Below are 230,686 nucleotides of genomic sequence, written 5' to 3' on the forward strand. Positions count from 1 at the left end.
GATTGGTCTGTTGCCCGCCATACTGCTGACTGACCAGCGCCGTTTACTGGCCAATCGACACGTTTATCTAGCCATGTTGGTGAGTCTTTTACTGGTCATGCCCAACCTGATCTGGCAATATCAACATGCGTTTCCGGTCGTTCATCACATGAAGCTACTGGCGGAGACCCAGTTGGTCAAAGTGAACCGGCTCGACTTTTTTAAGGAGCAGCTTCTGTTCTTCATTGGCTCGCTGTTTATCATCATCACGGGCTTATACGCGCTACTGGTTTACAAGCCATTCGTAAACTACCGGCTCTTCTTTTTTGCCCTAATTTTCACGTTGCTTGCCTTCACGTACTTCAGAGCGAAAGGCTATTACGCAATTGGAATCTATCCCATTTATCTGGCGTTCGGGTCGGTTTTTATCTCGGTCAGCGTACGCTCGGTGTGGCTGCGGATTGCTTCACTGGCCATCCCGGTACTGCTTTTTATTCCATTGTTCGAAGTAGCGTTCCCTAACAAAAGCCCGGAAGAAATTGTCCGACATCCGGAGCGCTATAAACAACTGGGTTTGCTACGCTGGGAAGATGGCAAGGAGCATCCGCTACCCCAGGATTTTGCGGATATGCTGGGTTGGCGCGAATTGGCTGCTAAAGTAGACTCGGTCTATGCCCATTCGCCCGATCCGGCGAAAACACTGGTTTTGTGCGATAATTACGGACAGGCGGGCGCGATCAACTACTATACGCGTCAACCGATCCGAGCCGTTACCTTCAATGCGGACTATATAAACTGGTTCGATCTCGACACAAAATACACCCACCTCATCCGGGTTAAAAATGCGGGCGAACGATCCGGTGAGCTCAAAGAAACGGGGCCTTTATTTGCCACGGCCTACGCTGCGGATTCCGTTCGGAGTCCATTTGCCCGAGAGCGTAGGACAACTATCTTTGTCTTTGAGTTCGCCAACGTAGACATCAACCAGCGGCTGGCCAACGAGGTGCAACAGGAGCGTTGGTGACCTTGTTTATTAGCGGTTTCTGATCACGTTTTGAACAATAGATCTCGCTCGAAATTCGACATTTTTTGACTAGTACCCATATCGTCGGGAAGCGCGGTGTATCCTAGGTACAGATTAATGCGTTGCGCGTAACAATAGCCTTTACGCAACGGTTACGTGTTACTAGCCCCACCACTCAATACTTACCCTTCCAATCGTTTCAACGTTAAACGTAGTATTTTTCCGAAGAACTGTATGCATGATGAAAACGACCCATCTCGACTGACGGAGGATGAAAAGAAGTTGTTTGAAGACCTGATGCCCGAAGACCTGGACGAGATTCTCGACTCTGGGGTGAACCGACGTCACTTTTTAAAATTAGTGACCTTGGCGGGCGGGGGAATGCTCGCGGCTCAGTCAGCCGTTGCCGAGCAGCTATTGACTAAACCACTCAGCTCGTCTCCAACGGAGCTTTCGTCGGCCACGATCGAAAATGGCGTTACTGTATCGCTTAAGGTTAATGGTACAACCCAAAAACTAGTGGTCGATTCCCGAATGACGCTGCTCGATACGTTGCGGGAACGGCTGGAGCTGACCGGTTCTAAAAAAGGCTGCGACCACGGTCAATGCGGTGCCTGTACGGTACTCGTGAATGGCCAGCGGGTATTGTCCTGCCTGACGTTGGCCGCCAGCTGTGAAGGAAAGCGCGTTCAAACGGTCGAAGGACTGGCACAAGGGACTACGCTTCATCCAATGCAGGCTGCCTTTCTGAAACACGATGGGTTCCAATGCGGTTTCTGTACGCCCGGCCAACTATGCTCGGCCGTTGCCTTGATCGAGGAAGCCAAAAACGGGCACGCCAGCTACGTTACTGAAGCTATTCGTAAACAACCCGCTCCCGTTCAACTGTCGAACGAAGAGATTCGGGAGCGGATGTCGGGGAATATCTGCCGTTGCGGAGCTTATCCTAATATTGTTGCCGCTATTCAGGAGGTGCACAGCGGAAAACCCGTCGAGCAGACATTCAACTTTTCGGCCTAACCCGTTACTAGCTAGTCTAATGAGACCCTTCACGTATACCCGGGCAAAAGACCCGACCGCAGCTGTAAACCAACTGTCGGGAAACCCGAACGCTAAATTCCTGGCCGGCGGCACCAACTTGCTGGATTTGATGAAAGAGGACGTAGAGCGACCGAACGAGCTGGTTGACATCTCGGAACTGGGCCTGCGTGACATTAAGGCCATCGCGAACGGTCCCCAAAAAGGAGGCATCTCGATAGGTGGTCTGGGAAAAAATACCGACGCGGCCAACCACGCACTGATCCGTCAACACTACCCGCTGCTGGCCCAGGCTATTCTGGCCGGTGCATCAGGGCAGATACGGAATATGGCTACCAATGGCGGTAACCTGCTCCAGCGAACACGTTGCCCCTATTTTTATGAGGTGTCGATGCCCTGCAACAAACGTGAGCCTGGGACAGGTTGCGGTGCGCTGGAAGGTATCAACCGAACGCATGCTATCTTCGGTTGGACAGAAAAGTGCGTGGCAGTATATCCCTCGGATATGGCCATCGCGCTGGCGGCACTGGATGCCGTCGTCAGCGTACGGAATGCCAGCGGTCAGGAGCGAACCATTCCGTTCGCTGACTTCCACCGGTTGCCGGGCGATAAGCCGGAACAGGATACCAACCTGGCACACGGCGAACTGATCACCGCCATCGAACTGCCGAAGAACAACTTTGCCGCTACGTCTTACTACCTCAAAGTACGGGATCGGGCGTCGTATGCATTTGCGTTGGTGTCGGTAGCCGCTGCGCTGGAGATAGTTGATAACAAGATCGTTCAGGCGAGAATCGCAATGGGCGGTGTGGCGCATAAACCCTGGCGGGCTCTTAAGGCTGAGCAACTGCTGGTTGGTAAAGAAGCGACGGACGCCAATTTTAAACTGGCTGCCGATGCTGAGATGGCCGGTGCAAAACCATTGGACCACAATCGATTCAAGGTAGAATTAGGTAACCGGAGTATAGTTCTGGCGCTGCAAATGGCGATGAATGGAGGAAAGGCTTGATCGTAACCATCACATGAAAGACAAAAATAAACTCGTTGGTACGCCGGTTAGCCGCATCGACGGAATTGCCAAGGTGACGGGGAAAGCGGCCTACTCGACGGACTACCCGGTCAAGAATCTGGCCTACGCGGTGTTGTTTAAGAGTACCACTGCCGCCGGAAAGATCCTGACTATCGATACGGGCGCGGCCGAAAAAGCACCCGGCGTTCTCGCGGTTATCACTCATATCAACGCGCCGAAACTCAACATCGACGGGGGGATTCGGGGTGGGGCTTTGCTGCAAAGTCCTGAGATCGAGTTTTACGGACAAAACATTGGTCTGGTCGTGGCCGAAACTTTTGAGCAGGCCCGGTATGCCACGCACCTGATCAACGTAACCTACGAAAAGCGGGAACCAAAAGTTGACTTTGAGAAGCTGTCCAGTCAAGCCGTAGTACCGAAGGATAAAGAAAAAGCCGATGCCATTCGCGGGGATGCGAAAGCCACCCTTCGTACGGCCACGTATAAAGTCGAGGAATTGTACGAGACGCCCATCGAACACCATCATCCGCTGGAACCACATGCCACTATCGCCGAATGGAACGGTGACCACGTGATTCTCTACAATAGCTCGCAGATTGTGAATGGCGCACAGAGCGCAGCGGCTGCAACACTCAATATAAAACCCGAGCAGGTCCGGATCATTTCGCCCTACATCGGTGGTGGCTTTGGGTCGAAGGGTGGGCAGTGGGCTAATCTAGTGCTTACAGCGGTAGCGGCCAAACAGGTCAATCGTCCGGTGAAGCTCGCGCTGACCCGGCAGCAGATGGTCAACTCGGTCGGCTTGCGGCAACGCAATCTTCAGAAAGTGAGTTTGGCCGCCACTGAAGACGGAAAACTAACGGCGTTAGCACATGAGATTACGACCCACGGCGCGATAAAAAATGAATTTGTCGAACCGTGTGGCGACTGCTCGAAAGTTATGTATGCGGTGCCTAATTCGCTCATCACCTACCGAGTGGTGCCCATGAATATCATCCTGCCCACGTATACGCGTGGACCCGGAAAATCGACCGGAAGTTTTGCGCTTGAATCGGCGATGGATGAGCTGGCCTATAAACTTAAGATGGACCCGATCGATCTGCGCATTAAGAACGAACCCGAACGCGATCCGTCTAATGGAAAACCCTGGTCTTCGCGGACAACGGTTCAATGCCTACGAGCCGGGGCCAAAGCCTTTGGCTGGGAGAAACGGAAAGCCGAACCCCGCCAAAACCAGCAGGGAAATTACCTGATCGGCTACGGCGTATCCTGCGGCACGTATCCCGCCCATCAACGACCCACGTCGGCTGTGGTGAAGCTCAAACGGGCTGGAAACGATGTTACGGCCACGATTGAACTGGCTGCGGCCGACTTGGGAACCGGAACCTACACCATATTGACCCAAACGGCAGCCGATGCGCTGGACCTGCCTATTCAGCGCGTCAAAGTGACGATTGGTGATTCTGATCTGCCACCAGCCGCTGGGGCTGTGGGGTCGGTTGGAGCCGCTAGTTACGCGAATGCCGTCAATGATGCCTGTCAGAAGATTACTGACGAGCTGATCGCCAAATCGGGTAAGCAGTTTTTTGCCCGCCCGACGGCTTCGCAATTGATGCTTTCGGAAAAAATGGCTGACTTTCAGACCCGCGTGGACACCAAACCACTGGAAAGCGCCGAGGAGTATTCGGCCCATAGCTTCAACGCCAATTTCGCGGAGGTTGCCGTTAATCGGTTTACCGGTATGGTTCGGGTATCTCGTTTTCTGGCTGTGACGGGAGCCGGGAAAATTCTGAACCCGAAGACGGCTCGTTCGCAGATTATTGGCGGTAATGTATGGGGCATTGGTATGGCACTGACTGAAGAATCGGTCGTCGATCCGCGTTGGGGAAACTTTGTGACCCGGTCATTTGCCGATTACCACGTTCCATCCAATCTGGATATCGGGTCAATGGACGCCATCTTTATTCAGGAGGACGATCAGCACGCTAATAAAATGGGGATAAAAGGCATCGGCGAAGTGGGTATTGTTGGTGTCGCGGCTGCTGTAGCTAATGCTATTTTCAATGCGACCGGCAAACGCGTTCGTCAATTGCCCATAACGCCCGACAAGCTGCTTTAACCGTATATGTCCCGCTGAACGATGCTTAACACGCCATATCTTCAGGAGTCAGCAAGCAACCAAAAAAAGGTGGTCCGTTTCCAGACCACCTTTTTTATTGACTAACAACGCTGCAATTAAGCGACCAGATCAAAGCGGCCCAGGTTCATCACCTTGGTCCAGGCGGCAACGAAGTCCCGCACGAATTTCTCCTGCGAATCGCCACAGCCATATACTTCGGCAATAGCCCGGAGTTCCGAGTTTGAACCGAAGATAAGATCGACACGGGTGGCGGTCCATTTGGGTTCGCCCGTCTTACGATCACTACCTACAAACACGCTTTGCGCATCCGAAGTGGCCCGCCAGGTAGTACCCAAATCGAGCAGGTTCACGAAATAATCGTTCGTGAGCGTTTCCGGACGATCCGTGAAGACACCGTGTTTCGAATGATCGAAGTTGGTGTTCAGCACACGCATCCCGCCGACCAGCACCGTCAACTGCGGAATCGTCAGGCTCAATAGTTGTGCTTTGTCGATCAGCATATCCTCAGCCGCTGACTTATGGATAGCGTTCAGGTAGTTGCGGAATCCGTCGGCACCTGGTTCCAGCGCGTTGAATGACTGCACATCGGTTTGCTCCTGCGACGCATCGCCACGTCCGGGCGTGAAAGGCACCGTAATCTCGTGACCGGCATTCTTCGCTGCCTGCTCGATACCAACAGAACCGCCCAACACGATCAGATCGGCGATCGAAATCCGGGTATCCCCCGACTGGATGCTGTTGAACTCTTCCTGAATACTGGTGAGGGTGCTCAGTACGCTGGCCAGTTGTGCCGGATCGTTCGCTTCCCAATCCTTCTGGGGAGTCAGACGAACGCGGCCACCATTGGTGCCGCCACGTTTGTCGGAGTTGCGGTACGTCGATGCCGAAGCCCAGGCGGTAGATACTAACTGAGGAATCGTCAGGCCAGACGCAAGAATGTTCGCTTTCAAAGCAGCAACATCCTGATCATTGACCAGTGAATGCGTAGTAGCCGGGATCGGATCTTGCCAGATCAACTCTTCGGTTGGTACTTCCGGACCGAGATAGCGCTCGATGGGACCCATATCGCGGTGCGTCAGTTTGAACCACGCCCGGGCAAATGCGTCGGCAAACTCATCCGGATTTTCGTAAAAGCGTCTCGAAATCTTTTCGTAGGCAGGATCGGCTCGCAACGCCAGATCGCTCGTCAGCATCATGGGGGCATGGCGCTTCGATGGATCGTGGGCATCGGGTACTGTTCCGGCTCCCGCGCCATCTTTTGGCTGCCACTGATGCGCTCCGCCTGGGCTTTTGGTCAGCTCCCAGTCGTAATTGAACAGGTGGTCGAAATAATCGTTGCTCCACTGGGTCGGGGTCTTGGTCCATGTAACCTCCAGACCACTCGTGATGGTGTCTGGGCCATGCCCGGTACCGAATGAGTTTTTCCAGCCCATGCTTTGCTCTTCGATGGTTGCACCGGCGGGCTCAGAACTAACGTATTTGCCTGGATCCGCTGCACCGTGGGTTTTACCGAACGTGTGTCCGCCCGCAATCAGCGCAACGGTTTCTTCGTCGTTCATGGCCATACGACCGAACGTTTCCCGAATGTCGTGCGCGGAGGCAAGTGGATCAGGGTTACCCGCTGGTCCTTCTGGGTTCACGTAAATGAGACCCAGATTGGCCGCACCGAGGGGTTGCTCAAGCGTACGCTCGTGTGGGTTGGCATACCGCACGTTGTCGCCCAGCCATTCGGTTTCTGAGCCCCAGTAAACCGCTTCTTCGGGTTCCCAGACATCTTCACGTCCACCACCGAAGCCGAATGTTTTGAAGCCCATCGACTCCAGAGCGCAGTTACCGGTCAGAACCAGCAGATCGGCCCAGGAAAGTTTCCGTCCGTATTTCTGTTTAACCGGCCAAAGCAGCAGACGAGCCTTATCGAGGTTCGTGTTGTCGGGCCAGCTATTGAGTGGCGCAAAACGCTGATCGCCGGAGCTTGCGCCACCACGACCATCGCCAATGCGGTACGTACCCGCACTGTGCCACGCCATCCGAATGAAGAAAGGTCCATAGTGACCGTAATCGGCTGGCCACCAATCCTGAGACGTAGTCATCAGGTCAACGATATCTTTCTTTACAGCCGCCAGATCGAGCGATTTGAACTCGTCGGCATAGTTAAAGCTTTCGCCCATCGGATCAGACAGCGACGAATGTTGACGCAGGATGTTCAGTTTCAACTGATTCGGCCACCAATCGCGGTTTGTCGTGCCACCACCGGCACTTTTGTTTACTTCCCCGTTCATGAACGGGCATTTGCCAACGGTATTTACTTTGCTATCGTCGTTGACGTCCCACACGGATGGGTCTTGTGTATCTTGTTGCTCGATGTTCTCCATTTTCGGACGAGTTTATTGGTTGACGAATCAAATTTAGGACAATTGACGCTATGGTTTTTATTCATTGTTTTTATATGAGTATAGATATTATCTATGAAACGGCTCCTCGCTTGCTAATTGATTCGTGTACAGGACCAGTTAAGTTGAACAATTCGCGAGATTTATGCCTTCAGTTTCAATGTAGCTCTATTGTTTATCAGTTAATATGAATCAACTTCTCTGGTCGCTAAGTGGCCAACGCGCGCTCGTAACGGGCGGAACAAAAGGCATTGGCGAAGCGATCGTTCGCCAGTTTATGGCTCTCGGAGCCGCTGTATTCATTGTTGCCCGCGATAACGAGCTGCTTCAGAAACAGCTGGACGAGTACCGCCAGCAGGGCCATACGGTCGAAGGAGTAGCGGCAGATATCAGTCAGCCGGGTGTAGCGGCTCAGGTTATGGACGCGGTAAACAGTACGTGGGGAAGTCTGGATATTCTGGTCAACAACGCCGGAACGAACATTCGTAAATCAACCGTCGAGTATAGTCCGTCTGAATACGACCACGTGCTCAACACAAACCTGCGTTCTGCTTACGAATTGAGTCAGGCCGCTTACCCGTTGCTGAAAGCGTCTGGAATCGGGAAGATCATTTTCGTTTCGTCGGTATCGGGAATGACACATACCAGCTCGGGGTCGCTCTACGGGATGACCAAAGCCGCCATGCTTCAGCTAACCCGCAATCTCGCTGTCGAGTGGGCGTCGGACGGTATCCGGGTGAACGCCGTAGCACCCTGGTATATCAAAACACCCCTGGCTACCCCCGTACTGACCAATCCCGAAAAGCTGACGGCCATTTTGAGCCGGACACCGATGAAGCGAATCGGCGAACCCGAAGAGGTGGCCTCGGTCGTCTCGTTTCTGAGCATGCCTGCGTCGGGCTACGTGACCGGCCAGACCATTGCGGTGGATGGTGGACTGCTGGCGTGGGGATACTAGCGTTAGTGTAGATGCTACTGGCCGAACGGTAAAACGGTATTTCATACGCCGTATCTCCAAAATACGGCGTATGAAATACCGTTTTACCGTTCGATGGACAGCCACGTGACAGGTTTCTACGGAAGAAAGACAGCAGAAATCAATGGGCTTTTCCGTAGGTTTTTTCACCGGCTTCGATGGCTACAGGTAACACATTGTTCCTGGGTGGAATAGGGCAGGGGTAACCTTCGCTGAAGGCGCAGTACGGGTTGTAGGCTTTGTTGAAATCAAGGATCAGCCGCCCGTTTTTGATATCGCCGATCCGTAAGTCGAGGTAGCGCCCACCGCCGTACGTGGCAAAGCCGGATGTTGCGTCCTTGAAGGGGAGAAACAGGTAATCGCGGTAGTCGGGCATCCGGATCAAATTCAGATTCCGGTAGATCGTCAGTTTCTGAGGTTTGCCATTCAGCACGAACGATACGACTGCGTAGGCGACGTGTGGCCGGGTCATTCCGTTATACGTTGGCATGTCGAACGGTTCTGATTTGGGCGTCAACTGTACGATGGCCTCCACCCGATAGGTCGAGTCAGGTTCGTAAAAGCGCAGATAGGCCAAGTCCTCCTTCGATTTCAACGGACTGCCGGACGACTTTAGGAAATCGTTTTTATAGGTCTCACGATGGTTGGCGATTTCGGCCGAAAACGGCGTCTGAGCAGTGGCAGTTACTGCCAGAAAACCAATTAGTAAGAGCAACAGAAAGCGCACAACCATTCGAAAAAAACTGTGTTTATACTCCGTGAACCGTTGGGAACCTGGTCTTGTTATTGAGGTACGAAAGAACCACATCAGATCAACAAACGCAATAAAACGATGAGCGAGACAAAAGAATCATTTCAGGATATTATAAAAGGTGACAAGCCCGTGCTTGTCGATTTTTACGCTGACTGGTGCGGTCCCTGTAAACAACAGGCTCCCATTCTGAAGCAACTCACCGACCGCGCTGGCGACAGCGTTCGGGTCGTTAAAATAAACGTCGATAAAGCCCAGAAAGCCGCTGACCAGTATCAGATTCGGAGCATTCCGACGATGATTATGTTCAAAGACGGAAAAATCGTCTGGCGTCAGTCGGGTGTTCAGCCACTGCATACGCTGGAAGGGCTGGTCAAGCAATTCAGCTAGTCGATAAGATCAGTAAATAGAATCGCAGCAAACGGGGCCGATTGTTATTGACAGTCGGCCCCGTTTACTGCTGCCCGTGGCGATGCATTTCCACAGCGACGGAATTGACTTGAATCAAGATTTTATTGTAGTATTGATTCTGTTTTCGATCAGTTCGCGTAGTTTAGCGGAAACCCTGTAGCCATGAAAAAAAGAACGTTCCTTAAGCTGTCGTCAGCTTTACTTGCCACCCCCGTCATGTCCCCTCTAGCGCAATTAGTACCCGGCGAAAAATTGAAAAACTGGGCCGGAAACTACACATACAGTACTGACCGGCTGTATTCAGCCAAGTCGATCGAACAGGTTCAGGAACTCGTAAAAAAATACGCGAAACTCAAAGTACTAGGTTCACGCCATTGCTTCAACGGCATTGCCGACAGTACGAATAATTTCATTTCGCTCGCCGATATGAATCAGGTCGTGGCGCTGGATGAAAAGGCCCGCATGGTAACGGTCGACGCCAACATGCGCTACGGGCAATTGGCTCCGTACCTCGATGGGAAAGGCTATGCGTTGCACAATCTGGCTTCGCTGCCGCACATTTCGGTAGCGGGGGCCTGCGCTACGGCCACCCACGGCTCGGGCGTAAAGAACGGTAATCTGTCAACCGCAGTCGCAGGACTGGAACTTGTTACGGCTGATGGTGAACTGAAGAAACTGTCGCGCGACAAGGATGGCGATACGTTTCGTGCTGCCGTTGTCAACCTGGGTGCGCTTGGTGTTGTAACGAAAGTCACGCTCGACATTCAGCCAACCTTCATGGTGCGGCAGGATGTGTACGAAAACCTGCCACTCGATCAGCTGAACGATCACTTCGAAGCGATCATGTCGGGTGGCTACAGCGTAAGCCTGTTCACGGACTGGCAAAAGAAGCGCATTAACGAAGTCTGGATTAAACGACGAGTTGAGGAAGGAAGCAAGATAGAGGCCAAGCCCGAGTACTTCGGGGCATCGCTTGCAACGAAAAACCTGCATCCAATCACCGAAATATCCGCCGAAAATTGCACCGAACAAATGGGCGTGCCCGGTCCCTGGTACGAACGGTTGCCGCACTTTAAAATGGGCTTTACACCCAGCAGTGGCAAGGAGTTGCAATCCGAGTATTTTGTACCCCGGAAAAATGCGGTCGATGCTATACTGGCCGTCGAACAGCTCCGTGATCACATCAGTCCACACCTGCTTATCAGCGAACTGCGGACCATCGAGGCCGATGATTTGTGGATGAGTATGGCTTACAAACAACCGAGTTTGGCCATTCACTTTACCTGGAAACAGGACTGGGCATCGGTCAGTAAAGTGCTGCCTATGATCGAAAAAGCACTGGAACCCTTTGGACCACGACCGCACTGGGGGAAACTGTTCACGTTATCCGCGCCGAAATTGCAGTCCCGTTACGAAAAGCTGACCGACTTCAAGAAGCTGGTGAAGGAATACGACCCGCAGGGCAAGTTTCGGAATGCGTTCCTTGATTCGACAATCTATGGTAGTTGATAGGCACTGATCAGCGCATCGATCCCATCAGCAATCGTGACTCTTCCAGGTCCAGTTCGTACAAAATAGTTCGGAGTACTTCGTCGTCTTCATTGCCCTCCCGGCGCAGTTGCGTAGCCCTATCACGCTCCACCTGGATGATCTCAAGCTGAATGCGTAGTGTTTCCCGAACTTCCGATTCGTGCGCCTTCGACCGACGCACATTGTCGTTCAGCCGGAGCCTGTCGATGCGGATTTCGTACTTGTGTTTGAGTCGCGCCAGTGTTTCGTCGGATACCTCGTCGCTCAGTGAGTAGTTAGCCTCAAGGTGTTCGATGGCCGTACCGGCGAGCTGAACACGCAGTTTAATCTCGTCCTGTCTGGCCCGTTGATCGGGCTGAATGTTCAACCAGCGGATCAGGTAGGGTAAGGCTAGTCCCTGCAATACCAGCGTCGAGAAAATGACGCAGTACGTAAAGAAAATGATCAGATCACGCTGCGGAAAGGGCGATCCGTTCCGCAGCGTGAGGGGTAAGGCCAGCGCCGTTGCCAGTGACAATACTCCCCGCATTCCGGTCCAGCCGATGACGGTGAGCAGTTTGCCATTGATGAGCGGATGATGGACAGGCAGATTCGGCTTAAGCAATCGCGTGAAGAAACTCACCAGAAAAATCCAGACAAACCGGGCCAGAATAACGGCTAGACTAACGATGATACCGTATAGAATCAGCATGCCGGACGAATAGCCGGAGTTGGTCAACAGGATCTGGCGCAGTTGCAGACCCATGAGCACGAACACGATGCTGTTGAGCAGAAACGTAACGACATTCCAGACGTTGATCGTTTGCAAATGAGCCTGGCGCGATAGAAACTCCGACGATCGAAGGGTTAGAAATAATCCCGACGACAGCACGGCCAGCACACCCGATACATGCAATTCTTCGGCGATCAGGTAGCCGGCAAACGGCGTCAGAAATGTCAGCGTCGTTTCAACAACCGGCGTGTCATCCGTTAATTGGTGAATACTTTTCACGATCCAGGCCAGCGCCAGCCCGATGAGGATTCCGCCGAAAATAACCAGAAAGAATTGCTCCCCTGCTTCGATCAAAACAAACTGTCCCGTTGCTACGGCAGCCACGGCATAGCGATAAACGATCAGGCCCGTTGCGTCATTGACCAGACTTTCGGCTTCCAGAATGACCACGACGCGACGGGGTAGCCCCATCTCTTTGATGATCGACGTACCCGCAATGGGGTCTGTCGTAGAAACCGTTGCCCCCATTACGAACGCCAGCGGCCACGAAAAGCCGGGAACGAACGTATGCACGACCCACGCTACCCCCACCGTCGAGAAGAGAACCAGCCCGAGTGCCAGCAGCAGAATAGGCCGAAAATTTGCTTTGAAATCAGCCCACGACGTGTTCCAGGCCGCTGCGTAGATCAGTGGCGGTAGAAAAACCAGAATGACAACATCAGGGGTGAGCGCAACCGAAGGCAAGCCCGGAATCAGACTGATCGCAATGCCTGCCAGCACTAACACGATGGGCGTGGCAATACGAACCCGCTCGGCCACCGCCGACAGGGCCGTTACGATTGCCAACAGGGTAATGATTAAGGCGATACTACTCATGTTCTGAACAACCCCACAGGTCGTCAGGGTGTTTTGTTGCACTGGTATCCGGGCATAGTGGAATCCGGCTTTCGCTGATGAATTAAGAACTATTTTCTCCAGTTATGAGGATATTTACCACGGTTTGGCCTTTTCATCAGACCACCCTTTCATCTTGAAAAAAATAGGGGTAATTTGCTTTTAGAAGCTGTATATTTTCTTGCGTCAAATTCCCGTTCTACTGCTAAAAACTCACTTTACTTACTTTTACTAACCTATGAAACGTAGAGAAGCGATACAGCAGGCGGCCCTGATGATGGGTGGTCTGTTGTCAGCACCCACGCTGGCGGGCGCAATGGGCCGCATTACGAACACGGGTCCCAGCGTGTCCGTTACGGCTGAGCAGGAAGCATTGCTGGCTGAAGTCGCCGACGTAATTATTCCGGCCACCAAAACGCCGGGTGCCAAAGCGGCTGGTGCCGAAAAATTCATTGTCCGCGTCATGCGCGATTGCTACCCCAAAACCGATCAGGACAGTTTCTACGCCGGGCTCGCCAAGCTGGATGCCAGTAGCAAAACCAAGTTCGGAAAAGGATTTATGGAGTTAGATACTGCCCAGAAAAACGAAATGGTGAAGCAGACGATGACCGATGATAAGCCGTTCTTCCTACGCATGAAAGAGCTGACAACGACCGGGTACTTTACGTCGGAAATCGGCGCAACCAAGGCCCTCGAATACCTGCCGGTTCCGGGGCAGTTCAACGGCTGTATGCCGCTCAAACCCGGCCAGAAAACCTGGGCGCTCTAATTCATAACCCGTATGCCGGCCTGAACAGCGCAGCAGCCATGCCCGGTGCGTAGTTTACTGGTTGTTCAATCCCAACTCCTTCAACTGTATGAACCTCAATATTGATTCTATAAAAGAAACCACCTACGATGCCATTGTCATCGGATCGGGAATAACGGGTGGCTGGGCCTCCAAAGAACTGACCGAGAAAGGCCTGCGAGTTCTTATGCTCGAAAAAGGGCACCAGCTTGAGCACGTATCGGGTTACGAAAATGCCATGAAAGATCCGTGGCAAACTCAGTACAATGGTCGGCTCACGATGGAGCAGAAAGAAACGCACCCGAAACTGGCGCGTGACTACCCTTACAACGAGCTGACCGAAACCTACTGGATGAAGGATTCGGATTCGTTATATAAAGAGAACAAACGCTTCGATTGGTATCGACCTAATATCGTCGGTGGCAAGTCGATCATGTGGGGTCGGCAATCGTACCGGCTAAGCGACCTCGATTTTGAAGCCAATGCCAAAGAGGGCATTGCCGTAGACTGGCCGATCCGCTACAAAGACGTGGCTCCCTGGTACTCGTATGTCGAGAAAGTGGTTGGTATTTCGGGGGAAGCCCTGAATTTGCCGCAACTGCCCGACAGCGACTTCCTGCCGCCAATGGAGATGTACTGCGTTGAGAAAGAGGTTCGTAAACGGCTTGAGGAGAATTTTCCCGGTCGTACTATGACGATTGGTCGTGTGGCCAACCTGTCTAAAGCGGCTCAGGCGCAGCTTGGCATTGGCCGGGCTCCGTGTCAATACCGGAACAAATGTTCGCTGGGTTGCCCGTACGGTGCTTATTTCAGCACGCAGTCCTGCACGTTGCCCTACGCGTCGAAAACGGGTCGGTTAACGCTCCGTCCTGACTCGGTTGTATCGGAAATTATTTACGATGAAAACCAGAAACGGGCTACGGGCGTCCGGGTGATCGATGCCGTAACCTTGCAGGGTCGGGAATACTTTGCCAAACTGATCTTCGTCTGCGGCAGCACACTCGGCACGACATCCATTCTGCTCAACTCCAAGTCGAGCCGCTTCCCGAACGGGCTGGGCAATGATTCGGAGCAATTGGGGCATAACCTGATGGATCACCACTTCCGCACTGGCGCATCAGGTGACTGGGAAGGCGATCTGGATAAATACTACATCGGACGGCGGGCAAATGGCATTTATGTGCCTCGTTACCGCAACATCGGCAGCGACAAACGCGATTACCTGCGGGGCTTTGGCTACCAGGGCGGTGGCAGTCGGCAGGGCTGGCAGCGTAACGTTGCCGAGATGAGCTTCGGTGCTGATTATAAGGAAGAACTGACCAAGCCCGGTCCGTGGACAATGGGTTTTGGTGGCTTCGGCGAAACGCTGCCCTACTACGAAAACCGGATGTATCTCGACAAAAATGAGAAAGACAAATGGGGTATGCCGCTGGTCGTTTTCGACGCCGAACTCAAAGAAAACGAAAAGAAAATGCGCGTTGACATGATGAATGATGCCAAAGAAATGCTGGAATCGTCGGGTGTCAAAAACGTGAAAGCGTACGACAGAGGCTCGTACCTGGGGATGGCCATTCACGAGATGGGAACCGCGCGCATGGGCCGTGATCCTAAAACGTCGGTACTCAATGCCAATAACCAGATGCACGGAGTCAAAAACGTTTTCGTAACGGATGGTGCCTGCATGGTGTCGGCTTCCTGCGTAAACCCGTCATTGACGTACATGGCACTGACGGCACGGGCGGCAGATTTCGCCGTAAAAGAGATGAAAAAGAAGAGTATCTAGTTCGAAATAAGCGTACACAAAAAAGCCAGATCGTTATTTGATCTGGCTTTTTTGTTTGGTCCAGCTTACGTACTACCAGCGAATAGTATTTGGTTGGCCCATCACCGATTCATTTCTGTTAGCAGTAGCCTATCCAGACTCAGGGTTTAAAACAATCGCCCGACAAAAATCAGGACGACGGCACCTAACACGGCAATCAGGAGATTCATGACCAGGCCGTCGTTATCCGGGTCATTGCCGAGCTTACGGGCAATAAAACCGCCCACAAATCCGCCCACAATGCCGAGCAGAATATTGACGATCATCGAATTATGACTGTCCATAATACGGCTGGCGATAAAACCGGCAATGCCGCCAATAAGAATGGAATACAGGAAGCCCATAGTGCTGAAGGTTAATGATTTAGTGAACTGTCTCGTAATGCTACAGTAAATAACTGAAAGTTACTATTATAAGAGGAAAACCAGGATAAAGTTTAAGGGCGGATGGGTATAAATACCTTCGTCCTACGCTTTATTTACCAATGGACTATCACTACTTTTACGTTGTATAATCCAATCCTATTTCCCGTTCTTACTTATGAATTCTTTTCGATCGGCCAAGCGTTCTGCGTTTTATCGCCGGGCGATGGCCCTCTCTGCTGCCGGTCTGGTGGTCGGAACTGTTTTTGTTGGGGCCTACCAGAATCGTAACCTCAACGCAGCGTCCGACGGTTATCTCAAGGGTTTGTTCGCGCAGCTTAGTGACGACGATAAACATGATCCCAAATATGCCGTGGGTAGCCTGAACGTGGCGCCGGGCCTGGAAGCCACCCTGTTTGCCGCCGAGCCGATGCTGAGCAATCCGACGGATATCGATGTCGATGCCAGAGGTCGCGTGTGGGTTTGTGAAGCTTACAACTACCGGCCCGCTATCAACGGAAATCCGACCCGCAAAGAAGGTGATCGGATCATGATTCTGGAAGACACGAACGGGGATGGCAAAGCTGATATCTCCAAAGTCTTTTACCAGGACCCAAGTATCGAATCGCCACTGGGTATCTGGGTGCAGGGCAACAAAGTGATCGTGGCCGATAGTCCAAACGTGTGGGTTCTGACGGACGAAAACGGCGATGATAAGGCCGACAAAAAAGAACTGCTCTTCACGGGAATCGGGGGTGAGCAGCACGACCACGGGATGCACACATTTGTCTTTGGTCCCGACGGCAAGTGGTATTTCAACTTTGGCAATGAAGGTAAACAATTGCTGGATAAAGAGGGAAAACCCGTCATTGACGTGGCCACGGGCAAAGCCATCGATAAACAGAATTTCAAGCAGGGCATGGTGTTCCGCTGTGATCCCGACGGGAAAAACGTTGAAGTGCTGGGCCAGAATTTCCGGAACAACTACGAAGTGGCCGTGGATTCCTACGGTACGCTTTGGCAGTCGGACAACGATGATGATGGCAACAAGGGCGTTCGGATCAACTACGTGATGGAGTATGGCAACTACGGCTACACCGACGAGATGACGGGCGCTGGCTGGCAGGCGAATCGGGATAATCTCGAACCCGAAATCCCACGGCGGCACTGGCACCTGAACGATCCGGGTGTTGTACCGAACCTGCTTCAAACCGGGGCCGGCTCGCCAACGGGTATCATTGTTTACGAAGGAAAACTGCTGCCCGAAGTGTTTCGAAATCAGGTGATTCACTGCGATGCCGGACCGAACGTCGTTCGATCATACACAGTGCAAAAGGATGGTGCGGGCTACAAGGCCGACATCGTAAACGTCCTTGAAGGAGCGCGCGACCAGTGGTTTCGTCCAGCTGATATATGCGTGGCACCCGATGGTTCGCTCATTATTGCCGATTGGTACGATCCCGGCGTAGGTGGCCACCAGGCGGGTGATCAGAACAAAGGGCGCGTGTATCGCGTAGCACCCCCCAATTCGCCGTACACCATGCCGAAAGTGGACGTATCGACCACTGACGGGGCGATTGAAGCACTCCAGAGTCCGAACATGTCGATCCGCTATGCCGGGTGGCAGAAACTGCGTGAGCTAGGTACAAAGGCAGAAAAACCACTGGCCAAGCTGTACAAAGAATCGAACAATCCCCGGATGCAGGCTCGCGCGTTGTGGCTGCTGAGCAAACTGGACAAAGGACAGAAATACATTGAGACGGCGCTGAAGAGCACCAATCCTGATCTGCGCATCACGGCATTACGGGCCGCTCGCGAACTCAAAACGGACATCATTCCCTACGTGAAGCAACTGGTCAACGATCCTGATGCGCAGGTTCGTCGGGAGTGTGCCATTGCACTCCGGCTCAACAAATCAGCAGAAGCACCGGCTTTGTGGGCACAGCTGGCCAGTAAGTACGATGGGAAAGACCGTTGGTATCTGGAAGCACTGGGTATTGGTGCTGACGGAAACTGGGATAGCTATTATACGGCCTGGGTGAAGCAGATGAACAACGACCCGCTCGCTAATGCGGGTGGTCGCGACATCGTATGGCGGGCCCGCACCAAAGAATCGGTGCCGATGCTGGCTAAACTGGCGGGTGATCAGGGGACGGATCTGAACCAGCGATTGCGCTATTTCCGGGCGTTTGATTTCAACCCCGGTGCCAGTGAAAAATCAGCCGCGTTGCTGGGTATTTTGCAGGCGAACAGCAACTCGACCGACGTATCGAAACTGGTGTTGCGCCACCTTGACCCGGCTTTTGTGAAAAACTCACCCGTCGCGACAACCGCGCTGAACAAGCTGCTGACCGATGTGTACGGAACCCCCGAATACATCGAACTGGTAACCCGCTACGAACCTAACTCCGAGAATGCCAAGTTGAGCCAACTGGCAATGGCCAAGTCGACGGATGCTGTAGGCCGTGATGCCGTTCGGCAGTTGATCAAGCAGAACGGTAGCCCGTTGATCTGGACGCTTGTTAATGGCGCAAACGCGGACGAAGCCGCACAGATGGTAGCGGCCCTGCAACGGGTTGGTAACAAAGAATCGCTGGACATTCTGAAAACCATTGCGCTTGATGAAAAGCGGTCGCCTGCGTTACGCATGAATGCTACCCGCGCCTTGGGTGGCAGCATGGACGGTGCCGATATGGTTGTCGCTTTACTGAAATCGGGCGAAATTAAAGGCGACTACAAGAAAGCGGCTGTTCAGGGCGTGAGCAACGACTGGCGTAAAAATGTCAGAATACAGGCGGCTGGTTTTCTGGATGGCGGACAGAGTGCCGAAGGCAAAAAGCTCCCCGGTATGAACGAATTGATGGCGCTGGATGGCGATGCGTCAAAGGGCGTGAGTGTCTTCAAAAACAACTGCTCGATTTGCCATCAGGTCAACGGCGAAGGCATGGACTTTGGGCCGAAACTGTCTGAAATCGGCTCTAAACTGCCCAAAGAAGGTCAATATCTGGCTATTCTGCATCCTGATGCCGGCATCAGCTTCGGCTATGAAGGATGGGAAGTGAAGTTTAAAGACGGGAGCACCATGTCGGGAATCGTATCCAGCAAAACCGAGACCGATCTGCAAATGAAGTTCCCCGGTGGTGTGGTCCAGAACTACAAAATGTCGGACGTGGTCTCCATGAAAAAGATGGATTCGTCCATGATGCCATCGGGCCTTCAGGAAGCCATGAGTACAAAGGACTTAGTGGATCTGGTCGCCTATTTAACGAGTTTAAAAAAGAAATAAGCTGAACTGTGAGTACGCTGATTTTAGGAGTAGTTAGATTTTGCTTTTCAGAAATGAGTAGCAGATTTTTGCAAACCAGTAAACCAGCGTAATCATAGTTTAGACTACAACCATTATGCAACGACGCAATTTTGTTAAATCGACAGTTGGCCTCGCTGGGGCTACTGCTGCGGGTGAATCGTTAACCGGCAACTGGCATTCACAGCCTAATTTTCTGGCTAAGAATAATTTCAAGCTCAAATATGCTCCCCACTTTGGCATGTTCGAAAACAGCGCCGGTGGCGATCCCATCGATCAGCTGAAATTCATGGCCGATATGGGCTTTACAGCCCTGGAAGACAACGGAATGATGGGCCGTGACCCGGCACTCCAAACGAAGATTGGCGCTGAGCTGGCTCGATTAGGGATGACGATGGGCGTGTTTGTGCTCGACAAGGGTGGTAACGGTCAGAATACCCTCGCGGCCGGAAAGCCCGAATACGTCGATATTTTTTTGAACGGCTGTCGGAAAGCGGTTGAAACCGGCAAACGGGTCAACGGCAAATTCACGACTGTTGTGCCGGGCGATTTTGAGCGGAACTTGCCGATTGGGATTCAGACCGGTAACGTTATTGATGCCTTGCGTCGTGGGGCCGATATTCTGGCCGCCGGTGGGCTGACGATGGTGCTGGAACCGCTCAGTGATACGCCAAACCTGTTCCTGCGGACGTCCGATCAGACGTATGAAATCTGCCGGGCGGTCAATAGTCCTTCGTGCAAAATTCTGTTTGATATCTATCACATGCAGAAAAACGAGGGACATATAATCCCGCATATCAACTGGTGCTGGAGCGAAATCGGTTATTTTCAGATCGGTGATAATCCAGGCCGCAACGAGCCAACTACGGGAGAAATCAACTATAAAAACGTGTTCAAATACATCTACCAGAAACAGAAAGAAACAGGCAAAGATTTCATTTTTGGTATGGAACACGGCAAATCGCAGAAAGGCAAAGAAGGCGAAGTGGCGCTGATAAAAGCCTACGTCGAGTCGGATAGCTTTACCGTGTAAGAATAGACGATGTAGTCAAAACATGAAGCCCCGGCAGAACACTCTGTCGGGGCTATTTCAGTAATGTCCCTTCTAGGCAAATGAATGGTTGATCTGGCTTACAGAACGACAACCGAATTTTCTTCACCCGCAACGCCATTGGCTACATATTTGTCAGCAGCCCAATCATTGGCCCACGTCGTACCGTCTAAAACATAACGGTATTGGTATTCAGCACCTACGGGTAGTTCAACCGTCGTTTTATACGAACCATCCTTTTGCTTCTTCAACGTTTGGGCGCTAATATCCCAGCTGTTGAATTCACCGGCCAGAGCGACCGTTTTTGCACCGTTGACAGCTTCAGCCGGCAACTCAAACGTAACTTTTGCGATAGGCTTGCTTTTGAGGAATTGTTTGGCAACCGCCATAGTGGTTCATAATTTGGTTTGCAGTGCAAAATTATATTGAAAAATAAGTAATATCATAACAATCAGCCGTTTATGAGCTAATATTCTTTAAAAAATACAATTGATTGTGTTTTGATTTATAGATGCATCTTAAAAATGTACTATTTTGAATCAGTACGGTAATAGCCACTACACGATTTTTCGACACAACTTTTGATAGACTAACGCCGATCGGTATACGAGACGTTTGTGATTCGACTGATTAAAAATAATCGAGTTTATTAGTGTAACGATCGTCCCCGTACTAGATACATATCGGCCCTGAATCGGCCTCCTTTTCAGACCGTTCGTGGTTTATAGCTTCGGTATTCCTGCGTCCAGTGCCAGGCGCCAACAGCCGCAATGAAGCAAAACACAAAATATTCAATGCCAACAAATTTCACCCCTTTTACAAAATACATGTACGTCAGGATAGCATCGACACCCAGCCAGACATACCAGCATTCGACGCGTTTTTCGATCATTAGAAATGTGGCGACAACACTCATCACGGTTGTGAATGAATCCAGGTACGGAAAGGCGCTAGGTTTGCTGAACAGTACCGGAAACCAATCGTGCAGATTGCTGGCGAAGGTCCCGAGCAGTACCGTTGCGACTAGGCCAGAGAGTGTCCAGACGACAAATTGTCGGGTCGGCATCCGGCTGATGCGCAATTCCTGATCGTTGTTTGCCTCATTTTGTTTCGGATGAGTCCAGCGCCACCACCCCTGTAGGTTCATGATCAGAAAAAATACCTGTAGAAACATATCCGGGTACAACTGAACCTGATAAAACAGGAAGAAGAAAAGGAAAACACTGACGGCACCGATGGGCCAGCTCCAGATGTTGGCTAGTGCTGATAGCCAGACAGCTACGGCACCAATGACTGCGCCAAAGAACTCCAGGTAGCTCATGGGGTAGTCCCACAGCGTAAAAAAAATCGTATTGATGTCGAAAAAATCGGCCATGCGCGAAAGTAATCGGTGGGAAATTTTACCTTTCTGCGAAAGTACGGATTAACCCTTTATCTGAACGCTTATGCAACGTATTGCTATGCTTGGTGGTGGCTTCATTGGCCGCTTCTACGCCGAATCCATCCACGGCCAGCGCAGCCGCGATAAAGTCGTCGCCATTTATGCCCGCCGGGACGAAACGGCGAAAAAATTTGCTGCTGATTACGGCTGCGACTTCGCGTCAACTGATATGGAAGCGGTGATTGCCCATCCCGACGTCGATATGGTATGTATTGCGCTGCCTAACAACATTCACGAAACGGCGGTCAACCTATGCGCGAAACACAAGAAATCGGTGGTGTGCACCAAGCCCCTTGGCCGCACGGCGGAAGAAGCGTTGCGTATGATGAAAACGGTCGAAGAAGCCGGTATTTTTGCCGGGTATCTGGAAGATCTGTGTTATACGCCAAAGTTCCTGAAAGCATTGGATAGCGTGAAGAACGGCGCATTGGGTCGTATTCTTTGGGCGAAGTCGCGCGAAACGCACCCCGGTCCGCACTCCGACTGGTTCTGGGATAAAGAACAGGCTGGTGGTGGCTGTATGCTCGATCTGGGTTGTCATTGCGTCGAAATTGCCCGCAGTTTCATCGGCAAAGATGTGAAGCCGGTTGAGGTAATGTGCTGGGCGGCCACGCAGGTAAAACCGATCGATGCTGAAGACCATGCCATTGCGCTGGTGAAATACGAAAATGGGGCTATCGGGCAGTTTGAGGTGAGCTGGACGTTCCGGGGTGGTATGGATCTGCGCGATGAGGTGATGGGAACCGAAGGCACGATCTGGATCAACAACTTCCTACGAACTGGTTTCGAAATGTTTACGACCGGTCGGCGTTCCGACGGTCAGAACGCCGACGGTAAAGGGGACAATTATGTAGCCGAAAAAGCCGAATCGACCACGGGTTGGCTGTTTCCGGTGGGGGACGAAGTAAATGATCTGGGCTACAATCACATGTTTACTGATATGTTCAAGTCGCAGGAAGAAGGGCGTGAACCCACCGAAACCTTCTACGATGGCTACGTGGTAAACGCGGTGCTGGATGCCGCCTACAAATCAGCGGAAACGAAACAGTGGGAAAAGGTAATCTTGCCAGTCTGGCGTGGGCAGGAAGGATTGACGCAGCAGACAACGCTGGTTGACTACGACGAGCAACATTACCTGATCAAGGAAGAAGTGACGCACGATGGTCGCCATAAAGTGATTCTGAAAGACAAACAGACCGGGAAGATCTCGGAGCGGGATCTACAGTAGTGGACCAGTCGGCCAACCTGGTCGTGGGTAGCTTTGCACGAATGCGTCTGTGGAAAAAGGACTGGATTGTCGTGTTTGGCGCAATCCGAAACGTTGGGTGGACACAACAGTAATAAAAAAGCGTGTTCGGCGGGTTGTATGCGACAGATTGCGCATCTCGTGGCAGAGTGGTTTTGGCTCGTTGGGCAGTTTGCGGTTGACACAAGAACCGCCGAGAGAGGAATCCGGAAACTCATTAGTCAGCATCTTGGTGGCAGTGTAATTTTATACATGGAAGAACAACTTTTACCCACAAGCGTAACGCCCGAATGGTTTGAATATCCAGAGTCGGTTCTAGTTCTATTGAAATTAGGTCTGTTAAATATTAAGCCTTGGAAGGTGCTTACAGGCGAACAACTATTAGCATACAACAGTCGGTATGCCCAAAAGCAAATAGTCCCTTTTGCAATTCGGTTGGACAACGACGATATAGTATGCTGGAGTTTGAAGCATGATAAAAAGCTGGTACTTTGGGACGAAACCGAAATGGGATTTAAGTCTGACGAAGTTTATAAAGACGTTTGGGCTTGGCTAACTGTAGCGACTCAAGACATGATAGATTTTCATTCATAATTGCGCTCCACTTGGGGCAGCTTTCTGTCGACAGGAGACGCGTCCCGAGGTAAAGTTTGCAGCCCAGCCAGCAAAGGGTGTAAAGGTTGGAAATGGCTTGTGTTCAGGGTAGTTTTGCCCTCATTAATTAACCCCTGTGGGCGCTGTGCGAGAGTATACTGAGTTATTTGAGTGAAGCAGTAGAACAACCGTTATGATTGAAACTAAACGCCTGACACTTGTACCCTTGACGCTTGATCAGCTGCGTCTGCATGTGGCGGACCGTCATCAGTTAGAGGCCGTATTTGGTCTGAAGAAAGGGCATCGACAAGTGATCGAACCGCTGTTGAGCATCATTACCTATTTTGCGATTCCACGTTTGCAGAACCCGGCCAATGATCCGCTTTATCATACAATGTGGCTGGCTATCGACCGGCAAACGCAGCAGTTCGTGGCCGAAGCTAAATTCAAGGGGGAGCCTGATGAAACCGAGACCGTCGAAATTGGGTACGGCACATATCCGGCACTCCGTCGAAACGGGTACATGAGCGAAATGGTTGGTGGTCTGGTGAGCTGGGCAGGACAGCAACCGGGTATCCGACGTGTTGTTGCGGATACCGAAACGGAAAACGTAGCCTCGCAGAAAGTGCTGGAAAAGAACAGGTTCGTTCTGTTTGACCGCGTCGAAAATATGCTTTGGTGGGAGTATGTGTATGACTAGTAAAACTTGACCCACAAAAACTGACGAGGCTCCAGGCATCCGTAAATCGCTAGAGTAAATCCCGTAACTCATCCGTCAACTGGCAACGTTCGCGGGTAAGTTTATCGATGTTTTCGTCGAGGAGTATATGCGTCCGGGCGTTGTCAAAATTCTCGCTGAAAGCTGCCCGCAGTTCTTTACGCTTCATCGCTTCTAGGAAGCGACGGACATCAGCGGGTGTTTCGAGCAGGAGGGGAGGCACTTCGGTCGGTTGGTCGTTGTCGTCTTTGGCCACCATCGTAAAGTAGCTGGTGTTCGTATGTTTCACCGTGCCCAGTTTCACATTCTCGGCAATAACCTTGATGCCTACCACCAGCGAAGTCCGGCCAACATAATTGACCGACGCCAGCAACGAGACCAGCTCGCCAACTTCGACGGGCTGCCGAAAGTTGACACCATCGACCAAAACCGTCACGCAATACTGTCTGGCATGTTTGGCCGCACAAGCGTAGGCAACTTTATCCATCAGTGACAGCAAGGTGCCACCGTGAATTTTGCCACCAAAGTTAGCATAGGCCGGAATCATCAATTCCGTGAGTGTGGTGCGTGAATAATTGACGGGTTTGGCTGTCATCTGAAACCGGGATTTGCTGGATTTATCGGATTGGCGCTGATTTTCACAGAATTGATCATGGAAGCGTTTATGCAGGAAGGTACGAAACAAAAGAAGCCAACCTTGCTACGGTTGGCTTCTTTCGTTTCGTACCTGTAAACACCTCCGGTGAAATCATACGGCGAAACTTTCACCACAGCCACACGTGCGCGAGGCATTTGGATTTTTGAACTGAAAGCCTTTACCATTGAGTCCGTCCGAAAAGTCAAGTTCCGTACCGGCGAGGTACAGCAAACTTTTGCGGTCGATGAGAATCTTTATGCCTTTGTCTTCAACGATATGATCGGTTGGCTGCTGGGTCGCGTCAAATTGCAGATCGTACATCAATCCCGAACAACCTCCACCCTGTACACCTACGCGGATAGCATACTCTTCGGCAAGGCCATCTTTGTGGCGTAGTTCGATAATCTTGTTTTTGGCGATTTCTGAGACGGTAACCATAGTTGTAATGGAATCGGAATTGACGCGAATTAATGCTATTGTAGTAACTTTCTGCCAATCGGAAAAGTTCTGTCTACTCATGCTCACTAACGTCGAACACATTGGCATTGCCGTACGCGACATTGCCGCGTCGAATGCGCTATTTGCCAAACTGCTTAACAGTCAGCCCTATAAAGCCGAAACAGTCGAAGCGGAGGGAGTTACTACGTCTTTCTTTCGGGTCAATCAGACCAAAATCGAATTGCTCGAAGCAACCGATGCGGCTAGTCCCATTGCTAAATTCCTGGAGAAAAAAGGGGAGGGAATACACCACATTGCCTTTGAAGTCGACGACATTGAGGCCGAAATGAGTCGGCTGGCAGCCGAAGGATTTACGCTTCTGAGTGAGAAGCCTAAAGCAGGAGCCGATAATAAGCTGGTATGCTTTCTGCACCCAAAAGGCACTAATGGTGTCCTGATCGAATTGTGTCAGGAGCGAACAGTGTTGCCGAAATAGCTGAAAAAGAGTGATACGCATCACTACGCGCAGAGCCTGAAGACGACCTGCTCTTTGATGGTCTGTGCGGGTGCTCGCGACACTGGGCAGGAAGATAATTGTCAACTAAACAATCACGAATGCTGTTATCAACCTAAGGGCGTCGTTACCAGCGGAGGTATAGAATAAAAACCAAAAATTTTCGGGCTAACTGTTTGGCCGATACGTTACCTTTGCGGGTCAAAACAACGACGCGCCCCCGTCATGGATCAGTACTCATATATCGCCAATTCCGACGCGGCTTACGTGGATCAACTCTATCAGTCTTATAAGCAAGACCCTCAGGCAGTTGACGAAAGCTGGCAACAATTCTTCAAAGGATTTGAATTTTCATTGACCTACGGCGAAGACGCCGGCCACAATGGTGGATCGGGTAAAACCAATGGTGCTTCTGCCAATGGTAATGGACAAACAACCACGAAACCCGACGCTTCGGCAAAACCGGTTGACGCCAGCCATGCCGAGAAAGAGGTTTCGGTAGCCAGTCTGATCAAAGCCTATCGGTCACGTGGTCACCTATTAGCCAAAACAAACCCACTCAAAGCGCGTAAAGACCGGCAGCCACGCGTCGATCTGCCCGATTATGCCCTGTCGGATGCGGATCTGGATACCGTGTTTGAATCGGGGAAATTATTGGGCATCGGACCCGCTACCCTGCGGGTTATCATGGAGTCGCTTCGGAAGATTTATGCGGGTGATATCGGCTTCGAATACATGTACATCCGCGAACTGGACGTTAAAAACTGGTTGCGTAACAAAATCGAAAAAGAAGCGCTTGTGTTCACGCCTTCTCTCGATGAGAAAAAACGTATCCTCGAAAAACTGAACGAAGCTACCGTTTTCGAAAACTTTCTGGCGACAAAATACCTGGGTCAGAAACGCTTTTCGCTGGAAGGGGGCGAAGTGACGATTCCGGCGCTGGACACGATCATTAGCCAGGCGGCCAGCATGGGCGTTGAGGAAGTGATGATCGGTATGGCTCACCGGGGACGATTGAACGTACTGGCTAACATTCTGGGTAAGTCGTACGAATCTATCTTTGACGGTTTTGAAGGCAATGTTCCCGAGCAGGTTCATGGCGACGGTGACGTTAAATATCACCTTGGCTATTCAAGCCTGATCGAAACCAAATCAGGGAAACAGATCAGCGTAAAACTGGCACCTAACCCGTCGCACCTTGAAGCGGTCAATCCTGTTGTGGAAGGATTCGTGCGGGCGCAGGCTGATGAAGAATACAACGGCGACTTCACGAAGATCATGCCGATCCTGATTCATGGCGATGCTGCTGTGGCAGGGCAGGGTATTGTTTATGAAGTGACCCAGATGGCCAAGCTGGCTGGTTACCAAACCGGCGGCACGGTCCATTTTGTGATCAACAACCAGATCGGCTTTACAACGGACTTTGACGACGCCCGTTCGTCGATCTACTGTTCTGATGTCGCTAAAATCATTGACGCACCGATTTTTCACGTAAACGGTGATGATCCGGAAGCGGTGATCTTCTGCGCTAAACTGGCGGTTGAATTCCGCGAGAAGTTCAAGCGGGACGTGTTTATCGATATGGTCTGCTACCGGCGTTACGGTCACAATGAGGCCGACGAACCGAAGTTCACGCAGCCAACGATGTACAATATCATCGAGAAACACGCGAACCCACGTGAACTCTACAAAGATCTGCTCATTGAGCGGGGCGATGTAGACGCTGAACTGGCAACGCGCATGGATACGGAATTCAAGAAGCAGTTGCAGGACCGGCTCGACCGGGTGAAGCAGAAAGCCGAAATTCCCTATAAACCACTTCGTCTTGATCTCGACTGGGCCGAACTTCGGTTCAGTGAACCCGTCGATTTTGACCAGTCGCCCGAAACGAAAATTTCGGCTGAAATGCTGGAAAAAATTGGCAAGGCGCTGGTGAAACTGCCGGAAGGCTTCAAGCCGCTTAAGCAGATTGACAAGTTGCTGAAAGACCGGCAGGCTATGCTTACCGACACCAAACTGGTGAACTGGGGAACCGCTGAGCTGCTGGCCTATGGCTCGTTACTGCTCGATGGTAAACCGGTTCGGTTGAGTGGTCAGGATGTACAGCGTGGCACGTTCTCGCACCGTCACGCGGTGTTGCACGATTCCGAAACGAACCAGTCGTATTCGTCGCTCGACTTCATTGAGGAAGGACAGCAGAAATTCCAGATTTATAACTCGCTTCTGTCGGAGTACGGTGTACTGGGCTTTGAATATGGTTACGCCATGGCAAACCCCCACGCGCTGGTAATTTGGGAGGCTCAGTTCGGTGATTTTTCGAACGGTGCCCAGTTGATCATCGATCAGTTCATTGCGGCTGCCGAATCGAAGTGGGGCATTCAAAACGGCGTAACGCTGTTGCTGCCCCATGGCTACGAAGGACAGGGTCCGGAACACTCCAACGCGCGTCCTGAACGATATTTGCAGCTCTACGCGGAGTATAACATGGTGGTTGCCAACATCACGACACCCGCTAACTTCTTTCACCTGATGCGTCGCCAGTTGGCATGGGAGTTCCGTAAACCACTGGTGATTATGTCGCCCAAGTCGTTGCTACGTCATCCTAAGTGTGTATCACCTGTCGATGAGTTGACCAACGGCCTCTTCCAGGAAGTACTTGATGACAGCTACGCACAGGCTGAAAAAGTGAAACGCGTACTGTTATGTACGGGTAAAGTGTATTACGATCTGCTCGATAAACAGCAGGCTGATCAGCGCGATGATGTAGCCATTGTTCGACTGGAACAGCTGGCTCCGCTGCCTAAAAAGCAGCTGGACGCTGTATTGGCGCGATATAAAGACGCGAAGCTATTCTGGGTACAGGAAGAACCCGAGAACATGGGTTACTGGACCTACCTGCTTCGCATGGGCATTCACCTGCCGATTATTTCGCGTAAAGCTGCCGCGTCGCCAGCAACGGGTTATCCCAAAATACATACCCAGGAACAAGCCGACATCGTTCGGCGAGCGTTTGAATAACAAGGAGTTTGTTGCTTGTCGTTTATAGGATGATGTTCTGGTAAAAGAGAGCGTTATCCTGTAAACTGCGAACCCAAACCACAAACTATAGAAAAATGGCCGTTGATATGAAAATTCCTCCCGTGGGGGAATCCATTACCGAAGTTACTGTTGGCACCTGGTACAAGAAAGAAGGTGACCAGGTAAAGATGGACGATGTTCTCTGTGGACTCGATTCCGATAAAGCTACGTTTGAGTTAACGGCCGAAGCCGATGGTGTCCTTCACATCCTGGCACAGGAAGGTGATGTGTTGCCAATTGGCGCCAGCATCTGCACGATTGACAGTGAGGGTAGTGCCCCCAGTGCGGCACCTTCACCCGAACCGGCCAAAGCTGAAGCGCCTAAACCTGCCGCTCCGGCAGCTGAATCAACCCCAGCTCCGCAACCAGCCGCCGAACCTGCTCCGGCACCCGCTGCTACTCCGGGTGGTAACGTGATCGAAATGAAAGTTCCGGCGGTTGGCGAATCCGTTACGGAAGTGACCATTGCTTCGTGGAGTAAAAAAGACGGAGATCAGGTTGCTCTCGACGAAGTGCTGTGCGAACTGGAGTCTGACAAAGCCACGTTCGAACTGCCCGCTGAAGCGGCTGGTGTACTCCGGATTGTTGCTCAGGCCGGGGAAACGCTGCCAATCGGAGCGTTGATCGCAAAGATTGAAACAGGAGCGGCAGCCGCACAGCCAGCTGCTACACCACAACCAGCTGCCCCCGCTCCACAAGCCCAGCCTACTGAAGCTGCCAACAACGGCAATAGTCAGAACGGGTATGCGGCTCACTACCCATCACCAGCTGCCGCCAAAATTCTGGACGAAAAAGGAATAAAAACCCAACAGGTTCAGGGTACCGGCGTTGGTGGACGTCTTACGAAAGAAGATGCCCTGAAAGCGTCGCCCGCACCTGCTCCGGCGCAACCGGCTGCGCCTGCACCACAGGCACAACCAGCGGCTAAACCGGCAGCGCCCGCGTCTGCTCCGGCTGTTGCTGGTGAACGGGGTCAGCGTCGCGAAAAAATGACGTCGCTTCGCCGGACAATTGCCCGTCGACTGGTAGCGGTGAAAAACGAAACGGCGATGCTGACGACCTTCAACGAGGTCGACATGAAGCCGGTGATGGATCTGCGGAACAAGTACAAAGACAAATTCAAGGAGAAACACGGCGTAGGGCTTGGCTTCATGTCGTTCTTCACGAAGGCGATCTGTGCCGCGCTGAAAGACTTCCCCGCCGTGAACGCTCAGATCGACGGAGATAGCATTATCTATAACGATTTCTGCGACGTGTCGATCGCCGTTTCGACCGAGCGGGGTCTGGTTGTTCCCGTTATCCGGAACGCCGAAACGTTGAGCTTTGCCCAGATTGAGAAAGAAATTGTCCGGTTGGCTGGTCTGGCCCGTGACAATAAGCTGACTATCGATCAGATGACGGGTGGCACGTTCACCATCACGAATGGTGGTACATTTGGGTCAATGCTATCGACCCCGATCATAAACGCACCACAGTCGGCCATTCTGGGTATGCACAACATCGTTGAGCGGCCTGTTGTAGTCAATGGCGAGATTGTGGTTCGGCCCATCATGTACGTGGCCCTGTCATACGATCACCGCATCATCGATGGTAAAGAATCAGTTAGCTTCCTCGTTCGGGTGAAGCAGATTCTGGAAGATCCGGCCCGGTTGTTACTGGAAATGTAGAATCATACAAATGCACAAAAAAGCCGACCTCAATCACTGAGGTCGGCTTTTTTGTTTCAGCATTCTAGTCAGGAGACGGCGAAGCCAGTGGATGGACGCAACTAGTCTGGATAAACACCAAGAACAATGTCCGGCCAACATACTAGGCTGAGGCAATCAAACTAACGCCCGTCATTTCTGGCGGCTGGGGGATACCCATCAGTTGCAGGATCGTTGGGGCAATGTCCGCCAGTTTTCCGTCATTCAGCGTTGGATGGTAGTCGTTGTCTACCAAAATGCAGGGCACCAGATTGGTCGTGTGCGCGGTGTTTGGCGAGCCGTCTTCATTCCGCATATACTCGGCATTGCCGTGGTCAGCGATGATGATCGTTGCGTATCCGTGCTCGAGAGCTGCTTCCGTAACCGCTTTGGCACAAGCATCGGCGGTTTCGGCCGCTTTGATCACCGCAGAAAATACGCCCGTGTGACCGACCATATCCGTGTTGGCAAAGTTCAGACAAATGAAATCCGGCTCTTCACTCAGCAATTCTGGAAGAATGGCATCGCGGATGTCGAACGCGGCCATTTCCGGTTTCTGGTCGTAGGTCTTCACCGGTATCGTTGTTGCCAGACCCTGCTCGTCGTAAATGACCATTTCCTTGGGCGATGGGCACAGAAGCCGTTTTTCGCCCGCAAACGGTTCCTCACGACCACCCGAGAAGAAGAAGGTTACGTGCGGGTATTTTTCGGTTTCGGCAATCCGGATCTGTTTACGATCCACAGAGGCTATGACTTCACCCAGTGTTTTTTCCAGATTATCCTTGTCGAAAATGACGCTTACGCCAACAAAGTCATTGTCGTAATTGGTCATGGTGATGTAGTTCAGCGACAGTTTTTTCATGCCCTGTTCGGGGAAGTCCTTCTGTGTCAGTGCCTGCGTAATTTCGCGGCCACGGTCGGTGCGGAAATTGAAGCACAGAACCACATCGTCCTCGTCGATAACCGCTATCGGCGAACCGTCTTCGTGCGCGGTAATGATCGGTTTCACGAACTCGTCGGTAACGTCGGCGTCGTAGGAGGCTTGTAAGGCACCGATCGGATCCTGGGTCAGCAGACCAGTACCATGCACCATAGCATCATACGCAACCTTAACACGTTCCCAGCGATTGTCGCGGTCCATTGCATAATAGCGGCCAATCACACTGGCAATTTTACCCGTTGTGGCAGTCATGTGCGCCTGAAGATCGGTCAGGTAACCGACGCCACCTTTGGGATCGGTGTCGCGTCCATCCGTGAAGGCATGGACAAATACATCCGTCAGGCCGTGCGCCTGGGCAATCGAAAGCAGTCCCTTCACGTGGTCGATGTGGGCGTGAACGCCACCGTCAGAAACCAGACCAATAAAATGGACCTTTTTGCCCTGCGTTTTCGCATAAGTAAGGGCATCAACCAGTACGGGCTCATGATCGAGCGTATGTTCGTCAACCGCTTTATTGACCTTAACGAGATCCTGATAAACGACCCGGCCAGCACCGAGATTCATATGGCCGACTTCGGAGTTGCCCATCTGCCCCGCCGGTAAGCCAACGGCCAGACCGGATGCCTCCAGCTTGCTATTTGGATACTTGGGATACAGCGAATTCATGAAAGGCGTACTGGCCGATTCAATAGCTGAAACGTCAGGTTTGAGGGGAATGCCCCAACCGTCGAGAATGATGAGAATGACTTTCTTATTCATAGTGTCGGAACAGCAAAACGATGAACGAGTAAATGACAGATGCCAATTACTCGTTCATCGTTTTACTCGTTTGCGCTGTAAGATTATGCTGTTGAATTAAGTAGATAAGCAGTTGACGGCAGCAACGGAGCGTAATTTGATAAACGGCTTCGAATACCTCTGGACCTTCGTAATACGGGTCGGGTACGTTTGGGTCGTCGCTGACGTCGGGATCGAATTCGCGTAGCAGAAAGATCGTGTCATTTGTGTGCAGACCCGTGCTACGATAATTTAGTTTCTCAATGGCTTCCAGATTCTGTTCATCCATGGCCACGAAGTACTGAAAGTGAGCCAAATCATCGCCCGTCAGGCGTCGGGCACGATGCGTGAGTGTCAGGCCGTGCTCAAGGGCATTTTCCCGGGTTCGGCGGTCGGGCAACTGACCGATATGAAACGACGCGGTGCCTGAGGAATCACAGGCTATCTGGTCGCTCAATCCGTACTCAGCAACCAGCGTTCTGAATACGCCTTCTGCCACCGGTGATCGGCAGATGTTGCCGTAACAAACGAAGAGAACGTTTACCATACAAGATGACCGGGTCGCTGATGACGAATTGCCAATAAATTAATCTATCGGATCATTCGTCGTTATTCTATCGGACCATTTTTCTCGTCTACAATCACAAAAATGTCTTCGGTAGGCTTTTTCATCAGGTACTTCTCCCGCGCAAATTTTTCGCGGAGCTGATCATTGCCCAATACTTCCCGACGTTCAGTCTGTACCTGCTGAATCTGAGTCTGGTAAAATGTCGCTTCCGCTTCCTGTTCGCGGAGTTTCCACCAGTTGCGAATCTGCATTGGGAGGTCGTTCGCGTCAAAAAACGTCATCCACACCAATAACCCCAGGCCAGTAGCGACGTAAAAATTACGAAGGTAGTGCAAGAGACGATTGAGCATAGGGATGACCGGATTCCGGTAGAATAGAACGGATCAATGATGAATTATGGATGATTTTTCAAGCATGTAGCCCATAACGCATCATTGACCCGTCATTATTGATTAAAACTTCAAGCCAGGGAAGTAAGCCGTTTCGCCTAATTCTTCTTCAATACGGAGCAGCTGGTTGTATTTCGCCATCCGGTCAGAACGGGAAGCCGAACCCGTTTTGATCTGACCCGTGTTTAGGGCTACAGCCAGATCAGCGATGGTTGCATCTTCGGTTTCGCCGGAACGGTGCGACATAATGTTTTTGTACGCGTTGCGTTTCGCCAGATTTACCGTATCGATCGTTTCGGTCAGCGAACCGATCTGGTTCACCTTCACCAGAATGGCATTGGCAATACCTTTGTCGATACCTTCCTGTAGACGCGTTACGTTGGTTACGAACAGGTCGTCGCCGACAAGTTGGGTTTTTGTACCCGCCAAGGCATCGGTGTGCGCTTTCCAGCCCGCCCAATCGTCTTCGGCCATACCATCTTCGATAGACAGGATCGGATATTTGCTCACCCAATCCTTCCAGTAACCGGCCATTTCAGACGACGTCAGTTTATCACCGGTCGATTTTTTGAAGTGATAAACGCCTTCTTCAGCGTTATAGAATTCCGACGAAGCGGCATCCATCGCAATCCAAACGTCTTCACCGGGGCGGTAACCCGCTTTCTCAATAGCTTGCAGAATCGTCTGGATAGCCTCTTCGTTCGACTTGATGTTCGGAGCAAAGCCACCTTCGTCACCCACGTTGGTCGCCAGACCCATGCCTTTCAGCACTTTCTTGAGCGTATGGAAGATTTCGGTGCCCCAGCGCAGCGCTTCCGAGAAACTCGGCGCATTGGCGGGCATAACCATAAACTCTTGAAAATCAATTGAGTTGTCGGCATGTGAACCACCATTCAGGATGTTCATCATCGGAACGGGCAGCGTATTTGCGTTCACACCACCAACATACCGATACAACGGCATACCGGCTTCTTGGGCGGCTGCTTTTGCTACGGCCATCGATACGCCCAGAATCGCGTTAGCGCCCAGTCGGCCCTTGTTTGACGTGCCATCCAGTTCAAGCATAACCTTGTCGATCATGCTCTGCTCGTAAACCGAAATACCAACCAGTTCAGGGAAAATAAGGTCATTAACGTTCGATACGGCTTTCAGGACACCTTTACCAACGTATATTTTTGGATCGTCGTCGCGGAGTTCGACAGCCTCATGGGAGCCGGTAGATGCACCTGATGGTACAGCCGCACGACCCAGATATCCGTTTTCTGTCCGAACGTCTACTTCAACGGTCGGGTTGCCTCGTGAATCCAGAATTTGTCGGGCATGAATGCTTTGAATGGTACTCATCGCAGAAAGTAAGAAGGGTTAACAACAAAAAAGCCAATTTTTTCGACCATGACTACCAAGTCGTTAGGCCGATTGGCGAACCGGCAGCAAAGTAACGAAATACAAGGCAAAAGTTTTTATGATTGATGGGGATATTGGGTTCCGTGAAGGGTTCCGGGCAGTTGTATGTCGTCAAAGATGCGCGGATAGGGAACAGAATCCGATTTTCAGGTGCGATTAACCGCTATATTTGATGATTCCCATGCTGATCGGTTGGTGATCAAGGATTGCAGTCACCAACCTTTATGTACTCGCCTGATGAAACGACTTATTATCGGTCTGGCTCTGTGCGGGGTGGCTCTGAGCGGATTTGCGCAGACCGCCAAACCCACGTTTGCCATACCGCTTAGCCCACGACTGGCTAATTACCAGATCGACGTTAAACTGGACCCCGCCACGAAAAAGATCGACGGCCAAGAGACACTGACATGGCGTAACGCATCGACAGACGTTATTCGGGAGTTGCAGTTTCATCTTTACCTGAATGCGTTCCGGAATGAGAAGTCAACGTTCATGCGTGAGTCGGGTGGGCAGCTGCGGGGTGATCAGATCGACCGGAATGCGAAAGAAAATCCGTATGGGTCCATCGATATCGTGTCGATGAAGGTGCGCGGGGGTGAAGCGTTGGCGTACCAGTTTATTCAGCCCGATGATCCACAGAATAAAGACGATCATACGGTTATCCGGGTACCGCTGAGCAAGCCGATTGGTCCGGGTGAGACCATTGCGCTGGACATTTCGTTTCGAGCCAAGCTGCCCAAGATCTTCGCCCGCACGGGTTTTAGCCGAGATTTCTTTCTGGTCGGGCAGTGGTTCCCGAAAATCGGCGTGTATGAACCCGCCGGGACTCGCTATGCCAAACAGGGTCAGTGGAACTGTCACCAGTTTCATGCGCATTCGGAATTTTACGCCGACTATGGCGTTTATGACGTGGCTATGACGGTTCCCAAAGAGTACTGGGTCAGTGCGACGGGACTGTATCAGTCGGAGAAAATAACGCCGAGCGGCTTAAAGACGGTTCGTTATCATGCCGAAGATGTGGTCGATTTCGCCTGGACCGCTTCACCGCGTTTTCAGGTGGTGAACGATGCCTGGAAACGGCCATCGGGTGGAGATGTTAAGATCGAACTCGCCATGCAGCCGGAGCACGCTCATCAGGCTCAGCGGTATCTGCATGCCGCCAAAGCCGCATTGGCGTATTTTGATAAACATCTGGGTAAGTACCCATTCCCCAACTTGACGATTGTTGACCCACCCCTACACGCCAGCGGTTCGTTTGGCATGGAGTACCCGACATTCATTACGGCGGGGTCGGCCTGGTTTTTGCCTGCTGGCGCCCGGTTTCCAGAAATGGTGACGGTGCACGAATTTGGGCATCAGTACTTTATGCAGCTGTTAGCTTCCAACGAATTCGAAGAAGCGTGGCTCGATGAAGGCTTTAATCAATACTATGAAGGCCGGGTCATGGACGAAACGTATGGTGTCCGGTCGTCGCAGTATGACCTGTTGGGATTCAAACAGGGTGACATGGAAACCTCCCGCGACGAGTACGTACATCAGGATAATCCGGCCATTGGCTCCTCGTTCGGCAATACGTGGCAACTGCCCGATGGCCAGTATGGTGTTCTGACATATTCCAAAACGGCAACCTGGCTGAAAACGCTGGAAGGGTTGATCGGACGACCGGCGCTGGACGAGATCATGCAGACGTACTTCATTCGCTGGAAATTCAAACACCCCAATGCGGATAGCTTTATCAACATTGTTAACGAGATTGTCGCCAAACGCCTTGGCAGCAAGTATGGCCCCTATATGAACTGGTTTTTTGATCAGGTGCTCTACGGCGATAATGTGGTTGATTATGAATTAATTGCCCTGAAAAATCGGGGTCGAGGTAGTCAGCAGCAGGCCGTCGTAACGGTGCAGCGAAATGGCGATGGTAAAATGCCGGTCGATGTGCTGGTCCACTTTGATAATGGGAAAGAACTGATGCTGTTCTGGGATGGAAAAGCTCGTCAGCGGCAGTTCACCCTCTCGGAGAAAGCAAAGGTCGTATGGGCAAAGGTGGACCCCAAGCAGAAAATCTACATGGATACCGATTTAAATAATAACAGTCTGACGCTTCAGCCATCATCGGCCCCAGCGGCCAAATTTGCTACTAAATTTTTATTCTGGATCGAAAACTGGATGCAATGGCTGGCCTGGCTGGCTTAGGGCTTCGTGACTTTTTGATAGATTCCTACAGAAGAAGCAACTGCACAATGACAATCGTATTCGTTAACGTGAAATAGAATCTACCGATAAGAAATAAAACCGATCTCCAGCAAAGCGTGACAATGCCTTATCGTACCCGTAGTAGCGACCGCTGAATGTAACGGTTAGTCCTGGCTTTTGAAACGCAGTGTCCAGCGAACAAACAAAGCCGACATCGTGGGAATCAAAGCTGTTCGGCACTAAGATCATAAATGTAGTCTCTGTAGAGTCGAAGAAAACCCGACCAGTGGCATTTTCCACTTTTTTGACAAATGAACTCCCGTTAGGGCAATCTGAACTCGTGGGCGTACTTTTGTCGCAGCTATACAACGAAGTGAGCATCCAAAGTAGGCATAAAGGGCAGAAGCGCTTCATTGGTGATCTTTTTTAATCAAGACCCGTGTTAGCCGCTGAGGGTTGGTAGGGTTGATGGTTTATTTTAATCCCATCCGTTCAGGAAAAAGGTGATGGAATAAGCCATTTAGGGACCTTTGCCATTACTTCTCAGAATTTTGAAACAGTCATTCTCGTTATAGCATTTAGTTGATGACGAAGCCAGTTGACGCTCAACCATTGTCGAAACACGATCTGGGATCGGTAAAATCCGTTTGACTTTTAATGACATTTCTTGAACTAACCACCATTCTGACGGCCGAATTTGGTCCGGAACTGGAAGCTAATACGCAGGGCTTACAACCGTCTCTGACTGTTCCGACCGGTCAGTTGGTAGCCATTTGCCAGTTTCTGCGGGACGATGACCGACTCTTTTTCGATCTGTTGGCCTGCGTTACGGCTATAGACAATGGGCCGGAAACGAACACGATGGACGTTATCTATAACCTGACCTCCATTCCGTACGAGCATAATCTGATGCTGAAAGTTAGTGTGTCCCGTACGACCGGCAGCAGTCAGTTACCGTCCGTTCCGAGTATTGCCCATATCTGGCGAACGGCCGACTGGCATGAGCGCGAAGCCTTCGATCTCGTAGGGATTCGATTTGATGGCCATCCTGATCTGCGTCGTATTTTGCTGCCCACCGATTGGGTTGGTCATCCATTACGAACTGACTATCAGGAAGAAGAGCAGTATCATGGTATAAAAACGAAGTAAGGATTTATCATTTTTTTGCCAGACGTTGACATTTTGGGGGTTCCGTTAGTTATTGCTTTATCTTGTTCGTACTGAAGTAATGAAAAACCCCTGTCATCTCGTTGTTGTTCTGCTATTTATCGCTTGCTGTGTAGTCCCCGTTTTTGCTAATGCTCAGTCGGATCGTGCCGATTCCGTGATCGTAACGGGGCGCATTCGCCATTTGTCGGCTCGTTTGTACCGTGAATCGCCAACGGTTCTTGTCAGTCGCAACAACATCCTTCAGGCTAGCCGCGAGTTATTTCGTTCGGCACCGCTGAACGTAGACGGTACATTTCGGGTGTCGATGCCGCTGATTTATACCCAGGAGGAAATGTATTTTACCTACGGTCGCATCTCAACGGCGTTCCTGACCTCAGCCGGTACACTAACTATTGAGCTGGATGCTGACTCGCTGTTCACGGTAGCCGTTCCCTTTAAATTTGGTGGCGTTAATGCGCAGGTGAATCAGCAATTCGCCCGCTATAAAGCATTTGAAGCTACTTATCCCAACAAGCCAGACGGCAAAAAACTGTCGGATCGGATCAATGGCATGGGCGACGATGCTGCGTATAAAAGCCTTTCCAGCGCCTATCAGGCACCCTTGGTGGCTTTTGCGGCCAAAGAGAAACCATTTCCGCTGTTGACGCGCTGGGTTGGTTCGGCCAACCGCTACAACGCAGCCGCTTTCCTGTATGACAAGGCCACCTTTGAAAACGACGAATTGACGAAAACGCTGGACGATTCGTTGCGACCGGCCAATGATCAGTTGTTGACGGCTGCTCGGGCTTCGGCCATGAATCGGTTTGCCAATTACGTTACCCAGCGGATCACAGTACAAGCGGGCAATAGCCGTACCAATGGGCTGACGGTTCGGGCATTGGCGATTCTGCTCGAACGTTATGGCAAGAACCTGACCGCTGATGAGCGCCTTCGACTGAGTGATTATGCATTGAGCAATTCGGCCCGTGCGTCGGACTTACGGTTCTTTGATGGCCTCGTGAAGCGAAATCCCGATACGCTTCAGCGACTGGTAAATTACGAGACGTTGATTCAGCGTAGTGTCCGGCAGTACGATAGTTCAGCCGTCAACTATTTGGCTGCGTACTGGCTGGCAACGTCATTACCGGGACTGACACTCGACTATTCGCGTTTGCTATATAGTTACGCCCGGCCACAGGTGAAAGAACCAGCTCTGGAACAATCACTTGACGAGTTATATCGACTCGAGGTGAAGGACAGTATCCGCATTCGGTCGGCCATGCAAACCTTGCGGCAGGCCGGTCGAAAAGCAACGAGCCTGGAAATTTCGCCGGGCGTATTCGTTACGCGTGATGATCTGGGAAACGGGTCATCGCTGCTCGATCAGGTCATCAATGCGAACCGGGGGAAGGTCATCTACCTGCTGCTCACATCGCCTACGGATGAAGCAGGTCGGCAGGCTGCGCTCGATGCGCAACGATTAAGGAATTCATACAGCTCCCGTGATTTCGCTCTGATTTATGTGCCAATGTCAGGAACCGATAAGTCGCTATGGCCCGAAATGGCTACCCGCTACAACCTGTCCGGCGATCACCTGCTCTTGACAGATGCCCAGCTTTTCGACGCTGTTGATCGACTACGCCCGGATAATGACATGTCGGCTACGGTCATCAATCGGGTCGGGAAAATTGAGAAACGAAACGCTGCTTTGCCCGGTGATTTTGACGAAGCGCGGAAAGTAATCAATAAGAATTTATAATGATCATGGATGACTGAACTACCCTTGTTTTAATCTTATTTTAATACTTGAAAACTATTGTAGCCCGCAGTATGTAAGACTAGTAGAATCAGTTGATCGATCCATTGCCGCACGATGGATATGACAATGTCTAGTTCTTATGCGCAACATAAAACAGGGCTGCCTGGTAGGTACAGTATGGTGGATGGGCTTATTGCTGGTATCATCCAGTCCGTTGTTTGCCCAGAACGCTGCCAAGCGGTTGTTCAATCGCTTCTTCAACGATACGACCTCTTCATCGAACCCCCATGTTTCGTTCTACCCGACGCTGAGCTACGCGCCCGAAACTAGTCTTGAAATCGGGGCTTCGGCGTTGTATCTCTACCACGCCAACAACGACGTGAAAAATAATCGGCTCAGCGAAATTCAGGCGTTCAGTTTTGTGACGCTGCGTGGGCAATACGGCCTGAATATCGACCACACGATCTACGGTGACCGAGACCGCTGGTTTTTTCTGGGTCGGGGCCGACTTCAGCGGTTTCCTCTGTTGTACTACGGCATTGGCCCGGAAACTAAACCGGATAACCCGGCTACCATCGACGCCTTCTCGATTCAGCTTCGGGAGCGGGCCATGCGCCGAATCGCGCCCAATTTCTTCGGTGGTATCGAGATTGATTATCAACAGTTGAGTCGGGTTGAATTTAATCAGCCGGAAGCGATGCCCCACACGTTGCCAGTGGGCAGTGAGGGTACTACAAATCTGGGATTTGGCGCGGGATTCGTCTACGATAGCCGACCGAATGTGCTCAACGCCCGTCGGGGTGCCTTCGCCGAACTGGCTTATCTGAACTACGGGCTGGTGGGCAAAAAGGCCCTTTCGTTTTCCAATGTGTCGCTCGATGTTCGTCTGTTCAAAACCGTGCGGCCCAACCAGGTACTTGCCTGGCAAGCCTACGGTGTGCTGACCAATGGTGATGTGCCCTTCAACCAGATGGCGCTATTGGGGAGTGAGATCATTATGCGGGGTTATTATCCGGGACGCTATCGGGACAAAGCCTATGTTGCCACGCAGGTTGAGTACCGATGGTTGCCGTTCTCGTTTAGTCGCCGGTTTGGCGCGGCCGTCTTTGCCGCCGTTGGTACAGTCGGATCGTCGCCGGGGCAAATTCAACTTGGTAACTTATTGCCGACGGGTGGGGGCGGAGTGCGGTACCTGCTCTTCAAAAAGAAAGACGTTTTCCTGCGTGCCGACGTTGGCGTTACCCGCGAAGGGCTGGGATTCTATATTCTTACCGGCGAAGCATTTTAGCGTATAGTAGAGATGAGCAGTGTGCGGATAAGTGGCTGTTGTAAAAGTCGATACAGGGTTGGATTTTCTTTTTAAATCCATATGTGTTGAAGTAGATTTTAGCTTGAAAATGTATATCTACTAAGCTCATAAATCGCCTTTTAACGTGATGCAATCTTAAGTCGGAGCGAACAAGCATTGACGTTGTAAGGATAACGCGTTCATCTTTTTGCCTTCGTGCTTACCAGAATTACGCCATCTTTCGCTTTGGGCCCATACATATCAACTAGATTGTTGGCTGAGTTAGATTGTAAGACACTGACACTTTCTATATCGTCAGGGTTAAGCGTACCTTTTGTGACGTTCTCTATTTCAGTGCCATCCACTAAAATGAGCGGTTTGATTGTATGATGGGGTTTCTCGTTGATTACTATTTCTAAGGGCCTAGGTGTAGTAATTTCCCAACCTGCTTTGTGACAGGCGGTTAAGTGCAGAAAAGAGCAAGCTGTTAAAGCTACAGGGATGATGTGCCTAAGTTTCATGATCTAATCTGTTAGAAGGAAACACACTGAAAAGTATACACTGAGAACACCTTATTGTACCAAGTAATCAAGTATTGTTACATAGCTACGGTAGCAATCACAAAAGTCACTATTAGTTTAAAAGCTACTGAACAGATAATTTATACCCATTCAGTCGCCGGAAATGGGTTAACAAGCCATTTAGCCCATTTTACATCTTTTCAATGGCCAACGAAGCTTACAATCCATGTTGATCCAGCAAATAGATCAGGGCCGCCATCGATGCGGTACCGAGTTCAAGTTCGCGCTGGCTGACTGTTTCGAAACGATCGGCGGTTGTATGGTGGTAGTCAAAATAACGCTGTGAGTCGGGTTTAAACCCGAACAATACCGTGCCCAACTGAGCGAGCGGCCCAATGTCAGCGCCACCGCTACCTGCGCCAATATCGGTCAGGCCATAGGGGGCCAGCAACGGTTTCCAGGGCATTACTTTTGCCCGTTGTTCCGGCGTTCCCACGATGCCAAAACCGCGCGGAGTGAAGCCGCCATTATCAGATTCGACGGCTGCCAGGTGCTTCTCGTTGTTTTTCTTCGCCTGATCGGCATACTGGACACCACCGCGCAAACCATTCTCCTCGTTCATAAACATCACCGCCCGAATGGTATGTTTCGGCTTGATGCCTAGCGTTTTCATAATCCGTAACACGTCGATCGACTGAACGCAACCCGCCCCATCGTCGTGCGCTCCTTCGGCCAGATCCCACGAGTCGAGGTGACCGCCGACCACGATTATTTCGTCGGGTTTCTCACTCCCTTTTATTTCACCAACCACGTTGTACGACTTGGCATCGGGGAGTGTTTCGCAATTTTGTTTAAAGTAAAAAGTCAGGTTTGGGTTTTCGGCCAGCGATTTACTCAGGAGATCGGCACCGTTGGTACTGATAGCCGCCGTTGGAATCAGCGCAACACCAGTCCCGTAACGCATACCGCCTACGTGCGGAAAATCGTCGTGTACGTTGGTCATTGACCGAACAATAGCACCTACGGCACCGAGTTTGGCGGCTTCCGTAGCCCCATTCGCCCGTTGATCGACTGCTCCACCGTAAGCTTCGAATGTATTGATCTTGGTCGGGTCCATCGGTCGGTTGAAGAACACGATTTTTCCCTTGACCTTATCGGGACTCATAGCCCGCAACTCCGGAAAACTTTTGACCTCGATGATGCCCGCTTCTACCCCTTTGGGCGCGGTCGCTACGGAGCCACCCAAAGCAGCAATGGGCACTGTGATTTTCTGCTTGCCATTCCGAATGAACGCTTCTTCTTTGGCACCCCGTACCCAGTGCGGCACCATCACATCCTGCAAGAAGACCCGATCGAATCCCTGCTCTTCCATGATCTGCTTCGTCCAGTCGACGGCTTTTTGCGCCCCCTCCGAACCACTCAGGCGGGGACCAACTTTTTTGGTCAGATGGCGTAGCCATTCGTAGGATTTACCGTTGGCGAGGGATTCGTTGAAGATGCGTCGAATGGTGACGGAGTCGGCGTCCTGAGCGTAAGCACACGCAACGGACAGGCTCAACAGAGCTGTAAACAGTTTCTTCATGGTTGGGCGGTTGTATTCGTTAAGGAAGCAATATACAGAAAAGCCCGGCTGCTTTCCAGCAACCGGGCTTGCGTAACACGGTTTAGCCCGTATACGGTATTATTCACGGACTAAAGTCCGGGTTACATATTGATCGCCCGATTGTCCGTAGCGGCCAGACAGGCTTCTTTAAACGCTTCGGTGTAGGTCGGGTGCGCGTGCGACATCCGCGAGACATCTTCTGCCGAGGCCCGGAACTCCATAGCCGTAACGGCTTCGGCGATCATGTCGGCAGCACGAGCTCCAATCATGTGAACGCCCAGAATTTCGTCGGTTTCTTTGTGCGCAAGTACTTTCACCAGTCCGTCGATGTCCATACTCGCCCGCGCCCGGCCCAAGGCCTTGAATGGGAAGGAGCCGACTTTGTAGGGAATATTCTCCTGTTTTACTTCTTCTTCGGTATAGCCCACCGAAGCCACTTCCGGCCATGTGTATACAACGCCCGGAATCAATTTGTAGTGAATATGCGGTTTCTGACCGACAATGGTTTCGGCAATAAATGTACCTTCTTCTTCCGCTTTGTGCGCCAGCATCGCACCCCGAATTACGTCGCCGAGGGCGTAGATGTGCGGAACGCTCGTACGCAGGTGATTGTCTACGTCGATTCGTCCCCGGTCGTCGGCTGTCAGACCAGCCGCTTCAAGGTTCAACCCATCAGTATAGGCACGACGGCCAACCGAAACCAGGCAATAGTCAGCAGTCAGCGTAATTTGCTCCGGTTCGTCGCCACGGCCTTTGGGTTTATCGATGCTCACCACCACCTCGTCGCCCGTGTTTTCGACTTTCGTGACTTTGTGACTGAAGTAAAAATCAGCGCCGAGTTTTTTAACGACCTTCTGAAGTTCTTTACCCAGTGTCTTGTCCATCGTTGGAATCATTGAATCGGCAAACTCAACGAACGACACCTTTGAACCCAGCCGGGCATAGACCGACCCCAATTCAGCGCCGATCACGCCCGCGCCGATGACAACCAGATGTTTCGGGATTTCCTGAAGTTTCAGGGCTTCGGTAGACGTGATAACGCGTTTTTTATCGATCGGCATCGATGGAAAAGACATTGGTTTTGAACCCGTCGCAATCACGATGTTCTTCCCCTTGATCGTTTCTTCAGACCCGTCGGATTTCGCAATTTTGATCGAATGCGGATCAACGAACGAGCCTACGCCATAAAAGGTATCTATCTTGTTTTTCTTCATCAAGAACGAAATGCCCTTCGTTGTCACATCGACAACTTCCTGCTTCCGCTTGATCATCTGGTCCAGATCGACCTGCAAATCAGTCAATTTAATGCCGTGCTCGGCAAATGTGTGCGCAGCATTGTAAAAATGTTCCGACGAGTCAAGCAGCGCTTTCGACGGAATGCAGCCAACATTCAGGCAAGTGCCACCCAGCGTGGCGTATTTCTCGATGATGGCTGTTTTAAGTCCGAGTTGGGCGCAACGGATCGCACCGGTATAGCCACCTGGTCCCGAACCAATGATAATAACATCGTATTCCATGAAGATGATTGTTATGTCTGGATACTAGACGATAGACAAATGAGTCAGAATAAACGAATCTGATGTCTAAAATCTGCTCTCCGATCCCTATGAGTAAAGCATTATGAGTGCAAATTTGGTTCAGAATTTGATTACCTAAACCGATTTGTGAAAAAACGTGTTGGTGGTTCTGTAAGGTAGTCCGCTTTCGGTGCCGTTTAGTATAGATTTATGCGTTTCGTTTATTCTGGTTGCCTGCTGTTTAGTCTGTTCGCCAGCAGCTGTACTGACTCTGTTCAACAAAATCAACCGAACGTTTATTACGACGTTTCGGGCTTCGTTAAGCATCAGATCTCTGACCTCTCTGCTCAAAAACCACTCGTCCATAAAACGGTCGCTATCAATGCCCGGCAGGATCAGGAAAACAAAACGGACGTTAACTGGACCCGCGAACTAGAGCTATTTACGCAGGCCGACATCAATAAGCCAGCCCTCCGGAATAGTTACCAGATTGCCCGTCCCGATTCCCTAACGTACCAATACACCCTGAAACGTTCGGAAGAACGACTAACGGTTCGCTCACTGAACGTTCGGCTGGATGCGGTAACCCACCAGCCCCGCCTGATCGAAGCTGTTTTGCAGACCAGCAATCCGCTTTATTCGTCCGAACGGCATTTATTGCTGGAAAGTGGTCCCGCCACCGGACAGCAATGGCGGGTACAGCATTATAAAGTAGCTGGCTACCAAAAACTGCCCTATTTCGACAAAAATGAGTTTTTGGTTGACGGTAAGGTGCAATAAAACACCTTTCTTTTTGTCGAATAAGCCACTGAACGCGACCCGTCATACATCTTTTTCTATATTTGTTCGGTACTAGGGTCGAACGAAACCGACCAGTAGTCCGTTAGCTTTTCATCAACTACATACTCAATTGCCCTGGCGGTTTCAGCCGTCACAACGGTCCCTGTTATGAGCGACGCTATTAAACACGAGTGCGGAATTGCCCTTATTCGACTCCGCAAACCGTATCAGTATTACATTGATAAATACGGTACGGCCCTCTACGGCGCAAACAAACTTTACCTGCTGATGGAAAAGCAGGTCAACCGGGGCCAGGACGGGGCCGGTATCGCCAACATCAAAATCGACGTACCGCCTGGTCATCGCTATATCAGCCGGTATCGCTCGGTCGACCAGCGTCCGGTCACCGATATTTTCGAGAAGGTCAATAAAAAGTTCCGCAAGGCACTCAAAGGCAATCGGGACAAGGCAAAAGACGCCAAATGGCTCCAGGAAAATATCGCCTTCACGGGCGAGGTATGGATGGGCCACCTGCGTTACGGTACGCATGGCGCCAACGACATCGAAAACTGTCACCCCATGCTCCGCCAAAGTAACTGGCGCAGCCGGAACCTTGTGATGGCGGGTAATTTTAACATGACCAACGTCGATAGCCTGTTCGATAAGCTCGTTTCGCTTGGCCAGCACCCCAAAGACAAGGTTGACACCATCACCGTGATGGAAAAAATCGGCCACTTTCTGGACGAAGAAAACCAGCGCGTGTTTGACCGGTTCAAGGGTATCTACGAAAATCCGGATCTGTCCGATATCATTGAAGATAACCTGGATATGCAGCGCGTGCTGCACCGTTCATGCCGCGATTTCGACGGTGGGTATGCGATGGTTGGTATGACCGGTTTTGGTGCTTCGTTCGTTGCCCGTGATCCCGCTGGTATCCGCCCTGCTTACTATTACGCCGATGATGAAGTGATCGTTGTTGCGTCGGAGAAGCCCGCTATCAAAACGGCTTTCAACGCTGAATACAGCGAAATCAAAGAAGTTAAACCTGGTCACGCGCTCATCATCGATAAATACGGCGAGTATAACGAACTCCAGTTTGTGAAACCCGTCGAAAAGCGTTCGTGCAGTTTCGAGCGGATTTATTTCTCGCGCGCTACTGATCCCGATATTTACAACGAGCGTAAAACGTTAGGCAAGCTCCTCATTCCTCAGATTCTGAAGGAGATCGATTACGACCTCGAAAATACAGTCTTCTCCTATATTCCAAATACGGCTGAAACCGCCTTCTTCGGGATGGTCGAAGGACTGGAGGAGTACCTCTATAAGCAGCGTAAGAAAGCGATCATGGAGGGAATTCTGTTTGAGGAAGAGCTCGATAAAGTGCTTTCGTTCCGACCACGCGTTGAAAAGTTAGTGTCCAAAGACGTGAAAATGAGAACATTCATCGCGGATGATTCTCAGCGGGACGACATGGTTTCGCATGTATACGACACCACTTTTGAGGTGATCAAGAAGGGTAAAGATAATGTCGTTGTTGTCGATGATTCTATCGTACGCGGAACGACGCTCGAAAAGAGTATTCTGCGCATGCTCGACCGGCTTGGTCCCAAGAAAATAATAATCGTCTCGTCGGCTCCGCAGATTCGTTTCCCGGACTGCTACGGTATCGACATGTCGAAGTTCAAAGAATTTGTCGGTTTCCGGGCGGCTCTCGAATTGCTGCGCGAGCGTGGTCAGGAGTACATCGTGGACGAAGTGTACGCTCAAAGTGTGGCAGCCATCGAGTCCGGCAATGCATCACAGCAAAATTACGTGAAGGCAATTTTTGAACCCTTCACGCACGAAGAACTGTCACGCAAAGTGGCTCAGATCGTTACACCGGCGGATTTAAAGGCAGAAGTTGCGGTTGTGTATCAGACCGTCGAGAACCTGCACCGCGCTTGCCCGAACCACACTGGTGACTGGTATTTTACGGGTGATTACCCAACGCCGGGCGGTAACAACGTAGTAAACAAAGCATTCGTAAACTTTATGGAAGGCCGGTTAGTACGAGCCTACTAAGTTCTAAACAATACAAACGAAAAAAGAGACGTAGGACCTACGTCTCTTTTTTCGTTGAATTACAGAAATATACTCGACTGGATCATTTCTGAGTTGGAAAGGTATCTCCGTCGGCAGCCAGTAATAATCGTTCGTATCAAAACAGGGAATGGTTAGTCGAATGCTCAACGCATGCCGAATCGTGGTAACGCCCGAATTTGACGTGCTAAATAAGTGAACGCGAATGAGCTAGTTTAGCCTTCGCGTACCCAGACAATGAAGTCTGTTATGGGGGCTTCGGCTACCATCGGACGAATAAGCTGTACGACCTGCCCCCGGTGGTAAGCTGCGTGATGGCTCATGTGGGTTACGATGTCGATCAACGTGCTTTGAAAGGGCTGATCTTTAGATGTAACATAGTCGAAGGATTGAAGCAGTTCCGGCTCGGCCAGCGCATTGATGTAGTCAACTAGTTTCCGGTGTTGCCGCTCGGCGGTTTCCCCCATCCAGCTCACTGGAACGTCTTCCCAGATCGAAACGAACGTCGTTTCATTCGTCACGCGGCCAAACCAGACTTGCTGTGCCGACAGGATATGACCCATCACGGCCAGTGCCCGTGCGGGCGGATTGTCCAGGCGCTGAAGTGCTTCAATGACGCGCATGTTCGCCCACAATTCGTAATTCAGGAGATGGATAAGGTAGTTTTTCATCGAATACCGCGTTTCACTGCCTGATACAACGCTTCTGCAACGTTGGTACGTGTATTCAACTCGCTGATCCGGTTATTGTTCCGGGTTGGATAGACACGATTCGATAAGAACACGTAGGCCAGGTTCTGCGCCGGTTCAATCCAGATGAACGTTCCGGTGAAGCCCGAATGCCCAAAGCTGTCTTTTGTCGCCGAACGGGGTGCGTTGCCGGAGAATTTGAATGATGGTTTATCGAACCCGAGTCCGCGCCGGTTGCCCAGTTCAGGAAACTGATAGCGCGTAAATTCAGTCATGGTTTTGGCCGAAATGAACTGCTGACCGCCGTAGCTGCCCTTCTGCAAATACATCTCGACCAGCTTCATCAGGTCGTTTGAGTTACCGAATAAGCCCGCATGACCCGATAGCCCGTCGAGCATAGCGGCTCCTTCGTCGTGGACCCGTCCCCAGATGAGCGTTTTGCGGAACAGCGAATCGTATTCTGTCGGTGCAATGCGATTGAGGGGATAAAACTTCCGGGGATGGTATACGAGCGTTGTCGCGCCCAGCGGGCGGTAGAAGTTAGTTTTTAAGTAATCCTCGAAGTTGGTTTTCGTAATGTATTTTACAACCTGCGGATAAAGAATGAACGACAAATCCGAATAGACATATTCTTTCTTTTCGTTGAGTGGTGAGTCTTTGATCTGCTGATAAATGGTTTTAGGATACCGTTTGAATTCGTACAGACTATCGGTGATTTCGATCGGATAGCGCCCTGATTCTTCATTGTCGAACGTTTTTGGTTTCCAGGAGCCGTCTTCGTTTTTGGTATCTTTCCAGAAGGCAATCCACGCTTTTAACCGGGCCTGGTGGGTCAGCACGTCGCGCCAGTGCAAATCGGCTTTGTTCGATTTTTTAAGCCACGGCAGATAATCGACCATTTTGCCGTCCAGATTGAACTTGCCTTCGTCGACCAGCTTCATCAGCGCGGGCGTCGATGTGCTCACTTTCGTGACCGACGCCATATCGAAGAGGTCATCCAGTTGGGTTGGTCTGGGTTCCGCGCCTAGCGACGCATCATACGTATGCGTACCGTAGGCTTTGTGAAAAATCACTTTACCATCTTTAGCCATCTGTACGACGCAACCCGGAAATGCTTTCTGCGTTAGACCCACATTGACGAGCGAATCGACCTGCTGGGTCAAGAAACGGCTGTCTATACCGACTTCTTCAGGAATGGTGTACTTCAATCGGCCAATCGGCTTGATGCTTATGCCGTCGCCCAACCGGAAACGCTGGTTGACGGTGACCGGTAATTTCCCGGAAGCACCGATGGCACCAAAGATCAATTGGGCCGAGAGTTCTTCCGTATAGTTTGTCAACTGATAAGGCATCACAATGGCCCGCGCTTGTTCGATGTTGCGGTTCACCTGCGCCGTGTCGGATGGGAACGTCAGCTTATCGAGTACATACACGTTGCCGAACACCGTAACAACCGCTTTGCCCGTAGCAACCAGCTCGCTCAGTAAACCTGCCGTTTTAGCCTGAAGGCCATATTTAACTCCTGGTCGGATGTTGTTCAGATGCACATCGACCAGAATCAGGTTGTAGTTCTTGAGCGAATCCCGAACCGTAGCCAGCGTTGAATCCGGCGTTTTGGATGTGATATTGAAATGATCGACTTGGGTGTAATTAGCCGCCATTTTCTGAAAAGCAGTCGGCTTATCGCTTTCCAGGGCTACCGACGCAATCCGTAACGTATCCAGCCGTTGCAGGGGTAACAGATTATCTGTATTTTTCAAGACAGTGAGGCTCGCTTCGGTCAGTTGCCGGTTGAGTAGCTCATCGCTAACCGGATTGAGATCACGTACCAGGTTGTCGAGGGCGATAGGTTTATATTGATTGAGTCCAACCCACGCTTTTGCACGCAGCACCTTCAAACAACGGGCGTCCAGCGACTCCTGCGTAATGCGCCCGTCGACAATCGCCTGTTTGATCTGCGCCATCGCTGCCGGAACGTCTTCCGTAAATTCGAGCACATCCATCCCAGCTTCTAAACCGAGTTCATCGGCCTTACCGGACGGAAAAAATTTCGTGACACCCTTCATGTTCATCGCATCCGAAAAGATCAGCCCCTGAAACCCAAGCTCGTTCTTCAACAGATTCGTGACAATGGCCGGTGACAGCGTTGACGGACGGTTGCGGGTTGTATCCAGTGAGGGAATGCTGAGGTGAGCGATCATCACCCCCGCAGCACCGGCGTTGATCAGCTGCCGGAACGGATAGAGTTCCAGCGAGTCGAGCTGGGCGCGGCTTTTAGTGATCAGGGGCAGGTCATAGTGCGAATCTGTACCGGTATCGCCGTGGCCGGGAAAGTGCTTAATGCTGGTTAACAGGTTATTGTCCTGCATGCCGCGCACATACGCGAGGGCTTTACGCGCAACGGCATATTTGTCTTCACCGAAGGAGCGAAAATTGATGACCGGATTATTCGGGTTATTGTTAACATCGATCGATGGGGCAAAATTAACGTGAACGCCCAGTCGTTTAGCCTGACGGGCCAGATTCGCGCCCATTTTATAGATCAGCGAATCGTTCCCCTGCATGGCACCAAGCGTCATCTGATAAGGGTAACGGACGGTGCTGTCCAGCCGCATAGCCAGTCCCCACTCGGCGTCCATCGCAATCAGAAGGGGCACGGTCGATATGGCCTGCAACCGATTGGTGAGCTTTGCCTGACGGATCGGTCCGCCCTGAAACATGACTACGCCACCCAGTTTATGGATACGCACCAGATTGACGAGTGAATCTTCGTAGGCTGGTTTGCGGTTCGAGTAACCCGCCACCATGATCAACTGACCGATTCGTTCGTCGGGCGTCAGCGAAGCAAAAACGGAGTCGGCCCAGCGGTTTTGACTTGCATTAAGTTGAAGAAACGAAGGGGTTACTGACTGAGAGAAAGACGTTACGCTAAAAACTACGCTGATGAAGACACTAAGCAGAAGCCGACAATAAGGCATGAGCGAATAAATTGGGTCGTGAAAGGTCAAAATTACAAAAAAAGGCTGCTACAACACGACCGGAGAACCTTGTCTTAGGGTATGGCTTGGGCCAATCGAGCAATTAACTAGGTACAGGTATGGATTCTGAAAGCAAAACGGCGAAGCCAGCGTTCGTTAGTAGACATATGGCCATTTATCCAGCGGTTGTTTCAACCCGGATTTGTCACGCTTCGGAACAGTACGTTGTCAGGTTAACAGTGGTGTAGTCGGTCAACTCGGTCGTCTCCGGGCGGTACTCTGGCTGGCATCATCGCCAGGCGCGACAAATATTTTTTTGTCGGTAATGAGCGGACGGTGTTCCTCCAGAAACGCTTTGAACTGACGTATCTCCTCCAACTGCCGGTCGATAGGATGAGTCAATGTGTAACTCTCCACGTAGACGTCGCTAAAGTCCGTAATAACATATTCCATCAGCTTAATTCCCTTACGCTTAAGGGCATGGAGATACAGATTCTGATGGTTGTGAACAAACCGACCCGGTTGATACGAAGCCGTCGTTTTCAAATCGACGGCTTTGAAGGTACCAATCAGATCGACATAGCCATAGAACAGCACATCGTCGATCTGCCATTGGCAGTAGACCTGGGTGTCAACAATGGGACGGGGGAGTAGTTTCCGGACTTTTTTGAGAATATCGGGGTTAAATCGTTCTTCGTCAGTGCCTTTTATGACCGCTTCTTCGAATGAGGTTCCCCGCTCCTGAGCCGCTGTGGTCGGTGTCGGTACGCGATTGACCGAATCGATCAGGTCTTGTGCCGAGAAGTTACTACCGCTCATATAGCGAGAGAATACGTTTAGCAAAGAGGGGTAAAAGCGATAATTGATGTCCATCGTTCTTGGTTTAAACGGACCAGTTAGCCATGCCATCAGTCCTGTTCTATGAACCAAAAACGATCGGCTTAGTTTCTGACGACCAGTAATACACCGCCCATGATCAGCACCAGTCCGAGGAGTCGCCAGCCATTGGCGGGGTGGAGCGCAAAGCCCAGTAAGCCATAATGGTCCAGCAGAACAGCGGCCAGCAGTTGCCCGGCTACACTCAGACTAACGAGGTTTGCCGTTCCGATTTTGGGGGCGCTAACAATAACCGTGATCATGTAAACCGCTCCCATCGCACCGCCCATCCACTTCCACCAGCTTACCTGCTTAATGGTGTCAAGCGGAGGCACGGAGCCGCCTGCGGCCAGCAGGAGGGTAACGAGCACGATGAAGCCGGAACCAAACGAAATGGCCGCTGCCAGAATGGGATTGCCCATTGCCTGCCGCAAATTGGCATTGACACCCGCCTGAACGGTAATGGCTAAACCGACCAGAAAGGCAAAGAGAACATAGATGTAATTCATGACCATAAAGGTAGGCAATAGGCCATTGCGGCTTTGTCTATAAGGCTATTTTTATGGAAACGGCCTCATCCTAAACCCCCTTCCTGGCTATGTTTATCATCACGCATTACCCGCTGGCGGTAGTCGTCTGCTTTCTGACGATGCTTTGCTGGGGCTCGTGGGCCAACACGCAGAAGCTGGCCACGCAATCCGTTCCAACTACCATTTTTTACCGGGACTACACTTACGGGATTCTTTTTCTGAGTGTATTGCTGGCCTTTACGCTCGGGAGTGTTGGCTCGTCGGGCCGGTCGTTTCTGGCCGATCTTGCGCAGGCAGACAAACAAAATCTGCTGTATGCGCTGGTCGGCGGATTTGTGTTCAATATTGCTAATATCCTCATCGTCATCGGGATCGAACTGGCGGGCCTGTCGGTGGCCATGCCCATTGGGATTGGTTTAGCCCTGATCCTGGGAGTGATTGTCAACTATATTCTGTCGCCGGTCGGTAACGTTGGACTGCTGTCTGGTGGCGTATTGGCCATTTTTCTGGCCGTTGTATTCAGCGCGCTGGCCTACCGGGCAAAAAGCACTACTGATCAATCGGTTAGCACACGCGGGTTGGTCATCTCGCTGATAGGCGGTTTTCTGATGAGCTTCTTTTTCTATTTCGTGGCCCGGGCAATGGCTACCGATTTTGCCCGTCCAGCATCGGGTCTGTTGACACCGTATACTGCGCTGGTTTTGTTCGGGCTTGGTGTCGTTGTCAGCACGCCTTTGTTTCTGCCCCTGTTGCGTCGCTTTACCAGTAAAGCGACCGATAGGACCGTACGCTATGGCGATGTCAGTGGCCGTAACCACGGTATTGGGATGCTGGGGGGCATGGTCTGGTGTTTGGGCATGGCGTCGAGCTTGCTAGCGTCGGGCGAAGCGGGCTACGCCATCAGCTACGGGCTAGGGCAGGGCGCGACCATCATCGCCGTTTTTTGGGGTATCTTCATTTGGCACGAGTTCCGGGGTGCACCGGCAACATCCAGCCGTTACCTGACCTTGATGAGCGTATGTTACGTGTTGGGTTTGGTGTTGATTATTGCGGCTAAGTAAGCGTTTCGTCAATAAAAATAAAGGTATGGGCGGGGAGGGCTGCAACGGACGAGCCCAGTTGCGGGTAACGGTTAATGGGCGTCGTCTTGTTACGGGTTACTCAGGCTGAAAACAAGTCCGTGGACACGACAGGGCGGCTATCGTTAATCAATAGCAAACACCTTTCTCTATGCGTAAGCCGCTATTTCTCGCGTTCTTGCTGATTTCTTCTGTTGCCGTTGCCCAACGTTTCGATCCGTTTAAACTAAATGCGTCTGTGGGGTACGCGTCCCCGGCTGATCGGTCGGGCAATAAAGACGGTAGTAAACCCGGATTTGTCTACAGTCTGGAGCCGCAGTTTGGCCTTACCCGCCATTTCGACATCGGTATTCGGTTCGAACAGGCGTTCATTCAACGTCCTGAAGTGTTGGGTAACCTGATTTATTTCGATTCACAGGCAAAATCGATTATGTCCGGCGCACTGACACTTAACTACGTAGTGGGCAGGAGCGTGGCATTTCGCCCCTACGTCGGTGCTGGAATTGGCCTGTACCGGGCTGCGGGGAGCGAACAACAAGTGATGGGCGCTGCGAACACCACGCTTTTTTACACCTTACCCGTTACGAACAAAATGGCTGGTCTGTTCCGAGTCGGCATTAAATTCTGGCAGTTTAATGTCGAAGCGGCTTACAATCGAATCGACGATACAACCGTCACGAACGAATTTACCAACGCAAAGCTGATTGGAAAAAACGAGTATTTCAGCCTGAAAGCAGGCTATACATTAGGCGGCAAACTGCACTAACAAAAAAGTGTCATGACCTTGAACGTAGGGTCGCGACGCTTTTGCTATTAATTGGGGGCAGCGATACCTAGTTAAGATCCCTGTTTTCGGGCAACCGAACTTACCACCCTATTGAGTGTAAGTCCCTGACCAACGATCGAAAAAATGACGATGCTGTAGCAACAGGCGAGGATCAGCTCACGGTAGGGCGAATCCGGTAGTGAAAGAGCCAGGGCTACGGATATGCCGCCCCGTAAACCAGCCCAGGTGAGAATGCGCAGACTGCCGGGATTGAGTCGCGATAGTTGAAATTGCATCAGATAAGGCAACAGAATACTCAGGCTACGGGCCACAATCGCCAGCACAACCGTTGCTAAACCAATGAGCAGGTAATTATTGAGGAAAGGCAGCACCACAATTTGCAAGCCGATCATGACAAAGAGGATGGTATTGAGAATTTCGTCCATCAGGTGCCAGAACCGATCCAGGTAAAACTTGGGCGTGTCGGGCTTATCGGAACCCGTTAATCGGCTGCCTAGCAGCAAACCAGCCGCCACTTCGGCCAAGGGAACCGATACGTGCAGCGCGTTGGCCGCCACCGACAACATCATGACCATGGCCAGCGACAGGAGCACGACGGTGTGAAAATCATCCGAAACCTTGATGAGCCGGTACGCAATAAAGCCCATTAGCAGGCCCAGCGCGATGCCACCGAATACTTCCTGCGCAAACAGCTTAAGGGCGTCAATGAGAAAGAAATCGACATTCGGATCGGCCACTTCCTGCAAGGAAATGAACAGAACAAGTCCGACACCATCGTTGAACAGCGACTCGCCGGTGATGATCGTTTCCAGCCTACGCGGAATCGGCGACTGTTTGAGTACCGCGCCAACCGCTACCGGATCGGTTGGTGAAATGAGCGCCCCGAACAGAAAGCAGTATACCATTGGAACCGGGAAGCCAAACGTCCTGGTGAGGTAAAAGAACCCAAGACCAAACAGCGCGGTGGAGATAAGGACGCCCACGGTACTTAAAATGATAACCGGACGAAACTGCTCCCGCAGATCATCGAGGTCAAAATGCAGGGCTGCGGCAAACAGTAAAAAGCCCAGCATGACATCGAGCAATGTTTTCGAAAAGTCGATCTGCTCCGTAATGTCAATCAGCGTTCTGGCGAAGCCCGACGAAACGCTGCCAACAATCAGGATCAAAACGATAAGAACCAGCGTCAGCACAACAACCCCAATCGTTCCGGGAAGCCGAACGAAACGAGCGTTTACATACGAAAGCAACGCGCTGATTCCAACAAGGGCACTGGCAGCCGTGAAAATATCCATAGAGCGAAGTAGGTACTAACTGGCTGACTACGTTGGTATTATCGGTAGTCAGCGTCAGGTTGAATGAGAATATACGTCAAAAGTAGCTAGCAACCTAACTGCTCACGGGCGCGAGGTGTTTTCAGCTTGTCAGGCATCAGGGCTTGTTAAGTCCACCGCATTCACTGATTATGGCGCAATAACAGGAACATTTCGGCGGCATGGCGGGCGTAGGGAAATGCCAGCTTACGCTTAACAAACTCTTTGTCCAGCACGGTTAGGCCGGGGTAATGGGCATCGCTGGCGTTCCTCTCCCAACTGAGCGGATAATCGATGGTGCCGAGCCTGCCGCGTTTCTCATGGTAGAAGTGATCGTCAGCCCAAACCCGATAGGGACTGTCGAGGCTGGTCTGTTCGTCGACGTTCGTTCTGGCGACATGCTCATTCGTGTAGTCGAACCAGAACTGCGACGAGTAGCTATCGTATTGCTTCGGAATGGTATAGGGATCCGGTAGTCCCAGCGATTTCAACCCGTACTTCAGCCACTTCGTCTGAAAAACCGGGTGGTCAGCGCCATCCGTTTTCCCGAGAATATAATCATCCTTCCGAAAGCGGGCCACCGAATCGAGCACTACCTGAACAACGGGATGCGTTCTGTTGGCTGCCAACGAAACCAGAAAAAGCACCTGGCCAAGATTGTCGGCTTCGGCAATGGTATCGCTGGCAGGATCAGCTGGATTGCGGAGCGCCATGATCCAGTTATGAATCAGTTGTAAGTTTCCGGTTTCGCGCAGCACCATTGCCATCAGTGCCGCATCGCGGTATCGGGGATTCTGATAGACCAGAACGCTTGGAACAGGTCGCCCGATCCCGTCGGAACCGGTCACGACATTGATCAATACTTCGTGGTGTAATACCCGTAACACAAGCCCAAACGTGTTGTCCGCAAACCGGGGTAGCTGTAAGGGACTTTTCGTATGGTCCAGCCGCTTCGGTTTGGGCAATCGGTCCGGATTTCGGGCAGACGCTGGTAGCGTTTGCAAGAGCCATACGCCCGTTTCATCTTCCCGGATCTGGATCGTGGCGCCAGTGTCTAGCGTTAGATGAACCAGGTATTCCGATGGTACGATAATCTCACTCTTGACCGCCCATTGTTCTTCAATATGGCCCGTCAATGCATTGATCAGGCGTCCGTTGCGGTAAATGTATTTTGCACGGTTTCCCATCCCGAACAAAAAAAATTTCAGATCGGGTAGCTCGGCCTGGTTCGTGTGTTCCTGCCGGAGTCGTAGCAGCGTGCTTCTATACACTTGCAAAGCCGCTTCCGGGTTAGGGTAGAGGGTAGGTGGCGGTACGGATTGCGCCCACACGGCGAACAAGGGCGTCAGCAGAAAAAAAACGAGTAGTGCGTGTTTCATGAACATAGACTATGAAACAAAAAAGCGCGACTACCAGCGTTGCGCTTTTATCGGTTACCGGATAACGTTAACCGATGGGTATTGCCGTGTCACAGCTTCGATTTTACCGGCTGATCGCTGTAGACGAGCAGGTCTGACAAATAGACAAGGTGCTCAGGATCAGGATTGAGTAACTTAATACGGATGGTGTGTCTGCCTTTGGGTAACTGGTATTTCCAGAACAGATCGTACCGCCGATGTGTAAAGTCGGTGGGGAGTTGTACGGTTTCGATTTTCTTCTCGTCAACGTAGAGTTCAGCATTGGCGATAAACGACCGTTCATCCGTTGAGGTAGTCCGGCTTTTGGGTTTTGCTTCGCCCCTGATAACAAAGCCAATACCATCAAATTCAGTGCTGTATTCAGTATCCAGATTCTTGCGGACAGGGAGTACCCGTACTGGATAATGACCCGTAAATGCTTGCTCCAGCCGAACCGCCTTGGGTGTCTGCACGGCAATCGTTACCTGATCACCTGCAATGGTACCCCCGTTGCGGGTAATGACCTGAAGGGCGTGTTTCATCCCCATCGCATAGACATCGTTCAGCGACATGTTCGTGTATTTGAAATCGATATCTTCTGCTTCGGCTAACCCCTGCTTCCAGTAAGCCGGAATGGCATCGTAGCCGAGCATGGTGCCAAGAATACCACCCGCTGAAGCCGGATTGCAATCGGAATCCTGTCCGGCGCGGGTACTGATTTCCATCGTTTTGGTGAAGTCACCGCCCCCATACAGCAGCCCCAGGACGATGTAAGCCGCGTTGATCTTTGCATCGATATCCAACGGGTGAAACACACCTTCTGGGCAACCGACCTCGTCCGACCATTTCTTTTGAATCTCGAACCAGTTGCGCTTCCAGTCACCGGGATACTGCGCGTGCCACTTGATAACATCAGCGATACACTGGTGAAACGTGCTCTGGGCCGGAATCGTTTTCAGGGCTTCGCTGACGATGTAGTTGATGTCGCTGGAGACAAACGCCAGCGAATACATCGCGCCTACGTAAGCACCACCGTACCAACCGTCGCCGTAGTTCATGATATGACCAATCGGGTCGCCGATCTGAACAGCGGTATTCGGCATACCGGGAGCCATCAACCCCGAAAAGTCAGCTTCGATCTGAAAATCAATGTCATCGGCGTGCGGATTGTTGAGCCAGTGCCCTGATTCAGGGGCTTTTAGGCCGTGCAGAATGTTGTAGCGCCCCGCCTGGTTCGCGTGCCAGAGCCCATAACCCGCCGTTGCGTAGGCGTTGGCGTGTTCATCGACCGACGCATCGAGCCCCTTTTTCTCGAATACATCAACGAAGGTCAGATCCATGTAAATGTCATCGTAGAGGCCCGGATTGTTGAGCATCGTGTGCTTCATGTACCCGTCATACCACGGAATCGGCTGGTAGTCGTTCAGCATGGTGCCGTTGTATTGAAACTCGGTTGGCCCACCGAACGTACAACCAATGAGTTGACCAGCCCAGCCGCCTTTGATCTTATTCTGGATCGCCTGTTTCGTCATCGTTTTTTGTGCCGTTGGCGAAGGCTTATCAGGCTGATTGAACGGATTGACCGCCATCAGTACCGCTAGAATACACTCGATTACCAGTAGTTTTTTCATCAGTCAATAGTGAATAGGGAGTAGAAACGTGATGCCGACTAAGAACAGAAAAACGGTGATGAGCCGAATGGTCAGAACCGGAATCGGATAGGTTACGAATCCAGTTCGTGTCGGTACGGTGCCGACGCCTGAGCGCCCATGCGCGTGACCGAAACCGAGGCCGCCCGGCAGGCGAAAGCTACCGCGTCGGATAATGATTTTCCTTCCGACAGGGCTACCGTGAGGGCGCCATTGAAGCAATCGCCGGCGGCTGTTGTGTCGACGGCTTTGACGGGCGGGACCTCAACGATCTGGCCCTGCTGGTCGGCGGTATACAGATAAGCTCCTTTAGAGCCAAGCGTGATCACGATGTTCGAAACGCCCATTTCGTGCAATTTTTTAGCCGCCTGTTCGGCCGTGGTCAGGTCGGTGACCCGAATACCGGTCAGCAGTTCAGCCTCCGTTTCATTTGGCGTAATCAGGAATAAATGCGGGAATAGATCCGCTGGTAGCGGTTGAGTGGGGGCCGGGGCCGGATTAAGAACGACCCGAAAACCGCGTTGAGCTGCTTCCCGGATCACGTAGTCGACCGTTGGCAAGGGGATTTCCAGTTGTAACAGCACCAGCGCATCGGGTTCCGGAGCATCCAGGGCGGCTTCGGTCTCGGCTGGTTGTAAGTTGGCGTTAGAGCCGGGAGCAACGGTGATGCAGTTTTCGCCGGATGCATCGACATTGATCAGCGCCACACCCGATGGATTGTCCATATCGGTCAGGATATAGGTCGTATTGATGCCCTCGCTGTTGAACCCGCTGAGCGCCTGCTGGCCGAAAATATCGTTGCCAATTTTTGCTACGAAGGTAACCGTTCCACCGGCTGATGGCTGCAACAACCGGGCCGCAGCAACGGCCTGATTGGCTCCTTTCCCGCCGGGGTTCATCAGAAATGAGCCGCCCATGACAGTTTCGCCGGGTGCGGGTAGTTTTTCGGCTTTCACGACCATATCGGTGTTGGAGCTACCGACGACCAGGATCTGACTTGGCATTGTTCGAACGGTTAAGGGACAGGTGCAAATTTATCTGGTAAAAAGTATAGTGCAAGTTTAATCCGGTATCAAGTTGAGCGGTCTGCCGGTTTGCATTACGGTTTTGTTATGCGATGGCTACAAATGATAATCTAATCTTTTACTGGGTGGGGGCATTAAGAACCTGCGTACTGCTTCTTTTGTGGTTGAATCTGATTACCAATTTTAGCTACGTTATGGTCAACCTCCGCGTTCCTCTTCTCAACTTACTACTTGCCCTCAGTTTGAGTTATTCGTCTGCTACGGCTCAGGCCAATCTGTCCCTCTCGAATTATACATTCTCGCCCACAAAAACCACCATTGGCACAGTACGCGTATCAGGTACTGTAAGTCAGCTTAAGTTGAAGGGTAACAACGCGGATTTGTTTACATTGGACAAAGCGAACCAGCTAATCATCAAGCCCAAAGCTGCCAAAGCTTCTCTGCCTTGGTATGATCTGATCGTTGAAGGAACGAACGCAACGGGCTCGGTGCGCGATACGTTTCGAATCGTTAACGATGACTTTATCCGGAATCAGGTGATCGCGCACCGGGGTGCCTGGAAAGGGACGGGGACGAGCGAAAACTCGATCGCGTCCTTACAGCAGGCCATTAAACTGGGGTGTATGGGAAGCGAGTTCGACGTGCATATGTCGGCTGATTCGGTCTTGTTCGTTAACCACGACGCGGCTATTCAGGGACTACCCATTGAAAAAACAGTATCGGCTGAACTGGCTAAAGTCAAACTCAGCAATGGTGAGTCACTGCCAACCCTGGAAGCGTATCTGACTGAAGGGATGAAGCAGAACCGCACGCGGTTGATCCTGGAGATTAAAACATCGACGATGGGCAAAGAGCGGTCAATGGCCCTGACCGAACGGGTTGTCAACACCGTACATCGCCTGAAGGCGCAAGCCTGGGTCGACTACATCGCGTTCGATTATGATGTCTGCAAGAAAGTGAAGGCGCTGGATCCGGATGCTAAAGTAGCTTATTTATATGGCGATAAATCACCTGAGCAACTGGCCGCTGATCACTTGTATGGTCTGGATTACCATTTCAGCATACTGCGAAAAAATGAAGCCTGGATCAACGACGCCCAGCAACGCAAGCTAACGGTCAACGTCTGGACGGTCAATGAAAAAGAAACGCTCCAGTGGTTTCTGGAGCGTCACGCTGACTTCATCACGACCAACGAGCCCGAATTGTTATTGACCCTGATCGCCAAATAACGTAGAGACGCATTACTATGCGTCTCATGACCGGACGGTTTTGCTGACGCATAGCAGTTACTGACGCGAATGAGACGCAAGGGATTGCCGCACCGGCGGTGATGCGGCATTCCGACCGGTCTCTACGAAACGGCTTTATCAAGTACTGGTTCAACTCCGGATTTCAGGAACGCGTTGAGATAATCCGCTACGGCTTCGGCAAAACCGGGGAGCGCTGTGAGGTCCGTTTCCCAGAGCGTTTTATCTGACAGGACGCTTTTTACAAAGGCTGAAACGGTGGACGGACTTTTCTCTTTCACTGTTTTCCAGTCGCCGTAAAAATACCCGGCTCGTTCGTCGCGGATGGGGTAGGTTACTATACCACCTCCAACGGCAATCTCGCCGTAAAACTGGCCACCTTCCTGACGAACAGCCTTCATGAACAGCAGATAAGCCGCAAAGCCAAGAGCCATGAGTTTCGGAACCGCGTGGAACTGGTCGTAGTAACGCTGGATGGTCGCTACGTTACGCGCCTGCATTTTTGCCGTCTCCTGGAGAGAAATGTTCAGCAACAGGTGGTCTAGGTAGGGGTTTCGGAAGCGGTCCAGTACATCGCGTGCGAACTGAGCCACATCGGCTTTGTCCATGCCCGGAATGCCATAATCGGGTACGGTCGGCACAATTTCGTTAAGCATCAGCGATTCCACGAACCGACTCATCGATGGATGTTTCATCTCGTCGGCTACCGTTTCCAGACCAAGTAGATAACCCAACGGCATCGTCAATGTATGGGTGCCGTTCAGTACCCGAAGTTTGCGCTCTTTGTAGAAATTAATGTCTTCATCGATAATAACTTGCGGAGTAGAACCATCCGCAAACGTCAGCATTTCCCGAACGCGATCATCGCCCTCAATCGCCCACAGATGATACGGTTCCGTGAACGTAAGCAGGTCATCATCATACCCAAGCTCCTGTTGAATTTCCTGTTTGGCCTCGTCTGTTGGGCGCGTTACGATGCGGTCAACCAGTGAGTTGCAGAAACGAACGTGGAATTTGAGCCACTTCGTAAAGAGCTTACCCAGTTCATTGAACTTCGCCAGTTTCTCGACGGCTTCGCGTAGTTTGAGGCCGTTGTCGGTGACCAGTTCGGTTGGGATCACCACCATACCTTTGGCTTTCGAGCCGCCAACGCTACGGAAGCGTTCGTACAAAAAAGCGGTCAGCTTAGCCGGAAACGACTGGGGCGGGTGCTGAAAAATACTTTCTTCGACGTAATTCAGCCCTACTTCGGTCGTGTTGGAAATGATGATCTGCAACTTAGGGTTTCGGGCCAGCATCAGCACCTCGTTCCATTGGGTCGGCGCGGCCAGCACCCGGCTAACGGCCGAAACAACGGTTGTCTCCGCCACATTTTCTCCCTGCTGAACCCCCCGAACAGCTACCGTGTATAAGTTATCCTGATCGGAGAATTCGCTGGTCTGACTATCGGTCGATTTGACAACGACAATTGATCCGTTGAATCGACCCTCGTCGTTGGCTTTCTGCACCAGATAATCGGGCAGACCACGCAGCAGCACGCCCGTGCCAAACTGTAATATCTTTTCTGGAAAAACAGGGGCGGGGTGCGTCGAACGGTTGAGTTTTGACATAGTTGGGTGGGTAGCAGTTTCCGCTGCAGTCATCTGGGTAATTCGTTATCGATTGCGTAAAAATGAATAGGCGTGGCAGGTTCGTCACAATCCGGCAATAATACGCACTACATCGCTAACTGTGGTTTCTATTTTATCAAACGCACGATCAGCCAATACGGTTTTCGGAAAAAGTTGAGAACCCATCCCAACGGCCACCGCACCGGCACCGAACCACTTCGATAAACTCTCCTGATTAGGTTCTACTCCGCCGGTTACCATAGCCGTGGCAAACGGAAGCGGACCACTCAAACTCTTGATAAAGTTCGGACCCAGTACTTCCCCCGGAAACACCTTCACAATTTCAACGCCCCACTCATGAGCCGTTGTGATTTCGGTGAGGGTTGCACAGCCGGGCATGTAGGCTACTTTCCGGCGGTTACAGAGTCGGGCGATTTCTTCACTGAACGTTGGCCCAACAATAAAATCGGCACCAAGCTGAAGGTAAAGGGCAGCCGTTGGCGCATCTAAAACAGTGCCTGCGCCGAGCGCCAGTCCGGGAAACTCGCTCGAACAGATGCGGCTGAGGTTGGCAAATCGTTCATGGGCAAAGTCGCCCCGGTTCGTAAACTCGAAGGCGCGCACACCCGCCCGGTAGCAGGCAGACAGCACACCTAGACAAATCTCATCGTCGGGATGATAAAATACGGGGACCAGCGGCACTTGGCGAATGGTTTGATAAAGCGTTAATCGGGGAATACGGGCCATTACGTTATTGGTGGTTTATACAATGGTTATTGGCTTGTGAATTAAAATAGACGCCAGAAAAGTCTGCGACTTATCTCAATACAACCAATCGATCCGGTTTATCGTCTCAATTTGCCGGAGCTGTCACCAGCTTCCAGCGTTTCTATTTCGGTTACGGTGGCCAGATTGACATCACCGGCAATGGTGTGTTTCAATGCCGACGCAGCCGCCCCAAATTCAACCGCCCGTTGTGGGTTCTTAAAGGTAAGTAAGCCATAGATCAGGCCGGCCATGTAGGCGTCGCCCGTACCGATCCGGTCGACGATGGGCTGCACATCGTACACTCTGGATTTATGAACCATATCGCCGTCGAACAATTTGGCCGATAGCTGATTATGGGATGCGCTCAGTGAATTTCGTTTGGTATCAGTTATGTATCGAATCGTTGGAAACCGACGCATCATGGCCATTCCTGATTCGATAAATGTGCTGCCCACAACGCCATACAGCTCCGAAAAGAGTGATTTGTTGCCCAGAACGAGGGTACAGCCTTCCGTAAGCGCGGGCATGATCTCCTGCGGTGTCCGGCCATACTGCCACAAATTGCTGCGGTACACAATATCCGCCGATACGGGAACGCCCAGCCGATTAGCCGTTTGAATACCTGCCAACAAACAGTCGGCGGCTCCCTGCGAAAGCGCCGGTGTGATGCCCGTCCAGTGAAACCAGTCGGCACCCGTCAGGATCGATTCCCAGTCCACGTCGGTGGGGGTGATCCGCGAGAAGGCCGAATCGACACGGTCGTAGATGATCTGACTGGCCCGGCTTCCGGCACCTGTTTCGAGAAAATATAAGCCTAATCGACCGGCACCGTAGCGAACATGCTGCGTACCAACACCATACTGGCGCAGATAGCCGGTTGCCGACCGACCCAGTGCATGATCGGGAAAGCGGGTGACGTGGGCGGTTTCCAGACCCAGCTGCGCCAGCGAGACGGCTACATTGGCTTCAGTACCGCCAAAATGCATGGCCAACGTATCGGTTTGTACAAACCGCTCAACCCCCGGTGGACTGAGCCGGAGCATAACTTCGCCGAAAGTGATGACTTTCATGAATAGGATCGTGGAATAAATGAGAGAATGCAAGTTACGGGCATCCTGCGAAAAATAGCGTAGTATTTATTTGGTGCTCAACACGCCCCAATTGCTGATTTTTTCTAATTCTTCAGCTTTGACGGGTTCAAGGCGGGGTAAAATCAAGTGTATCAGGACCAGCGCAATCAGATACGTACAACTGGCAATAACGAACATCGGTAGGTACCCGAACGCGGTGATGATCCGCCCCGATAGTAACGCCAGCAGGATGCCGCCCACCGCTCCGAACATACCCCCAATGCCCGTAACTGACGCGACAACATTGCGGGGAAACAGGTCTGAGGCAAACGTGTACATATTGGCGGCCCACCCCTGGTGCGCGGCTGCAGCCAGCGAGATTAGGGCTATGGCAACCGTTAAGCTGTTGGTCTGGGCGGCAAATACGATGGGAACAACGCACAGTGCGCAAATCAGCATCGTCGTTTTACGGGCGCGGTTGGCCGACCAGCCCAGGCTCATAAACTGGGTACCGAGCCAGCCGAAAAAAACGCTTCCCGCATCGGAAACGACGTAGATGATCAGGAAGGGAACGCCAAAGCCTTTCAGATCGAGCTTCTGGTCCAGCGCGTCGTTGGAGTTGAAAAAGTCGGGCAACCACGTCATGTAGAACCACCAGATCGGATCGGCCATAAACTTGCCCACGGCAAACGCCCACGTCTGTTTGTAACCCAATAACTGGCCCCAGGACGGTTTTACCTGCACGCGCTTTTCGTCGTCACGCCGGATGTAGGCCAGTTCGGTAGCCGATAGTTTTTTGTTGCGTTCGGGTTTACTGTACGTGAACCACCACAACACGAACAGCCCGAATCCAAGCAAACCCGTTGCCAGAAACGAACTGCGCCAGCCGAGCTTCAAAATAAGGGGAGGAATGACCAATGCGGTCAGAATGATGCCTACGTTCGTACCGGCGTTGAATAGACCATTGGCAAAGGAGCGTTCGCGACGGGGAAACCATTCCGATATGGTTTTGACCGCAGAAGGAAAAATGGCCGATTCGCCGAAGCCCAAGATAGCGCGTGTCCACCGCAGGCCTGCCATGCTTTGCACGAAGGTGGTGAGCGTAGCCGCAATGCTCCAGATAATGATTCCCAGCGCAAAACCACGTCTGGTTCCAATCCGGTCAATCAACCAGCCAATCAACAGAAAACCAATGGCATACGCAAATTTGAAAGCCGCATCGACATCACTGTACAAGATCTTGAACCGATCGATCGCTTCCTTAGTGAGCTCTTTGTCAACTGGCAAATCGAGCATTTCTTTCCTGAACACCTCATCGGTCATCGTGAAGGAAAGTACCTGCCGGTCGATGTAATTGATCGTTGTTGCCAGAAACAAAAGCGCGACGATTCGCCAGCGATAACGACCAGATGTGGTAAGCATTTGCAAAACAAGTGGTGACTAGTTAGGGAGAAAAGCAGCGGACTGCGCTTTTTTACCTAAAATTAGTTGGTAAGTCGGGAGCCGCGCGTCAACATACAGTTGATGAGGGTTATACTTACCGGCGTATTGACGGAACAACTGACTGACTGTAAAATGCTTGAACAAACCTGGCGATGGTTTGGGTCGAATGACCCGGTGTCGCTCAACGATGTACGACAGGCCGGTGCGACGGGTATCGTAACGGCCCTGCACCACATTCCCAACGGCGATGTGTGGCCAACGGACGAAATTAAAAGCCGGAAACTTCACATCGAACAGACCGGACTAACCTGGTCGGTGGTCGAAAGTATTCCCGTTCACGAGGGCATCAAAACCCGCTCGGGCGACTTTCTGCGCTACATCGAAAATTACAAGGAGTCGATCGTCAATCTGGCCGAGGCTGGTATCGATACAGTCTGTTATAATTTTATGCCCGTCCTCGACTGGACGCGTACCGACCTCGATTACCCTATGCCCGATGGCTCCACGGGGCTTCGGTTCGATGCAACTGAATTTGCCGCGTTTGAACTCTATATCTTGCAGCGTCCGGGGGCGGAATACCTGTATAACGACGAACAAAAACAGCGTGCCCGGACAAAGCTGGACGTCATGACCGATGCGCAGGTCAAGCGACTGACCCGCACAATCATTGCCGGATTGCCCGGTTCCGAAGAGAGCTATACCGTTGAGCGGTTCCGCGATGCGCTGGATGCCTACAAAGACATCAGTGACCGCGAGCTTCGCCAGAATCTGTATGCGTTCCTGCGGGAGATTGTGCCGGTTGCCGAGTCGGTTGGCATACGGCTGGCGATCCACCCCGATGATCCACCGTATCCAATTCTGGGTCTGCCTCGCGTTGTCAGTACCGAAGCCGACGCACGGGCATTGCTGGCTGCGGCCAGTTCACCCGCTAATGGCCTTTGTTTTTGTACGGGTTCCTACGGTGTTCGACCCGATAACGATCTTGTGGGCATGGCTGAGCGATTGGGGCCAAGCATTCACTTTATTCATTTGCGCAGCACCGAACGGAGTACCGATGGAAGTTTTCAGGAAGCGAACCATCTCGAAGGCGATGTGCCCATGGCGGGCGTTATGCGGGCGTTATTGAACGAACAGGCCCGACGCCAAGAAGAAGGACGAGCCGATTTTCGGATGCCGTTACGGCCCGATCATGGGCACCGGATGCTCGATGATTTAACGTCGGGTAAGCGTACCAATCCGGGTTATACCGCCATAGGCCGGTTGCGCGGGCTGGCGGAGCTACGGGGCCTGATGGTAGGTTTGACGAGTTAACGAAAAAAATAAGTATAAATGCTGGGAGATACTGGCCAGTTTTTGCTTTTACTACTATGAATTCACTCCTGCTCTCACCAGCGTTCCTGTCCGACGACTTTCTGCTTCAGACCGAAACCGCCCGGCGGCTCTATCACGACTACGCCCGGCCAATGCCGATCATCGACTACCATTGCCACCTGCCGCCGGATCAGATTGCCGATAACAAACGCTTCGACAACATGACGCAGCTCTGGCTCTACGGTGATCATTACAAATGGCGGGCTATGCGGACACACGGCGTCAACGAACGGTACTGCACGGGTGACGCGAGTGATTGGGAGAAATTCGAAAAATGGGCGGAGACGGTTCCCTACACGGTTCGGAATCCGCTGTATCACTGGTCGCACCTGGAACTCAAAAATCCATTTGGGGTGACTGATGTGCTGAGTCCGGCTACGGCACGTTCGGTCTACGAGTCCTGTAATGAGCAATTGCCCGGTCTGTCGACGCGCACCCTGTTGCAGCATTTCGATGTTCGGGTCGTCTGCACCACGGATGATCCAACGGATTCGCTTGACCATCACTTAACCATCGCTACGGATGGCTTTGCTACAAAGGTTTTACCAACATTCCGGCCCGATAAGGCCATGGCCGTCGATGATCCGGCTACGTTTCGAGCTTACGTGCAAAAAGTAGGGGCGGTGACCAACCGTGACATTCGTACGCTGGCGGAATACCTGGATGCGCTGAAAGCCCGGCACGATTACTTCGCCGAAATGGGTTGCCGTTTGTCGGATCATGGTCTGGAAATGATCTATGCCGAGCCTTACACGGATGGTGAAGTACAGTTCATATTCGATCACCTGATGCGGGGAACGGCCGTAGAGCCGGTCAATATTCTCAAATTCAAGTCGTTCATGCTCGTGCAGTTTGCCGAGTGGGACCACGAAAAAGGCTGGACCCAGCAATTTCACCTGGGTGCTCTTCGGAATAATAACATTCGCCGACTTCGTGATCTGGGGCCTGATACGGGCTGGGACAGCATCGGCGATTTCCCGCAGGCTGTCGCTTTATCCCGTTTTCTGGGTGGGCTGGACGATCGCAATCAACTAGCGAAAACCATTCTGTATAACCTGAATCCGGCTGATAACGAAGTGATTGCGACCATGATCGGTAACTTCAACGATGGCTCGGTACGGGGTAAGGTGCAGTTTGGGTCGGGCTGGTGGTTTCTGGATCAGAAAGATGGCATGGAAAAGCAGATCAACACGCTGTCGAATATGGGGCTGTTGAGCGCCTTCGTGGGTATGCTGACCGATTCGCGGAGTTTCGTATCGTATAGCCGACACGAGTATTTCCGGCGGATTCTCTGCAATCTCTTTGGCAATGACATCGAAAATGGCGAATTGCCTAATGACATCGACTGGATGGGCCAGATCATACAGGACATCTGCTATCGGAACGCCGAACGGTATTTCGGCTTCTAATTGACTACCTGGCTGTTGCTCCGATAAATGGGTAAGCGGCTGAGTAAGCTAATTGACCGCTGATGGGCGCAAACAATTACCTTACTCAGCCGCTTACCCGTTTGTCTATGACCTCAACTGTAAAGCACACCTTTGTTGACACGAACGGCATCCAGCTACATGTCGTTCAGGCGGGTCCGGTCAGCGGCCCGCTTGTGATTCTATTGCACGGCTTTCCTGAGTTCTGGTATGGCTGGCGGCACCAGATCGACGATTTGGTGAATGCCGGTTTTTGCGTTTGGGTGCCCGATCAGCGAGGCTACAACCTCAGCGATAAACCCAAAGGCGTTGGCTCGTACGCAATCGACACACTAGCCGCTGATGTCGTTGGGCTTATCGAAGCCGCAGGTCGGCAAAAAGCGATCCTTGTCGGCCATGACTGGGGGGCTGCCGTTGCCTGGTGGACCGCCGTTGTTTACCCCGAACGGATTGGGCGACTCGTCACCTTGAACGTACCGCATCCGGTCGTCATGAGCAAGTTCGTCCGTAAAAACCCAGGACAGATATTACGAAGCTGGTACATCGGTTTCTTCCAGCTGCCCTGGCTTCCCGAACGACTGATGCGCTTCGGCGATTGGTCTGCCCTGACACGAACCCTGCGAACCAGCAGTCGACCGGGCACGTTCACTACCGACGAGTTAAGCCACTACAAAGCGGCCTGGTCGCAGCCCGGTGCCTTCAGGGCTATGGTGAATTGGTATCGCGCGTCCCTACGATTTCCGGGATCGCGACGGCCCAGTGTTCGCGTCACCGTTCCAACGCTGCTGATCTGGGGTGTTCAGGATCGCTTTTTGAAGCGTGAAATGGCTCCGCTCAGCATCGATCTTTGCGACAATGGGCGTGTCGTCTACCTCGAACAGGCCACACACTGGGTACAACACGAAGAACATGAATGGGTAAACAAACTGATCAGAGGGGGTTGAGAAAGGTTGAGTGTCACTCCCTTTCTCAACCCCCTCTGATCAAGTACACGACTATCCGGCTGTTTTACTGCTTATAAACTTTCCCGTCTTTCATAACGAACTGGACGGTTTGCAGGGTTTTGATGTTCTGTAGCGGATTATCGGCCACCGCAATGATGTCGGCCATTTTTCCGGTTTCGATGGAGCCGATTTGCGTGTCCATACCCAACAACTTCGCGTTGGTCATCAGCGCGGCTTTGACGGCTTCCACGGCAGGCATACCCGCTTCGACCATATACTCGAACTCTTTTGCATTGTAGCCGTGAATATAAACCCCGGCATCGGTCCCGAAGGCGATTTTCACACCCGCTTTGTAGGCTTTGGCAAACGTAGCCTGAATTTTTGGACCGATCGCCAGTGCTTTTGGCGTAACCAGGGGCGGGTAATAGCCAAAGTGACGGGCCGAGTCAGCCGCCGTTTTACCCGCAATGATCGTTGGAACGTAGTGCGTGCCGTATTTTTTGAATAGCTCGATCGCTTCATCGTCCATTAGGGTGCCGTGCTCAATCGTCTGAACACCCGCCCGGATAGCGCGTTTCATGCCTTCTGCCCCGTGCGCATGGGCGGCTACGGCAAAGCCGTAATCTTTGGCCGCATCGACAACCGCTTTCACTTCTTCCTCCGTAAACTGGGCACCCGAACCGTCTTTCGCATTACTCAATACACCGCCGGTAGCTGTAATTTTAATCAGGTCAGAGCCGTCTTTGTAGCGTTGGCGAACAGCTTTCCGTGCATCTTCGGGACCGTTGATAACCCCTTCAATTGGGCCCGGATCACCCATCAGATCTTTCCGATACCCATTGGTTGGGTCCGCGTGTCCGCCCGTTGTGGCGATTGATTTTCCAACTGTCAGCACGCGGGGACCTTCTACCAATCCGGCATTGATCGCATTGCGGAGCGATACGTTTACCCCCGAACCGCCAAGGTCACGAACGGTGGTGAAGCCCGCCAATAGGGTCGTTTTTGCGTATTGAGCTGCCTGATAGGCAACGTCAGGCGCGTTTTTGGTAAAGCCGTCGATAGCTCCACCCCGGCGCGTCTGACTTTCGAGGTGAACGTGCATGTCGATCAGGCCGGGCAGTACGGTTTTGGCCTTCAGATCGACCACGGCATCCTTTCCTGCTGGCGCTGTGTACCCTTTCTGAACCGCCGTAATTTTATTCCCTTCAACGACAATTGTCATTTGCGGCTGTAGCGAATTGCCGACACCATCGAAGAGGTTGCCACAGTGAATAAGGGTGCGTTGGGCAAAGAGAGGAGCCGCCAGCAGGGACAGACCTGCCAGTATGTATAGTTTTTTCATAAAAGATTGTTGGTTGGGTACAAAAAAAGGCCACAACGAGTCGTTGCAGCCTTAATGATACGAAATTTGCTGATATAGCCTACTTTATTCAATCGGCGAAACCTGAACGATAACTTCCGATGAACGTTCGGGGTTGGACCGATCACTGTAATGCCCATTCCGCAAAATGACCTTGTATCGTTGTCCACTAAAATCAACGCCAGCTGAGTCCGTAAATACCTGCGAACCATTTGGCCTGCGCGTGTAGTTTGGAATCCAGGCAAACAAACGTACCGACTGGCTTTGCGACGCTTTCGACAGGCGTAACACAACACCGGCACTGTTCGGGGCGAAACAATTAGCGTTATCTGGGCAAATAGATACAGTGACCGAATCCGCCCGGACGGCTAAGCCAGTTGACGTTTGTACGGAACTTCCAGTCTTCAGTGCCAAGTAATCCGCGGGTAGTTCTTCCTGTGGTGTTGTTTCCGAAGAACGACAAGCTGAAAAAGAGGCTGCTCCAGCGATGAGTATACCCGTAAGCAGCTTTGTGAAATCGACCATAATGCCTTCTTTTTTTTACGAAGACACCTGCGCCCAACGAAAGGTTGGATAGCTTACCTATTTTTTTACGATCACGCCGTCTGCCACGAAGGTCAAGGCTTTTTCGGGTTCGGTGATCTTCGCGATTTCTTCTTTCGATTTGCCCGCGTCTTCAGCGTAGTGGCGCAGTTCATCGACGGGCGTGGTGGTGCTTTCTGCGGTTCCGGCTACGACAACCGTTTTGCCAACGATGTCTTTGGGAACGAAGAAGCCATAGTCTTTGAAGCTCACGCGCATTGTCTGCCCGTCGCCCGTTTTAACTTTCATCCAGCAGCCTTTAACTTTACAGACCGACTCGACCGTGCCTTCAACCTTAGCGGGCATCTTATCTTTTCCGTCCATCTTGGCGGCAAGCTCTGTGGCAGGAATAGCCCCTTTTTCGGTGATTTTTTTTCCGTGGTAACTAAGGTCGCTCTGGGCGAAGGCACCGAACGATGCACCCACTAGTAGGCTGACAATGAACAGTTTTTTCATGATGATTACAAAGTTGACGTATCGATAAACGAAGATACGCAAAGATTGCGGGTTTGCCTTTTTCGATTTCGCTTACGGACACGGATTAAGCAGACTAGAGCAATTTTCAGTAAGTTTTCTAATCTTGTCCTTTGTTTCCTGTAACGGGTCTCACTGCACGAATAAGCGACAAACAAATTATGCTACGAATGAATCAGGTTTTTGCGGTTGCGCTGTTGGCACTGGTGGTCACCGCCTGTCAGAAAAAGGAAAAGGATGAAGTGCCATCCCGCACGTCTTTTTTCGATAAGTCCGGCATGGATACGACGGTCTTGCCAGGAAATGATTTCTTTACGTATGCGAACGGCACCTGGGTGAAGAAAACAAAAATTCCTGCTGATCAGACGGGCTGGGGCTCGTTTTACCAGATTTACGAAGATAATCAGAAGAAAACGAGGTCTATTCTGGAGGAAGCCGCCAAGGCTGATGCGAAGGCGGGTAGCGTCGAACAGAAGGTCGGTGATTTTTACGCCAGCGGCATGGATACTGCTACGATCAATAAGCTTGGCTACGAACCCGTAAAGGCCGAGCTGGCAAAAATAGATGCCCTGACCGATTACAAACAGGTGCTGACTTACCTGGCAGCCGATGAAGGTAACCGGGGTGGGGAGTTCATTGGCTCTTATGTTGGCTCCGACGATCGGCAAAGTTCGATCAACCGCCTTAATTTTAGTCAGGCGGGTTTGTCATTGCCCGAGAAAGAATACTATACCCGCACCGACGAGGCATCGAAGAAAATTCGTACCGCTTTCGTGGCTTACGTCGCAAAGCTGTTCACGATGGTTGGCGTTGATCCAACGTCGGCCCGAACCAAAGCCGAGGCCATTCTGGAATTTGAAACGGCTCTGGCCAAGTCTCACAAAGCCCCCACTGACCTACGCGATCCGGTGGCCAATTACAATAAATTCGCCGTGGCGGATCTAACGAAGCAGATGCCAAACCTGAACTGGCGGACGCTGCTGAACACAATGGGACTGCAACGCATCGATACCGTTCTGGTGTCGCAACCGGGCTATTACCAGGCACTTGATAAAACGCTGCCCACCACGCCCATCGGTTTGTTGAAAGATCGTCTCGTATTCGATTTGCTGAATCATAATGCCAATCTGCTCAGCAAACCGTTTGAACAGGCCAGCTTCGATTTTAACAGCAAAACCCTCTATGGTCAGCCGCAACTGGCCGAACGCTGGAAACGTATGGCCAGTCGGACCGATGGCGCACTGGGCGAAGCCTTGGGACAATTATGGGTCAAGAAATATTTTCCGGCGGAAGCGAAGGAACGGATGCTGACCCTAGTGGACAATTTGCAAAAAGTGTATCGCGAGCGGATCGAAAAACTGGACTGGATGGCCCCCGAAACCAAAGCTGTGGCCCTGGTCAAGCTGGATAAATTCGTCAAGAAAATTGGCTATCCTGACAAATGGAAAGATTATTCGGATGTTGACATCAAGCGGGATGATTATTACGGTAATGTTCAGCGGGCCCGGAAACATGCCTACAAAGAAGACTTCGCCAAGATCAACCAACCCGTTGACCGGGCCGAGTGGGGAATGACACCGCCAACGGTAAACGCCTACGCGAATCCGACCAACAACGAAGTGGTTTTTCCGGCCGGGATCTTACAGTTTCCGTTCTTCGACAAAGACGCAGACGACGCGATCAACTACGGCGGAATTGGCATGGTGATCGGTCACGAGATGACGCACCTCTTCGACGATCAGGGCCGTCAGTACGACGCCAATGGCAATCTTCGCGACTGGTGGACCAAACAGGATGCTGAACGCTTCAAGACAAAGGTGCAAACCGTTGTTGATCAATACAATAATTACACCGTACTGGATAATCTCCGGTTGAATGGTCGATTGACATTAGGTGAGAATCTGGCCGATCTGGGCGGCATCACACTGGCTTATCAGGCATTTAAACTGACCAAACAAGGAAAGAGTACGGACAAAATCGATGGTTTTACGCCCGATCAGCGGTTCTTTCTGGGTTTTGCGCAGGTGTGGCGAATCAAAGTTCGCGACGAAACCGAGCGGGCTGGTATTTCAACCGATCCGCATTCACCCGCCAAATTCCGGGTGAATGGCCCGCTCACCAATTTTGAGCCTTTTTACAAGGCATTCGACGTGAAACCGGGTCAGAAGTTGTATAAACCGGAAGTCGATCAGGCGCGGGTTTGGTAATTTTTCTCTACCCTCACCCCCAACCCCTCTCCCGTTTCGGGAGAGGGGCTTTTTATTGTAAATTCTCATGAATTTTCTTGATTACCTGACCCATAGTATATAGTACATCGTCGTTTGTGAAACGAAGGATGGTTAAGCCAAGGTCGCAAAGAACTGCTTCGCGTTCAGCATCTTTAATGTGGGCTTCTAGCGTATTGTGAACCGCACCATCAACTTCTATAACCAGCTTGTACTCCGCACAATAGAAGTCAACAATGAAGTAGCCCAGACTATGCTGTCGTCGAAATTTCGTATCAGCTAAACGTCGCCCACGAAGTTCTTCCCAAAGTACATCTTCTGCCTGCGTCTGATTCTGCCGTAACTCACGACGCAGTTCTTTTATTAACGGATCATTCGATACTCTCTCGATCATTTTCTTAAGGTAAAACACTTAAGACTGTATAGAGAGCAGAGGTAACTTCATCAACGGTTCAATTGAACCAATTCATTTCTTGCAATAAAAGCCCCTCTCCCGTTTCGGGAGAGGGGTTGGGGTGAGGGGAATAGAATAGAATAGTACAGTGAGGGGAGCCAGAAACTACGTCCAATACAAAATCGGCGCATTCGGGAATCGTTTGGCCCACTCCTCGTAGAAGAACACTTTCATCGCCTTCATGTCGACAGGTTGATAGACGTATTTCGTACCGCCAAACTTGTTGCGTTTCTCGGCCCTCGTTGTCTCGTCCATGTCGAGTGATGTGTTCGGATACCATTGCGTCAGCACATCCTTGGAGCCGGGGGTGAACCGGTGCGTGATGAACTCAACGGTCATATCGCAATCAAAGTCGATAAGAGCTTTAATGCGATCCAGTAGGTCGGTGTACTGCTCACGCCAGTCGGGAATGGGCATAATGGGCGCTAAAACAACCCCAATCGGGTAACCGCCACCGCCTGATTGGCGGGGAAGTGCCAGCTGCCGCATGGCCTGCAAACGGGCTTCAACCGAGGCTGTACCGCCTTCCAGACGGCGGGCAACCGAATCCGTATTCAGACTAAACCGGGCGCGGGTCTGTCCATTGTGCGGTAAATCGAGCAGATCGTCAACCTGATTGTATTTGGTTACGAAGCGCAATTGCCCTTGCTCACGCGTACCGAAATGCCGGATACATTCGGCCAGGCTGCCGGTCAGGTGTTCAATACCCAGCACATCGGTATAACAACTCACCTCAAAACTGGTAGGTCGATTCGGGTCGTGTCCCTGCCAGCTTTTATTGGGAGGGAATGTACCCTCGTATGCGATCGTATGATCGAGCATTTTGGGCAGGTTCGCATAAGCCCGCACGACAGGCGGACCGGCCAGACTACCCGCCAGATAACAATACTGACAGTGAGCGGGGCAACCTTCCGCCAGATTCATTTGCCAGTCGGCCGAGGGGGGAATGGGTTGAAGCCGGAAAGCACCAGGCGGTGCATTCACGATGGCCAGCGTATTTTTGGCAATACGATACGTCTCCCGCTCGTCGGCCCCGCGAAGCCCCGTAATGCGGTTGTTCTTAGCAACCTCGATCGGTAAGCCAACCGCCGTAATGCGTTCGTACATAGCCTGTCCAAACGGTTCCTTAAGGGCATCGGCGGTAAAGACAACCCGTTTCGGCATCCAGACGCGGGCCGACTTGACAAGGGGTTCAGCAGGTAAGCTGGACTTGGTTGATTCACTGATCATAACGAGAGTAAACGAAGAGTAGGGGTCACTAAATATACACTGTTGAGCGTCTATCTTAGAACAACGCTAGTGCTAGGATAAATCCCGGTGAGTAGTATTTGTCTGTTAGTTTTTCTACTGATTGTCAGTACATTGTGAATTATTTTCAGCCCAGCCTCTCTAAACTGACAGCGCGCAGAAAACCGGATAATTTTGTAATCTTGCAAAAAAGGAAACGTATGGAAAGCACACAGACCGACATAACATCCCGATTGGTAACGGACTGTCAGTTATTCATCGACGTAGCAGAACACCTTTCGGAAGATCAGTTTAAACGGCAAATCAATGGAAAATGGTCGGTTGCCGAAGTGATGCAACACCTGTACTTATCGGCCCGACCGGTCGCTAAACTGATGGCAGGGCCACGCGATGTGCTCAAACAGTGGGGTTTCGCTGAGATGCCATCCAGATCCTACGAAACGATCGCGGCTATTTATCAGAAAGCACTCGGTTTGCGCAGGCTGGCACCGGCTACGATGACGCCCCGGCCCGAGGATATGGCGGTAGAGAAGCACGTAATCGTTAACCGGTTTCAGACTATTTACCAGGCACTCGTGGAGAGCATCAACGGATGGTCAGACGACGAACTCGACTCATTTCTGATTCCGCACCCGTTACTCGGCTATCTAACGGTCCGGGAGATGCTGTATTTTACGAGTGCCCACACGCAGCATCATTTAGTCTTGTTGCCAGACGAAGAATCCACTTACCTGACGAATGGATAGTTCACTAAAAACGGCAACCGGCTAATTTGTAAATTAGCCGGTTGCCGTTTTTAGTAAGTTGTTGGTCTATTTTGCCAGACGGATGCCCCGCTTGCCAACTTGGCCAAAATAGTAATTTACGCCAAATTTCAACCGGCCACCTTTGCCGCGCCCCAGACTAGGGTCAAACTTATTGTAGAAATTTCCTTCATAACTTACTTCAGCACCCAGCCGATGCAGAATCCAGAACATCGCACCCAGTTCCAGACCCACGCTGGTATATGTTGCTTTTGTATCGGACGGAATATTTTCCGAAAACTCACGGCCACCGTTCAGGCTAGCTCCGACGAAGCTGCTGACCCGCGTACGGAACGGATAGTACCGCGCGAAGATACCCGCTTGTCGGGCGTGGTATTTATTGCCGACGAGCCGATCGTAGTCAAACCGTAAACCAGCCGCAAAACCTGGTTGAAAGAAATAGCCCAATCGAGCGTTTATATCGGAATACACTTTTCCGCTGGTTGTTCCGAACCCGACGCCACCACCCACAAAAACGTTGCCCGGCTGGAACCAACTGAGCTGGTTATTTTGCATATAGTTGATGGATTTCTCGACTTCTTCGTTCAGTTTCTCATCGACCTGGTTGGCTTTTTCCCGGACATCTTGCCGGGTTTTCTCATCAATGATCGGTTTCGAGCGATTGGTTGAATCGGCATTGTTCTGACCATAACTGGCCAACGAAAGACTCGTTAGCAAAGCTGTAGCAAATAGTAATTTTTTCATCGTCGTTGAGTTGATATGCGTTGTTCGTTGGGTATTGATCTAGTAAACTGTAAAGTTTAGATAAGGTTTGCTCGATTTCGATTCCCGGCTATATGCAAAAGTAAGAGCCTCCCTACTTGCGTAAGGAAGCTCCTGTCTGGAAAAAGTATAAACCAGGTTTTTATTTCTGCAACTGATTGATGAGTAAATCTACCTGTTCAATGGAAACGGCCGGAAAGTTGGCGATCCTGATCTGCGATTCCTTGAACTTCCCATAACCCGTTCCAATGATCATGCCCGCCTGTTTGGCACTCGCAATAACCTCAGTCGACGGTTCTTTTGTCGTAGCCACAACCACTGTCTGCGATCGGTGGCGTTCTTGTTTGACGAAGGGTGTATAATCGTCCGACGCATCCAGGAATTTATAAAGCATCCGAGCCTTTTCGTCGGTCTGTTTGCGGATGGTATCGATACCTATCTTGTTGAAATCTTCGGCAATTTTTCCCAGAAGATAGATGAACAGCACGTTCGGTGTAGCGGGGGTTTCGAAGGTTTTGTAATGGCTCCAGAGCGTGGGCAGCGTATGGTGTGCCCCAACCGTCAGGTTGTCGTATTTCTGTAGCCGTTCCGCTTTTTCGAGACAGGTCTGGCTGGCAATCCAGACGCCTAGACCGGCGGGCATACCAAACGCTTTCTGGACCGAAAAGAACGCCGAATCAACCAGGGCAAAGTCCAGATCAGGGTACGGAGCCGACGAAACCATATCCACGACCACCAGTTTCTTGGCGTACTTACGTTTCAGCTTGTGAATCTCCGTAGGACGCATCTGAACCCCCGACGACGTTTCGTTGTGCGTTACACAGATCAGCTCCGCATACTCGGGAACGTCGACTTCGGTGTAGTCGAATCCTTCGCCGAACGGCTTTTCGAACACATGCGCGTATTTGTGTAAGGCGTTGGCGTAGTCGTAAAACTTCTTGGAGAACGAGCCATTGACGAGGTGAAAGCTCTCATGCTCAACACAGTTGAACAAAATGCGTTCCCACACTTCGGAGGCCGATCCGGTGAAGAAAATGCCGTGCGTATCCGGAATGTTTAGCAGGGTGCGCAGCTGCGTATCGGTGAATCGGTAGATATCCCGAAACTTCTGGCTCCGGTGCGAAATGGACCCAATCTGCTCATCCATTGCCGTTTGCAGGTGCTTGTACAGCGTCGGGTATAATTCGGCAGGACCGGGCGTGAAGTAAGTTTGTTTCATAAAGGAGCTAAAGAGTGAATACGTGAATGAGTGATAGAGCGGTTAACCGCTCTATCACTCATTCACACTATCGCTAATTAATACAAAAGTCTGAATTTGATTGTCTGGTCGATTTGCTTGAGTTCTTCAACTACTTCGTCGGCGTATTCTTTGGCCACATCCGTAATTACATAACCGATCTGCTCGTTGGTTTTAAGGTACTGGCCGTGAATATTGATGTGGTACTTCGCAAAAATGGTATTCATCTTGGCCAGAATACCCGGCACGTTCGCGTGGATGTGCAGCAGCCGGTGCGAACCTTTCAGCAATGGTAGTTGTAATTCCGGGAAGTTAACGCTGCCGTACGTGCTGCCGTTGTTGATGTATTCGAGCAATTTACTGGGAACGAAATTACCAATGTTGGCCTGCGCTTCTTCGGTGCTGCCACCAATGTGGGGCGTCAGAATAACATTCGGCTGGTTGCGCAACGCGTTGACAAACTCTTCGTTGTTCGTTTTCGGCTCATACGGAAATACGTCGATCCCGGCCCCCCCAATTTTACCCCGCTCGATGGCATCGACCAGTGCCGGAATGTCTACGATATGACCGCGCGAGAGATTCAGGAAAATGACCCCGTTCTTCATAAGCCCGAATTCGCGGTAGCTGATCAGGTTCTTGTTTTCTTTCCGGCCATCAGTATGCAGGCTGACAATGTCGGCAATCGCCAGCAGTTCGTCCAGCGTTTTGCATTTGCGGGCGTTGCCAAGCGCGAGTTTATCGACAACATCGTAGAAGTACACCTCCATGCCCAACGCTTCGGCAACGACTGAAAGCTGCGTGCCGATGTTGCCATACCCAACGAGTCCCAGTTTCTTGCCCCGCACCTCAAAGCTGTTTGTCGCCGATTTGTCCCACTCACCCTTGTGCATCAAATTGCTTTTGGGAACAATGTTGCGGATCAGCATAATGATCTCACCAATGGCTAGTTCAACTACCGAACGCGTGTTGCTGTACGGTGCATTGAAGACGGCAATACCCCGTTCGGTACAGGCCGCCAGGTCGATCTGGTTCGTGCCGATGCAGAACGCGCCAATGGTCATGAGCTTATTGGCGTTTTCCAGCACCCGTTGCGTCACCATTGTTTTGGAGCGAATGCCCAGAATCGATACGTCCCGGATGGCTTCGATCAACTCTTCTTCGTCCAACGCACCCTTACGGATTTCGACGTTAAATCCTTCCTGTTCGAACAGTTTGACCGCTACCGGATGCACGTTTTCCAGGAGCAATACTTTGATCCGGCTCTTGGGATACGACTGGCTGCGGCTCAGATGGTTGTGGTACAGGAACTCATCCAGCGAAGGCGCAATAAAATCGGCTTTTTCGACCACGCGGGGCCGGATCACATTCTCCGTAAAGGCATAGAACCGATTCGCCAGCCCTGAAGCCCGGATTTCGTAATCCGTATACCCATCGCCAATAACGTACACCTCGCCGTCGAGTTTCAGGTCGCGGATAACCTGCGATTTTCCTCCGTTGGCCGATAGTGGGTTTGCGTTGTCGAAACCAGTGATGTTGCCCGTTTCATCGAATACGAACGTATTGGCAAACACGTTTTCGGGAAGCACACCCAGCGACGTAACGATGGGCGTAATGAATTCCTTGAAGCCGTTGGAAACGACAAAAATATGGTCGGCATTTTCGGTCAGAAACTGCCTGTTCCGCTGGAACGAATCCGAAATCTTACCCATCAGGGTTTCGATCAGCGCGGGAAGCTGATCGCGGTGAGCCTTCAGCAGATTCAACCGGAGTTCGAGCGATTCAGTGAACGAAATCTCGCCCGACATACCCCGGTCGGTGATGGCTTTGATCTGGTCCAGCGCATCATTGCGGTCGGGTCGACCAATTAGTGAAATCTCGCCCAGCACGTCCAACGCTTCTACTTTTGTAAACGTGCTGTCGAAATCAATGATATAATACGTTTGTTCGGTCGTACCGACGTTTGAGGTTTTGGTGAGCATGGGTGAGAACGTCGCTATCACAGCAACGTGTTGATCTACTTATGATTGGTTCGATTTGGATTCTGTTAAAAACGCTACCGCCCGTTCTTCCGACCAGTAGGTGCCATTGATGCCCTGCGCCAGCGACGGAAATCCGCAATGACCGCCTTGTTCGGGAAACTCCATCCATACGGCAGGGAGTTCCCGCGCCAACTGTTCCGGAAAACATTCGGGTGACAGAAACGGGTCATTTTTGGCATTGACAATCAGCGTTGGAATAGCAATAGTCGGAATAAACTGGAGCGAACTGCTACGGGTATAATAATCGGTTACGTCCCGAAAACCGTTCTGCGGGGCTGTAAACAGATTATCGAATTCCCGGATCGTTCGTGCTTTACCAACTACTTCGGTTGGGAAAACACCCGGCATGACGGCCGCTTTCTGGGCTACTTTGCGTTTGAGTGTTCGATTGAACCGGTAGTTATACACCAGGCTATCCCATTGTTCGAGTCGTCGGGCCGAGCCCATCAGATCAAGCGGAACCGAAAACACGACTGCTTTCTGGATAGCCGGGTTCAGGGCTGTACCCTGCTCGCCGATGTACTTTACCGTAACGTTTCCGCCCGCACTGAAGCCCATCAGATACAGGGTCTGATAGCCTTTCGAGAGCGCATATTGACAGATGAAGTGAAGGTCCCCCGTTTCGCCGATGTGGTAAAAACGCTGCTGGCGGTTCAGTTCGCCACTACAGGAGCGGTAGTGCCAGGCCAGACAATCGAATCCGTTCCGGGTCAGGTGGCGCACCATACCAGCCAGATACTGACTCGTTGAGCTGCCTTCCAGACCGTGGGAGAGAATGACGAGGGGGTTTGATGATGAGTGATGAGGAGTGAATGAGGATGCAGCAGGCAAGTCATTCGGAGCGTAGGCCCAGTCGAGATCCAGAAAATCATCATCCGCCGTTTCGATCCGTTCGCGGACGTAGGAAACCGCAACCTTGCGAAAAAGCGAGGGAATGATGGTTTGCAAGTGCCCATTCCACAAACGGGCGGGCGGCTGGTAACTCGATGGGGCAATCAGCGGCATTACAACACGCGGGTGATTGAAGCCGCAAAGGTAAGAAAAACGCCGGAGCAGCGTGCGTTTATTTCGTAACAATCAGTTGGCAATCAAAAAAGGGTCACCTAGCTTAACTGGGTGACCCTTCAGCGGTCGATTACAACGCGAGTTCTTTCTCGGTAACGATCGTCAGTACTTCCGAATCGGTGAGTCGTTTTGCCAGACCCAATGTCTTCGGAACCTCATAATGGAAAAAGAACTTCATCGTGTGAATTTTGCCCTCGTAGAATGCCAGATCGTCGCCCGATGGATTCTGCGTTACCATGTTTTGTTTAGCCACGGTGGCCTGAATGAGCCACTGCCAGGCAACGACGACAATCCCAAACAACTCCAAAAACAGCGTCGCATCCGCCAGATAGCGTTCGGTATCGCCGTTCAGGGCGTGAGGCATCAGGTTCATCACCACCGTCTGCGTACGCTTGAGTTCGGCACTGAGTTGGTCGGCATAGGGCTTAAGGTCGTCATAGGTGCTGGCTTCGGCAATCGTTTTACTCATTTCGGCAAACAGGAGCTGTGGCGCTTTACCGCCTTTCATCGTCATCTTACGGCCCAGCAGATCCTGCGCCTGAATCCCGGTTGTACCTTCGTAGATGGGTGTGATCCGAATGTCACGGTAAAGTTGCTCGACCGGAAAATCTTCCGTAAATCCATAGCCGCCGAACGTTTGTATGCTCTGACTCACCGCCTGAACGCCCATTTCGGACGGATAGCTTTTGGCTACGGGCATCAGCAGATCGAGCAGCAGGAACGCATTTTCTTTCTCCTCACCCTCCAGCACGTGGCTTAGGTCATACAGCTTGGCCGCCTGAACCAGCAACGATAACGAGCCTTCGGTAACCGCTTTCTGAAACAGTAGCATTCGTCGAACGTCCGGGTGATTGATGATCGCGGTCTGGGGCGCATCCAGCCGGTTTTTTTCATTCAGTCGACGGCTTTGTGGTCGTTCTTTCGCATACTGCAAGGCTGCATAATAAGCCGCGGTAGCAATAGCCGTTGCGGTCATACCAACGCCGATCCGGGCCTCGTTCATCATCTGGAACATATACGGTAAGCCCTGATGCGGCTGACCCACGAGGTAGCCAATGGTGTTGTCGTTCGAGCCCATCGTCAGGTGCATGGCCGGAACGCCTTTCTGACCCATCTTGTGATACAAACCCGTCGACGTGACATCGTTATCGACAAAATTTCCTGTGCCATCCGGACGATATTTTGGCACGACAAACAGCGAAATGCCTTTGGTGCCCTGAGGTGCGCCGTCGATACGGGCCAGCATCAGGTGCACAATGTTTTCCGCAGCGTCGTGATCGCCCGCCGAGATGAACACTTTCTGCCCGTTGATCTTGTAGGTGCCATCGGGTAGGGGAGTGGCGGAGGTCGTCACGTCCGAAAGCGATGAACCGGCCTGTGGTTCCGTCAGCGCCATGGTCCCCTGCCAGGTGCCTGCCATCATGTTGGGCAGGTAGAACTCGGTCAGTTCGGGACTACCAAACGAAGCGATCAAGTGGGCCGAACCCGTTGTCAGCCCAGTATACATCATACCATTATTGGCCGCCATGAGAATGAAACCCACCAGAGAGCTGACCACCTGTGGAAGTTGCTGACCGCCGTGATCGAATGAGAAACCGGCCCCGATCAAACCGGCGTCGCCCATCGCCTTAAGAAACTCTTTGACTTTAGGATGGACCGTTACCTTACCGTCTTTGAGTTCGGGCTGATTTTTATCAACTTCCTTCAGATACGGATGCATGAGCGTATCGGCAATATAGGTTGCCGAGTCGATCACGAGGTTAAACGTCTCGCGATCGTGAGCACTGAAGTAGTCGTATCGGGTGAGTTCGTCAGCTTTAAATACGTCGTGAAGCAGAAATTGCAGATTGCGTTTGCTGAAATAGGTTGCGGCCATAGTAAAGAGAGTCAGAAAGCTAGCTGTCAGTATGCAAGCATACGGCCAGTCAGTAAAAATACTGTTTCCGGCCTTACTCTGTACATTATTAGCCGAAAACTATCGTTTACTTTGTGACGTATATAACACAACCAACAAGTCAACTTTCATCGCTATGAAAAATCTGATTGCAGTTTTCAGTCTCCTGTTTGCCCTGGTTTCATTGGCACAGGCACAGGATAAAAAGCCGCCGGCAAGCCCAAAAATAACCGCAGAAAGCCCGGATAAGAATATCAAAGTCGTTTATGGGCAACCCGCTAAAAAAGGTCGTGTTATTTTCGGGGCCGAAGGATCGACTAGTTTGGAAAAGTACGGAAAAGTCTGGCGTACTGGCGCGAACGAAGCTACCGAGGTGACCTTCAAGTCGGATGTGATGTTTGGCGGTAAGATGGTTAAAGCCGGTACGTACACTCTCTTTACGATTCCAGGCGAGAAAGAATGGAGCGTATTACTGAACAGCACACTGGGCCAATGGGGCGCATATGATTACGAAAAAATTAAAGGCAGCGACGTGGCCATGATCAAAGTACCCGTGTCGATGAACAAAACACCCATCGAAAAACTGACCATCACCCCATCGAATAGCAGCATTTCGATTGCCTGGGATAACATGACGGTGTCTGTGCCGGTCATGAAGCATGGATCGTAAGGTTCATTTATCCTCGAGGATAAATGAACCTGTTGTTACGGAACCCGGCTGCTTTATGAAGCGGTCGGGTTCTTTTTTTTACGGCAACCCGGTAGGTAATTCCATCCTTTTGGACCGTTGCCGGGTCTATCCTGCAACGGACACATTAAAATTTGCGTAAAAAGTTAACAGACAATGGATTAAGTTGTTATTTTGAAATAAGTAAAATTACCCGTGTTGAATGATGAAATGCTACCTTCTCTTTTTGTTGATGCTGAGTGCTGCCTTGCCTGCTTCCGGTCAGGAACAGACTGACTATTATAAGCTTCCCGATCAGCAGCAGCACTACAAACGGGTACTTACCCGCTACGGTGGAGCCTATATTCGCAGCCGCTGGTATGTGTCTCTGGACGGGTTCGTGCGCACCGACCGAGCGAAACTTGATAATTCATTCAACGGACTGATTGCCAGTGACCGTGTTACAAAAGCCGGCTGGAGTGGGCTCATCGGCTGGGCTTATCGCGAACGGTGGGCTGTGGAAGCTGGCTATACAAATTCGCCAACCCATACTGAAGTGCTCATTAACAGCGGCATGTATCCCTACACATTTCGGTTTGCCAATGACAAGCGGGGTTTGGTTCTGCGGGGTAAACACATGATCTTGTCAACCAGTGGTCCATGGCGTCGATCGGGATTTTGGCTGACGGGTGGCCTATGGCTAATGCCCAACACCAGCCGCGATGGGGGTAGATTCGCCTTGTCTGGTTACGGGTATCACGACCGGCACGCGGAGAAGGGTGACACAATTCGATTGATTGGACAGACCACCGTCAATGCTGCGCCGACAGCCATGATCGAGACCGGTTTGGAATACACGGTTCGTTTGACTGACCGATTCGATATGGGTTTTTCAGCGCGTAAACTATGGGGACTCAGTAGTGCTGTCTCCACTACGGTTTCCTACAGCGTCAATAGTCGTGAAACGCAGCAGGCGCAGTTCGATGGAATGGGCAATGGCATGACGTTCGGTCTGACGATGCGGTACACGTACGCAATTAAGCGGACGGTGGCCAAGGTGCTTGATATTCAGGGAAAACGGCCCGCTGGTATCGGTAGAATTAAATAGCCGAGTCAGAACTAGCCGCTTAAAAAGGTAGTAGTCTATCGAGATTGGGGGTTGATTATCAGCTGGTTGATCTGAAAATTAATGCGGTTTTTTTGCCTGAAAACTTGCGAAACAAAAAAATACAATCAATCTTTGCCCATCAACTTAATCGACTGATCCGCCAGGCAGTCTTATACACGATGATCAGGCACACATCTCAACCGGCTCCTTTGTTCGAAACGTCTGTTTCCCGGCTCCGAATGTGTAGCATATCGACAATGGCCATGTCCTGTTGTTGCTGATCCGCCGAGTAAGAGTTCATCTCTTGTCATTTGCCGTTATTGAGCGGCCAAGAAGCTAATCAAACATACTAAACCGGATGTCTGTAAGGACGAACGGAACCGACTCACCAACTAAAGTGGGGTTACTGACAACAAAAATGGTTTTTATTTAGATTATTATCCTATTAAATATATAGGATAAATAGTTAAATAGAAAAGACACACAAACCAGGTAAACGCAACGACTCATGACACTTGAATTTCAAAACGAACTTGGCGACTTCCGCCCCTTCACTACAAAGCCACGCAAGCAGAACGTAGACATACAGCCCTTGAAAACGGGCGATATCGCGCCATTTTTCAGTCTCTCGGGCGGTACCGGCGATTGGAAGGCGTCCAGTTTTAACTTCCCGAAAGCCGGACAAGGGCAGTCGTTGTCATTGCTGGATCTGGTAGCCGATAAACCAATCGTTGTTAGTTTTTATTGCCCATGCTGGGGGCGTTATGCCGAACCGTACCTGAACTCGCTGATTCGTCTCAACGACGCGCTTCAGCAGGTTGGTATCGAACTGGTCGTGCTTTCCATCGAATCGCCGAAAGCACTCGCCCGTCAGGGTAAAAACCTGGACTTTCTGTTTGCCCATGATGCCGACCAGCAAGTATCGCGTCAGTTTGGCGTGTATAATGAAGACAGTCCGGTATGGGATCGCGTTTCGGGAATTTCGGATGAAGCGTTTATTCCAGCCGTGTATGTGATCGGACCCGATCGGCGCATTGAGTATCACTTTCTGGACGAAAACTTCGATACACCGATTGATATTGATGCTATTGTTTCGCACGTTTGGTCGCTGAGTCCGGCTTATCCAGAGTTTGTCGATAAACCAGTTGGTCACGTAAACGCTTATGCGCAAGGCTTTTTTGCACTCTGGTTACTTGGTTTTCTGGTCGCAGCCGGTACCCAATTTATCAATCCCTGAAGCGAGTAGTTGCCTGGCTCGATCCGTGAATCGAAGCAGCAACGAATGTCAGCAGTGTGATGGTTAACAGTAAGATAGATAGGCCGTTGATCAGTTTCCCAGTGAGATGTGGGTATACCAACGCCGGTTTGTCGTTACGTTGTTCCGTCAAGTTATGGATACCGATGACCTAATTCTGCGCGTGAACATGGACCTCTTACGAGAGACAAGCAGCCGTAGCCCTACATAAACGCGGAAGGGCCCAAATCTAAACGTAGAATCAAGGCTATTCCGCTTATCTTTAGTGCGCACAGCAAGGCCACATACCAGTCCTTCACTGGCCTCAGTAACCATATTGACTACGATTCGATAGCTCCGGAACGCATGAAAAAACAAGTAAGTATCATCCTCCTTTTTACCTTAAGCGTTTTGCTGAGCCACGCGCAGACTCAGCCTAAGACCGTCGGTCCAGAAAAAGGCGCCCTGGTCATTGTTGGGGGAGGGAACATGGCACCTGAGTTGTGGAGCCGGTTCGTTGAACTGGCTGGTGGACCGGCAAAGGCCAATATCGTTATCATTCCAACGGCAGGTGAGGATTCGTCGGCCAGCAAAGCACCCCGTGAGACAGAACGCTTACGGAGCCTTGGTGTGAAAACCATTACGATTCTGCACACCCGCGATCCGAAAGTGTCCAATATGGAAGCATTCGTCGCTCCGCTGAAAAACGCGACAGGAATCTGGTTCGCAGGCGGGCGACACTGGCGGCTGGCTGATTCGTATCTGAATACACTGGCGCACAAGGAGTTTAATGCGTTGCTCAGCCGGGGCGGAGTAATTGGCGGTACATCAGCCGGGGCTACGATTCAGGGTTCATTCATGGTGCGGGGCGACACGAAGGGTAATTCAATTATGATCGGTGATCATACGCAGGGCCTCGATTTTATCCATAACGTAACGATTGATCAGCACGTGCTACGCCGGAATCGTCAGTTTGACCTGATCGATGTCATTAAATCGAAACCTGAACTGCTGGGTGTTGGCATCGACGAAGGCACAGCTATCGTAGTGCAGCAAAATACGTTTGAGGTAATCGGTGCCTCATACGTGGCTGTTTACACCGCCGACCAAATTGCTACAAATGCCAAATATCCATCGGGGCAGAACAGTACTGGTGGCCCGTTCTTCTTCCTCGGTAAAGGGCAGAAATTTGATTTGCAGACCCGGAAGGTGATCAACCAGCCACCATCCCGACCCAATGAACCGGCCAGGTAAGTAAAAATTGGTCGTTGCTATCCTTCTGATTGACGGAATAAATAACGCACCTAATCCCTTATTAAAACCAGAGTAACAGCTATGAAATTTGAAACGCTTCAATTGCACGCAGGACAGCAGATTGATCCAACGACCAATTCCCGTGCGGTCCCGATATACCAGACGACTTCGTACGCCTTCAACAACACCGAACATGGCGCAAACCTGTTTGCCCTGAAAGAGTTCGGTAACATCTACACCCGGATCATGAATCCAACCGGCGACGTTTTCGAGAAGCGAATTGCGGCACTGGAAGGGGGCGTTGGCTCATTGGCGGTAGCATCGGGTCATGCTGCCCAGTTTATAGCCATCAACAACATTACGACCGTTGGCGATAACTTCGTCACCACGACCTATCTCTACGGCGGCTCCTATAATCAGTTTAAAAATTCGTTCAAAAACATTGGTGTCGAAGCCCGGTTTGCGGATGGCGACAAGGTCGAAAGCTTTGAGCGTTTAATTGACGACCGGACCAAATTTCTGTATCTGGAAACGATTGGTAATCCCGGCTTCAACGTGCCCGACTTTGACGCGTTCGCGAAACTGGCCGAAAAGTACGATCTGCCCCTTATTGTCGATAACACGTTTGGGGCGGCTGGGGCTATCTGCAAACCCTTCGATTTTGGCGCGCACATCATTGTCGAGTCGGCCACTAAATGGATCGGCGGACACGGGACAACTATCGGTGGGGTCATTGTCGATTCGGGTAAATACAACTGGGGCAACGGAAAATATCCACAATTCACCGAACCGTCGTCGAGTTATCACGGGCTGGTATTGAACGACGTGTTTGGTCAGAACGGACCCTTCGGTAATATTCAGTTCATCATCCGGGCCCGCGTTGAGGGACTCCGCGACTGGGGACCGTCGCAAAGCCCGTTCAATTCGTTTTTGCTGTTGCAGGGCCTTGAAACGCTTTCGCTCCGCATCGAACGTACCTGCGAAAATGCGTTGGCGCTGGCTCAGTGGCTTCAGCAGCATCCGGATGTGGCCTCGGTCAATTACCTGGGGTTAGAAACTAACCAGTACCACGAGCTGGCCAAAAAATACCTGCAACGGGGCTACGGTGGCGTACTGTCTTTTGAGCTGAAAGGCGATAAAGCGCGCGCTGAGAAGTTTGTCAACAGTCTGAAACTGATCAGTCACCTGGCGAACGTGGGCGATTCAAAAACGCTCATTATTCACCCCGCGTCCACAACGCACTCCCAACTGAATGAGGAAGAACAGTCGGGGGCAGGGGTAGCGCCAACAGCCCTGCGCGTTTCGCTTGGTATTGAACACATTGACGATATAAAAGAAGATATCGAACAGGCGATTGCGCAGTTGTAGCGTCTGCTCCGATTCCTCTTTTGGGCGGACCGGGCCAGCGAGTGTAAACACACCATAAAACAGAAATTAGTGTTGAGTAAGCCAGATTATGATGCGGTTGTGGTCGGCTCCGGGCCGAATGGACTGAGTGCTGCTATTACGTTGCGGCAGGCTGGTCTATCAGTGCTCTTGTTGGAAGCGAAAGCCGACATTGGGGGAGGACTACGAACCGCAGCACTCACGCTGCCCGGTTTTGCGCACGACATCTGCTCGGCGGTTCATCCACTGGCGGCTGGTTCGCCCTTTTTCCAGAGCCTGCCCCTGGCCGAACATGGTCTGGAGTTTATTTACCCACCCCTGTCGGCCGCGCATCCATTTGACGATGGAACGGCAGCGGCACTACGACCATCGGTCGGGGAAACCGCCCGTGCTTTAGGGGTCGATGAACAGGCTTACCTGAATTTGCTGGAACCCCTGGCGCGGCACTGGCCGGCGATGGCTCAGGATGTATTGGGGCCGTTGCGTTTCCCGAAACATCCGCTCGATATGGCGCAGTTTGGTCTGGATGCGTTGCCGTCGGCGGTGCAGCTGGTCAAACGGTTCAAGACGAAGGAAGCTCGTGGTCTGTTTGGTGGGATGGCGGCCCATGCCATTCAGCCGTTATCGAATCTGACCACATCGGCCATTGCGCTGGTGCTGATGACGGCTGGGCATTTGCGCGGCTGGCCCGTTCCTAAAGGTGGTTCACAAGCCATTGCCAATGCGCTGGCTTCGTATTTTCGGTCGATTGGCGGTAAGATTGAAACGAACACGCCTATTCAGTCAATCAGCCAGTTGCCATCGGCGAAAGTTGCTCTGTTCGATGTGACGCCGAAGCAACTGCTGACCATCGTTGGTGATCGCTTCTCGTCCGGAACGCTGAACAAGCTGTATAAATGGCAGTTAGAGCAGTATCGGTACGGTATGGGCGTGTTCAAAGTCGATTGGGCACTGGATGGACCGATTCCGTTCACGGCTCCCGAATGCCGACAGGCCGGAACCATTCATCTGGGGAGTACCTTCGAGGAAATTGCCGAAGCCGAACGATTGACCTCGTTGGGGCAGCATCCGGATCGTCCGTACGTGTTGCTGGCGCAGCAAAGTCTGTTCGATGCGACCCGTGCCCCGCAAGGAAAGCATACTGCCTGGGCTTATTGCCACGTACCCAACGGCTCTACCGTCGACCGGACCGATGCCATTGAGCGGCAGATTGAACGGTATGCGCCCGGTTTTCGGGATCGGATTCTGGCCCGACATACCATGAACACCAGCCAGTTAGAAGCACACAACCCCAATTATGTGGGGGGCGATATCAACGGGGGCATCATCGATATTGGCCAACTATACACCCGTCCGGTCGTAACCCTGTCCCCTTACCGAACGTCGGTGCCGGGCATTTATATCTGCTCATCGTCTACGCCACCGGGTGGGGGCGTTCATGGGATGTGTGGGTATCACGCTGCCCGTGTCGCATTGCGCGAGGGGTTTGCGTTGCCAGTGGTCGTTCCATTGGCAACGGGTTAGCCTAAGGTGCTGATGAAGTTATAAAAATTTTCCTCATAAATCTACTTAGTCTGTAGATATTATTATTTAGTTGCGTTCTCTACGAAAGGTTCAGTCAAATTTTGTTCACATCTAGCTTTCTGTTTTATGCTGACATCGAGTAAAGTATCCGACGTGCTGACAACTGGTTTTCTGACGGATCAACAGATTCAGTCGTTTGATAAAAATGGTTACCTGCACATAAAGGGGTTTGTTCATCGGAACGACGTGCAGCTTTTTTTGAGTGAAATGCAACGCGTAGAAGATCATTTCGTTGCCGAGAAGGTCGATAAAATAAATGGCGTTCCTATCAAATACGGTCACGATGAAACGGGCCGTCGTATTGTCCAGCGATTCGCCTTCGCATCCCTGTTTAGCTCCGTTTTGCATGACTTTTTGCAGGATAGCCGCTTACAGGAACTGACCCAGTTGCTGCAACCCTACGAGGGTCGGATTGGCGAAGAAGAAAAGGATGGGCTGGTCATCAATCACTACGTTCGCACGCCCGAAAGCAATTTCTCCCGCATGGGCTGGCACACCGATAGTCCGCGCGACTTGTTCCTAGGTCAACGTATCCGGCCAATGCTCAACGTGGGATTGCATCTGGACGATTGCCCGATGACAAACGGGGGACTGCGTGTGTTGCCCGGTACGCATAAGCAGAATACGTTACTGACCCTATTCCGCAAGCGGCAGTTTGTCGATCACCGGCCCGATCCGCGTGAAGTTGGCTTTGATATTAAAGCGGGCGATCTGACGATTCATAATGGTAGTTTGTGGCACCGGGTTCAGCAGTCCCCTTACGTTGGCGCAGAGAGCCGTCGGCGGGTGATGTACATTCCGCTCGTTACGGGTGATTATCAGCGGAAGACAGCCGCCAGCAAAACGCCATTTTACCATCGATTAGCCAGTAAAATAATTGGCTAACGGCGGACCGGATCCGTCTAGCGTACAGAAAATGTCAACTCAACGAATGGGTATGCTGTTGCCAGGTTATCCTTGCGGGTCATGTCGCGCTCGAAGGGACGGTTCAGGTTGTTGCCGGCCAGGTCTTCCAGTCGTCCGTCAATGCGTACTGTGTACTGACCGGTTTTCCAGGGCTGATCGGGTTTAAATAGGGCTCCTTTTTCTTCATCAACAATCGTCCATTTACCAGGAATCGGTTGACCCATTTTAGTGGAAACGTGGAGGGCTTCGGCCAATAAACTATGATCGAGTGGTTCACCAAAGGCTAGCTCAAGCGATTGGGTACTATCCGTTCGGGGCTGATGGATTGTCCAGTGGGAGGGCCTTGGCGAGAGGCTATCGCGCTGCATGGTTACAAACAGTTTCTGCGTTGTTTTTGCCAACGTAGCGCCCTGCTCATCGGGCCAGCCAGCAGAAACGGCCAGTCGGTAGTGGTTTCCGACGTGCAGTGGTGCACCCAGCCGTTTGTTTGGGATTAGATCGCGTTTGATGCGTCCGGGGTCCAGCCAGAGGGTCAGTAGTGTACGATCAGCGTTCCAAAGCTCGGGTTGGAGGTCAAGAAATACGTTGTGTAGGGTATCGGTCTTGTCCCTGATCAGCGAAACGAATTTCTGTGATTGCCCTTCCCGCATAGGGCGGGAGAAATGCAGGTAGATTTTCAGCAGGTTGTCGGGCAGAGAGTCCTGCGTAGGGTATACGGCTAGTAAGGTCGGCTTATCGCTGGTCGCTAGCGTCGGAACAGAGATAGTGCCAACTGGTCTGTCTTTAAACCAAACGGTGTACGTTAGCCCGCGGGTGAAGGGAATAAGCGGCTCAAAAAGAGTAGCGTCATCGACCACCTGGTAGCGACCCAGGATCGCGGTCTCTTTATTTGCCAATCGTACGGATAAGCCTTGAGTCCGTGCATCGGCGGGTTCGGCATCGAGCAATTGATTCGGAATGGAAAGGGCCGTGGCCCTATTGCCCTTCCACCGGATTTCCAGTTTGGTCTGGTCTGACTGGTGGCACGCAAACAACAAGCAACAACACAAAAAAATCAGGCTATACATCACGTATAGCCTGATCGAATCCAGCCAAAAACGCTTACAAATACCGATCATTGGCGGTCCAAAGATCAAGGTTGCCGTTCGACCGACGCTGAAGAATAACCATCTGCGCATCGTCCAGTTTGTCGAGTTGGATTACGTTTGTTAACGGCAGCGATACGAAATCGACCCCGGCGGTAGCAAAGTTTTCTTCCACGGGTGTGGTCAGCGAGCCCTGATACGCTTCTATGCTTTTGTATTTCACTTTGAACACCGGACGGCTCGAATTCGCCATGATCAAAAACGAGTCATTGCCTTTTTTCATCGTGATGATGTCCAGCGGTTGATTGCCACTACCCATTTCAGCAACGGTTCGCCCTTTCACATAGCTACCGGCCTTTAATTCATCGAGTGGAAAGAGCACCAGCGGTGTACAGGTATAACTGGCTAACAGGTACTTTTTGCCCTTTATTTCGGTCGTCGTGAAGGTTTTGATCGGGGCCATTGTCTCATATTTGCCGTGTGCCGCATGGTAGATTTCGAGCGAAGCCTGATCCTGCTTGTTCGAGAACGGGAACGGAATACTACGGAACGTAGAACCAAATTCCTGATTCGATAAGCCACTGACCATCAGCTTTCCATCCGCGTAACCCATATCTGAAATGGACGCAATGCGCAGCGATTCCCCGCGCCGATCTTTAGCGTCTTCCGAGGGCGCGTTTGTCAGCGCGAGCATCGAAAAGGGAACATCATTCAGGGATACGTTCGTGATTTTGTCGCCATCGATCCGAAGCAGAACGGGTGTCCCATCGCTATGCTGTACAGCACAAAACACGTGTTTCGACTTGGGGTTAACGGCAATGTCCTGAATGGTGATGTTCTTGACCTCAGTTCCTAAAAGAGCGGCAATTTTCTGGTCGATATTTTTAACGTCAACGGCGGTAGCCTTCTCCGCTGACTCGGCATCTTTGGTATCGACGGCAAAAACGGTTGCGCTACGTCCGTCACCGATGAACAGCACACCATCCGGTCCAAACGTCAGCGCGTTGATCGATTTGATGGCAGGTGTTCCAACCATAAATCCGTACTGATTACGAACGGAACGGGTCGTTGTGGCCAGTAATAAAAGTCCAGCGCAGCCGATGGCTAGTATGGAATAATGTTTTTTCATGTTTGCAGCCGTTAGTGTTTATGGATATACTAATAAGCGATCGAATATACGCATAATGCCTTGCGTTTCAAGGAGTTTTCACGGGATACCTAGCGTGTGCATCGACTTTACGACAACGGTTCGTAATCTATTTCCAGGAATGCTTTTACGTACTTTATCCAGTACGCCTGTACAAGGTATACATGATCCGGGTGATTGGTATAGTTCGCATAAAGCCTAGCATTATCAAACTCCATCGATAATCCGTAGTCAAAGTCGTTTTTCGCACTGATTTGCTTCAGGCATTCAAACTTTTGCACACCGGGTATCGAGGCCAGTTTAGTTACGGCCCTGAAGAAATCGTGTTCTTCCGGCGAAGCCTTTGGCCCTTTTAGCGTGAAGACAACGGTATGACGTATCATAGACGCGAGCGTTTCTGGAGGAGACTTATTTAGCCGTCGTTTTCACGTACTGAAGACCGCCGAGCAAATGCTTCAGGAAAACGGGGTTGCTATACATCTCGTCGGTGTGACCGAAGGCGGTGTAAAAGATCTTACCTTTTTCGAATTCGTGATACCAGGCCATTGGGTGATTATCGCCCATCTTCCCGTCTACGTAACTTTTCTCGTCGAGCTTGACCAGCACGTTGACGGGTGATTTGAATTCGGAGAAATTATAGAATTCATCTTTGATCTTCCAGCGATCTGGAAATCCGAACATGGACGGGTTCTTTTTGTCCACCGCATACGCTTCACCATCCTGCACATTGGAACTACGCTTTCCGTTTTCGCCGACGTACATGCCGGGGTGGTTGATGAAATAAGCGCCCACCAACTGACCATACCACGGCCAGTCATGTTCCGTATCAGAGGCCGCGTGAATACCGACAAAACCGCCCCCGGCCTGAATGTATTTCTGAAAGGCGGCTTTCTGGGCTTCGTTAAACACGTTGCCGGTGGTACTCAGAAAAATAATCGCCTTGTATCGCTTCAGGTTGTCGTCCGTAAAGTTGGCCGCATTTTCCGTCGTGTCGACCAGGAAGCCATTTTCCTTGCCCATCTTGAACAGGGCCTGTTGTCCGGCTGGAATGGATTGATGCCGGAATGTAGCTGTTTTAGAAAAGACCAGAACCCGGTCGGGCGATGCCTGGGCGAATACCGCTGTTGTGGACAGGACCAGACCAAGAACGATGGTGAGTATGAAGGAATGAATACGAAATGGAGTCGCTAAACGCATGGTGGTTGGGATTGATCGAATACGCTCAGAAGTAGAAAAGCCAGAGTAGTATACTCAACCCGACGCCATTATTTTGGACGCGGGTCGGCATATACTACCCTGACACATGCCGTGTTATCGCTGATTCTCTGCGCTAAGCGCTAGAAACGACCGGCTGTTTTGCCCCTTACGCCAACACTTTTTTGAGGTTTGTGTAGCTGGTCGTGATGCTTTCGACACCTAACGGAGCCATGTCCTGTTCCACGAAGAAGTATTTCAGCCCCGCCGTTTTGGCAGCCGCAAATATCCGTTTGAAATCGACCATGCCGTTACCTACTTCGGTAATCGTTTTCTTGTCGTCCTTGATATCTTTAATGTGCCAGAGTGGAAAGCGTCCCGGCTGTTCCTTAAATAACGCGACGGGATCTTTGCCGGCTTTGGTGGCCCAGGCCAGATCCAGTTCCATCTTGACCAGGTCTTTATCAGTTTGGGACAGGATCAGCTCGTACGGTGTTTTACCCCCATCGACGGGGTCGAACTCGGTCGCGTGGTTGTGGTACGCGAAGCCAATACCCGCTTTCTTGGCTGCTTCACCCGTTTTCTGAAACACCTCGATCGACTTATTGATCTCATCAATGGTGCTGACCGGGGTACTGGCGCAAACCAGGTACGACAGCCCACCCTCGACCGCTTGATCGACTAACTGCTGGTAGTTGTCGCGCAGGTTCAGCATGGGTGGCATTTTGGAAAAATCCATCGCTGGCCGCTGCGCACCACCGGCTGGAGCTTGTCCACCGGCGGGTGGCGTTCCGGCACCGGAGCCACCGCCCGCCGGTGGGGTTGCCGCTGGTCGTGGCCGGAAAGGAGCACCGCCCGCATGGTGTGCCCGCCAGGTCATGCCTAGTCCCGACACGAGTGATTTGAATTCTTTGGCCGTGTAGCCGTAGTAACCACCCCGCAAACTAAACGCCGACTCAACTTCTTTATACCCGACGGCCGCTACTTTTTCCAATGTACCCTTTGGATCTTCGTTCATGGGCCCGAAGAGGGTGAACAACTGGATACCAATGGGATAGGAGGGGGCACTAGCGAAAAGACCGTGTGCATTGGTAAATGTTGGCAGCGCGAGACCACCCAAAGCTAAAGCGCCCGTATCGCGGAGAAAGCGTCTTCTTGATGTCATTACAGGAATCGGTTAGGAAATTGATGTAAAGTACGATAAATAATGAAACCCCGGACGGTTCTTTGCCTGTACGAATGCAGACAAAGAACCGTCCGGGGTTTCTTACTGGACTATTTAGGGCGTCCGCCGGCGGGTGCTGCCTGTTGCTGCTGGCCACCACCATCTCCTTCTCCTTTTACGTCGTCATTGCTAACGGAGCGGGATTTGCGTGGTTTATCCTCAAAGGTCATTTTGCCGATGCGGTAGGTGAACGTCAATTTCAGGTTCGAGTTGTACAGGTGATTCACGTTGACTTGCGACAGGACGGGTGTGTTCAGCGTGGTACGCATGATGACGCCATTGCCGACGAAGTTCTCAGCCGCCAGACCGATGCTACCCCGCTTGCTGGCCAGATCTTTCCGAACACCCAGCGAATACATGTAAAAGCTACCCATTGTTCCCTGCAATTGGGGGCTTGGTCCCCGGAAGAAGCTGAACAGCTGTGCACTCCAGCCTTTGTTCATCTGCAACTGACTCATCAACCGTCCACCAAGGCTAACGCCCGTATTGCTGATGGTGATCGATTTGCCGTCTGCGCCCTGTGTCAGCCCCTGCATATACACGTAGTAACTATCCAGACCGCCGTTGACGCTCCATTTTGACGTAATGCTGGTATTGAAAAAGATGTTGGCTCCAACGGTCCGCTGCACGCCAATGTTCTGATACGTCGTGATGATGGCCCCGGCAATTGAATCCGATGGGATCCGGATTTGTGTAATGGCGTTATTGGTCAGTCGGCCGAACAGCGCGGCATTGATGTACGTTTTCTTTATCGTCGAACTCATGCTCAGCTCCACGTTGTCGGTTAGTTCGGGACTCAGGTTCGGGTTGCCCACCATAATCATCTGTGGGTTGGCTGCGTTAACGTTTGGGTTCAGCTGTTGCAGACCGGGCCGCTGAATCCGCCGGTTGTAACCCGCTTTGAGGGTCGTGCCGCCTTTCAGACTCTTCGATACGTTGACGCTCGGAACCAGGTTGCTGTAGCTTGGAATGTTGAGGGGTTTGCTGGTACTCTGTTCCGTCACCTGGTTGGCAGTTATGCCGGTGTGTTCGTAGCGGGTTCCTACCTTGAACGTGAATTTGCTAGGCGTTACGTACGTGTACGAGATATAACCTGCGCCGATGTTCTGGCTATAAGCGAGTGATCCCGGTAAATTATTCGGATCATTGAGCAGGCTTCCGGTAGAGCTGCCGATCAGGTACTGATAGCGGCTGTCTACCTGCCGCATAATGGCTTTTCCCCCAAATTCGAGCAGCTGATTTTTCTTGATCGGGGTCTGGTAATCCGTCTGGAATGTCAGCTCTTTGTTGGTGTTGTTGTTCAGGTTCTGCTGACGACCCAGTAGCTCACCCGTCTGGCCCAGCAAATCCGCGTAGAAATTGTTGGTCAGACCGGTACGGCTGTACTGCGTTGAAATCGACCATTCCTGCTGCGGTTTAAACGTCCGGACATAGTCCAGATTCATATCGACCGAATTGGATAAATCTTTCCGGTCCACGTCGCGGTTGGTCATGCTCAGGAGTGAGTCCAGACTCGACGCGTTGCCGGAATAGGTGTTGGTGAACTGTTGTTGTTGCTGAACGAAATTGCGGGTTCCGTAACGAACATTGGCCGACAGCGACTGATTTTTAGCCAGATCATAATCGAAGCCCAGCGTGTACTGACCGAATACGGGTTTATCAAACGCTGTAGTCTGCTGGCTGGTGCGTTGCTGCTGCGTGCCAACCAGCGTCGTCTGATCCAGCGTCGAGGAGGCCCGGTTGTACATGGCCCGTCCAAAACCACCGAGACTGATGCCTAGTTTACCCTGCCGGTAGGAACCGTTCAGGCCGAGGTTCGATGCGCGTAGTCCGGCTCCGGCATCCACGTTCAGCGTCAGGCCGTGCAGCGTAATCTTTTTCGTTACGATGTTGATAATTCCGGCGGCTCCTTCGGCGTCGTATTTGGCCGATGGGCTGGTGATCACCTCCACCGTTTTGATCATATCGGCGGGAATCTGCTTGAGCGCATCGGCAACACTACTGGCGACGATCGTAGACGGTTTGTTATTGATCAGGACCCGAATGTTCTGACTACCCCGCAAGCTAACGTTGCCGTCCAGATCGACCGACAGCATCGGGACACGTTTCAGGACGTCGCTCGCATCACCGCCTTTTGAGGTCATATCTTTGTCGGCGTTGAAGACGAGCCGGTCCACTTTTTCTTCGATAAGGGCAGCCTGGCCCGTCACGACTACTTCGTTCAGCGTACGGATATCGGCGGGAAGCTTCACCGATCCCATATTGAGGACCGTGCCTTTGTCAATGGTAAAGGCTTGAGAGTCTTTATTTTTGTAGCCGATGAACGAGTATTGGAGCCGGTAGTTGCCCGGTGCTAGTTTGGTCATCGAGAAGTTTCCCTTGGCATCTGAGGTCGTACCGTCGATGGGTTTATTGGTTTTCGTGTTGATGAGCGCAATGGTCGCAAATTCGACGGGCTTACCGGAGGTCGAATCGACCAGCAGTCCCGTTATTTTGCCGTTGCCTTTTGGCGCATCTTCCGTTGTACCGGTAAACTCCGTTTTTTTACGTCGGTCATCTTGCCCCATACCCGGAGGGCCGCCCGGTCCACCACCCGGAGGACCAAATTGAGCGTAGGTTGTCCGGATCTCGGTCAGGCCACTCCAAAGGCCCAGTGTCAGCAGCAGAAACAGGAGTTGTTTACTCATGGCAGGTCATTGTTCGAATTGATTGTCCAAAACAACAGCTATTCCGGGAGGTGTAAAAATGGAATAGACTACGGCGGTGTATGTGCCGACAGATACCCTGTTTTTACCGATAGAACCAGATTGCGGGTTGACGGTCAGTTCGCTAGCCTATCTATCGACTGAAACGGGCCGATTATCGGGAAATTCGGGGTGCTCAGCGATTGCCGGACAATGTGTCTGCGTTTTCCCGTAAACTTGTAGCTTTCCTGATCCTGATGGCTGTCACTCGTTTTTCACGTCGCTACGTTACGCTGCTGATCCACATACTCGGCTGGGGCTTGCTGGGCTATCTGCTTTTCTTCACCCCGTCCTTTGGCTCAGACATCAAGCTACCCACCTTGTTTTGGGTCAGGCAGGGTATTTTTTTCTGCATGATGATTGGGGTTTTTTACCTGAATTCGCAGGTACTGGTTCCCCGGCTACTCATCCGTGACCAGACCAGCCGGTATTTACTGGCGCTGGTAGGCGTCATCCTTTTCGTCCTTTTTATCCTGGGTTGTCTTGAAAACTGGTTCAATCTGCCCATCCTTATGCACCAGGCGTTCCACCCGGATGGCAAAGGTCAACCTAAATATTACGGCTGGATTCAACCGGGGGTGTTTACGGTCCTGTTGGTATTGGGCATCAGTACGAGCATTACCCTGCTCCAGAAATGGCAGACCGACGCCAATCTCAGACTGGCGCTTGAACAGGCAAAAACAACGTCGGAACTCTCGTTCCTGAAAGCGCAGATCAATCCGCACTTCTTTTTTAACACGCTGAACAACATCTACGCCCTAACGTTGCTCGACATTGAAACCGCCCGCGAAGCATTGCACCGGCTCTCGCGTATGATGCGCTATGTGCTGTACGAAACTCAGTCGGGTACCACGCTCCTGAGCAAAGAAGTCTCGTTCGTGAGCGATTATATTCAACTGATGCAGCTTCGGCTCACCGATAAAGTAACCGTGACGCTCAGCTCGCCCAGTCCGATCCACGACCAGCCTATTGCGCCCATGATTCTGCTGCCGTTTGTGGAGAACGCGTTCAAACACGGCGTTAGCGCTTTGCATCCGAGTCGGATTCACATTGCCATTCAGCAACAGCAGAACAAGCTGTTGCTGGACGTTCAGAATACCCTGTTTATGGACAAAACCCCTTCGCTCGAAACGGGCAACGGCATTGGGCTGACCAATACCCGGCGACGGCTCGATCTGCTTTATCCCGATCACTATACGCTGCACATCGACGAGCAGACCCCCGCTGGCGAATACCATGTTCACCTGTCCCTCGACTTAGTATGACCCTGACCTGTATTGCTGTTGATGACGAACCGCTGGCCCTGGGCCTAGTTTGTGCATTTATCGAAAAAACACCCTTCTTGACGTTAGTGGGCCGGTATAGCAGTGCCGTTGAAGCCTTGCAGGGGTTGATGAACGGTCCGGTCGATGTTATTTTTCTGGACATCCAGATGCCGGATCTGACCGGACTGGAGCTGGCTCGTGTGCTGGAACGAAGCAACCGGAGCGCTCACACGACCCGGATCATCTTTACTACGGCGTTTGATCAGTTTGCGCTCGATGGTTTTCGGGTCGACGCGCTGGATTATTTATTGAAGCCCTTCAATTACGAGGAGTTCCTGCGGGCTGCCAGCAAGGCGCGTCAGTACTTTGAACTGGTGCACCGGGTCGAGCCAGCCGTTGCGGCTCCGATGATTGCCGCTCCCAAAGAGGAGTCGGAGGATTACCTGTTTCTGAAAGTAGAATACCAGCTGGTACGGATTCCTTACCGGGATATTTTGTATATCGAAGGGCTGAAAGATTACGTGAAAGTATACCGCCAGAGTGAACCCGATAAGCCCCTGCTGTCGCTAACGAGCCTAAAAGCACTCGAAGAGAAATTGCCCTCCAGTCAGTTTATGCGGATTCACCGATCGTTTATTATCGCCCTGGCGAGCATCAATGCCGTTACGCGAAACTCAGTACAGATCGGATCTACCCTGATTCCGGTCAGTGATCAGTACAAAGACGCTTTCGGTCAATTTATCAGCCGCTGGATGTAGCGCGTACCGGACAGTCGTTCGCATCGCGATTCACCACCAATCTGTCGTCGTCAACCAATACCCGTCGGTTTTTCTGTGTCAAATACTGGCGAGGGTTCTACTGGTTTGCCGATTAGCTGTCCCGAAAGATCGTAGTAAGCGTTATAGTACATTGACTTGGACTGGAACAAACTGTTTCCGACGGATCGTACCTGAATAGGGTTACCATCGACAACAAGCAGGAGCGGGTATTTTCGGCGAGCGGGCATTTCGTGTTCTTCGTTCGTTGATAGAATAGGTTACCGCCAACGCGAGTTTGCTTAACTTGACCGCGCTGTCAGCAACCAGCACAAAGGTCTTCCCTGGATGTTGCCAATAAAAACGCAATCGACCAGTAGCGGGCAAATACCGACAGGAAACGCGTTTCAATCGATTAAGCAAGCGTTAACTATCCATGTTTTGATGAATTTTGGTGGGAGTAGCATGAGGATAAACGTCATATTTGCGCTTTTGTATAAGCTGGCGGCTGAACGTAGTCTAGTATCTTGCAACCAGTATCCGATCAGCCAGTAATCGGCGTTACGTAACTAAATCTTGAATACGAATGAACGGTTTTACATGGAGTGCTTTAGTGCTGAGCCTGATGGCTGTACAGACGGCGATGGCCGATGTTCGCCTACCCAACGTATTCGGTTCGCACATGGTGTTGCAGCGACGGAAGCCGGTGCCGGTTTGGGGCTGGGCTGACCCCGGCGAAAAGGTGACGATCGCGTTCAATAACCAAACCAAATCGACAAAGGCGGGAACAGATGGAAAGTGGAAAATCGCGCTCGATCCAATGGAAGCGGGTGGACCTTTTCAACTGGTGGTGACGGGAAAGAAGACTAAGGTGGCATTCGACGATGTGCTGCTGGGTGAGGTTTGGGTTTGCTCCGGCCAATCGAATATGGAATGGCAGCTTCAATCGGCGGCCAACGGAAAAGAAGAGGTCAAAGCCGCGAACTACCCGAACATCCGCCATCTGATGGTGAACAAAGCAATCAGTTTGACGCCGAAAGACGACATAGAAGGTAACTGGACGGTTTGTAGTCCGCAAACAGCTGCCGTTTATACAGCTGTTGGTTATTATTTCGCCCAGCAACTGCAACACGAACTCAATGTGCCAATCGGCCTTATCAACACCACCTGGGGCGGAACCCATTCCGAAACCTGGACCAGTCGTGAAGCGTTAAACCAGAACGATGAACTCAGGCCGGTAGCGGGTAAACTGCCGAAAACCTACGAGGAGGTGATTGCGAGTGGACAGGAACGGACGCGACTGCTGCTGGAAAAGCAACAGGGTGGTTTGCCGACCGTCGCGCAGGAGCGTACCTGGTCCGATCCGACGCTCAACACCGATAAATGGAAGTCGATGAACCAGCCCGGTGATTGGGAGTGGGGCGGCCTGCCTACCCTCGACGGCATTGTCTGGTTTCGGCGCGAAGTCAACATACCGGATGGTGCGACGCTGAGCAAGGTAACGCTGCGTTTTGGGTCTATCGATGATAAGGATTCAACGTTCGTAAACGGGCAACTCGTTGGTAGTACAAAAGGCTTGCTACCTCGTTCGTACGCCATTCCTGATGGACTGCTCAAGCCGGGGCGGAATGTTATTGTGGTACGGGTTGTCGATGATAGTGGTGGGGGTGGTTTGGCCGGCAAGCCTGAAGATATAAAGCTGTCCGGCGAGAATCTGGACATTCCGCTGGCTGGTCAATGGAAGTACCGGGTGGCCCAGGTTTTCCCGTCGTCGTTCAAACCGGGACCGAATACCTACGCCACGCAATTGTTCAACGCCATGCTGAGCCCGCTGATTCCGTACGCAATCGAAGGGGTAATCTGGTATCAGGGCGAGTCGAATGCGGGTCGGGCCTACCAGTATCGGAAGGCGTTTCCGCTCATGATTCAGGACTGGCGGCAACGGTGGGGGAGTGATTTCCCGTTCCTGTTCGTACAGTTGGCCAGCTTTAACGCGGGTAACGGGGATAGCCAGCATGGGAGCAGTTGGGCCGAACTCCGCGAAGCGCAGACAATGACGCTTCAGCTACCCAATACGGGAATGGCCGTAACTGTTGACATTGGCGATCCGAACGATATTCACCCAAAGAACAAGCTTGATGTCGGAAAACGGCTCGCTGCCGAAGCCATGCGCGTAGCTTATTCAGGATCGGCTAAGGGCGAATCAGCGACGGGCGACGCGTCGCGCGGTCCTATGTTCGAGGGCGTGCGCGTTGATGGAAACAAGGCCGTTGTAACCTTCAAAAATGTTGGGTCGGGCCTGATGGTGAAAGACAGGTATGGCTACCTGAAAGGGTTTGAAGTTGCCGGGTCTGATCACCAATTTCACTACGCCAAAGCCGATATTCAGGGAAACACCGTTGTCGTTCACGCTGATTCCGTAACGTCGCCTGTTGCTGTGCGGTACGGTTGGGCCGATGATAATAGCGAGGCAAACCTCTATAACCAAGAGTCATTTCCGGCGGTACCCTTCCGCACCGACACCTGGAAAGGAATAACCGAAGCCGCTAAATTTGACGACAAGTAAACCAGGATTTATGGGATTTGATTGATTACTGTGATTTTGCTTACCGCTTCTTTGAAGCGTTTCTTTTACAAAATCACAGTAATCAATCAAATCCCATAAATCCTGCGGGGCCGCCCGGCGGTTCAGAATTAATGCTTCGATTCCTGTTTCCGCATCGGCATACCATCTATTGTGGTAAACAGATCTTTCGGGGAAACCGATTTATGATAGGTTTGCTTAACGCCACCGTCCTTGCCGATGAGCCAGCCAATGAATCCCTCTGATGGTACTAACTTATAGTCGTGCATCAGAAACTGGCGGTCGGGCTCCTGCAACTCAGACGCTACGATAACAAGAACATCCAGGTCGCGTTCGGCGAGTTCATCTTTCATTTCGTTGAGTGCTTCCTGCTGTTCAATGAGGTAATGCTGGGCGTCGTCACGGCCATACAGAAGCAACACGCGCCGATGGTCTTTCTTTTCGCTCAAAATCGCTTTGATCGATTTCTGCTGATTCGCTATACTTTCCATAATAGGGGTGAGTCCGGTTAATAGAACAATTAGAGTTAACAACCAATGGGTTTGCATAGTGTTTCGGGTAACGCAGCCGGGAAGCCGCCTTGTTTGGTACTCGGCGACTTTTCAATCGCGTTTTTATTCCAGATCTTCCGACCGCTCGAGCATCAGAATCGACGACTGAGGCACGATAACGTATTGATCGCCTTCGTACTGCAATTCGATCGCACTTCGTTGCAGATACAGCGCAAGGTCGCCCTCCTGCGCCTGCAAGGGCATGTATTTTACTTTCTCTTCCGTTTCTTTCCAGGGCTCATCGTCAACGGGATTCGGAATCGGATAACCGGGGCCCACCTTAATAACGTAGCCCGACTGGACTTGTTCCCGCTCCTGCACCGTTGGCGGCAGATACAGACCACTAACCGTACGATCAGAAGGGTCTTTAGGCTTGATCAGTACCCGGTCGCCTACCACGATCAGGCGTTTCAGTTTGTTATCGGCAGTAATATTAACCATGTCAAGTAAGTTGTCGAACGTGAATTGTTGTCTGTACTGGGGAGTAGCAACTTTGGGGCAAATGAAAAGAGAACGGACAAATTGACAGCTAGTTACCCCACCGGTTCTAATCAGCTTATCATAACGCGGGAGGAGTCCCGCGATTGTTAGTTAGCTATTCCGGGATTCCTCCCGCGTTACAACAAGGTCGTTTCGCTATGGAACCGGATCATATCCCTGACCGCCCCAGGGATGGCAGCGACCGATTCGTTTCAGACCCAGCCAGCCGCCCCGAATTGGCCCGTGTTTGCGAATAGCGTCAATCGCATACTGCGAACAGGTGGGTGTATAGCGACAGGCATTGGGAAAATAAGGCGAGATAGCGGCCTGATAAATCCTGACCAGCCCGATCAAAATGGATTTCATCATGCACCTGTAACACGAAAACGGTTAAAAACTTTCCCGCAATCTGTATCTTTGTCCGCCGTCGCTCCTTATCCATCGACGTTGACTCCGATTTGTTATGCTGCAATACGTGATTTGGGACGTTAATCCCGAAATTTTTCACATTGGTTCATTCTCAGTACGTTGGTATGGACTGCTCTTCGCGTTGGGTTTTCTGATCGGAATGCAGATAATGACCCACATCTTCAAAAAAGAAAACAAGCCCGTTGCCGATACCGATTCGCTCCTGATTTACATGGTCGTTTCCACCATTTTGGGTGCCCGGTTCGGCCATTTTCTGTTCTACGAACCTGAAGTAATTCTCAGAAACCCGCTCGAAGTGATTCTGCCGCCCTATCGAGGATTGGCCAGCCACGGTGCCATAGTCGGCATTCTGCTTGGTCTATGGCTATACTCGCGCCGGAAAGAAAGCCGTCTGACGAATCAAACGTATCTCTGGGTGGCCGATCGAATTGCGATCACCGTTGCGCTGGCCGGTGCCTGTATCCGGTTTGGTAACCTGATGAACTCCGAGATCGTTGGTCGGCCAACGGACGTTTCGTGGGCGTTTATCTTCCTGAATAACAGCGAATACGCCAAAATTCCCCGTCACCCGGCGCAGTTATACGAATCGATATCGTGTCTGGTGCTGTTCTTTTTCCTGTTCTGGTTCTGGAATCAGCACAAAGAACGAACTCCGCGTGGCAGTATGGTGGGCATTTTCTTTATCTGGGTATTCGGTCTGCGGTTTTTCTACGAATACCTGAAAGAAAACCAGGTTCCGTTCGAAGATCGCCTGCCACTGAACGTTGGTCAGATGCTGAGTATTCCTGCGGTGTTACTGGGTCTGTATTTTCTGGTGCGGAGTTACCGTACCCCAGTTGTACTGGCCGAACCGGACACCATGCCGAAGAAGATCAAATCGTAGCCTGCCAGACAAATACAACAAACGAGGAAGGGGCCAAACGGTCCCTTCTTCTGTTTGAGCCATTGAGCACTCGGTTCCGCCAACGATCGACACTTGACAGGGTAAGTCGTATAAAATCCCTCACGGCAGCGACCGATCGTATCCGGCCGCTGCCGTGAGGGAAAGTGTGGAAAATTGTCGCTTCAATGCAGGTGGAACCGGAAGACGTTGCATCTTTGGTCACCCATCGATTCACAACGCCCTGCTATGAGAACGTTGCTTCTACTTTTCTCCCTGATTGCTGTCACGTCTTTGGCACAAGTCGTCCCTGCCAGAGATGCCATAAAGGATAAAGCGTACCGCCGGGCCATTCAACAGGCCGAGCGATTTATTGATTCACTTCGGATCAGACAGGACATCCCCGGTATTTCGGTAGCCGTTGGAACCCACGATAAACTGCTCTGGGCCGAAGGATTTGGGTACGCCGATGTTGAAACTAAACTGCCCGTAACCGTGCTATCCCGGTTTCGGCTGGGATCAGTGTCGAAATCCGTTACGTCGCTGGCGGTTGGCAAACTGGTCGAAGAGGGGAAACTGGATCTGGATGCACCCGTTCAGCGATACGTTCCCGATTTTCCGCAGAAAAAGTATCCGATCACCAGCCGACAGCTGGCAACTCACACCGCCGGAATCCGTCATTACCGCGACGATGACCCTCTGAATTGCCTCCGGCGGTATAAAACGGTTACCGAAGGGTTGACGATTTTCAATAAGGATAGCCTGCTTTTTCAGCCGGGAACGGCCTATACTTACTCAACCTACGGCTATAATCTGCTGAGTGCCGCCATCGAAGGAGCCAGCCACATCGACTTTCTGACGTATCTACAGGCTGCGGTTTTCAACCCATTGGCTATGAGTCATACCAGTCCGGACTATAGCGACAGCATCGTTGTTGGCCGGGTACGATTCTACGAACATAGTCAGGGCCATCTGGTCAATGCCAATCAGGTTGACAACAGTTATAAATGGGCTGGTGGTGGCTTGTTGTCAACACCCTCCGATCTGGTCAGATTGGGCAGGGAGCTTATACAGCCTAAAGTGCTTACGAAAGAAACGGTGGCCCTGCTGTTCACTCCGCAGCTGTTGTTAGACGGGAAGAACACAAATTACGGCCTGGGCTGGCGAATCGGGACGGATAGCAAGGGACGGAAAATCTGCCATCATGGCGGAACGATAGACGGAGGTCGGGCTTTTCTACTAATTTTCCCTGACGACGATCTTGTTGTTGCCATTGCCGCCAACATGAGCGGTGTTACGATAAATTTACCTGAACTGGAACGGCTGGCCAACTATTTTCATGGCTCAGCGCATACCCGTTCAGCGACTGGAAACTAGCGAATCGATGAGAATCGATTGAAACAATAAACTTACAGACCCAATTCGGTCGATGGGTCCCAGAGTCGGGTTTTGAAGTCTACCACTCGGTCATCCTCGACTTTAACCCCTTCATCTTCGAGCAATTGCTGCATGATGGTTGGCCCACCGAAAAAATGCTTGCCGGTCAACACACCGACGCTATTGACAACGCGATGAGCCGGTACATCTGGGTGACTATGTGAGCCGTTCATGGCCCAGCCAACCATCCGGGCACCCGCGCGGAGGCTCAGGTAACGGGCGATGGAGCCATACGTTGTAACCCGTCCTTTCGGAACCAGCCGTACAACTTCATAAACCTCCTGGAAATAATCGCGCTGTTCGGGCATTGACCAATTTAGCTGACTGCGTACAAATCAGTCATTATTCCTTTTCTTCGATTGCTTTTGTCAACTGACCGTACCATTCTTCGCCATACGCACGCACCAACGCTTCACGCACAAACTTGTAGATCGGTACATTTAACTGTTCGCCGAACCCACAGGCGGGACTGCAAATTGGCCAGCGATCGTAGTTGAGCGCGTGGAACGATTCGTATTTAGTGACGCGAATCGGGTAAAGGTGGCACGAAATGGGTTTTTTCCAGTCGACTTTTCCGTCGTTATAGGCTTCTTCAATTCCGCATTTAAGAATACCCCGATCGTTCCAGGTGGCATAGACGCACTCCCGTCCGCTAACGGTGCTTGTCACGTAGCCACCGTCGCCATCGGGTTCGTAGCCACCCTGTTGCTCAATAACGCGAATACCTTCGGGCGAAAGATAGGGTTTCACATCGTTAAAAATCCGGTCCAGAATAGCCGGTTCATCCCCTTCGAGCGGAGCACCCATATCGCCCTCAACGCAACAGGCTCCTTTGCATTTGTCCAGGTTGCAGACGAAAAACTTTTCGGCAACATCGTCACTGATGCAGGTATTGTCAATCAGAATCATAGCAGTAACGCGGGTCAGAATCCGCTGTAATAGGTCAAACGCAGCGTTTGGCCGCGCCATCTGAAAACGTATTGTATCCGCAAAGCCGATCTTTGGATCGACTCCGCATGGGCGATCGTTTCAGTATGTAAAGATACACGCCTGCTGGCAAAGGTTCACCATGCCATCATCCATCAAATGATATCCGGTAGCCTGTTTTGTTGCGGTTGCGAAGCCGTCGGTGAATTAAAAAAAGCCACCCTACTCTGCGCAGAATGGCTTTTGTATCGAGAAACAAGTCAGAAATCGTACCTTATTTCTGGATTTTGATTCGCTGTCCTTCTTTGACTGTGTTATCGGTGAGGTTATTCCATGCCTGAATCTGCTCGATCGTTACACCGTATTGTTTTGAAATACGGAACATCGTTTCACCCTTGACCACGGTATGGTAGGTCACCGCTGATTTCGTCGGAGCGGCTTCACTCGTTTTTGAGGACTGTACCGCCCCACGACCCCCGGTCGATTTTACGATCAATTGCTGACCCGATTCCAGTACATTGCTCATGGTCAGGTTGTTCATGGCCAGCAGTTCGTCAACGGTCAGGCCATACAGTTTAGAAATGCTGTAGTAGGTCTGACCCCGCTCAACCGTGTGGGTAGACGCTGACTTATTAACTGAACTCGCAACTGCTGGGGCTGTCTTGGTTACCGGCGTAGCTGGTTTGGTCGACTCGACAGCCGCTGGTTTCGCGACCACAGGTTCCGGCGTGGGTGGCTTAACTGACTCGACAGCCATTGGCTTCGCAGCAACCGACGCTGCCCGTTCTGCTTTATCCTTATCGGCTTTAACAACGGCCGGAGCCGCTGAGCGTGATACCGGTGGTGCTGGCGGAGCGAACGTTCCATCGGCCTGTTGTTCCATCGGTCCTTCGTAACCGCTGCGCTCCGCTTGTGGAGCGGCCACTTTTTTGACCGGGCGATTGCTCGCGTATGTATCGGCTGGTCTAGTCGTTTTTATCGGCGTTTCATCTACCGGTGTCGTGCGGGCAGGCGTTTCTCGTTCCGGTGCAGTGGCTACGGGAACCGTCCGGTCGGGTTGCGACGAATCGGGTGTGCGGACAATCACCACGCGCTGTGAGCCATCGGACGTCGTGGTCCGGCTGGTTGTCGTCGGCACCGGGCGATCGACGGGAACCGAACTTTCAACCGAGCGGCTTGTGGTGGTGCGAACCGGTTCAGGCTGCGGAGCTGTTGCGGGTTCTGAGGTGCCATCATTGGGTGTAACCCCGCCATCGACCAATTTAGGCTGGTATTTTTTTCGCTCCGATGGGTTACGAGGAACGTTGTCCATGCCGTTCACGGGACGGCTCGATCCATCAGCAGTCCGATTAGCCACGGTTGCACCCGTCCGGGTGGGCGGGATCGGCGTCTGATCGTACACGGGCTGCGTGGGCGCATTGATGATCTCGATTGGTTTTTTGGCGGGGCGCCGTTCACGCAACCACATTACCCGACCCACCGCCAGTTTCTGTAGCCGGTCGAGCCGGTTGTAACGCATCAGCTTTTTCAGCCGTATGCCGTACCGCTGCGAAATACTGCGGGATGTTTCGTCCTGGCGCACCGTGTGAAAGGGGACGGGCGCTTTTTTCATTTTCTTGGCGAGGTAATAAATGTCGTTGACAATGATTACGTCCCCTTCGTTCATATCGTTGTAGCGCAGAAAACTGGACAGGCTGATCTTAGCCTTGCGCGCCAATGACGCACTGTTGTCGCCATTCTGCGCCTGAATACCCGGCAGGCCATTGATTTCGTAGAGAACAGGTTCATTCTTACTCGAACCCGTTGTTACCCGACGCAAAACCGGGAAGCCAACATCGGTCTGCACGAAGTCAGGAGTTTTCCGGCCACCAACTTTACCAATCCGTTGCCGAACGTCGTTGATCTGGTTATTGGCAACGGGGATGGCCATCACATACGCCTTATCCGTTGGCACCGATTCGCCCAGTATCCAGCGGTTGTATTTCCGCAGCTCAAGTTCGTCAACCCCTAACTCGTCGGCAATGGTCCGGAAGCTTTTTCCGCCCCCGTTGGCATATTCGATCAGGGCGAATTTGTTGCTTGCCTGATGGAATTTCAGGGCATTTTCAATCGCTAGCTTATGGGCAAAAAAGCGCAGAATGTACCGATCCGTGCGACCATCCAGCGCAATTTCGCGGGCATACGACCAGTCCGGCGGGATCAGTTTAGAAATGCCACCCGCGCCGAGGTAGTATGAATACAGCGACGCTACCCAGTTATTGAACTGGGTGTTGTTCTTTTTGAGGTATTTGGCGGCTCCTCGGGTAGAGGCCGTAATGCTCTTGCGCTCATCGATCTCGTCATCGACCCGCAGACCGTAATCGGTTGCCGTTTCGCGCTTGAATTGCCAGTAACCGACGGCCGTTGAGGAGGAAACGGCATCGGGAGTCAGTGAGCTTTCCTGCACCGCGAGGTATTTGAAATCCGTGGGCACGTCCTCGTCGATCATGATCGCTTCGATCATCGGAAAGTAAAGCGCAACCCGATCGAGTTTGGACGTCCAGTACTGATTGTTGGCCAATAGCGCATTGACATCCTGTTGCACGATACGCCGGGCATCGGGGTCCAGGCGGACCAGAATATCCGCAAAAGTTACCTGCTCGGGGACGACCGGCACCGAGACGGATTGGGCGCTTACCAGCAGACTGACAAGGGTGAATAGAAGGGTTAAAGAAGATGTTAGTTTCTGCATAAATCGTACCGCTTGAGCGGCTCATTTTGTCAAGTAATAGTCAGCGTTTGCGTATCATCATAATTCCGTCGCGGACGGGTAGCAGCACATTCTCAACGCGCGGATCAGCTTGGATTTTCTGATTAAAAGCCAGCACCGCCGATGTGTCCTGGTCCGATGCTTTGACCGGTTCAATAACCTTGCCACTCCATAGTACATTGTCCGCCAGGATGATGCCACCAGGTCGAATTTTATCGAAAATCAGGTCGAAGTACAGCGCGTTATTCCGCTTGTCGGCATCAATAAAGACCAGATCGAATGTCTCGTTGAGGGTCGGGATAAGGGTAGCCGCCTGACCAAGCCGGAAGTCAATTTTGGCCCCTAAAGGCGACTGCTGCCAATAGGAACGGGCAAAGCTTTCCAGTTCTTCGTTGTGATCGATGGTGATCAGTAGCCCGTCGTCGGTGAGCCCTTCGGCCAGGCAAAGGGCAGAATAACCGGTGTAAGTACCGATTTCGAGAACGCGCCGGGGCCGCATCATCCAGGAAAGCATCGATAGGAAACGGCCCTGCATATGTCCGGACAGCATCCGGGGGGCCATGACGTGAGCGCGGGTATTGCGATTGAGTTGACGCAGTAAATCGCTCTCGGGCGATGTGTGCGCTTCGGCGTAAGCGGTAAGATCGGGCGGCAAAAAATCCATTCGGCTGACTTAGCTATGTATGCGCTTCAAACGGGTAGCATAACTAATGGGCTGGTTTGAGTAAAAGTAGTATTTTTTAGGTAACGAACGTTCAAAAAGGTATCCTAGTACTAAAAAAGTGAGGATGTGATTGTAAGGTAGTTACTCCTCGAACGCAACTGCGCGGAGCCTGTCAATGGTAACGTATTGCAGTGCCCGTTCGTGTGTGCAGGCCAGCAATACGGGTGGAGCTACACCAGCTTCGTACGCTTCTCGCCAGCGCAAGGCACATAAACACCACCGATCACCGGGTTTCAAACCGGGAAAGTTGAACGCCGGACGGGGCGTCGACAGGTCGTTTCCCCGGCTTCGGGTAAACGTAAGAAACGCTTCGGTCATGATCGCGCAGATTACGTGGCGTCCCTGATCCTGCTCGTCGGTACGGCAAAAGCCGTCGCGGTAAAACCCGGTCATCGGGTTCGTGCAACAGCCCTCCAGTGGGTGGCCGAGGACATTGCGGGGTGTTTGATCGGTTGCCATCAGATGCGGTTTTTAGAGTCGATAAGAATGGTTACGGGGCCGTCATTGACCAGCGAAACCTGCATGTCGGCACCGAACTCGCCGGTCTGAATGGGTTTCCCTAAATCGGCTGACAATTGCGCAATCATGGATTCGTACAGCGGAATCGCTACTTCGGGACGGGCAGCGTCGATAAAACTGGGCCGGTTCCCTTTTTTTGTACTGGCGTGGAGCGTGAACTGGCTGATAAGCAGGATGTTCCCATCGACAGCTGTCAAGTCCAGATTCATTTTTCCTTCCGCATCACTGAAGATGCGCATACCAACAATCTTCTTGCTAAGCCAGTCAACATCGTCGCGGGTGTCGGCGTGAGCGATGCCTAACAGAATCATGAAACCCGTGTCAATCTGACCTTTAAGCTGGTTGGCGATCGTTACGGAAGCCTGAGAAACGCGTTGAATAACGGCGAGCATACGAAAAAGCGAGTGTATCGATTGGAAAAAGCCCGACCTGCTTTTACGCATAATCGGGCTTAAAAGTAATGACGAACTATCGGAAGTTGAGAAATATGTATCAATTCGGCTTTTTCCGGCTTATGAATACGCTCCTGAAACCAGGTGCAGAATCACAAGTGAAGCTTGCTTAGCTGACTGATCGGAACCGGTGCTGTCGGATTGAGTTGGTGAGGTTGTAAATTGAGTTTGAACCAAGTTACGTCGTGCCACGCGCCCATCTTGTAGCCGACGTTGGAATAGGTCCCGATTGGCTCGAAACCAAACGACTGGTGAAGGGCCTCGCTCTTTGGATTAGGCATCGTTATGCCCGCGTAGGCATTGTAATACCCCTGCTGACGCAGTAAATCGAATAGAGTTGTGTATAGCTGGCGGGCCATGCCTTTGCGCTGTCCGTCGGGATGAACATAAACCGACGTATCGACGGACCACTGATAGGCCGTCCGGTCGCGGTGGCGGGACGCGTAGGCATAACCAAGCACTTGCCCGTCGATCTCGGCAACCAGATAGGGATATTGCTCCTGAATCGTCCGAATACGTTCCGAAAGCTCGCTTATCGTTGGGGCCACATACTCAAACGTGATGACCGAGTCTTCGACATAAGGTGCATAAATGGCCAGAATGGCGGGGGCGTCGGTGAGTTTAGCGAAACGGATCGTCATGGTAGATGCAAACGAGTCAGACTTCGGCAAGAAGCCATTGCGCAATTAGAAAGTACACACCAATACCGATCAGGTCATTGGCCGTCGTAATAAACGGTCCCGAGGCAACCGCCGGATTGATACCAATCCTATTGAGGAGCAATGGCGTTACCGTACCCATAAACGAGGCCAGCAGCACGACCGCCAGCAGGGATGTGGCAACGACGAAAAAAAGCCGGGGTTCACCGATGATGAAGGTATACGTGCCGGCGATTAGCCCAACGACCAATCCATTGATGATGGCCACGAGTAATGTTCTGAACAGGCGCTTGGCTAACGATATACTCAACCCGGACGTGTCAGTCAGACTTTGGAGAATCAGCGAGGAGGTTTGGATACCAACGTTTCCGCCCGTTGACCCGATGATCGGAATAAAAGCGGCCAGTGCCGCAACCTTGCCCAGCTCGCTCTGAAAACCAGTAATGACGGTTGCCGCCAGCAAACTGCCGACTGCTCCCGCCACGAGCCAGGGCAGTTGCACCTTCGACCGTTTCCAGACACTATCATCCTCTTCGGCTTCGCCTGACAGACCCGAAATAACCTGAATGTCTTCTTCGGCCTGTTCGGTAATCACATCGACCACGTCATCGATGGTGATCCTACCGAGCAGACGCTGTTGAATATTGACGATAGGAATGGCGTCTAAATCATACCTTCGCATCACTTCGGCCACCTCCGTTACCGGGCGGTAGGTTTCCATGAAAACGACATCATCGTCGTAGATATCGGCAATCTTGGCGTTCTTTCTGGCCAGAACGATCTTTTTGAGTGAAACCAGCCCCAGCAGTTTATCGACATCATCGACGACGTAAATAGCATACACATTTTCAACCTCTTCCGCCTGTTGCCGGATCTCTTCGATACAGGCATTTACGGTCAGATTGACGTTGATTTTGATCAGCTCTTTCTGCATCAGCCCACCCGCCACGCTGTCGTCGTAGTGGAGCAGGTCCAAAATAAAGCGAGCCTGTTCGCGATCTTCGAGCAGACCGATAACTTCTTCGCGAACCTGGATGGGTTGCTCGTTCAGCAGGTCAACGGCATCATCGGAATCCATCTGGTTGATGAACGGGGCCAGTTCTTCCGACGTAAAGGTTTTGATCAGGTTTGTCCGGTCGGCGGGGTCGAGATTGGCCAGAATCTCTGACCCAACTGATTTGTCCAGCAGACCCAGCAGGTAATGCGCTGGTTCGGGTTCTAACTCGTATAGAATTCCCGAAATGTCAGCCGGGTATAATTCCTCCATCTCGGCCCGAAGCAGCGTGTCGTCGCTCGCGTCAATGGCCGTTTGTATATGCTCGAGATAGTCTTTGGTGAGTTCAAAGGTCATTTTCTGATGCAGGCTGTACGAAGTAATAGCGATCTATGTCGAGCGGGTAGATTCTCTACGATGGCCTACATTATTCACCAGACATTAAAAGGGTCAACTCCACAAATTCAGCCACGCTTAATTGCTCGGCGCGTTTGTCCATAAATCGACTGGCGAGGGCGGCTTCGGGCGGATTAAGTGGTTTCAGCGCGTTGCGGAGGGTTTTTCGGCGTTGACTGAAGCCATGTTTCACCACCTGAGTGAACTTACGCTCATCGCAACCGAGTTCTGTTTTGTCGTTGCGCCGGAGCGAAAGCACACCCGAAAATACCTTAGGTGGCGGGTTGAAGACGCTGGGGTCAACGGTAAATTCATACTTTATGTCGTACCAGGCTTGCAGCAATACGCTCAGAATACCATAGTCCTTGTTGCCCGGCCCCGACGCAACCCGCTGTGCAACTTCGCGCTGAAACATACCGACCACTTCGGGCACCCGGTCGCGCATATCAAGCACTTTGAAAAGAATCTGGGTCGAAATGTTGTACGGAAAATTACCGATGACGGCAAAGGGTTCGGTGCTGTCGGGTTGTTTGGTGGGCAGCAGGTCAGGGCGGATGTTCAGAAAATCGGCTCCCAAAATATGGCCTTCCAGCTTTGGGAAATTCAGTTTGAGGTAATCGACCGACTCACGGTCAATCTCAATGACAAACGTTTCAAATCGCTCATCGACCAGGAGGTACTGGGTCAATACACCCGTACCCGGTCCGATTTCGAGGATTTTTTTATAGGATCGTTCAGGCGTTTCATCGCCGTTACGAGCACCATGCCCGGTCAGTAGTTCGGCAATGCGCTGGGCAATGCTGAGGTCTTTCAGAAAATGCTGGCCGAGTTCTTTTTTAGGCTTAACGTACACGATGCTGGCTGTTCAAACGTATGATACCGGACAACCGGAACGGAGGAACAACTAACTTGATGGGTTCGTTGGCTGCCGTTTGGTTATCCAGTCGCAAAGGTACGGGGCATTGAGGGAAATCGCTTCTTGGGCCTGTAAATTACGCTCTGCCTCCCCTCCCCCCGGGCTCCCTCTCCCAAAACGGGAAAGGGGGCCCGGGGGGAGGGCCGTCTAAAAATCAATATCGGTCAGTTCAAAATTCTGCTTGAGCGGAATAATACCGCCCTCCTCCGCACCGGGGTGATAAATGATCGTTTCGGGTTGAACGCCCTTTTGTACATTGCCAATATCGCGCTTTCGGTTGTTGTTGGCATCGATGATAAGCCGGACGCGGTATCGCCCTGGTTTCAGGCGGGGGAAGCTGTAATTTGCCGCGCCGTACGCTGTGCGGACAACGGTGTATTTGTCGTCGAGCAGTTCGACAATGAAGTTTTTGTCGGGTCGATTAACGCGCCCGGCAATCAGGCCGTAACTCTCTTCGTCAGCAATTTTATAGCGGGCACTGTAACGGGCCAGCGTGTCGCCCTGCACACTGATGAACGAGCCTTTCTGTAATCGAAAAATCAGCGTATCCTTGAGATTAGTCTTTCGCCTGATTGCCAGCTGACTGAAATTATTACTCCAGACAAGCTCCTCCGGTGTAAATTTATAGGGCTTCGTACTGTCAGGACCAATAACGATCAGGTTGGCGTCGTAGCGAAAAACGGGCTTGGAGAATTTGACGACAAAATCCAGGTTATTGTCGATCGGTTCGGTGGTGGGTGGCGTTACCTGAATCGTTAAAGGTCGCCGGTCTTTGGCCCTTGTTTTCAGGGGTGAGAAATAAATACGCTCCCGGAGTTCGGTGATGTTACCAACCGAGTCTTCGGCCATAATGACCGTGTTGATCGTGTCATTGGCGGCCCGGTTAGCGGGTCGGAACAGCCGAATCATTTTCGGACCTTCCAGAAACGATACCAGCGTATCACCCGAGGGCACAAAGGTGGCTGATGTGGGCATGGTTGCCGTAGTAGACGTTGCTCCCGTTGCGGTGGCCGATGTCACTGCTGTTGCCGTAGTAGAGGTCACGGTAGAGCTGGTGGCTGATGTTGACGTGGCCGTTGTTGCCGTCGGTGCGGTGGAGACCATTTTTCCGAAGCGTAGTCTATAGCTGGCAATGCCGCTGCTGAGTTCGAGCCCCAATGTTTCGTCGGTACGTTCGCGTCGGGTGATGCGCGGTTTGCCATAACCCCGGAAAGCGACCATGTTTACGTCTGTGTAATTGCGATTCAGGTTTAGCACACTGTCGCGGAAGGCCACGCGTTCGCCGGGGGTGTTATTGACCAGATTCAGGTCTTTATCATCGAACCCGTACACCTTGTACTTACCGGCTTTCACATTTTCGATGCGGTAATTGCCACTGCTGTCGGTTCGGGCGTAGTAGGCGGGACGCTTGCGATTGATAGGCAATGTATCCGTCGGTGCAAACAGGCCCACCACAAAATTCAGGAGGGGTAACCGGCTTTCATCATCGACAACGGTGCCGCTCAAATAGAGTGAGTCAATGACCGGACCGGTACTGAACACAATCTTCGCATCTTTGGCAATATTTCGTTCTGTAATATCCTTTATGCCGTCTGAGAAGTTAATGGTGTACGTTGTGTTTGGTTGCAACGGTCTGTTGAACGTCATTCGTAGCCCCAGCGGTAGCGCCTTTACGATGAATGTGTTGCTGTCCTGGGGTGTAACCGTAACTTTTTGCTGGATATTTTCGACGTTGACATACTCGCTAAATTCCAGCTCGACCGATTTGCCGTTGTAGTTCAACTGACGGGATGCGGGCATACTGCTGACCAGTTTAGGGGACAGCGTATCTTTCTTGCCGCCCGGCGGCTGAGCCACCTGCGCGCAGTTTTGAAGGAGAATTGGAAGAGACAGTAGAAAAAGGACTATAAAAAGGCGAAGCGTCATAGCAAGTGTAATCAGACTACAAAGGTAAACGTCCGTTTATCGTTAAACTGTACCGGCTGACATAAAATGGCTGTATGCTTCGTTACCTTAAGTAGAATTTTAAGAAAAATTAAAGGTCTCTACGCTAACGGAGGGTAGAGAACGGGGCAGTTTGGTACTTTTGCCCCGCATACATTCCTGAAATGACGAAAAATTTATTCATGATCCGCACACGATTCGGCCCCATTAACACAGTTTTCGGGCTAGGACTGGCCATCGTTATACAGAGCTGCAATCTGGCTCCCAAAGAAGCCGAGACGCCCACCGTTAAGGCTGATACCATCAATCAGATCAATTTTTTGCTGGAAACATCGGCCAGCATGGGCGGCTATCTGAATGGCAGTACGGAATTTAAAAATATCGTTTCCGAATTTGCGAATAAACTCAGCCAGATTGAGCCGGTTCGTAAACCGCTGGCCATCTACACCATCAGTACGGAAGCGCAGCCCTATCCTGGTGATGTCGATAAATTTGTAAAAAGTCTGGCAACCGTGCCCTTGGCCAACGCCCGCAGTTCCGAACTTCATACGATTTTTAAGCAGGTGGGCGAAAAAGCCCGAAACAACAGTATCGCCTTACTGGTATCGGATTGTATTCTGTCGTTTCCGGATGAAGACATCAAGAAGAATCCGCAGATCAACGCGACTGATGCGTCCAGCGTGCTGAAAAACGAGATCAACCGGCAATTTGCCCAGTTGAGCAAAGACACGATCAACGCGACAGTGTATGCCTATTCGTCAGCGTTTAACGGCACGTATTACGATTACCAGAATAAGAAACAGAAACTGAACGGTGAAGCGCGCCCGTTCTACATCTGGGTGATTGGGAAGCAGCGCATCCTGAATCTGTTCAACCAGAAGCTACAGGCGACGCTGACGACCAAACCCGATAAGCAACTCGACTTCGGCGGGGGTGGATCGGTCACGGATTACGACCTGTTTTTTACCCTCAACCGGCAGGGCGAAAACTGGAACGCCGATGGCCAGCGGATCACCAACCTCAAAGGCGTTCGGGCTGATCGACCGGCTGAATTTGCCATTGGCGTTAACCTCAGTGGCTTGCCAGCCTACGCGCAGACAGAAGCTTATCTGACCAAAAATCTGGTTGTCTCGGCGGGGAATGCGGGGGTGAAGCTACTAAAAATCGAACCCAAAGAGTCCGTAAAAGGCACCGAAAAACTGAAGACCAACGAAGCCCGGATGCTGAGCGAAGCAACGCACGTGCTGACATTTAAAGTGACGCAGCTTTTCGAACCGACAACGCCCGTTTTCATCAAGTTACCCGTTCGGTACGACACCTGGTACCTGAACCAGTCCACGATGGACGACCGCACCGCTGCGGGTCGGGAGGGGAAAACGTTTGCCCTCGAACACCTCATGAATGGTGTCCGCGATGCCTACGAAACTGGCTCCGGCGCTGCAAAATCGTTTCTGCAATTAACCATCACCCTCGAACAATAAACCGCTCCCATGTTCACTGCTTTGTATGAATTGCTGATTGGCAAAAATCCTGATCCGACGTATCGCAACACCGTTTTCACGCCCGTTGGCCTGCTGACGCTGGTAATCGTGATTGGTCTGGCGGCTACGTTTTATCTGTTATTGGGCCGCTGGCAGGCGGTTTTTCACCGAACCAGTCACTGGATTATAACCCTAGTCATCGCCCTGATTATTGCCTTCACGCTGGCGGTGAGCTACGCGAAAGATGCGACCGGCGAACCGGAAGCCGATAGTTATATGCTCGGTTTCGGGGGTGTCAACCTAATCCTGGCTGGCCTTTTGTTTTTCGGCTTTTCGCTGCTTTTCCGGCGCGGGTCGAAGTTTGCGCGATACACACCGTTTTAACGTAGTTCTCCGTTCGGCTGGCTGACATGTGTCGTTGGTATTACTACTGAAACGGCAGACCGCAGCCAGTAAACAACAAACCCAATTCTAATGAAACTTTTCGTTTTTGCTATCGGTGGAACGGGCGCGCGCGTATTGCGCTCACTAACGATGCTGTTGGCCGCCGGGGCTAAAGTGCCCGATAACCTGACAATCATTCCGATTCTGCTGGATATGGATATGCAGAATGGCGACACAGCCCGCGCCCTCAATGGGGTTGAACTGTATCGAACCATTCGCAACGCAGCCTATCCGAACGGGGCTGCGCCCAGTGGTCCCGCCGATGGGTCACGACCATTTTTTGCCACACCGATCCAATCGTTGGGAACGCTCCAGAGCGAAACCACGCAGGAGCGTATCGGCGATTCGTTTCTGCCGCAATTGACCGAGCATCAGGGTACGTTCGAAGAATTTCTGAACGTGAGCACGATGGACGACATCGACCGGGAATTGCTGAAAGTGCTGTACGACAATTCGGCCAAACCAACCAGTGCCGAGCTCAAACTCGACCTGTCGGTTGGGTTCAAAGGCAATCCGAACATCGGGAGCGTGGTGTTCAACGCGCTCGAAGATTCGGCGCTCTACAAATACTTCGTCGGTGCATTCAATAACAATACCGACCGGATCTTTATCATCAGCTCCATTTTTGGCGGAACGGGTTCGTCGGGGTTTCCACAACTGGTCAAGTTGTTACAGGAGCCGAGCCAGAAAATGCCGATTCGAGAAGCCCGAAAGGGAGCAGTGACGGTGATGCCGTATTTTGCGCTGGAAGAGAACGGGCAGAGCGCCATCGACCAGAATCGCTTCAACTCCAAAACGAAGGCGGCTCTGTCGTATTATCAGAACCAGATTCACCTGGATTCGCTGTATTACATTGGCGATAAGCCCGGTGCCAAGCTCTACGCCAATATAGAAGGGGGAGCCAAACAGGCGAACAATGCCCACGTGATTGAGCTGCTAGCGGCCGAAACTGTACTTGATTTTGCGAACCGGGGAGCGGGTGAGTTTGGCGGGGCGAAAACCTATTACGAGTATGGACTCCGGCGCGACGACCGCCAGCTGGATTTCGTTCACTTTGCCGACTCGACCTTCCGGAATGTGATGCAGCCGCTGATCCGGTTTGCCTACGCCAGCAAGTTCTACACAGAGTACATACCGGCCAATCTGCGTGAATCGTTCGCCAAGAGTTTAGGACTTCAGCAGCAGTTGGGCACGAGCACATATTTCGTGGCGCTGACGAAATTTATGGGTGAGATTTTCCGGAAATGGCTCACCGAAATGGCCGATAACGACCGGAAGTTCGATCCGTTCAACTTTCAGACGGATTTCAACGCGTTGGTCCGCGCCAAGCAGATCGAACCCAAAACCTTCATGGGCTTTGGCGACAAAGGCATCAGCGAAAGTTTTCTGCTCAACGAAGCGGGCGACGCCGAACCGAAATTACTGGCTCAGTATCCACAACCCGAAGCACGGCTGATGCACCTGCTGATGGAGGTTGCTGACAAGTGCGTACAAAAACTCGGCGACCTGAACCGGCAGCTTGTGTAAACGAAGTTTGTTGTCTGGCGTTAGCTGACGAACAGGCAACCATCACCTTGAAAAACTAGAAAATGCCCCATATCCTTCGCATTGATAATGACCCGAATGTGGTCGAACAGAATCACCTCGGCTGGACGGGTGGAACCGTCGGGCTGGTGGGCAACCGTATTGAACACATTTCTGATACGCTGCTAAACCAGGCTGGTATGGCGGCTAAAGCAGGCACGTCGATTCCGTCGCCGTTCGCGCGGCTGTACCTGTTCGATGCGGCTTTCCGGCTGGTCATGAACGACCTTCGGCCTGCTCAGCCAACCATGTACCATGTGCTGGTGTCGCATTGTCTTGACCTGCTTGAACTCTTGTTCCAGGCGGGTGGCAGCCCTGATCTAACCTATCGCGTCTGGAACCGGGCCGACCGATTGGGTGCCCTGAACCAGAAGGCTCCGCTACCCAACGCACCCAACCGTCGGCATCCGCACCGGGTACTGGCCAAAGCGCTCGAACTGGATATGCGCCACGATCTGGCTAACCTGCAAACGTTCACGCTGATCTATTACAAAGGCGCTCTGCTGGGTGGCACGTCGCCCCTGACACTCGTATTTACGTCGCCCAACTGGGAGCAGGAACGTCAGAACAAATTTCTCGATCCGCCAAAGAGCAGCACCGGACGGACGCTGTTTCAGCAGGAGTACGTTCCGCTCGAAAACCGGGATCGCTCGTTCGTGACGTATCTGAGCCGTCTGTTTGAGCAGTACAAAAACCTGCTGCCCGAAAACAGTGGCCTGACCAAGTTTTTAGATAAACTGTTCCGCGATAACCCATACCCGCTGCCCGTTGATGCCGGAAAAACGCTCAACGATTTCAATCCGATCAGTACCAACATTGAAGGGTTCAGTACGCTACAGGTTGTGACGGGCTTGCCGTTGTACAGCGTCCGGGCGGATGACGTATTGCGGGAAGTGGAGAGCAACAGCGATTTTGTGATGCTGCCCACGGTTGGCTATTATAAGGAAGAGACCAATAAAAACGGCGTAAAAACCAACGTCCGGCCACCGCTGGCACTGGCTTCGCGCATGGATGTACGGGGGCGCTACGTTAAAAATACGGACTGGGATTCGCGCACCGTCATCCCGTCGTCGTTGCTGAACGATCTGGGAGCGGGGGGCTTATTGGCCGACCGGCGGCTGCCGGGTGTCGATAATGTGCAATATCCGTTCGTTTCGACCGACGATTTTCTAGAGGATTTCTTGATCCGGATGCCGTTCAAAATCAACAGTGAACGGTTCTTTACGGGAACACTCAACCGCGCCGACTGCGATTTTCTGCTGCCGGTCCGGAAGGAGTATTTCAATTTCTTTACCCTCGACGACCTGCGGACTAACCTGACGCTGGACATTGGCGATCAGCGCGTGACGGCGGTTCTCAAAGTGCCCGTACGCGGACAGGGCATTCGGTTCGTAGAGTTTCGGAAGACTTATGAGCTCAACGAACCTGAAAAAGTGCTCGATCTGCCCGTCGGAATGGGATTTTTTCCATTCTACCGGATGACGCTGCCCGATCAGCAAGCCCTGAACCAGTACACGGTTCTTCTGGCCGATGGCACCACATCGCAGGCGACGCAGGCCAATTTTTACCGCTTCCCGGATGTGGTGAACCGACACGCGCTGACGAGTGGAAAGCCGCAGCCCCGGAGTCCGAAAGTGGGCGAACGGCCCGCATCGTATTATTACAAGGTCAATGGCGCGTTCGATCTGGTCGAAATTCAACTGGCGAATAACGACATTCCCTACCGGGGTGTTGTCGTACCCGAGTTTACGATCGTTTCGACGCGGGGCTACGAAGAATTTACGTTCGCTATTGACTTCGGAACCTCGAATACGCACGTGGCCTACCTCGTTCGCGATCAGGGCGGCTCGAAACCCGATCCGGAACCGCTGACGGTCACCGAAGATGATCTGCAAATGGTGTTGCTCAATAAACCCTATTCGGGACCGGGCATCAGCAAAGATTACGACCGCTACAGCGTCAGGAGTAGTTTCGGCTCGTTCGAGCAGCTGGAACCCCTGGTGCGCCGGGAGTTCGTGCCGCCACTTATCGGTCGAAATGCGCGGCTGGGTACACCGTTTGCGTTTCCGCTCCGGACCACCATCTACGAGCGTGAAGGGTTGACACAAGGGGGCGATTATCTGTTCTCGAAACTGAACCTTGGTTTTAACATCGACCTCGAACAGGTGACCGTTGGCGATAACAACCGCTACGTATCGACGTTGAAATGGCTGTTCGAAAACAAACCGAACGATACCCTGAACGACCTTCGGGTGCGTGCCTTCTTCGAAACATTGCTGTTGCTGATTCGTCATAAAGTAATTCAGAACAAAGGCGATGTGGCCCTGACGAAAATCGTCTGGCTGGCTCCGTCGAGTATGACCCGGCGCACCCGAAACCGCCTGACTGCCGAGTGGAATAAAGCCATGCAGGAAGTATTCGGTACGACATCCTACTTTCAGGATGAACCGATTCTGGAATCGCTGGCCCCTTATTTTTACCTGCAACGGCAGGGTGTTCTGCCCACGGCCAACGCGGTGAACGTAGATATTGGGGGTGGTACATCGGATTTGATGTTCTTCGCCCAGGGCCAGCGTCGGTATTTCAATACGTCGTTCCGGTTTGCGGCCAACGACATCTGGGGTGGCGGACTCGACGAGACCGGTGCGCCCTCGGGTCGGATGGATAACGGATTTGTGTCTAACTTCCTGACGTATCGTAGCAATAACCCATCGAGTCAGAAAACGGGTGCCGACCAGACACTGGACGCGTTTCTGGACCCCAAACGCCGGATGTCGCCCGAAGATGTGGTCAGTTTGTTGTTCAAATACGATGATCACTTCCAGTTTACGAAGGCCATTCAGAACCAGCAACCGGCGCTGCTGATCGTGCTGTACCTGCACTACGCATCGATTATCTACCACCTGGTGCAACTGATCGAAGCGCAGGAAAAGCAGGAAGCGGGCGTTCCGCTCGACCTGCCCCGTTTCCTGACGTTTACGGGACGAGGTAGCCAATACCTGAACCTGCTCGGTACGCGGGGTGATCTGGTCGATTACACGAAGCGTCTGTTTGCGGCTTATACCACCAAACAGGTGCCTGCCAATTTTCAGATTCTGCTGACCGACAACCCAAAGGAAACGACGGCGAATGGTGCGGTTCTGTACCAGACGGCTACGGATCGGGATCAGTATCGGGGTAATCAAACCACGGCGTACTGGGGGAATGAACCCACCCATCCCGTAACGTTCACCTATAACGAAACGACGGTCGATGCCGCGGGCAGCGAAAATGATTTCCACGATTCAGTAGTACGGAACGTGCGTGACTTCCTGGAGAAAACGCTGAAGAATAGTTCGGTTTCGGCTTTCCTTGGTGATTTTGGAATTCGCCGGACGCAGGATTATTACAACTTCCTGGTGGGTTCGGACGAAACCGTAACCCGGAGTAGCGTCTTGCACGATAGCTACATGCTGGCCAAACTGCCCATTGAGCGGGACACGGATGCGCGGTTGTCGGAAACGTTCTTTTTCCTGCCGCTCAAAAATGCGCTCTACGAACTGTCGAAATACATTGCCAAAAATCAGTCGTAACGGAATGATGACGCAACGAGTCAAAAAAGGCTGGCTGTTAGCCATTGGGCTGACAGTCAGCATAGTCGCGCAGGCGCAGAATGTTGAGACCACCGCATCGAAGCCAACGTTCTACACGTATTTGTCGTTGATTCTGGCGTTGCTGGCCTTGATCGGTCTCGTCCTGCTCTGGTGGCAAAGTCGGCTGGGCTGGGAAAAAATAAATTCGCAAGGAAGATCGGCATCCAGCGGAAGTGCAAACGTCGTTCAGGAGTTAAGCAACCGGGTATCGTCGCTGGAGCGCGATAATAAAGCACTTATTAATGATGTGAAGGTGCTTAAGGAACAGTTAGGCCAATTGAAACAGGCCGCCCGTACCGACAATCGGCAACCGGCGGCACCTGCCCCCAATCCTCAACAACCAGCAGCTGTGCCCAGACCCGTACCGACACAGCAAGCCGTTCGGCCCAGCGAGCCTGCCCCGCAACGGACTACCATGCCCGCACCTACACAGGTGCAGCGGTCCGCTCCGGTCAATACGCCACCGGCTAAGCTGTACGCGCGAACCGCCGATGTCCCCGGTGGGTTTAGTGTAGCCAGTCTGGTCGAAACCCCGAATCGGCCAATGGTATTCGTGATCACACCAACCGGAGCAGGGCAGGCTACGTTCCGCGTAACGGATGATCCCGAAGCCCAGCGGCTAGCCTTGAGCGATCCGTATTCGTACCTGAGTGATGCCTGCAATTACCAGTCACGGCCCGAAGTTAACAGCCGCATCCACATGGTTGCTGACGGGAAACTGCAATTGCAAGGCGAAAAATGGCATATTGTCGAAAAAGCGGAAATTAGTTTCTACGCCTAATGTGTTCGTAGTTGGGTACGTGATGTCGTCCGGTGATCGGTTTACGCTGATCACCATTTATCGAACCTACCCAGTTATCTTTGCTACCTATACAGGCAGTCACAATGACGCTTACCGAATTAAAAGAACGAATTAAGGAAGAAGTCGTCCTGCATGAAGGCGACCTGAAAGAGTGGCAATGGCGCAGAAATGGTCTGCTCACCGAAGCCGAGCAGGATGGTATTGCCTCCGCCGAATTCATGCGGCTGGTCAACGACGTGAGTTATCAGGTCGGGGGACTGTTTCCGCGCATCAACGCGTTGAAAGCGACCGCTGAATCGTATGCCCGCGCGGATAAAAAACAACTGTTGCCGCTTCATGTCGAGGAGATTGTCACGGAAGCCGAGCGTCTGACCTTATCCCGCCCGTTTGTCGAAAAACGCTGGCTTCCGGCTATTCTGGCTACGATTCCAGACCCGCCCAAATCGGAGCCAGTCGCCACACCCGTTCCGGTACTCGCGCCAACCCAAACTATGGCGGCTCCCGTTGTTCCGGCAAGTCTGAGTCGGGAGGATGTGCGTCGGAAGATTGCGGCTAAACTGGACGATTACAAATCGGAACGCATCATCCCGTCGTGGGTGTTGCGCGATCTGGGGCAAGCAATCAATGCGGATGAGCCGGTCGTGACGGAAGAAATTTTCTCGTATCTGGTCAGTAACTTTTTCAAGGCCGCCCGCGAACCGCAGGGGAATACGCTCCGCGAGCGACTGGTGTCTACGGATTGGGAAAATGTGCTTTACAAAGCCACTACAGAACCAGCCCCCGTCAAAACGCCGGAACCGTACCGACCCGAGCCGTCGCGCGTTCCGGAGCCGCAGCCCATTGTCCGTTCCTTTACCGCCCAGCCCGCCCGCGTACGAAAGGGCGAACCCGTAACCTTGTCCTGGGATGTAGAAAACCTGCTGGCCGTGACGATCGATGATCTGGGTACAGGCTTGTCTCCACAAAATAGGGGATGGGTGAAGCCGACCAAAACGACGGAATATACCCTTTTCGACGTGAATAATAACCCACTAAGTACCGTTCGGGTGGAAGTTATTCGTCCTGATCGCAGTGGTATATATGGAGTGCTGTTCGCGCTGGCGTTGCTGGCCCTGATTTACTGGTTCATCAAAAATACGAACTCGGGAAGGACGGAACCGCCCGAGAAGCCACAAACGGAAAAGACCACCAAACGGTCGGTGAGCAGGCCCGTTCGCGCCGTGAAGAAGAAACGGAAGAAAGACGTTTCGCCGACTGAATCGTTTGTGGAAAAACCGGCTGAACAGTCTACTAAAGAGGAGCCGTTGCTGACGGCCAGTAGTCGGAAAGAGGACGTTCCGGTTTCCAGTAAACCCGCGCCCGTCGTTCGTGAGCAGCCCGAAACGCGATCGTCGTCGCAAACGGCCAGGCCACAGTACTCGGAACCGACGAACAAACCCTACGATAAAGTAGACAGTCGCACCGATGAGCAGGGCTGGCGGATGGCCCGAAAAGGGAAGCGGTGGGGCTATGTCAATGAATTCGATGAGTGGGTCATCAATCCCCAGTTTGAAGCCACGACTCCGTTTCGTAGCAACAATACGGCCTCCGTTTTTTTGAACGGCCAGCTTATGACCATCAACCGGGCGGGCGAACAGATCCGAAACTAGTCGATCACTCCGATTCCGTCAGTACGGTCAGGTTTTGAAATTTCACCGTAGGGGAGGCCGTAACGAACCCAACTCCGTTGCCTTTGAACGGCCGGAACACGTGGGGGCTATCTTCCACTTCCTTCCCATTGATGTAAAAATGCAGCTGATTCAACTCCTTTTTTACGGTCAGCGTATTTCGTTCGCGGTTGACGGTTACCTGGGGTGGGGTTGGCTTGCCGGGCATATAGTTGGCGAAGGTGTTTCCGTTGGTAATCGATTTAATAGAAACCCTGTCTGTGCCAATAAGTCGAAACTGGCAAAATGTAGTGCTGTTTTTTACCCCAATTAACAGACCTGCATCGGGCTGAACACCGGGAGGTACGACCATATCGACCGTTATGGTAAACGATTTTGCTTTGTTGAGGTCCAGCGCTTCTGGTAACGCGATGAAGCTCTGAGCGGGATTGCCTGTCGATAAAGCCGTTTTCCGGATGTAATAATTGCCGGGACTCATCGTGAATTCGTACCCATTCTTCTGACCGACCAGCCAGCGATTCTGGTTGTTAGCGAACGATTCCGAAAACGAAGCGGGTGCTGTGTTGATCACGTCGGGCACTTCCGCAACCGATGATGGACTACCTGTCGGTTCGGGTGTTTTAGTCGGAACGTTGGCCGGTGTTGCGGGTAAACGGGCCGACGAGGTATACGTTGGTAGTATATCGGTTCCGGATGCGCCCAGTGTAACGCTCAACTTCTGGAACGCGGTCCAGTAGGCCGACGAGATCATGCCGATCCCATTACCCGCCAGCGTTTTGAACGGGTATGGACTACTGCGAATTTCCTGCTCATTGACGTAGAAGTAGAGGCCGTAGCCTTTCCGGCGGATGGTGAGCCGATTTCGGTTACGATCGACGGGAATCCCCGGTTTAAAGAAATCGCCGGGCATGTACGCTCCAGCGGCTATGCCGTTTACTACCTGGGTGATAGCCACGTCGCCTTCACTATTTATTATGAACGCGTTGTAATTCAGAGAGTCTTTAACGCCAAATAATAAACCGCCATTCGGTACGCGTCCTGAATCGGCCAGCACGTCGATCTTGATCGTAAACTGATCGGCCGTGTTCAGGTTGATATTCGTCGGCAGGGGCACATAACTAAAGGCCACCTGCTGCGTGCTGTTGCTTCGCTTGCGAATGCTGTAGCGACCCAGCCCAATCTGATACTGATAATCGCCCTTGATTCCTGCTTTCCAGCCGTTTCTGTTCGTGGCAAAATCACCGGTAAAGGCCGGTCGAAACGTAGATGAGTTCGATGAACTGGTTCGACCCGATCTGGACACTGGCGCATTGGGCACCGATGGCTGCGTTGTCGGAACGGGTGCACCAGTGGGTAAATTGGTTTGGACGACCGAAGGCGGAGAAACCGCGGATGACGTTACTCCGGATTGGGTACGTGTGGGTGTGGCTGGTGCGTTAACGGGATTGGAAGCGGTTGGCTTAAGCGAAACGTTTTGCCAGTCGCTGGATGCCGAATAGATGAACGGCTTTGCCTGTTTCGTCGTCTGACCAAAGCCGTTTATCGATAGCAGAATAAGAAAAGCAAGTACTGATAACCGGCGCATGAAGATTCTGTCTAGAATAAATACCGGACGACCGCCGTTGGCTGCCCTGCCTGGAGTCCGGGGTAAATCGTAAAGGACTGAATCCGGCTGCCCTCTTTCTGTAGCCGGTCATTCCGCAATCCCCGCATAAACGTCAACACAACATCGGTAGCCACAGCGATCAGAGCACCTCGTGTGGCCAGCAGATAACGGCTGTGATGATCGTCGGACAGCTTACGATACGTTTCGGCAGCCGGCGTACTTTTCTGTTGTTCGTACAGAGAAAGGTTATCGATGGATTTTTGCCGCTCCACAATGCCGTAAGCGGCCAACCCATAACACCCAATGAATAGTAACGGACGAAGGCCAAGTTTTGGTTTGGGTAACTGGACAAAAACATTGCCGATACCCGGTGCCACCACTGACAGCAACGCCCAGGCTGGACCAGCGTAGCGCCGGTTTTGCGGTTGGACCGCACTAGGTTGGACCGCACTAGGTTGGCCCGTAGCGGATGGTATGGCCGGTGAAGGAGCCGATCCAGTTGTGGCAGCCGGGTCACGTTGGGCTGGACTATCCGGACTGGCAGCTAGTGTCGTCGTGTTAGGTGGGAGTCCGGTTTTAACCCGAACAGTTGCCTGAATTTCTTCATTCAGTGCGTAGCCATTGGCCAATGCATTCCAGATGATCCGCCGATCCGTACCCGCTATAACCCGTAGCCCTACATCACCCCGCACAAACTGAGGGAGCATACGCAGGGGGCCACGAACACGGCTCTGAACGTCTGCGTAAATGGAATCACCAGGCCGGGCCGTGAGCAGATCGTAGCGAATTTCCAGTTGAGTCGAGTCGAATACACGCAGTCTGACGTTGCGCACACGTTCCTGGGCCAGACTGGATAAACTGGTAACTAGGCTGAGTAGACTGAAAAAAAACAGACGCATGATAAATCAGTTACGGACGAGAATCGGCGGGTCGTTGCTGATGGTTTGGTACGAACAGGCAAACGTCGGCGTTCCGAATCAACAGGTTCACAGCGCGCACCGATGAGCAGGAACAATCCGAATACCAACCGTTTCTGCCTGGTCGTGGAATCATTCCTGGCAAATTAAGCAATATTATGCCAACCGATTATCGTTCCTCTACTAAATAGTGCCCGAGTGCGTACCGCAGGCACTTGTCGAATACCAATAAATTTTTTAAATTTAACGGTGAGCTATCAACGTAGGTCGTTGCTCACCGTCACATCAATTCCATGCTTACCCACTCCCCGATTGTCAATTATGCGCTGGTCTGCCAAAACCAAAGATGAACTAGTGGCCGAAATCGAACGGCTTCATAACGAACGCGACGGGGTCATGCTGGCAGATGCTCACTATACAGATGTCCGTCAAACACTCGATCAGCTTAACCTGATTGGGGTCACCGTCGACCAGCAGGGGACGCTGGTTTACGTCAATCCTTATACCTATCGGGTTACGGCCTGGCAATCAGAAGATATTATCGGGAAAAGCTTTTTCGATGTATTTATTCCGGCAGCCGACCGGGCGCGTCTCGAACTGGAGTTTGAAGAAGCACTTCTCCGGGGAAGTGCACCCGAACAGAAAGATATCAGTTTGCTGACGCGTAGCGGTGCCGTTCGGAATGTTCAACTGAACTCGTTCGTTATCAATCCGCTAAACGACCATAAGTTAGCGTCGTTCACGCTCATCGGCGAAGACATCACTAACAAACGGCGGGTCGCTTCGGCCCTGTCCAACACCAACGCGCAGTTGCAGGATCTGGTCGATAACACGTCGGATCTGATTCAGCTGCTAACCCTCGACGGTAAGTTTATTTTCGTCAACCGGGCCTGGCGTGACGTGCTGGGCTACAGTTCCGACGAGATGGCCGCGCTCAATCTGCGCGATGTCCTGCATCCCGATTATGCCAATAGCACTCTGGCGTTGCTGAAGCGCATCCAGAACGGGGACAAACTGCCTTACGTTGAAACGGTTTTTCGGAGCAAAACGGGTAAAACGCTCTTTCTGTCCGGGAGTGTAAACTGCCGTTTCGACAATGGCCGTCCGACTGCGTTCCGGTGTATCCTGCACGATACGACGGGCAAGATCAGGGCCGAGAAGTCGCAAAAGCTCTACTACAGCATTGCCAACTGGACGATCAACACGCCGAATCTGGACGAGCTGTATCATAAAATCCATGAAGAACTGGGCAACATTATTTACGCCCGCAACTTCTTCATTGCCCTCTATGATTCCAGCAAAACCTACCTGTCGTTCCCGTATTATGTCGATGAGTATTTTGGGGGCAACATGCGGTTCACCAAGCGGAGGCTGGGAAACGGCCTCACCGAATACACCATCAATGCGAACAAACCGCTGTTTCTGTACGAGAAAGATATTCGGCAGCTGGCCGAAAAACATCAGATCGATCTTTATGGACAGCTTCAGCCCGAGGTGATGCTGACGGCTCCGTTGCGAATTGGCGACGAGATAACGGGAATCATCGGGGTGAAATCGTACGACGATCCGCAGGCGTATGGCCCCCGCGATCTGGAGCTGCTGGAATTTATCTCGGGCCAGGTCGCGCTGGCGATTGCCCGCAAGCAGTCGGAGGCCGCGCTGGATAAGCAGAACGCCCGATTGAACGCTATTTTCGATAGTAGCACGTATCTGATCTGGTCGGTCAATAAAACATTACGCCTGACGTCATTCAATAAAAATTACACCCGGCTAATCGAATACCAGCTGGATGAACTGCCAACGATCCAGGCCAGTGCTCCCAAACTCGGCTGGCGGATGATCGGTGAAGAAAACCGGCGAACGCTGGAAGAAAAGTATAGGCAGGCATTTCGGGGATTTCCGCAGAATTTCGAGCTTTATTTCGAGACCGCCCGGGGAGAAACGTATCTGGAATTTCACCTGAACCCGATCTTACTCGCCGGTGGTGTCATCGACGAAGTATCGGGAATTGCCCGCGACATTACCAACCGTAAACGGGCCGAGATTGCCACCCGGCAAAGTGAAGAAAAATTCCGGGGTATTTTCGAAAACCTACAGGATATCTACGCGCGTGTCGACCGCAAAGGCCGGATCACCATGATCAGTCCGTCGGTGTTCAAGCGCATGGGCTACACGCCGGAAGAGGTGCTGGGGCAGGACGCGACGCAATACCTGGTGGATAAAAGCATTATTCATCGGGCCATGATCAAACTGGGGCGTAATCATAGCCTGCGCAATTTTGAAGTCAGCCTGCGTCGTAAAGACGGTACCGAGCGGCAGTTTATGTTCAACATGCTGCTGCTGAAAGATGAGCATGGCATCTACTCCGTGGTAGCCGTCCTGGCCCGCGACATAACCGAACTCAAACGGCAATCGGCGGAGCTGGTCAAAGCCAAGGAAGAAGCCGAACGGTCGTTGAAGGTGAAGGAGCGGTTCCTGGCCAACATGAGCCACGAAATCCGGACGCCTATGAACGGGGTCATTGGCATGATCGATCTGCTGAACGATACGCAACTCGATGATGAACAGCGTAGCTACGTGAAAACCATCAAGCGATCGTCGGAAACGCTGCTCAATATCCTGAACGACATTCTGGACCTCTCAAAAATTGAGGCTGGTAAAATGGCGTTGCACGAGTCGCCGGTCGCATTTGCCGAAATCTTTGAAAAACTGATCGCCTTGTTCGGGCAGCAGGCCAGCTCTAAAAACAACGAGCTAACCTACCACATCGGTCCGGATCTGCCCACATTCGTTATTGCCGATCAGACACGGTTGCTCCAGATCTTGTCCAATCTGACGTCGAATGCGATCAAATTTACCGAAAACGGCACGGTGCGGGTTGAGGTGTCGCTGATCAGCAAGCGCGGGAAGTTTAACCGGATTCGGGTCAACGTGAAAGACTCCGGGATCGGCATTTCGCCCGAAAACATCAACCTCCTGTTCAATTCGTTTAGTCAGGTCGATACGTCATCGCGCAAATCATTCGGTGGTACGGGCCTGGGCTTGTCCATCTCGAAAGAACTGGCGCACCTGATGAAGGGCGAAGTGGGCGTCGAATCGACCGTCGGGATGGGGAGTACGTTCTGGTTTACCTTCGAGTTGAAGGAAACGGCTATCAGCCCAACCCAGCAAAATACCGAAGTGGCCGAAGTAGCGCTGGCCAACTTCTTCAGCGACTATCACCCCAACGTGCTGCTGGTCGATGATAACGCCGTTAACCGCAAGGTCGCCAGCGAAATTCTGCGCAAATCCGGTTGTATCGTGGTCACCGCCGATAGTGGCCCGGCTGCGATTGGCGAGGTGGAAAAAGCGGAAGCCCGAAAAGGAGTCGACGGGTTTACTGGGTTCGACGTCATTTTCATGGACATCCAGATGCCGGACATGGACGGCGTGGAAACGACCAGCAACCTGCGCCAGCAGTACGGCAAGCAGCTTCCGATTGTGGTGGCCATGACTGCTTATTCCATGCGTGAAGACCGTGAACGATTCATCAGCCAGGGCCTCGACGATTACATTGCCAAACCAATTCGGGCGCAGAGCCTGGTGGCCAAGGTGAAAGAAATTACGGAAGCCAACCGGGCCCGGCGTCAGGATGTGTCGGAACAACCGAAGCCAAAACCAATCGTTGTTGAGCCAGAATCGGCATTGCCTATCATCGACGACGAGATTGTTGGTCAATTACGCGCTATTGGCGGGCAGGAGTTGGTTGACAGCATCATGGAAGAGTTCGAACTGGAAGCTACCGAACTGGTTACGGATGCGGTCAGGGCTTACTCGCTCGGCGATATTCCAACGGTCAAGAGCCACTTGCATACGCTCAAAGGCAGTGCCGGCACTATTGGCGTTTCCCGCGTGGCCGACATTGCCCGTACTGCCGAGGGCAAGCTCAAAGTGAATGATACCAGCGGCCTGGGCGACGCGTTGACAGCGCTCGAACGGGAATTTGACGCGTTTCTGAAAGCCTGGAAAAAATAGGTCAGTAACTGGTTGCAGTAGGATAGGGCAGAGGCATTGTCATGTAGCCTGCTGCAACCAGCTTGGTTGATGAGCCGTGTGATGGCCACTGGACACTCTCACCATCCGTGAAGCCCGTCAATCGCGTACCGGAAATTGCCGGAGTTGCCGTTCAAGATCCTGAATCGCTCGTTGCAGTTCGGGCTTGTCGGGGGCAACCGGTAAATAAAATGGTGTTCGGTCGCGCTTCCAGTTAGGGAGGGCGTCGGCACTGAGCTTAACACGAAGCCGATAATCATTGCGGCCAGTCGACGTGTTGCTAAAGCTCAGGGCTGGGTCAACGAACGTCAACCGGGAAGATAGTTCATGCTCGTCGGCAATAGCGCGCATCCATTTCAGCAGTAATTCCAGCTCCCAGGTCGAGAGAATCGACGCAGTGCGTACGTAATCGAGTTCCTGGTATCGGGTTCTGACACTTACGATCAGCCAGTTTCGATCCATAAAGTAGGGCGAGTCAGTACACTCGTAATCTAGAATGTTCAGCTCAAAAGAGCCTTCCGGTCCGGTCAGTTTCATGGCTTCGGTAAAAGAGAAGGACTAACGACTAGTGCGTACGGCAACGGCCCGGTGTGGGAGAGGCAGAATGACCGTTTATTGGCTGGTAAAACCGTCGCGACGACGGAGCGAAGAACAGACAGGCAGCGAATTGCTGTATCAAATATAAAATTAAAATTGGATCGTTGTCTTATTTGACTGTAATTTTCATAGAAATATAATGCCGGTAATCTGTTGGGAATGGCTTACTGCGTTCTGAACCAAAGTCATTCTGATTTGTCGTTTGCAAAGCCCTTCTTTTGCGTTTGCGGATAAAATGCTAATTTCACCACGTTAAAACGTAACACGATTCCAAAAGCCCTATGTCAGCTTCCAAACGCGTCCTGATTGCCGAAGATAGTTCCGTTATCCAGAATCTGGCCCGCAAAATTCTTGAGTTTCAGAATTACGATATTACAGCTGTTAAAAACGGCGAACAGGTCCTGCAAATCCTGGAAAAAGAAGACTTCAGTATCCTGCTTCTAGACATCAACATGCCGGTTATGGATGGCATGGAGTGCGTCCGGCGCGTTCGGGCGTTACCCGAAAAAGAAAAAGCAGCGGTTCCGATCGTAGCCATTACGGGCAACGCCAAGAACTATACCGAAGAAGAATTTAAAACAGCCGGCTTCAATGATGTGCTGGTTAAACCGCTCAACTTCGACCGACTGGTTGAAGTGGTTAATCAGCTTACGGATAAATAAACAAGGCGAGTTGGCCCACGGGTGATTAACGCGTTTTCGCTCGTGGGCTGCTTCACTGCTCCGGTAGCCCAGTCTTTCTCTCACTTATGATTATCACGCTGCTGGGTACAGGAACGTCGTCGGGTGTCCCGCTGATCGGGTGCGAGTGCGATGTATGTCGATCCGTGGATTTTCGTGATAAGCGGCTCCGTTCGTCCATTCACATGGCTATCGATGGCCGTAGTTTCGTCATCGATACGGGTCCCGATTTTCGCCAGCAGATGCTCCGGCTCGATCTGAAACAACTCGATGCCGTTCTGTTCACGCACGAACATAAAGACCACACGGCAGGTCTGGATGAGGTTCGTGCCTTTAACTTTCGTTCGGGTCAGGATATGCCGATTTATGCCCGTCTACCCGTGCTGAATCAGCTGAAACAGGAATTCTCCTATATTTTTGCGGAGCATAAATACCCCGGTATTCCCCGGATCAAGGCCCACGAAATCCGGAACGAGCCGTTTGCGGTATCGGGAGTCCCGGTTATACCGATCAATGTACTGCATCACAAGCTACCCGTTTTTGGCTTCCGCATTGGGGATTTTACGTATCTGACCGATCTCAATTACATTTCGGAAGACGAGCTGACAAAGGTGTATGGTACTAAAGTACTGGTGCTCGATGCGCTTCAGCGGTTGCCGCACCTGTCCCATTTTACGCTCGATCAGGCTGTAGAACTGGCAACCCGTATCGGCGCAGACCAAACCTATTTTACGCACATCAGTCACAAGCTTGGCCTGCATCGCGAGGTTGAACACGAATTGCCTGCGCATATCCGATTAGGGTACGATGGCTTGCAGATCAGGCTGTAGCTAGTACGGAGTTCGATTAATCCGGGAAAGCAGGTTCCGCATTGCTCGGGCTGAACGGCACGACAAACCAATTCGCCTGACACTGCGTTACTCGTTCAGATCATCAACCGATGCCATGCTAACGCCTATAAAGTCTTCCCGACTATTTTCCGATCAACTACTGCAAAGCTACCGTCAGCAGGGTGACGCTCCCGCCGATGAGGTCATTGCGGCCGTTGTGGAAGCGGGCGGACCCGTCAGTTTACGTTCGCTGATGGGCTGGCTGGCCGACACGCAGGCTATCGATGTGGACGGCCAACCTGAGTCGGTGCGTACTTTTTTTGCCAGTTATGCTTCTTTACCAGATTGGGCTGCCGCGAAGCGGATGGCTGCCGGTATGGCTTTTTTCAAAAAATACGCCGGTCAGATTGGCTTGATCCTGGGTTGTTTTTCGCTGCCCTATTGTTATCTGGGCGCGAATGGGGCTCAGGTTCTCTGGCTTACCGAACGAATTAAAAACGATACTGTTCGCCGGTTGCAGGAGACGGGTGAGTGGGTATTTGGCGTAAATAATCCGAAGGAATGGGCTTCGGGTAAAGCGATTGTCCGAACGTTGAAAGTGCGCTTGATTCACGCCGGTGCGCGTTGGTTTTCGCTGCATTCGGGACGCTGGAACCAGGATTGGGGTCATCCGATCAATCAGGAAGATATGGCCGCTACGAATCTCGCTTTTTCATATATCGTGCTGCGCGGTCTGCGGAAGGCAGGTATACAGGCGACGGAGCAGGAAGAGGAGAGTTTCCTGCATCACGTCAACGTGGTTGGTTATGTGAATGGCGTTGCGGATGACCTGTTACCCAAAAATCTCCGGGAAGCCTATTCGCTTGAACGGGCTATATCGAAACGGCAGTTTGTGCCCTCAGAAGCCGGTCGGGGACTTACCCGCTCACTGCTGACGGCTATCACGCAGATAAGCACGGGCACCGACAAGTCATCCGGTATCAATCGGGCTGACACGTTCCGGAACCTCGCAGCGGGCGAAATGCGTTTCTTTCTCGGCGATCAGCATGCAGACTGGCTTGGCGTCCCTAAAGCGTCTGTTGAGAAACGACTGGCAGGGCTGGTCAATCGGCTGCCTGTTTTTCCGGGTCAATTTCCGATTTCATAAGACTGACCGCTATCCATTGCCGTTCGCAGGTTCCACTACGGTAGCTCCACTATGGTAGCTCCACTACGGATTAGTAATGAACGTTAGCCTCAAAAAATACACATAACACCTTGTTTCAGTTAGAACCTATTGCTGCTCTGGCTACGGCTCCGGGCATTGGGGCCATTGCCGTCCTGCGGGTGTCGGGCGAAGGGGCCATCGACATAGCCAATCGTATCTTTCAGGGTAAAGACTTGACAACGCAGGGCTCGCACACGGCTCATTTTGGCACAGTGCGCAACACGGATGGTAGCATCATCGACGAAGTGCTGGTGACTGTGTTTCGGGCACCAAAATCATTTACGAAAGAGGACGTTGTCGAAATTTCGTGCCACGGTTCCGAGTTCATTATCCAGCAGATTTTACGTCGATTAACGCAGGAGGGAGCCCGACTGGCCCGTCCGGGCGAATTTACGCAGCGCGCTTTCCTGAACGGTCAGTTTGATCTGGTTCAGGCGGAAGCCGTGGCCGACCTGATTGCTTCTGATTCGGACGCCAGTCACCGGGCGGCTCTTACGCAACTGCGGGGCGGTTTCTCGAAACAGCTGAAGACGTTGCGTCAGCAATTGATCGACTTTGTAGCGTTGGTCGAGTTGGAACTGGATTTCGGTGAGGAAGATGTCGAATTTGCCCATCGCGATAAGCTACGGCAGTTGATGCTCGATATCCGTCGGGTGTTACATCCTTTATTGGATTCGTTCTCGACTGGAAATGCGATAAAGAACGGCGTTTCCACCGTCATTGTCGGTAAGCCTAATGCGGGAAAATCGACATTACTGAATGCCCTGTTGAACGAAGAAAAGGCTATCGTTTCCGATATTCCGGGAACGACGCGTGACACCATTGAAGATGAGTTGTTCATTGATGGCATTCGGTTCCGATTGATTGATACAGCTGGTCTACGCCAGGCGACCGACCAGATTGAAGCGATTGGTATTGAGCGAACGCAGCAAAAAATGCGGGATGCATCCCTAGTTATTTACCTGTTCGATGGCAAAAACAGCTCACCCGACGACCTACAAACTTCCATTGCCGAAATCCGTTCGTCGGGAAAGCCGTACTTACTGGTAGGAAATAAACTTGATGCTATAACCGAGAACGAAAGACAGACGTTAGAAACCATTGCTGCCGAGCCAATTGTCTGGATTTCGGCTGCGAAACACAGTCACCTCGACACGCTTAAAACTTCGCTATCGTCCCGCGTTCGGACGGATACCGCCGTGCAGACAGGCAGTGCCGTTGTAACGAATGCCCGCCATTACGAACACCTCACAGGCACCGATGATGCGCTTGCCCGCGCTATCGCAGGATTGGACGTAGGCGTAACCCCCGATTGGCTCGCCATGGATTTGCGCGTTGCCCTTCGACATCTTGGCGAGCTGACAGGAGAAATAACGACTGATGACTTGTTGGAGTCAATTTTCAGTAAATTCTGTATCGGAAAGTAACCGCACTTACTGTCAATATCATAACTTATATCTAAACATCACTGAAAGCCCTTTAATGGGCTTTTTTTTGTGTCTTTTACTATATGTTTGCTACGTTTTAATAGTTGTTTGGTACCTGTTTATTTGTGCCTTCGATGTACTTCAACGACGAGCTTTCACCGAAAACCTGTTTTTGTGATGCGATAATGGCACGAACTAACTGTATAGTCCTAGAGAGCGATAGCTAACCTTCACTCGTCAAATTTCTCGATAAATTATGGGACAACTACTTCTTTGTAGCGCCCGCACAACGGCGGTAATATGGGCAGTTATTCAACGGAGACACTATAAACTGTCTACCTTAACCAGACGCCACAGTGTCAACCGCATCGGCGGACTTCCAAAAAATAGTAGCTAAATGATGCAAGCGTGCCACGACCTATTTTGTGGATTAAATTAGATGTCTTTACGGGATTTTTTTTCTGTTCTATTACTTAAAGCGGGTTCAGATTAGCTAGGTAATTAAAAACTTGATGGCTACCGATAATATTAACGTGGTTATTAAAGTAAGGAAAAATTTAGATTTCATTCTACTATTTTTAACATGACATAGCAATATCAATATAGATTGAGCGAAGATCCATTTCGCTTTTTCATTTATAAAAGCTTCCGGCTCGGTATCTGAAGTGGTTATAATGATCGCTCGACTAGTTTTCTGTCATTAGATTTTAGCAGTTTAACTTCTTTTCGAAGCTGATTAAACTTATTAATCCTTAATCCATCGACAGAAGTTAAGGAATGTGTTGCCAAGTTGCTTTCTATATTTGAATGGTTCTCTGATCCGTTTATGGCAAACAACTTTACCACTGGATACCTACTTAGCTCATTATATCAGTTAATTTTTATCTGTTTTACATTGTATTAAACCAGTGGGGAAGGAAATGATTTTTTTTAGCGAACAATGAGATAAAAGGGAATAAATTTATTTGTAGTTAAACCGTTTTCGTAGTCTTGGTCTGGGACGGATAAATTAGAGCAAGTTGGTATAGTTAGTTAAATATTCATCTAGATCATTTTATGCCTAGCCTATAAAATACTATCTTTCGTCTGGCTTACTAATCTGGCCATCCCTTCTTCAAATGTATGGGGATTGTAACCCAGCACTGCATGAGCTTTTTCTACAATGAAACCTGTACGGGGAGGTCGGCGGGCTCTCTGTGTAAAAGTTGACGCAGTTGCTTGGTCAATTAAGGATGTATCCAGGCCAAAACATGTAGCGGTCTTGACGGCTATGTCGTAAGGGGTCAGCATTTCTTTTCCGGAAATATGAAAAACTCCTTCTGCTTCTTTATCCACAATCAAATAACAACCCATAGCCAAATCATCGACCAGTGTCGGGCTACGCCATTGATCGGTCACAACGCTAATTTTTTTACCTTCTTCAAGTGATTTTTTTACCCATAGAATGATATTGCTACGGCTTAAATTTGAAGCAGGGCCATAAACAAGCATCGTTCTGGCAATAGCCCACCGTAGACCCGAGTGTCGGAGAGCGGCTTCACCGGCTTGTTTACTCCAGCCATAAAAGCTAATTGGATTGGCTTTAGCCGTTTCTATATAAGGGCCGCCTGTGCCATCAAAAATAAAATCAGTTGAAATATGAAGTAAAAAAGCATTTATGCCCCGACACGCTTCTATAATATATTCCACTGCGTGTACATTATGCTTCCAGCAGTCATTCTTTTGAACTTCACACTTATCTGCATCAGTCATAGCTGCTCCATGAATAACGACGTGCGGGCGTACACTGGCAATAAGGTCAAGTACGGCCCGACGATCAGTAATATCCATTGAATGATACGTGTAACCCTCTGAAAATGATAATCGACTGTTTCCTCGCGCGGTAGCTACCAATTCAATGCCAGGCCTATGTGCCAGCAACTCAACCAGTTTTTGACCTAGAAATCCATTCGCACCAGTTATAAGAATCCGTTTCATAGGAATTATTGGAAATAAAGCTTTTAAACGTTTCTATACATCAGACCTTACCTGTCCTTCCTGATAGACCATCACTTAACCCTTTCATCATAAATGCCATACGCTGTCGACGATTAGTCTGTGCAAGAATAATTTTTAGCCATTCTTTAATTAATAGTTTGATCATTTTATAGGTGAATATTGGATAACGATGGAAATATTGTTTAGCTACAATTATGCCATTACGAACCATATAATATTGCCGTACAGGCTGACGTGATACATACGTAACACCCCACTTTATTTTCTTTTCTCCTACGGGATGATTTATGCGTACGGTAGGCAATTCAGTTATACTATATCCCGAACTATTTAAGCGGAGACTATACTCATGATCGACATGATCGATGAAAAAATCATCCCTAAAAGGGCCAACGGCCTGATAAGCTCTTAGATTAAGCAGATTGCCAGATGTCATGGTATACAATACACGATTCGGCACGTTCCCCCGTAACGTGGCCGGCAAGTGAGCTGCAGAGATAATACCAAGCCGATCTGGTTGTATTTGTGCAGAAATAAACTGCTTCATTTCCGCAATCATAGTAGTAGGTGCGCTACTATCATCGTCCATAGTTAATAAATAATCATACTCCTCTTCTATAGCGCGTTTAGCTGCCTCGTTTAAAGCTTGCGCAATACCTTGATTACCGTGGTTATAAATGTATTCTGAGCCAGTAAGTTTAGTTAATTCCTTAACCATTGACTCATCTATGTAATCAGAGTTATCGATAATAAAAAGCTTATCAATTTGGGGTAAATAAGTCTTAATATTCTGTATGCAATAAAGTGCACTATTGTATAATACGATTACACCTGCTATTCTCATACTATTGAGGAAATTATAGGAAAACTATAAAATGGCATTACGTAGTGCTATCGTACGTTTAACTATAGACCAGCTTAACCAAAAACGATGCTGGATGCGAATCTTCCAATTATGAGAACTCTCGCCTGTCGGTGTCATATTGGAACCATGACGACGATACAGAATAAGGGGCTGACCGTACAAAAAGGGCTTACCCCGTAGTTCTACCATCAGCCCTATCCACCAGTCATGATAATATATATGGTGGGGAAATGGTAAGACGTAGGATAAGACATCACGCCTGAAAGCCATACAACACCCCATGTACGAATTTTTCCAAAGATTGCGCCAAAAACCAAGTTGACTTCTGCGGTTTTTGAAGAACGATTCATGCATTACTCCTCCAGAGGAGTCAACGACGCGGCAATCAGTTAACACCAAATCGTGACTAGCGAGACTAGCTAATATAGTTTCCACTTTATCCGGATACCATACATCATCCTGATCTGACAAGAAAACATATTCCCCTTGTGCGTGTTGGAGCGCATTCTCGAAATTCCGTGCCGTTGACCTGTATCGTCGACTGGGTACCAGACGCAACCGTTGATCCTGAAAAGAATTGATTAACCCGATCGTATCGTCAGTTGAGCCATCATCAGATATAATTAGTTCATCATTTAAACCCAACTGATTAAGGATAGAATGTATTTGCTCTTCAATAAACAAAGCGCCATTGTAGGTAGCCATGCAAACGCTCACTCGCTTCATCTTTAGTGCAGTCCTGTTTAAGTAGAAACTGGTTGAGATTAATATATTAATAAAAGAAAAAAACGACGTGTTTTACCCTTCAGGATTATTCAGTGACTACAAATTTTATTTGTCTGACCAAGTTAGAGCTGGCTTTCTTGACTTTTACCTTTGTGTGTAATTTCTTGGTGCACTTTACTATAACTATACTTTTGCTTTTACCCCGGGCCTCAAGAGGTCAAAACCTTTATGTGATCTAGTGTGGATAATCCAATAGGTAATGTTTAACTGAAAGGTCTTGTCTGACTAGTTTACATAATTCGACTCCTATTTGTACCTTATCGTTCGGAGAATTTGTTTTAACTTACTGATTATAAGGTTAATGCGTTAGTTGATTGCTTTTCGTATGGTAATTGTCCTGATATGCTTTCCATAACCTTGAGGTCGTCCGTTTTGTAGCAAATTGAACTACGCAAGTTTAGTAGAATACTCTCGCTAAAACCAGTTAGGGCTCTTGTAGCCCAGTAATAAAAGTTTACGCACCTGATTGTAGTATGTAAAGAGTTTCGCTCTGTACGGCAGACACGCCGAACGCGCCCCGAACGGTCACTATCCCCACAAGCTCTACGTCTGGAACCAGGGTGAGTAGACCGTGGCCGAGGAAGCGGTTATTAGTTCACCCGGTTACGGATAATTTGAAGCTGGAAGAAATGAAACGGGAGCTGAGGGAGCGAAGAGGTGAAGATAATCCTGTAGATACAGACACCTCTAAGCCCAGTAGCTTCAACGCATAAGCACTTTGCTGGCTAGTTTGATAACGACGCCCTGTCTTAGTCGGTGGGGCGTTCCCAGATAAGATGAGCCAATGCAGGGCTGGTATCAGGGTGGCTTATGCCATAGACAATCGGGCATTAAAGTTTAGTAGCATAACAAGAGATTGGAATTTGTGAATTGATCCTTCCAATTGTTTACTTTTGATAATAATTGTTTATGACAGAAAGACCTATATGATCTATTCAAAGCTATATTTTGCGACAATTGGTTTACTATTGGGGACCGCCGTCAACTCATTGGCTCAAAACAATATATCGTTCATCAATCAAAATACTTTCTTAGGTAACCAAAGTGGCATTGTGAACACTACTGGGACTAGTAGCGTATTTGTTGGCTATCAGTCCGGAAGAAGTAATACTACGGCCGGAAACAACACATTTGTAGGTTACCAGGCTGGTTACGGTAACACGAGTGGTACCGCTAATGTGTTTATTGGCAGCCAGGCAGGTTTTACTAATACTACCGGTACCGGCAACATGTTCTTGGGCCAGCAGGCAGGCTACAACAGTACCGCCAGCTACAACCTGTTCGTGGGGAACGCTTCGGGTAGCACGACAACTACAGGCCTGGGTAATACGGCCATTGGCGACGGCTCCCTGCTGCGCAATTCAGTAGGAACTCATAATGTGGCTATTGGCCGCTTTGCAGGCGTAGAAAGCCGTAACGATGAGAACACCTTCGTTGGTTTTGCAGCTGACGTAACCCCTGACACACCTAATCTGACCAATGCTACCGCTATTGGAGCGAGAGCCCGGGTTAGTCAGAGTAATAGCATCGTGTTAGGCGCCAATGCCAACGTAGGTATTGGTACGGGAGCACCTCAGGCCAAGCTACACATCACAACGGGTGTGTCGGGTACGTCGGGCCTTCGGTTACAGAACCTAACCAGCAATAACACCGCCAGCGTGACCAACCAGACTAAGTTCCTCACCGTAGATGGCAATGGTACCGTGATTCTGGGTAGTCTAAACGGGTCGGCTCGTGAGGGTGTAGCCGACGCCTATTGGCAGCGGAAGGGCTCGTTCCTACAAAGCATCAACGGCGAATCGATTATCATTGGTCAGGGAGTCGATAAGACGCCAGCAGACTATAATCTGTTTGTCAGTAAGGGCATTCTGACTGAAAAGGTGAAAGTGGCCGTCAAGAACACCAATGAGTGGAGCGATTATGTATTCAAACCGGGTTATGCCTTGCAGCCTCTGGCTCAAGTCGAGCAGTATATTCAAAAGCATGAACACCTGCCGGGTGTTCCCTCGGCCAGAGAGATGGTTGAGCGGGGCAATGATTTGCACAAGACCGACGCCAAGCTATTAGAGAAGATTGAGGAACTGACTCTCTACAGTATTCAACTGGAGAAGCAGCTAGCAAAAGAGAAACAGGAACAGAAGGCAGTTAATCAAAAGCAAGAAGCAAAAATTGACCAACTCGAGCGTTTGGTAAATCAACTGCTTGAGAAGAAATAAATCGGTTTTTTTACTACTGGTAGTAAAGCGGAAAAGCCCGACCTCATCTGAGCCGGGCTTTTCCGCTTTCCCTAATAGCTACACATTGCATACACACATACAAATTAGTCCGGCTCTTGTAAGAAGTCAACCAGGTCTGCCGAATAGTAAAATTACACGCCGGGTGAATCCTGTATACTATTAGAGAAACGTAGCTGGTTGCTTTTAACTTATTATTCGTCTAGTAAAGCTCATGACAAATTAACTCATAGAGTAATTTGATCGCCAATAAACCCGCATAGAATCTTATGAAATCAACTATCTATCTACTTCTTCTGTTGCTGAGCGCGCCACTGCTGGCTCAAACTAACTATGTAGCCAATACGGCTAATGCTAATTCACCTGGCATATTCAATACGTTGGTAGGCTCCAAAACTGGCAATCCGAGTATGACTGGTGGGTATAACGTTTTTGTGGGCGATAGTGCGGGCAATAAAAACGCTACTGGTATATACAATGCCTTTGTGGGAGCCAGCGCAGGCTCAAATAACATAGGAGGTGGTGCAAATACTTTTATCGGCTATACTGCTGGACAAGCTAACCTATTCGGGTCTGAAAATACGTTTATGGGAGCTGGTGCAGGATTTTATAATCGATCCGGGACCCAAAACACATTTGTAGGCTATAGGGCAGGGTACAACAATACCACGAGTAGTACCAACACGTTCGTTGGCTATCATGCCGGTTACAGCACTACCTCAGGAGTTAATACCGTAGGAAACGTTTTTATCGGCTGGCGAAGCGGCTTCAGTAACACAGCTGGCATAGCTAATGTGTTTATTGGCAGTGAGGCCGGTGTCAGAAGTACGACTGGACAGGGTAACTTATTTTTAGGCCAGCAAGCCGGTGGAGCGAATACCACCGGCAACTACAACCTCTTCGTGGGTAACTCTTCGGGCTCGGCTACTACCACCGGCAATGGGAATACCGCTATAGGCGATGGCTCCTTGCTGAACAACCAAACCGGTACGCGTACTACAGCCATCGGTCAGTACGCTGGCAACGGCAGCAATGGTAACGATAATATTTTCATTGGCTATGGGGCTGACGTTACGTATGACGCACCCAATGTGACTAATGCAGTAGCCATTGGCTCTAGGTCGGTCGTAAGCCAGAGTAATAGCATTGTGCTGGGTGCGAACGCCAATGTCGGCATCGGTACTTCGGCACCGCAGGCCAAACTACACATAGTGGGGCCGGGCGGGCAATCGGGCTTACGGCTGGAGAATCTGACCAGCAAGAGCACTCCCACAGCACTTAATCTGTCTAAGTTTTTATCGGTCGATGAAACAGGCAATGTCATCCTTGCCAATACCAACTATTATAGTAGCGGTGGTCGGCTGGAAGCTGAATTGTGGCAGCGTAATGAGTATGGTGTGTTGCAAACAACGGAGGAAGATGCAGTAGTTATCGGCTTAGGTATTAGTAAGCGGCCTTCGGATTACAATTTATTCGTCTCGAAAGGCATTCTAACCGAAAAAGTGAAGGTTGCCGTTAAAAACACTAATGAGTGGAGTGATAAAGTTTTTGAGACAGACTATCAACTACAACCACTTGCTGATGTCGGTGCTTACATACAGGCTAACAAGCATTTGCCCGGTGTACCCTCCGCGTCGGAGGTAGTGGAAAAGGGTATTGATGTCGCGAAGATGGATGCCAAGCTGTTGGAGAAGATCGAGGAACTGACTCTGTATAGCATTCAACAGCAGAAAGTGATTGACGAATTAAAGCAACGTGTCAGCCAGGTTGAAGAGCTTAAGCAATTAGTCAAACAGCTAATGGATAAGAAATAACTGACCTTACGAGTTGCTTCTGATTTACCCCGCCCGGTCAGCTAATGCGACCGGGCCCTTACCCCAACAGCATTTCTATTTGTCACGCCGACACTATAAGTATAATTGAACGTACAATCTACCGACGAGCTACGGAACGACACTTCCGATAGCTAAATTCAACGAGCTCATATGGACAGCTTGTATTATAATTAGTTATACAAACCAGTATCTCGATTAGTAACAGGCTATTTGTGTAAATGATTACCAAGTGCGTAGTATCTATAGGCCTGATCTGGCTTTATAACGTTACCATTAACTGTTGTTTCGATTCCAAACACCACTCTTTCAGCTTATGAACAAACTTCTATTTACTCTATTTATCGCCGGCTTCCAATTACTTGCAATCCCCACGCTGGCCCAATGGACTACCATTCCACTAAGCCTAACTGGTTTTTCTGCTGATTGGATAACTGAACGAGCGGCTACCACAGTGGGTAGTAAAGCTTTATTTGCTGGCGGAGTATCAACGTATCCGGGCTTAAGTGGCCCTCGGGCGGGCGGAATAGTCACTATTTATGACGATGCTACTGGTCAGGTGACCTCAGATGCTGGTTTTATAGGCAGAACGCAGGTAGGCGCTGGCAGTGTAGGCAACCTCGCCTTTTTCGCCGGTGGACGTTCGGGAGCGTTAATTTTCCTTGGAAGTGAAGCCCGGGTTGATATCTATAACAGCACGACCAATCAATGGTCATTGGCTGAACTTTCACAGCCCCGCTCCAACATGGGCGTTGCTAGCGCGGGCAGCAAGATCCTGTTTGCTGGGGGGGCCAGCTACACAATAGGGTATGTACCGGGGCCTAATCCTTATTTAGGTGTTGTACCCATTAACTACAACACAATTGATATCTACGATGTAGCTACCAATCAATGGTCAGTTTCCCAGTTGCCCCGCGTATCCGGCGAGTATCTAGCCGCCGTTAGCGTCGGTAACCAAATCTGGTTTGCCCAAAAGGGCTTGATCGATAGTTACGATGTCAACACAGGCCAATGGTCAGCCGCCAGTATTCCTCTCCAAAGTGATAACTATTCCGTTACCCGGGCCGGCAACAAAATACTGTTTGCCGGACTTAATTATCCAGCTCATTCAGGCTCGTCTAAGGTGGCGATCTATGATGTAGTCACCGGTCAGTGGAGCGAGTCAAATTTGTCTCAGGCTAGATATAAGTCAGTCGCCATCTCGTTGGGTAATAAAGCGTTCTTTGCGGGAAATTCGATGGGAAGCTCTTCCGATATTGATGTCTATGATGCCACTACCAACCAGTGGTCAGTTATCAACTTCCCTGGGTTAATTAGGACAAATCTAGCGGCTACTCCAGTCAACAATAAGCTTGTTTTTGTGAAAGATGGCCCGTTGGAGATCAACATCTATGCCGAAGCAGCTAGTAATACAGCACCAAGCACGACCGGACTAGCTAATCAGACCATAACAGCCGGTCAATCCGTACAGTTGGAACTAGCCTCAGCCTTCTCGGACGCTGAAACGCCCGGCAGCCTGACCTTCACCGCAACGGGCTTACCCACGGGCTTAAGTCTGACGGGTAGCCTCATTAGCGGTAGCACATCGCTGACTGGCGTGTCGAACGTGACGGTAAAGGCTACCGATCCCGGTAGCCTGTCAGTAAACGCCCAGTTCACCTTGACGGTCGTACCCGCTCCGGTTATGGGTAGTCTGCAACTTTTGATGCCAGGCTACGACTGCCAGACCGGTGCGTTTAGGTTCAACACGACAGGGGGTGACGGCTCACCCATTGAGTACTACGCCGTACCGGGCATCACCGGCTGGACAACCAACCCCAATCAGTTCGTTGATGCCGAGACCCGGACAGCCGCCGATGCCCAACCCATTACGCTAAAAGCCCGTCAAAACGGTCAGGAAGTCATGCTGGTGTGGGACATTCGCGCCGTATGCCCCGTCAGTTCAGCTCCGTTTGCTATTACAGCCGTCAACACGATGAGTTGCCAAGCCATCACGGCCACCGAAAGGCGACTGACATTTACGCCACAGTACCGGGGGTTAACCAGCGAGCCATTCAGCTTTTCGGTAGTCAACGAGATGTTACCTACGAGTGCGGCCGGTCCCTACCATCTCCGCCTTTACACGGACAACCCGGTAATCACCCTGAAGGCTCAGCAAGGCAATGCAGTGGCTAGCTACAGCTATAACTGGTTGGCTGCTTGTGCTAAGTCAGTTCGTGCGGGTGCTGAAGGGGTGAATACCGGCCTTGTCATCAAAGTGCTGGGTAATCCGGTAGTCAGTACTTCAGCCGAGGTAGAGGTTAGCGGGGTAGCCGGACAAGTTGTGCATCTCAATCTGGTTGATACCCAGGGCAAGCTGATTCACCAGCATACGATTGAGCAGGCGGGCTCAGTAGATCGGGTCAGCGTGCCGGTGGGCCATGCCAAAGGGCTGCTTCTTCTGGAAGTCCGCACCGCGACCCAACGGCAACAGGTTAAGTTATTGATGCCTTAGCCTATTATGCTTTATTCTCCCAAAAGCCCAAATCTGAACGATCTGGGCTTTTTTATTGCTGATGAGAGAGTCCACAATCCGAGTCGTTAGTTTTTTGACAAACTATCCTGCCGTAGTAGTTTACCTATACTGTCACATGTTTATTATAGTAATATTGAAGCTGCTTTAAACTTATAGAAAATACCCAAAGCTGTGAGATTTCTGAGGTGCGAACTTTAAATACACACGGTAGTAAGGATCATGGGCAATGCGATGCTTGAAACGTGAATTTCACCACAGCCTACCATCGGAACACGCGAATTTGAAACAACCGTGTTGCTGACAGAAATTGTAGAATGTATTCTTTCATCGTCTGAAAACTGGCCGGACGCCGGTGCGATGTCAATAACGTCAATCAATCACCAACGAGTTTTTGATTGACTAAAGTACTTGGTCGTAACTTAGGCTTTTATTGTCATTATGAGTGGTGCACGGCCGACTGTTAATGTGCTATTTGGGCCAATACGTTAACCCAAAACCATAAGCATTCAGATCTATCGAGTGTCGAGTTTGATGGTAGTCGTATGCCTGCCAAAAGTGGCAGAGATGCATTGGTGTATCAAGGTCGAAAAGTCAGCAACACTACGAATACGTTGTTTCTGTCAGGTAATATAGACATCATTTAAGCTGTGTTTACCCCTCGGGAATCTTAACACTATGACCCGTTTCTGAACGCCGATTCAGGCTTTGACTCGGCTGATTTTGTAGCCGCTTGTACACAAGCGCACATCACTGCCAATATTAGGAAAAATCCGCGTAATTCAGTTCATTAGGAAGCCTGAAGCTATGGAAATGGGACCTACGTTTTTGACGAAAAACTTTATTAAAATCGTTCGATCACTGGCCATGCCAGCGCTTGGATTGACGGCTTAAAAGCCTTATCAGTACGGTTTAAGTTTTTCGTAAAAAGTTGGATCAATCGTCATTTTATCGACTTCTCGGTTATTCTTCTGCGAACAATCAATCAAAGGCTGAAATTTTAAACGGAGTCAAGCTATGTAAAGTAGCTACGTTCTGTATCGGGTAGAAAGAGACGAGACTAAGCGTAAGACGCTGGTCATAAACTAGTCCTGATTACCTTGTGATTACGTGGCTTCGTAAAAAAAACGCCCAGAGCAATGTGTCCGGGCGTTTCTGTGTATTCCGTTTGATCTAGCGTAAACTAGATACTTAAGCGAATTGCTCACATTCACTAAGGTAATTATACTTATTAGTGGGGGAGATTGTTTGCTGTTGCCGGAATGAGTAACGCAAAATTCCGGCAAAAATCAGAAACTGTACTTACCGCAAATCACCTTTTGCGTAGGCAACCGGTTGTTGATCTGGCTCAATTGGTGTCTACATGGTCTGAACAAGACCATGTAAAAGATTAACGAATCTGCTGAATCGTTCGCGCGGGACCGCCGACGTGAAATTGAGGCCACATCAATTACATGTCTTGATGGAGTCAGCTAATCCAGCAAGGCCTGACTCGTTGACCCGTGTGAGGCCAACGCCCACCCGTTGCATTAGCGCCCGTGTTTTGGATCGGCTTCGATTGCTTCTTTCCGTTTTTGGTGCGGACCGAGTTCCCGTAGTCGAACTAAAAATGGGGATTCGGTCCGCACTAGGAATACGTAATGGTGCTGGGTTCTATCGAGCTCAACGTTGTTGCCTGGTCTCGTCAATTTAGCCCGACTGCCCGGTCCGGTAAAACAGAACAAACTGTCTGAACCGGACAAAACCGGGTTTTCTCACTGGCCGTTTGTTCGCGTCCATAGTCTGGTCAAGCGAATGGCTGGCTCTGGAGAACAGGGGTAACCGATTTGTCTTGGCTAGTCGCCAGGTTTAGGTGTAGCACTAATCGGTCGGGTGCTGGCCGTTGGCGCAACTGGAGTTCATTGGCGACCTATGGGTTAAGAGACTAGCAGGTTCTTAACCCATTGCATAAGTGCCTTATTCGACTTTATGAATGAAGTCGTATCGATCGAGGGACCCGTAGCGAATTTATTCAGTAACTGGCAGGCTTCAATCCGGGTAACTGCCTGCGCAAGGGGCTCTTTACGCAAAATCTCATCATAAAATCCCCGCTTGGCTTGCTGAAAGCGCTTGGGGACTGTTGTGTCCATTGCGTTCAGATCGATGGTGTAGTAGCGGAAATAGTTTTTTCTGTTCGTGAAAAAGTAGATCTTCTGATACTCATCGGACGAGCCAACAACGACAATCTGCTCACACCGACGGATCGCGTCCTGAACGGCTTTATTAACGAACTGAATACTGATGCTGGCAAATAACGGGCTTTTCATGGCAAGTAGCGATTCGGTTTATCATGTACTTTACTTTAGGAAGGGTAGCGGCCAGAACACGGTAAAGAATACGACAGTGCCGTGTGGAAGGCAGGGCCGTGGCTGCTTGGTAAAGTTTAAGGTTATTTGCGCCTGTTACCAGTTAATCTGTTTGAATGCCCGGATTAGGGTGCTAAATCCCTTATTTTATCCGCCGAATCGGCACTGAGAGTATGCTGTGCAAGACTTACCTATCGGTTTGTAGCTACGTAAGGAGGCTCCTCGCCTGTGCTTGGGAGAAGACACAAAAACGAATTCTCATTGATCTTCTTTGATAAAAAGCAAGGTTTATCGGGTCCGTACTCCGCACGCAGGGCGACGAATCTAGCAATGACAATTGCCAGTAGACATAATTTATAGAAAAAAATAGTGTAATTAAACGTATATTTTATTGATTATTTGCTTAATATGCTTCTCAAATGAGGGAACGTACATGCTATACCTATGGCAGACCACTTTGACCCAATCCGCTTTGAAATTGCGCGACGATACATTGAGCTTGCAGAGTCAGGTCATGTCGATGATAAGTATCTGGAACGTGCGCGTCTGTTGGTTGATACGGTGTACCAAACGGGTAACCACAAGAGAGGGCATTCACAGAAGGCCGACCAGTCAAATCGCTAGCGCCCATACAAAGCCCTAAACGATTGGACCAGGTAGAACCTAAAGCAGCCAATAAAAAAACGCCCAACTCATCCGTCTGGGCGTTTTTTGTATTACCTATATTGTCTACTTGTATACTACTGTAGAAGCGGTAGAGTTGTTGCGAAACAGTCAGCTTTTTAATAAATGTTTAACTCTTGGTCGAAATAACAAACGCCGGGCTCATCTTAGGCCCGGCGTTTGCTCACTACTTACATTTACCCAGTGACATGAAACGCCATGTCGTGGTAATCGTATATACGCTAACTCCTAGTGCTTGGTTGCGTAACCCTGAAATTCAGACCTATAGAGTTGTAGAAGCGGTCTCGCTTTGCTGCGATTGCAGCGAATAAACCTACGTTTTGCCCAAGCTATAGAGGTTACGCTACCGTTATCGACCGCCCTGGCGGACTGCTAAAAAGCAATGTATACAACCAAAACAAGCTTTCGTTACCAACGTGTTGTCATCCAACTAATGAATGCTGAGTTGACGCGGTCGAGGGTTTTGTTGCGTTTCTACTAAACAAACCGATTTATTGGGGTACTACCGGTACACCGTCTGCCAGGGCCGCTCGTCAAAAGTCAGATTTTCCCAGGTGCGAGTGACTCCGTGTCCACTCGTGCACGGGAGCTATGAAATAAGGGCATTAGTTGGTATCGGGCCGTGTTTGCGATTGCGTTGGATGGCTAAAAAAGGCGTACTTGCGTTCCGCTGGCTGGTAGAGACCGGGATAACAAGGCGTTCAATCGCTTTCAATGCCTAGCCACAGTCTACTGGCGCACGACAATGAATGTACAGGTAATGTCAAAAAACAGAATTTCTGCTGCTGCATTTGCGGACACCAAGCCGCATTACAACATACTTGACGGATTACGTGGCGTAGCAGCCCTGACCGTTGTCTGTTTTCACGTATTTGAAGCCTACGCAACCAGTCATATAGACCAAAAAATCAATCACGGTTATCTGGCTGTTGATTTCTTCTTTATCCTGTCTGGCTTCGTTGTTGGCTATGCCTATGACGACCGATGGCAGACGATGACGACAAACGAATTCATCAAACGTAGATTCATTCGCTTGCATCCTATGGTGGTGATCGGGGCTATCATCGGGGCGATCATGTTTTACTATCAGGGTTGTGCTGCCTGGGACGTTTCAACCGTATCCGCACCCAGGCTATTGGTGGCCACATTCATAAATGCGTGTCTAATTCCGGCGACCCCCGGCGTTGAAATTCGGGGAGTTGGTGAAATGTATCCGCTGAATGGTCCGAGCTGGTCTTTATTTTACGAATATATTGGTACGATTCTCTATGCGTTTTTGCTCCGTAAGCTCCCGACCAGTGTTCTTTTTTTCGTCGTCCTACTTGCCGGTTGCGGATTGGCGGCATTTGCCATTTGGGGGCCATACGGAGACATATGCGTTGGATTTTCGCTAACGGAAGAAAATATAATCGGCGGTTCGTTGCGTCTGCTATTTTCATTCTCGGCCGGATTGCTGCTGTCTCGCGTATTCAAACCAGTCAAGGTGAAGGGCGCTTTTTGGCTAGGTAGCCTGACAATCGTAATTCTATCCGCACTACCACGAATCGGTGGTAGTGAAAATTTATGGATGAACGGTTTATACGACACAATCTGTGTTGCCATTGTCTTTCCTGTGCTTGTTTATCTTGGTGCTTCCGGACAGACAACGGATAAACTAACGACCCGTACAGGCAAGTTGCTGGGCGCTATTTCTTACCCGTTGTATATGGTACATTATCCCTTCATCTACCTGTATTACGCCTGGGTTAAGAATGAAAACCTCACGTTCCAACAATCGTTGCCCGGTGCGTTATCGCTTGTCGTTGGCTCTATCGTACTGGCTTATTTATGCCTAAAATTGTATGATGAGCCTGTACGTAGGTTTCTGACGAAGCATCTTTTACTAGTACGGCAATACGTTTCATCAGGTCGTCAGCGATAGCCACCGCGATCTGTCAGAAAACAGGAGCAATCCAGTTCTTCGTTTACAGCGACAAAGTTGCACAAGATACCCCACGTTCTCGGTCGGTAACCCGGCAACAACTTTCCTGACAGTGCCATTAAATTACTCGCGTGGGCGGCTCATTCGCCACCCTAGTTGGACCGGTAGGTTAGCGCGGGTCTGATGCGGCTGATTCCGCTTTTTATGGGTCATTACCCACGATTGAACAGGCCCTTGGTACGACATTAAGTTGCCTGTTCATTGCCTACGCCCGGCTCGATAAAAACCTGCCTGACAATTGGAAACTGTTGCTGAATGTTGGCTCGAATCCGGCTGATTGCTTCATTGATTTCTGAGGTCGACAAGGCATCGTGAAAGTCGATTACCAGCATCACCAGTACTTCTTCCGGGCTAAGGTAAATGGACGGCGATTGAAGAACGCTGGTTACCGCGTTATCGCTTTCTGTCAGGGCTACGATTTCGCTCAACGTTGCCGATTCAATGCTTTCGCCCATGAGCAGGCTTCGGCTTTCGCGGGCCAGCACGATAGAAACGCCGGTGAGAATCAGGCCGATAATGATCGAAGCGATACCATCAAAATAAGGGTTATTGAATTGATGGCCCAGAAAAACGCCCAGAAAGGCAACGATCAATCCCAAGAGATCCGAGGCATCTTCGAAAAGCACAACAAACGTAGAGGGGTCTTTACTGCCTTTGACCGCGGACCAGAACGGTTTCTCCCCGCGCTGTCGGTTAAATTCTTTGAGAGCCGTAATGAACGAAATGCCATCGAAGCAGAACGCTATGCCAAGCACAATGTAGTTCCAGAAGGGTTCTTTGATGGGTTCGGGGTGTTGTAAGTGCGTGATGCCTTCGTAAAACGAAACACCACCGCCGACGCCAAAAATCAGGATGGATACGATGAACGCCCAGAAATACAGCTCTCTACCGTAGCCAAAGGGACGACTTTTATCGGCGGGCTTCTTGCTTCGGGCGATGCCGTAGAGCAGCAAGATTTCATTCAATGTATCAACCAGCGAGTGGATACCCTCAGAAACCATTGCCGAACTGCCCGTAACGCTGGCTGCTATAAATTTAGTGATGGCAATAGCTAGGTTAGCGGCTAAAGCGCTGTAAATGGGAGTTTTGGATGCAGGCATAGACGGTATAGTGGATTGGAGGAAGGCCAACAGGTCAATAAACTGGCTTTACGACTAACTTGTTGTCAGCCTGAATTGACTACAAATCCCGTAGGATCAGGTAGATATGACGGGGTTGGCAAACGAGGGGATTGATGCGCTTTACTCGTGTTCACTGGTCACGTCATGCTGTTTGGGGGCCTTTCTGCTTCGTGGAATCAACCGCTCGAACTACCGCTTGTTTGTCGATCGGTCGGTAAGTCAGAGAACGCATTACGCCTAACTGCCTCAAAATAGCCCAATAATTGCCGGAATCAAAACCACTACCCATCGCCGGTTGTTGCTATAGCAGCGTTCGTTTCAAGCCGTTCATACAGCTGCCGAAAAACGATATCGTTCGCTGAATTTATCATCTACGTTATGTCTGCTCTTTTTTCGCCTATCACCATCCGAAGTATCCAGCTCAAAAACCGGATTGTTGTTTCACCGATGTGCCAGTATTCCAGTGAGAATGGGTTTACCAATGACTGGCATCTGGTTCACCTGGGGAGCCGGGCCGTGGGTGGTGCCGGATTGATCATCACGGAAGCGGCCGCCATATCGCCTGAAGGACGCATTTCTCCGCACGACCTGGGTATCTGGAAAGATGAACACATCGCCGGTCTGAAACGCATCACGCAGTTCATTAACCAGCAGGGAGCCGTAGCCGGTATTCAGCTGGCCCATGCCGGCCGGAAAGCAAGCCATCACCGCCCGTGGGATGGTGGCAAAGCCATTGCCCCAACCGAAGAAAAAGGGTGGGAAACCGTAGCGCCAAGTCCAATACCCTTCACCGAAACAGAGCCAATTCCGCTGGAGTTGACCACCGAAGGCATTCACAATGTGCTGGCAGATTTTCAGGATGCGACCCGTCGGTCCGTAGAGGCTGGTTTTCAGGTGGCTGAGATTCACGCAGCACACGGATACCTGCTCCATCAGTTTCTGTCGCCATTGAGCAATCAGCGGACCGATAATTACGGCGGTTCGTTTGACAACCGGATTCGATTATTGCTGGAAGTGATCGAGCGCGTACAGACCGTCTGGCCCGAAGAATACCCGCTTTTTGTTCGTATATCGGCTACCGACTGGACCGAAGGCGGCTGGACTGCCGATGATTCGGTGGCGCTGGCTACTGTCCTGAAAACGAAGGGTGTCGATGTGATCGATTGCTCGACGGGCGGGAACGTGGCTAAGGCTAAGATTCCCGTTGGTCCTGGTTATCAGGTAGAATTTGCCGAGCGGGTCAAACAGGAAGCGGGTATACTGACCGCTGCGGTCGGTCTGATCACCACCGTTGAGCAGGCAGAAGAAATCCTCGAAAGCGGGCAGGCCGACTTTATCCTGATGGCCCGTGAGTTTTTGCGGGATCCTTATTTCCCACTCCATGCCGCCCACACGCTGGGTGATGAGATTGCCTGGCCAGCGCAATACGAACGCGCAAAACCGAGGTAAAACAAAAGGGTGCGCACGTGAAATTAACGTAGGTGCCAGCCGATTTACTTACTTTACTGTTATATAATCGTAACCATTCTTTTTACTCAAAATTAAGTATCGACTATGCGTTGGCTAGGACAAAGTGAAAGTGAAAACGTCGAAGATCGACGCGGAGGAGGTGGTGGTGGAGGATTACTGGTTGGCGGTGGCATCGGCACCGTTGTGATAGCCGTTATCGTCATGCTTCTGGGCGGAGATCCGTCGCAGATACTGAATCAAAGTTCGGATTCGTCCAGCCAGACAGAAGCACAGGCCCCTACTGGCCCCCAGCCCGATGATGCCGCTGCCAGTTTTACCAGTAAAGTATTAGGCAGTACGGAAACCGTCTGGACAAAACTCTTTGCTGAGCAGGGAAAACAGTACCGTAAACCCGTGCTGGTCATGTTCAGGGGAGCTACGGAATCGGGTTGCGGAACGGCGCAGGAAGCGATGGGCCCGTTCTATTGCCCTGCCGATCAAAAAGTGTACATTGACCTGTCGTTCTATGATGAGCTGGCGCAGCGTTTCCAAGCTCCCGGCGACTTTGCTATGGCCTACGTTGTGGCGCATGAGATTGGTCACCATGTGCAGAAGCAGTTGGGTATCATGGATAAAGTGGATGCTCTCCGGCAGCGCCTGGGCGAACGGGAGTTTAACAAAGTATCCGTTCGGCTGGAATTGCAGGCTGATTTTTTTGCGGGCGTCTGGGCGAATCACGCGCAGGGGCAAAGCATCGCCCTCGATGCGAACGACGTTGAGGCTGCGCTTACTGCTGCCAATGCCATTGGGGACGATAAAATTCAGGAGCAGACCCAGGGTCGCGTTGTTCCGGATGCCTTCACCCACGGTAGTTCAGCGCAACGCGTATACTGGTTCAAGAAAGGGCTCAAAACTGGCGATATCAGTCAGGGCGATACCTTTAACAGCAACGAAGATTCCAATTTGTAGTAAATACATTTTCGGACGGTTACTCGTCTGAACCAATACAGAACAGTGTTTGATACGCTATATCTTCGAGATTTGGCATATCAAACACTGTTCTGCGTTCTGGGCGTGTCGGTTTGTCACCAGACACGTGTGCTGATGTACCGATTCGTTATCTCGCCGGAGTGAAATTTGCGCTGGTACAGGTACTGCCCGCTTCGGTCGTCAGGCAGATTTGCCCGACAGCAGCACCGGTTGGAACCGTTACGATCAGTGAAGCGCCCGATAGCCGGAACGTAGCTACTGCCGATGTCCCTCCATTGAATTTTACCGCCGTAACATTCGCCAGATTCTGACCTGTTATCGTTAGTTCGTCCCCGACTTTTGCCGTTTTTGGGGTAAAATCGGTGATGGTCGCCAGACGAACAACGGTAAAGTCATCGGTGAGTACAGCCTGGTTGGTAGCGTTCAACACACGGATAGGACCCGTCTGAGCGTCGGTCGGAACCAGTATCCAGCGTTCGGTATCCTCGTTTTTACCTCCATCGGCGGCTGGGCTGACAGAGCCGGTGAAGTAGAACTGCGCGTTGAACAGGAAATTTCCGCGCACGACAACACGGTCGCCAGAGCGGCCTTTAGCTGGGAGAAAATCAGTAATTACGGGATTCTGCACCACGACGAAAGGCTGACTGGTGGCGGTTCCGGCTCGGTTTGTGACCGTAATGACGCCACTGACGGCATCGGCTGGTACATTGATCAGCAGCTGTGAACCCTCGATGCGGCTGGTGATCGGCACGGATACGCCACTCACCCGAACATCAGTGATACGGTACAGATTCTGCCCCGTGATGGTGAGCGGTTGTAATCGTAGCTGGCGTATTGGGCTTACGGTCAGATTTGACGGCGCTACGTAAAAGAAAAAGGGGTCGGATGCGCTGGCATTGCCACCCGCGCTGGCAACCGAAACCGTCACCTGTGCCGGTGAGCCCAGATTAGGTACCGTTGCTTCGAGTTGCGTATCGCTCACAAGCCGGAACGGAACAGAGACCGTTCCGAACAATACCGTCGATACATCGCGCAGGTTGATCCCGGTTAGGATAACTTTATCGCCCGTGATCCCGTCGCGTGCGCTTAAACTGGCTACGGCAGGTTGCAGCACAATTTTGAGACTATCGGCACTGGTAGCGATCAATTTATCGAAGACGGTGACCGTTACTTTGCCGGACGTGGCATTGGTCGGAATTACCGTTCGTATTTCGGTGTCTCTAACGCTGGTCTGGTTACGGTCAACGGCTAGCCCATTTATGCGCGTCAGGCCGTCGGACAAGTTCTGCCCCCGTATGATCAGCTCCGCGCCCGGCTTCCCAACGGTAGGCGAAATACTGGTTATCTGCGGTGTTCCGGCCACGATAAATCCGGTCGACACTTCCCCTCCCTTTGTGGTAACAACGATATTGAGCGATCCCCGCGCTATGTTTGGTGGCACGATCAGCGTCAGTCTGGTAGCCGAACTATCTTTCACGATGGCCGGCGTCTGCTCAAACCGAAGCTCCTGAATCTGGTTAAGGTAGTTTCCGGTCAGAACGACTTCCGAACCCGGCAGGCCATTTCCGGGGGTTATGGAGGTCACAACGGGTGGTGGCTGCAACACCGAAAGGGGGAGGGGATCTGAAACGCCTTCGCCCGTCTGAACCCGTACCTGGGCTATACCGGGGGGTATAAGCGGAACGGTTACGCGTAGGCTCTGCTCCGACAAATCCGAGACTTGACCCACTATCGCCGATCCGGCTATGGTAAACGTTACCACCGGTTCCGTACCGAATTGATAGCCCCCCAGCGTAATCTCCTGACCAACATAAGCTTCTTTTGGCAAAAGCACGGTCAGTTCGGGTGGGGCATGTTTGACGCGGCAGGCTGATAGGCTGAGTACTAGAAAAAGAAAAATAAAACTAACGGAAACTGACTTCATAACTGGCAGAGGGCTGTTCCGCCCGGCGCAAACATTCGTTGCATTGTAGTAAAAGTAGCCAATTTTAATGTCTAAAAACCATTTCTCCTGAAAGCCTGTTAGGAATAGTGTACAGCCAATACGCTAACGTGCGCGAAGGGATACTTTATAAATCGCCAATTTAGCGTTCGTCGTGCACGATCCGTTATCTACAAAACACGAATGAACTACCGCAGCCTGAAGTCATCAAATCTAGTAAAAATTGCAACGCTCGGCGAACTGAAAGCCGCGGGGTATACATCCCGGTCGATTAAGCAGGAGCTACGGGAAAACCTGATCGAACGGATACGAAACAAAGAAGTCGTGTTTCCGGGGATCTGGGGTTACGAAGATACCGTCATCCCGGACGTAGAACGGGCCATTTTGTCTATGCACCACATCAACCTGCTTGGGTTGCGTGGTCAGGCAAAGACCCGGATTGCCCGCTTGATGGTCAACTTGTTAGATGAATACATTCCGGTAGTGGCCGGGTCGGAACTCAACGACGATCCACTCCAGCCGTTATCGCGTTTTGCGCTGGATCTGATTGCTGAAAAAGGTGACCAGACGCCCATCACGTGGATGCACCGGGATGATCGGTATACCGAAAAACTGGCTACGCCCGATGTCTCGGTCGCTGACCTTATCGGTGACGTAGACCCTATTAAAGCGGCCACGCTCAAGCTGCCTTATTCGGACGAACGGACCATTCACTTTGGCCTGATTCCGCGCTCGCATCGCTGTATTTTCGTTATCAATGAATTGCCCGATTTGCAGGCCCGTATTCAGGTGTCGCTCTTCAACATTTTGCAGGAAGGTGACATTCAGATTCGGGGGTTCAAACTTCGCCTGCCGCTCGATATTCAGTTTGTCTTCACGGCTAACCCGGAAGATTATACCAACCGGGGTAGCATTGTGACGCCACTGAAAGACCGGATCGATTCGCAGATTGTGACGCACTATCCGAAGTCGATCGAGATCGGGAAGAAAATTACGATGCAGGAAGCCATCGTGAAGCCGGAGCAGAAAGGCATGGTGAAGACCAACGAACTGATCATCGATCTCATCGAGCAGATTGCCATCGAGGCCCGCGAAAGTGAGTATGTCGATTCGAAGAGTGGTGTGTCGGCCCGGATGACTATTTCAGCCTACGAAAATCTCCTGTCATCGGCTGAACGCCGTACCCTGCTGAATGGGGAGAAAGATACTTATGTGCGCATTGCTGATCTGTACGGTGTTGTACCTGCCATTTGCGGTAAGGTCGAGCTGGTTTACGAAGGTGAGGTTGAAGGACCGGTCATCGTCGCGCAGAACCTGATCGGTAAAGCGGTGCGGAATCAGTTTCTGACGTATTTCCCGAATCCGGAAAAGGCCAAGAAAGACAAACGGGGTAACCCATACAAGAAAATTACCGACTGGTTCGGTGATGGCAATGTGATGGAAATCCTGAGCGAACTATCAAACCGCGATTACGAAGCCCGACTGCGCACCATCGACGGGCTGGACGATCTGGTCGATCAGTTCCACGGAAAGTTGAGCAAGCCCGAAAAACTGTTCATGATGGAGTTTGCGCTGCACGGTCTGGCCGAGCACTCGCTCATCGGTAAAAAAGCCCTCGACACGGGTCAGCAATTCAAGGATCTGTTAGGCTCTATGTTCAACCCCGACAGTGGTTTCGGTGAAGAGGAGGACGAGGACGACGATAGCCGCTACTAGGCTAAATAAAAAACGTTGATCGGGGCGTATTGCTCAGGAGAAGCTGCAAACGCTGATCCTGAGCAATACGCCCCGATCTTTTTCAATCCCCGCCTAGTATGACCTTTCCGTTAGTTGACATCAACCTGAACTGCTAGAATAAGAACTGTTTAGGGCCGACAATCGGCGACTGAAAACGGACATCAATGATGATCACGGAGCAGCAACAGGCGGCCCTGCATCGATGGCTTACCGGGTATCGGGCGTAGTGTATAAGGATAGACGCCAGTAGGCAAATCGTTGCCATTGTACGTGCCATCGAAGGGCTTGACGTAACCACCATTGGATAGGTAAACGACTTCGCCCCAGCGGTTGAAAATCGTGATAACGGCTTCCGGAAAAGCCTCGATACCGGGCAGCCGAAGCACATCGTTCAGGCCATCCCCATTGGGCGTAAAGGCGTCGGGAACCCAAACGCGCTCGTAAACCGTGATGTGAATAGTGTCCTTGGCCTCGCAACCGCTACTGTTCTTAACGTCGAGCGTGTACGTAATGTCGGCTAGTATATTGGTTATTGTTGGATTCGCTGCTTTATCGTCACTAAGATACGTAGCCGACACCCACCGATACTGATTCGGATTGCCGGAATAAACAGGATCAAGCGTAAATGTATTGCCTTTGTAGGTTGTCAGTGAGTCGGTCAGCTGAATCGTTGGTATCGGGGCAACGACTGCCTTCCGGGTTGCTACGGTACCGACGCATTCGGGAGCAGCTTTTACCGTATAGGCAACGCTGTGTTGTCCTACGCCAGCTTTCTGGGCGCTGAACTGGGCTTCGGCCACACCGTTTCCCGTATACTCCCCACCGGGCGGGCTACCAATAAGCGTAACTATTGGAACATTGGTGCCACACATATCGGGAATGGAGTCCAGCGTAACGGTTACGGGTGGAATTTGCTCAACGGTGAACGCCGTGGAGATGCCGGTGCAGCCGTATGCATCTGTCGCCGTGAGGCTGTAAACACCGGCAGCTGTCGCCGAGTAATTGGCGTCCGATGTCGCTATACTGGACAGCGTTTGTCCATCTTTCTGCCAGGCGTAGGCAACGCCACCGCTCCCGGTCAACGCCAGCGAGGACTGAGGACATAACCGATGAGAACCCGTTGCCGATTGAATGGCCGCCTGAACCGCTGCTGACCGGTCTATGCCCACTGTATCCGTTCTGAAAACACAACCGGTGGGTTGCTGGGTCAATACTATCCAGTATTTACCCGGCTGACTGGTCGTCACTGAATCCGTGGTTTTACCGCTCATTGCCTGTCCATTCATGTACCACTGATAGGTAACATCAGTACTGCCGGACATATTGATCTGCACCGAACCCGTTGTAGCGCACAAATGACCACTGGTACTCAGTTTACCCTCGGCTCCGACCACGGTGATAATTACCCCCGGCGAATTACCCGTTTTACTACAGGCGGCTTTCTGCGAAACGACAACGGTATATTCACCTGCCTCACGAACCGTTATGGACGATGTAGTTGCATGCGGCAGATTGACGCCGTCCCGACGCCATTGGTAGTTCCAGTTCGCATCCGCAGTAGCCTGAATAACCGTCGAATCCCCCCGGCAGATGGTGACACTACGAATACCCAGTGCCCGATCTTTGACCTGAACGGCTGGATTTGGCGTTGTAGCGGGTGGACAATCGACAACCAGAAACTGGAAATCCCGTCTTACCTCACCAATTCTCATGCCGTTCCGATACTCCTCTACCTTCACGGCAAACACGAATAAGCCCAGTTGACTGGCCGTTACGGCGAGTTGTCCCGTTTGCTCGTTGATGGATAAGGTCGGGCTGCCCGGTATGGCGTTGGTAGCCCCAAAGCCTGATAACCAGCTCACATCGGGGTAGGGCGCTGCCGATACGGCGTTCTGCGTGTTGCCGGTCCCTTTCTGGTTCAGGGGCGTCACCAGTGAGTAGCGCAGGTCGTCGCCATCGGCGTCCGTGGCTGCGAACGAAAACGTAAATGGATCGCCCAGACAGATATATTCGCCGTTTATGGGGGAAAATCGGGGAGACGAGTTGACGAATAACGTTCCGTTTTGCTGGATAGCCGGAAATTCCAGGTAGAACGTGAAACCGGTTTGTGACGGATTACTGATGTTGTTTATACCTGCGTTTCGATTGCGGGTCTGATAGGAAATGTAGTAACCGGCTGCATCAGCATACGAAGAAGGCGCGAGCTGAATATCGGCTTCGTAAGTAAGCGTTACAAATTTCAGGTTGCGTAAGGCCGCACAAAATTCATTACTGTAAATAATTGGCTGACGCGCAGCTGTTTCGCGAACCGTAAAGGGCAGCATAAGCGCGTTGTCCCGCTTGCGGAAGATGCCTAGATTTCCCGTATTTGACTGTCTGGAAATACCCGTCGTGCCGTCTTCGAGGTAGTTAATAACCGTGATGTGGTAATGACCGGGTACATCGCCGATCGCTCGCATTTCCAGTTGTCCGCCAACCTGATGAGTGGCCCACGACGTAAACGAATACACCAGCGTCAACAGAAAAAGTATAACTCGAAAAGTAGATATACGCATACGCAAATTGCCTGTTAATCGGTCACATTCATCTTCTTCGTTGTAATCAAACCCGCGTACTCTATCCGTCTATCGTTACCCTAACTGGTTGCGTTAGGACAATGAATGGGTGTTTCGTTAACTTAGTGGACCTATTTTCTGCTTATTCGCTATACTTGCATCCTAGCCAGATAAAAATACACAATAATCTGACGATCAACTCAATAGTTTTTAGATGTTGCTATCAATCCTGATTTACGGCGGGACATGATTCTGGCCGGAAGTCTGCTCGCTCAGAAAAGCAGCGGAACCCGCATCATTCATCCACAACAGAAATTACTATCCATACGCGGACTTGTTTCTTCTCGTTGCAGACGTAATGCTCGTATTGACGAAAAAGCAAAAAGGGGTTGAGTACGTGGCCTGAACTGTCTGAGCCTCTTGTTCGAATGTGCTACATAGAAAGTATCGACTGTCAAAATCTACCCTCTATTTACGAAGGATGATCATACGGGACTTAGTCCGGAATCAGTAGCCACTGACGAGCCTCTTCGTTCGTGACGAAATAACGGCTGGTCTGTGCCTCATTCATACGACCGGATGCCCGCAGGATCAGATCGGCACCCAGTTTGCTGAACTGATTCAAGTCTGTTACCGTGATGGCTATTCGAACGTTATGCGGTAAATAAAACGTCGCTCTGGGTAGCCATTCGTTAATGAACCACTGGATGTCTGTTGGGTTAAACAAGCGCAGTTGTTGCAGATCGATCAGCCACCGTTTGGGACGGTGCTTCCTGGCCAGTGCCATCACCGCGAGAGAACCGTTCCGAAAGGTCTCGCTGGACGGTTTATCAATCCATATCTGCTGAATGAGGTGTATCCCACAGTCGACAAAGACGGTAACATGCTCGTTCCGGTACGTTTTCATCGTTGCTGAGTGAAAACCGGCTAAAGAGTGTGAGTGGTATTGATGACTAACCCTTTTTCCGAATAAGCGCGTTGCAGTTCGGCTTCGGCAAATCGGTAAGCGTAAACGAACTTATCGTTCTCGCTGTGGATGATTCCCATGTCTTCCAGCTGCACAACGTTATTCCAGATACGTTGCAGACTCCCGTAAAACTCATCTTCTGACTGGGACAGGAGCGCCTGTAGAGCGGGCTGTGGGGTTGAAGCCGACCGGTTTATTTCGAATTTTATGGACGTACGTTGCATCTGTCTGGCCTAGTCAGTTTGACCGCTGTTTCCCGGTTTATAAAAAGGTAACGTACAGCTGACGCATCTGCTATGGGGTTTTAGGTTTGTTAACGCGGCTTTTAAGGTCTTTTAACGTTCGGCTACACAATCGATTTTAGCGAGTCGTTGCGCAGCCCACGCGTATTGTTGCGCATTTTTTACGGTAATGATCCGCACGAATTTTCGCGCCGGTTCCTACAAAAGAGTACGTTTGATCGGCGCTGCCTGTTGCAGCGAATCCCCGTATTTATGAATAAAAAAGAGTGTGATGCTGCCGTCGTCTTGCGACTCGTACGTAACTGTTCGGCTCCTTAAGAGCTGGTAAAGAAAAAGGCCAGCAAAATCGCTTTTGCTGGCCTTGTAATCACCTAGTGGTCGGAGCCCCAACGGCGGGGGTGTAGTTAGCTCAAAGACTCGATGTCATGTATAATTGTAATTTTATCCGGTCATTCTGTCGCTGCTGATTGCCCAGCGTAACCCGCTGAACCAACTCCCGTAGCGTGGTTGGTGAACCCGACGGATAGAGCGTCAAGATCAATGGACGGTTGGGTATTTTTCGTTTGATAATCTGGCCAATGTAATAAGTCAGGTCAAACGTGTAGGTATCGTCGGTTATCAACGAATTTCTGTTCAATGTATAACCGGCAATAGCGGCTGAGCCTCCGGTCGACGTGCCGGGCACGGATGCTATAATGTCATTGTTGTTATTGACTTCGTAGAGTGCCAGGCTGGAGGGTGGGGCTGTGTTGTCGAACAAGCTCTGCCGAACGGGACCTACCACCAGCAACGCACTGTTAAAGTCAGCGAATTGATCCGGTCTGTAAAAGTTGCCTAGGAAAGGAAACTCGATCCGGGTTTGTAGACCGGCTCCCCACGATATAGCGGTTGTGTTGTCTGTCTGTGTGCTGTTAACGGCATCTGTGCGGGTTTTCAGCGTACTGAGGACTGTACCGCTGCGGTCATTCTTTAATTGCGTAAAATGCAAACTGCTCAATGGAAACAGCAGACTTGAGGCAGTCTGATTGATATCCGTATCGTGGTAGTAGAGCCGTAGTCCGCTTGTTGAGCCAATGGCAAAACCCAGAAAAACGTTGGTCGATGTTGACTGACTGACAAAGGCAAAGCCCGGCATGTACTCATCCAGCGTAGTCGAGTTATTGATTTCACCACTTACGAGTTTCGCGTAGAATTCCTGCGCCATCGCAGCCGGAAGGCGTAAGCGGACGGGTCTTGTTCCGCTTATGGGCCGGGGTGTTATCGTCTGTTGTAGAAACGGAGTGGTTTCGTACGCAGCATTGCTCGTATTGTAGAAAACGATGCCACTGGGTAGCACTCGATTCAGACGATACACGCTTAGATTGAAGGCTGACGTTGTGTCTCCATAAGCGTACCCGTAGCCTAGCTCAAGAACCAGCGAATCTACCCGTAGTGTTGTTTGTGTAGGAAACGAGTTAGACACGTAATCGATGGACGAAAAAGCCTTAGCTTGTAAGCGACCCGTTCTGGCATCAGTCCACTGACCGACCAATATATTCTGATCGGTGGAAGTAGGGAATGAATCCGTCCTTAATACCGTCGATGTCTGGATCGTCACCGAATCGATCGACTGGACCAGCAACTCCTGCGGATTGATGACCGATTGACCCACGTTAAGGTCGCCTGATTGACAGGCAAAAAGTACAATACCGGTTAACATCAGCAAACCGGCGTACCAGAAAGTACGCATCATAAAAACAGATCAGGGAATTGATACGCCTAACTGGCGCAATTCGTCGTGTGTCAGAGTAGGCATTGCCTTATCCTCCTGTAATTTCTCAACCACCCGTTCGCCAACCCGCTGGGCCTGCTCACTGCTGGTGAAGCCTACCACACCAGGAACGCCTGGTATGGTAGGCTGATGAATAAACGGCTCGCCGTTACTCAGTATGTCATACCCCCAGCCAGTTGGCGTGCTGAAGACCTGAACCTCATAATAAGATCGCCAACTGTACGCCAGATAACCGGTTAGGATAGCAAGTCCTGCCATAATCAGCAGCAACCCGATGCGGATCAATCCTGAGCGGGAACGTTGCTGGTGAGGCTTGGTATTCTTAATTGGTGTCAAGATTCTGTGCGATGGTTGGGTCAAACTCCCAGAGGTCATCAAAACGAGCTGTACCACTCAGGCCAGTCGTAACGTATCCTTTGCCGCCAATCGCAAAACCAATCGCATATTGACGACCCGATCCTTCGAACGTGCCCAGGGTAGCCCAAGTGTCGGTGCCTGGGGTGTACTGCCAAACCGTTGTACTACTATTATTACCGGTAGTCAGGTAACCCAGGTTATTGATGGCGAACGCAACGGCGTTACTACGGGCAATGGTCGATTGATCAGACGTGAACTGCGCTTTTTCAATCCACAGATCCTGCGCCGGATCGTAGGCATACCAATCTCTGAGCGAGCTTCCATTATTATCACCCGCACCAACGTATGCGAGTCCGTTCAATACCATCGCTACGGCACCTACGCGCTTCGAGCCGCTGTAGCTGCTCACTTTTGCCCAGGCATTTGTGGATGGATCAAACGACCAGATGTCTTTCAGGTAGTTACCGTCATTGCCGGTACCCACGTAGCCTTTAGAACCGATTGCATACCCAACGGCACTGAACCGGGCCGTACCGCCGAAATCAGCGACCGCTTTCCATTTGTTGGTTGCCTGATCGTATTCCCAGAAGTCTTTGAGTCTGTCGCTGTTGGCGTTCAGGCCCGTTCCGATGTACCCTTTGGTACCAACGGCAAAGCCGACAGCACCCGTACGGGCAACGCCACCGAAATCAGCTAGTTGAACCCATGTGTTTTTGGTTTGATCGTAGGCCCAGAAATCTTTCAGGCGGTTATTGGAGGCATCGTATCCGGTACCCAGGTACGCAAAATTACCGATAACGAAACCGGATGCCGAAGCACGGGCTACACCTTCAAAATCAGAACGGTGTCTCCAGTCACCTAAGGTAGATGCCGTATCGGAACTGGAACAGCCGACGAGCGCACTGGCCCAACCAACGCAAACCAGACCTAATGCCCAGTTGATGAAGGTTGAACGACGGTGGTTTTTAGTGTCTTGATCTGCCTGTGATTGACTAGCCATTGGGGATATAGCTTTCGGCAGGGACCCAGTAGCCGAACGAAATCGGATTGGTAAATTAATCATGAAAGATAGCGTAAACGAAAGAACTGAACCGTAAAGTTAGACCAATTTGAATTAAGACTGACCCATTTGAGAGGCTGACCGTGGAATCTGCTGAACCAAACGTCATGTATTTAACGTGACAACTTGCTTTAGTAAGCTTCTCCGCATGGGCCGGAATCTCAATTGTGTTCTGCAAAATTACTTCAAACTACCCTTACTTACTAACGGGGTGGGTTCATAAAAATTCTTAATTCTTGCAGGTTATTCCAAATTTTCGGCCTTAGGTCGACCTAATAAGACTATCCGCAAAGTCCCCAATACCCTTAAGCCAAGGGTATTGGGGACTTTGCGGACGATTCGGCTACTTATAGAGTAAGACTTTTCAGAGAGCGTACCATCGGAGTGCCACCGGCTTTACGCTGGATGGACGAGCCCAATACTTTGAGCGGATTCTGCGACACGCCTACCCGACCCGTGGTTGCCGTGCCCGTGATCTGTCCGATCGCGGCACCCAACAACGCATCACGGGTGTCGCCGAGCGGATATAGTGTTATCGGCTCCTCTACTTCAACTGAGGGCTTGAACCCAGTGGCGTAATCGGATTGGCCCAGATTATTGAACGACTTGAACACAATCGGCTGCATACCCCACTTGATTTTACCGGTATCGTCGGTGACGGTGATCGAGCCAACATTCTTACCGTAGGTTGTTGTGCCAATCGTTGTGACCGTCATGTAAGGGCGCAGGCCGTTGATAATCAATTCGCTGGCGGAGGCTGTCATATCGGTTGTCAGGACGAATACTCTGGATAGGTTTGCGCCGATGTTCTGGGATTTCGTACTGAATTTTTGCAGAAAGAAATCACTGCCATACTCCTGTTGTAAGTACGGGGTAATGGTCGAGTTCCATTCTTCCCGGAAGTACAGCTTACTGGCATCGACCCCTTTGCCGATCAGGCTGGCTAGATTGGCCGACGACGACGTATAACCACCCGGATTGTAGCGCAGATCGAGCACCAATTCGTTAACACCCTTCGCTTTGAATTTGCTGAAGATAGCGTCCACCTGATCGTCATATTCGGTCGCCTTGCTGCCATTCGGTGCAGGAACAAACTGGTTATATACGAGATAGCCAACGGTTTTGCCGCCGATGGTGTATACTGAATCCAGAAAGACCGGATTCTCCTGATAGACCGCCGTCGTAACCGTTTTCGAAACGTCCGTATCAACGACTGCCTGACTGCTGACCTGGGCCAGACCAAACGTGTAGGTGGTGGCGTCACTGAACAGGAGGGAGCTGTAGTTGGTCGTCGTCAGCGTTTGACCATTCACCTTGCTGATAATATCACCTCGCTTCAGCCCAGCCTGTGCCGCTGGCGAATTCGGTAGCACATACAATACCTGCGCAATAACGTCGGTGGAACCCGATGAGCGCAGATAGAGCGTAAATTCCATCCCGGTCGTTTTCGTCTGACCACTCAGGGAAGCTGTCAGGTCGGTGGCATACTCTTCGGTCCATGAAAACCGGTCGCCATCGGGTCGTGCTGTTGCATCGAACTTATAGAGGATGGAATCAAAAAAATCAGAAGGAGCCAGCGTGGTGTCGGGGTTTGCCGGAATTTTGTCGTTCCAGTAGTAAAGCTGCCGCATGTTGTCCAGCATCCAGTTATCGACCGTTGCGTTCTCGCTGGACGTTGCGGCTGTTGTTTGGGGACTAACATCGTCTGCCTTTTTGTTGCAGGATGATAGGGTTAGTACGAAACCGGCCAGGAGCCACAAAGTGGGTTTCTGCCAGATAGGCTGCTTGTGATACGCGTTGTTCATAACGATTATTCTCTTGTAGATCTATATAACTAAACGACTATTTGCTGTCTGCTGTATTTATGTACGTTTATAATTGGTTAACTGTTGCACAGAAGCTAGTCTGTAACGAATTGATGTGGACTATTAGTCAAGTTATCAGTATGTTATGTAGGATAGTCTAATCGTTTTTTAATTCAGGTCATTGCTAAGGACATTGGTGGAAAAACGCGCTGAATACAAAGGGGCAGCCCAGTTATCAAGCCAGTGGAGAAGTTACTCCGTTGACCTGATGACTGGGCTGCCCCTTTGTATTTTCCTGAAAAATAGAAACGGATTACTTACTGAACCGTTCCGGCGCAAAAGGCTGGAGCGATAAACTACCCGCCTGGCCCGTAACGGCTTCGGCTACCAGCTGACCGGTTGCCGGGCCAAGGCTCACGCCCATCATGCCATGACCGGTAGCAAGCGTTACATTTTGCAGATGCTTCAACCGCCCGATATACGGCAACCCGTCGGGTGAACAGGGACGAAGGCCGCGCCAGACCGTTTCGGTAGCGGGCATAGGCGCGGACAAATCCGGGTAATAGCGATTGATCGACTGCACGATGCCGCGTACCCGATTCGGATTGACCGACATATCTGTTCCGGCGATTTCGAGCGTACCCGCCAGCCGGATCTGACCGTTCATGGGGGTCGCTGTTGCGCGGGCTTCGAGCATAATGGCCGGAACCTGAATCATCGACGCCTGTTTGGGTAGCGTAAAGCTGTAACCTTTGCCACCCTGCAAGGGAAGTGACAAGCCCAGTTTGCGCATCAGGTCCGGCGACCACGCGCCAGCCGCCAGCACGACCTCATCGAATGAATGGGCTCCGCCAGCGGTAATGATTTTGCTGATCTTGCCGTTCTGTACGGTGAAATCGGTGACCTGTTGATTTTCGAGCAGCGTTACGCCCAGTTGCCGCAACCGGGTCACCAAGGCCTTAATAAGCTGATTGGGGTAGATGTGCGCATCACCTGGATAGTAGACGGCCCCTCGTACCGTGACCCGAACATCTGGCTCCAAATCCTGCACCTGCTGACCCGTCAGCACCTGCGAGTCTACACCAGACCGATTGGCTACGTCGGCTTCCTCGGCCATTTCGTGCTCGTTTTCGGACGTTTGGTAGAGCATCAAGAGGCCGCGTTCCTGCCAGCCAAAGTCCAGATTACCCGTCGAAGCCAGTTCCTGGTACAGGGTTTTGCTCAAAAAGCTCAGGTCGCGCAGTACCGGAATTGCCCGTTCGACGTGGGCCGTCGTGGCATGTTTGTGAAAAAGCCAGCCCCATTGCAACAGGTCGCGGTTCAGGCGTGGCTTCACATAAAAAGGACTTGTGGACTGGAACATCCAGCGAATGCCTTTGGCGATCATCCCCGGAGCGGCCAGCGGAATGATGTGACTCGGCACGATCATGCCCGCGTTTCCATGCGAGCAACTGTCCGCAAAGGTGCCGTGTTCCAGCAACGTCACGTCATGACCCGCTTTTCGTAAATAATACGCCGAGAATAGCCCGCTAACGCCCCCGCCAATAATACCTATCGTCATACTTAAATTACCTGAAAACCATGTTTGTACGGATCGTCTTCGTCCAGCAGAATCTGGTTGAAACCGTGAATGATCGCCCAGCCTTCAACGCTCGGAATAATGGCCGGTTGACCATTGAGTTCGGTCTCTGCTTCGATGCGACCGATGAATTTTGAACCGATGATGCTTTCGTGAATAAAGTCCTCACCGGGTTTCAGTCGTCCTTTGGCGTACCATTGCGCCAGTCGGGCCGAGGTCCCGGTGCCACAGGGCGACCGGTCGATCGCCTTATCGCCGTAAAAAACGGCGTTGCGGGCGGTGGAAGTCGGATCAATCGGTTCACCCGTCCAGAGGATGTGGCTCAGCCCCTTGATCGTTGGGTTTTCAGGATGCACAAAGGTGTACTGTTCGTTCATCCGTTGCCGCATTGTTCGTGCCCACGCAATGAGCTGTTCGGCGTTGAAATGCTGCAAACCGGGGAAGTTAGGCTGCGGATCGACAATGGCGTAGAAGTTTCCGCCATAGGCGACATCGACAGTCAGTGTTCCCAGATCAGGGCACTCGACGGTTAGGTTTTCAGCAGCCAGATACGATTTGATGTTCGTGATCTTGACTGACTTTACCTTTTTGCCTTCCTGGCGGTATTCGGCACGAACAAGTCCGGCTGGCACTTCCAGATTTAGCACACCCGGTGTTTTGGGCGTGACCAGTCCCTGCTCGATAGCGACCGTAACCGTACCGATGGTGCCGTGACCGCACATGGGTAAACAGCCCGATGTTTCGATAAACAGAACGCCCACATCATTGGCCGGATCGCTGGGCGGATACAGAATACTGCCCGACATCATATCGTGGCCGCGCGGCTCAAACATCAACCCCGTCCGAATCCAATCGAATTCGCGCAGGAAATGCTGCCGTTTTTCGCTCATCGTTGCCCCGTTCAAATACGGTATGCTGCCGCCCGTTACAACCCGTACGGGATTGCCGCACGTGTGCGCATCAATGCAGAAGAAAGATTTCATTGGAGACTTGATATTGATCTAATTCAACCCTCTGGTTCGCCTTAGGTAGCACTTGTCTACGCCCGGGCGAACCAGAGGTCCGCGTTACGCAGCTTCTAAAGTACCTTCCAGTTGCGGTAGCGCAGGGCGGTTGGCCAGGCCGGAATTTATGATGTCCAGTACCCGATCGCGTTCCGCGCCGATGAGGGGCAGGCGGGGGGCACGAACGTGCTCAGTACCGATACCAGCCGCTGTTTCGGCCAATTTGATGTACTGCACCAGTTTCGGGTGAATGTCTAATTCAAGCAGGGGCAGGAACCAGCGGTAAATGGCACGCGCTTCATCGTAGCGACCCGCTTTAACCAGTCGGTAAATCGCTACCGTTTCGCGGGGGAATGCGCAGACAAGGCCCGCTACCCAGCCATCGGCACCCATAACCAGCTCTTCCATAGCCAGCGTATCGACTCCGCAGAGGATTTTGATCCGGTCGCCAAACCGGTTGCGAAGCCGGGTCACATTGGACACATCGCGGGTCGATTCCTTCACGGCCTGTATGGTTGGCAGGTCTACCAGGTCCTCGAACAGGTCGAGTGTTACCTCAATTTTATAATCGATCGGGTTATTGTAAAGCATGATCGGCAGATCGGTTGCTGTAGCAATAGCCTTGAAATACGTAAAGACTTCGCGCTTGTCGGCATTATAGCGCATGGGCGGGAGCAGCATCAGGCCGCTGACACCCAGTTGGGTAGCACTTTCGGCAATGCGTACGGCTTCGCGGGTAGCGCCTTCGGCAATGTTGAGCACGACCGGAACCCGGCCAGCCACGTACTCAACAGTCGTTTTGACAAGCGTATCTTTCTCCTCATTGCTGAGCGTGCTGGCCTCTCCGAGTGAACCACCCAGAATAATGCCGTCCACACCCGCGTCGAGCTGAGCGTCCAGATTAGCGGTAAAGGCTGCGAGATCGAGTTCGTCGTCTGCCGTGAATTTGGTCGTTAAGGCCGGAAATACGCCTTGCCAGTTGATTGCCATAAACGTGGTTGTATTAGTTGGTTTTGATATTGGGTAATACGGATCAATAAGTAATTGGGGTAATCGGGTAATTCAGTAATTACTCAGCAAAACTACCACACTTATCTCAATTATAAGCTGCTGACTAACTTACTTATCACGTAATAATTGGCGTCCGGAGTGAGTGTGGTTGCTCCTTTTGCCGTTACCGTTTTCCACTGCGACGTTGGCAGCAGTTGTTTGTACGGCCCTGATTCGTCGAGACAGACGAGCACCGGCATGTCGAAACCATCGACACAATTCGTCCAGCGGTACTGCAAACCACCCGCTACCGGACGGTATTCAAGAACGGGAATCCGGGTATCGCGCAGGTATTGATCGAAGACCGGTTTGAGGTTTCGGCCTGTTTGCTGACTCAGGTAATCTTCGATTTGCTTCGTTGTAACGGTCTGGTGGTAAAACGTTTTGTTCATACCCCGCAGAATTTGCCGCCACTTTTCATCGTCATTGACCAATTGCCGGATGGTGTGAATCATGTTGCCGCCCTTGTAGTACATATCGCCGGACCCGCTGTGATTGACGTTGTAAATTCCGATGATCGGCTTATCATTCCGGATGTTGTTGCGGCACCCGATTACGTACTGTGCACCAGCCGCTTTCCCGTAATAATATTCCGTAAACAGGTTCTCGGAGTAGTTCGTAAAGCTTTCGTGAATCCACATATCGGCTACATCCTTGTAGGTGATGTTATTGGCGAACCACTCGTGGCCGGATTCGTGGACGATGATAAAATCCCAGAGAAGTCCCCAACCCGTTTTAGATAGGTCACGGCCCAGGTAGCCATTCCGGAACTTGTTGCCATACGTCACCGAACTTTGATGCTCCATGCCCAGATAAGGCGTTTCAACCAGTTTGTAGCCATCTTCGTAGAACGGATACGGCCCGAACCAGTACTCGAACGCTTTCAGCATCTGATCGACCTGTTTGAACTGCGTACGGGCCGAGTCAATGTCGTCGCGAAGGGCGTAGAAATCGACCGAAAGCGGCCCTTTTTCGCCCGCGTATTTTTCGCCCCAATGCTCGTACTTGCCGATATTGAGATTGACACCGTAGTTATTGATCGGATTGGTCACGTACCAGTTGAAGGTACTCGTGTGATCGGAATTGGTCGTTACACTACGCAGGCGACCATTCGAAACGTCGGTCAATCCTTCGGGAACGGTCACGCTGATCGCCATCGAGTCGGGTTCGTCGTACATGTGATCTTTACAGGGCCACCACGCGCTGGCACCCAGTCCCTGACAAGCCGTAGCGATAAACCAGTTACCCGACTTGTCCCGCGACCAGACCATACCGCCATCCCACGGCGGCCGTTTGGCGACACGGGGTTTTCCGGCATAATGGACCGTTATCGACTCGGTCTGACCGGGTTGCTGACGTTTGGTCAACGCGACAAAATACGCATTGCCATCCTGCCGGAATTTAAGCGACGCGCCATCCTGTTCGACCTTTACGACGCGCAAAGGCCGTTGCAGATCAACCTGCATGGTCTGACCCGGTTTCAGAACGCGATACCGAATATGGGTCGATCCGCTCAGCGTACTGTCAGTCGGCTGGACCCGAACCTTGAGGTGATAGAAGGCCAGATCCCACCAGGCGCGCTCGGGTGTAACGGAGCCGCGCAGGGTGTCGTCGTGCGTAAATTCGTACTGTTGGGCCGATGCCAGCAGGGGCAGTGCGATCAGCAAAAAAATCAGTCTTAATCGGGTCATGACAAAACAGACGCTTAACGGGCTCCCGGAGGGCAGTGTTGCAAAAGGTAATTAGTGTACAGCGTACGTAAATGCTGCGAGGTGCCCGGCCCTTCGGAAATGCTGTGTGTCCGGTTGGGGTAGGCCATCATCTGAAAGGGCTTGTTGTATTTAACCAGTTCATTGATAAGTACTTCGGCGTTGTCGTAATGCACATTGTCATCGCCCGTACCGTGGATATACAGTAGATTGCCCTTTAGATTTTTGGCGTAGGTAATGGGCGATCCGGCCACAAAATCCTCGCGGTTTTCCTGCGGCAGACCCATGAACCGTTCCTGATAAATATTGTCGTAGAAGAGCTGGTTGCCCACCGCGGCAATGGAAATGCCGGTTTTGTAAATGTCCGGGTATTGAAACAACAGATGCAACGTTGTCGAACCGCCCCCGCTCCAGCCCCACACGGCCACGCGGCTGGTGTCCATGTATGCATGTTGCGAAAACAGTTTCTTAGCACCCATCGCCTGATCGCGGATGTTGATCCGGCCAATCTGACGGTAGATCGATTTGCGCCAAGCTGCCCCTTTCAGGTTTGGCGTACCCCGATTGTCGAGGGCAACGTAGATGTAGCCCGCTTTGGCCATATCGCCCAGGAACATGTTGTTGCTGCCCACCGAAAAGACATCGTTCACGGTACTGCTGGCGGGTTCACCGTAGACGTAAAAAACGACCGGGTATTTTTTCGTGCTGTCGAAATCGGTTGGTTTCGCCATCCAGCCGTCCAGGTTGGTGCCGTCTTCGGTCTTCAGGGTAAAAAAGTTGACGTTTGTTTTAGCCATCGGCTTGACCCGCGACGCGATACTTTCCGATTCACTGACCGGCTTATGATCGGGTAAGCTGATCCATTCGCGGGCCGGTGGGGTCTGGTAATTGGTAAACGTGTGCGCTGCCAACCGACCGTTGGGCGAGATCGAATAGCCGTGCGTACCGGCTAGTCCTGCCGGTGTTACGCGCTCCGCTTTCCCCTTACCGTCCAGTCGGGTGCGATACAGATACCGCTGGTTCGTGTTTTCGGGTGACGCAATGAAATAAACCAGATTACTGGCTTCGTCGATGTGGTTAATTGTCGAAATGTCGTACGATCCTGGTGTCAGCAGCACTTCCTGTTTGCCGTCGCTGGTGACGCGGTAAATATGCCGCCAGCCGTCTTTTTCGGAGACCCAGATGAAGGCTTTACCGCCGTTGAGCCATTCCCAGCCAGCGGGACCCGCCGGATTCCAGCGATCTTTATTGTCGATCCAGGCCTTGTCGGTTTCGGTCGCAATGACAGCCGCCGAGCCGGTTGATGGATTACAGACGAACAGTTTACTCTCGTTCTGTTTTCGGTTAAGCTGCTGAACAATGATGGCATCGGTGGTAGGGAACCACTCCATCCGGGTCAGGTAATGCTGCTGCGGGTCGCCGGGAATGGCCAGCCAGTTGGTGGCACCGCCCGCTGCCGATACAATGCCAATACGAGTAGGGGATGGACTCTCACCAACCTTGGGATATTCCACCGGTATCACATACGAATAAATGGAGTCGGTGGTGTTCAGCATCAGGTAGTCCTTGATTTTGGTGGCATCTACCTGCCAGTACGCAATGCGTTTGCTGTCGGGACTCCACCGGAACCCATCGCGGCAGTCAAATTCTTCCTCATAGGCCCAGTCGAACGTGCCGTTGATGCGTTTGCGGGTACCATCAGTCGTCAACTGGGTACGCTGTCCGGTGGCTACATCCTCCACAAAGATATTGTGATCACTGACGAAGCCGACTTTCTTGCCATCCGGAGAGAATTTCGCGTACATCATCGATTGCGCGGGTAGGGCAGAAGGCCCCGAACCTATTTGACGAAGTTGACCACTCGCCCGGTTGAGCAGGTAATAATCGCCCCGCGTGTTGTAACGCCAGACGCGCGCCGTGTTCGTGAACAAAAGTAGCTGAGTACTGTCGGGTGTAAACGTAAAATCGGTAATGACCAGTGGTTGATCCGAACCGGGGCGACGGAACTTGTCTTTCGTAATCAGTGGCGTTTTACGACCCGTACGAATATCCGTTCTGACCAGATCGCCTTGCTCGATAGAAGCGAAGGCATTCCCATCCGTTGACCAGTGCGTCTGGCGACCGGGAATCTGCGCGAACGAAAGCGAAATAGAGAGACCAAGCCCTGCCGTGAGCAGCGTTTGGCGTAATGAAAAGGATGATGAAGTCACGAAAAGAGCAGCTAGTTGCGGTTAGTCAGTAAAGTTACGTCAAATTCAGAAAAGTTGACCTATTCCATGATTACCGCCGTACCGTTGGCGCTGACCATAAGCATAGCCCCGTTTGAACCGATGGTTTGATAGTCCAGGTCAACGCCGATAATGGCATTGGCACCCAGCCGCGTAGCCTGATCGATCATTTCCTTAAGCGCAATGCTTTTCGCTTCACGAAGGGCCTGAACGTAAGCGCCGGAGTGACCACCGACCACATCCCGGATACTGGTAAAGAAATCTTTGACCAGATTGGCCCCGATGATGGCTTCGCCGTTGACCAGACCGACGTATTTAGTGATGTGTTTGCCTTCTATGTTGGGCGTAGTGGTTATAAGCATTGAGGAAGACTGATGAGTTGAAGGCCGTAAAGTTATACAGTTGTCCGTTTATAAAAATGGGTGTTTCGGTCAAAATCGCCCATAACGTGTATCCGTTTGGCAGTCGATCAAAAAGAAATCTATGCTTATTGGCCTGTTCACCGCATGAAAGCCATAAACACGGAACAAGGCTAAACTTGAAAGCAACCTGGGGAATCGCTGCTATTCTGAGTCAGGACAAGACCGTTGCAACGAATTATTACGCGCTTACAACACGTCGTTATCAAGAAGTAATGGTTCGTCCTGATTGCCCCTGTCGCCTGGCTCTGTCGCCTATATCTTTGTATCGTAGTCGTAATAGCAACAACTCAATTAATAAAACACACCGGTATAATACCGTTTAATCCAGGCAATCATGTAATGTGGCTATGTACGTTTCTAAATAGATCGGCATGTCCTTCGACTTGTACTGGAGAATATAACGCGGATGATCGAGCGTGACGATACGATCGAAGAAGCCTTGCTGATCGTTGAGCCGACGCAGATACGTTTCGTTTTTGCGCCCCAGGCATACGGCTACGCGTCGGTCATAGCCGAAGCCCGTTTGGGTTCTAACCGTTTCAGTAATGGCCGGCCACAGCGTTTCGGTGGTTTGTCGGTCGTCGTAGAAATTGTAATTCTTCCCTGCTTTTGTCAACGCCAGTGGGAACAGCGAAGTCAGGAAAAAACGACTGTAAAACTCCGCTGCGCCCCCGAACGCGTCGACAACCTGATAGATGAACCGGCTCGATAATTCGGGCGTATCGCGCAGGTCGTTTTCGATGCCGCAATACCGACGCAGGTTTTGCGGGGTTGTGAAGGAAATGCCCGTTACCCCCGCCCCAAACCGACCGGGATTGATGCCCAATACGAAAATGCGGGGCGTCGTATCGGTATAGAAGCGGGTATAAAATTCGCCAACGATCCGTTGCACATCGGGCGTTTGGTAGGGGTTCATAACACCAACTTCGGGCGGTAAATTGGTCGGAGCAGCCAACGCGTTGTAGTAGGCAATGGCTTTATCGGCGAATGTGATCATTGACGCGAGAAATAAGAGTGACAGACCAACGCTACGTCGCCGATAATTCGCTCGGCTTCGAATTGGGAAACACCCTCCACGAATACGGAGAGCAGAAACGGTTCAACGTTGCCTTCCGACCGGGCATATACGATAGCGGCATCACCCCGCACGTAAGGTAGCGTACCGGTTTTGTGGGCTACAACCGTGCCTTTTGGCAATAAGCGCGGAATCGTTACTGTATCTTCGTTTTGCTTCAGGATGTCAATCATCTGGTCGCAGAGGTTGGGTGTGGCGACCTGCTTTCGATAGATTTTTTCCAGCAGAACGTTCATCTCCCCCGCTGTGACGTAGTTCTCGCGCCCTTGCCGGGCTGCCAGCGTATCCATCATGACTCGATTGAGCTGAGTTTTTGTAAGCCCCAACTGGCGGATACGCCGGTTGATGGCATCGCGCCCAAGTTCGTTGATGAAAATATTGGTGGCTGTGTTGTCGCTTTGAATGAGCATCAGGCGGAGCATGTCCCGGTAACTGACCTGACGTTGATGCGGGTAAGTTTTCAGGACACCGTCGCCACCGGTTTTCTCAGAGTCCAGTAAGCTGTGCATCTTATCCAGATCGAGTAAGCCAGCCCTGACGCGCTCCATGATTTCGATCATAATCGGTAATTTGATCACACTCGCCGATGGCACCCGCTCGTCGGCTCGATAGTAGAACGACTTACGACTGTCGGTCAGTGATCTGGTTGCGATGCTCACGCGCGTTGGCGAAGGCAGTTGTTTTACGTAAGCTGCCAATGAGTCCGATAAAGGTTGACTCACTCCATTCGTGACCATGCCGAGGAACAAAAACAAAGTCGGGAGGTATCTCCCGACTTGTGCTGATTTTAGTAAACGTAGTGCCGAATTCACCAAGTCAGACATATCCGTTTCAACAGGCTGATTGCACGTTACGTTGCTCACGCGCATTACTTGATGTTCTTCCGGCGATTCCGCTGGAAATCTTCAAACATCATGTTGCCGAGACCCTGCAACCCGCTGTAATAGGCCCGCCCGTTGTTGACCTTCGTAAACTCCTGTACGAATTGCTTCAGGTAGGGATCGGAGGCAATCATAAACGTGGTGATCGGAATCTCCAGCCGACGGCATTGTGCCGCCAGGGTCAACGTCTTGCTAACGACTTTACGGTCGAGACCGAACGAGTTTTTGTAATACTTGATCCCTTCTTTCAGGCAGGTTGGCTTACCATCGGTGATCATGAAAATCTGCTTGTTCTTGTTCTTCCGCCGACGTAGCAGGTCCATGGATAATTCCAGCCCGGCTACCGTATTGGTGTGGTACGGACCGACTTCCAGATAGGGCAATTCTTTCGCCTGAATCTGCCATGCATCATTCCCAAAAACAACAATGTCGAGCGTGTCTTTCGGGTATTTTAATTTGATCAATTCGACCAGTGCGAGCGCCACTTTCTTAGCGGGCGTAATCCGGTCTTCGCCGTACAGGATCATCGAGTGGCTAATATCAATCATCAGCACCGTTGAGGTCTGCGATTTCTGCTCTTTTTCCGTTACCTCCAGGTCGCGCTCCATCAGCCGAAACTCATCGACACCACTGTTAATCTGGGCGTTCTTGATGGATTCCGTCATGGAAATTTGCTCTAGCGTATCGCCAAACTGGTAGGTACGGAGGTCGCTGCTTAGTTCGTCGCCCGTGCCGGTATACGGTGTGTTGTGGTTGCCACCCGATTTAGACCGTTTGAGTTTACCAAAAATCTCTTCGAGGGCAGCCCGGCGGATCGTTTGTTCGCTTTTCGGCGTCATCACGATTTTGCCTTCTTCATTGTCTTCGGTCAGGTAGCCTTTTTCCTTCAGCTCATCGAAGAAGTTGCCGATGCCGTATTTGTCGTCGGTCAGACCGTACTGCCGGTCGAGCTGGCTCATCCACGACATGGCCTGCTCCACGTCGCCGGAAGTGAGCAGCAGGAGCTGCTGAAATATATTGAGCAGTTGGTCAAATTTGCTGCCTTCCTTCTGTTCGGGTGGTACGTAATCGGAAAATTGAAAGCCTTTCATCAGTCAGTTGTTTTCGGTCTATGCCGGGACGCAATTCTTTGTGGCCCTGTTTATGTGTAGAAGAGGTAGTCGCCTGTCCGAAGAACAGTACGTTTTGCAGATTTGTTCGCTTGGCTGGTTTCGAAGGGTTCATACGCCGTATCTCCAAGATACGGCGTATGAACCCTTCGAAACCAGCCGATAATTCGCCTTTACTTTTTTACGATCGGCAGGCGCACCTGCGACGGGTATTTGGTCGAATGAAATACCTGATTGTGAGCTACTACGCCTTTCACCTCGTCATAATTCGTGCCGCCCGTGTTCATATTGCGGTCAAAACGCGGGAAGTTGCTGCTCGATATTTCGATCCGTATCCGATGACCCGGTGCAAAATAATTACTCGTTGCCATCGGACTCAGATTGAGCTTGTAGACGTTTCCTTTCGCCATCCAGACTTCTTTATCAAAACCGTCGCGGTAACGGGCGCGCAGAATGGTCTCGTCCAGATTATAGGCTTTGCCATCGGGATATACATCGATCAGCTTGACCGTGAAGTCCGTGTCTTTAGCATCCGATGCCGTGTAGAGTGTGGTCTCGATCGACCCAGACAATTCAACGCCTTCGGCAAAGGGTTCGGTTGTATACACCAGAATATCCTGCCGCGTTTCCATCTGGTGCTGATCGAACGAACCACCCTGAATCGCCGTGCCCGTGCAGCAGACATTGCCCCCGTAGGACGGAACCGGATAGGCCGGATCATACGCGAAAGCATCCGGCTTCTCGTCTTTTTCAACGGGTTTGGACGTGAGTTTGCCATCCCCGTATAGGCTATTGGCGTGACCACCGCTGGACAGGTAATAGGTAGTCATTTCGGCATTGGCGGGTGGCCACGTTTCCGAGGTCTGCCACTTATTAACACCCATCGTGTAGTATCTGACGCGTGGCGTAGTTTTCAGCACATTGTTAGCCTCACCTTTAAGCCAGTGATCGAACCAGCCGTAGATAAGTGCGTCATAATCCAGCCGGGCATCGCCCACACTACGCTCACCAACAATGGTGTTCTCGGTAGCCCGTTTATAGGCACAGTGCAGGGTAGGCGCAATCACGAGGAACTGATTGTCGCGCACGTTCGGGTCGGTAGCGTTTTTACGGACATGGTTGAACAGGGCCAGATTCGGGCCGTTTGAAACGTCGTACCAGGATACAAACCAGTAGCTGGGAACGCCAAACGGCATATTGTCGTGGTAAAGACCACCTTTGTACCAGTCAGGGTCATTGGGTTTGCGGACAATCATCTTCTCATAGATGCCTTTCTGTCCATTCGCGTTTTTGATGATATCCTGAACGGGTAAGTGTTTCAACCCCTGTGCCCAATCGACTTTCGGCATCTCGGGAGCCAGGTCGTAAAAGCGCGATACCCGTGTCAGGTCTTCGCTGCTGGCCGTTTTGGGAAAGTTCGGGCGGGCGAATGCATCCGTCTGGGTGCCGTATAGCCAGGTGGTAAACAACATCTGCTGCGCCCCGCCCCGATACCAGTTACCCTGCTCCATAAACGGACCGACCCGGCCCACGCCAGCCCCAAAACCCATCGGCACCATGGCCGCGTGGGAGGGGTGATCCAGCGCAGCTACGGCCATCTGCCATTCGGCGGTAGACGAGCAGCCGTAGGTGCCAATTTTTCCATTCGACCAGGGCTGTTTGGCCATCCACGAAAAAGCATCGTACCCATCGGTCGTTGGTGGGCCCAGAATGTCCCAGTCGCCCTCTGAAAAGAACTTACCCCGTTCATTCTGGACTACGTAGGCATACCCGCGTTTTACGGCGTCGAGCGCGGCCTGATAGGCGTTCGGTTTTTGTTCGCCATCGCCCCAGCCGTTAAAATTATAGGGTGTTTTAGAGAAAATGATCGGGACCGGTTTATCCGTCTTGGGCCGGTAGATGTCCGTTGCCAGCCGAACGCCATCCCGCATGGGCATCATAACTTTTTGCTCGATAACGGCAATTTCCTGTAGTTTTTTCAGGATATCTTCCTGAGCCTGGGCATACTGACTGACGCACAAGACGAGGACAAAAGCCAGTCTTGACAATAAAGAAATGTGCTTCATTGATGTTCGTGTATTGGGTTGGAAGGCAAGGTAGTGAAGTAACGCATTTTGGCCCGTAAAACAAAGGAGAGCCACTTGTATAAAATGACTCTCCTTTGTTTTATGATCTTCGATGAAACACTACAATTGCGCCAGCAGATACAGCACCGCCATTCGGACGGCAACCCCGTTTTCGACCTGATCCAGAATGATCGAGTGCGACGAATCAGCGGCATCGGACGTAAGTTCAACACCCCGGTTGATAGGACCGGGATGCATCAGCACAATAGGTCGGTCGAGGTCGTCAAGCATCTGTTTGGAGATACCGAAATAGAGCGAATACTCGCGCAGTGATGGGAAATATTTGATCTGCTGCCGCTCCAGCTGAATGCGCAGTACGTTGGCCACATCGCACCAGTCCAGAGCCGCCCGAACGTCGTGACTAACTTTAACGCCCAGCGCGTCGATGTATTTCGGAATGAGCGTTTTAGGCCCACAAACCATCACGTCAGCGCCCTGTTTCTGCAAACAAAAAATATTGGAAAGGGCCACGCGCGAGTGCGTGATGTCGCCGATGATGGCAATGCGCTTACCCGCTACGTCGCCAAGTTTCTCGCGGATTGAGAACGAGTCGAGCAGGGCCTGTGTGGGGTGTTCGTGTGTGCCGTCGCCTGCATTGACGACATTAGCGTTGATATGTTTGGTGAGGTAATGGGGAGCGCCGGGGCTGCTGTGCCGCATGACGACCATATCGACCTTCATGGCCAGAATATTATTGACCGTATCCAGCAGCGTTTCGCCTTTTTTGACCGAACTGCCCGACGCCGAGAAGTTAACCACATCGGCTGATAACCGTTTTTCGGCCAGCTCGAAGGAGAGTCGGGTTCGGGTCGAATTCTCGAAAAAAACGTTGGCAATGGTCACATCACGCAGCGACGGTACTTTCTTGATGGGGCGGTTGATGACTTCTTTAAACTGTCTGGCCGTTTCCAGAATGAGCTGAATATCAGATTCGGTCAGGTCTTTTATGCCCACCAAATGGCGGACGCTGAGAGATTGGGCCATGGACGAAGTAGAACTATAAATTGGGCAAAGATAGCGTTCCTTCCCACGCAATGGGCAAAGACAAACCGGCTTTTTTCACTCCCCGCCAAATGGAAACAGCGCAGATGCTACATGCGACGCCTTCATCAACTGGCCGAGTTCGTTCGCTTTGCCGGGGTATTTTGCCGCCAGGTTCTGGGTTTCAGCCGGATCGTTCGACAGGTTATAGAGTTCAACGGTCCCATTCGGTTCTTTGCTAACCTGTAGACGAACCGCTTTCCAGTTGCCCTGCCGAATAGCCTGTCGGCCGCCCCCTTCGTGAAACTCCCAATAGAGGTACTCGTGCTTTTTCTGCGACCCCTTGCCCGTCAGCGATGGTACGATCGATAGTCCATCGAGATGAGCGGGTGTTGGCGTACCGGCCAGTTCAGCAAAGGTGGGTAGCAAGTCCCAGAATGCACCGATGTAATCGCTTTTGGTGCCGGGTTTGATACCATCCGGCCAACGGGCCAGCAAAGGTACACGGATTCCACCTTCGTACAGATCGCGTTTAACGCCACGAAAGCCACCGCTACTGTTGAAAAATGCTGGGTCGGCCCCACCTTCCGTGTGTGGCCCGTTGTCGCTGGAGAAGATGACGAGCGTATTCCGATCTAGACCATTTGCTTTTAATGTGGCCAGCACTTGCCCCACGTACATATCGAGCCGGGTTACCATGGCGGCAAAGGTTGCCCTTGAATACGCCTGCGAAGTATAACCCCCCGTTTTTGCATCGGGTCCGTAGTCGGCTCCTTTGAATGGTTTTTCGGCAAATTTGCCCTTGTAGTGAGCGAAAATACTGTCGTCGGGAACTACCAGTTCGGCGTGGGGTAACGTGTAGGGGAGAAACAGGAAGAACGGTTGCTTGTTGGCCTGCCCGGCCAGAAAATTGAGCGCCTGTTTTTGAATGAGGTCGGGGGCGTAGTCGTTCGTTTGCTGAAGGTTCTGGTTGGCCGTCAGCACGATTTTTCGTTCATCAGCCCAGAGATGATTCGGGTAAGCACGATGGGCCAGCGCCTGACAATTGTAGCCGTAAAAGCGGTCGAAACCTTGGTTTATTGGGTCGCCCGACGAACCGACCGGGCCCAGCCCCCATTTGCCGAAAGCCGCCGTTTTGTATCCGGCTTTTTGCAGAAGTTCGGCCACCGTAGTCACCGAGTCGGCAAGGGGTTGTTGCCCTTCGGGTTGCACTTCTTTGTTGCCCCGGATGTACGTATGGCCCGTATGCTGCCCCGTCAGCAGCGAAGAGCGCGAGGGTGCACAAACCGACGTACCCGCGTAGAATTGCGTAAACCGAATGCCCTCTGCCGCAAGTCGGTCGATGTTAGGCGTTTTAATCAGCTTCTGCCCGTAAACCCCCACATCGCCGTAACCCAGATCGTCGGCCAGAATAAAAATGATATTGGGACGAAGCGGTTTTCTGCTTTGCGCTTTTAGGCAAGTGCATAAGGAGAGGACGCTGAGAATAGCGAAGAAAAATCTGGCCATGCTGGTGAAGTAGGGCGGGTGGAAACCCGCAGTTGTATCAGTGCGTAAACGTTGTCAATGTTTATAGGGCCAATGAGCGCAGCTACCAAAAAGCCGCAGTTGCATGCGTCTATAAAAGCGGGTTTCTACCCGCTCTACTGCACGGTAGTGAAATTCATCTTGGGTTGCTGCGTGGCGTTTTCGAGAAGCTTGATCTCTAAACGGAGAATGGCTTCTTCGGCTTTGGCGTCAATTTTGTCGGGGTCGTCGGTGGGCTTGTGGTAGTCGGGGTGGCCGCCGGTATGGAAAAACAGAACCGGAATCTGTTTGGCATAAAAAGCCGCATTGTCCGATCCGCCGTTGCCCGGTCGATCGGTGAAAAATTTGATCGGGCTCTCGACACCCTTAAAGACAGTTGGCCAGGCATCGCTCGTTCCGTATCCACCAATGCCCACGCCCCGCTCGGGATTATACCGACCAATCATATCCATGCAGATCATGCAGTTCATTTTCGCCAAAGGCAGCGTCGGATTGTTCAGGAAATAGCGGGAGCCCTGCAAGCCCAATTCCTCCGCCCCGAAGGCCATAAATAAAAAATTATACGGCTCTTTCACGCCATTGCCAGAGAAGTACCGGGCTGTTTCCAGCAGTCCGGCTACGCCCGACGCATTGTCGTCGGCGCCATTATGAATTTTGCCTTCGGGCTGTGTTTCCAGCGAACTGCCCTGCCGTCCCAGGCCCAAATGGTCGTAGTGCGCACCGATGACGATGGTATAGGGAGCGCCGTTATCCAGAAAACCGATCACATTGGTTGCTTTACGCAAGCTGTCAGGAACGACGATTCGCCTGATCTTAGCCGTGAACGGTTGGTAGTAACCATCGGTTCCCAGCGGTGTCAGGCCCAGCTTTTTGAAGTTGCGGGCGATGTAGGCAGCCGCTTTCGCGTTTTCAGGACTGCCGGTTCCCCGACCCTGCATATGATCCGAAGCGAGTTTTTCGATGTGTCGGCTGATGCGTTTCGCCGATGGTTCCTGTCCGAAGGTAGGGGCCGTCGCCAATAGTAACAGACAGAGTAGAAGTGATTTCATGAATACGTTCGTTGCCGAAAATAGATTTGTGTACAATCGAGGTTGCTGGCTGAACGGTGTCATGCGCCACATCTCAACGGTTTGGCGCATGACACCGTTCAGCCAGCAATTCATATAGTCAGGACTAATCCCCTGGGAGTTAGTCATTTGTACGTACAGACTTACTCCACAACTACACAGCTGTAGGCGGGAATCGTAATCGTGTCACCAATCAGCAAACTACCCTGTGCCGTTGCGAACACAATGCGTCGGCACCACTCTTCGGTGGGGGACAAAACAACGTCGATTGGTTTGCCGGTAAGGTTATGAACAACCAGGACGCGCTGATCATTCGTTGACTCCTGCCGTATGAATGCCAGAATCCCTTTCTGGCGAATGCCCACCTGTACCAGCCGGCTCAGGTTGTTGTTCAGAATTGAATGACTATTTCGAAACTGGATCAGGCGTTTGTAATGGTTGAGAAGCGATTCCGGATCCGCTTCCTGTTGCGCGACGGGCCGAACTGTCTGGCTGGTTGAGTAGGTGCCTCTGCGCCACCGCGTGCGCTGGGTGTCTTTCGCGCGGATATCCCACAGGAAAGGCTCCCGAATTGATTCATCGGGTTTCATGCCCAGCATCCCAATTTCCTCCCCGTAATACACGTAGGGTAAACCCGGCAGCGTCAACAGGAGGTTTGCCGCTACGTTTAGCCGGGCCATCGTCTGTTGATCCGATTTGCCCTTCACTAAACTACCGATTCGGTTCTGATCGTGGTTCGACAGGAGCAGCGCATCGATGAAGTTTGGGTTGACCCGACTGAAGGTTGCATGGACATACGACAGGTACTCGATCAGATCTTCCGTATCGTTTTCTTTCCGGACAATTTCTGTCAGCATCAGCTGAAGGTCGAAATTGAAGTTGGCTTTCAAGCCCCGAAAGTAAGGCGCGATCCGGTCGGGACGCGTCCAGACCTCGCCAACTGTATAAGCGCCGGACGGGCCGTCGCCACGGGTGGCAGCTTCGACGACCTGGCCGAATTGGGTCCAGAACTCGTGATTTTTGGGTTCTTCGGACTCGCGGTACAGATGACGGGCCGCATCGAGCCGAAAGCCATCGACGCCAACCTCGTTAAGCCAATAGCGGGCAATCGCAAATACCGCATCCCGAACCGGCTGGTGATCAAAGTTCAGGTCGGGCATCCCACTCCAGAACATGGCGTAATACTGCTCGGTGTAGCGGGCTCCACGAACCGAATGCCAGGGACTGCGTTCGCCCGAGTCGGCAGTAATGTCGCGGGTGGCTAGCTTACGGCGTTTGATTTCGTCGGGCTTGAGCCATTTATAGTAGTGCCAGTACGGATTGTCGGGTCCTTTGGCGGCTTCCTGAAACCAGGGGTGACGGACGCTGGTGTGGTGAATAACCAGATCGATGATCACGGCAATGCCCCGCTGGTGGGCTTCCGAAATCAGCCGCCTGAAATCGTCCATCGTCCCGTAGTCCGGATCAATACCGTAATAGTCGGTAACGTCGTATTTGTGGTAGGTCGGTGAGGGGCTGATGGGCATGAGCCAGATGGCCGATATGCCGAGGCCTTTCAGGTAGTCGAGGTTGTTGGTTACGCCGTTGAGATCACCGATGCCATCGCCGTTGGAGTCGGCAAACGAGCGAACGAAGATTTCGTAATGGACGCCCGACCAGCCGATTTGACCATGATTATCAGATGAGCCATTACCGGCATGGCGGGTAGTTACCGTTGACGACGTTGAGCGTTCAGGTTGCATTCAGAGAAAACGAAGATAAATCAATGGAAACGAAGAAACGAGTTGCCGGTTGCTGGGTTTACGACTGGTGTAAGCTGCGCGGGTATTCCGGCACTACCCGTTCAGACGGACAGACTGTATAATAAGGACCAGCTAGGCTTCAAACGCTTTTAGCGCCTGATACACCCGATGCGTCGGCAGGCCCATGACGGTATAAAAGGAACCGTCGAGCCGCTCGATACCAACCAGGCCAACAAAGTCCTGCGCCCCGTACGAACCCGCCTTGTCGAACGGTTTACATACCCGAATGTAATAGGAAATTTCGGCATCGGTGAGTGTCGAAAACCGAACGACGGTTTCATCCGTAAAGGACTGTAGACTATACGGTACTGAATCGTCTGTTGGTGTCAGGATGGCAACGCCGGTTCGGACCCGGTGCGTCTGCCCGGATAAGGCTCGTAACATCCGGTGGGCATCCGCTTCGTCCTGGGGTTTGTTCAGGATCTGATTATCCAGGATTACGACCGTATCGGCGCAAAGAACGATGCGGTTGCCTAAATCGGGCACGAATTGTGCTGCTTTCTGCCGGGCAAGGTACTCGGCCACCTCGTTGGCGGGCATCGTTTCGGGAAATGATTCATCGGTGGGGCGGGTTTCAACCGTGAACTGGAACCCTGCATCGGCCATGAGTTGTTTCCGGCGGGGTGATCCCGAAGCCAGCACCAGTGGGTAGCGTAACGTTAGCATGTAAGAAAAAGAAAGCGAACCGGGCAGCCGGTGTTCGTATGAAAATGCGCTTGACGAAGTTGTGCGTTCGTAGGTGTACGTTGTTCGATTAAAGATAACTGGCGAATTTCGTATTATATTCGTAATAGTACCAGTATAGTGCCTAATTGCTGACTGCCATCACCCAACTGATTCTTTAGTAAATCACACATCCTTGTTGATCCGAACCGCTACCCCGTCTGATGCGCCCTTGCTCACTGAGCTAGCCGCCAAAACAATGCGCGAAGCCTTTGGCCCACCCCATAACCCCGCCCCACTCGTTGAGGAATACATCGACACATCGATCACACAACCGATACTGGAAGCGGAGCTGGCCGATCCAAAGTCGGTATTTTTCGTGCTCGAACTGGCTGATAAAACGCCTATAGGCTACGCAAAACTTCGCCGGACCAAACCGCTCAGACAACTGTCTCCGGCCTTTCGGAAGGCGGGTAAAGCCATTGAAATTCAGCGAATTTATCTGTTGCAGAACCAGGTAGGGCAGGGGCAGGGTCGCCTGCTGATGGAGCACTGCCTGGCCTGGGCGCGCGAAGCGGGTTACGAGGCTGTCTGGCTGGGCGTCTGGGAGCGCAACGAACGGGCTATTGCGTTCTACCAGAAACTGGGCTTCGAACGGATTGGCTTTCATTATTTCCAGTTTGGTGCCGAGCGACAGCGGGATTTTTGGCTGCAAAAACAGTTATAAGTCCGTATATCGTTATCCGATGGGTGGGTAGCTACGGCAGCGAACGAGATTATCGAAAAATACTAAAAATAAGTTGCGCATCGCCTAAACGAAAGGTGACGTTAGCACTCTAAACAAAAACAGATACAGTGAACCGCTCTGCCAGGAATCGATTCGTATGCATGCTATGCCACTTGCTGGTATGGTGTGTCGTACTATCGGGGACGGGAGCGCACGGACAGGACGATTCGACGCGGTACGTATCGAAAAAGACGAACGACTCACTGGCTACCAAGATTGCCAACATACTAGCTGACAGCGCCCTGATGCAGCGCGATAGTGTGTTTTATAATCGGATGAAAACAAAAATGTACAAGCACCGCCTGACGCGTCAGTTGTACGACCTTGTCTTTCAGGATGTTTATAATAGTCAGGCTAAAACGGGTGAAGTCAGTCAGCTGGAAATAAATCCGTTCAAACCCTTCGAAGGCCGCATCATCGGCGACATTTATATTCGTCGGCTTGGGGTGTTTGGACAGTCGGTTTATGATACGCTACGGCGGCCCGGTAACTGGATCGAGCGGACGGGAAATCGAATTCATACGAATACACGCGCGAATATTATCCGCCGTTCGTACCTGCTTTTTAAAGAAGGCGATGAACTGAACCCGACTGTATTACGCGATAACGAGCGATTATTGCGGACCACCTCCATCTTTCACGACGCCCGTATCCTGGTATTGCCCCGTGCGGGAAGCCGCCAGTTTGTCGATGTGGTCGTGATCACGCAGGATGTCTGGTCACTGCTGCCGACGGGTGGCGTTGGGTCATTGAATCAGTTCAGTGTCGGGTTCGAGCAAAATAATTTTCGGGGACTAGGGCATCAGTTTTACGCGGAGGTAGCCTATTCGGGCAATGATCCGCGTCAGAAAGTTGAGTACAAAGGACGGTATACGGTTCCTTTCATCGGCAAGACGTTTCTGACGGCGCAGGCTGAGTTCTTCTACCTGCGGGATTTGAAGCAGTTAGTCTTTCGGATCTATCGCCCGTTTCTGACCCCGGATACCAAATATGCCGGGTCCATCGAAGTGAACCATACGCAGGTGAACAACCGGGTCGTTGCCCGTAACGATAGTATTTTGTCCGTCCCGTTGAGTTATAATTACTCGGATATCTGGATTGGCCGCTCGTTCCGAATCTTCTACAGTGCGAATGATGCTGAGGGAAAAGGTCGCTCACGGCTCATCATTGCCTTGCGTAACACCAACTACGATTATTTCAGACGGCCAACCGTTACGGCTGACACCAACCAGCTTTATCAGGATAGCCGAACAACCCTGTTTAGCATTGGGTACTCCCGGCGTAAATACGTACGTGACGTACTCATCTACGGGTTTGGCCGTACGGAGGACGTGCCTGTTGGTGAAGCTCTGTCGATTGTTGCCGGCTATGATAACGCCGAGCTAGGGCCTCGGAAATATGGGGGAATCAATTTTTCGCAGGGAAAATACCTCAATAAGTCGGGCTATCTCTATGCGCTGGCCAGCGTAGGCGGGTACATCCGTAATCAGCAAATAGAACAGGGCGTACTATCGCTCGAAGCAAATTATTTCAGTCCACTGATGCGATCGAAATGGGGCTATATGCGGCACTTTTTCAATACCCGCTACACGGCTGGTATTGACCGGTTCGATAATGAATACGTTACGTTGAGCAGCAGCAGCGGCAGTGGTATCAATACGGATGGGATCGGGATCAACAACGATGCGCTGCGGGGCACGAACCGCTGGCTGATCAATTACGAAAATATCCTGTTCTCCAAACTGAACCTGGTTGGCTTTCGGGTCGCTTTTATTACGTTCGCCAACTTAGGGCTGGTTAGTTTTCCGGATCGACCACTACTGAAAGGACCCATCTATCAGGGCTACGGCATCGGGTTTCGACTCCGCAATGAAAACCTGACGTTCAATAGTTTCCAGATCCGATTGGCCTATTATCCCAATATCCCCAATAACAGCTATCCATTCCGATATGCGTTTGAAGGTATTCCGGTTTTACGCTTTAGGGATTTCGATTTAGCCGCTCCTCAGCTTATCCCTTATCGATAGGGAACAAATATAATGGTATATAATGTTGCTACATTAAATGTTATTGCATTATATTTGCACCATGTCAATAGAAACCGACATTAAGCAGACGGCACCCTTTAAGAATCCTTATCACCGGGTAATGGTCAATCTGATGTACACCAGTAATTGGGTAGCTGATACCCAGATGCGCGTGTTAAAACCATTCGGGCTGACCCTGCAACAGTACAATGTCCTGCGAATTCTGCGTGGCCAATATCCGCATCCGGTGAAAGTGAGTGATATCACGGAACGGATGCTTGACAAAATGTCGAATGCATCGCGGCTGGTGGACAAGCTGGTTGCCAAGAAGTTCGTGCTGCGGACCGAATGCCCCAGCGACCGTCGGGCGGTCGACGTTGTGATTACCGATAAGGGACTTTCCTTACTGAAACGCCTGGATGTTCATCAGGGTGATCTGGAAGAAAGTCAACGTGCCAAACTGACGGAGGATGAGGCTGTTTATCTTAGCCAATTGCTCGACAAGCTGCGGAACTGAACAGTATTACCATTTAAATCAATAACATAACTAATTACAGTACACAAAAATGAAAACGCGTCAATTTCTTGCTGGTCTCGTTGCAGTTGCCGTAATGGCCGGTACCTCGGCTTTTGTTGGTCCAAAAAAAGTAGCTACATATAAAGTAGATACACAGAAAAGTGTTCTGAACTGGAACGGTAAAAAAGTAACCGGCGAACACTCCGGTAACGTTAAATTGTCGGATGGTTCGCTAGTCGTAGACGGTGGTAAACTGACGGGCGGTACGTTCAATTTCGATATGAACAGCATCGTTTGTACGGACCTGACCGATGCTGGCTATAATGCTAAATTCATCGGCCACATAAAGTCGGAAGATTTTTTCAACACGGCGAAATTTCCAACGTCGACGTTCAAAATCACGAAAGTAACGCCAAAAGGTGGTGATGCGTACGACATCACCGGTAACATGACCATCAAAGGCATTACCAACGCTGTAACGTTCCCGGCTACGGTAAAAACGACGGGTAACACCATCGAAGCCAGCGGCAAAGCAACGCTTGACCGTACGAAATATGATATTCGTTACGGATCGAAATCGTTCTTCGAAAACATCGGTGACAAAGCTATCTATGATGATTTCACGGTAGAAATGAAAGTTGCTGCTACGAAATAAGCGCCTTTTCGTACCACCCTTACTTGCTCCCTGATGCCTACCGGCATTGGGGAGTTTTGTGTCTGGTCGGCTGTAATGTAACTACCTAATCTCCCACAGCCGCACAACGGACACAGAGAACGGGAGTCTAATTCCTTTGTGTTCGTTGTGCGGCTGTGGGAAACTACGCTGTGGTACTATCAACCGAATGTCGGGAAGTCATCCAGAAACCGGACTTCGGATGTAGTATGGTCGATTCCGCAGCAGTAGTGCAGTAAACCATTGGTAACGACCAGATAAGGTGCTCGGTGAACATGATTATACCGGGCAATTTGGTCGAATGTCGATTGGGTCAGGGTAATATGCGGAGCTTTGCACTCAACGACGAGAAAAGGCATTCCCTGCCGGTCAAAAGCGACGACATCGGTGCGTTTCTGGGTCTTATTCAAGACAACCCCGCCTTCTGAACGGACCAGCGCTTTGGGGTATCCATAGTGCGTTAGAAGCAGGTTGACGATGTGCTGTCGTACCCATTCTTCGGGCGACAGACGGACGTACTTCCGGCGCAACGAGTCGAAAATGTAGGGTTTCCCATCGACTTGTTTAGTTTTGCAATCAAAGTTGGGCAGGTTCAGCGTAACCATACCACTAAAGTAATGCGTGAATGACTGAAATCGTGACTGATGGTCTATTTTATGATCAGTTTTTCGGTTCACTCGTTCGCTCAACCACAATTCGTACCGGCGATCCGGTCGTTCACCAGGCATGAAAACAAAAGAAGAGATCGTACAGAATTGGTTACCGCGTTACACGGGTACACCGATTGAGCAATTTGGGGAGTATATCCTGCTGACCAACTTTATCAATTACGTTGACCTGTTCGCGGCCAAGTTTAATGTCGAAATATTCGGGATGGGCCGGGCCATGCAAACGGCCACGGCCAACAATATTACAATCATTAATTTCGGGATGGGTAGTCCAATGGCGGCTACCGTTATGGACCTGCTGCTGGCCGTTGAGCCAAAGGCGGTGCTATTTTTAGGGAAATGCGGTGGGCTGAAAAAAACGCAGATCGGCGATCTGATTTTACCCATTGCCGCCATTCGTGGTGATGGAACCAGCAATGATTACATGCGCCCCGAGATTCCGGCGCTGCCGTCGTTCCGGTTGCAGCGGGCCGTTTCCTCGACCATCAAACGATACGAAATGGATTACTGGACCGGTACGGTTTACACGACTAACCGGCGCATCTGGGAGCACGATGAGGTGTTTAAAGACTACCTGCGTGAAATCCGGACAATGGCGATCGACATGGAAACCGCAACAATCTTTACCGTTGGGTTCGTGAATTCAATCCCGCACGGCGCATTGCTGCTCGTGTCCGACAATCCACTTGTGCCGGAAGGGGTCAAAACGGAAGAAAGCGACAAACGCGTAACCGGGCAGTTCGTGAACCGACATCTGGAGATCGGCATCGACGCCCTACTCGAACTCGAATCATCCGGCGACTCGGTAAAACACCTGAAATTTGAATAGCGATCGACCGAGAAACCGGTTCATCACTAGTTGAAAGAAACAGTTGTCTCCTGACCAGACGGCATTGGCTGCTGGTCAGGAGACAAACTCTCGTTAGTTACATACGTCACTGATGGCTTTATAGGCCGGGGTGTAGCCAAGCTCACCTGCTTTCGAGAGATCGAGGCAGCCGCCGTTTTCATCGCCGAGACTATGTCGGATAAGACCCCGCACATAAAACGCTTCGCTGTACCGGGGATTCAATTTAATGGCATTGTTGCAATCGGTGATGGCTCCCCGCTGGTCGCCCTGGGCTGATTTGATCAGTCCCCGCGTAAAATAAGCTTCTGCATACGTCGGGTTTAATTCGATCGATTTGTTCAGATCGATGATCGCCCCTTTTTGATCACCCTGTTTATTTTTGCTGACGCCCCGGCTGAAATACGCTTCCGACCGCTCCGGCGAGAGCACACCAATGCGATTACGTTCCTCTACTTTGTTGCGAAGATTATCGAGAATGGGGTGGGTAATACGACCAACGTAAACGACTTTCGTATCGTTGTTTGTATTGTTCATCTCGATCGCCTGGGAAAAATCCAGTGCTGCCCCTTTCTGGTCGCCCAGTTTGCCACGGCAAAAGCCCCGTCCGTAATAAGCTTTGTAATTATCGTTCTTGAGCGCGATAGAGCGGTCATAATCGGCTAAAGCTCCTTTGTAGTCCTCCAGTTTTCCTTTGGCATAGGCCCGGTAAAAATGGGCTTCACTATCTTCCGGACTCAGTTCGATGGCTTTGTTGAGGTCGGCAATGGCCCCAGTGAAATCATTCAGCTCCGTCTTTGAGATACCCCGTCCGGCAAACGCCTGCGATCGCTTCGGCGTTAGTTCGATCACCTTCGTGAAGTCGGGCAGGCTCCCCGAAAAATCGTCCAGCTTTTGCTTGGTAATGCCACGGGCGTAGTAGACCAGCACATTCGCCGGATCGAGTTCGATGGCTTTCGAGAAATCGGCCAATGCGCCCCGGTATTGCTCAATTTTGTTACGGCTGATCCCCCGGTTGTAGTAGGCTTGCGGTTCGTCAGGATTCAGTTCGATGGAGCGGCTGAAGTCGAGCAGGGCAGCCCGGTGATCGTCTTGTTTGCTTTTGCTGACACCCCGGCTCAGGTAAGCCATGGCATCTTTGGGGTTGATTTCAATGGCCCGGTCGTAGTCGAGAATGGCCCCCCGGTGGTCTTTGAGATTGGCTTTGACCAAGCCCCGGTTGTAGTAGCTTGGCGCATTTTCGGGGTTCATGGTGATGGCCATACTAAAGGCCTGAAGGGCGCCGGTAAAATCGTTGGATTTACTTTTGCCGATTCCACTCTCGAAAAAATCGACGGCCGTTTGCTGGGCCAATGTCAGGAAAGGTACACAGAGACAGAATAAGGCAACTAGCGGCAGAAGAGGTCGCTTCATAAGGATAAGTACAAGAAAAAGTATGACCGGTGAGTCGATAAATGATTCAAACCCTAAAATTATACGTTAGACGCCGATTGGCAAGGCATTACGTGTGTTAAATTTCTGTAAGTCAGCCTATTGGAATACTAGAGTTTTTTGGCAATCAAAAAATCACTGTCAGAATAACCGCCGTGCAACGGTAGAAATTAAGCATTAGTGACATTTTGTCTTATAGGAAATTGAGCAATCAGTCAAAAATGGACAAAAAGTCAGTATTTGATTTGTTTCTTACATTGGTACGCTGTTTGACTAAAGAAGACTGTGTTCGATCATGAACCTTTCTAACAACAAAAAAACATGGCAACTTTAGTTCGATATAACCGCATTCCAACGTTCGCTAATCCTTTTTACGGTCGTCCTGTTATCGATCGCTACCACAACACAAACCTGAATGTTCCGGCTGTGAACGTGAAGGAAGTTGATAACGCCTTCCAGCTTGAACTGGCTGCTCCTGGCTTGAAAAAAGAAGATCTGAAAATCAACGTAGAAAACAATACGCTGACGATTGCATACAAACCAGAAGAAAAAGCGGACGAAACAACGCCCAAATTCACCCGGCATGAGTTCAGCTTCAACGCTTTTGAACGGAGCTTCCGTTTGCCCAAAACAGTAAACGCCAACGACATCAAGGCTGCCTATGTCGATGGTATCCTGACGGTTGACTTACCAAAAATTGAGGTAAAAGAAGAAAAATTAGTGAAAGAAATCGCCATCGGTTAACCGGACGGGCGAACGATACATGAAACGGGGGAGCTGGTAGCTGATTTGGCTGCTGGCTCCCCCGTTTTGGTTAATCAGTCAGAAGCCGCATAAGCGATTCTAGTTTGTGGGCATCTAATTGGCCGTTTGTTCGAACCCCACTGCAAACATCAAGGCCGAACGGTCCCACGGTGTCTATAGCCCGGCGAACATTGTCGGTACTGAGTCCACCGGCCAGGAAGACCGGAACGGACGATTGCTCAACGATCTGACGGCTAACGGCCCAGTTATGCACCCGCCCGGTGCCACCCAGTTCCTTAACGGCCAGATTGGGGTTACCCGAATCAAGCAGTAACGCATCGACCCCGTTCTGAACAGCCTGCATTGCTTCGTCGCAGTTTCGCTCGTCAATGACGTGAATTACCTGCACAAGCTTGATAGCGGGTAAGGCGCTGCGTAGTTGAGCGTACGTCTCGGGCCGAACGGCGTCGACCAGCTGAATGGTATTCGCGCCTACGCGCTGCTGATGAGCCACGATGGCTACCGCACTGGTTTCGCTGGTAAGCATGAACGTCGCCACGGGTGGGGGCGTAGACCGAACAATCTGAGCCGCCAGCCCGTCTGCCACAACTCCAGGACCACTGGGCATCTGGCCAACCAGCCCCAGGGCATCGGCACCAAGCCGAATGGCTAGTTGCGCTTCATCGAGGCTGCTGATGCAACAAATTTTAATCCGGGTTCTGAGGGGTAAGTGCATTCGCTGCGGTATTTTACGAGTTGATTGGTGAATGGATGGACAAAAATCGAATTTAATCGGTTAATTCAGTAATCAGCCTACTAAAACATGGTTACCGACAGTACCAAAGTTGACACCTACGCTTCCCTACGTATTCCTGATTTCCGCTATTTTGTGATGAATAGTTTCCTGATGACGGTGACGTTGCTCATTCAGGAAGTTATTCTGGGCTACGAACTCTACAAAATCACGCATGATCCGCTGGCGTTAGGGCTGGTTGGATTAGCGGAAGCCCTGCCCTTCATTGCCATATCGCTCTTTGGCGGTCATCTGGCCGACCGACGGGACAAGAAACGCATCTTGCAGTGGAGTTCGCTGGTCATTTTTCTAGGGTCAGTGATCCTGTACTTCGTTTTTCAGCCGACTGTCGTGGCTACGTTGTCGCAGACGGCCCGCTTGGCGACGATTTACGGTGTGCTGATGCTCATCGGTACAGCGAAGGGTTTTTATTCGCCCGCCAGTTCATCGATGAAACCCTTTCTAGTGCCGCGTGAACTCTATGCGAACTCGGCCACCTGGAGTAGTTCGTTCTGGCAGGCTGGTGCCATTGTGGGGCCGGGCGTGGCCGGATTTCTCTATAACTGGGTTGGGTTTGATAATACGTTGCTGGTAATCATTGGTTTGTTCGGATTTTGCTTCATACTAATTGCCTTCATCAATCCTAAGCCTGTTCCGGCAACCGTTGGACCGGCACAAAGTCTGCGCGAAAGTCTCAAAGAAGGATTCCGATTTGTTTTCAAAACTCAGATTGTCCTGTATGCGATTTCGCTCGATCTGTTCTCGGTTCTTTTCGGGGGTGTAGTCGCTATTCTGCCTGTCTTTGCCGAAGATATTTTAAGGGTCGGTGCGCAGGGACTTGGCTTTCTTCGGGCGGCTCCATCGGTCGGGGCCCTGCTCACGATGGCTTACATGACGAAACACCCGCCCACCCACAATGCGTGGCGTAATATGCTGCTGGCCGTAGCGGGTTTCGGGGTCACGACAATTATCTTCTCGCTGTCGACGAATTTTTACCTGTCGCTCCTGATGTTGGCGTTGACGGGGGCTTTTGATAGTGTCAGTGTGATCATCCGGCAGACAATTCTACAGATTTTCCCGCCTGACCACATGCGGGGGCGTGTAGCCGCCGTTAATGGTATCTTCGTGAGTTCGTCGAATGAAATTGGCGCATTCGAGTCGGGCTTGCTGGCCCGACTGCTGGGTACGGTGCCTTCCGTAGCGTTGGGCGGTGTCGTTACGCTGGTTGTCGTATCTTACGTGTACTCGAAATCGAAGGAGTTATTTGCCGTGCGACTGAGCTGACGGCTCCCGGATAAGTCTACAAAACTACTCGCCCGACTGCGTCTGGTTAACAGGCAATCGGGCGAGTATTGATAATGAAAACGATATTATTGAGGAGTGGAAGCATGATTGCTTAAAAAAGCATTCACATCAATCTGTTCGTTGAGCAGAACACGAGCATTGAAAATCTCCCAGAAAAGTTCATCAGAGAGATCATGATCACGTTCTAGCTGGATCATGTCGCGGATGCTTGCCTTGAGTTGTCCGGTTTGGGGTTGCACCTGAGAAGCGCTGGGTTGGTAGTTTTCCATGACCTTTGTTTGTAAGCGTGCGAGATTTTAAACACCCTCGATTTTATATTGTTTCTAAACGTGGCGGAAGTGAACAAGGGTCGGTTAGAATAATCATATTGGTTCCAGTTGGTACAAGCCGTTAACCAACTTCTATCTTGTCATCATGCAACAAAATAAATTTCAATGAATTTAGAAATACCTGATTATCAAGCTTTATTATGAAAAAAACTTTCCTGTTATCTATGGCTCTGCTCTCCGGGGCCACGCTGATTGCCCTTAAACCCCTCACGAAGCCGAAGCCCGTTAAACTTGTAAAAGTCTGGGAAACCGATACGACGCTGCGGACTCCCGAATCTGTTCTTTACGACGGGAACAACACATTGTACGTGGCTAATATTGACGGAAAATCGGACTCACTCGATGGCAGTGGATTTATCTCTAAAGTGTCGCTCGATGGTAAGGTAGAAAATCTCCACTGGACTGGCGGACTGAACGCGCCCAAAGGTATGGGCTTATTCAAAAAACGGCTTTACGTAACGGACATTTACCGGCTGGTGGCGATCAATATCGAGAATGGGCAGGCGGAAAAAACCTGGGATGCCGTTGGCAAGGGTGCTTTTCTGAATGACGTAACGGTTGACAAGGAGGGCACTGTCTACGTATCCGATAGCCGCGCCGACAAACTGTATCGCCTGAAAGACGACAAGTGGGAAGTGCTGATGGAGGGCGACCAATTGAACAAGCCCAATGGTGTGCTGGCGGTTGGCAAAGACAAATTAATGCTTGGCAGCACAAAAATGGGTGCGTTGCGAACGCTGGACCTGAACACGAAAACGATGACGACCGTTGCCGATGGCATGGCCAATACAGATGGCATTGTACCCGAAGGCAAGGGTAACTATTTCGTGTCGGACTGGAACGGGCAGGTCTTTCACATCAGTGCCGATGGGACGAAGCAGCCGCTCCTGGATACCCGCGCCGATAAAATCAATGCCGCAGATATTGAGTATGTAGCAAAAAAGAAGCTACTGATCGTACCGACATTTTTCAAAAATAAGCTCGTTGCGTATCACGTCGAATAGGCCCACATCGTGTTGCGTATCGAAGGTACGGAAACTGGGTTGAGCATAATTGAAAAGGATCGGGTTGAGGGCATATTCTGCTTTTAACCCGATCCTTTTTTATGAGAACGACTCAATAGGTTAAGCCAGCAACGCGTCAATAGCGGCCTGTGCCCGATCGGCACCGAATCCGGCCAGTGCCTTTGCCATGTGATCAACAATGAGATTATTACCCAGATTCCCGATGCTGCCTTCGTGGGTGTGATGCAGCGTACGGGGCGGATTGTACGTGTGCTCGGCAATTTCCTTCCCAACCGTTTGATACGCTTCGCGGAAAGGTACACCACTCAGAACCAGTTCGTTGACGCGTTCCACACTGAATAGCAAATCGTACTTCGGGTCATCGAGCAGATTCGTTTTCACCTGAATGTGTTCCAACATGAAGTCGGCAATGTCGAGGCAGTCCAGCAGTTCATCGAAGGCGGGCATCAGAATTTCTTTCAGCAGCTGCATATCGCGGTGATAGCCCGACGGCAGATTGCTCATCACGAGCGTTACTTCCATCGGCAGTGCTTTCAGTCGGTTCGTTTTAGCCCGCAGTAGCTCCGCAACGTCCGGATTTTTCTTGTGCGGCATAATACTGCTGCCCGTTGTGAGTGCATCCGGAAGCGTCAGAAACCCAAAGTTCTGGCTGTTGTAGAGGCAAATATCCATCGCCATCCGGGAGATCGTAGCCGCAATGGCCGCCAGAGCAGTGAGTGCCGTCTGTTCTGTTTTTCCCCGGCTCATCTGGGCGTACACAACGTTGACATGCATTCCCTCAAAACCCAGCAAGTCAGTCGTGAGCGTTCGGTCGAGCGGAAAGGACGACCCGTAACCGGCCCCTGATCCGAGTGGGTTACGATTGGCGAGCCGGTAGGCTGTCTGTAAGGTTAGCATATCGTCGGACAGGGCTTCGGCGTAGGCACCAAACCACAGTCCGAACGACGAGGGCATGGCGATCTGTAAGTGCGTGTAACCCGGCACTAAATCGTTCTTGTGCTGTTCCGATCGATCGATGAGCCGGTTAAAAACGCGTTGCGTAGCCTGAGCAACCTGCCAGAGTCGGTCGCGCGTGAATAATTTGAGATCGACTAATACTTGGTCGTTGCGTGATCGACCCGAGTGAATCTTCTTGCCGACATTACCCAACGTTCGGGTGAGTAACAGCTCGACCTGGGAATGCACATCTTCAACGCCTTCTTCAATGACGAAATCACCGGCTTCGATGTCTTTGTAGATCGCTTTCAGTTCGTCCGTTAACAGGTTCAATTCCTGCTCAGTAAGCAGGCCAATGGTCTCAAGCATCTGAGCGTGAGCGAGGTTACCCAGCACGTCGAACGGGGCAAGGTATATATCCATTTCTCGGTCGCGCCCGACCGTGAAGCGTTCAATCTGTTCGGCGGTTGTGACGCCTTCTTTTTGCCAGAGTTTCAAATTCTTAACGAGCGAAAGAGTGAATGAGCGATTGGAAAACAGCCTAATGGTACTGGCTGAGTTGCCCGTTCGCCCATTGAATAGGGGCAAAGTTCGTAAAGAAAATTGGTTGACGCATCGGTACGCCCGTAGGCTACTCTTGATTTATCGAAAAAGGGTTGCTCTACAGACGCAAAGGCCAGCCGAATAAACTAGTGATGTAGACCGATGCTGGTTGGCAGGCCGTCCAGACTGGTCAGGTTATTGTCCTGAACATACTCCCGAAGCCCATCGGCTCCTTTCTTCTCCGCCCACTCGAAATGAATGTCGCGTTCGCCCGCATACTCGTACAGGGGAACGCCAAAGCCACAGGAGGTTTGTACCAGGTCGATGTTCGCGACGATGAGCTGCCGGGTACTCGGAACAATCGTAAAATGGGGGGCGTACTGCTCCCATTCAGCCGTATCGGGCAAAACCGTAAACCCTTTTCCGTATAGTCTCAGAATGGTTGGCGCGCCTTCGAATGAGCAGAACATGATCGTTATCCGTCCATTTTCGAGCGTGTGGGCCGATGTTTCGTTGCCGCTGCTGATCACGTCCATGTAGGCCACCTGGCTATCGGACAGGACCCGAAAGGAGTCAAGCCCTTTGGGCGACAGATTGATCCGACCGTCGGCGCTCAATGGGGCCGAGCTAACAAAGTAGATATGCTGTTTTTCGATAAACTCCCGGTGTGCGGGCTTGATCGATTCGTGAAATTTACCCATGTTATGTATGGTGATTAATGCGCTTGAAGTCGCTATAGTTTATCGGATGAACCGCCTTATTTCTTCGTGAACTGGATCGCGCAGCCACCGCCTTTGGCTAGATGAATGCTGAGGTTCGTCTTGGCAGTAACGGTTTTCTTTTCAATTACGTACGCTTCCGGATTAGTTTGCCAGTCCGCGTTGGCCGCGTCGCGGTAGATCGTTGCTTCATACGATTTGTTCGGCTCTAAAAAGTTGAGCGGTAGCGGTAAGTCGCGGCTGTTTTCGTCGGTAATCGCCCCAAAAAACCAGCTATCCTTCCCCTTTGCCTTGCGGGCAATCAGCACGTAATCGCCCGGTTCGGCAGCCACTACTTTTGTATCGTCCCAATCCACCGGCACATCCCGGATAAACTGAAACGCATCCAGGTATTTCTCGTAATTCTCCGGCAGGTCAGCCACCATCTGCAACGGGCTATATAGCGTGACATACAACGCCAACTGTTTCGCCAGCGTCGTGCGAACCCGTTGCGTTCGGGTGCTGTCAAACTGATTCAGCCGGAACCGGAACAGGCCGGGCGTGAAATCCATAGGTCCGCCCAGCAATCGGGTGAAGGGTAGAATTGTCGTGTGTTCGGGCGTGATTCCCAAGGTAGGTGCGTTGTTGAATTCGCTACCCCGAGCCGCTTCGCTGGCCATCCAGTTGGGGTACGTTCGGTGAAGACCCGTTGGGTGCGCCGACTCGTGCGAGTCCAGCATGATTTTATACTGGGCTGTTTTCTCCGCGACCCGCTGGTAGTGATTGATCATCCATTGCCCGTCGTGATGTTCACCCCGTGGAATGATCCGGCCCACGTAGCCCGTTTTGACGGTATTGATGTCGTGATCGACCATGAACTGGTACGCGGCATCCATCCGGCGTTCGTAATTGGTAACGGAGCCCGATGTTTCGTGGTGCATGATGATGCGCACGCCTTTCTGACGGGCATACCTCGTCAGCGAGTCCAGATTATAATCGGGGTAGGGGGTTACAAAATCGAAGACATCTTCTTTCCAGTTGCCGAACCAGTCTTCCCAGCCAACGTTCCAGCCTTCGACCAGAACCCCATCGAAGCCGTATTTAGCCGCAAAGTCGATGTATTTCATCACATTTTTGGTGTTGGCTCCGTGCTTGCCCCCGGCTTTTTCCCAGGTTGCTTTGCCGATGTGCATTTCCCACCACATGCCCACAAATTTCTGCGGCTTTATCCACGACGAATCACCGATTTTTGACGGCTCGTTCAGGTTCAGAATCAATTTTGAGGCCAGCAGATCCGTCGCTTTGTCGCTGACGATGAGGGTCCGCCACGGTGTTTGGGCCGGTGTTTGCAGATAAGCTTTATTTCCCACCGCATCGGGCACGAGTTGAGCGGTAAGCGTTCGGGTCTGTTTGTTCACGCGCAGGTGCAGAACCGGGTAGTTGATCAACGCGGCTTCGTAAATACTGATGTACAGGCCATTATCGGTTTTGAACAGCAACGGGGTTTGAACCGCGTCCGGTCCGATGACCGATTTCAGGGCGGTATCCTTCTCCCGATCAGATGCCGCGACCGCATCGATCTCGCTTAGTTTAGTCGTATTGTATAGATATTCATTTGAGTCATAATCGCCTGGTTGCCAGAACGTTTTATGATCGGATGGCAGCACAAACTGCGTCAGTTCGTCGGCTACCACAAAGTGCGTGAGGGCAGCCTGTTGCGGAAACTCGTACCGGAAACCCAGTCCATCGTCAAATACCCGGAATCGAACGCGTATCTGAATACCCGCGTCGGATTTGCTCGTTAGCGTAAGGGCTAGCTCTTTGTAGTTGTTGCGAATACGGTTAGTTTCTCCCCACACCGGTTGCCAGCTCTCGTCGGTCTTGGACGAATCGATACCTGTAATCGCGAATTGAGTGAGTGATACGTCTGGTTTGCTGAGCCGGAAGCCAAGTCCCGACGGGTCCAGAACTGATTTGCTCTTGTAGGAAAGCTGGTAGGTGATCGTACCCGTTGGTGTGCTGCTAACCGTGAGGACAATGGATCGGCTGGGAGCGGTAATCGAGATCGCCTGTTGCGCGTAAAGCCTTACCAGTGAGGTAATCAGCAACAGTACTGTTAATAAATAATTCGCCATATAAATAGCTTATGGGGTAAGGTATAGAACTAACGAATACAGACAAGAGCAAGCCCACGCATGGGCCGCCTACCGAACGTACGTAATCCGCTCGAAAAATAGGAAATTAAGGAGATAAACTGAGTAAAATTACGGACTAAACACTCATTTTTCGATGGACAACGTCTCCGTCTCGGGCGCGTCCAACCGTCGTTTCAACAACCAGAACCCGCCAGCTGATAGTACGCTAATAGCGGCCACGAACAACCAATGCACGGAGAACCCGAAATGAGCCACCACCTGTGAGCCAAAGGCCGGGGCTGTTGTTTGGGCCAACGCGCCACCCATCGACGACAGAGCCAGGTATTGACCGCGGGTGGCTGGACTAGCGCGCTGGACGGTGAAGGATTGAATGAACGGAATGGTCAGCATTTCGCTGAGGGTCACGAAGACGATGAACAGCAGCGCAATCGTCATGCCGGAAATGCCCGCCCAACCGGTTACTGCCAGCAGCAGATAGGCAATCGTTGTGAGGGAGACGCCAATCAGGATCAGGCCGGTTTTTGAGCGATGTCGCTTCTCCAGCTCATAGATCAAGACCATTTCGATACCTACGATCAACAGGCCGTTCAGCGCCATCAAGCCACCAATGGTGCCTTCTGTCATGTGCAGGATCTCCTTGAAAAATAGGGGGACTATGGAGAATAGCTGCATGAACACGATCAGATACAGGGCTGAGCAACTGACGAAGGCAATGAATAAGGTGTCCCGGTAAGGCGACGCGCCCAGCCCGGCATTCGATACGGTAGGCTTATGATTCGGTTCTGCGGATGTGACTGCCGGACTCGCTTTCGGAACGGGTAGGGTAGTCCAAAGGACAAGTCCGGCCACCAGACAGGTTATGCCGTCGGCCCAGAACAGCAGGCTATAATTAATTCCGGCCAGCCAGCCGCCTAGTCCGCCCCCAACGGACCAGCCAAGATTGATCGCTAACCGGTTAAGTGAGAAAGCCCGGGTGCGCGTGTCGGGTTCGGCGTAGTGCGCAATGGCAGCCTGGTTGGCGGGCCGGAATGAATCGCCGAGCAGCGTGAACAGAAAAACACTACTACAAAGGGCGTAAAAGCCGGTGACGAACTGAAGGACTACCAGAAACGCGCCACCAAAAAGCAGACTGAACAGCTGAATATAATAAAAGCCAAACCGGTCGGTGAGCCGCCCGCCAAGAAACGTACCGATAAAAGCACCTATACCATAAACGGCCATGATGATACCCGCATCGGAAACGGAGTAGTGTAGTTTCTGCGTGAGATATAATGTCAGAAAAGGCAGCACCATCGTACCACAGCGGTTGATAAGCATAACGCCTGCCAACAGCCACACGGATGGAGCCAGTCCCTGATAAGCGTTTCTGTAGAGCCGGATTGTATGCTGAATCATGGCGTGAAAGTACGGCAAATAGCCTACAGCCGCGATTTCTTCGTAAAGTTGATGCCAGAAATCTGGTGCCGTTTTCGATTCTCATGCGTTATAGCACGTGGAGAATCTGTCATGCTCCGCCTTTATTCAGACTATGCTAGCCAATCTGTTTCGTACGATTACGCGTTTCGACCTCGCTCACCGACTGATTATTGCTACGATCGTAGCCCTGATTGCTTACGTTACGGTGTCGGGTGAAGTCAGTGTGGCGGCCTGCGCAACCACTATCTGGATCGCCTTTGCCCTGACGATGTTAATCCTGATGTGGCTGACTATCTTTTATGCGCATCCCCGCGATCTGCCCCAGCTTTCCCGACTGGAAGATTCCAGTCGGGTGATGATCCTGATTTTTGTGCTTGCGGCTGCAATGGCCAGTTTATTCGCCGTTATTGTGTTGCTGAATTCCATGAACGATACCAATCGAAGCCAGACTATTACGCTGGCTATTCTGGCCGTGGCCTGTTCCTGGTCGTTAGTGCATACCGTGTTCACGATCCGGTATGCGCACCTGTTCTATGGCAACGATCCTACTCAAAAACGACGACCCGGCGGACTCGATTTTCCGAATGACCCGGAACCGGACTACCTCGATTTCGCTTATTTCTCGTTCATTATCGGGATGACCAGCCAGGTGTCTGACGTCTCGATCAGTTCGAAACGCATCCGACGGGCGGCTTTAGGACATGGCATCCTGTCGTTCCTGTTCAATACGATCATCATTGCGCTGACAGTCGGTGGCCTCTCCGGAAAGCTTTAATTGGATTTGCTGCCGGAACGGGCCTGATTTTTTGTCTTTTCCTGCGCCTGTTCCCGTTCGTATTCGTCACGTTGCCGTTTGTCGGAGACGAGTGTGCGGTACAAACCATTCAGGACATAGATGTCGTCAACCTCATCGATCAGTCGATGAAGGTGTTCGCGGACTTGCGTAATATTCATGGGTAGTTTACTTGTTGAGTCGGTGTTATCCGGTTGACTTGATAACACCATTGTAGTCCGTTTTGCTCAATGGAAGAAAAAATAGCCCAAAGCAATACCGGCAATAACGCCCACCAGATCGGCAAATAAACCGTAGGGTATCGCATGGCGTGAATTTTTGATGCCGACCGATCCAAAATACAGGGCTACGATGTAAAAGGTGGTATCCGCCGATCCCTGAAAAATGCAGACGAGCCGCCCCACAAACGAATCGGGGCCGAATTGCTTCATCGCGTCAATCATGAGCGCCCGCGCGCCGGAAGCACTTAGCGGTTTCATGAGTGCCACGGGCAGCGCATCCGTGAAGTCCGTATTCATGCCCGTCAGGGAAAATACATACCTGAACCCACCGACCAGGTAGTCCAGCGCACCGGCATTCCGGAAGGCCCCAATGGCAACCAGCATCCCGACCAGGTAGGGAATGATTTTGACCGATGTTTCGAACCCGCCTTTCGCGCCTTCGATGAATGTCTCGAAGATTGGGACTTTTTTTCGGATGGCCCCCAGCAGGAACGCGACCACGATGGTCATGAGAATGACGTTGCCGAACACTTTTGAAAACGTTTCGACCTCTTCTTTGGGACGACCTGCCAGCAGCCACAGCGCCAGGCCGATCAGGGCCGTAATGCCGCCTAGCCAGCCGAGTACGGTGGTATTCAGCAAATTAATGCGTTGTTTGATCGACACAGCTACAAGTGCCACAACCGTAGTTACGTAGGTGCCAATGACGCAGGGAATAAACACATCCGACGGATTGGCCGCGCCCAGAATGGACCGTTGCGCCATGATGCTCAGCGGAATGATTTGTAAGCCTGACGTGTGCAAGACCAGAAACATGATCTGCGCATTGGATGCCGATTCTTTGTTCGGGTTCAGCTCCTGCAAACTCGCCATGGCCCGTAGTCCGAACGGGGTAGCGGCATTGTCCAGGCCAATCAGGTTGGCCGAGAAGTTCATAATCATCTGACCATTGGCGGGGTGGTCTTTAGGAACTTCGGGGAAGAGTTTATGGAAAAACGGACCAATGATACGGGCCAGGAAATTGATCGCTCCGGCTTTTTCACCCACATTCAACAACCCCAGAAAGAACGTCATCACACCCGCCAGCGGCAGGGCGATGTCCATAACCGCGACCTTGGATGAATCGAAAAGTCCCTCGACAATAAGTTTAAAAATTTCGGTATCGCCCAGGAAAATCAGTTTGGCGAGCGCTACCAGAAAGGCAATGACAAAAAAAGCAACCCAGATGTAATTAAGAGCCATGCGGTAGAAGAGAGGGCAACGTGTAGTTTGTCGTTGGGAGTTTGTTTTTATTTACGTCCTCAATATTCATCATTTGACCTCAATAAGCAAACTATCATGCGTTTCATTGCTATTCTGATTGTACTCACCTATGCGCTTACCGGTTCACTATCACTGGCTCAGGCAGTCGAAAAGGCGATGGTTAAACAAGGGCTGGTGAATGTGCAGGAAGTCGATCCGAGCATTCTGGTCGAACTCAAGTACTCTACCACCGACAATTTTGTGGGTAAAGACGTGTACGGTGATCTTACGCGGGCCTACATGCAGCCGATGGCCGCTAAAAAACTGGCCAGTGCCAGCAAGTATCTGCAAACCAACCACCCTGATCTGCGGCTACTCGTCTATGATGCGGCCCGGCCCCGCTCGGCCCAGTGGAACCTCTGGAACGCGCTGCCCAATATGCCCGAAAACGAACGTCAAAAATACGTAGCCGATCCCCGCAAGGGTTCCATACACAATTACGGCTGCGCGGTCGATCTGACGGTAGCGACCAAAGACGGCAAACCGCTCGATATGGGCACGAAATACGATTTTTTCGGTGAGCTGGCGTATCCATCCCGCGAAGAGGAACTGCTGAAAGCTGGTAAGCTTACGCAGGAGCAGATCAACAACCGCCATATTCTGCGTACGGCGATGCGGCAGGGCGGATTCAGTTCAATCGAATTTGAGTGGTGGCATTTCAATGCCTTATCACGGGAGAAAGCAAAGATGGTATTCCGGATTGTCGACTAGTAACAAGTGTGCATTAACGTCAATTCGGTTTACTCGATGCCTGGGCTGTGTGGTTATGGCATTAAAAACAATGCGCAGAGGAGACAATTTAACAATTAGGCAAAACGGATGTAGACCGTTTGCTGTAGCTTTACAAAATTAACTAATCCAATTCTTATCATGGTTCAACGTTTACGTCAAGTAAGCCAGTTATGGCTGTGGTTGATGGTGTTGCTCTTTGCCCAGGCGGCAAGGGCGCAGCTATTAACCGACGATTTTACGGCAACAACATTGCCTTACTCGCTTACCGCGCAGGGATGGTCTGCTCACAGTGGAGCTGGTACAAATTCCGTTCAGGCCACAGCGCCAAGCTTATCGTATGCCGGACTTGCCACGACAGGCGGAGCGGCTGGTCTGACAGTAACTGGCGAAGATGTTAACCGTACGTTTGCGCAGCAAACGAGTGGTTCAGTTTACGCTTCGTTTCTCGTGAACGTATCATCGGCACAAACAACCGGTGATTACTTTCTTCATTTTGGTGCAACCGCCATCGGTACTGCTTTTGGGGGACGCGTATTTGTTAGGAGTACAACGGGAGGTATACAGTTTGGTGTCTCTAAAGCAACCGATACAGGTGGGCCAGTTTATAGCCCAACGGTCTACTCACTCAATACCACGTATTTCCTCGTTCTGAAATACACCGTAGTTTCCGGAACCACCAACGATATTGCTGGTTTGTATATTGAGCCAGTCTTAAACCAACCTGAGCCTTCGACCGGACTCAGCACGACATCAACGGCAGGCGATATTGCAAACGTTGGTTCCATCGCACTCCGTCAGGGGGGAGGAGCGTCAATAGCTCCTAATGTACGGGTTGACTACATTCGGGTTGCGACCAACTGGGCCGATGTAACGAAGAGTTCTACGCCCGTAGCTGCTTTATCGGTTAATCCAACCACGCTCACTGGGTACGTCGCTACACAGGGAACGGCTTCATCATCGCAATCTTACACGCTCACCGGAACTACTTTGGATGCGTCTGCCGTATCGGTTTCGGCTACGGCGGGCATCGAACTAAGTACGGACAATGCTTCCTTCGGCCCAACGCTGTCGATTATGCCTGCTTCGGGCAGTGTGTCACAGCCTGTTTATGCCCGGTTGACCAATTCAGCGGCAACGGGTCCGTTCAGCGGTACGATCACCAATACGTCAAACACGACGCTGGTCGCCAACGTAACCGTAACGGGCCAAGTCAGTGCGCCCAATACGCCCTCGCTGACCGCTACGCCAACAGCTCTAACTGGCTTCACCGCTACACAGGGAACTGCATCTGCCGAGCGGTCCTACACACTAACAACGGCTAATTTGGCGAACGATATCACGGTAACGGCTCCGGCAGGCGTTGAGGTAAGCACAACATCGGGAAGCGGGTTTGTATCGTCGCTGGTCATTCCAGCCGCAACGGTGTCACCTGTCGTTTACGCCCGCCTGTCTGCCGCAACGGCTGGCGTGATCAGTGGAACGATCACCAATGTATCGGCTAGCCTTACTGCTACCGTGTCGGTCAATGGAACGGTAAACTCAAACAGTCCGTATACCCCTATTGCGATTGCGCGGGCTAACATCGGTCAGACCTACACGATCCAGGGCCGCGTTACGGTAACGAATCAGTTGGGTTCCCGCCAGATTTACATTCAGGACGAAACGGGTGGTATTGTTGTTTACGCCAGCCCATCGGGAACCGATCTGGCCTCTTTGGTACAAATCGGTGATCTGGTGCAGACGCGCGGACCAATTAGCGTCTTTAGCGGCTATACCGAGATAACGTCGCCAGCAGCTACCAGTTTCACCGTTGTTCCGGGAGCCGGAACGGTTGTGCCCACGCCTATCGCGATCACACCGGACCAACTACCAAATTATCAGGGTCAACTGGTTTCGATTGCCAACGCTAACATCAGCGGCACGGGTAATTTTGCGGGTGGAGCCAGCTACACAATTACGGCTGGTGGACAATCGGGAGTCTTACGCATCAGCGCCAATTCGCCACTGGCGGGGGCTGGTCGTCCGAGCAACCCGGTTAGCGTAACCGGTATCGCCGATCGCTTCGTTTCGGGTGCTACCACGCCGGGTACTAACGGCCTGCAATTCCAGCCCCGTATTCTGGCTGATATTCCGGGCAGTACAGCGGCTCAGGATGCAACCTGTGGTAATCCGGCCGCTTCACCGCTGGCGTTCAACAAAACGCTTGATGTAGCCGCCTGGAACATGGAATTCTTTGGTGCCGATGGCGGTACGATCAGTTGCCCGAACAATGTGACGCTCACGTACAACGACATGGGCCCCACGAATGAAGATCTGCAACAGGCAAACGGCACGACCGTCCTGAATAAGCTGAATGCAGACATTGTTGCGGTGGAAGAAATCAGCGACATCAATCGTTTTGCCGCTGCGGTAGCCGCCATCCCAGGTAGCTACAGTTACGTTTGTTCGAATCGCTTTTCGTACTATTTTCAGGATGAATGCGATCAGGTGCCATCGGGTGGTACGGTGTTTGGCCCAACCTCACTGGCGCAGAAAGTGTGCGTCATCTACAACACGGCGACAGTAACGCCCGTACTGGCCGAGACGAAGCCCTTGCTGGATGGCATGTACAATTATCCAAGCGGTAACGGTTGGTCATCAGGTCGCTTACCCTTCCTGTTTGTCGCGAACGTAACCATCGACGGTGTAACGAAAAAGGTTCACGTTGTCGCGATCCACGCGAAGTCAGGTAGCGCAACCGCCGATTACAACCGCCGGAAACAGGATATCATTGATTTAAAAGCCAAGCTCGATGCAGACTACCCCAACGCCAATATTATCATGTTGGGAGACTACAACGATAAACTAAACGGGTCAATTGCCGCGAATCAACAGTCGTCGTATGCGTCATTTGTTAACGATGCCAGCAACTACACTCCGTTGACCCTGCCACTCGAAAATCAGGGCTGTTCGACCTTCAACTCGTCGGCCAGTTTCATCGATCACATGATCGTGTCGAACGATTTGCAGCCTGCTTACATCGCTAACTCGACGTACGTGCTGCAACCGTTCAGCATTCCGAACTACGCCAACACGACCTCGGACCACAACCCGATCATCGCTCGTTTCGATCTGACCAAACTGGTTGCGGCAAATACGGCCCCAACGGTGGCGAACACGATTGCTCCCCAGTCGGCTACGGTAGGGACGGGTTTTAGCTATACGATTCCGGCCAATACCTTCATCGATGCCGAGACGCCAAACGCGCTGACTTTAACGGTGAGCAGCTTACCGGCAGGCCTGAGCTTCACGGCACCGGCCACCATTTCAGGAACGCCATCAACGACGGTCGGTTCGCCCTTCACTATTACCGTGACGGCCACCGATCCGGGTAGTCTGTCGGTTAGCACCAGCTTTACATTGACGGTTAATCCAGCCGCGATCGTTACGCCAGGTAGCTTTGCCATCGCATCGGTTACGACCGTAAACTGTGCAACGGTCTCTGCTGGTGAGCGTAACCTTACGTTCAACCCAGTGTATAGCGGGGCAACAAGTTCGCCAATCGCTTTCTCCGTTGTGAATGAGCTGACGACCACGACTACCGCGGGACCGTATATGCTTCGGTTATACACGGATAACCCGGTTATTACGCTGAAGGCGGTGCAGGATGGCAATGCTGCCAGCTTCACCTACAACTGGCTGGCGGCTTGCAGCGGTACACCACCTACGAATACGGCTCCAACGGTGGCGAACACGATTGCTCCCCAGTCGGCTACGGTAGGGACGGGTTTCAGCTATACGATTCCGGCCAATACGTTCACCGATGCCGAGACGCCAAACGGTCTGACTTTAACGGTGAGCAGCTTACCAGCAGGTTTGAGCTTCACGGCACCGGCCACCATTTCGGGAACGCCTTCAACAACGGTCGGTTCACCGTTCACCATTACCGTGACGGCGACTGATCCCGGTAATTTGTCGGCAAGCACATCATTTACGTTAACGGTAAGCCCCGCAGGAGTGGTTACGCCGGGCGGTTTTGCTATAGCCAGTGTAAGTACCCTCAATTGTGAGGTCGTTACCGCTGGTGAGCGTAATGTAACGTTTACACCGGTCTATACGGGTTCGACAGGTAGTCCGATCACGTTCTCGGTCATCAACGAACGGATTCCGACAACCAATCCAGGTCCATACACCCTCCGGTTGTATACGGATAATCCAGTAATTACGCTGAAGGCCGAACAGTCAGGAACGGTGTCTACGTTCAGCTACAACTGGCTGTCCGCTTGCAGTCCGAACACACGCGTGGGTGTTATTGAGCATAGCGAACCCCTGTCGGTGACGATATTGGGTAACCCCGTATTGGGCGAGTCAGTGGACGTTGAGATTCGTGGCGCATCGGGCACCAAACTACAGGTACAGACGATCGACAGTCGTGGTCGTAGTGTGAGCAGCACGACGATTGATAAGGCAGGTGTCGTTGAGCGGGCCAGTGTGAGTCTGGGTCGGTCAACGGGCATTTACTTCCTACAGGTGAGCACACCAACGCAAAAGAAGGTGTTGAAACTGGTTAAGGAGTAAGTTCATAGTTTCCAATACGCAAAAAGGCAATCCACTGGATTGCCTTTTTGCGTATTGGAAACTATGAACTTATGCAACTAAAAACCGGAATGCTAGTTGAGAAATAGCTTTACGTTAGTGCTCACACGTAATTTTCCTCCTGCTTTGTATTGTATGGATTGGCTTTTACCTGTTTCGTTGGCAGGTATGACAACATCGTGTTGAATTTCAACAAGGTCTGTGCTAGTTGGAATACGATTCGCAGACCAGGTGGTCGGATTCATCCAGGAACCTGCCTGAACAGAGTAAATAACGGATTTTAGGCTTGTTGTAAACGGATAATTATCTGAAAAGTCCGATACGTTCGAATCGGCGCATAACGTTCGTATTCGCCACTCGTAGTTTGTTTTAGGAATAAGGTCAGGCAGGGTATAAGCTCCCATAGCCGATGTTGTAAGGCTCTGAGGCCAGGAGTCAGTACCAGCAACTCGCCACTGAATTTCGTAGGAAGTAGTACTATCAAACGGAGCCCAGTGTAGTTGAGCTGACGTTGCTGTAATATCGGTTGTTCGAATATAGGTAGAATTGGGGGGGAAGCACCACGTACCGATTAGTACATCAGAGGAATAACTGCCGGGTATGCCTCCGCAGATACTTTGAACCTGAACCCGATAAAGGGTTGCGGTCTGCAATGGTGCAATATCGAAATAAGCATTACTCGTTGGCGCTCCTTCCTGCCATTCAGTACTGTTGTCGCGACGCCACCGCACCTTATATTGAGTTTCCGGACTTACGGCAGCCCATTGGACACGGGCCGACGTCGATGTTATGTAGGCCTGTGTAAAATTGACCGGGGGGGCACAAACGGTCGTGAAAGATCGGGGGCTTGAAAATGTTGAGCTATTCGTTGCCGAACAGAGTGTCATGACCTGCCACTCATAAGCCGTACCGGGAGCTAGATCGGAGAATTGAGCAAATAACAAACCATTGCTATTCATTTTTTTGTCAGGTAATGTTTGCCAGGGACTATCAGCCGGAATTTTTGTCCGCCATTGCACACGGTAACTGATACCGTACACGGCCCGCCAGTAGACTTCCGCCACTGTGGGTTGAATCTGACCTTCCTGTAGATACTCAGGTGAGCCGCAAATAGCCGTAAATGTACGAGGAGCCGTAAATGACGATCGAACCGTCTCATCACAAATGCGCTGAACATTCCACTCATAGGCAGTACCCGGCGTGAGGTCCGTTAACTGGTAAAAACCAGTGGTTTGTCCATTGCTCGTAGGGCTTGACGTTGGTAAGTTTTGGACCAGCGTCCAGGTTGACGTTCCAGCTGGTCGCCACTGGAGGTTGATCATCTGAGCGGAATTGACAGACCAGGCGAGCTGAATCTTACTGCCAACAGGATCAGATTCACGTGGCGAGTTTGGCACTCCACAGCTGCTGGTTGTGAAAACCCGACTAGAGCAATAATCGGATACGTTCCCGTCATTACACAGCGTTCGTAAGCGACATTCGTAGGTTGTCTCAGGTGTCAGGTTGCTGAAGGAATAGGATGTGCCTGATACCGTCAAACTATTCGGCCAGGTTGATATACCCCTAGGACGCCACTGAATTTCATAAACAGGTTCTGTTCCGTATTCTCCCCAGACCATGAGAGCCGATGTGCGGGTTACTTCGTATACCGTCACTACATCCGGGAGTGAGCAGGCTGTTGTAAATGTAATACTACCTGAATATGGAGTTGGTTGTTCATTGCAAATGGTCTGTACCTGAGCCTCATATGTAACGCCATTGGTCAAGCCAGTTAGTTTATCATAGGGATTTGGCGTAATAGGTCTGTCGATCCACGTCGCTGAACCAGAAGAACGCCAGCGAACCCGATACCGAATAGCCGTGCCTACCACTGTATTCCAGCCTAAAAAAGCCGTTGTCGATGTGCCGCCGTCACTATGCAGGTTTTGGGGAACGATGCAATCGTCTGCTGATTGAATGCTGCGCTGCTGTGTCTGTAAGGAGTCCGTCGTTACAGGTGCGGCCAGAATAGGTTGGGTGACAAGGCTGAGGAGAAAAAGAAATCTAATAATAAACGTGTAGTGCATATGGTCACGAGTAAAATGGAAAACTTAAAACACGAGATTGTCAATCAGGCGTACATTGCCCAAATGAGCGGCCAGGCAGATCGCGGTCTGCCCCGGTGCCAACACCTCATTGACCGGCTGCATCGTATCGGCATTCACAACCTCGACGTACTCCAGCCGGAAGTTCGGATTGCCGTTAAAAAAGCCCTTCACAGCCGCCTTCGACTGGGAGGTACTCTGTCCCTCCAGCAGCAGATCATGAGCCAGTGTGAGCGCTTTAAATAGCCTTGTGGCCTGTTGTCGCTCGTCGGGCGTGAGGTTACGATTACGGGATGACATAGCTAGTCCATCAATTTCGCGAACAGTAGGGCAGCGAACCAGCTCGATAGGAAAGTTCAGGTCGCGGATCAGCCGGCGGATAACGGCTACCTGTTGCAGGTCTTTCTGCCCAAAATAAGCCCGATCGGGTTGCACGATGTTGAACAGCTTGCCAACTACAATACCAACTCCATTGAAGTGGCCCGGCCGGAAAGCACCCTCCATCTGGGTTTCTAGCTCACCGAAGTTAAGCCGGATGGCAGGCGGTTCCGGGTAGACTTCATCGACCGAAGGAGCAAAAACGACATCGCAGCCAACGGCTTCGAGCTTTTGGTAATCGTCGTCCAGTGTGCGCGGATAGCGAGCCAGATCATCGGCGTTATTGAACTGAACGGGATTGACAAATAGGCTGCTTACAACCAGATCGTTTTCTTGTTTGGCCCGTTCAACGAGTTTGGTGTGCCCTTCGTGCAGGGCACCCATCGTTGGGATGAGTCCAATTTTGTGTGTTGAGCGAAGGGAAGACAGATGCCGGCGCAGGTCGGCAATGGTATCGAAGCGATTCATAACGGTCGGCAGATTTTTCCGGCTGCAATGATAGTTGATTGGTATCTTTTTCGGACAAAATGTATTGAAATACGGGAAAAAATTGTATAATTTTGCAAGTTTTTTGAGAGTCTTAACAACACACCCCGCCCGTTTTTATGAGCAAATTACGCATCCTTTACGTGGCCAGTGAAATCAATCCTTTCCTGAAGACGTCCGACGTCGCTGATTTCGTCCGCAAGCTACCCCAGGCCATGCAGGAACGAGGAATGGAGATCCGGATTTTAGTGCCACGCTTCGGGCTTATCAATGAACGCAAAAATCGGTTGCACGAAGTCGTGCGGCTATCGGGTATCAACATCGCCGTTGGTGATGAGGAAAAACCGTTGATTATTAAAGTTGCGTCAATTCCCACGGCTAAATTACAGGTCTACTTTATTGATAATGAGGATTATTTTCAACGTAAATATGTTTTCCATGATAAGGAAAACCGGTTTTACGATGATAACGATGAGCGAGCTATCTTCTTCTGCAAAGGGGTGCTGGAGACGGTAAAAAAACTCGGCTGGGCTCCCGACATCGTTCATTGTAATGACTGGATGACCGCCCTGATTCCACTTTACCTGAAAACGACCTACAAAAACGACCCGATGTTCAAGGACACCAAGTCCGTTTTTACGGTTTATAACAATTCGTTCGATCACCGGTTTGAGGGTGACATTATTGAAAAGGCCCGTATGATGGACATCGATGATTCGATGCTGGCCGAGTTGAAATCAGCCGATTTTGAAGGGTTTGTCCGGATTGGCTGTGCGTACGCCGATGCCGTTGTCCGGGCCGAAGAGGAGTCGAGCGAAAGCCTGAACGCGATCCTGAACGATCTGCCAGAACACAAGTTCGATGTGGATGAGGACGTAACCGAGCGTTATTTCAATCTGTATACGCAACTGGCAGGTTAATAACCAATTTCTAAAATGAGTGAACCAAAAGCCGGACATTCCGGCTTTTGGCGTTACTTTGCTCCGATTCATTGCTCATCGACAAAAGTAGGCGTCTTCGGGTCCTGGCAACTGTCAGACCAGCGGGCCTAAAAAGGTATAGTCCTTAACTCGTAAACGAACAACCGAATTATGTGCGGCATTGTAGCATACGTTGGCCACCGGGAAGCGTGTCCACTAGTGATCAAAGGGCTGAAACGGCTCGAATACCGGGGCTACGACAGCGCCGGTATCGCCCTGATGAATGAGAGTGGTCTGCACGTGTACAAGAAGAAGGGCAAAGTGGTGGCGCTGGAACAGGAACTGGCCGGCAAAGATGTTCACTCGACCATTGGCATGGGACACACCCGCTGGGCTACCCACGGCGAACCTAACGACGTCAATGCGCACCCGCATTACTCGTTCCACCGGAAACTGGCGATCATCCACAATGGTATTATCGAAAACTATGCGGCCATCAAGCAGGCACTGCTGAAAAAAGGCCACACGTTTACCAGCGAGACCGACACGGAAGTACTAGGTCAGTTCATTGAAGATATCTGGGAAAACAACGGCGGTACACTGGAAGAAGCCGTGCGGCTGGCGTTGCAGGAAGTAGTAGGTGCCTACGCAATCGTGATCATGAACGAAGCGGAACCTACGCAGCTTATTGCGGCCCGCAAGGGATCACCGCTGGTAATTGGGGTAGGCGAGGGTGAATTTTTTCTGGCATCGGATGCGACACCGATCGTCGAATACACCAAGGACGTTATCTACCTCAACGACTACGAAATTGCAGTTATCAAAAACGGCGAACTGACCGTTGTGACGCTCGATAATACGACCACAACGCCTTACGTTCATAAAGTCGAACTGGAGTTGGAGGCCATCGAAAAGGGCGGTTTCGACCACTTCATGCTCAAGGAAATCTTTGAGCAGCCACGCTCCATTGCCGACTCGATGCGGGGGCGCGTCAAGGCCGACGAAGGAACGCTGCAACTGGGCGGTCTGCGCGATTACCTGGACAAGCTGGCAAAATCGAAGCGGATCGTCATCATTGGCTGTGGAACCTCCTGGCACGCGGGACTGGTTGCCGAATATATCTTTGAAGAACTGGCCCGCATCCCGGTCGAAGTTGAATACGCGTCGGAGTTTCGATACCGGAATCCAATCATCAAGGAAGGCGATATTGTCATCGCTATTTCGCAGTCGGGCGAAACCGCCGATACGCTGGCTGCGATTGAACTGGCTAAATCCAAAGGGGCCACCATTTTTGGCGTTTGCAACGTGGTTGGTTCGTCCATCGCCCGTGCCACGGATGCGGGGGCCTTTACCCACGCCGGGCCCGAAATTGGGGTTGCCAGCACGAAAGCGTTTACGGCGCAGGTGACGGTGCTGACGCTCATGGCGCTGGCTGCGGCCAAGCGGAAGGGCACGATTTCGGATTCACTATTCCGGCAGCTGCTGGCCGAACTGGAAAGTATTCCGGCAAAGGTAGAGCGGGTGTTGCAGGCGGCTGACAAGATCAAGGAGATTGCCTATATCTTCACCTATGCCCGTAATTTTATATACCTGGGTCGGGGGCTGAACTTCCCCGTTGCGCTGGAAGGCGCATTGAAACTGAAAGAGATCAGCTATATCCACGCCGAGGGTTACCCGGCTGCCGAGATGAAGCACGGACCGATCGCGCTCATCGACGAAGACATGCCGGTCGTTGTGATTGCCACAAAAGATTCGTCGTACGAGAAAGTGGTATCGAACATCCAGGAGGTAAAAGCCCGGAAAGGCCGCGTCATTGCGATCACTACCGAGGGCGATACACACTTACCGGGCATGGTTGATTTTACGATCGAGATTCCCAAAGTTCACGAAATGCTGATGCCACTGGTATCGGTAGTGCCCCTGCAATTGCTGGCCTACGACATTGCCGTCATGCGCGGTCGGAACGTGGACCAACCCCGGAATCTGGCCAAATCGGTAACTGTGGAATAGAGAATCTAATACTGGTTGAAAGCGCGATCAATAATCGAATTGGTCGCGCTTTTTTTATGGTTGAATGCTGATAACGAGCGATGAGTGCGTAACGAACTGGAGATTTTTTCTGTAGACCGCTCAAACCTTATATTGGTAAGAGAGGCCTTGTCGTTCTAGTTATAATCATTAAATTTATGCAATAAAATCTACTTATAGTTCATAATAATATCAATTGAGTTGTATTGACTAGTGAAGTGCCACTTACATACGAAGAGTAACGAATACGTGTAAGATCAGCGGTTTTAACAAGTTTCTAAACACTTGACAGGATGAAAAAGCAACTTATCATTTTCGGAATTACGCTGTGTATGGCTTGCCAGCGCGATGCGCCGAGTGTTCAACCGGTATCTGCTCCTGATGCTGCCAACGTTATAGCGGGTACGTACACGGCGAATATATCCCGTCTGCCCGATGTAAAATCGTATCCCATCAATGGCAAGACGATCACCTTTCAGATAGAACGAATTGCCGCTGACACCGTACGCGTTCGAGTGCAGGCCCCTGCCAACGGCTTCTATTCGCCTGCCCGGGATACCACCTATAATAAAGTCTATGTGCTGACAAAATCACAGGGCTATTACTTAACCTTAGAAACAGACCCAACTCAACCGAATAATCAGTTGGGTAGCGAACTCGTTATTGCCGCTCCTGTACTACCCGCTACCGCCCCCAATTGGGCTTCTTACGTATTTCTGCCGCCGGGCTATAAACTAGGGCGCGTATCCGCTGAGTTCACGAAAACCAAGTAGCCCTGATCAGAGATTTCCAACAAGCGCGATCGATAGCTGAATCGATCGCGCTTGTTCTATGGTTGCACTCTGACAACCCGTAGTGTGCCTAAACTGCGTATGCGTAGATAAACCTTATTTTTTACGCATAACAACTAAAGTTGTGTCATAAAATTTGATATTAATAGATGCTACTGTCGATTAAGTTATATTGCTTACCGTAATTGCACTTATACAACAGGAAAATTAGGGATGGAACAAATTTCAATTGGTAGCATCGTTCAACTTAAATCAGGTGGGCCTCAAATGACGGTTGTGGCATATGGCACGAAGATCGAATTTGGGTCTATACTAGGCAGACACGTGGAAGATAAGGAAAAGGTGAAGTGTCAATGGTTTGATTCAACAGCAACTTTACAGGATGGTGTCTTTCCTGTCGAGTCATTGAAGCTAGACTAGTCGTTCCTGGCTGCTTGGCGTAGGTAGCTGGTGGGGCGACATGAATAGATTTGCTGGTATGGCTTTTCCTTTGTAGCAATCGACAAATTACTTAATTGATCATAGAAAAGTCGAACAACATAAAGGGAGTGGCTGTTGCAAAAGCCAATACCTGCTAGCGAGGCTGAGTTAGCCAGCTATTTTTAACTCATTGGCAGGTCGGCAACTGACCCGTAAACCTGTTACCTAATTCATTGGGGACTTTGGCAACAGCCACACCACTTATACAACGGCAAAAAATTCAAGTGTCAGGCGTGTCGGTTTGCTTCCCTTATCTAAAGCGCTTAAGTGGCTACTATGGTTAATATACTGCTGAGCAGTATAGCTATCTTTGATTACATGGTAAGCGAAGCTGCAAGTATTCGATCCGGAGAATCAAACGCAATAGAAAATGATACCTTATCACATGAGTTTGCAAAAAGAGCGCTTACCATAGGCGGCATAATCGCGAAACCTGAAAAGTATCACAATCAGCATGTGTGGGTAAAAGGGTACATGAATCTCAAATTCGAAGGTGACGCTATTTATTGGCGCCAGATAGACTATCGAAATGGTAAGTATAGGAATGCTTGTTAGGTAGCGTTTTCTGACTCACTACTACAAGCAAAAGAGTAACCGATTATAGCAAGCATTACGTTGTGCTTAATGGTATTTTCGATGCGACTTGAGGTAGTCATGGAAGATTAAATTCTGGTGCAATAACTAAAATCATTAGCTTGAACAGTTTACAAAAGAATGTCAAATAATTTAATTAGTGCGAGTTTTGCTACTAGACAAACTTATGCATCTCTCTTACTTCAATTGAGTAATGTGAAGGTTAGCTATGCAAAAGAGCTGAAAAAAGCACAGTATTTGACTGTTCGTTGAAGCAGCTAAGCATTGTACTTTTCGAATAGCTGGTCCATACTTACACTGTTAACGTACGCGGAATTGTTCGGATAGGGCGTATTGGCATACTGTTACAGACACGCATTTGCCGTAATCCTGAATTTACAAAAGCACGATGAGGCTTATCTTCACCGCGCTTTGTTTCTTTGTGCTTCTGACGGCTTTCAATTATCAGCCGTGTCAACACAGATTGTAAAATCAAACCTCCGTTTATGTTAATCACCACGATGAAGACCGTTACGCTCCTTTTTGGGCTGCTCTGTTTAACGCTTACGGCGACTACGGCCCAGCCGTTCAGAGGGCTCGACAAGTCGCCGATGGATATGGCCTATTATCCGGACGACTACGCGCATGATCGCAAATTTGCCCCTGCCAAGATCGGTGGCGACAAGGCTATGGTTCGGGTGACGTACACACGTCCGGCCAAAAACGACCGCGACGTATTCGGCAAATTGGTGCCCTACGGCAAGGTTTGGCGGATGGGTGCGAATGAAGCGCCCGAGATTAAATTTTATCAGAACGTTACGATTGGTGGCAAAAAAATACCCGCCGGAAACTACGCACTGCTGGCGATTCCCAACGAAAAGGAGTGGACGATCATCTTCAGTTCCGACCTCGACCAGTGGGGAGCCTATAGCTACAACGAAGCCCTGGACGTAGCTCGCGTTAATGTGCCTGTACAGAAAGCAGACAACGTGATCGAAAATTTTTCGATTCAGTTTGTTAAGAAAGACCCGAAGAACGCTACGATGAACATCGGCTGGGATACGACGATCGTAGCTGTTCCGATCTCGATGCAGTAGGTGGAAAACGAACGGTGTCCCAGTGTTCATATCAATCGCTTAATTGAACTATCGCCCGGAATCGTGTGGCCCAATTTCAATCCTGACCGGAGATTGGAACATAGCGAAACACGATTCCGGGCGATCGGTTTGTTAAGGCTTGTTGAACCGCTTTGTGTCGAGATGGAAACTACGCCACGAATGCCAAAATTCCTGATACGCCCGGCGCATCGGTGCGAGCCGTTTACCCGCTAATGGTCCGGCTGTGCAATGCCCGCGCCATGTCCAGACGGAGTGCGTTTCTTCGTCCATGAGTTGACGGTTGGCGTAGCGGAACGTGAGTACCTGCGTACCTACGCGCCGATTCCATGCGCCGAATGATGCACTGTCGGGAGCCATCGTCAACACTAGCGGTTCGCCCCCGACAACATCATTAAGCACCCGCTTTTTTTGTAGCTCATTCCAGTCATAAGCCGTGGTGAATCCAGCCTGCTCCACCCCGATAATCCACGATTTGGGTTGCCACGAAGCCGAATCGCGCCGGGTAAGTTTGCCTTTCGACAGCCCGCGGTCATAGCTTTTCATACGCTCAAATTCGTCGGCGAAAGCGGGATCCGCCTGTAACACACGCGTGTTAGGATGTTCGGCAGCCCATTCGCCAAGAGTCATCTGCCGGGCGGGTAGATCCAGAATGGCCTGACCACGTAGTGGACCCACCACGGCCTCACCAGTGGCCTGCCGCCACCACGTACCCGTCCGTTTGTCTTCGAACATGGCGTTAAAGTGGTCCATGCCCACCAGCCGAAACTCATCGGCCTGACCCCGTACCAGCGGGCTAAAGACCCGACCAGTCCGGCAAACGGTGCAGTAGGTGACCATGATGGGCTGACTGCCTACCGTATCGCGTACCTGATGGTGATAGCCAATCAGTTGTAGCGGATAAGCCGTAGCTTGCCCAACCGACTCAAAACCAATCACGAGTTTGTCGAGCGGAATTTTGTTCTCACTCATCGGTACCACCCGTTTGTGGATGGGCTGTTTAAACAACTGGTCGGCCATCATTTCCTGATTTACCATGTACAGCACCACGCTGTAGAGAAGGAGCAACCCACCCGCAACGTAGCGATACCATTTCCGGACAGGTTTGACCAGGAGCCGAAACGCCGGGTAGAATAGGAAAAGAAGTCCGACCAACCGTAACCAGCCGATGTTGGTATGGAGCCAGTACGCGAGTTCAACGCGACCGAGCGACGCCTGACTCGGGTCATCGGCGTCGAGCCCAAGCTGGCTGCCCGGAAATGGCATGATGAAATACACGCTCAGTAATTCCAGGGCAATGAGCAGAACTATCGAAATTAAAAAATAGAGAAGAAAACGGTTCATTGAAAAGACGATCAGGTAATCAATAAAGCAGGCGGTATTCTGGAACAACAGGGCTGTGTTTCAATCAGACCTAATGGCTGATTAACACGTCCCCACCGGCTTTGTCCATTCAGCCGAATGAACAGAAGTGCACAGCCAATGGTATAGCAAACGTATACCACAGACTGATTGGCAAGGGTCAATAAACAAGAAGGTCTAAGCGCGATGAGATTCGGGCGGGGGCGAGTAAATGGGTAAGGGCCGTGAGGAAAAAATGAACACGGGGGCGGGGAGGTGCACCGCGTCGCGCCAGCCGAATCGGAACGAATGAAGAACGAGCTGGGGCGTAAGCGAATACTCTTTGAGCAATAACTTCAGCAACTGGCTGGCCTTGCGGTTGGCTGTGTCGGAATTGGTAAGGTGATCGTGTAAAAAGGTTAACAAGTCACTTGTCCAGAACGAGCGATCGTTGGTTTCCAGACCAGCAATCAGGAGGGTGTCATGCTGCATATGCAGGCTAACGACATCGTAATAGTGGCCCCGGTAGCCAAACCCACCCGTCGTGGCCTCAACCAGCTCGGTCGCCTTCGTTTTATCGTTGATGGGAATCTGAAACTCAACCAGACTATCAACGGACCGATAGACGATCAGGTGTTTCGACAGGTCATGCTGCTCCTGCCACTGCGTGCTGACAAATACGAGTACGTACCCCAGCGAGTGGTAAACCAGAAGCAGCAATAGTCCAAGACCGACGATACGTCTCACGGTTGTTCAATGAGATAATACGACAAATGTACCTGTTTTCCCGACGAATCGTAGCCGGCACTAGGGCGTATCGGGGGTGGCAGCCACAATACTGGTTAGCCGTTGTGTAACATCAACCCTTGACCCGTTTGTAGGTTTCGATGATGACCCGATCGATACCAAGCTTCTCCAGTTTTTCAACGCCTTTTTGCGTCAGCGTATCGTTGGCGATTTTAACCACAAACTCAAATTTGTGATTTTCCCAGTCTTTATCGCTGTAATAATCCAGATGCTCGGTGTAGACGCTATCCGCCAAGGTGTAGGTCCCGCCACCGGCCGAAAACTCCGCTTTAGACGAGTCTTTGTCTTTGCCTACTGCGTGATTCAGGAAAGCGAAATGCGTTGGACTAATGATCTTGATCATTTTATGCGTCGAGTCAAACGTAGAAAAACTTGTGTCCTTCTCGGTCGTCGTCGCCGAAATCAATTCCCAGGTTCCGGTAATTGGAGCAGCTGTTTCTTTTTTAGCGCAACTACTCAACGCGAAAACGGCCACCGCAACACGTACTACATTCTTGACCTTCATATTTTTATTGCCTTCTCAGGCGTAGTGAATGGGACTGATTGAATGCATGGTTGACAAGCTAATCTTGCCGGTAACTATAAAAGCACAGTTCGCTGGCTTCGTACTGTAAGACTTGGTTAGCTGGTCAGGATCGTTAGCCCGCTAAGCGATAGCCGTCTGGACAACTAAACCGAAAAAGCGTATACGATTACCGGCTTCTTGTTTGTTTTGTGAGTTGAAGCACAGGCTGAATGGACATGCCGCTATTGACCGGGGTGGTATGTCTTTTCCACATGCTTCTGCACATCTTCGGGATAGAACAGCACGTCTTTGAAGTTACCTTCGCAATAGAGCGGAGCCTGATCAGTAAAGTGCTTGGCACCGGGCCGACTGCTTTGGCCACCCGTCACGACGGAGCGGGCTTTTACGCGTTTGCCAAATTCAACGACGGCCACAAAACTGTTGCCCACGCTGCCATATCGTTTTTTTGTGCCGGGATAGGTCTTGGCCGCAAAAGCCGCCAGCGAACCCCAGGCCGATGAGGTAAAGGCAACCGGAAGGCTCGGCTTCTGATCGTCGTACGTTTCCTGGATGTTGCCGGTCAGACGCTGGTAGCGGTTTATGTCGCCCCAGGGTGTTTTCCAGGTGCCAAAATCGCGGGTCAGATCGGTAAGTACCTCAGCCAATGCCGTCACTTTTTCCTGTGGCGTAGTCGAACTGATCGTAAATGCCGTCAGGCTTAGATTGTCGAATCGCTGGTCGCCAGCCGCGCGGCTACGGGCCAGTTTCTGAATTTTTTCGCCCCAAAAGATTGCTAGTGTCTGGCCGATCGACGTAACGCCGTACGATTTATTCCAGCTTTTTAGAATCTGGATGGCTTCGGGTAAACCGTTTTTCTGGTTCGCTGAGTCGCCGGAAACCGTTTGGTAAGCATTCAGCAGGGCGGGCAGCAGTTCGTCGAAGGCCACCAGATGGGGGTCGTTGGCGGCCGCAATCAGCGTGTCGAGCGTAAAAAATGACCTGCGGCTCAGCACCCGAACGGCATTGATACCCCGGTAGTTTTCGGCGTCGGGAGCCATGTAGGCCGGATATTTGCCTTTCTCGGGACTGCTGTTGCCCGATACAGTAAACGGCGTCGCGTTGCAGTTCTGAATCCAGCCGCTGGCCGGGTTGCGCACCTGAACGATCTCATCGACCGAATGCAAACCTTTCCAGTCGGTTTCCGGATTGCTGCCATCGACGGGCTGGCTCCAGTCAAATTTGGGGTCGCGCTTTGGCATGAAATTGCCGTGCCAGTAGGCAATGGTTCCGTTACGGTCGGCAAAGATCGTATTATTCGACGCATTGCCATTGAGTTTCATGACTTCCTTAAAACTCGCGTAACCCGTTGCTTTGGTGCGCAGGTACGACTGTTCGAGCGCGTTCAGGGGCGTATTCATCATGTCTACCGCAATCCATTTGCCGTCTTTCTCGCCCGCAATAGGACCATGTTCGGTAAAATACATCGTAAAGTTCTTGTACTGAACACCCGTTCCCGATTTGTAGGGCAGTCGTACGGTCTGCGTTCGAACCGGTTTGAGCGCACTGCCATGTTTGTAGAAAAGAGCGTTATTCTTCTTCTCGATGGTTTCCAGGTACTCGTCCATCGAATCGGCATAACTCGTCGTATGCATCCAGCCGCAGTTCTCGTTGAATCCCTGGTAAATGAAAAACTGCCCCCACGTAACCGCGCCGTAAGCGTTCAGGCCACTCTGGCTAACCATGTGAACCTCCGACCGGAAATAGAATGAGGTATGCGGGTTGATCAGGAGCAGCGCATTTTTCGTCGCACTTTTAGATGGGGCAATTGCAAACCCATTCGAGCCGACAGACTCACGCTCGTAGTGATCGACGTTGTGCAGCCAGGAGGTCGATTTACGCTGTTCGTAAAACGCCTTGATTCGTTCGGTGGGTACCACGCTAATGTTGCCTCCGATACTGCCTTCACTAAACATAAGCGGCATCCAGGGTTGGAATCGTTTTAACAATCTGGGCTTAACAGTGGGGTGCGTGTAGAGGTAATAATTGGTGCCGCTGGCAAACGCATCGAGTAAACTTTTCATCCAGGCCGGGCTTTTCTTGTAGATGGCGATTGCCTGGGTACTATCCATGAAAAGCCTTGCCCGCAGATCGTGGTAAAGCGCCGATTCACCCTCAATTTCCGCCAGCCTCCCGATCGACGTGATGTAATTTTCCTCGACCCGATCAAAATCGTCTTCGCACTGGGTATAGAGCAGGCCAAAAACCACATCGGCATCGGTTTTTCCGTAGATGTGCGGAACGCCCCACGTGTCGCGGGTTATGGTAACTTGTTTGGCCTGCTGCTGCCAGCGCGCAATCTCTGCCTGGCTAAACGATTGGCCTTGGACTGAGATGGAAACGAAGCTAAACAGAGCTAGGAAGAGGAACAGAAACGGCTGAAAAGTAACGCGATTCATCAACGAAAAGGTAGTAAAATGGGAACAGGTGACTAAGTACGGTATTTTCGTGTTGGGTTTACTGGCCAGTAGCCACAAAACGTTTCGGAGCCCTCCGGTGGTGGGTGGCCTGTTCATACGCATAGGTCAACCGAATTAACGTTGGCTCGTCAAACATACGGCCCAAAAACTGAATGCCCGCCGGTAAATCACCCGTCGTAAAACCCATCGGAATGGTGAACGCAGGCTGACCCGTAGCTGGCGCAATCAGCTGGCTGTTATCGCCTTTGTACCCCTTCGCATCGCCTACCAATGCCGGCGGATAATTCCAGGTCGGGTAAACGAGCGCATCAACATGCAGCCGATCCATTTCGGTTTCGATAGCATTGCGGAAAGCTACCCGAAGCGGATCGGTGAACGCATCTCCACATGGAATGTCAGGGTGATTTGCCCGGCCCGTGTGCGTTTGCTGGTACGTCAGCCGGTCGCGCACAATGTCCGAATACCCACCCACCCGAATGATGTCGTTGATCGTTTGTAAAGAATCTCGTTTGACAAACGTGCGAAGATAGGTTTCGATATCTGTCCGAAACTCTGCGCACCACTGATCCGCCCGCAACGAGTCGAACTCGGGAACGGTAACGTCAACGATCTGAGCGCCCATGCGCGTCATATCGGCCAGGGCCTGGTCAAAAAGCTGCTTGATCTCCGGGTGAATGGCTTTATCACTCACCTGACGAAGCACACCGATACGGGCTTTTTTCAGGCCGTCTTTCCGTAAGAACTGCGTATAGGTTTTAGGAATTTTACCCTGACTATGTTTAGTGATTGGATCATTGGGATCGTATCCGGCGGTGACCTCGAGCAACCGGGTCGCATCGTCGACCGTGCGACACATGGGCCCGCCAACATCGTTGCGGGTATAGAGCGGAATGATGCCGTAGCGACTCACCAGCCCCAGCGACGTGCGGAAACCAGCCAGCGCGTTGTGGGATGCGGGACCACGAATGGAATTACCCGTATCGGAGCCTAACCCGATTGTGCCCAGATTCGCGGCTACGGCTGCTGCCGTACCACCGCTCGATCCGGCTGGCACATAGGCTAAATTATACGGATTACGAGTTTCGCCCGCTATCGAACTTTGCGAGTGCATGGGCGTAAAAGCCCATTCGGCCATATTTGATTTGGCCAGTACAATGGCACCAGCTTCGCGTAGTTTCCGAACCTGATACGCATCCTCATCGGGAGTGAAGCCTTTCAAGGCTATTGAGCCACCCGTTGTTTGCAGTCCCTTCGTGTTAAAATTGTCTTTGATGATAACCGGAATGCCATGTAGCGGGCGCAGCTTGCCGGTTTTCCGAAATTCCTCATCCAGCGAGCGTGCTGTGGCCATCGCTTCGGGATTGATGACAATGATTGAATTAAGTTTGGTCGACTGATCGTACGTCCGGATTCGTTCCAGATACGCCGTTACCAACGCTTCACTCGTTAGTGAACCGGTGCGGAAAGCCTGATGAATAGCGCTGATTGTAGCTTCAACTAACTCGAATTTGGCGGGTGCTGTTTTTTGCCGTGACTGAGCGCGGGCGGATACCATCCAGACTGGACTTAGGAGCACCAGAAAAAGATAAAAACGTAGCTGATGAAGACGGACAGGTCGCGGCATACGATAAGGAAGAATGTGTAATCGTACGGTAAAAGTAGGTGTTCCTGCGGTATAAATCGAATTCGCCGATCATTTGTATGGTGTACAAACTTATTGTCAAAATAAATTGACTGATAAAAGTCCGTTGTGGTGTAGCACTGGAGAAGTACCTGTAATAAATCGGGCAATTAGTTCGGATAATAACAGCAATGCGGAGCTAGCTTCTGAAAACCAGCTCCGCGTTGGCGGGTAAGATAGAATGGATGCGGCTAACGTGCGTTTGTTAGGCCAGCGATTTTAGAAACTCATCCAGGCTCAGGGGCTCACGACCCAGCAACTCCGCTAATGTGGAAGAAGGTACATCGAACTCGCCTTTTTTGATGCCTTCGGCCATTCCGGCAAAAATCGTGACGGCTGGCGGGGGTAAATGTTTCGCCAGTTCAGCTTCGTAAGCACTGCCCGGAATGTCGAGGTACGCAACAGTCGTTCCGTCATGGCCTAAACCCGCTGCCAGATCGCTGAACGACCAGGCGGTTGATGCGCCAATGTCATATACTTTATTTTCGTGTTTTGCGGTGGCCGTGAGGGCGTTGGCTAGCCCTTCGGCGATGTCTCTGCGCAGCACGAAGCTGGTTTTGCCATCACCGGCCGGATAAGGAAGTTTGCCCGTTTGTACCGCATCACCGATGACCATGGGCAGGACGTCCAGGTACAGATTGTTGCGGAAGATCGTGTAGGTCAACCCGGAGCCGATGAGCAGATTTTCGGTGTGAAAATGGTCGATGGCCGGGGTAAACGACGACGTTAGCGATGGGTTTGGGGCGCTGGTATAAAAAACGTGTTTGACGCCGGCTTCGTTGGCGGCCGCAATCACATTACTGTGCTGCCGAACCCGCTCTTCGCCCAATACGGCGCTGGAGATCAGTAAGAGTGTATCAACACCGGCTAAACTGGCGACCAGCGATGCCGGATCGGTGTAATCGCCCTGCCGGACCGATACGCCCTTGTCCGCGAATTCAGTGACTTTCTGCGAGTCTCTGACGATGGCCACCAGCGATTCTGGATTTGTTTTGGTAAGCAGGAAGTCGAGCGTGGCTTTGCCTAGGTGGCCTGATGCGCCGGTAATTGCAATCATGATGCTATTGGTTTCTTTTAATTTGTTAGTTACTTTTGGTAACTCAAAAGTATTTAGTAACC

General features: G+C 51.3%; 183 protein-coding genes (1 of these 183 only partly in view). 77 read left to right on the top strand and 106 right to left on the bottom strand.

Annotated elements, in window-relative coordinates; genetic code table 11:
• The 4 genes from GK091_RS07095 to GK091_RS07110 form a co-directional block, all read left to right on the top strand.
• Window positions 1-1,003: the 3' portion of a glycosyltransferase family 39 protein gene (locus tag GK091_RS07095; RefSeq protein ID WP_164035890.1), read on the top strand. 506 nt of this gene lie to the left of the window's left edge; the window shows 1,003 of its 1,509 coding nt (coding positions 507-1,509); its start codon lies off the left edge, out of view; its stop codon occupies window positions 1,001-1,003.
• Window positions 1,004-1,237: 234 nt separating this feature from the next.
• Complete coding sequence (locus GK091_RS07100) at window positions 1,238-2,023, top strand: 2Fe-2S iron-sulfur cluster-binding protein (protein WP_164035891.1); 786 nt, start codon at window positions 1,238-1,240, stop codon at window positions 2,021-2,023.
• A gap of 19 nt (window positions 2,024-2,042) precedes the next feature.
• A complete protein-coding gene (locus GK091_RS07105) occupies window positions 2,043-3,050 on the top strand; it encodes an FAD binding domain-containing protein (RefSeq protein ID WP_164035892.1) in 1,008 nt (335 codons plus the stop codon).
• Between the two features lie 13 nt (window positions 3,051-3,063).
• Complete coding sequence (locus GK091_RS07110) at window positions 3,064-5,190, top strand: xanthine dehydrogenase family protein molybdopterin-binding subunit (protein WP_164035893.1); 2,127 nt, start codon at window positions 3,064-3,066, stop codon at window positions 5,188-5,190.
• 116 nt (window positions 5,191-5,306) lie between these two features.
• On the opposite strand, the gene katG is transcribed toward GK091_RS07110, so the two are convergent.
• Window positions 5,307-7,583 carry a catalase/peroxidase HPI gene (gene katG, locus GK091_RS07115; RefSeq protein WP_164035894.1) on the bottom strand — a complete coding sequence of 759 codons (2,277 nt, stop codon included), beginning with the start codon at window positions 7,581-7,583 and terminating at the stop codon, window positions 5,307-5,309.
• 205 nt (window positions 7,584-7,788) lie between these two features.
• On the opposite strand from katG, the gene GK091_RS07120 reads away from it, so the two are divergent.
• The gene (locus tag GK091_RS07120) at window positions 7,789-8,559 is read left to right on the top strand and encodes an SDR family oxidoreductase (RefSeq protein ID WP_164035895.1); all 771 of its coding nucleotides are present in this window, start codon (window positions 7,789-7,791) and stop codon (window positions 8,557-8,559) included.
• 139 nt (window positions 8,560-8,698) lie between these two features.
• On the opposite strand, the gene GK091_RS07125 is transcribed toward GK091_RS07120, so the two are convergent.
• Window positions 8,699-9,310, bottom strand: coding sequence for a DUF1684 domain-containing protein (locus tag GK091_RS07125; RefSeq protein ID WP_164035896.1), 612 nt, complete (start codon window positions 9,308-9,310; stop codon window positions 8,699-8,701).
• Between the two features lie 99 nt (window positions 9,311-9,409).
• Between GK091_RS07125 and trxA the strand changes: the two genes are divergently transcribed.
• The gene (gene trxA / locus GK091_RS07130) at window positions 9,410-9,718 is read left to right on the top strand and encodes a thioredoxin (protein ID WP_164035897.1); all 309 of its coding nucleotides are present in this window, start codon (window positions 9,410-9,412) and stop codon (window positions 9,716-9,718) included.
• Window positions 9,719-9,901: 183 nt separating this feature from the next.
• The gene (locus tag GK091_RS07135; RefSeq protein WP_164035898.1) at window positions 9,902-11,248 is read left to right on the top strand and encodes a D-arabinono-1,4-lactone oxidase; all 1,347 of its coding nucleotides are present in this window, start codon (window positions 9,902-9,904) and stop codon (window positions 11,246-11,248) included.
• A 10-nt stretch (window positions 11,249-11,258) separates the two neighbouring features.
• On the opposite strand, the gene GK091_RS07140 is transcribed toward GK091_RS07135, so the two are convergent.
• Window positions 11,259-12,899, bottom strand: a complete 1,641-nt coding sequence (locus GK091_RS07140; RefSeq protein ID WP_164035899.1) for a Na+/H+ antiporter — start codon at window positions 12,897-12,899, stop codon at window positions 11,259-11,261.
• 214 nt (window positions 12,900-13,113) lie between these two features.
• Between GK091_RS07140 and GK091_RS07145 the strand changes: the two genes are divergently transcribed.
• Both GK091_RS07145 and GK091_RS07150 read left to right on the top strand, forming a co-directional pair.
• A complete protein-coding gene (locus GK091_RS07145) occupies window positions 13,114-13,644 on the top strand; it encodes a gluconate 2-dehydrogenase subunit 3 family protein (RefSeq protein WP_164035900.1) in 531 nt (176 codons plus the stop codon).
• A gap of 88 nt (window positions 13,645-13,732) precedes the next feature.
• A complete protein-coding gene (locus tag GK091_RS07150; protein WP_164035901.1) occupies window positions 13,733-15,445 on the top strand; it encodes a GMC oxidoreductase in 1,713 nt (570 codons plus the stop codon).
• A gap of 146 nt (window positions 15,446-15,591) precedes the next feature.
• Here GK091_RS07150 and GK091_RS07155 read toward each other — a convergent pair whose 3' ends face one another.
• The gene (locus GK091_RS07155; protein ID WP_164035902.1) at window positions 15,592-15,828 is read right to left on the bottom strand and encodes a GlsB/YeaQ/YmgE family stress response membrane protein; all 237 of its coding nucleotides are present in this window, start codon (window positions 15,826-15,828) and stop codon (window positions 15,592-15,594) included.
• A 196-nt stretch (window positions 15,829-16,024) separates the two neighbouring features.
• Between GK091_RS07155 and GK091_RS07160 the strand changes: the two genes are divergently transcribed.
• Window positions 16,025-19,132, top strand: coding sequence for a PVC-type heme-binding CxxCH protein (locus GK091_RS07160; RefSeq protein ID WP_164035903.1), 3,108 nt, complete (start codon window positions 16,025-16,027; stop codon window positions 19,130-19,132).
• 115 nt (window positions 19,133-19,247) lie between these two features.
• Complete coding sequence (locus GK091_RS07165) at window positions 19,248-20,183, top strand: hydroxypyruvate isomerase family protein (protein ID WP_164035904.1); 936 nt, start codon at window positions 19,248-19,250, stop codon at window positions 20,181-20,183.
• Window positions 20,184-20,281: 98 nt separating this feature from the next.
• On the opposite strand, the gene GK091_RS07170 is transcribed toward GK091_RS07165, so the two are convergent.
• Entirely contained in the window at window positions 20,282-20,590 is a 309-nt protein-coding gene (locus GK091_RS07170; RefSeq protein WP_164035905.1) for an isoamylase early set domain-containing protein, read from the bottom strand.
• A 317-nt stretch (window positions 20,591-20,907) separates the two neighbouring features.
• The gene (gene pnuC / locus GK091_RS07175) at window positions 20,908-21,576 is read right to left on the bottom strand and encodes a nicotinamide riboside transporter PnuC (RefSeq protein WP_164035906.1); all 669 of its coding nucleotides are present in this window, start codon (window positions 21,574-21,576) and stop codon (window positions 20,908-20,910) included.
• A 70-nt stretch (window positions 21,577-21,646) separates the two neighbouring features.
• On the opposite strand from pnuC, the gene GK091_RS07180 reads away from it, so the two are divergent.
• The 3 genes from GK091_RS07180 to GK091_RS07190 all read left to right on the top strand — a co-directional run bounded on the left by GK091_RS07180 (window position 21,647) and on the right by GK091_RS07190 (window position 24,182).
• Window positions 21,647-22,870 carry a Gfo/Idh/MocA family protein gene (locus tag GK091_RS07180; protein WP_164035907.1) on the top strand — a complete coding sequence of 408 codons (1,224 nt, stop codon included), beginning with the start codon at window positions 21,647-21,649 and terminating at the stop codon, window positions 22,868-22,870.
• A gap of 138 nt (window positions 22,871-23,008) precedes the next feature.
• On the top strand, window positions 23,009-23,482 hold the full coding sequence (locus GK091_RS07185) for a hypothetical protein (protein WP_164035908.1): 474 nt from the start codon (window positions 23,009-23,011) through the stop codon (window positions 23,480-23,482).
• Window positions 23,483-23,675: 193 nt separating this feature from the next.
• A complete protein-coding gene (locus GK091_RS07190) occupies window positions 23,676-24,182 on the top strand; it encodes a GNAT family N-acetyltransferase (protein ID WP_164035909.1) in 507 nt (168 codons plus the stop codon).
• Window positions 24,183-24,231: 49 nt separating this feature from the next.
• On the opposite strand, the gene GK091_RS07195 is transcribed toward GK091_RS07190, so the two are convergent.
• Together GK091_RS07195 and GK091_RS07200 are read right to left on the bottom strand one after the other, a co-directional pair.
• Window positions 24,232-24,795 (bottom strand): acyl-CoA thioesterase, encoded by a 564-nt coding sequence (locus GK091_RS07195; RefSeq protein ID WP_164035910.1) that lies wholly within the window; start codon window positions 24,793-24,795, stop codon window positions 24,232-24,234.
• 153 nt (window positions 24,796-24,948) lie between these two features.
• A complete protein-coding gene (locus GK091_RS07200) occupies window positions 24,949-25,275 on the bottom strand; it encodes a HesB/IscA family protein (protein WP_164035911.1) in 327 nt (108 codons plus the stop codon).
• Between the two features lie 79 nt (window positions 25,276-25,354).
• Here GK091_RS07200 and mce point away from each other — a divergent pair, with 79 nt between their 5' ends.
• The 3 genes from mce to odhB all read left to right on the top strand — a co-directional run bounded on the left by mce (window position 25,355) and on the right by odhB (window position 30,534).
• Complete coding sequence (gene mce / locus GK091_RS07205) at window positions 25,355-25,771, top strand: methylmalonyl-CoA epimerase (protein WP_164035912.1); 417 nt, start codon at window positions 25,355-25,357, stop codon at window positions 25,769-25,771.
• A gap of 243 nt (window positions 25,772-26,014) precedes the next feature.
• Window positions 26,015-28,807: a 2-oxoglutarate dehydrogenase E1 component gene (locus tag GK091_RS07210; RefSeq protein ID WP_164035913.1), complete on the top strand. Its 2,793-nt coding sequence runs from the start codon at window positions 26,015-26,017 to the stop codon at window positions 28,805-28,807.
• A 95-nt stretch (window positions 28,808-28,902) separates the two neighbouring features.
• Window positions 28,903-30,534: a 2-oxoglutarate dehydrogenase complex dihydrolipoyllysine-residue succinyltransferase gene (gene odhB, locus GK091_RS07215; protein WP_164035914.1), complete on the top strand. Its 1,632-nt coding sequence runs from the start codon at window positions 28,903-28,905 to the stop codon at window positions 30,532-30,534.
• 142 nt (window positions 30,535-30,676) lie between these two features.
• On the opposite strand, the gene gpmI is transcribed toward odhB, so the two are convergent.
• The 4 genes from gpmI to eno form a co-directional block, all read right to left on the bottom strand.
• Window positions 30,677-32,251, bottom strand: a complete 1,575-nt coding sequence (gpmI, locus tag GK091_RS07220; RefSeq protein ID WP_164035915.1) for a 2,3-bisphosphoglycerate-independent phosphoglycerate mutase — start codon at window positions 32,249-32,251, stop codon at window positions 30,677-30,679.
• A 46-nt stretch (window positions 32,252-32,297) separates the two neighbouring features.
• On the bottom strand, window positions 32,298-32,816 hold the full coding sequence (locus GK091_RS07225; protein WP_164035916.1) for a low molecular weight protein-tyrosine-phosphatase: 519 nt from the start codon (window positions 32,814-32,816) through the stop codon (window positions 32,298-32,300).
• A 62-nt stretch (window positions 32,817-32,878) separates the two neighbouring features.
• A complete protein-coding gene (locus GK091_RS07230; RefSeq protein WP_164035917.1) occupies window positions 32,879-33,187 on the bottom strand; it encodes an FtsB family cell division protein in 309 nt (102 codons plus the stop codon).
• Window positions 33,188-33,289: 102 nt separating this feature from the next.
• A complete protein-coding gene (eno, locus tag GK091_RS07235; RefSeq protein WP_164035918.1) occupies window positions 33,290-34,570 on the bottom strand; it encodes a phosphopyruvate hydratase in 1,281 nt (426 codons plus the stop codon).
• 297 nt (window positions 34,571-34,867) lie between these two features.
• On the opposite strand from eno, the gene GK091_RS07240 reads away from it, so the two are divergent.
• From GK091_RS07240 to GK091_RS07255, 4 genes are all read left to right on the top strand, one after another.
• The gene (locus tag GK091_RS07240) at window positions 34,868-36,823 is read left to right on the top strand and encodes a M1 family metallopeptidase (RefSeq protein WP_164035919.1); all 1,956 of its coding nucleotides are present in this window, start codon (window positions 34,868-34,870) and stop codon (window positions 36,821-36,823) included.
• Between the two features lie 657 nt (window positions 36,824-37,480).
• A complete protein-coding gene (locus GK091_RS07245) occupies window positions 37,481-37,972 on the top strand; it encodes an NADH-quinone oxidoreductase subunit C (protein ID WP_164035920.1) in 492 nt (163 codons plus the stop codon).
• 79 nt (window positions 37,973-38,051) lie between these two features.
• Window positions 38,052-39,731, top strand: coding sequence for a hypothetical protein (locus GK091_RS07250; protein ID WP_164035921.1), 1,680 nt, complete (start codon window positions 38,052-38,054; stop codon window positions 39,729-39,731).
• A gap of 139 nt (window positions 39,732-39,870) precedes the next feature.
• Window positions 39,871-41,019 carry a BamA/TamA family outer membrane protein gene (locus GK091_RS07255; protein ID WP_164035922.1) on the top strand — a complete coding sequence of 383 codons (1,149 nt, stop codon included), beginning with the start codon at window positions 39,871-39,873 and terminating at the stop codon, window positions 41,017-41,019.
• A gap of 200 nt (window positions 41,020-41,219) precedes the next feature.
• Here the strand turns inward: GK091_RS07255 and GK091_RS07260 are convergent, their stop codons facing one another.
• The 3 genes from GK091_RS07260 to lpdA all read right to left on the bottom strand — a co-directional run bounded on the left by GK091_RS07260 (window position 41,220) and on the right by lpdA (window position 44,660).
• Window positions 41,220-41,540, bottom strand: coding sequence for a hypothetical protein (locus tag GK091_RS07260; RefSeq protein ID WP_164035923.1), 321 nt, complete (start codon window positions 41,538-41,540; stop codon window positions 41,220-41,222).
• Between the two features lie 217 nt (window positions 41,541-41,757).
• Window positions 41,758-43,122 (bottom strand): M28 family peptidase, encoded by a 1,365-nt coding sequence (locus tag GK091_RS07265; RefSeq protein WP_164035924.1) that lies wholly within the window; start codon window positions 43,120-43,122, stop codon window positions 41,758-41,760.
• Between the two features lie 122 nt (window positions 43,123-43,244).
• Window positions 43,245-44,660 (bottom strand): dihydrolipoyl dehydrogenase, encoded by a 1,416-nt coding sequence (gene lpdA / locus GK091_RS07270; RefSeq protein WP_164035925.1) that lies wholly within the window; start codon window positions 44,658-44,660, stop codon window positions 43,245-43,247.
• 210 nt (window positions 44,661-44,870) lie between these two features.
• Between lpdA and GK091_RS07275 the strand changes: the two genes are divergently transcribed.
• Both GK091_RS07275 and GK091_RS07280 read left to right on the top strand, forming a co-directional pair.
• The gene (locus GK091_RS07275; protein WP_164035926.1) at window positions 44,871-45,440 is read left to right on the top strand and encodes a hypothetical protein; all 570 of its coding nucleotides are present in this window, start codon (window positions 44,871-44,873) and stop codon (window positions 45,438-45,440) included.
• Between the two features lie 168 nt (window positions 45,441-45,608).
• The gene (locus GK091_RS07280) at window positions 45,609-47,501 is read left to right on the top strand and encodes an amidophosphoribosyltransferase (RefSeq protein ID WP_164035927.1); all 1,893 of its coding nucleotides are present in this window, start codon (window positions 45,609-45,611) and stop codon (window positions 47,499-47,501) included.
• 233 nt (window positions 47,502-47,734) lie between these two features.
• Here GK091_RS07280 and GK091_RS07285 read toward each other — a convergent pair whose 3' ends face one another.
• The 4 genes from GK091_RS07285 to GK091_RS07300 form a co-directional block, all read right to left on the bottom strand.
• Window positions 47,735-48,190, bottom strand: coding sequence for a DinB family protein (locus tag GK091_RS07285; protein WP_164035928.1), 456 nt, complete (start codon window positions 48,188-48,190; stop codon window positions 47,735-47,737).
• Window positions 48,187-51,186 carry a glycoside hydrolase family 3 N-terminal domain-containing protein gene (locus tag GK091_RS07290; protein WP_164040627.1) on the bottom strand — a complete coding sequence of 1,000 codons (3,000 nt, stop codon included), beginning with the start codon at window positions 51,184-51,186 and terminating at the stop codon, window positions 48,187-48,189. Before GK091_RS07290 ends, GK091_RS07285 begins: the two co-directional genes overlap by 4 nt.
• Before the next feature lie 252 nt (window positions 51,187-51,438).
• Window positions 51,439-52,059: a hypothetical protein gene (locus GK091_RS07295; RefSeq protein WP_164035929.1), complete on the bottom strand. Its 621-nt coding sequence runs from the start codon at window positions 52,057-52,059 to the stop codon at window positions 51,439-51,441.
• 68 nt (window positions 52,060-52,127) lie between these two features.
• Window positions 52,128-52,571: a DMT family transporter gene (locus GK091_RS07300; RefSeq protein WP_164035930.1), complete on the bottom strand. Its 444-nt coding sequence runs from the start codon at window positions 52,569-52,571 to the stop codon at window positions 52,128-52,130.
• A gap of 89 nt (window positions 52,572-52,660) precedes the next feature.
• On the opposite strand from GK091_RS07300, the gene GK091_RS07305 reads away from it, so the two are divergent.
• Window positions 52,661-53,653, top strand: a complete 993-nt coding sequence (locus GK091_RS07305) for a GRP family sugar transporter (protein ID WP_164035931.1) — start codon at window positions 52,661-52,663, stop codon at window positions 53,651-53,653.
• A 169-nt stretch (window positions 53,654-53,822) separates the two neighbouring features.
• Window positions 53,823-54,437 (top strand): porin family protein, encoded by a 615-nt coding sequence (locus tag GK091_RS07310; RefSeq protein ID WP_164035932.1) that lies wholly within the window; start codon window positions 53,823-53,825, stop codon window positions 54,435-54,437.
• 71 nt (window positions 54,438-54,508) lie between these two features.
• On the opposite strand, the gene GK091_RS07315 is transcribed toward GK091_RS07310, so the two are convergent.
• From GK091_RS07315 to rbsK, 4 genes are all read right to left on the bottom strand, one after another.
• Window positions 54,509-55,753: a cation:proton antiporter gene (locus GK091_RS07315; RefSeq protein ID WP_164035933.1), complete on the bottom strand. Its 1,245-nt coding sequence runs from the start codon at window positions 55,751-55,753 to the stop codon at window positions 54,509-54,511.
• Window positions 55,754-55,914: 161 nt separating this feature from the next.
• The gene (locus GK091_RS07320) at window positions 55,915-57,150 is read right to left on the bottom strand and encodes a hypothetical protein (protein ID WP_246202161.1); all 1,236 of its coding nucleotides are present in this window, start codon (window positions 57,148-57,150) and stop codon (window positions 55,915-55,917) included.
• Window positions 57,151-57,239: 89 nt separating this feature from the next.
• Entirely contained in the window at window positions 57,240-58,799 is a 1,560-nt protein-coding gene (locus GK091_RS07325) for an ADP-ribosylglycohydrolase family protein (RefSeq protein WP_164035935.1), read from the bottom strand.
• A gap of 92 nt (window positions 58,800-58,891) precedes the next feature.
• A complete protein-coding gene (gene rbsK / locus GK091_RS07330) occupies window positions 58,892-59,821 on the bottom strand; it encodes a ribokinase (protein ID WP_164035936.1) in 930 nt (309 codons plus the stop codon).
• Window positions 59,822-60,036: 215 nt separating this feature from the next.
• Between rbsK and GK091_RS07335 the strand changes: the two genes are divergently transcribed.
• Window positions 60,037-61,071, top strand: coding sequence for a glycerophosphodiester phosphodiesterase (locus tag GK091_RS07335; protein ID WP_164035937.1), 1,035 nt, complete (start codon window positions 60,037-60,039; stop codon window positions 61,069-61,071).
• 122 nt (window positions 61,072-61,193) lie between these two features.
• On the opposite strand, the gene GK091_RS07340 is transcribed toward GK091_RS07335, so the two are convergent.
• The 4 genes from GK091_RS07340 to GK091_RS07355 form a co-directional block, all read right to left on the bottom strand.
• Entirely contained in the window at window positions 61,194-62,699 is a 1,506-nt protein-coding gene (locus GK091_RS07340; RefSeq protein WP_164035938.1) for a tagaturonate reductase, read from the bottom strand.
• An 84-nt stretch (window positions 62,700-62,783) separates the two neighbouring features.
• Window positions 62,784-63,446: a bifunctional 4-hydroxy-2-oxoglutarate aldolase/2-dehydro-3-deoxy-phosphogluconate aldolase gene (locus GK091_RS07345; protein ID WP_170312631.1), complete on the bottom strand. Its 663-nt coding sequence runs from the start codon at window positions 63,444-63,446 to the stop codon at window positions 62,784-62,786.
• A 98-nt stretch (window positions 63,447-63,544) separates the two neighbouring features.
• Window positions 63,545-64,537, bottom strand: coding sequence for a sugar kinase (locus GK091_RS07350; protein ID WP_164035939.1), 993 nt, complete (start codon window positions 64,535-64,537; stop codon window positions 63,545-63,547).
• A 66-nt stretch (window positions 64,538-64,603) separates the two neighbouring features.
• Entirely contained in the window at window positions 64,604-65,959 is a 1,356-nt protein-coding gene (locus GK091_RS07355; protein ID WP_170312632.1) for an MFS transporter, read from the bottom strand.
• A 153-nt stretch (window positions 65,960-66,112) separates the two neighbouring features.
• Between GK091_RS07355 and uxuA the strand changes: the two genes are divergently transcribed.
• The 3 genes from uxuA (at window position 66,113) to GK091_RS07370 (ending at window position 69,722) form a co-directional block, all read left to right on the top strand.
• Window positions 66,113-67,291 carry a mannonate dehydratase gene (gene uxuA, locus GK091_RS07360; RefSeq protein ID WP_164035941.1) on the top strand — a complete coding sequence of 393 codons (1,179 nt, stop codon included), beginning with the start codon at window positions 66,113-66,115 and terminating at the stop codon, window positions 67,289-67,291.
• 56 nt (window positions 67,292-67,347) lie between these two features.
• A complete protein-coding gene (uxaC, locus tag GK091_RS07365) occupies window positions 67,348-68,760 on the top strand; it encodes a glucuronate isomerase (protein WP_164035942.1) in 1,413 nt (470 codons plus the stop codon).
• Between the two features lie 107 nt (window positions 68,761-68,867).
• The gene (locus tag GK091_RS07370) at window positions 68,868-69,722 is read left to right on the top strand and encodes an alpha/beta fold hydrolase (RefSeq protein ID WP_164035943.1); all 855 of its coding nucleotides are present in this window, start codon (window positions 68,868-68,870) and stop codon (window positions 69,720-69,722) included.
• Window positions 69,723-69,786: 64 nt separating this feature from the next.
• Here GK091_RS07370 and GK091_RS07375 read toward each other — a convergent pair whose 3' ends face one another.
• From GK091_RS07375 to GK091_RS07385, 3 genes are all read right to left on the bottom strand, one after another.
• The gene (locus tag GK091_RS07375) at window positions 69,787-71,064 is read right to left on the bottom strand and encodes a metal-dependent hydrolase family protein (RefSeq protein ID WP_164035944.1); all 1,278 of its coding nucleotides are present in this window, start codon (window positions 71,062-71,064) and stop codon (window positions 69,787-69,789) included.
• An 84-nt stretch (window positions 71,065-71,148) separates the two neighbouring features.
• The gene (locus tag GK091_RS07380; RefSeq protein WP_164035945.1) at window positions 71,149-71,607 is read right to left on the bottom strand and encodes a hypothetical protein; all 459 of its coding nucleotides are present in this window, start codon (window positions 71,605-71,607) and stop codon (window positions 71,149-71,151) included.
• Window positions 71,608-71,664: 57 nt separating this feature from the next.
• A complete protein-coding gene (locus GK091_RS07385) occupies window positions 71,665-72,120 on the bottom strand; it encodes a DUF4920 domain-containing protein (RefSeq protein ID WP_164035946.1) in 456 nt (151 codons plus the stop codon).
• Window positions 72,121-72,308: 188 nt separating this feature from the next.
• Between GK091_RS07385 and GK091_RS07390 the strand changes: the two genes are divergently transcribed.
• Window positions 72,309-74,345: a M13 family metallopeptidase gene (locus tag GK091_RS07390; protein WP_212592945.1), complete on the top strand. Its 2,037-nt coding sequence runs from the start codon at window positions 72,309-72,311 to the stop codon at window positions 74,343-74,345.
• A gap of 52 nt (window positions 74,346-74,397) precedes the next feature.
• Here the strand turns inward: GK091_RS07390 and GK091_RS07395 are convergent, their stop codons facing one another.
• Together GK091_RS07395 and GK091_RS07400 are read right to left on the bottom strand one after the other, a co-directional pair.
• The gene (locus GK091_RS07395) at window positions 74,398-74,757 is read right to left on the bottom strand and encodes an endonuclease domain-containing protein (protein WP_164035948.1); all 360 of its coding nucleotides are present in this window, start codon (window positions 74,755-74,757) and stop codon (window positions 74,398-74,400) included.
• A 165-nt stretch (window positions 74,758-74,922) separates the two neighbouring features.
• On the bottom strand, window positions 74,923-76,047 hold the full coding sequence (locus GK091_RS07400) for a spore photoproduct lyase family protein (RefSeq protein ID WP_246202162.1): 1,125 nt from the start codon (window positions 76,045-76,047) through the stop codon (window positions 74,923-74,925).
• A 218-nt stretch (window positions 76,048-76,265) separates the two neighbouring features.
• On the opposite strand from GK091_RS07400, the gene GK091_RS07405 reads away from it, so the two are divergent.
• Window positions 76,266-76,811, top strand: a complete 546-nt coding sequence (locus GK091_RS07405; protein WP_164035949.1) for a DinB family protein — start codon at window positions 76,266-76,268, stop codon at window positions 76,809-76,811.
• Between the two features lie 66 nt (window positions 76,812-76,877).
• Here GK091_RS07405 and GK091_RS07410 read toward each other — a convergent pair whose 3' ends face one another.
• The 5 genes from GK091_RS07410 to GK091_RS07430 all read right to left on the bottom strand — a co-directional run bounded on the left by GK091_RS07410 (window position 76,878) and on the right by GK091_RS07430 (window position 83,808).
• The gene (locus GK091_RS07410) at window positions 76,878-77,573 is read right to left on the bottom strand and encodes a porin family protein (RefSeq protein WP_164035950.1); all 696 of its coding nucleotides are present in this window, start codon (window positions 77,571-77,573) and stop codon (window positions 76,878-76,880) included.
• A gap of 160 nt (window positions 77,574-77,733) precedes the next feature.
• On the bottom strand, window positions 77,734-78,810 hold the full coding sequence (locus GK091_RS07415; RefSeq protein ID WP_164035951.1) for an aminotransferase class V-fold PLP-dependent enzyme: 1,077 nt from the start codon (window positions 78,808-78,810) through the stop codon (window positions 77,734-77,736).
• A gap of 77 nt (window positions 78,811-78,887) precedes the next feature.
• On the bottom strand, window positions 78,888-80,807 hold the full coding sequence (gene serA / locus GK091_RS07420; RefSeq protein ID WP_164035952.1) for a phosphoglycerate dehydrogenase: 1,920 nt from the start codon (window positions 80,805-80,807) through the stop codon (window positions 78,888-78,890).
• 39 nt (window positions 80,808-80,846) lie between these two features.
• The gene (locus GK091_RS07425) at window positions 80,847-81,872 is read right to left on the bottom strand and encodes a YheT family hydrolase (protein WP_164035953.1); all 1,026 of its coding nucleotides are present in this window, start codon (window positions 81,870-81,872) and stop codon (window positions 80,847-80,849) included.
• 130 nt (window positions 81,873-82,002) lie between these two features.
• Window positions 82,003-83,808 carry an acyl-CoA dehydrogenase gene (locus GK091_RS07430; RefSeq protein WP_164035954.1) on the bottom strand — a complete coding sequence of 602 codons (1,806 nt, stop codon included), beginning with the start codon at window positions 83,806-83,808 and terminating at the stop codon, window positions 82,003-82,005.
• A gap of 154 nt (window positions 83,809-83,962) precedes the next feature.
• Between GK091_RS07430 and GK091_RS07435 the strand changes: the two genes are divergently transcribed.
• The 7 genes from GK091_RS07435 (at window position 83,963) to GK091_RS07465 (ending at window position 91,944) form a co-directional block, all read left to right on the top strand.
• A complete protein-coding gene (locus GK091_RS07435) occupies window positions 83,963-84,496 on the top strand; it encodes a DUF2911 domain-containing protein (RefSeq protein ID WP_164035955.1) in 534 nt (177 codons plus the stop codon).
• Between the two features lie 220 nt (window positions 84,497-84,716).
• Window positions 84,717-85,601 (top strand): hypothetical protein, encoded by an 885-nt coding sequence (locus GK091_RS07440; RefSeq protein ID WP_164035956.1) that lies wholly within the window; start codon window positions 84,717-84,719, stop codon window positions 85,599-85,601.
• 508 nt (window positions 85,602-86,109) lie between these two features.
• A complete protein-coding gene (locus tag GK091_RS07445) occupies window positions 86,110-86,838 on the top strand; it encodes a peroxiredoxin family protein (RefSeq protein ID WP_164035957.1) in 729 nt (242 codons plus the stop codon).
• Window positions 86,839-87,201: 363 nt separating this feature from the next.
• Complete coding sequence (locus GK091_RS07450) at window positions 87,202-88,089, top strand: cyanophycinase (protein WP_164035958.1); 888 nt, start codon at window positions 87,202-87,204, stop codon at window positions 88,087-88,089.
• An 81-nt stretch (window positions 88,090-88,170) separates the two neighbouring features.
• Window positions 88,171-89,457: an O-acetylhomoserine aminocarboxypropyltransferase/cysteine synthase family protein gene (locus GK091_RS07455; RefSeq protein ID WP_164035959.1), complete on the top strand. Its 1,287-nt coding sequence runs from the start codon at window positions 88,171-88,173 to the stop codon at window positions 89,455-89,457.
• Window positions 89,458-89,529: 72 nt separating this feature from the next.
• A complete protein-coding gene (locus GK091_RS07460; protein WP_164035960.1) occupies window positions 89,530-90,999 on the top strand; it encodes a phytoene desaturase family protein in 1,470 nt (489 codons plus the stop codon).
• 126 nt (window positions 91,000-91,125) lie between these two features.
• Window positions 91,126-91,944, top strand: a complete 819-nt coding sequence (locus GK091_RS07465) for a phytanoyl-CoA dioxygenase family protein (RefSeq protein WP_164035961.1) — start codon at window positions 91,126-91,128, stop codon at window positions 91,942-91,944.
• A gap of 17 nt (window positions 91,945-91,961) precedes the next feature.
• Here the strand turns inward: GK091_RS07465 and GK091_RS07470 are convergent, their stop codons facing one another.
• The 6 genes from GK091_RS07470 to GK091_RS07495 all read right to left on the bottom strand — a co-directional run bounded on the left by GK091_RS07470 (window position 91,962) and on the right by GK091_RS07495 (window position 99,303).
• The gene (locus GK091_RS07470) at window positions 91,962-93,143 is read right to left on the bottom strand and encodes an Ig-like domain-containing protein (RefSeq protein WP_246202163.1); all 1,182 of its coding nucleotides are present in this window, start codon (window positions 93,141-93,143) and stop codon (window positions 91,962-91,964) included.
• Window positions 93,067-94,179 carry a hypothetical protein gene (locus GK091_RS07475; RefSeq protein WP_164035962.1) on the bottom strand — a complete coding sequence of 371 codons (1,113 nt, stop codon included), beginning with the start codon at window positions 94,177-94,179 and terminating at the stop codon, window positions 93,067-93,069. Before GK091_RS07475 ends, GK091_RS07470 begins: the two co-directional genes overlap by 77 nt.
• Window positions 94,180-94,286: 107 nt before the next feature.
• Window positions 94,287-94,580 carry a Dabb family protein gene (locus GK091_RS07480; protein WP_164035963.1) on the bottom strand — a complete coding sequence of 98 codons (294 nt, stop codon included), beginning with the start codon at window positions 94,578-94,580 and terminating at the stop codon, window positions 94,287-94,289.
• A 25-nt stretch (window positions 94,581-94,605) separates the two neighbouring features.
• Window positions 94,606-95,394, bottom strand: coding sequence for a ThuA domain-containing protein (locus GK091_RS07485; protein WP_164035964.1), 789 nt, complete (start codon window positions 95,392-95,394; stop codon window positions 94,606-94,608).
• A 166-nt stretch (window positions 95,395-95,560) separates the two neighbouring features.
• Window positions 95,561-96,556, bottom strand: a complete 996-nt coding sequence (locus tag GK091_RS07490; protein ID WP_164035965.1) for a sugar phosphate isomerase/epimerase family protein — start codon at window positions 96,554-96,556, stop codon at window positions 95,561-95,563.
• Between the two features lie 110 nt (window positions 96,557-96,666).
• Window positions 96,667-99,303 carry a TonB-dependent receptor domain-containing protein gene (locus tag GK091_RS07495; RefSeq protein ID WP_164035966.1) on the bottom strand — a complete coding sequence of 879 codons (2,637 nt, stop codon included), beginning with the start codon at window positions 99,301-99,303 and terminating at the stop codon, window positions 96,667-96,669.
• Window positions 99,304-99,557: 254 nt separating this feature from the next.
• Between GK091_RS07495 and GK091_RS07500 the strand changes: the two genes are divergently transcribed.
• Both GK091_RS07500 and GK091_RS07505 read left to right on the top strand, forming a co-directional pair.
• Complete coding sequence (locus GK091_RS07500) at window positions 99,558-100,625, top strand: sensor histidine kinase (protein WP_164035967.1); 1,068 nt, start codon at window positions 99,558-99,560, stop codon at window positions 100,623-100,625.
• On the top strand, window positions 100,622-101,383 hold the full coding sequence (locus GK091_RS07505; RefSeq protein ID WP_164035968.1) for a LytR/AlgR family response regulator transcription factor: 762 nt from the start codon (window positions 100,622-100,624) through the stop codon (window positions 101,381-101,383). Before GK091_RS07500 ends, GK091_RS07505 begins: the two co-directional genes overlap by 4 nt.
• Before the next feature lie 50 nt (window positions 101,384-101,433).
• Here GK091_RS07505 and GK091_RS07510 read toward each other — a convergent pair whose 3' ends face one another.
• Window positions 101,434-101,631, bottom strand: a complete 198-nt coding sequence (locus GK091_RS07510; protein WP_164035969.1) for a hypothetical protein — start codon at window positions 101,629-101,631, stop codon at window positions 101,434-101,436.
• Window positions 101,632-101,966: 335 nt separating this feature from the next.
• On the opposite strand from GK091_RS07510, the gene GK091_RS07515 reads away from it, so the two are divergent.
• Complete coding sequence (locus GK091_RS07515; protein ID WP_164035970.1) at window positions 101,967-103,946, top strand: sialate O-acetylesterase; 1,980 nt, start codon at window positions 101,967-101,969, stop codon at window positions 103,944-103,946.
• Window positions 103,947-104,074: 128 nt separating this feature from the next.
• Here GK091_RS07515 and GK091_RS07520 read toward each other — a convergent pair whose 3' ends face one another.
• The 3 genes from GK091_RS07520 to yidD form a co-directional block, all read right to left on the bottom strand.
• On the bottom strand, window positions 104,075-104,455 hold the full coding sequence (locus tag GK091_RS07520) for a DUF4174 domain-containing protein (RefSeq protein ID WP_246202164.1): 381 nt from the start codon (window positions 104,453-104,455) through the stop codon (window positions 104,075-104,077).
• 123 nt (window positions 104,456-104,578) lie between these two features.
• Window positions 104,579-104,956 carry a co-chaperone GroES gene (locus tag GK091_RS07525; protein ID WP_164035972.1) on the bottom strand — a complete coding sequence of 126 codons (378 nt, stop codon included), beginning with the start codon at window positions 104,954-104,956 and terminating at the stop codon, window positions 104,579-104,581.
• A 195-nt stretch (window positions 104,957-105,151) separates the two neighbouring features.
• Window positions 105,152-105,361, bottom strand: coding sequence for a membrane protein insertion efficiency factor YidD (gene yidD, locus GK091_RS07530; RefSeq protein WP_164040635.1), 210 nt, complete (start codon window positions 105,359-105,361; stop codon window positions 105,152-105,154).
• A 97-nt stretch (window positions 105,362-105,458) separates the two neighbouring features.
• Between yidD and lgt the strand changes: the two genes are divergently transcribed.
• Entirely contained in the window at window positions 105,459-106,307 is an 849-nt protein-coding gene (gene lgt, locus GK091_RS07535; RefSeq protein ID WP_164035973.1) for a prolipoprotein diacylglyceryl transferase, read from the top strand.
• A gap of 246 nt (window positions 106,308-106,553) precedes the next feature.
• The gene (locus GK091_RS07540) at window positions 106,554-107,681 is read left to right on the top strand and encodes a serine hydrolase domain-containing protein (RefSeq protein ID WP_164035974.1); all 1,128 of its coding nucleotides are present in this window, start codon (window positions 106,554-106,556) and stop codon (window positions 107,679-107,681) included.
• Window positions 107,682-107,713: 32 nt separating this feature from the next.
• Here the strand turns inward: GK091_RS07540 and GK091_RS07545 are convergent, their stop codons facing one another.
• The 10 genes from GK091_RS07545 to GK091_RS07590 form a co-directional block, all read right to left on the bottom strand.
• The gene (locus GK091_RS07545) at window positions 107,714-108,049 is read right to left on the bottom strand and encodes an MGMT family protein (RefSeq protein WP_164035975.1); all 336 of its coding nucleotides are present in this window, start codon (window positions 108,047-108,049) and stop codon (window positions 107,714-107,716) included.
• Between the two features lie 34 nt (window positions 108,050-108,083).
• Window positions 108,084-108,650, bottom strand: a complete 567-nt coding sequence (locus GK091_RS07550) for a DUF3109 family protein (protein WP_164040636.1) — start codon at window positions 108,648-108,650, stop codon at window positions 108,084-108,086.
• A 292-nt stretch (window positions 108,651-108,942) separates the two neighbouring features.
• A complete protein-coding gene (locus GK091_RS07555) occupies window positions 108,943-111,399 on the bottom strand; it encodes a lytic transglycosylase domain-containing protein (protein ID WP_164035976.1) in 2,457 nt (818 codons plus the stop codon).
• 40 nt (window positions 111,400-111,439) lie between these two features.
• Window positions 111,440-112,081, bottom strand: a complete 642-nt coding sequence (locus tag GK091_RS07560; RefSeq protein ID WP_164035977.1) for an O-methyltransferase — start codon at window positions 112,079-112,081, stop codon at window positions 111,440-111,442.
• A 141-nt stretch (window positions 112,082-112,222) separates the two neighbouring features.
• Window positions 112,223-112,600 (bottom strand): DUF2237 family protein, encoded by a 378-nt coding sequence (locus GK091_RS07565; RefSeq protein ID WP_164035978.1) that lies wholly within the window; start codon window positions 112,598-112,600, stop codon window positions 112,223-112,225.
• Window positions 112,600-113,052: a D-aminoacyl-tRNA deacylase gene (dtd, locus tag GK091_RS07570; RefSeq protein ID WP_164035979.1), complete on the bottom strand. Its 453-nt coding sequence runs from the start codon at window positions 113,050-113,052 to the stop codon at window positions 112,600-112,602. Before dtd ends, GK091_RS07565 begins: the two co-directional genes overlap by 1 nt.
• Before the next feature lie 152 nt (window positions 113,053-113,204).
• A complete protein-coding gene (locus GK091_RS07575; RefSeq protein ID WP_164035980.1) occupies window positions 113,205-113,753 on the bottom strand; it encodes an arsinothricin resistance N-acetyltransferase ArsN1 family B in 549 nt (182 codons plus the stop codon).
• A gap of 16 nt (window positions 113,754-113,769) precedes the next feature.
• Window positions 113,770-115,122, bottom strand: coding sequence for a magnesium transporter (mgtE, locus tag GK091_RS07580; RefSeq protein WP_164035981.1), 1,353 nt, complete (start codon window positions 115,120-115,122; stop codon window positions 113,770-113,772).
• A gap of 70 nt (window positions 115,123-115,192) precedes the next feature.
• Complete coding sequence (gene rsmA, locus GK091_RS07585) at window positions 115,193-116,014, bottom strand: 16S rRNA (adenine(1518)-N(6)/adenine(1519)-N(6))-dimethyltransferase RsmA (RefSeq protein ID WP_164035982.1); 822 nt, start codon at window positions 116,012-116,014, stop codon at window positions 115,193-115,195.
• 210 nt (window positions 116,015-116,224) lie between these two features.
• On the bottom strand, window positions 116,225-118,003 hold the full coding sequence (locus GK091_RS07590; protein ID WP_164035983.1) for an Ig-like domain-containing domain: 1,779 nt from the start codon (window positions 118,001-118,003) through the stop codon (window positions 116,225-116,227).
• 200 nt (window positions 118,004-118,203) lie between these two features.
• Here GK091_RS07590 and GK091_RS07595 point away from each other — a divergent pair, with 200 nt between their 5' ends.
• The 6 genes from GK091_RS07595 to GK091_RS07620 all read left to right on the top strand — a co-directional run bounded on the left by GK091_RS07595 (window position 118,204) and on the right by GK091_RS07620 (window position 127,613).
• Window positions 118,204-119,502, top strand: coding sequence for a hypothetical protein (locus GK091_RS07595; RefSeq protein WP_164035984.1), 1,299 nt, complete (start codon window positions 118,204-118,206; stop codon window positions 119,500-119,502).
• A 9-nt stretch (window positions 119,503-119,511) separates the two neighbouring features.
• Window positions 119,512-119,886 (top strand): hypothetical protein, encoded by a 375-nt coding sequence (locus GK091_RS07600; protein WP_164035985.1) that lies wholly within the window; start codon window positions 119,512-119,514, stop codon window positions 119,884-119,886.
• Between the two features lie 90 nt (window positions 119,887-119,976).
• Window positions 119,977-121,473 (top strand): hypothetical protein, encoded by a 1,497-nt coding sequence (locus tag GK091_RS07605; RefSeq protein WP_164035986.1) that lies wholly within the window; start codon window positions 119,977-119,979, stop codon window positions 121,471-121,473.
• Between the two features lie 62 nt (window positions 121,474-121,535).
• Window positions 121,536-125,102 carry a hypothetical protein gene (locus tag GK091_RS07610; RefSeq protein ID WP_164035987.1) on the top strand — a complete coding sequence of 1,189 codons (3,567 nt, stop codon included), beginning with the start codon at window positions 121,536-121,538 and terminating at the stop codon, window positions 125,100-125,102.
• 4 nt (window positions 125,103-125,106) lie between these two features.
• The gene (locus tag GK091_RS07615; RefSeq protein WP_164035988.1) at window positions 125,107-125,943 is read left to right on the top strand and encodes a hypothetical protein; all 837 of its coding nucleotides are present in this window, start codon (window positions 125,107-125,109) and stop codon (window positions 125,941-125,943) included.
• A 104-nt stretch (window positions 125,944-126,047) separates the two neighbouring features.
• The gene (locus GK091_RS07620; RefSeq protein WP_164035989.1) at window positions 126,048-127,613 is read left to right on the top strand and encodes a WG repeat-containing protein; all 1,566 of its coding nucleotides are present in this window, start codon (window positions 126,048-126,050) and stop codon (window positions 127,611-127,613) included.
• A gap of 4 nt (window positions 127,614-127,617) precedes the next feature.
• Here the strand turns inward: GK091_RS07620 and GK091_RS07625 are convergent, their stop codons facing one another.
• A complete protein-coding gene (locus tag GK091_RS07625) occupies window positions 127,618-129,216 on the bottom strand; it encodes a hypothetical protein (protein WP_164035990.1) in 1,599 nt (532 codons plus the stop codon).
• Window positions 129,217-129,227: 11 nt separating this feature from the next.
• Window positions 129,228-130,136 carry a hypothetical protein gene (locus GK091_RS07630; protein WP_164035991.1) on the bottom strand — a complete coding sequence of 303 codons (909 nt, stop codon included), beginning with the start codon at window positions 130,134-130,136 and terminating at the stop codon, window positions 129,228-129,230.
• Between the two features lie 339 nt (window positions 130,137-130,475).
• On the opposite strand from GK091_RS07630, the gene GK091_RS07635 reads away from it, so the two are divergent.
• Entirely contained in the window at window positions 130,476-134,168 is a 3,693-nt protein-coding gene (locus tag GK091_RS07635) for a PAS domain S-box protein (RefSeq protein ID WP_164035992.1), read from the top strand.
• 117 nt (window positions 134,169-134,285) lie between these two features.
• Here GK091_RS07635 and GK091_RS07640 read toward each other — a convergent pair whose 3' ends face one another.
• A complete protein-coding gene (locus GK091_RS07640; protein ID WP_164035993.1) occupies window positions 134,286-134,723 on the bottom strand; it encodes a WapI family immunity protein in 438 nt (145 codons plus the stop codon).
• Between the two features lie 341 nt (window positions 134,724-135,064).
• Here GK091_RS07640 and GK091_RS07645 point away from each other — a divergent pair, with 341 nt between their 5' ends.
• The 4 genes from GK091_RS07645 (at window position 135,065) to mnmE (ending at window position 138,927) form a co-directional block, all read left to right on the top strand.
• On the top strand, window positions 135,065-135,445 hold the full coding sequence (locus GK091_RS07645) for a response regulator (RefSeq protein ID WP_162386172.1): 381 nt from the start codon (window positions 135,065-135,067) through the stop codon (window positions 135,443-135,445).
• An 86-nt stretch (window positions 135,446-135,531) separates the two neighbouring features.
• The gene (locus GK091_RS07650; protein ID WP_164035994.1) at window positions 135,532-136,293 is read left to right on the top strand and encodes an MBL fold metallo-hydrolase; all 762 of its coding nucleotides are present in this window, start codon (window positions 135,532-135,534) and stop codon (window positions 136,291-136,293) included.
• Window positions 136,294-136,408: 115 nt separating this feature from the next.
• Window positions 136,409-137,440, top strand: a complete 1,032-nt coding sequence (locus GK091_RS07655; RefSeq protein WP_164035995.1) for an oxygenase MpaB family protein — start codon at window positions 136,409-136,411, stop codon at window positions 137,438-137,440.
• A 110-nt stretch (window positions 137,441-137,550) separates the two neighbouring features.
• Entirely contained in the window at window positions 137,551-138,927 is a 1,377-nt protein-coding gene (gene mnmE / locus GK091_RS07660) for a tRNA uridine-5-carboxymethylaminomethyl(34) synthesis GTPase MnmE (protein WP_164035996.1), read from the top strand.
• 1,065 nt (window positions 138,928-139,992) lie between these two features.
• Here mnmE and GK091_RS07665 read toward each other — a convergent pair.
• From GK091_RS07665 to GK091_RS07675, 3 genes are read right to left on the bottom strand one after another with little or no spacing between them, the layout of a single operon-like run.
• Complete coding sequence (locus tag GK091_RS07665; protein WP_164035997.1) at window positions 139,993-140,904, bottom strand: SDR family oxidoreductase; 912 nt, start codon at window positions 140,902-140,904, stop codon at window positions 139,993-139,995.
• Window positions 140,905-140,944: 40 nt separating this feature from the next.
• Window positions 140,945-141,769, bottom strand: a complete 825-nt coding sequence (locus GK091_RS07670) for a glycosyltransferase family 2 protein (protein ID WP_164035998.1) — start codon at window positions 141,767-141,769, stop codon at window positions 140,945-140,947.
• Between the two features lie 24 nt (window positions 141,770-141,793).
• Window positions 141,794-142,516 (bottom strand): glycosyltransferase family 2 protein, encoded by a 723-nt coding sequence (locus GK091_RS07675; RefSeq protein ID WP_164035999.1) that lies wholly within the window; start codon window positions 142,514-142,516, stop codon window positions 141,794-141,796.
• 1,112 nt (window positions 142,517-143,628) lie between these two features.
• Here GK091_RS07675 and GK091_RS07680 point away from each other — a divergent pair.
• From GK091_RS07680 to GK091_RS07690, 3 genes are all read left to right on the top strand, one after another.
• A complete protein-coding gene (locus GK091_RS07680; protein WP_164036000.1) occupies window positions 143,629-144,792 on the top strand; it encodes an autotransporter outer membrane beta-barrel domain-containing protein in 1,164 nt (387 codons plus the stop codon).
• Between the two features lie 287 nt (window positions 144,793-145,079).
• On the top strand, window positions 145,080-146,624 hold the full coding sequence (locus GK091_RS07685; protein ID WP_246202166.1) for a TMF family protein: 1,545 nt from the start codon (window positions 145,080-145,082) through the stop codon (window positions 146,622-146,624).
• A gap of 334 nt (window positions 146,625-146,958) precedes the next feature.
• Complete coding sequence (locus GK091_RS07690; RefSeq protein ID WP_164036001.1) at window positions 146,959-149,136, top strand: putative Ig domain-containing protein; 2,178 nt, start codon at window positions 146,959-146,961, stop codon at window positions 149,134-149,136.
• 1,934 nt (window positions 149,137-151,070) lie between these two features.
• Here GK091_RS07690 and GK091_RS07695 read toward each other — a convergent pair.
• Complete coding sequence (locus tag GK091_RS07695) at window positions 151,071-151,460, bottom strand: hypothetical protein (RefSeq protein WP_164036002.1); 390 nt, start codon at window positions 151,458-151,460, stop codon at window positions 151,071-151,073.
• Window positions 151,461-152,943: 1,483 nt separating this feature from the next.
• Here GK091_RS07695 and GK091_RS07700 point away from each other — a divergent pair.
• Window positions 152,944-154,104, top strand: a complete 1,161-nt coding sequence (locus GK091_RS07700) for an acyltransferase family protein (protein WP_164036003.1) — start codon at window positions 152,944-152,946, stop codon at window positions 154,102-154,104.
• Window positions 154,105-154,349: 245 nt separating this feature from the next.
• Here the strand turns inward: GK091_RS07700 and GK091_RS07705 are convergent, their stop codons facing one another.
• On the bottom strand, window positions 154,350-155,264 hold the full coding sequence (locus tag GK091_RS07705) for a cation diffusion facilitator family transporter (RefSeq protein WP_164036004.1): 915 nt from the start codon (window positions 155,262-155,264) through the stop codon (window positions 154,350-154,352).
• Window positions 155,265-155,663: 399 nt separating this feature from the next.
• On the opposite strand from GK091_RS07705, the gene namA reads away from it, so the two are divergent.
• Together namA and ypfJ are read left to right on the top strand one after the other, a co-directional pair.
• Window positions 155,664-156,734, top strand: a complete 1,071-nt coding sequence (namA, locus tag GK091_RS07710; RefSeq protein ID WP_164036005.1) for an NADPH dehydrogenase NamA — start codon at window positions 155,664-155,666, stop codon at window positions 156,732-156,734.
• A gap of 105 nt (window positions 156,735-156,839) precedes the next feature.
• Window positions 156,840-157,703, top strand: a complete 864-nt coding sequence (ypfJ, locus tag GK091_RS07715) for a KPN_02809 family neutral zinc metallopeptidase (RefSeq protein ID WP_164036006.1) — start codon at window positions 156,840-156,842, stop codon at window positions 157,701-157,703.
• Window positions 157,704-157,851: 148 nt separating this feature from the next.
• Here ypfJ and GK091_RS07720 read toward each other — a convergent pair whose 3' ends face one another.
• A complete protein-coding gene (locus GK091_RS07720) occupies window positions 157,852-159,648 on the bottom strand; it encodes an IPT/TIG domain-containing protein (RefSeq protein ID WP_164036007.1) in 1,797 nt (598 codons plus the stop codon).
• Between the two features lie 201 nt (window positions 159,649-159,849).
• Here GK091_RS07720 and GK091_RS07725 point away from each other — a divergent pair, with 201 nt between their 5' ends.
• The gene (locus GK091_RS07725; protein ID WP_164036008.1) at window positions 159,850-161,382 is read left to right on the top strand and encodes a P-loop NTPase family protein; all 1,533 of its coding nucleotides are present in this window, start codon (window positions 159,850-159,852) and stop codon (window positions 161,380-161,382) included.
• 182 nt (window positions 161,383-161,564) lie between these two features.
• On the opposite strand, the gene GK091_RS07730 is transcribed toward GK091_RS07725, so the two are convergent.
• The 22 genes from GK091_RS07730 to GK091_RS07835 all read right to left on the bottom strand — a co-directional run bounded on the left by GK091_RS07730 (window position 161,565) and on the right by GK091_RS07835 (window position 189,386).
• Window positions 161,565-163,958, bottom strand: coding sequence for a gliding motility-associated C-terminal domain-containing protein (locus GK091_RS07730; RefSeq protein WP_164036009.1), 2,394 nt, complete (start codon window positions 163,956-163,958; stop codon window positions 161,565-161,567).
• Between the two features lie 496 nt (window positions 163,959-164,454).
• Complete coding sequence (locus GK091_RS07735) at window positions 164,455-164,865, bottom strand: hypothetical protein (protein WP_164036010.1); 411 nt, start codon at window positions 164,863-164,865, stop codon at window positions 164,455-164,457.
• 20 nt (window positions 164,866-164,885) lie between these two features.
• Complete coding sequence (locus tag GK091_RS07740) at window positions 164,886-165,149, bottom strand: hypothetical protein (protein ID WP_164036011.1); 264 nt, start codon at window positions 165,147-165,149, stop codon at window positions 164,886-164,888.
• Between the two features lie 427 nt (window positions 165,150-165,576).
• Window positions 165,577-166,899 (bottom strand): DUF4270 family protein, encoded by a 1,323-nt coding sequence (locus GK091_RS07745; protein ID WP_246202167.1) that lies wholly within the window; start codon window positions 166,897-166,899, stop codon window positions 165,577-165,579.
• Between the two features lie 9 nt (window positions 166,900-166,908).
• Window positions 166,909-167,274, bottom strand: a complete 366-nt coding sequence (locus GK091_RS07750) for a DUF4907 domain-containing protein (RefSeq protein ID WP_246202168.1) — start codon at window positions 167,272-167,274, stop codon at window positions 166,909-166,911.
• Entirely contained in the window at window positions 167,261-168,295 is a 1,035-nt protein-coding gene (locus GK091_RS07755) for a Kelch repeat-containing protein (protein ID WP_246202169.1), read from the bottom strand. Before GK091_RS07755 ends, GK091_RS07750 begins: the two co-directional genes overlap by 14 nt.
• Window positions 168,296-168,702: 407 nt before the next feature.
• Window positions 168,703-170,160 carry a S41 family peptidase gene (locus GK091_RS07760; RefSeq protein WP_164036014.1) on the bottom strand — a complete coding sequence of 486 codons (1,458 nt, stop codon included), beginning with the start codon at window positions 170,158-170,160 and terminating at the stop codon, window positions 168,703-168,705.
• A 313-nt stretch (window positions 170,161-170,473) separates the two neighbouring features.
• Window positions 170,474-171,721 (bottom strand): NAD(P)/FAD-dependent oxidoreductase, encoded by a 1,248-nt coding sequence (locus GK091_RS07765; RefSeq protein WP_164036015.1) that lies wholly within the window; start codon window positions 171,719-171,721, stop codon window positions 170,474-170,476.
• Window positions 171,722-171,723: 2 nt separating this feature from the next.
• The gene (locus GK091_RS07770) at window positions 171,724-172,722 is read right to left on the bottom strand and encodes a 4-hydroxyproline epimerase (RefSeq protein WP_164036016.1); all 999 of its coding nucleotides are present in this window, start codon (window positions 172,720-172,722) and stop codon (window positions 171,724-171,726) included.
• 84 nt (window positions 172,723-172,806) lie between these two features.
• Window positions 172,807-173,727, bottom strand: a complete 921-nt coding sequence (locus tag GK091_RS07775) for a dihydrodipicolinate synthase family protein (protein WP_164040639.1) — start codon at window positions 173,725-173,727, stop codon at window positions 172,807-172,809.
• A 116-nt stretch (window positions 173,728-173,843) separates the two neighbouring features.
• Window positions 173,844-175,484, bottom strand: a complete 1,641-nt coding sequence (locus GK091_RS07780; RefSeq protein WP_164036017.1) for a M1 family metallopeptidase — start codon at window positions 175,482-175,484, stop codon at window positions 173,844-173,846.
• Between the two features lie 14 nt (window positions 175,485-175,498).
• A complete protein-coding gene (locus tag GK091_RS07785; RefSeq protein WP_164040640.1) occupies window positions 175,499-177,631 on the bottom strand; it encodes a S9 family peptidase in 2,133 nt (710 codons plus the stop codon).
• Window positions 177,632-177,771: 140 nt separating this feature from the next.
• Window positions 177,772-178,092, bottom strand: a complete 321-nt coding sequence (locus GK091_RS07790; RefSeq protein ID WP_164036018.1) for a heavy metal-binding domain-containing protein — start codon at window positions 178,090-178,092, stop codon at window positions 177,772-177,774.
• Window positions 178,093-178,471: 379 nt separating this feature from the next.
• A complete protein-coding gene (locus GK091_RS07795) occupies window positions 178,472-179,149 on the bottom strand; it encodes a uracil-DNA glycosylase family protein (RefSeq protein ID WP_164036019.1) in 678 nt (225 codons plus the stop codon).
• Window positions 179,146-179,925, bottom strand: coding sequence for a serine hydrolase (locus GK091_RS07800; RefSeq protein ID WP_246202170.1), 780 nt, complete (start codon window positions 179,923-179,925; stop codon window positions 179,146-179,148). The genes GK091_RS07795 and GK091_RS07800 overlap by 4 nt, the downstream gene beginning before the upstream one ends.
• Before the next feature lie 170 nt (window positions 179,926-180,095).
• On the bottom strand, window positions 180,096-181,199 hold the full coding sequence (locus GK091_RS07805) for a vWA domain-containing protein (protein WP_164036021.1): 1,104 nt from the start codon (window positions 181,197-181,199) through the stop codon (window positions 180,096-180,098).
• Window positions 181,200-181,390: 191 nt separating this feature from the next.
• Window positions 181,391-183,283 carry a CocE/NonD family hydrolase gene (locus GK091_RS07810; protein ID WP_164036023.1) on the bottom strand — a complete coding sequence of 631 codons (1,893 nt, stop codon included), beginning with the start codon at window positions 183,281-183,283 and terminating at the stop codon, window positions 181,391-181,393.
• Between the two features lie 120 nt (window positions 183,284-183,403).
• Complete coding sequence (locus GK091_RS07815) at window positions 183,404-184,327, bottom strand: aspartate carbamoyltransferase catalytic subunit (RefSeq protein WP_164036025.1); 924 nt, start codon at window positions 184,325-184,327, stop codon at window positions 183,404-183,406.
• A gap of 75 nt (window positions 184,328-184,402) precedes the next feature.
• Window positions 184,403-185,833: an arylsulfatase gene (locus tag GK091_RS07820; protein ID WP_164036027.1), complete on the bottom strand. Its 1,431-nt coding sequence runs from the start codon at window positions 185,831-185,833 to the stop codon at window positions 184,403-184,405.
• Between the two features lie 134 nt (window positions 185,834-185,967).
• Window positions 185,968-186,900, bottom strand: coding sequence for a M20/M25/M40 family metallo-hydrolase (locus GK091_RS07825; RefSeq protein WP_164036029.1), 933 nt, complete (start codon window positions 186,898-186,900; stop codon window positions 185,968-185,970).
• A 161-nt stretch (window positions 186,901-187,061) separates the two neighbouring features.
• Window positions 187,062-188,660 (bottom strand): alpha-amylase family glycosyl hydrolase, encoded by a 1,599-nt coding sequence (locus GK091_RS07830; protein WP_164036031.1) that lies wholly within the window; start codon window positions 188,658-188,660, stop codon window positions 187,062-187,064.
• A 132-nt stretch (window positions 188,661-188,792) separates the two neighbouring features.
• Window positions 188,793-189,386: a Maf family protein gene (locus tag GK091_RS07835; protein WP_164036032.1), complete on the bottom strand. Its 594-nt coding sequence runs from the start codon at window positions 189,384-189,386 to the stop codon at window positions 188,793-188,795.
• Between the two features lie 193 nt (window positions 189,387-189,579).
• Between GK091_RS07835 and GK091_RS07840 the strand changes: the two genes are divergently transcribed.
• From GK091_RS07840 to GK091_RS07855, 4 genes are all read left to right on the top strand, one after another.
• A complete protein-coding gene (locus tag GK091_RS07840) occupies window positions 189,580-190,110 on the top strand; it encodes a GNAT family N-acetyltransferase (protein ID WP_164036034.1) in 531 nt (176 codons plus the stop codon).
• A 128-nt stretch (window positions 190,111-190,238) separates the two neighbouring features.
• A complete protein-coding gene (locus tag GK091_RS07845; RefSeq protein ID WP_164036036.1) occupies window positions 190,239-192,197 on the top strand; it encodes a BamA/TamA family outer membrane protein in 1,959 nt (652 codons plus the stop codon).
• A 61-nt stretch (window positions 192,198-192,258) separates the two neighbouring features.
• Entirely contained in the window at window positions 192,259-192,714 is a 456-nt protein-coding gene (locus tag GK091_RS07850) for a MarR family winged helix-turn-helix transcriptional regulator (protein ID WP_164036038.1), read from the top strand.
• Between the two features lie 49 nt (window positions 192,715-192,763).
• A complete protein-coding gene (locus GK091_RS07855; RefSeq protein WP_164036040.1) occupies window positions 192,764-193,369 on the top strand; it encodes a YceI family protein in 606 nt (201 codons plus the stop codon).
• Between the two features lie 179 nt (window positions 193,370-193,548).
• Here the strand turns inward: GK091_RS07855 and GK091_RS07860 are convergent, their stop codons facing one another.
• Complete coding sequence (locus GK091_RS07860; protein ID WP_164040641.1) at window positions 193,549-193,992, bottom strand: type I restriction enzyme HsdR N-terminal domain-containing protein; 444 nt, start codon at window positions 193,990-193,992, stop codon at window positions 193,549-193,551.
• A gap of 121 nt (window positions 193,993-194,113) precedes the next feature.
• Here GK091_RS07860 and GK091_RS07865 point away from each other — a divergent pair, with 121 nt between their 5' ends.
• Window positions 194,114-194,884, top strand: a complete 771-nt coding sequence (locus GK091_RS07865; protein ID WP_164036042.1) for an AMP nucleosidase — start codon at window positions 194,114-194,116, stop codon at window positions 194,882-194,884.
• A 93-nt stretch (window positions 194,885-194,977) separates the two neighbouring features.
• Here the strand turns inward: GK091_RS07865 and GK091_RS07870 are convergent, their stop codons facing one another.
• Entirely contained in the window at window positions 194,978-196,315 is a 1,338-nt protein-coding gene (locus GK091_RS07870; RefSeq protein WP_164036045.1) for a tetratricopeptide repeat protein, read from the bottom strand.
• Window positions 196,316-196,654: 339 nt separating this feature from the next.
• On the opposite strand from GK091_RS07870, the gene GK091_RS07875 reads away from it, so the two are divergent.
• A complete protein-coding gene (locus GK091_RS07875) occupies window positions 196,655-197,077 on the top strand; it encodes an Hsp20/alpha crystallin family protein (RefSeq protein ID WP_164036047.1) in 423 nt (140 codons plus the stop codon).
• Between the two features lie 70 nt (window positions 197,078-197,147).
• Here GK091_RS07875 and GK091_RS07880 read toward each other — a convergent pair whose 3' ends face one another.
• Window positions 197,148-197,813, bottom strand: a complete 666-nt coding sequence (locus GK091_RS07880; protein WP_164036050.1) for a phosphoribosylanthranilate isomerase — start codon at window positions 197,811-197,813, stop codon at window positions 197,148-197,150.
• Between the two features lie 87 nt (window positions 197,814-197,900).
• Between GK091_RS07880 and GK091_RS07885 the strand changes: the two genes are divergently transcribed.
• Complete coding sequence (locus GK091_RS07885) at window positions 197,901-199,154, top strand: MFS transporter (protein ID WP_164036053.1); 1,254 nt, start codon at window positions 197,901-197,903, stop codon at window positions 199,152-199,154.
• Window positions 199,155-199,240: 86 nt separating this feature from the next.
• On the opposite strand, the gene GK091_RS07890 is transcribed toward GK091_RS07885, so the two are convergent.
• Complete coding sequence (locus GK091_RS07890) at window positions 199,241-199,444, bottom strand: hypothetical protein (RefSeq protein ID WP_164036054.1); 204 nt, start codon at window positions 199,442-199,444, stop codon at window positions 199,241-199,243.
• A 200-nt stretch (window positions 199,445-199,644) separates the two neighbouring features.
• Here GK091_RS07890 and GK091_RS07895 point away from each other — a divergent pair, with 200 nt between their 5' ends.
• Window positions 199,645-200,508 carry an SMP-30/gluconolactonase/LRE family protein gene (locus GK091_RS07895; RefSeq protein ID WP_164036056.1) on the top strand — a complete coding sequence of 288 codons (864 nt, stop codon included), beginning with the start codon at window positions 199,645-199,647 and terminating at the stop codon, window positions 200,506-200,508.
• 120 nt (window positions 200,509-200,628) lie between these two features.
• Here the strand turns inward: GK091_RS07895 and argH are convergent, their stop codons facing one another.
• The 4 genes from argH to GK091_RS07915 all read right to left on the bottom strand — a co-directional run bounded on the left by argH (window position 200,629) and on the right by GK091_RS07915 (window position 206,257).
• Entirely contained in the window at window positions 200,629-201,963 is a 1,335-nt protein-coding gene (argH, locus tag GK091_RS07900) for an argininosuccinate lyase (RefSeq protein ID WP_164040644.1), read from the bottom strand.
• Between the two features lie 191 nt (window positions 201,964-202,154).
• Entirely contained in the window at window positions 202,155-202,709 is a 555-nt protein-coding gene (locus GK091_RS07905) for a pyridoxamine 5'-phosphate oxidase family protein (protein WP_164036058.1), read from the bottom strand.
• 56 nt (window positions 202,710-202,765) lie between these two features.
• Window positions 202,766-204,841 (bottom strand): glycoside hydrolase family 97 protein, encoded by a 2,076-nt coding sequence (locus tag GK091_RS07910; RefSeq protein WP_164036061.1) that lies wholly within the window; start codon window positions 204,839-204,841, stop codon window positions 202,766-202,768.
• A gap of 144 nt (window positions 204,842-204,985) precedes the next feature.
• Window positions 204,986-206,257, bottom strand: coding sequence for an MFS transporter (locus GK091_RS07915; RefSeq protein WP_164036063.1), 1,272 nt, complete (start codon window positions 206,255-206,257; stop codon window positions 204,986-204,988).
• A gap of 133 nt (window positions 206,258-206,390) precedes the next feature.
• Between GK091_RS07915 and GK091_RS07920 the strand changes: the two genes are divergently transcribed.
• Window positions 206,391-207,053, top strand: a complete 663-nt coding sequence (locus GK091_RS07920) for a DUF1345 domain-containing protein (RefSeq protein WP_164036065.1) — start codon at window positions 206,391-206,393, stop codon at window positions 207,051-207,053.
• Here the strand turns inward: GK091_RS07920 and GK091_RS07925 are convergent.
• Together GK091_RS07925 and GK091_RS07930 are read right to left on the bottom strand one after the other, a co-directional pair.
• Complete coding sequence (locus GK091_RS07925) at window positions 207,050-207,232, bottom strand: hypothetical protein (RefSeq protein ID WP_164036067.1); 183 nt, start codon at window positions 207,230-207,232, stop codon at window positions 207,050-207,052. The genes GK091_RS07920 and GK091_RS07925 overlap by 4 nt on opposite strands.
• 66 nt (window positions 207,233-207,298) lie before the next feature.
• A complete protein-coding gene (locus tag GK091_RS07930; protein ID WP_164036069.1) occupies window positions 207,299-208,534 on the bottom strand; it encodes a nucleoside recognition domain-containing protein in 1,236 nt (411 codons plus the stop codon).
• A 96-nt stretch (window positions 208,535-208,630) separates the two neighbouring features.
• On the opposite strand from GK091_RS07930, the gene GK091_RS07935 reads away from it, so the two are divergent.
• Window positions 208,631-209,305 (top strand): M15 family metallopeptidase, encoded by a 675-nt coding sequence (locus tag GK091_RS07935; RefSeq protein WP_164036071.1) that lies wholly within the window; start codon window positions 208,631-208,633, stop codon window positions 209,303-209,305.
• A gap of 159 nt (window positions 209,306-209,464) precedes the next feature.
• Window positions 209,465-213,883: a putative Ig domain-containing protein gene (locus tag GK091_RS07940; protein WP_164036073.1), complete on the top strand. Its 4,419-nt coding sequence runs from the start codon at window positions 209,465-209,467 to the stop codon at window positions 213,881-213,883.
• Between the two features lie 92 nt (window positions 213,884-213,975).
• Here GK091_RS07940 and GK091_RS07945 read toward each other — a convergent pair whose 3' ends face one another.
• Entirely contained in the window at window positions 213,976-215,967 is a 1,992-nt protein-coding gene (locus GK091_RS07945; protein ID WP_164036074.1) for a fibronectin type III domain-containing protein, read from the bottom strand.
• A gap of 24 nt (window positions 215,968-215,991) precedes the next feature.
• The gene (gene panC / locus GK091_RS07950; protein WP_164036077.1) at window positions 215,992-216,831 is read right to left on the bottom strand and encodes a pantoate--beta-alanine ligase; all 840 of its coding nucleotides are present in this window, start codon (window positions 216,829-216,831) and stop codon (window positions 215,992-215,994) included.
• Between the two features lie 137 nt (window positions 216,832-216,968).
• Between panC and GK091_RS07955 the strand changes: the two genes are divergently transcribed.
• The 5 genes from GK091_RS07955 to GK091_RS07975 all read left to right on the top strand — a co-directional run bounded on the left by GK091_RS07955 (window position 216,969) and on the right by GK091_RS07975 (window position 222,738).
• Window positions 216,969-217,769, top strand: coding sequence for a glycogen/starch synthase (locus GK091_RS07955; RefSeq protein WP_164036079.1), 801 nt, complete (start codon window positions 216,969-216,971; stop codon window positions 217,767-217,769).
• Window positions 217,770-217,940: 171 nt separating this feature from the next.
• On the top strand, window positions 217,941-219,779 hold the full coding sequence (gene glmS, locus GK091_RS07960; protein ID WP_164036081.1) for a glutamine--fructose-6-phosphate transaminase (isomerizing): 1,839 nt from the start codon (window positions 217,941-217,943) through the stop codon (window positions 219,777-219,779).
• Window positions 219,780-220,090: 311 nt separating this feature from the next.
• Window positions 220,091-220,570, top strand: coding sequence for a hypothetical protein (locus GK091_RS07965; protein ID WP_164036083.1), 480 nt, complete (start codon window positions 220,091-220,093; stop codon window positions 220,568-220,570).
• A 231-nt stretch (window positions 220,571-220,801) separates the two neighbouring features.
• Window positions 220,802-221,008 (top strand): DUF2158 domain-containing protein, encoded by a 207-nt coding sequence (locus tag GK091_RS30025; RefSeq protein ID WP_164036086.1) that lies wholly within the window; start codon window positions 220,802-220,804, stop codon window positions 221,006-221,008.
• A 1,154-nt stretch (window positions 221,009-222,162) separates the two neighbouring features.
• Window positions 222,163-222,738, top strand: coding sequence for a DUF2911 domain-containing protein (locus GK091_RS07975; protein ID WP_164040646.1), 576 nt, complete (start codon window positions 222,163-222,165; stop codon window positions 222,736-222,738).
• A 132-nt stretch (window positions 222,739-222,870) separates the two neighbouring features.
• On the opposite strand, the gene GK091_RS07980 is transcribed toward GK091_RS07975, so the two are convergent.
• The 6 genes from GK091_RS07980 to GK091_RS08005 form a co-directional block, all read right to left on the bottom strand.
• On the bottom strand, window positions 222,871-224,100 hold the full coding sequence (locus GK091_RS07980; protein WP_164036089.1) for a DUF3179 domain-containing (seleno)protein: 1,230 nt from the start codon (window positions 224,098-224,100) through the stop codon (window positions 222,871-222,873).
• Between the two features lie 195 nt (window positions 224,101-224,295).
• Entirely contained in the window at window positions 224,296-224,844 is a 549-nt protein-coding gene (locus GK091_RS07985; protein WP_164036091.1) for a hypothetical protein, read from the bottom strand.
• A gap of 112 nt (window positions 224,845-224,956) precedes the next feature.
• Window positions 224,957-225,409 carry a hypothetical protein gene (locus tag GK091_RS07990; protein ID WP_164036094.1) on the bottom strand — a complete coding sequence of 151 codons (453 nt, stop codon included), beginning with the start codon at window positions 225,407-225,409 and terminating at the stop codon, window positions 224,957-224,959.
• A gap of 242 nt (window positions 225,410-225,651) precedes the next feature.
• Window positions 225,652-227,865, bottom strand: coding sequence for a penicillin acylase family protein (locus GK091_RS07995; protein WP_164036096.1), 2,214 nt, complete (start codon window positions 227,863-227,865; stop codon window positions 225,652-225,654).
• Window positions 227,866-227,923: 58 nt separating this feature from the next.
• A complete protein-coding gene (locus GK091_RS08000; RefSeq protein WP_164036099.1) occupies window positions 227,924-229,510 on the bottom strand; it encodes an amidase in 1,587 nt (528 codons plus the stop codon).
• Window positions 229,511-229,772: 262 nt separating this feature from the next.
• Entirely contained in the window at window positions 229,773-230,624 is an 852-nt protein-coding gene (locus tag GK091_RS08005) for an SDR family oxidoreductase (RefSeq protein WP_164036102.1), read from the bottom strand.
• Between the last annotated feature and the right edge of the window lie 62 nt (window positions 230,625-230,686).

This window comes from Spirosoma agri, assembly GCF_010747415.1.
GTDB classification, from domain to species: Bacteria; Bacteroidota; Bacteroidia; order Cytophagales; family Spirosomataceae; genus Spirosoma; species Spirosoma agri.

What these genes read in the sequence shown, in the direction of transcription:
- GK091_RS07100 (WP_164035891.1), top strand. Translation starts at nt 1,238, where the DNA reads ATGCATGATGAAAACGACCCATCTCGACTGACGGAGGATGAAAAGAAG.
- GK091_RS07105 (WP_164035892.1), top strand. Translation starts at nt 2,043, where the DNA reads ATGAGACCCTTCACGTATACCCGGGCAAAAGACCCGACCGCAGCTGTA.
- GK091_RS07110 (WP_164035893.1), top strand. Translation starts at nt 3,064, where the DNA reads ATGAAAGACAAAAATAAACTCGTTGGTACGCCGGTTAGCCGCATCGAC.
- katG (WP_164035894.1), bottom strand. Translation starts at nt 7,583, where the DNA reads ATGGAGAACATCGAGCAACAAGATACACAAGACCCATCCGTGTGGGAC.
- GK091_RS07120 (WP_164035895.1), top strand. Translation starts at nt 7,789, where the DNA reads ATGAATCAACTTCTCTGGTCGCTAAGTGGCCAACGCGCGCTCGTAACG.
- GK091_RS07125 (WP_164035896.1), bottom strand. Translation starts at nt 9,310, where the DNA reads ATGGTTGTGCGCTTTCTGTTGCTCTTACTAATTGGTTTTCTGGCAGTA.
- trxA (WP_164035897.1), top strand. Translation starts at nt 9,410, where the DNA reads ATGAGCGAGACAAAAGAATCATTTCAGGATATTATAAAAGGTGACAAG.
- GK091_RS07135 (WP_164035898.1), top strand. Translation starts at nt 9,902, where the DNA reads ATGAAAAAAAGAACGTTCCTTAAGCTGTCGTCAGCTTTACTTGCCACC.
- GK091_RS07145 (WP_164035900.1), top strand. Translation starts at nt 13,114, where the DNA reads ATGAAACGTAGAGAAGCGATACAGCAGGCGGCCCTGATGATGGGTGGT.
- GK091_RS07150 (WP_164035901.1), top strand. Translation starts at nt 13,733, where the DNA reads ATGAACCTCAATATTGATTCTATAAAAGAAACCACCTACGATGCCATT.
- GK091_RS07155 (WP_164035902.1), bottom strand. Translation starts at nt 15,828, where the DNA reads ATGGGCTTCCTGTATTCCATTCTTATTGGCGGCATTGCCGGTTTTATC.
- GK091_RS07160 (WP_164035903.1), top strand. Translation starts at nt 16,025, where the DNA reads ATGAATTCTTTTCGATCGGCCAAGCGTTCTGCGTTTTATCGCCGGGCG.
- GK091_RS07165 (WP_164035904.1), top strand. Translation starts at nt 19,248, where the DNA reads ATGCAACGACGCAATTTTGTTAAATCGACAGTTGGCCTCGCTGGGGCT.
- GK091_RS07170 (WP_164035905.1), bottom strand. Translation starts at nt 20,590, where the DNA reads ATGGCGGTTGCCAAACAATTCCTCAAAAGCAAGCCTATCGCAAAAGTT.
- pnuC (WP_164035906.1), bottom strand. Translation starts at nt 21,576, where the DNA reads ATGGCCGATTTTTTCGACATCAATACGATTTTTTTTACGCTGTGGGAC.
- GK091_RS07180 (WP_164035907.1), top strand. Translation starts at nt 21,647, where the DNA reads ATGCAACGTATTGCTATGCTTGGTGGTGGCTTCATTGGCCGCTTCTAC.
- GK091_RS07185 (WP_164035908.1), top strand. Translation starts at nt 23,009, where the DNA reads ATGCGACAGATTGCGCATCTCGTGGCAGAGTGGTTTTGGCTCGTTGGG.
- GK091_RS07190 (WP_164035909.1), top strand. Translation starts at nt 23,676, where the DNA reads ATGATTGAAACTAAACGCCTGACACTTGTACCCTTGACGCTTGATCAG.
- GK091_RS07195 (WP_164035910.1), bottom strand. Translation starts at nt 24,795, where the DNA reads ATGACAGCCAAACCCGTCAATTATTCACGCACCACACTCACGGAATTG.
- GK091_RS07200 (WP_164035911.1), bottom strand. Translation starts at nt 25,275, where the DNA reads ATGGTTACCGTCTCAGAAATCGCCAAAAACAAGATTATCGAACTACGC.
- mce (WP_164035912.1), top strand. Translation starts at nt 25,355, where the DNA reads ATGCTCACTAACGTCGAACACATTGGCATTGCCGTACGCGACATTGCC.
- GK091_RS07210 (WP_164035913.1), top strand. Translation starts at nt 26,015, where the DNA reads ATGGATCAGTACTCATATATCGCCAATTCCGACGCGGCTTACGTGGAT.
- odhB (WP_164035914.1), top strand. Translation starts at nt 28,903, where the DNA reads ATGGCCGTTGATATGAAAATTCCTCCCGTGGGGGAATCCATTACCGAA.
- gpmI (WP_164035915.1), bottom strand. Translation starts at nt 32,251, where the DNA reads ATGAATAAGAAAGTCATTCTCATCATTCTCGACGGTTGGGGCATTCCC.
- GK091_RS07225 (WP_164035916.1), bottom strand. Translation starts at nt 32,816, where the DNA reads ATGGTAAACGTTCTCTTCGTTTGTTACGGCAACATCTGCCGATCACCG.
- GK091_RS07230 (WP_164035917.1), bottom strand. Translation starts at nt 33,187, where the DNA reads ATGCTCAATCGTCTCTTGCACTACCTTCGTAATTTTTACGTCGCTACT.
- eno (WP_164035918.1), bottom strand. Translation starts at nt 34,570, where the DNA reads ATGAGTACCATTCAAAGCATTCATGCCCGACAAATTCTGGATTCACGA.
- GK091_RS07240 (WP_164035919.1), top strand. Translation starts at nt 34,868, where the DNA reads ATGAAACGACTTATTATCGGTCTGGCTCTGTGCGGGGTGGCTCTGAGC.
- GK091_RS07245 (WP_164035920.1), top strand. Translation starts at nt 37,481, where the DNA reads ATGACATTTCTTGAACTAACCACCATTCTGACGGCCGAATTTGGTCCG.
- GK091_RS07250 (WP_164035921.1), top strand. Translation starts at nt 38,052, where the DNA reads ATGAAAAACCCCTGTCATCTCGTTGTTGTTCTGCTATTTATCGCTTGC.
- GK091_RS07255 (WP_164035922.1), top strand. Translation starts at nt 39,871, where the DNA reads ATGCGCAACATAAAACAGGGCTGCCTGGTAGGTACAGTATGGTGGATG.
- GK091_RS07260 (WP_164035923.1), bottom strand. Translation starts at nt 41,540, where the DNA reads ATGAAACTTAGGCACATCATCCCTGTAGCTTTAACAGCTTGCTCTTTT.
- GK091_RS07265 (WP_164035924.1), bottom strand. Translation starts at nt 43,122, where the DNA reads ATGAAGAAACTGTTTACAGCTCTGTTGAGCCTGTCCGTTGCGTGTGCT.
- lpdA (WP_164035925.1), bottom strand. Translation starts at nt 44,660, where the DNA reads ATGGAATACGATGTTATTATCATTGGTTCGGGACCAGGTGGCTATACC.
- GK091_RS07275 (WP_164035926.1), top strand. Translation starts at nt 44,871, where the DNA reads ATGCGTTTCGTTTATTCTGGTTGCCTGCTGTTTAGTCTGTTCGCCAGC.
- GK091_RS07280 (WP_164035927.1), top strand. Translation starts at nt 45,609, where the DNA reads ATGAGCGACGCTATTAAACACGAGTGCGGAATTGCCCTTATTCGACTC.
- GK091_RS07285 (WP_164035928.1), bottom strand. Translation starts at nt 48,190, where the DNA reads ATGAAAAACTACCTTATCCATCTCCTGAATTACGAATTGTGGGCGAAC.
- GK091_RS07290 (WP_164040627.1), bottom strand. Translation starts at nt 51,186, where the DNA reads ATGCCTTATTGTCGGCTTCTGCTTAGTGTCTTCATCAGCGTAGTTTTT.
- GK091_RS07295 (WP_164035929.1), bottom strand. Translation starts at nt 52,059, where the DNA reads ATGGACATCAATTATCGCTTTTACCCCTCTTTGCTAAACGTATTCTCT.
- GK091_RS07300 (WP_164035930.1), bottom strand. Translation starts at nt 52,571, where the DNA reads ATGAATTACATCTATGTTCTCTTTGCCTTTCTGGTCGGTTTAGCCATT.
- GK091_RS07305 (WP_164035931.1), top strand. Translation starts at nt 52,661, where the DNA reads ATGTTTATCATCACGCATTACCCGCTGGCGGTAGTCGTCTGCTTTCTG.
- GK091_RS07310 (WP_164035932.1), top strand. Translation starts at nt 53,823, where the DNA reads ATGCGTAAGCCGCTATTTCTCGCGTTCTTGCTGATTTCTTCTGTTGCC.
- GK091_RS07315 (WP_164035933.1), bottom strand. Translation starts at nt 55,753, where the DNA reads ATGGATATTTTCACGGCTGCCAGTGCCCTTGTTGGAATCAGCGCGTTG.
- GK091_RS07320 (WP_246202161.1), bottom strand. Translation starts at nt 57,150, where the DNA reads ATGAAACACGCACTACTCGTTTTTTTTCTGCTGACGCCCTTGTTCGCC.
- GK091_RS07325 (WP_164035935.1), bottom strand. Translation starts at nt 58,799, where the DNA reads ATGAAAAAACTACTGGTAATCGAGTGTATTCTAGCGGTACTGATGGCG.
- rbsK (WP_164035936.1), bottom strand. Translation starts at nt 59,821, where the DNA reads ATGCCAAGTCAGATCCTGGTCGTCGGTAGCTCCAACACCGATATGGTC.
- GK091_RS07335 (WP_164035937.1), top strand. Translation starts at nt 60,037, where the DNA reads ATGGTCAACCTCCGCGTTCCTCTTCTCAACTTACTACTTGCCCTCAGT.
- GK091_RS07340 (WP_164035938.1), bottom strand. Translation starts at nt 62,699, where the DNA reads ATGTCAAAACTCAACCGTTCGACGCACCCCGCCCCTGTTTTTCCAGAA.
- GK091_RS07345 (WP_170312631.1), bottom strand. Translation starts at nt 63,446, where the DNA reads ATGGCCCGTATTCCCCGATTAACGCTTTATCAAACCATTCGCCAAGTG.
- GK091_RS07350 (WP_164035939.1), bottom strand. Translation starts at nt 64,537, where the DNA reads ATGAAAGTCATCACTTTCGGCGAAGTTATGCTCCGGCTCAGTCCACCG.
- GK091_RS07355 (WP_170312632.1), bottom strand. Translation starts at nt 65,959, where the DNA reads ATGCTTACCACATCTGGTCGTTATCGCTGGCGAATCGTCGCGCTTTTG.
- uxuA (WP_164035941.1), top strand. Translation starts at nt 66,113, where the DNA reads ATGCTTGAACAAACCTGGCGATGGTTTGGGTCGAATGACCCGGTGTCG.
- uxaC (WP_164035942.1), top strand. Translation starts at nt 67,348, where the DNA reads ATGAATTCACTCCTGCTCTCACCAGCGTTCCTGTCCGACGACTTTCTG.
- GK091_RS07370 (WP_164035943.1), top strand. Translation starts at nt 68,868, where the DNA reads ATGACCTCAACTGTAAAGCACACCTTTGTTGACACGAACGGCATCCAG.
- GK091_RS07375 (WP_164035944.1), bottom strand. Translation starts at nt 71,064, where the DNA reads ATGAAAAAACTATACATACTGGCAGGTCTGTCCCTGCTGGCGGCTCCT.
- GK091_RS07380 (WP_164035945.1), bottom strand. Translation starts at nt 71,607, where the DNA reads ATGGTCGATTTCACAAAGCTGCTTACGGGTATACTCATCGCTGGAGCA.
- GK091_RS07385 (WP_164035946.1), bottom strand. Translation starts at nt 72,120, where the DNA reads ATGAAAAAACTGTTCATTGTCAGCCTACTAGTGGGTGCATCGTTCGGT.
- GK091_RS07390 (WP_212592945.1), top strand. Translation starts at nt 72,309, where the DNA reads ATGAATCAGGTTTTTGCGGTTGCGCTGTTGGCACTGGTGGTCACCGCC.
- GK091_RS07395 (WP_164035948.1), bottom strand. Translation starts at nt 74,757, where the DNA reads ATGATCGAGAGAGTATCGAATGATCCGTTAATAAAAGAACTGCGTCGT.
- GK091_RS07400 (WP_246202162.1), bottom strand. Translation starts at nt 76,047, where the DNA reads ATGATCAGTGAATCAACCAAGTCCAGCTTACCTGCTGAACCCCTTGTC.
- GK091_RS07405 (WP_164035949.1), top strand. Translation starts at nt 76,266, where the DNA reads ATGGAAAGCACACAGACCGACATAACATCCCGATTGGTAACGGACTGT.
- GK091_RS07410 (WP_164035950.1), bottom strand. Translation starts at nt 77,573, where the DNA reads ATGAAAAAATTACTATTTGCTACAGCTTTGCTAACGAGTCTTTCGTTG.
- GK091_RS07415 (WP_164035951.1), bottom strand. Translation starts at nt 78,810, where the DNA reads ATGAAACAAACTTACTTCACGCCCGGTCCTGCCGAATTATACCCGACG.
- serA (WP_164035952.1), bottom strand. Translation starts at nt 80,807, where the DNA reads ATGCTCACCAAAACCTCAAACGTCGGTACGACCGAACAAACGTATTAT.
- GK091_RS07425 (WP_164035953.1), bottom strand. Translation starts at nt 81,872, where the DNA reads ATGCCGCTGATTGCCCCATCGAGTTACCAGCCGCCCGCCCGTTTGTGG.
- GK091_RS07430 (WP_164035954.1), bottom strand. Translation starts at nt 83,808, where the DNA reads ATGGCCGCAACCTATTTCAGCAAACGCAATCTGCAATTTCTGCTTCAC.
- GK091_RS07435 (WP_164035955.1), top strand. Translation starts at nt 83,963, where the DNA reads ATGAAAAATCTGATTGCAGTTTTCAGTCTCCTGTTTGCCCTGGTTTCA.
- GK091_RS07440 (WP_164035956.1), top strand. Translation starts at nt 84,717, where the DNA reads ATGATGAAATGCTACCTTCTCTTTTTGTTGATGCTGAGTGCTGCCTTG.
- GK091_RS07445 (WP_164035957.1), top strand. Translation starts at nt 86,110, where the DNA reads ATGACACTTGAATTTCAAAACGAACTTGGCGACTTCCGCCCCTTCACT.
- GK091_RS07450 (WP_164035958.1), top strand. Translation starts at nt 87,202, where the DNA reads ATGAAAAAACAAGTAAGTATCATCCTCCTTTTTACCTTAAGCGTTTTG.
- GK091_RS07455 (WP_164035959.1), top strand. Translation starts at nt 88,171, where the DNA reads ATGAAATTTGAAACGCTTCAATTGCACGCAGGACAGCAGATTGATCCA.
- GK091_RS07465 (WP_164035961.1), top strand. Translation starts at nt 91,126, where the DNA reads ATGCTGACATCGAGTAAAGTATCCGACGTGCTGACAACTGGTTTTCTG.
- GK091_RS07470 (WP_246202163.1), bottom strand. Translation starts at nt 93,143, where the DNA reads ATGCGCAGATGGTTATTCTTCAGCGTCGGTCGAACGGCAACCTTGATC.
- GK091_RS07475 (WP_164035962.1), bottom strand. Translation starts at nt 94,179, where the DNA reads ATGAAAAAACATTATTCCATACTAGCCATCGGCTGCGCTGGACTTTTA.
- GK091_RS07480 (WP_164035963.1), bottom strand. Translation starts at nt 94,580, where the DNA reads ATGATACGTCATACCGTTGTCTTCACGCTAAAAGGGCCAAAGGCTTCG.
- GK091_RS07485 (WP_164035964.1), bottom strand. Translation starts at nt 95,394, where the DNA reads ATGCGTTTAGCGACTCCATTTCGTATTCATTCCTTCATACTCACCATC.
- GK091_RS07490 (WP_164035965.1), bottom strand. Translation starts at nt 96,556, where the DNA reads ATGACATCAAGAAGACGCTTTCTCCGCGATACGGGCGCTTTAGCTTTG.
- GK091_RS07495 (WP_164035966.1), bottom strand. Translation starts at nt 99,303, where the DNA reads ATGAGTAAACAACTCCTGTTTCTGCTGCTGACACTGGGCCTTTGGAGT.
- GK091_RS07500 (WP_164035967.1), top strand. Translation starts at nt 99,558, where the DNA reads ATGGCTGTCACTCGTTTTTCACGTCGCTACGTTACGCTGCTGATCCAC.
- GK091_RS07505 (WP_164035968.1), top strand. Translation starts at nt 100,622, where the DNA reads ATGACCCTGACCTGTATTGCTGTTGATGACGAACCGCTGGCCCTGGGC.
- GK091_RS07510 (WP_164035969.1), bottom strand. Translation starts at nt 101,631, where the DNA reads ATGCCCGCTCGCCGAAAATACCCGCTCCTGCTTGTTGTCGATGGTAAC.
- GK091_RS07515 (WP_164035970.1), top strand. Translation starts at nt 101,967, where the DNA reads ATGAACGGTTTTACATGGAGTGCTTTAGTGCTGAGCCTGATGGCTGTA.
- GK091_RS07520 (WP_246202164.1), bottom strand. Translation starts at nt 104,455, where the DNA reads ATGGAAAGTATAGCGAATCAGCAGAAATCGATCAAAGCGATTTTGAGC.
- GK091_RS07525 (WP_164035972.1), bottom strand. Translation starts at nt 104,956, where the DNA reads ATGGTTAATATTACTGCCGATAACAAACTGAAACGCCTGATCGTGGTA.
- yidD (WP_164040635.1), bottom strand. Translation starts at nt 105,361, where the DNA reads ATGAAATCCATTTTGATCGGGCTGGTCAGGATTTATCAGGCCGCTATC.
- lgt (WP_164035973.1), top strand. Translation starts at nt 105,459, where the DNA reads ATGCTGCAATACGTGATTTGGGACGTTAATCCCGAAATTTTTCACATT.
- GK091_RS07540 (WP_164035974.1), top strand. Translation starts at nt 106,554, where the DNA reads ATGAGAACGTTGCTTCTACTTTTCTCCCTGATTGCTGTCACGTCTTTG.
- GK091_RS07545 (WP_164035975.1), bottom strand. Translation starts at nt 108,049, where the DNA reads ATGCCCGAACAGCGCGATTATTTCCAGGAGGTTTATGAAGTTGTACGG.
- GK091_RS07550 (WP_164040636.1), bottom strand. Translation starts at nt 108,650, where the DNA reads ATGATTCTGATTGACAATACCTGCATCAGTGACGATGTTGCCGAAAAG.
- GK091_RS07555 (WP_164035976.1), bottom strand. Translation starts at nt 111,399, where the DNA reads ATGCAGAAACTAACATCTTCTTTAACCCTTCTATTCACCCTTGTCAGT.
- GK091_RS07560 (WP_164035977.1), bottom strand. Translation starts at nt 112,081, where the DNA reads ATGGATTTTTTGCCGCCCGATCTTACCGCTTACGCCGAAGCGCACACA.
- GK091_RS07565 (WP_164035978.1), bottom strand. Translation starts at nt 112,600, where the DNA reads ATGGCAACCGATCAAACACCCCGCAATGTCCTCGGCCACCCACTGGAG.
- dtd (WP_164035979.1), bottom strand. Translation starts at nt 113,052, where the DNA reads ATGCTCGCCGTTATTCAACGCGTTTCTCAGGCTTCCGTAACGATCGCC.
- GK091_RS07575 (WP_164035980.1), bottom strand. Translation starts at nt 113,753, where the DNA reads ATGACGATCCGTTTCGCTAAACTCACCGACGCCCCCGCCATTCTGGCC.
- mgtE (WP_164035981.1), bottom strand. Translation starts at nt 115,122, where the DNA reads ATGACCTTTGAACTCACCAAAGACTATCTCGAGCATATACAAACGGCC.
- GK091_RS07590 (WP_164035983.1), bottom strand. Translation starts at nt 118,003, where the DNA reads ATGACGCTTCGCCTTTTTATAGTCCTTTTTCTACTGTCTCTTCCAATT.
- GK091_RS07595 (WP_164035984.1), top strand. Translation starts at nt 118,204, where the DNA reads ATGATCCGCACACGATTCGGCCCCATTAACACAGTTTTCGGGCTAGGA.
- GK091_RS07600 (WP_164035985.1), top strand. Translation starts at nt 119,512, where the DNA reads ATGTTCACTGCTTTGTATGAATTGCTGATTGGCAAAAATCCTGATCCG.
- GK091_RS07605 (WP_164035986.1), top strand. Translation starts at nt 119,977, where the DNA reads ATGAAACTTTTCGTTTTTGCTATCGGTGGAACGGGCGCGCGCGTATTG.
- GK091_RS07610 (WP_164035987.1), top strand. Translation starts at nt 121,536, where the DNA reads ATGCCCCATATCCTTCGCATTGATAATGACCCGAATGTGGTCGAACAG.
- GK091_RS07615 (WP_164035988.1), top strand. Translation starts at nt 125,107, where the DNA reads ATGATGACGCAACGAGTCAAAAAAGGCTGGCTGTTAGCCATTGGGCTG.
- GK091_RS07620 (WP_164035989.1), top strand. Translation starts at nt 126,048, where the DNA reads ATGACGCTTACCGAATTAAAAGAACGAATTAAGGAAGAAGTCGTCCTG.
- GK091_RS07625 (WP_164035990.1), bottom strand. Translation starts at nt 129,216, where the DNA reads ATGCGCCGGTTATCAGTACTTGCTTTTCTTATTCTGCTATCGATAAAC.
- GK091_RS07630 (WP_164035991.1), bottom strand. Translation starts at nt 130,136, where the DNA reads ATGCGTCTGTTTTTTTTCAGTCTACTCAGCCTAGTTACCAGTTTATCC.
- GK091_RS07635 (WP_164035992.1), top strand. Translation starts at nt 130,476, where the DNA reads ATGCGCTGGTCTGCCAAAACCAAAGATGAACTAGTGGCCGAAATCGAA.
- GK091_RS07640 (WP_164035993.1), bottom strand. Translation starts at nt 134,723, where the DNA reads ATGAAACTGACCGGACCGGAAGGCTCTTTTGAGCTGAACATTCTAGAT.
- GK091_RS07645 (WP_162386172.1), top strand. Translation starts at nt 135,065, where the DNA reads ATGTCAGCTTCCAAACGCGTCCTGATTGCCGAAGATAGTTCCGTTATC.
- GK091_RS07650 (WP_164035994.1), top strand. Translation starts at nt 135,532, where the DNA reads ATGATTATCACGCTGCTGGGTACAGGAACGTCGTCGGGTGTCCCGCTG.
- GK091_RS07655 (WP_164035995.1), top strand. Translation starts at nt 136,409, where the DNA reads ATGCTAACGCCTATAAAGTCTTCCCGACTATTTTCCGATCAACTACTG.
- GK091_RS07665 (WP_164035997.1), bottom strand. Translation starts at nt 140,904, where the DNA reads ATGAAACGGATTCTTATAACTGGTGCGAATGGATTTCTAGGTCAAAAA.
- GK091_RS07670 (WP_164035998.1), bottom strand. Translation starts at nt 141,769, where the DNA reads ATGAGAATAGCAGGTGTAATCGTATTATACAATAGTGCACTTTATTGC.
- GK091_RS07675 (WP_164035999.1), bottom strand. Translation starts at nt 142,516, where the DNA reads ATGAAGCGAGTGAGCGTTTGCATGGCTACCTACAATGGCGCTTTGTTT.
- GK091_RS07685 (WP_246202166.1), top strand. Translation starts at nt 145,080, where the DNA reads ATGAAATCAACTATCTATCTACTTCTTCTGTTGCTGAGCGCGCCACTG.
- GK091_RS07690 (WP_164036001.1), top strand. Translation starts at nt 146,959, where the DNA reads ATGAACAAACTTCTATTTACTCTATTTATCGCCGGCTTCCAATTACTT.
- GK091_RS07695 (WP_164036002.1), bottom strand. Translation starts at nt 151,460, where the DNA reads ATGAAAAGCCCGTTATTTGCCAGCATCAGTATTCAGTTCGTTAATAAA.
- GK091_RS07700 (WP_164036003.1), top strand. Translation starts at nt 152,944, where the DNA reads ATGTCAAAAAACAGAATTTCTGCTGCTGCATTTGCGGACACCAAGCCG.
- GK091_RS07705 (WP_164036004.1), bottom strand. Translation starts at nt 155,264, where the DNA reads ATGCCTGCATCCAAAACTCCCATTTACAGCGCTTTAGCCGCTAACCTA.
- namA (WP_164036005.1), top strand. Translation starts at nt 155,664, where the DNA reads ATGTCTGCTCTTTTTTCGCCTATCACCATCCGAAGTATCCAGCTCAAA.
- ypfJ (WP_164036006.1), top strand. Translation starts at nt 156,840, where the DNA reads ATGCGTTGGCTAGGACAAAGTGAAAGTGAAAACGTCGAAGATCGACGC.
- GK091_RS07720 (WP_164036007.1), bottom strand. Translation starts at nt 159,648, where the DNA reads ATGAAGTCAGTTTCCGTTAGTTTTATTTTTCTTTTTCTAGTACTCAGC.
- GK091_RS07725 (WP_164036008.1), top strand. Translation starts at nt 159,850, where the DNA reads ATGAACTACCGCAGCCTGAAGTCATCAAATCTAGTAAAAATTGCAACG.
- GK091_RS07730 (WP_164036009.1), bottom strand. Translation starts at nt 163,958, where the DNA reads ATGCGTATATCTACTTTTCGAGTTATACTTTTTCTGTTGACGCTGGTG.
- GK091_RS07735 (WP_164036010.1), bottom strand. Translation starts at nt 164,865, where the DNA reads ATGAAAACGTACCGGAACGAGCATGTTACCGTCTTTGTCGACTGTGGG.
- GK091_RS07740 (WP_164036011.1), bottom strand. Translation starts at nt 165,149, where the DNA reads ATGCAACGTACGTCCATAAAATTCGAAATAAACCGGTCGGCTTCAACC.
- GK091_RS07745 (WP_246202167.1), bottom strand. Translation starts at nt 166,899, where the DNA reads ATGATGCGTACTTTCTGGTACGCCGGTTTGCTGATGTTAACCGGTATT.
- GK091_RS07755 (WP_246202169.1), bottom strand. Translation starts at nt 168,295, where the DNA reads ATGGCTAGTCAATCACAGGCAGATCAAGACACTAAAAACCACCGTCGT.
- GK091_RS07760 (WP_164036014.1), bottom strand. Translation starts at nt 170,160, where the DNA reads ATGAACAACGCGTATCACAAGCAGCCTATCTGGCAGAAACCCACTTTG.
- GK091_RS07765 (WP_164036015.1), bottom strand. Translation starts at nt 171,721, where the DNA reads ATGACGATAGGTATTATTGGCGGGGGCGTTAGCGGGCTATTCTCGGCG.
- GK091_RS07770 (WP_164036016.1), bottom strand. Translation starts at nt 172,722, where the DNA reads ATGAAATCTTTCTTCTGCATTGATGCGCACACGTGCGGCAATCCCGTA.
- GK091_RS07780 (WP_164036017.1), bottom strand. Translation starts at nt 175,484, where the DNA reads ATGACCCGATTAAGACTGATTTTTTTGCTGATCGCACTGCCCCTGCTG.
- GK091_RS07790 (WP_164036018.1), bottom strand. Translation starts at nt 178,092, where the DNA reads ATGCTTATAACCACTACGCCCAACATAGAAGGCAAACACATCACTAAA.
- GK091_RS07795 (WP_164036019.1), bottom strand. Translation starts at nt 179,149, where the DNA reads ATGATCACATTCGCCGATAAAGCCATTGCCTACTACAACGCGTTGGCT.
- GK091_RS07805 (WP_164036021.1), bottom strand. Translation starts at nt 181,199, where the DNA reads ATGAAAGGCTTTCAATTTTCCGATTACGTACCACCCGAACAGAAGGAA.
- GK091_RS07810 (WP_164036023.1), bottom strand. Translation starts at nt 183,283, where the DNA reads ATGAAGCACATTTCTTTATTGTCAAGACTGGCTTTTGTCCTCGTCTTG.
- GK091_RS07815 (WP_164036025.1), bottom strand. Translation starts at nt 184,327, where the DNA reads ATGGCCCAATCTCTCAGCGTCCGCCATTTGGTGGGCATAAAAGACCTG.
- GK091_RS07820 (WP_164036027.1), bottom strand. Translation starts at nt 185,833, where the DNA reads ATGGCCAGATTTTTCTTCGCTATTCTCAGCGTCCTCTCCTTATGCACT.
- GK091_RS07825 (WP_164036029.1), bottom strand. Translation starts at nt 186,900, where the DNA reads ATGAAATCACTTCTACTCTGTCTGTTACTATTGGCGACGGCCCCTACC.
- GK091_RS07830 (WP_164036031.1), bottom strand. Translation starts at nt 188,660, where the DNA reads ATGCAACCTGAACGCTCAACGTCGTCAACGGTAACTACCCGCCATGCC.
- GK091_RS07835 (WP_164036032.1), bottom strand. Translation starts at nt 189,386, where the DNA reads ATGCTAACGTTACGCTACCCACTGGTGCTGGCTTCGGGATCACCCCGC.
- GK091_RS07850 (WP_164036038.1), top strand. Translation starts at nt 192,259, where the DNA reads ATGTCAATAGAAACCGACATTAAGCAGACGGCACCCTTTAAGAATCCT.
- GK091_RS07855 (WP_164036040.1), top strand. Translation starts at nt 192,764, where the DNA reads ATGAAAACGCGTCAATTTCTTGCTGGTCTCGTTGCAGTTGCCGTAATG.
- GK091_RS07860 (WP_164040641.1), bottom strand. Translation starts at nt 193,992, where the DNA reads ATGGTTACGCTGAACCTGCCCAACTTTGATTGCAAAACTAAACAAGTC.
- GK091_RS07865 (WP_164036042.1), top strand. Translation starts at nt 194,114, where the DNA reads ATGAAAACAAAAGAAGAGATCGTACAGAATTGGTTACCGCGTTACACG.
- GK091_RS07870 (WP_164036045.1), bottom strand. Translation starts at nt 196,315, where the DNA reads ATGAAGCGACCTCTTCTGCCGCTAGTTGCCTTATTCTGTCTCTGTGTA.
- GK091_RS07875 (WP_164036047.1), top strand. Translation starts at nt 196,655, where the DNA reads ATGGCAACTTTAGTTCGATATAACCGCATTCCAACGTTCGCTAATCCT.
- GK091_RS07880 (WP_164036050.1), bottom strand. Translation starts at nt 197,813, where the DNA reads ATGCACTTACCCCTCAGAACCCGGATTAAAATTTGTTGCATCAGCAGC.
- GK091_RS07885 (WP_164036053.1), top strand. Translation starts at nt 197,901, where the DNA reads ATGGTTACCGACAGTACCAAAGTTGACACCTACGCTTCCCTACGTATT.
- GK091_RS07890 (WP_164036054.1), bottom strand. Translation starts at nt 199,444, where the DNA reads ATGGAAAACTACCAACCCAGCGCTTCTCAGGTGCAACCCCAAACCGGA.
- GK091_RS07895 (WP_164036056.1), top strand. Translation starts at nt 199,645, where the DNA reads ATGAAAAAAACTTTCCTGTTATCTATGGCTCTGCTCTCCGGGGCCACG.
- GK091_RS07905 (WP_164036058.1), bottom strand. Translation starts at nt 202,709, where the DNA reads ATGGGTAAATTTCACGAATCGATCAAGCCCGCACACCGGGAGTTTATC.
- GK091_RS07910 (WP_164036061.1), bottom strand. Translation starts at nt 204,841, where the DNA reads ATGGCGAATTATTTATTAACAGTACTGTTGCTGATTACCTCACTGGTA.
- GK091_RS07915 (WP_164036063.1), bottom strand. Translation starts at nt 206,257, where the DNA reads ATGATTCAGCATACAATCCGGCTCTACAGAAACGCTTATCAGGGACTG.
- GK091_RS07920 (WP_164036065.1), top strand. Translation starts at nt 206,391, where the DNA reads ATGCTAGCCAATCTGTTTCGTACGATTACGCGTTTCGACCTCGCTCAC.
- GK091_RS07925 (WP_164036067.1), bottom strand. Translation starts at nt 207,232, where the DNA reads ATGAATATTACGCAAGTCCGCGAACACCTTCATCGACTGATCGATGAG.
- GK091_RS07930 (WP_164036069.1), bottom strand. Translation starts at nt 208,534, where the DNA reads ATGGCTCTTAATTACATCTGGGTTGCTTTTTTTGTCATTGCCTTTCTG.
- GK091_RS07935 (WP_164036071.1), top strand. Translation starts at nt 208,631, where the DNA reads ATGCGTTTCATTGCTATTCTGATTGTACTCACCTATGCGCTTACCGGT.
- GK091_RS07940 (WP_164036073.1), top strand. Translation starts at nt 209,465, where the DNA reads ATGGTTCAACGTTTACGTCAAGTAAGCCAGTTATGGCTGTGGTTGATG.
- GK091_RS07945 (WP_164036074.1), bottom strand. Translation starts at nt 215,967, where the DNA reads ATGCACTACACGTTTATTATTAGATTTCTTTTTCTCCTCAGCCTTGTC.
- panC (WP_164036077.1), bottom strand. Translation starts at nt 216,831, where the DNA reads ATGAATCGCTTCGATACCATTGCCGACCTGCGCCGGCATCTGTCTTCC.
- GK091_RS07955 (WP_164036079.1), top strand. Translation starts at nt 216,969, where the DNA reads ATGAGCAAATTACGCATCCTTTACGTGGCCAGTGAAATCAATCCTTTC.
- glmS (WP_164036081.1), top strand. Translation starts at nt 217,941, where the DNA reads ATGTGCGGCATTGTAGCATACGTTGGCCACCGGGAAGCGTGTCCACTA.
- GK091_RS07965 (WP_164036083.1), top strand. Translation starts at nt 220,091, where the DNA reads ATGAAAAAGCAACTTATCATTTTCGGAATTACGCTGTGTATGGCTTGC.
- GK091_RS30025 (WP_164036086.1), top strand. Translation starts at nt 220,802, where the DNA reads ATGGAACAAATTTCAATTGGTAGCATCGTTCAACTTAAATCAGGTGGG.
- GK091_RS07975 (WP_164040646.1), top strand. Translation starts at nt 222,163, where the DNA reads ATGAAGACCGTTACGCTCCTTTTTGGGCTGCTCTGTTTAACGCTTACG.
- GK091_RS07980 (WP_164036089.1), bottom strand. Translation starts at nt 224,100, where the DNA reads ATGAACCGTTTTCTTCTCTATTTTTTAATTTCGATAGTTCTGCTCATT.
- GK091_RS07990 (WP_164036094.1), bottom strand. Translation starts at nt 225,409, where the DNA reads ATGAAGGTCAAGAATGTAGTACGTGTTGCGGTGGCCGTTTTCGCGTTG.
- GK091_RS07995 (WP_164036096.1), bottom strand. Translation starts at nt 227,865, where the DNA reads ATGAATCGCGTTACTTTTCAGCCGTTTCTGTTCCTCTTCCTAGCTCTG.
- GK091_RS08000 (WP_164036099.1), bottom strand. Translation starts at nt 229,510, where the DNA reads ATGCCGCGACCTGTCCGTCTTCATCAGCTACGTTTTTATCTTTTTCTG.
- GK091_RS08005 (WP_164036102.1), bottom strand. Translation starts at nt 230,624, where the DNA reads ATGATTGCAATTACCGGCGCATCAGGCCACCTAGGCAAAGCCACGCTC.